205 protein-coding genes and 1 pseudogene (1 of these 206 cut by a window edge) are annotated in these 227,371 nt (G+C 67.0%); 107 read left to right on the plus strand and 99 right to left on the minus strand.

Features of this window, described 5'->3' with window-relative positions:
- Both AC07O3_RS11290 and AC07O3_RS11295 read right to left on the minus strand, forming a co-directional pair.
- Positions 1–3,902 (minus strand): beta strand repeat-containing protein (locus AC07O3_RS11290; protein WP_495339625.1); only part of this gene is annotated, 3,902 nt, incomplete at its 3' end.
- A 15-nt stretch (positions 3,903–3,917) separates the two neighbouring features.
- Positions 3,918–4,028, minus strand: a pseudogene (locus tag AC07O3_RS11295) (ESPR domain-containing protein); the annotation flags it as partial.
- Positions 4,029–4,530: 502 nt separating this feature from the next.
- On the opposite strand from AC07O3_RS11295, the gene AC07O3_RS11300 reads away from it, so the two are divergent.
- Positions 4,531–5,667 carry a DUF2827 domain-containing protein gene (locus AC07O3_RS11300; protein ID WP_495339341.1) on the plus strand — a complete coding sequence of 379 codons (1,137 nt, stop codon included), beginning with the start codon at positions 4,531–4,533 and terminating at the stop codon, positions 5,665–5,667.
- Positions 5,668–5,687: 20 nt separating this feature from the next.
- Positions 5,688–6,548, plus strand: a complete 861-nt coding sequence (locus AC07O3_RS11305; protein WP_426391828.1) for a hypothetical protein — start codon at positions 5,688–5,690, stop codon at positions 6,546–6,548.
- A 76-nt stretch (positions 6,549–6,624) separates the two neighbouring features.
- Here the strand turns inward: AC07O3_RS11305 and AC07O3_RS11310 are convergent, their stop codons facing one another.
- The 5 genes from AC07O3_RS11310 to AC07O3_RS11330 form a co-directional block, all read right to left on the minus strand.
- On the minus strand, positions 6,625–9,210 hold the full coding sequence (locus AC07O3_RS11310) for a bifunctional aconitate hydratase 2/2-methylisocitrate dehydratase (protein ID WP_495339342.1): 2,586 nt from the start codon (positions 9,208–9,210) through the stop codon (positions 6,625–6,627).
- A 76-nt stretch (positions 9,211–9,286) separates the two neighbouring features.
- On the minus strand, positions 9,287–9,844 hold the full coding sequence (locus AC07O3_RS11315) for a hypothetical protein (protein WP_093049550.1): 558 nt from the start codon (positions 9,842–9,844) through the stop codon (positions 9,287–9,289).
- Positions 9,845–9,878: 34 nt separating this feature from the next.
- On the minus strand, positions 9,879–10,877 hold the full coding sequence (locus AC07O3_RS11320; RefSeq protein WP_495339343.1) for an HpcH/HpaI aldolase/citrate lyase family protein: 999 nt from the start codon (positions 10,875–10,877) through the stop codon (positions 9,879–9,881).
- Positions 10,874–11,659 carry a trans-aconitate 2-methyltransferase gene (tam, locus tag AC07O3_RS11325; protein WP_495339344.1) on the minus strand — a complete coding sequence of 262 codons (786 nt, stop codon included), beginning with the start codon at positions 11,657–11,659 and terminating at the stop codon, positions 10,874–10,876. Before tam ends, AC07O3_RS11320 begins: the two co-directional genes overlap by 4 nt.
- Before the next feature lie 16 nt (positions 11,660–11,675).
- Complete coding sequence (locus tag AC07O3_RS11330; RefSeq protein WP_042578072.1) at positions 11,676–12,662, minus strand: malate dehydrogenase; 987 nt, start codon at positions 12,660–12,662, stop codon at positions 11,676–11,678.
- A 184-nt stretch (positions 12,663–12,846) separates the two neighbouring features.
- Between AC07O3_RS11330 and AC07O3_RS11335 the strand changes: the two genes are divergently transcribed.
- The 8 genes from AC07O3_RS11335 (at position 12,847) to AC07O3_RS11370 (ending at position 20,067) form a co-directional block, all read left to right on the plus strand.
- Positions 12,847–13,605: a GntR family transcriptional regulator gene (locus AC07O3_RS11335; protein ID WP_093049541.1), complete on the plus strand. Its 759-nt coding sequence runs from the start codon at positions 12,847–12,849 to the stop codon at positions 13,603–13,605.
- A 235-nt stretch (positions 13,606–13,840) separates the two neighbouring features.
- The gene (gene sdhC / locus AC07O3_RS11340) at positions 13,841–14,287 is read left to right on the plus strand and encodes a succinate dehydrogenase, cytochrome b556 subunit (protein ID WP_093049538.1); all 447 of its coding nucleotides are present in this window, start codon (positions 13,841–13,843) and stop codon (positions 14,285–14,287) included.
- A 13-nt stretch (positions 14,288–14,300) separates the two neighbouring features.
- Positions 14,301–14,666 carry a succinate dehydrogenase, hydrophobic membrane anchor protein gene (gene sdhD / locus AC07O3_RS11345; RefSeq protein WP_093049535.1) on the plus strand — a complete coding sequence of 122 codons (366 nt, stop codon included), beginning with the start codon at positions 14,301–14,303 and terminating at the stop codon, positions 14,664–14,666.
- A 7-nt stretch (positions 14,667–14,673) separates the two neighbouring features.
- A complete protein-coding gene (gene sdhA / locus AC07O3_RS11350) occupies positions 14,674–16,482 on the plus strand; it encodes a succinate dehydrogenase flavoprotein subunit (RefSeq protein WP_093049532.1) in 1,809 nt (602 codons plus the stop codon).
- 49 nt (positions 16,483–16,531) lie between these two features.
- Complete coding sequence (locus tag AC07O3_RS11355; RefSeq protein WP_081270662.1) at positions 16,532–17,233, plus strand: succinate dehydrogenase iron-sulfur subunit; 702 nt, start codon at positions 16,532–16,534, stop codon at positions 17,231–17,233.
- 27 nt (positions 17,234–17,260) lie between these two features.
- The gene (locus AC07O3_RS11360; protein WP_093049525.1) at positions 17,261–17,575 is read left to right on the plus strand and encodes an FAD assembly factor SdhE; all 315 of its coding nucleotides are present in this window, start codon (positions 17,261–17,263) and stop codon (positions 17,573–17,575) included.
- A 24-nt stretch (positions 17,576–17,599) separates the two neighbouring features.
- Positions 17,600–18,910, plus strand: a complete 1,311-nt coding sequence (gene gltA, locus AC07O3_RS11365; protein ID WP_093049522.1) for a citrate synthase — start codon at positions 17,600–17,602, stop codon at positions 18,908–18,910.
- Positions 18,911–19,008: 98 nt separating this feature from the next.
- Complete coding sequence (locus AC07O3_RS11370) at positions 19,009–20,067, plus strand: purine-nucleoside phosphorylase (protein WP_495339345.1); 1,059 nt, start codon at positions 19,009–19,011, stop codon at positions 20,065–20,067.
- A 20-nt stretch (positions 20,068–20,087) separates the two neighbouring features.
- Here AC07O3_RS11370 and AC07O3_RS11375 read toward each other — a convergent pair whose 3' ends face one another.
- Positions 20,088–23,432, minus strand: a complete 3,345-nt coding sequence (locus tag AC07O3_RS11375) for an autotransporter outer membrane beta-barrel domain-containing protein (protein WP_495339346.1) — start codon at positions 23,430–23,432, stop codon at positions 20,088–20,090.
- Positions 23,433–23,604: 172 nt separating this feature from the next.
- Between AC07O3_RS11375 and AC07O3_RS11380 the strand changes: the two genes are divergently transcribed.
- The 12 genes from AC07O3_RS11380 (at position 23,605) to accD (ending at position 37,637) form a co-directional block, all read left to right on the plus strand.
- Positions 23,605–24,426: a helix-turn-helix transcriptional regulator gene (locus tag AC07O3_RS11380; protein WP_307613610.1), complete on the plus strand. Its 822-nt coding sequence runs from the start codon at positions 23,605–23,607 to the stop codon at positions 24,424–24,426.
- Between the two features lie 140 nt (positions 24,427–24,566).
- Positions 24,567–25,511: a LysR substrate-binding domain-containing protein gene (locus tag AC07O3_RS11385; RefSeq protein ID WP_495339347.1), complete on the plus strand. Its 945-nt coding sequence runs from the start codon at positions 24,567–24,569 to the stop codon at positions 25,509–25,511.
- Positions 25,512–25,573: 62 nt separating this feature from the next.
- The gene (gene leuC, locus AC07O3_RS11390; protein ID WP_093049506.1) at positions 25,574–26,995 is read left to right on the plus strand and encodes a 3-isopropylmalate dehydratase large subunit; all 1,422 of its coding nucleotides are present in this window, start codon (positions 25,574–25,576) and stop codon (positions 26,993–26,995) included.
- Positions 26,996–27,009: 14 nt separating this feature from the next.
- A complete protein-coding gene (gene leuD, locus AC07O3_RS11395; RefSeq protein ID WP_093075564.1) occupies positions 27,010–27,660 on the plus strand; it encodes a 3-isopropylmalate dehydratase small subunit in 651 nt (216 codons plus the stop codon).
- A gap of 40 nt (positions 27,661–27,700) precedes the next feature.
- Entirely contained in the window at positions 27,701–28,789 is a 1,089-nt protein-coding gene (gene leuB / locus AC07O3_RS11400; protein ID WP_093049500.1) for a 3-isopropylmalate dehydrogenase, read from the plus strand.
- Positions 28,790–28,879: 90 nt separating this feature from the next.
- The gene (asd, locus tag AC07O3_RS11405; protein ID WP_495339348.1) at positions 28,880–30,022 is read left to right on the plus strand and encodes an aspartate-semialdehyde dehydrogenase; all 1,143 of its coding nucleotides are present in this window, start codon (positions 28,880–28,882) and stop codon (positions 30,020–30,022) included.
- Between the two features lie 169 nt (positions 30,023–30,191).
- On the plus strand, positions 30,192–33,017 hold the full coding sequence (locus AC07O3_RS11410; RefSeq protein ID WP_495339349.1) for a FimV/HubP family polar landmark protein: 2,826 nt from the start codon (positions 30,192–30,194) through the stop codon (positions 33,015–33,017).
- Positions 33,018–33,050: 33 nt separating this feature from the next.
- A complete protein-coding gene (gene truA, locus AC07O3_RS11415; RefSeq protein ID WP_495339350.1) occupies positions 33,051–33,863 on the plus strand; it encodes a tRNA pseudouridine(38-40) synthase TruA in 813 nt (270 codons plus the stop codon).
- On the plus strand, positions 33,860–34,561 hold the full coding sequence (locus AC07O3_RS11420) for a phosphoribosylanthranilate isomerase (RefSeq protein ID WP_093172150.1): 702 nt from the start codon (positions 33,860–33,862) through the stop codon (positions 34,559–34,561). Before truA ends, AC07O3_RS11420 begins: the two co-directional genes overlap by 4 nt.
- A 47-nt stretch (positions 34,562–34,608) precedes the next feature.
- Entirely contained in the window at positions 34,609–35,895 is a 1,287-nt protein-coding gene (gene trpB, locus AC07O3_RS11425; protein ID WP_093049486.1) for a tryptophan synthase subunit beta, read from the plus strand.
- Positions 35,895–36,740 (plus strand): tryptophan synthase subunit alpha, encoded by an 846-nt coding sequence (gene trpA, locus AC07O3_RS11430; protein ID WP_495339351.1) that lies wholly within the window; start codon positions 35,895–35,897, stop codon positions 36,738–36,740. Before trpB ends, trpA begins: the two co-directional genes overlap by 1 nt.
- A gap of 24 nt (positions 36,741–36,764) precedes the next feature.
- A complete protein-coding gene (gene accD, locus AC07O3_RS11435) occupies positions 36,765–37,637 on the plus strand; it encodes an acetyl-CoA carboxylase, carboxyltransferase subunit beta (protein WP_012746558.1) in 873 nt (290 codons plus the stop codon).
- A gap of 64 nt (positions 37,638–37,701) precedes the next feature.
- Here accD and AC07O3_RS11440 read toward each other — a convergent pair whose 3' ends face one another.
- Positions 37,702–38,262 carry a YggT family protein gene (locus AC07O3_RS11440; protein ID WP_093049480.1) on the minus strand — a complete coding sequence of 187 codons (561 nt, stop codon included), beginning with the start codon at positions 38,260–38,262 and terminating at the stop codon, positions 37,702–37,704.
- 49 nt (positions 38,263–38,311) lie between these two features.
- Here AC07O3_RS11440 and AC07O3_RS11445 point away from each other — a divergent pair, with 49 nt between their 5' ends.
- The 4 genes from AC07O3_RS11445 to AC07O3_RS11460 all read left to right on the plus strand — a co-directional run bounded on the left by AC07O3_RS11445 (position 38,312) and on the right by AC07O3_RS11460 (position 42,411).
- Complete coding sequence (locus AC07O3_RS11445; RefSeq protein ID WP_495339352.1) at positions 38,312–38,956, plus strand: LON peptidase substrate-binding domain-containing protein; 645 nt, start codon at positions 38,312–38,314, stop codon at positions 38,954–38,956.
- 124 nt (positions 38,957–39,080) lie between these two features.
- Positions 39,081–40,619, plus strand: coding sequence for a lysine--tRNA ligase (gene lysS, locus AC07O3_RS11450; RefSeq protein ID WP_495339353.1), 1,539 nt, complete (start codon positions 39,081–39,083; stop codon positions 40,617–40,619).
- Entirely contained in the window at positions 40,616–41,896 is a 1,281-nt protein-coding gene (locus tag AC07O3_RS11455) for an Hsp70 family protein (RefSeq protein WP_495339354.1), read from the plus strand. The genes lysS and AC07O3_RS11455 overlap by 4 nt, the downstream gene beginning before the upstream one ends.
- Complete coding sequence (locus AC07O3_RS11460; protein ID WP_093075576.1) at positions 41,893–42,411, plus strand: M48 metallopeptidase family protein; 519 nt, start codon at positions 41,893–41,895, stop codon at positions 42,409–42,411. Before AC07O3_RS11455 ends, AC07O3_RS11460 begins: the two co-directional genes overlap by 4 nt.
- On the opposite strand, the gene AC07O3_RS11465 is transcribed toward AC07O3_RS11460, so the two are convergent.
- From AC07O3_RS11465 to AC07O3_RS11580, 24 genes are all read right to left on the minus strand, one after another.
- On the minus strand, positions 42,412–43,227 hold the full coding sequence (locus tag AC07O3_RS11465) for a galactosyltransferase-related protein (RefSeq protein ID WP_495339355.1): 816 nt from the start codon (positions 43,225–43,227) through the stop codon (positions 42,412–42,414).
- A 13-nt stretch (positions 43,228–43,240) separates the two neighbouring features.
- Entirely contained in the window at positions 43,241–43,915 is a 675-nt protein-coding gene (locus tag AC07O3_RS11470; protein ID WP_354337301.1) for a class I SAM-dependent methyltransferase, read from the minus strand.
- Positions 43,916–44,040: 125 nt separating this feature from the next.
- A complete protein-coding gene (gene nagZ / locus AC07O3_RS11475) occupies positions 44,041–45,120 on the minus strand; it encodes a beta-N-acetylhexosaminidase (protein WP_426391813.1) in 1,080 nt (359 codons plus the stop codon).
- Positions 45,117–45,509 (minus strand): holo-ACP synthase, encoded by a 393-nt coding sequence (gene acpS, locus AC07O3_RS11480; RefSeq protein WP_093049461.1) that lies wholly within the window; start codon positions 45,507–45,509, stop codon positions 45,117–45,119. The genes nagZ and acpS overlap by 4 nt, the downstream gene beginning before the upstream one ends.
- A 13-nt stretch (positions 45,510–45,522) precedes the next feature.
- Positions 45,523–46,290 (minus strand): pyridoxine 5'-phosphate synthase, encoded by a 768-nt coding sequence (locus AC07O3_RS11485; RefSeq protein ID WP_495339356.1) that lies wholly within the window; start codon positions 46,288–46,290, stop codon positions 45,523–45,525.
- A complete protein-coding gene (recO, locus tag AC07O3_RS11490; protein WP_495339626.1) occupies positions 46,287–47,057 on the minus strand; it encodes a DNA repair protein RecO in 771 nt (256 codons plus the stop codon). Before recO ends, AC07O3_RS11485 begins: the two co-directional genes overlap by 4 nt.
- A 1-nt stretch (position 47,058) precedes the next feature.
- Positions 47,059–48,024 (minus strand): GTPase Era, encoded by a 966-nt coding sequence (era, locus tag AC07O3_RS11495; protein WP_495339357.1) that lies wholly within the window; start codon positions 48,022–48,024, stop codon positions 47,059–47,061.
- A gap of 7 nt (positions 48,025–48,031) precedes the next feature.
- Positions 48,032–48,718, minus strand: coding sequence for a ribonuclease III (gene rnc, locus AC07O3_RS11500; protein ID WP_093049449.1), 687 nt, complete (start codon positions 48,716–48,718; stop codon positions 48,032–48,034).
- A 17-nt stretch (positions 48,719–48,735) separates the two neighbouring features.
- Entirely contained in the window at positions 48,736–49,104 is a 369-nt protein-coding gene (locus AC07O3_RS11505; protein WP_093049446.1) for a DUF4845 domain-containing protein, read from the minus strand.
- 39 nt (positions 49,105–49,143) lie between these two features.
- Positions 49,144–50,115: a signal peptidase I gene (gene lepB, locus AC07O3_RS11510; RefSeq protein ID WP_093049443.1), complete on the minus strand. Its 972-nt coding sequence runs from the start codon at positions 50,113–50,115 to the stop codon at positions 49,144–49,146.
- A gap of 8 nt (positions 50,116–50,123) precedes the next feature.
- Entirely contained in the window at positions 50,124–51,935 is a 1,812-nt protein-coding gene (gene lepA, locus AC07O3_RS11515; RefSeq protein ID WP_093049440.1) for a translation elongation factor 4, read from the minus strand.
- 522 nt (positions 51,936–52,457) lie between these two features.
- Entirely contained in the window at positions 52,458–53,939 is a 1,482-nt protein-coding gene (locus AC07O3_RS11520) for a DegQ family serine endoprotease (protein WP_093049437.1), read from the minus strand.
- A gap of 94 nt (positions 53,940–54,033) precedes the next feature.
- A complete protein-coding gene (locus AC07O3_RS11525; protein ID WP_495339358.1) occupies positions 54,034–55,113 on the minus strand; it encodes a MucB/RseB C-terminal domain-containing protein in 1,080 nt (359 codons plus the stop codon).
- Positions 55,114–55,138: 25 nt separating this feature from the next.
- Positions 55,139–55,813, minus strand: a complete 675-nt coding sequence (locus AC07O3_RS11530) for a sigma-E factor negative regulatory protein (RefSeq protein ID WP_495339359.1) — start codon at positions 55,811–55,813, stop codon at positions 55,139–55,141.
- Positions 55,814–55,830: 17 nt separating this feature from the next.
- A complete protein-coding gene (gene rpoE, locus AC07O3_RS11535) occupies positions 55,831–56,499 on the minus strand; it encodes an RNA polymerase sigma factor RpoE (RefSeq protein WP_093049428.1) in 669 nt (222 codons plus the stop codon).
- A 10-nt stretch (positions 56,500–56,509) separates the two neighbouring features.
- Complete coding sequence (locus tag AC07O3_RS11540; RefSeq protein WP_093049425.1) at positions 56,510–56,992, minus strand: hypothetical protein; 483 nt, start codon at positions 56,990–56,992, stop codon at positions 56,510–56,512.
- A gap of 13 nt (positions 56,993–57,005) precedes the next feature.
- Positions 57,006–58,250, minus strand: coding sequence for a beta-ketoacyl-ACP synthase II (fabF, locus tag AC07O3_RS11545; RefSeq protein WP_093049422.1), 1,245 nt, complete (start codon positions 58,248–58,250; stop codon positions 57,006–57,008).
- Positions 58,251–58,352: 102 nt separating this feature from the next.
- Positions 58,353–58,592: an acyl carrier protein gene (gene acpP, locus AC07O3_RS11550; RefSeq protein WP_007830471.1), complete on the minus strand. Its 240-nt coding sequence runs from the start codon at positions 58,590–58,592 to the stop codon at positions 58,353–58,355.
- Between the two features lie 99 nt (positions 58,593–58,691).
- Positions 58,692–59,435 carry a 3-oxoacyl-ACP reductase FabG gene (gene fabG / locus AC07O3_RS11555; protein WP_093049420.1) on the minus strand — a complete coding sequence of 248 codons (744 nt, stop codon included), beginning with the start codon at positions 59,433–59,435 and terminating at the stop codon, positions 58,692–58,694.
- Positions 59,436–59,463: 28 nt separating this feature from the next.
- Entirely contained in the window at positions 59,464–60,417 is a 954-nt protein-coding gene (gene fabD, locus AC07O3_RS11560; protein WP_495339360.1) for an ACP S-malonyltransferase, read from the minus strand.
- 55 nt (positions 60,418–60,472) lie between these two features.
- A complete protein-coding gene (locus AC07O3_RS11565) occupies positions 60,473–61,453 on the minus strand; it encodes a beta-ketoacyl-ACP synthase III (RefSeq protein WP_093049413.1) in 981 nt (326 codons plus the stop codon).
- The gene (gene plsX, locus AC07O3_RS11570; RefSeq protein ID WP_093172178.1) at positions 61,453–62,550 is read right to left on the minus strand and encodes a phosphate acyltransferase PlsX; all 1,098 of its coding nucleotides are present in this window, start codon (positions 62,548–62,550) and stop codon (positions 61,453–61,455) included. Before plsX ends, AC07O3_RS11565 begins: the two co-directional genes overlap by 1 nt.
- Before the next feature lie 61 nt (positions 62,551–62,611).
- Positions 62,612–62,794 carry a 50S ribosomal protein L32 gene (rpmF, locus tag AC07O3_RS11575; RefSeq protein ID WP_007830466.1) on the minus strand — a complete coding sequence of 61 codons (183 nt, stop codon included), beginning with the start codon at positions 62,792–62,794 and terminating at the stop codon, positions 62,612–62,614.
- Between the two features lie 155 nt (positions 62,795–62,949).
- Complete coding sequence (locus AC07O3_RS11580) at positions 62,950–63,507, minus strand: YceD family protein (protein WP_426391810.1); 558 nt, start codon at positions 63,505–63,507, stop codon at positions 62,950–62,952.
- An 82-nt stretch (positions 63,508–63,589) separates the two neighbouring features.
- Between AC07O3_RS11580 and AC07O3_RS11585 the strand changes: the two genes are divergently transcribed.
- The 3 genes from AC07O3_RS11585 to AC07O3_RS11595 are packed head-to-tail and all read left to right on the plus strand — an operon-like array spanning position 63,590 to position 66,089.
- On the plus strand, positions 63,590–64,171 hold the full coding sequence (locus AC07O3_RS11585) for a Maf family nucleotide pyrophosphatase (protein WP_093049404.1): 582 nt from the start codon (positions 63,590–63,592) through the stop codon (positions 64,169–64,171).
- On the plus strand, positions 64,168–64,935 hold the full coding sequence (locus tag AC07O3_RS11590; protein WP_495339361.1) for an SAM-dependent methyltransferase: 768 nt from the start codon (positions 64,168–64,170) through the stop codon (positions 64,933–64,935). Before AC07O3_RS11585 ends, AC07O3_RS11590 begins: the two co-directional genes overlap by 4 nt.
- Before the next feature lie 2 nt (positions 64,936–64,937).
- Positions 64,938–66,089: an MFS transporter gene (locus tag AC07O3_RS11595; protein ID WP_495339362.1), complete on the plus strand. Its 1,152-nt coding sequence runs from the start codon at positions 64,938–64,940 to the stop codon at positions 66,087–66,089.
- Positions 66,090–66,093: 4 nt separating this feature from the next.
- Here AC07O3_RS11595 and AC07O3_RS11600 read toward each other — a convergent pair whose 3' ends face one another.
- The 4 genes from AC07O3_RS11600 to AC07O3_RS11615 are packed head-to-tail and all read right to left on the minus strand — an operon-like array spanning position 66,094 to position 69,260.
- Positions 66,094–67,110: a S49 family peptidase gene (locus AC07O3_RS11600; RefSeq protein WP_093049395.1), complete on the minus strand. Its 1,017-nt coding sequence runs from the start codon at positions 67,108–67,110 to the stop codon at positions 66,094–66,096.
- Position 67,111: 1 nt separating this feature from the next.
- A complete protein-coding gene (locus AC07O3_RS11605; protein ID WP_093075602.1) occupies positions 67,112–67,483 on the minus strand; it encodes a Rieske (2Fe-2S) protein in 372 nt (123 codons plus the stop codon).
- A gap of 12 nt (positions 67,484–67,495) precedes the next feature.
- A complete protein-coding gene (locus tag AC07O3_RS11610; RefSeq protein ID WP_495339363.1) occupies positions 67,496–68,167 on the minus strand; it encodes an HAD family hydrolase in 672 nt (223 codons plus the stop codon).
- Positions 68,160–69,260, minus strand: a complete 1,101-nt coding sequence (locus AC07O3_RS11615) for an RluA family pseudouridine synthase (protein ID WP_097200871.1) — start codon at positions 69,258–69,260, stop codon at positions 68,160–68,162. Before AC07O3_RS11615 ends, AC07O3_RS11610 begins: the two co-directional genes overlap by 8 nt.
- Positions 69,261–69,822: 562 nt before the next feature.
- Between AC07O3_RS11615 and AC07O3_RS11620 the strand changes: the two genes are divergently transcribed.
- Complete coding sequence (locus tag AC07O3_RS11620) at positions 69,823–73,020, plus strand: Rne/Rng family ribonuclease (RefSeq protein ID WP_495339364.1); 3,198 nt, start codon at positions 69,823–69,825, stop codon at positions 73,018–73,020.
- A gap of 46 nt (positions 73,021–73,066) precedes the next feature.
- Here AC07O3_RS11620 and AC07O3_RS11625 read toward each other — a convergent pair whose 3' ends face one another.
- Complete coding sequence (locus tag AC07O3_RS11625) at positions 73,067–73,933, minus strand: LysR family transcriptional regulator (protein WP_093049383.1); 867 nt, start codon at positions 73,931–73,933, stop codon at positions 73,067–73,069.
- Between the two features lie 122 nt (positions 73,934–74,055).
- Here AC07O3_RS11625 and AC07O3_RS11630 point away from each other — a divergent pair, with 122 nt between their 5' ends.
- On the plus strand, positions 74,056–75,621 hold the full coding sequence (locus AC07O3_RS11630; protein ID WP_495339365.1) for an MFS transporter: 1,566 nt from the start codon (positions 74,056–74,058) through the stop codon (positions 75,619–75,621).
- 6 nt (positions 75,622–75,627) lie between these two features.
- On the opposite strand, the gene AC07O3_RS11635 is transcribed toward AC07O3_RS11630, so the two are convergent.
- The 4 genes from AC07O3_RS11635 to hemC are packed head-to-tail and all read right to left on the minus strand — an operon-like array spanning position 75,628 to position 79,710.
- A complete protein-coding gene (locus tag AC07O3_RS11635; protein WP_093049378.1) occupies positions 75,628–76,911 on the minus strand; it encodes a heme biosynthesis protein HemY in 1,284 nt (427 codons plus the stop codon).
- A 6-nt stretch (positions 76,912–76,917) separates the two neighbouring features.
- Positions 76,918–78,018, minus strand: coding sequence for a uroporphyrinogen-III C-methyltransferase (locus tag AC07O3_RS11640; RefSeq protein WP_495339366.1), 1,101 nt, complete (start codon positions 78,016–78,018; stop codon positions 76,918–76,920).
- On the minus strand, positions 78,015–78,788 hold the full coding sequence (locus AC07O3_RS11645) for a uroporphyrinogen-III synthase (protein ID WP_495339367.1): 774 nt from the start codon (positions 78,786–78,788) through the stop codon (positions 78,015–78,017). The genes AC07O3_RS11640 and AC07O3_RS11645 overlap by 4 nt, the downstream gene beginning before the upstream one ends.
- Positions 78,789–78,804: 16 nt before the next feature.
- The gene (hemC, locus tag AC07O3_RS11650) at positions 78,805–79,710 is read right to left on the minus strand and encodes a hydroxymethylbilane synthase (RefSeq protein ID WP_256328816.1); all 906 of its coding nucleotides are present in this window, start codon (positions 79,708–79,710) and stop codon (positions 78,805–78,807) included.
- A 112-nt stretch (positions 79,711–79,822) separates the two neighbouring features.
- On the opposite strand from hemC, the gene ppc reads away from it, so the two are divergent.
- From ppc to AC07O3_RS11675, 5 genes are all read left to right on the plus strand, one after another.
- On the plus strand, positions 79,823–82,666 hold the full coding sequence (gene ppc, locus AC07O3_RS11655) for a phosphoenolpyruvate carboxylase (protein ID WP_495339368.1): 2,844 nt from the start codon (positions 79,823–79,825) through the stop codon (positions 82,664–82,666).
- Positions 82,667–82,829: 163 nt separating this feature from the next.
- The gene (locus tag AC07O3_RS11660) at positions 82,830–83,048 is read left to right on the plus strand and encodes a hypothetical protein (RefSeq protein WP_093049364.1); all 219 of its coding nucleotides are present in this window, start codon (positions 82,830–82,832) and stop codon (positions 83,046–83,048) included.
- Positions 83,045–91,213, plus strand: a complete 8,169-nt coding sequence (locus tag AC07O3_RS11665) for a glycoside hydrolase family 94 protein (RefSeq protein ID WP_495339369.1) — start codon at positions 83,045–83,047, stop codon at positions 91,211–91,213. The genes AC07O3_RS11660 and AC07O3_RS11665 overlap by 4 nt, the downstream gene beginning before the upstream one ends.
- A 109-nt stretch (positions 91,214–91,322) precedes the next feature.
- Positions 91,323–91,856: a hypothetical protein gene (locus AC07O3_RS11670; protein WP_097199812.1), complete on the plus strand. Its 534-nt coding sequence runs from the start codon at positions 91,323–91,325 to the stop codon at positions 91,854–91,856.
- A 197-nt stretch (positions 91,857–92,053) separates the two neighbouring features.
- Positions 92,054–93,304, plus strand: a complete 1,251-nt coding sequence (locus AC07O3_RS11675; RefSeq protein ID WP_495339370.1) for an MFS transporter — start codon at positions 92,054–92,056, stop codon at positions 93,302–93,304.
- Positions 93,305–93,319: 15 nt separating this feature from the next.
- On the opposite strand, the gene AC07O3_RS11680 is transcribed toward AC07O3_RS11675, so the two are convergent.
- Positions 93,320–94,246: a LysR family transcriptional regulator gene (locus tag AC07O3_RS11680; protein ID WP_495339371.1), complete on the minus strand. Its 927-nt coding sequence runs from the start codon at positions 94,244–94,246 to the stop codon at positions 93,320–93,322.
- A 48-nt stretch (positions 94,247–94,294) separates the two neighbouring features.
- Here AC07O3_RS11680 and AC07O3_RS11685 point away from each other — a divergent pair, with 48 nt between their 5' ends.
- Both AC07O3_RS11685 and AC07O3_RS11690 read left to right on the plus strand, forming a co-directional pair.
- Positions 94,295–94,819, plus strand: a complete 525-nt coding sequence (locus AC07O3_RS11685; RefSeq protein ID WP_495339372.1) for a GNAT family N-acetyltransferase — start codon at positions 94,295–94,297, stop codon at positions 94,817–94,819.
- The gene (locus tag AC07O3_RS11690; protein WP_495339373.1) at positions 94,806–96,062 is read left to right on the plus strand and encodes an MFS transporter; all 1,257 of its coding nucleotides are present in this window, start codon (positions 94,806–94,808) and stop codon (positions 96,060–96,062) included. The genes AC07O3_RS11685 and AC07O3_RS11690 overlap by 14 nt, the downstream gene beginning before the upstream one ends.
- Here AC07O3_RS11690 and AC07O3_RS11695 read toward each other — a convergent pair.
- Positions 96,056–96,451 (minus strand): tautomerase family protein, encoded by a 396-nt coding sequence (locus AC07O3_RS11695; RefSeq protein ID WP_093049343.1) that lies wholly within the window; start codon positions 96,449–96,451, stop codon positions 96,056–96,058. The two genes, AC07O3_RS11690 and AC07O3_RS11695, sit on opposite strands and share 7 nt — an antisense overlap.
- 98 nt (positions 96,452–96,549) lie before the next feature.
- Between AC07O3_RS11695 and AC07O3_RS11700 the strand changes: the two genes are divergently transcribed.
- Positions 96,550–97,026 (plus strand): winged helix-turn-helix transcriptional regulator, encoded by a 477-nt coding sequence (locus AC07O3_RS11700; RefSeq protein ID WP_093172210.1) that lies wholly within the window; start codon positions 96,550–96,552, stop codon positions 97,024–97,026.
- Between the two features lie 237 nt (positions 97,027–97,263).
- Here the strand turns inward: AC07O3_RS11700 and AC07O3_RS11705 are convergent, their stop codons facing one another.
- The 3 genes from AC07O3_RS11705 to AC07O3_RS11715 are packed head-to-tail and all read right to left on the minus strand — an operon-like array spanning position 97,264 to position 100,354.
- On the minus strand, positions 97,264–98,541 hold the full coding sequence (locus AC07O3_RS11705) for an AI-2E family transporter (protein WP_495339374.1): 1,278 nt from the start codon (positions 98,539–98,541) through the stop codon (positions 97,264–97,266).
- Positions 98,538–99,284, minus strand: a complete 747-nt coding sequence (locus AC07O3_RS11710) for a LytR/AlgR family response regulator transcription factor (RefSeq protein ID WP_495339375.1) — start codon at positions 99,282–99,284, stop codon at positions 98,538–98,540. Before AC07O3_RS11710 ends, AC07O3_RS11705 begins: the two co-directional genes overlap by 4 nt.
- Positions 99,281–100,354, minus strand: coding sequence for a sensor histidine kinase (locus AC07O3_RS11715; protein ID WP_143047724.1), 1,074 nt, complete (start codon positions 100,352–100,354; stop codon positions 99,281–99,283). Before AC07O3_RS11715 ends, AC07O3_RS11710 begins: the two co-directional genes overlap by 4 nt.
- Before the next feature lie 56 nt (positions 100,355–100,410).
- On the opposite strand from AC07O3_RS11715, the gene argH reads away from it, so the two are divergent.
- The gene (argH, locus tag AC07O3_RS11720) at positions 100,411–101,808 is read left to right on the plus strand and encodes an argininosuccinate lyase (RefSeq protein ID WP_093049331.1); all 1,398 of its coding nucleotides are present in this window, start codon (positions 100,411–100,413) and stop codon (positions 101,806–101,808) included.
- Positions 101,809–101,827: 19 nt separating this feature from the next.
- Positions 101,828–103,306, plus strand: a complete 1,479-nt coding sequence (locus AC07O3_RS11725; RefSeq protein WP_093172214.1) for a rhomboid family intramembrane serine protease — start codon at positions 101,828–101,830, stop codon at positions 103,304–103,306.
- Positions 103,307–103,324: 18 nt separating this feature from the next.
- On the opposite strand, the gene AC07O3_RS11730 is transcribed toward AC07O3_RS11725, so the two are convergent.
- The 5 genes from AC07O3_RS11730 to AC07O3_RS11750 are packed head-to-tail and all read right to left on the minus strand — an operon-like array spanning position 103,325 to position 108,103.
- Complete coding sequence (locus AC07O3_RS11730) at positions 103,325–104,002, minus strand: GntR family transcriptional regulator (RefSeq protein WP_093075625.1); 678 nt, start codon at positions 104,000–104,002, stop codon at positions 103,325–103,327.
- Between the two features lie 57 nt (positions 104,003–104,059).
- Positions 104,060–105,031 (minus strand): Bug family tripartite tricarboxylate transporter substrate binding protein, encoded by a 972-nt coding sequence (locus AC07O3_RS11735; protein ID WP_426391793.1) that lies wholly within the window; start codon positions 105,029–105,031, stop codon positions 104,060–104,062.
- Positions 105,032–105,082: 51 nt separating this feature from the next.
- Positions 105,083–106,069, minus strand: a complete 987-nt coding sequence (locus tag AC07O3_RS11740; protein ID WP_097199820.1) for a zinc-binding dehydrogenase — start codon at positions 106,067–106,069, stop codon at positions 105,083–105,085.
- Between the two features lie 23 nt (positions 106,070–106,092).
- Positions 106,093–106,902, minus strand: coding sequence for an enoyl-CoA hydratase (locus AC07O3_RS11745; RefSeq protein WP_495339376.1), 810 nt, complete (start codon positions 106,900–106,902; stop codon positions 106,093–106,095).
- A 10-nt stretch (positions 106,903–106,912) separates the two neighbouring features.
- A complete protein-coding gene (locus AC07O3_RS11750; protein WP_495339377.1) occupies positions 106,913–108,103 on the minus strand; it encodes a CaiB/BaiF CoA transferase family protein in 1,191 nt (396 codons plus the stop codon).
- A gap of 137 nt (positions 108,104–108,240) precedes the next feature.
- Here AC07O3_RS11750 and AC07O3_RS11755 point away from each other — a divergent pair, with 137 nt between their 5' ends.
- From AC07O3_RS11755 to AC07O3_RS11770, 4 genes are read left to right on the plus strand one after another with little or no spacing between them, the layout of a single operon-like run.
- Positions 108,241–108,933, plus strand: a complete 693-nt coding sequence (locus AC07O3_RS11755; protein WP_495339378.1) for a GntR family transcriptional regulator — start codon at positions 108,241–108,243, stop codon at positions 108,931–108,933.
- 47 nt (positions 108,934–108,980) lie between these two features.
- Positions 108,981–109,955 (plus strand): Bug family tripartite tricarboxylate transporter substrate binding protein, encoded by a 975-nt coding sequence (locus AC07O3_RS11760; protein WP_093049305.1) that lies wholly within the window; start codon positions 108,981–108,983, stop codon positions 109,953–109,955.
- Positions 109,956–110,014: 59 nt separating this feature from the next.
- On the plus strand, positions 110,015–111,385 hold the full coding sequence (locus tag AC07O3_RS11765; RefSeq protein ID WP_495339379.1) for an MmgE/PrpD family protein: 1,371 nt from the start codon (positions 110,015–110,017) through the stop codon (positions 111,383–111,385).
- 20 nt (positions 111,386–111,405) lie between these two features.
- Positions 111,406–112,230, plus strand: a complete 825-nt coding sequence (locus tag AC07O3_RS11770; protein WP_495339380.1) for an ABC transporter substrate-binding protein — start codon at positions 111,406–111,408, stop codon at positions 112,228–112,230.
- 9 nt (positions 112,231–112,239) lie between these two features.
- Here AC07O3_RS11770 and AC07O3_RS11775 read toward each other — a convergent pair whose 3' ends face one another.
- Together AC07O3_RS11775 and AC07O3_RS11780 are read right to left on the minus strand one after the other, a co-directional pair.
- Positions 112,240–113,550, minus strand: coding sequence for a hypothetical protein (locus tag AC07O3_RS11775; RefSeq protein WP_093049296.1), 1,311 nt, complete (start codon positions 113,548–113,550; stop codon positions 112,240–112,242).
- Between the two features lie 31 nt (positions 113,551–113,581).
- On the minus strand, positions 113,582–114,121 hold the full coding sequence (locus AC07O3_RS11780; protein WP_093049294.1) for a hypothetical protein: 540 nt from the start codon (positions 114,119–114,121) through the stop codon (positions 113,582–113,584).
- Between the two features lie 166 nt (positions 114,122–114,287).
- Here AC07O3_RS11780 and AC07O3_RS11785 point away from each other — a divergent pair, with 166 nt between their 5' ends.
- The 3 genes from AC07O3_RS11785 to AC07O3_RS11795 all read left to right on the plus strand — a co-directional run bounded on the left by AC07O3_RS11785 (position 114,288) and on the right by AC07O3_RS11795 (position 116,513).
- Positions 114,288–114,863: an RNA polymerase sigma factor gene (locus AC07O3_RS11785; RefSeq protein WP_371127341.1), complete on the plus strand. Its 576-nt coding sequence runs from the start codon at positions 114,288–114,290 to the stop codon at positions 114,861–114,863.
- Between the two features lie 28 nt (positions 114,864–114,891).
- Positions 114,892–115,653, plus strand: a complete 762-nt coding sequence (locus tag AC07O3_RS11790) for an anti-sigma factor (RefSeq protein ID WP_495339381.1) — start codon at positions 114,892–114,894, stop codon at positions 115,651–115,653.
- Positions 115,654–115,754: 101 nt separating this feature from the next.
- A complete protein-coding gene (locus tag AC07O3_RS11795) occupies positions 115,755–116,513 on the plus strand; it encodes an SGNH/GDSL hydrolase family protein (RefSeq protein WP_495339382.1) in 759 nt (252 codons plus the stop codon).
- A gap of 10 nt (positions 116,514–116,523) precedes the next feature.
- Here AC07O3_RS11795 and opgC read toward each other — a convergent pair whose 3' ends face one another.
- Entirely contained in the window at positions 116,524–117,666 is a 1,143-nt protein-coding gene (gene opgC, locus AC07O3_RS11800; RefSeq protein ID WP_093049285.1) for an OpgC domain-containing protein, read from the minus strand.
- Between the two features lie 265 nt (positions 117,667–117,931).
- Between opgC and AC07O3_RS11805 the strand changes: the two genes are divergently transcribed.
- The 8 genes from AC07O3_RS11805 (at position 117,932) to AC07O3_RS11840 (ending at position 130,384) form a co-directional block, all read left to right on the plus strand.
- The gene (locus tag AC07O3_RS11805) at positions 117,932–123,913 is read left to right on the plus strand and encodes an alpha-2-macroglobulin family protein (protein ID WP_495339627.1); all 5,982 of its coding nucleotides are present in this window, start codon (positions 117,932–117,934) and stop codon (positions 123,911–123,913) included.
- 73 nt (positions 123,914–123,986) lie between these two features.
- Entirely contained in the window at positions 123,987–124,676 is a 690-nt protein-coding gene (locus AC07O3_RS11810) for a putative DNA-mimic protein (RefSeq protein ID WP_495339383.1), read from the plus strand.
- Between the two features lie 109 nt (positions 124,677–124,785).
- A complete protein-coding gene (locus AC07O3_RS11815) occupies positions 124,786–125,154 on the plus strand; it encodes a nuclear transport factor 2 family protein (protein ID WP_093049273.1) in 369 nt (122 codons plus the stop codon).
- A 47-nt stretch (positions 125,155–125,201) separates the two neighbouring features.
- Positions 125,202–126,119, plus strand: coding sequence for a LysR family transcriptional regulator (locus tag AC07O3_RS11820; protein WP_093049270.1), 918 nt, complete (start codon positions 125,202–125,204; stop codon positions 126,117–126,119).
- A gap of 144 nt (positions 126,120–126,263) precedes the next feature.
- Positions 126,264–126,944, plus strand: a complete 681-nt coding sequence (locus tag AC07O3_RS11825; protein ID WP_495339384.1) for a hypothetical protein — start codon at positions 126,264–126,266, stop codon at positions 126,942–126,944.
- Positions 126,945–126,981: 37 nt separating this feature from the next.
- A complete protein-coding gene (locus AC07O3_RS11830; RefSeq protein ID WP_179830471.1) occupies positions 126,982–128,319 on the plus strand; it encodes an MFS transporter in 1,338 nt (445 codons plus the stop codon).
- An 11-nt stretch (positions 128,320–128,330) separates the two neighbouring features.
- Positions 128,331–129,050, plus strand: coding sequence for a DUF2848 domain-containing protein (locus AC07O3_RS11835; RefSeq protein WP_495339385.1), 720 nt, complete (start codon positions 128,331–128,333; stop codon positions 129,048–129,050).
- Positions 129,050–130,384 carry an amidase gene (locus AC07O3_RS11840; RefSeq protein WP_495339386.1) on the plus strand — a complete coding sequence of 445 codons (1,335 nt, stop codon included), beginning with the start codon at positions 129,050–129,052 and terminating at the stop codon, positions 130,382–130,384. Before AC07O3_RS11835 ends, AC07O3_RS11840 begins: the two co-directional genes overlap by 1 nt.
- A gap of 16 nt (positions 130,385–130,400) precedes the next feature.
- On the opposite strand, the gene AC07O3_RS11845 is transcribed toward AC07O3_RS11840, so the two are convergent.
- Positions 130,401–131,309: a LysR substrate-binding domain-containing protein gene (locus AC07O3_RS11845; protein WP_093075645.1), complete on the minus strand. Its 909-nt coding sequence runs from the start codon at positions 131,307–131,309 to the stop codon at positions 130,401–130,403.
- Positions 131,310–131,497: 188 nt separating this feature from the next.
- On the opposite strand from AC07O3_RS11845, the gene AC07O3_RS11850 reads away from it, so the two are divergent.
- The 9 genes from AC07O3_RS11850 to AC07O3_RS11890 are packed head-to-tail and all read left to right on the plus strand — an operon-like array spanning position 131,498 to position 139,743.
- Positions 131,498–132,559 (plus strand): ABC transporter substrate-binding protein, encoded by a 1,062-nt coding sequence (locus tag AC07O3_RS11850; protein ID WP_495339387.1) that lies wholly within the window; start codon positions 131,498–131,500, stop codon positions 132,557–132,559.
- A gap of 6 nt (positions 132,560–132,565) precedes the next feature.
- Positions 132,566–133,636 carry an ABC transporter ATP-binding protein gene (locus tag AC07O3_RS11855; RefSeq protein ID WP_093075647.1) on the plus strand — a complete coding sequence of 357 codons (1,071 nt, stop codon included), beginning with the start codon at positions 132,566–132,568 and terminating at the stop codon, positions 133,634–133,636.
- Positions 133,629–134,507: an ABC transporter permease gene (locus tag AC07O3_RS11860; RefSeq protein ID WP_435458844.1), complete on the plus strand. Its 879-nt coding sequence runs from the start codon at positions 133,629–133,631 to the stop codon at positions 134,505–134,507. Before AC07O3_RS11855 ends, AC07O3_RS11860 begins: the two co-directional genes overlap by 8 nt.
- Positions 134,508–134,523: 16 nt before the next feature.
- Positions 134,524–135,318 carry an ABC transporter permease gene (locus tag AC07O3_RS11865; protein WP_093049254.1) on the plus strand — a complete coding sequence of 265 codons (795 nt, stop codon included), beginning with the start codon at positions 134,524–134,526 and terminating at the stop codon, positions 135,316–135,318.
- Positions 135,319–135,378: 60 nt separating this feature from the next.
- Complete coding sequence (locus AC07O3_RS11870; protein WP_495339388.1) at positions 135,379–136,515, plus strand: NAD(P)/FAD-dependent oxidoreductase; 1,137 nt, start codon at positions 135,379–135,381, stop codon at positions 136,513–136,515.
- On the plus strand, positions 136,505–136,870 hold the full coding sequence (locus tag AC07O3_RS11875; protein WP_093075650.1) for a (2Fe-2S)-binding protein: 366 nt from the start codon (positions 136,505–136,507) through the stop codon (positions 136,868–136,870). Before AC07O3_RS11870 ends, AC07O3_RS11875 begins: the two co-directional genes overlap by 11 nt.
- Entirely contained in the window at positions 136,860–138,239 is a 1,380-nt protein-coding gene (locus AC07O3_RS11880) for an FAD-dependent oxidoreductase (RefSeq protein WP_495339389.1), read from the plus strand. Before AC07O3_RS11875 ends, AC07O3_RS11880 begins: the two co-directional genes overlap by 11 nt.
- The gene (locus tag AC07O3_RS11885; RefSeq protein ID WP_495339390.1) at positions 138,236–139,393 is read left to right on the plus strand and encodes an NAD(P)/FAD-dependent oxidoreductase; all 1,158 of its coding nucleotides are present in this window, start codon (positions 138,236–138,238) and stop codon (positions 139,391–139,393) included. The genes AC07O3_RS11880 and AC07O3_RS11885 overlap by 4 nt, the downstream gene beginning before the upstream one ends.
- On the plus strand, positions 139,390–139,743 hold the full coding sequence (locus tag AC07O3_RS11890; RefSeq protein ID WP_093049240.1) for a RidA family protein: 354 nt from the start codon (positions 139,390–139,392) through the stop codon (positions 139,741–139,743). The genes AC07O3_RS11885 and AC07O3_RS11890 overlap by 4 nt, the downstream gene beginning before the upstream one ends.
- A gap of 9 nt (positions 139,744–139,752) precedes the next feature.
- Here the strand turns inward: AC07O3_RS11890 and AC07O3_RS11895 are convergent, their stop codons facing one another.
- The gene (locus AC07O3_RS11895; RefSeq protein WP_093049237.1) at positions 139,753–140,187 is read right to left on the minus strand and encodes a MarR family winged helix-turn-helix transcriptional regulator; all 435 of its coding nucleotides are present in this window, start codon (positions 140,185–140,187) and stop codon (positions 139,753–139,755) included.
- Between the two features lie 142 nt (positions 140,188–140,329).
- On the opposite strand from AC07O3_RS11895, the gene AC07O3_RS11900 reads away from it, so the two are divergent.
- From AC07O3_RS11900 to AC07O3_RS11940, 9 genes are all read left to right on the plus strand, one after another.
- Complete coding sequence (locus tag AC07O3_RS11900; protein ID WP_093049234.1) at positions 140,330–141,439, plus strand: substrate-binding domain-containing protein; 1,110 nt, start codon at positions 140,330–140,332, stop codon at positions 141,437–141,439.
- A 200-nt stretch (positions 141,440–141,639) separates the two neighbouring features.
- Positions 141,640–143,157, plus strand: a complete 1,518-nt coding sequence (locus AC07O3_RS11905) for an amidase (RefSeq protein ID WP_495339391.1) — start codon at positions 141,640–141,642, stop codon at positions 143,155–143,157.
- Between the two features lie 84 nt (positions 143,158–143,241).
- The gene (locus AC07O3_RS11910) at positions 143,242–144,468 is read left to right on the plus strand and encodes an urea ABC transporter substrate-binding protein (protein ID WP_093049228.1); all 1,227 of its coding nucleotides are present in this window, start codon (positions 143,242–143,244) and stop codon (positions 144,466–144,468) included.
- Between the two features lie 15 nt (positions 144,469–144,483).
- Positions 144,484–145,350, plus strand: a complete 867-nt coding sequence (locus AC07O3_RS11915; protein ID WP_495339392.1) for an ABC transporter permease subunit — start codon at positions 144,484–144,486, stop codon at positions 145,348–145,350.
- The gene (locus tag AC07O3_RS11920) at positions 145,347–146,447 is read left to right on the plus strand and encodes a branched-chain amino acid ABC transporter permease (RefSeq protein ID WP_495339393.1); all 1,101 of its coding nucleotides are present in this window, start codon (positions 145,347–145,349) and stop codon (positions 146,445–146,447) included. The genes AC07O3_RS11915 and AC07O3_RS11920 overlap by 4 nt, the downstream gene beginning before the upstream one ends.
- Positions 146,444–147,163, plus strand: a complete 720-nt coding sequence (locus AC07O3_RS11925) for an ATP-binding cassette domain-containing protein (protein ID WP_093049222.1) — start codon at positions 146,444–146,446, stop codon at positions 147,161–147,163. Before AC07O3_RS11920 ends, AC07O3_RS11925 begins: the two co-directional genes overlap by 4 nt.
- Positions 147,164–147,183: 20 nt before the next feature.
- A complete protein-coding gene (locus AC07O3_RS11930; RefSeq protein ID WP_093172238.1) occupies positions 147,184–147,888 on the plus strand; it encodes an ABC transporter ATP-binding protein in 705 nt (234 codons plus the stop codon).
- Positions 147,885–149,282: an amidase gene (locus AC07O3_RS11935; protein ID WP_495339394.1), complete on the plus strand. Its 1,398-nt coding sequence runs from the start codon at positions 147,885–147,887 to the stop codon at positions 149,280–149,282. The genes AC07O3_RS11930 and AC07O3_RS11935 overlap by 4 nt, the downstream gene beginning before the upstream one ends.
- Positions 149,279–150,862: a GMC family oxidoreductase gene (locus AC07O3_RS11940; protein ID WP_495339395.1), complete on the plus strand. Its 1,584-nt coding sequence runs from the start codon at positions 149,279–149,281 to the stop codon at positions 150,860–150,862. Before AC07O3_RS11935 ends, AC07O3_RS11940 begins: the two co-directional genes overlap by 4 nt.
- Positions 150,863–150,870: 8 nt before the next feature.
- On the opposite strand, the gene AC07O3_RS11945 is transcribed toward AC07O3_RS11940, so the two are convergent.
- The gene (locus AC07O3_RS11945) at positions 150,871–151,293 is read right to left on the minus strand and encodes a hypothetical protein (protein WP_495339396.1); all 423 of its coding nucleotides are present in this window, start codon (positions 151,291–151,293) and stop codon (positions 150,871–150,873) included.
- Between the two features lie 114 nt (positions 151,294–151,407).
- Between AC07O3_RS11945 and AC07O3_RS11950 the strand changes: the two genes are divergently transcribed.
- The 5 genes from AC07O3_RS11950 to AC07O3_RS11970 all read left to right on the plus strand — a co-directional run bounded on the left by AC07O3_RS11950 (position 151,408) and on the right by AC07O3_RS11970 (position 153,607).
- Positions 151,408–151,863, plus strand: coding sequence for a GNAT family N-acetyltransferase (locus AC07O3_RS11950; protein ID WP_495339397.1), 456 nt, complete (start codon positions 151,408–151,410; stop codon positions 151,861–151,863).
- Positions 151,754–152,149: a GNAT family N-acetyltransferase gene (locus AC07O3_RS11955; RefSeq protein WP_495339628.1), complete on the plus strand. Its 396-nt coding sequence runs from the start codon at positions 151,754–151,756 to the stop codon at positions 152,147–152,149. The genes AC07O3_RS11950 and AC07O3_RS11955 overlap by 110 nt, the downstream gene beginning before the upstream one ends.
- Positions 152,150–152,180: 31 nt before the next feature.
- Positions 152,181–152,462, plus strand: a complete 282-nt coding sequence (locus AC07O3_RS11960; RefSeq protein WP_097199841.1) for a DUF2277 domain-containing protein — start codon at positions 152,181–152,183, stop codon at positions 152,460–152,462.
- Positions 152,463–152,532: 70 nt separating this feature from the next.
- Positions 152,533–152,934 carry a GFA family protein gene (locus AC07O3_RS11965; RefSeq protein WP_093172250.1) on the plus strand — a complete coding sequence of 134 codons (402 nt, stop codon included), beginning with the start codon at positions 152,533–152,535 and terminating at the stop codon, positions 152,932–152,934.
- Between the two features lie 46 nt (positions 152,935–152,980).
- On the plus strand, positions 152,981–153,607 hold the full coding sequence (locus AC07O3_RS11970) for a LysE family translocator (RefSeq protein WP_093050364.1): 627 nt from the start codon (positions 152,981–152,983) through the stop codon (positions 153,605–153,607).
- 70 nt (positions 153,608–153,677) lie between these two features.
- Here the strand turns inward: AC07O3_RS11970 and AC07O3_RS11975 are convergent, their stop codons facing one another.
- Positions 153,678–153,887, minus strand: a complete 210-nt coding sequence (locus AC07O3_RS11975; RefSeq protein WP_093049198.1) for a thrombospondin type 3 repeat-containing protein — start codon at positions 153,885–153,887, stop codon at positions 153,678–153,680.
- Between the two features lie 266 nt (positions 153,888–154,153).
- Between AC07O3_RS11975 and pbpC the strand changes: the two genes are divergently transcribed.
- The 3 genes from pbpC (at position 154,154) to AC07O3_RS11990 (ending at position 158,482) form a co-directional block, all read left to right on the plus strand.
- Positions 154,154–156,409 (plus strand): penicillin-binding protein 1C, encoded by a 2,256-nt coding sequence (gene pbpC / locus AC07O3_RS11980; RefSeq protein WP_495339398.1) that lies wholly within the window; start codon positions 154,154–154,156, stop codon positions 156,407–156,409.
- Positions 156,410–156,503: 94 nt separating this feature from the next.
- Positions 156,504–157,184: a FadR/GntR family transcriptional regulator gene (locus AC07O3_RS11985; RefSeq protein WP_093049192.1), complete on the plus strand. Its 681-nt coding sequence runs from the start codon at positions 156,504–156,506 to the stop codon at positions 157,182–157,184.
- The gene (locus AC07O3_RS11990; protein ID WP_495339399.1) at positions 157,184–158,482 is read left to right on the plus strand and encodes a CynX/NimT family MFS transporter; all 1,299 of its coding nucleotides are present in this window, start codon (positions 157,184–157,186) and stop codon (positions 158,480–158,482) included. The genes AC07O3_RS11985 and AC07O3_RS11990 overlap by 1 nt, the downstream gene beginning before the upstream one ends.
- Positions 158,483–158,496: 14 nt before the next feature.
- On the opposite strand, the gene AC07O3_RS11995 is transcribed toward AC07O3_RS11990, so the two are convergent.
- On the minus strand, positions 158,497–159,264 hold the full coding sequence (locus AC07O3_RS11995; RefSeq protein WP_354337345.1) for a hypothetical protein: 768 nt from the start codon (positions 159,262–159,264) through the stop codon (positions 158,497–158,499).
- 65 nt (positions 159,265–159,329) lie between these two features.
- Here AC07O3_RS11995 and AC07O3_RS12000 point away from each other — a divergent pair, with 65 nt between their 5' ends.
- The gene (locus AC07O3_RS12000) at positions 159,330–159,965 is read left to right on the plus strand and encodes an ABC transporter ATP-binding protein (protein WP_495339400.1); all 636 of its coding nucleotides are present in this window, start codon (positions 159,330–159,332) and stop codon (positions 159,963–159,965) included.
- A 9-nt stretch (positions 159,966–159,974) separates the two neighbouring features.
- On the opposite strand, the gene AC07O3_RS12005 is transcribed toward AC07O3_RS12000, so the two are convergent.
- Positions 159,975–160,835, minus strand: coding sequence for an oxidoreductase (locus AC07O3_RS12005; RefSeq protein WP_495339401.1), 861 nt, complete (start codon positions 160,833–160,835; stop codon positions 159,975–159,977).
- A gap of 117 nt (positions 160,836–160,952) precedes the next feature.
- Between AC07O3_RS12005 and AC07O3_RS12010 the strand changes: the two genes are divergently transcribed.
- From AC07O3_RS12010 to AC07O3_RS12020, 3 genes are all read left to right on the plus strand, one after another.
- Positions 160,953–161,852 (plus strand): LysR family transcriptional regulator, encoded by a 900-nt coding sequence (locus tag AC07O3_RS12010; RefSeq protein ID WP_495339402.1) that lies wholly within the window; start codon positions 160,953–160,955, stop codon positions 161,850–161,852.
- A gap of 150 nt (positions 161,853–162,002) precedes the next feature.
- Positions 162,003–164,240, plus strand: a complete 2,238-nt coding sequence (locus tag AC07O3_RS12015; protein ID WP_093049177.1) for an NADP-dependent isocitrate dehydrogenase — start codon at positions 162,003–162,005, stop codon at positions 164,238–164,240.
- Positions 164,241–164,263: 23 nt separating this feature from the next.
- Positions 164,264–164,608, plus strand: a complete 345-nt coding sequence (locus AC07O3_RS12020) for a DUF1161 domain-containing protein (RefSeq protein WP_495339403.1) — start codon at positions 164,264–164,266, stop codon at positions 164,606–164,608.
- A 12-nt stretch (positions 164,609–164,620) separates the two neighbouring features.
- Here AC07O3_RS12020 and AC07O3_RS12025 read toward each other — a convergent pair whose 3' ends face one another.
- A complete protein-coding gene (locus AC07O3_RS12025; protein WP_093049174.1) occupies positions 164,621–165,493 on the minus strand; it encodes an alpha/beta hydrolase in 873 nt (290 codons plus the stop codon).
- A gap of 56 nt (positions 165,494–165,549) precedes the next feature.
- Entirely contained in the window at positions 165,550–166,110 is a 561-nt protein-coding gene (locus AC07O3_RS12030) for a nucleoside 2-deoxyribosyltransferase (protein WP_093172259.1), read from the minus strand.
- Between the two features lie 202 nt (positions 166,111–166,312).
- Here AC07O3_RS12030 and AC07O3_RS12035 point away from each other — a divergent pair, with 202 nt between their 5' ends.
- Both AC07O3_RS12035 and AC07O3_RS12040 read left to right on the plus strand, forming a co-directional pair.
- Positions 166,313–166,672, plus strand: a complete 360-nt coding sequence (locus tag AC07O3_RS12035; protein ID WP_256328808.1) for an Atu4866 domain-containing protein — start codon at positions 166,313–166,315, stop codon at positions 166,670–166,672.
- Positions 166,673–166,834: 162 nt separating this feature from the next.
- Positions 166,835–167,593: an SDR family oxidoreductase gene (locus AC07O3_RS12040; RefSeq protein ID WP_495339404.1), complete on the plus strand. Its 759-nt coding sequence runs from the start codon at positions 166,835–166,837 to the stop codon at positions 167,591–167,593.
- Position 167,594: 1 nt separating this feature from the next.
- On the opposite strand, the gene cynS is transcribed toward AC07O3_RS12040, so the two are convergent.
- The 7 genes from cynS to AC07O3_RS12075 all read right to left on the minus strand — a co-directional run bounded on the left by cynS (position 167,595) and on the right by AC07O3_RS12075 (position 173,944).
- Positions 167,595–168,038 carry a cyanase gene (cynS, locus tag AC07O3_RS12045; protein WP_093049166.1) on the minus strand — a complete coding sequence of 148 codons (444 nt, stop codon included), beginning with the start codon at positions 168,036–168,038 and terminating at the stop codon, positions 167,595–167,597.
- 40 nt (positions 168,039–168,078) lie between these two features.
- A complete protein-coding gene (locus tag AC07O3_RS12050; protein WP_495339405.1) occupies positions 168,079–168,921 on the minus strand; it encodes an ABC transporter ATP-binding protein in 843 nt (280 codons plus the stop codon).
- A 31-nt stretch (positions 168,922–168,952) separates the two neighbouring features.
- A complete protein-coding gene (gene ntrB / locus AC07O3_RS12055) occupies positions 168,953–169,822 on the minus strand; it encodes a nitrate ABC transporter permease (protein WP_495339406.1) in 870 nt (289 codons plus the stop codon).
- A gap of 3 nt (positions 169,823–169,825) precedes the next feature.
- A complete protein-coding gene (locus tag AC07O3_RS12060; RefSeq protein ID WP_371127537.1) occupies positions 169,826–171,109 on the minus strand; it encodes a CmpA/NrtA family ABC transporter substrate-binding protein in 1,284 nt (427 codons plus the stop codon).
- Positions 171,110–171,317: 208 nt separating this feature from the next.
- A complete protein-coding gene (locus tag AC07O3_RS12065) occupies positions 171,318–171,986 on the minus strand; it encodes a response regulator transcription factor (RefSeq protein WP_495339407.1) in 669 nt (222 codons plus the stop codon).
- A 309-nt stretch (positions 171,987–172,295) separates the two neighbouring features.
- Entirely contained in the window at positions 172,296–173,474 is a 1,179-nt protein-coding gene (locus tag AC07O3_RS12070; RefSeq protein WP_495339408.1) for a sensor histidine kinase, read from the minus strand.
- Positions 173,475–173,518: 44 nt separating this feature from the next.
- Positions 173,519–173,944: a nuclear transport factor 2 family protein gene (locus tag AC07O3_RS12075; RefSeq protein WP_097199855.1), complete on the minus strand. Its 426-nt coding sequence runs from the start codon at positions 173,942–173,944 to the stop codon at positions 173,519–173,521.
- An 86-nt stretch (positions 173,945–174,030) separates the two neighbouring features.
- On the opposite strand from AC07O3_RS12075, the gene AC07O3_RS12080 reads away from it, so the two are divergent.
- Positions 174,031–174,642 (plus strand): TetR/AcrR family transcriptional regulator, encoded by a 612-nt coding sequence (locus AC07O3_RS12080; RefSeq protein WP_495339409.1) that lies wholly within the window; start codon positions 174,031–174,033, stop codon positions 174,640–174,642.
- On the opposite strand, the gene AC07O3_RS12085 is transcribed toward AC07O3_RS12080, so the two are convergent.
- A complete protein-coding gene (locus AC07O3_RS12085; protein ID WP_495339410.1) occupies positions 174,620–176,281 on the minus strand; it encodes an L-lactate permease in 1,662 nt (553 codons plus the stop codon). The genes AC07O3_RS12080 and AC07O3_RS12085 overlap by 23 nt on opposite strands.
- A 120-nt stretch (positions 176,282–176,401) precedes the next feature.
- On the opposite strand from AC07O3_RS12085, the gene AC07O3_RS12090 reads away from it, so the two are divergent.
- The 3 genes from AC07O3_RS12090 to AC07O3_RS12100 all read left to right on the plus strand — a co-directional run bounded on the left by AC07O3_RS12090 (position 176,402) and on the right by AC07O3_RS12100 (position 180,034).
- Positions 176,402–177,286: a LysR substrate-binding domain-containing protein gene (locus AC07O3_RS12090; RefSeq protein ID WP_093075686.1), complete on the plus strand. Its 885-nt coding sequence runs from the start codon at positions 176,402–176,404 to the stop codon at positions 177,284–177,286.
- Positions 177,287–177,409: 123 nt separating this feature from the next.
- Positions 177,410–178,567 (plus strand): alpha-hydroxy acid oxidase, encoded by a 1,158-nt coding sequence (locus AC07O3_RS12095; protein WP_093049139.1) that lies wholly within the window; start codon positions 177,410–177,412, stop codon positions 178,565–178,567.
- Between the two features lie 132 nt (positions 178,568–178,699).
- A complete protein-coding gene (locus tag AC07O3_RS12100) occupies positions 178,700–180,034 on the plus strand; it encodes an MFS family transporter (RefSeq protein WP_495339411.1) in 1,335 nt (444 codons plus the stop codon).
- Positions 180,035–180,052: 18 nt separating this feature from the next.
- Here the strand turns inward: AC07O3_RS12100 and AC07O3_RS12105 are convergent, their stop codons facing one another.
- From AC07O3_RS12105 to AC07O3_RS12140, 8 genes are all read right to left on the minus strand, one after another.
- Positions 180,053–180,493: a helix-turn-helix domain-containing protein gene (locus AC07O3_RS12105; RefSeq protein ID WP_093075688.1), complete on the minus strand. Its 441-nt coding sequence runs from the start codon at positions 180,491–180,493 to the stop codon at positions 180,053–180,055.
- Positions 180,494–180,566: 73 nt separating this feature from the next.
- Positions 180,567–180,896: an L-rhamnose mutarotase gene (locus tag AC07O3_RS12110; protein ID WP_097199858.1), complete on the minus strand. Its 330-nt coding sequence runs from the start codon at positions 180,894–180,896 to the stop codon at positions 180,567–180,569.
- 29 nt (positions 180,897–180,925) lie between these two features.
- Positions 180,926–181,702, minus strand: a complete 777-nt coding sequence (locus tag AC07O3_RS12115) for an SDR family oxidoreductase (RefSeq protein WP_426391750.1) — start codon at positions 181,700–181,702, stop codon at positions 180,926–180,928.
- Between the two features lie 18 nt (positions 181,703–181,720).
- Positions 181,721–182,998 (minus strand): L-fuconate dehydratase, encoded by a 1,278-nt coding sequence (locus AC07O3_RS12120; protein WP_495339412.1) that lies wholly within the window; start codon positions 182,996–182,998, stop codon positions 181,721–181,723.
- Positions 182,999–183,018: 20 nt separating this feature from the next.
- The gene (locus AC07O3_RS12125) at positions 183,019–183,972 is read right to left on the minus strand and encodes an ABC transporter substrate-binding protein (RefSeq protein ID WP_495339413.1); all 954 of its coding nucleotides are present in this window, start codon (positions 183,970–183,972) and stop codon (positions 183,019–183,021) included.
- 44 nt (positions 183,973–184,016) lie between these two features.
- Complete coding sequence (locus AC07O3_RS12130; protein ID WP_093049123.1) at positions 184,017–185,042, minus strand: ABC transporter permease; 1,026 nt, start codon at positions 185,040–185,042, stop codon at positions 184,017–184,019.
- A gap of 16 nt (positions 185,043–185,058) precedes the next feature.
- A complete protein-coding gene (locus AC07O3_RS12135; RefSeq protein WP_495339414.1) occupies positions 185,059–186,585 on the minus strand; it encodes a sugar ABC transporter ATP-binding protein in 1,527 nt (508 codons plus the stop codon).
- Between the two features lie 12 nt (positions 186,586–186,597).
- Positions 186,598–187,473, minus strand: a complete 876-nt coding sequence (locus AC07O3_RS12140; protein WP_495339415.1) for an amidohydrolase family protein — start codon at positions 187,471–187,473, stop codon at positions 186,598–186,600.
- Between the two features lie 188 nt (positions 187,474–187,661).
- Between AC07O3_RS12140 and AC07O3_RS12145 the strand changes: the two genes are divergently transcribed.
- The gene (locus AC07O3_RS12145; protein WP_093050352.1) at positions 187,662–188,441 is read left to right on the plus strand and encodes an IclR family transcriptional regulator; all 780 of its coding nucleotides are present in this window, start codon (positions 187,662–187,664) and stop codon (positions 188,439–188,441) included.
- Here the strand turns inward: AC07O3_RS12145 and AC07O3_RS12150 are convergent.
- Positions 188,438–188,875: a helix-turn-helix domain-containing protein gene (locus AC07O3_RS12150; RefSeq protein ID WP_495339416.1), complete on the minus strand. Its 438-nt coding sequence runs from the start codon at positions 188,873–188,875 to the stop codon at positions 188,438–188,440. The two genes, AC07O3_RS12145 and AC07O3_RS12150, sit on opposite strands and share 4 nt — an antisense overlap.
- Before the next feature lie 78 nt (positions 188,876–188,953).
- On the opposite strand from AC07O3_RS12150, the gene AC07O3_RS12155 reads away from it, so the two are divergent.
- A complete protein-coding gene (locus AC07O3_RS12155; RefSeq protein WP_495339417.1) occupies positions 188,954–189,802 on the plus strand; it encodes a class I SAM-dependent methyltransferase in 849 nt (282 codons plus the stop codon).
- A gap of 70 nt (positions 189,803–189,872) precedes the next feature.
- Entirely contained in the window at positions 189,873–191,759 is a 1,887-nt protein-coding gene (locus AC07O3_RS12160; RefSeq protein WP_495339418.1) for a sensor histidine kinase, read from the plus strand.
- Here the strand turns inward: AC07O3_RS12160 and AC07O3_RS12165 are convergent.
- The 3 genes from AC07O3_RS12165 to AC07O3_RS12175 are packed head-to-tail and all read right to left on the minus strand — an operon-like array spanning position 191,731 to position 196,845.
- A complete protein-coding gene (locus tag AC07O3_RS12165; RefSeq protein ID WP_495339419.1) occupies positions 191,731–192,708 on the minus strand; it encodes a tripartite tricarboxylate transporter substrate-binding protein in 978 nt (325 codons plus the stop codon). The genes AC07O3_RS12160 and AC07O3_RS12165 overlap by 29 nt on opposite strands.
- A gap of 43 nt (positions 192,709–192,751) precedes the next feature.
- Entirely contained in the window at positions 192,752–194,047 is a 1,296-nt protein-coding gene (locus tag AC07O3_RS12170) for an alpha/beta hydrolase family protein (RefSeq protein ID WP_495339629.1), read from the minus strand.
- Positions 194,048–194,097: 50 nt separating this feature from the next.
- Positions 194,098–196,845, minus strand: coding sequence for a tannase/feruloyl esterase family alpha/beta hydrolase (locus tag AC07O3_RS12175; protein WP_495339420.1), 2,748 nt, complete (start codon positions 196,843–196,845; stop codon positions 194,098–194,100).
- Between the two features lie 118 nt (positions 196,846–196,963).
- Here AC07O3_RS12175 and AC07O3_RS12180 point away from each other — a divergent pair, with 118 nt between their 5' ends.
- Together AC07O3_RS12180 and AC07O3_RS12185 are read left to right on the plus strand one after the other, a co-directional pair.
- On the plus strand, positions 196,964–197,884 hold the full coding sequence (locus AC07O3_RS12180) for a LysR family transcriptional regulator (RefSeq protein ID WP_093075707.1): 921 nt from the start codon (positions 196,964–196,966) through the stop codon (positions 197,882–197,884).
- Positions 197,881–198,870, plus strand: coding sequence for a Bug family tripartite tricarboxylate transporter substrate binding protein (locus AC07O3_RS12185; RefSeq protein WP_495339421.1), 990 nt, complete (start codon positions 197,881–197,883; stop codon positions 198,868–198,870). Before AC07O3_RS12180 ends, AC07O3_RS12185 begins: the two co-directional genes overlap by 4 nt.
- On the opposite strand, the gene AC07O3_RS12190 is transcribed toward AC07O3_RS12185, so the two are convergent.
- Positions 198,871–199,434: a putative glycolipid-binding domain-containing protein gene (locus AC07O3_RS12190; RefSeq protein ID WP_495339422.1), complete on the minus strand. Its 564-nt coding sequence runs from the start codon at positions 199,432–199,434 to the stop codon at positions 198,871–198,873.
- Between the two features lie 95 nt (positions 199,435–199,529).
- On the opposite strand from AC07O3_RS12190, the gene AC07O3_RS12195 reads away from it, so the two are divergent.
- The 5 genes from AC07O3_RS12195 to AC07O3_RS12215 all read left to right on the plus strand — a co-directional run bounded on the left by AC07O3_RS12195 (position 199,530) and on the right by AC07O3_RS12215 (position 204,182).
- Positions 199,530–200,054, plus strand: coding sequence for a C4-dicarboxylate ABC transporter substrate-binding protein (locus AC07O3_RS12195; protein ID WP_495339423.1), 525 nt, complete (start codon positions 199,530–199,532; stop codon positions 200,052–200,054).
- On the plus strand, positions 200,055–201,542 hold the full coding sequence (locus AC07O3_RS12200; protein WP_495339424.1) for a TRAP transporter large permease subunit: 1,488 nt from the start codon (positions 200,055–200,057) through the stop codon (positions 201,540–201,542).
- 30 nt (positions 201,543–201,572) lie between these two features.
- Positions 201,573–202,178 (plus strand): YiiX family permuted papain-like enzyme, encoded by a 606-nt coding sequence (locus tag AC07O3_RS12205; RefSeq protein WP_495339425.1) that lies wholly within the window; start codon positions 201,573–201,575, stop codon positions 202,176–202,178.
- A 119-nt stretch (positions 202,179–202,297) separates the two neighbouring features.
- Positions 202,298–203,491, plus strand: a complete 1,194-nt coding sequence (locus AC07O3_RS12210; protein WP_093049081.1) for a Y-family DNA polymerase — start codon at positions 202,298–202,300, stop codon at positions 203,489–203,491.
- 7 nt (positions 203,492–203,498) lie between these two features.
- Positions 203,499–204,182, plus strand: a complete 684-nt coding sequence (locus AC07O3_RS12215; RefSeq protein WP_495339426.1) for a TIGR02117 family protein — start codon at positions 203,499–203,501, stop codon at positions 204,180–204,182.
- Between the two features lie 10 nt (positions 204,183–204,192).
- Here the strand turns inward: AC07O3_RS12215 and AC07O3_RS12220 are convergent, their stop codons facing one another.
- Positions 204,193–205,236 carry a purine-nucleoside phosphorylase gene (locus tag AC07O3_RS12220; RefSeq protein ID WP_495339427.1) on the minus strand — a complete coding sequence of 348 codons (1,044 nt, stop codon included), beginning with the start codon at positions 205,234–205,236 and terminating at the stop codon, positions 204,193–204,195.
- Between the two features lie 121 nt (positions 205,237–205,357).
- Here AC07O3_RS12220 and AC07O3_RS12225 point away from each other — a divergent pair, with 121 nt between their 5' ends.
- On the plus strand, positions 205,358–206,566 hold the full coding sequence (locus AC07O3_RS12225; RefSeq protein ID WP_495339428.1) for a DNA topoisomerase IB: 1,209 nt from the start codon (positions 205,358–205,360) through the stop codon (positions 206,564–206,566).
- Here AC07O3_RS12225 and AC07O3_RS12230 read toward each other — a convergent pair.
- From AC07O3_RS12230 to AC07O3_RS12245, 4 genes are all read right to left on the minus strand, one after another.
- The gene (locus AC07O3_RS12230) at positions 206,509–207,189 is read right to left on the minus strand and encodes a hypothetical protein (RefSeq protein WP_093049069.1); all 681 of its coding nucleotides are present in this window, start codon (positions 207,187–207,189) and stop codon (positions 206,509–206,511) included. The genes AC07O3_RS12225 and AC07O3_RS12230 overlap by 58 nt on opposite strands.
- 111 nt (positions 207,190–207,300) lie before the next feature.
- Positions 207,301–208,830 carry a class I adenylate-forming enzyme family protein gene (locus AC07O3_RS12235; RefSeq protein WP_495339429.1) on the minus strand — a complete coding sequence of 510 codons (1,530 nt, stop codon included), beginning with the start codon at positions 208,828–208,830 and terminating at the stop codon, positions 207,301–207,303.
- 3 nt (positions 208,831–208,833) lie between these two features.
- Positions 208,834–209,820, minus strand: coding sequence for a Bug family tripartite tricarboxylate transporter substrate binding protein (locus AC07O3_RS12240; RefSeq protein ID WP_495339430.1), 987 nt, complete (start codon positions 209,818–209,820; stop codon positions 208,834–208,836).
- 43 nt (positions 209,821–209,863) lie between these two features.
- Complete coding sequence (locus tag AC07O3_RS12245; protein ID WP_495339431.1) at positions 209,864–212,191, minus strand: acyl-CoA dehydrogenase family protein; 2,328 nt, start codon at positions 212,189–212,191, stop codon at positions 209,864–209,866.
- A 107-nt stretch (positions 212,192–212,298) separates the two neighbouring features.
- Between AC07O3_RS12245 and AC07O3_RS12250 the strand changes: the two genes are divergently transcribed.
- The 3 genes from AC07O3_RS12250 to AC07O3_RS12260 are packed head-to-tail and all read left to right on the plus strand — an operon-like array spanning position 212,299 to position 215,652.
- Positions 212,299–213,081 (plus strand): citryl-CoA lyase, encoded by a 783-nt coding sequence (locus AC07O3_RS12250; protein ID WP_093075722.1) that lies wholly within the window; start codon positions 212,299–212,301, stop codon positions 213,079–213,081.
- 28 nt (positions 213,082–213,109) lie between these two features.
- Complete coding sequence (locus tag AC07O3_RS12255) at positions 213,110–214,273, plus strand: acyl-CoA dehydrogenase family protein (RefSeq protein ID WP_495339432.1); 1,164 nt, start codon at positions 213,110–213,112, stop codon at positions 214,271–214,273.
- Between the two features lie 14 nt (positions 214,274–214,287).
- The gene (locus tag AC07O3_RS12260) at positions 214,288–215,652 is read left to right on the plus strand and encodes an MmgE/PrpD family protein (protein WP_495339433.1); all 1,365 of its coding nucleotides are present in this window, start codon (positions 214,288–214,290) and stop codon (positions 215,650–215,652) included.
- Between the two features lie 6 nt (positions 215,653–215,658).
- Here the strand turns inward: AC07O3_RS12260 and AC07O3_RS12265 are convergent, their stop codons facing one another.
- From AC07O3_RS12265 to yaaA, 10 genes are all read right to left on the minus strand, one after another.
- On the minus strand, positions 215,659–216,366 hold the full coding sequence (locus AC07O3_RS12265) for an arylmalonate decarboxylase (protein WP_093049049.1): 708 nt from the start codon (positions 216,364–216,366) through the stop codon (positions 215,659–215,661).
- Positions 216,367–216,580: 214 nt separating this feature from the next.
- A complete protein-coding gene (locus tag AC07O3_RS12270) occupies positions 216,581–217,567 on the minus strand; it encodes a Bug family tripartite tricarboxylate transporter substrate binding protein (RefSeq protein WP_495339434.1) in 987 nt (328 codons plus the stop codon).
- A 36-nt stretch (positions 217,568–217,603) separates the two neighbouring features.
- Positions 217,604–218,758: a mandelate racemase/muconate lactonizing enzyme family protein gene (locus tag AC07O3_RS12275; RefSeq protein WP_440533646.1), complete on the minus strand. Its 1,155-nt coding sequence runs from the start codon at positions 218,756–218,758 to the stop codon at positions 217,604–217,606.
- A 104-nt stretch (positions 218,759–218,862) separates the two neighbouring features.
- Positions 218,863–219,750 (minus strand): LysR family transcriptional regulator, encoded by an 888-nt coding sequence (locus tag AC07O3_RS12280; protein ID WP_495339435.1) that lies wholly within the window; start codon positions 219,748–219,750, stop codon positions 218,863–218,865.
- 13 nt (positions 219,751–219,763) lie between these two features.
- Positions 219,764–220,654 carry a LysR family transcriptional regulator gene (locus tag AC07O3_RS12285; protein WP_093049037.1) on the minus strand — a complete coding sequence of 297 codons (891 nt, stop codon included), beginning with the start codon at positions 220,652–220,654 and terminating at the stop codon, positions 219,764–219,766.
- A gap of 79 nt (positions 220,655–220,733) precedes the next feature.
- The gene (locus tag AC07O3_RS12290; RefSeq protein WP_495339436.1) at positions 220,734–221,663 is read right to left on the minus strand and encodes an SDR family NAD(P)-dependent oxidoreductase; all 930 of its coding nucleotides are present in this window, start codon (positions 221,661–221,663) and stop codon (positions 220,734–220,736) included.
- A gap of 115 nt (positions 221,664–221,778) precedes the next feature.
- Entirely contained in the window at positions 221,779–222,648 is an 870-nt protein-coding gene (gene queF / locus AC07O3_RS12295) for an NADPH-dependent 7-cyano-7-deazaguanine reductase QueF (protein WP_495339437.1), read from the minus strand.
- Entirely contained in the window at positions 222,645–223,547 is a 903-nt protein-coding gene (locus AC07O3_RS12300; RefSeq protein ID WP_093049028.1) for an alpha/beta fold hydrolase, read from the minus strand. The genes queF and AC07O3_RS12300 overlap by 4 nt, the downstream gene beginning before the upstream one ends.
- A gap of 29 nt (positions 223,548–223,576) precedes the next feature.
- Positions 223,577–224,419 carry a 2OG-Fe(II) oxygenase gene (locus AC07O3_RS12305; protein WP_093049025.1) on the minus strand — a complete coding sequence of 281 codons (843 nt, stop codon included), beginning with the start codon at positions 224,417–224,419 and terminating at the stop codon, positions 223,577–223,579.
- On the minus strand, positions 224,419–225,201 hold the full coding sequence (yaaA, locus tag AC07O3_RS12310; RefSeq protein ID WP_307613700.1) for a peroxide stress protein YaaA: 783 nt from the start codon (positions 225,199–225,201) through the stop codon (positions 224,419–224,421). Before yaaA ends, AC07O3_RS12305 begins: the two co-directional genes overlap by 1 nt.
- A 106-nt stretch (positions 225,202–225,307) precedes the next feature.
- On the opposite strand from yaaA, the gene AC07O3_RS12315 reads away from it, so the two are divergent.
- Positions 225,308–227,371: the 5' portion of a valine--tRNA ligase gene (locus tag AC07O3_RS12315; protein ID WP_495339438.1), read on the plus strand. Its footprint extends 816 nt past the window's final position; the window shows 2,064 of its 2,880 coding nt (coding positions 1–2,064); it begins with the start codon at positions 225,308–225,310; its stop codon lies beyond the right edge, outside the window.

The raw sequence follows: 227,371 nt of genomic DNA on the forward strand, positions 1-227,371 counted from the left end.
AGGCTGGTCACGTTGCTGTTCGTGGTGCTCAGGCCAGTCGACAGGCTACCGATGCTGCTCGTCGCAGTGCTCAGACCAGTCGACGTCGAGGTCGACAGACTGGTCACATTGCTGTTGGTCGTGCTCAGGCCGGTAGACAAGCTACCAATGCTGCTCGTGGCAGTGCTCAGACCGGTCGACGTTGAAGTCGACAAGCTGGTCACATTGCTGTTGGTCGTGCTCAAGCCGGTCGACAGGCTGCCGATGCTGCTCGTCGCTGTGCTCAGGCCCGTGGAGGTCGAAGTCGACAGGCTAGTCACATTGCTGTTCGTCGTGCTCAGGCCCGTGGACAAGCTGCCGATACTGCTCGTCGCCGTGCTCAGCCCCGTCGAAAGGCTGGCAATGCTGCTCGTCGCCGTGCCGATGCTGCTAGACAACGAAGCTGTGACGGTCTTGACTTGCAGGACGTTGACGGCGTCCTGGTCCGCGCTGCCCGGCGCCACGCCTGTGATCTGGCGGTTGCCCACGTTCACTTCACCCGATGAGCTTTGCTTGCTCGTCAGGCCGAACGCGTCGTAGTTGGCCAACGCACCCACGCTGGCCACCGAGTTCGCACCCAGCGCCACGCTGTCGGGCTTGGTGGTCTGGGCGTTCTTGCCGACCGCCACGCTGTTGTCGCCGTTGGAGATCGCGTTCTGGCCGATGGCCACGCTGTCGGCGCCGTTGGCCTGGCTGTCCGCGCCGGTGCTGTTGGCGTGGAAGTACTTCGTACCGGTGTTGTAGATCGAGCTGACCGACGAGCTCAGGGTGCCAAGGTTGCTGTTGGTCGTGCTCAGGCCAGTCGACAGGCTGCCGATGCCGCTCGTTGCGGTGCTCAAGCCGGTGGACAGGCTGGAGACGTTGCTGTTCGTCGTGCTCAGGCCCGTTGACAGGCTGCCGATGCTGCTCGTCGCAGTGCTGAGACCTGTCGACGTCGAAGTCGACAGGCTGGTCACGTTGCTGTTCGTCGTGCTCAAGCCGGTAGACAGGCTGCCAATGCTGCTCGTGGCGGTGCTCAGACCCGTCGAGGTCGAAGTCGACAGGCTCGCAACGTTGCTGTTGGTCGTGCTCAGGCCTGTAGACAGACTGCCGATGCTGCTGGTCGCGGTGCTCAAGCCGGTCGAGGTCGAGGTCGACAAACTCGCAACGGCGCTGTTCGTGGTGCTCAAACCAGTCGACAGGCTGGAGACATTGCTGTTGGTCGTGCTCAAGCCGGTCGAGAGGCTGCCGATGCTGCTTGTCGCGGTGCTCAGACCTGTGGAGGTCGAGGTCGACAAGCTGGTCACGTTGCTGTTCGTGGTGCTCAGGCCAGTCGACAGGCTGCCGATGCTGCTCGTCGCGGTGCTCAAACCGGTCGAGGTCGAGGTCGACAGGCTGGTCACGTTGCTGTTCGTGGTGCTCAGGCCAGTCGACAGGCTGCCGATGCTGCTCGTCGCGGTGCTCAAACCAGTCGAGGTCGACGTCGACAGGCTGGAGACATTGCTGTTTGTCGTGCTCAGGCCAGTGGACAGGCTGCCAATGCCGCTAGTCGCCGTACTCAGACCCGTGGAGGTCGACGTGGACAGGCTGGTCACGCTGCTGTTCGTGCTGCTCAAGCCGGTCGACAGGCTACCGATGCTGCTCGCCGACGCGCTCAGGCCAGTGGACAGGCTGCTGACGGTGCTGTTGGTCGTGCTCAGGCCAGTCGACAGGCTGCCGATACCACTCGTCGCAGTGCTCAGACCGGTCGAAGTCGAGGTCGACAGGCTGGAAACCCTGCTGTTGGTCGTGCTGAGCCCGGTCGAAAGGCTGCCGATGTTGCTCGTCGCAGTGCTCAGGCCCGTCGAGGTCGAGGTCGACAGACTGGTCACATTGCTGTTCGTTGTGCTCAGGCCCGTGGAGAGGCTGCCGATGCTGCTCGCGGTGGTGCTCATGCCCGTGCTCAACTGAGCCACGGTCACGGCGTCCTGGGGCGCCGCGCCATCGGCAACGTTCGTGATTCGCCGCAGGGCGGAAGACGAACCCACCGAGACCTCGGACGCAGGCGCGTTGGTGTTGGTGAGGAACCCCTTGCCGGTAGGCGCCGCGGCGCCGGTCACGCTGCCCGCGCCAATTGCGACGCTGTTTGCATACGCTGCATTGGCGCTGTCGCCGACAGCAATGCCGGACGCGCCATTGACGGCTGATCCACGTCCGACGGCAATGCCGGAGGTTGCCGTCGCAGCGACAGCGGACTGCCCACCAATGGCGATCGAATCGTTCGCAAGCGCCTTCGCCCCGCCAACGGAGTTGGAGCCAATCGCGGTGGATCCGTCAGCGAACGAATTCGCTGTCCGGCCAAGGGCCACGGAGTAGGCGCCTGTGGCGTTGGCTCCCGAGCCAATGGCAGCGCTGCGGTCACCCATGGAAGAAGCATTGGTGCCGACCGCCAGGCCGTTTGTTGCACCGGCGCCGGTCTGCGCGGCATAACCGATAGCTGCGGAGGTGGCGCCCTGGGCATTCGAAAGGGTCCCGAATGCCGTGGAACCGCTGCCCGTGGCATTTGCGCTGTTGCCGAAAGCGGTCGAAGGTGCCAGTCCCGATGCATCGCCAACGGCACGCGCGTTGGTGCCGAAAGCCATGTCGTTGCCGAAGGCTGCATTGGCGTTGTTGCCGAAGGCCGTCGCGCCGCCGCCATTGGCCTTGGCACCGGCGCCGACCGCGACTGCGTTGGCGCCAGAGCCAATGGCAGAAACGCCGAGGGCTACCGCGTTGAGGGCCGACGCATTGGCGCCGTCGCCAACGGCAACACCGGCTGTGCCGCTGACGATCGAGCCGCGACCGACCGCGATACCGGAGTTGGCGGCAGCCGCCACCGAAGACTGACCGCCGATGGCGATGCCGTCGACGGCCGCCGACTTTGCCACGTCGGTGGTGTTGCTGCCGATGGCGATGGCGCCGGTGTTCGAAGCCAGCGTGCCATTGCCCGCTGCCAGCGAGTTCTGGCCCGTGGCTTTGGCTCCCACCCCGAAGGCGGTCGCGCCGCTGGCAGAAGCCGTGGTGCCGTTGTTGCCGATCGCCAGCGTGTTCAAGGCACTGGCCGTGGTCTGGCCGCCGACGGCGGTCGAATCCTGGCCGGTGGCCTTGGCACCTGTGCCAACGGCGGTGGAATCGCCCAACGATGCAGCCGTACCCGTCGCCACGGCACCCCAGCCGATCGCAAGATTCGAGGAGCCGGTAGTCGCAGCGTTGGCATTCGTGCCGATGGCGATGGCATTGCTGCCGATCGCGTTCGCGCCGTCACCGAGCGCAATCGCACTGGTACCCGCGACGTTGGCGCCGCGGCCGATGGCTACGCCCGAAGTGGCCCCGGAACTGACAAAAGCCTGGCCGCCGATGGCGATGGAATCCGTCGCGGTCGCCTGCGCCCCCTTGGTCGCGTTGCTGCCGATGGCCACCGCCCCGCTGCCCGAGGCGGTGGTCGAGTTGGCAACGGTCAGCGGGGTGGTGCCGTCCCCGCCAGCGCCGCCGATGGCTACGGAATTGAGCGCGGCAGCGTTGCTGCCGAAGCCCATCGCGATGCTGGAGATGCCGCCCGCGCTCGACTCCAGCCCGTAGGCGCTGCTCCACTTGCCGCTCGCGTTGCTGAGGAAGCCGAATGCGGAAGCCCCGGTTGCCCGGCCCTGGGCGAACGCGCCGTACACGGTCACCGCGGTCGAGCCCGTACCGGTCGCGTTGCATCCCGCCACCAGCGAGTAGGTGCCGGTACCGTCTTGCGTCGGTGCACCGGTCGCTCCACTGGTGCTTCCGGGATTCACGCGGCCGACGATGCCACTCGATCCCGTCACACAGGTGCCGTCGGTATTGATGACGTTGGCGTACGCCACCCCGGCTCCGCCCTGCATCACCCCATAGATGGCCGCCACCGCCAGGAGACGGAATGTCGACCGCTTCGCGCTACCGCTTCGCTTGCCGCACGCCGAGGTGAGCTCGGAAGCCGCCACCCATGCTCCCAGGGCTTCGTTCCATATGCTTCTGTATGACTTGTTCATTTGCTGTTCGGCTCGCGGTGAATGGATTGACGGGTTCAGATCGACAAAAAATGCGATGCCCCTGCGTCAGGTTCCATCGCTGAAGGCACGCGCTTGGGAGTGCCTCGATTACAGGAATGCTGGAATGTACGGACTTGTTTACATTTGAGTTCGCATGCCGCAATAGGGAAATTTCAAACCAATGATTTAGTTCACAAAAATGAAATATGAGTGAACTCATTCAGGACCGAGGGTTGCCGACAAGCCACTGAAAGCGGGAGGCCACATAGAATCCAAAGCGCGGCTTCAGCGGACTTTTTTCACACAACTTCGCCGATAAGCCCTCTTTCTCCTTCTTCTCTCCGCCTACTTAAAGAGCAGTGCGCCTGCTCTTTGCAAGCCTCGAAGAACGACAAAGCCCGCTGAAATAGGAATTTCGTCACATAGCATTTAATTAATTGCCAATCCCAGAAAGCGATCTCCAATCGCCGCGGATGGCCATTAACATTCTTGAAACAATTAAATGAGGTCCGCCATTCAGCTGCGCATCGGCATCACCATCGGCCTCCACCACGAGGCCGAAACCCTCTGGAACAACGGCATCAAGCAGAACGCCGTGTTCCTGGCGGAAGCACTGAAGCACTGCCCGGATGTGGCCTCGGTGGTACTGGTCAACACCACGGCGATCCCGATCACCCCGGCCCTGCCCTGGGACCAGACACGCTGGCCTACCGTGACCTTCGAGGCGGCCAAGGACAGCGTGGACGTGCTGATCGAGCTCGGCGGCCAGATTGACCCGGCGCAGACCGACTACCTGAAGCAGCGTGGCGCGCGGCTGGTGTCCTACTGCTGCGGCTTCGAATACGTGCACGCCATGGAGTCGATGCTGTTCAACAAGCCGCTCTGGGGGCAGAACCTGTTCGTGAACCAGCGCTACGACGACATCTGGATGGTTCCGCAGGTGGCGAACATCAGCCAGCCGTACTTCGAGGTGCTGCGCCGGACCGAGGCGCGCCCCGTGCCTTTCGTGTGGAGCCCGGTATTCCTGGACGAACGCACGCGAGCCCTCCCCGACGCCGGCGTCTACCAGCCGCACGCCGGGCCGCGCCGCCTCAGCGTGATGGAGCCGAACATCAACGTGGTGAAGTTCTGCCTCTACCCGGTACTGATCGCCGAGTTGGCCTACCGCGCCCGGCCCGAAGCCATCGCGCTGCTGCAGGTCACCAATGCCGAACGGCTGGCCAGGGAGAACATGGAGTTCATCACGCTGATGAACCAACTCGACCTGGTCCGCGAGCACAAGGCGGTCTTCCTGGGCCGACATGAAACGCCCGTGTTCCTCGCGCAGAACACCGACATCGTGGTTTCGCACCAGTGGGAGAACCCGCTCAACTATTTCTACCTGGAAACCTGCTGGCAGGGCTATCCGCTGGTGCACAACGCGCACCTGTGCGCGGACCTCGGCTACTACTACCAGGGCAACGACGTGGCCGGCGGCAGCGCCCGGGTGCTCGAAGCCATCGACACGCATGATGCGCAGGCAACCGCCTATCGCGAGCGCCAGCGCAGCCTGATCGACCGCCACCTCCCCGGCAACGCCGCGGCCACCGAGGTCTACAACAACCTGCTGCTCGGCCTGATGCAGCGCCCCGCCCGATAGACAGGCACACGGAGCCCGAAATGCTTGACCCGTCCGAACTCCGGCAGTTCTTTCCCGTGGTCGTGACACCGAGCCACGACGGCAAGTTCTTCCAGAACTACGTCGCCTCGATGCTGAACTTCACTGTCCAGGCCGAGCGCGCCGGCATGCGCATGCAGGTGCTGATGCACCAGGGCGAGAGCCTGGTGACGCGTGCGCGGAACAACTGCGTGGCCCAGTTCCTCGCCAATCCGCAATGGACCCACCTGTTCTGGATCGACGCCGACATCGGCTTCTCGGCGCAGGCGGCCTTCCGGTTGCTGCTGTCGGGCTACGACATCGCGGCCGGCGTCTATCCGCTCAAGCGGGAGAACTGGCCCGACGACGGCGTGGCAGCGGGCACGACGCAGCAGCAGTTCGAGGCCACCTTCACCCGCTACACAGTCAACGCCAAGGCCTCGGAGACCACTTCGCAGGTCGAACTCAAGATCCAGCCCGACGGCTTCATGGAGATGACCGAGGCACCGACCGGATTCATGGTGATCAAGCGCGCCGTGTTCGAGCGGCTCATGGCGAGCTACCCCGACCTCGCCTACGTGCCCGACAGCATCGGCGAGGCCGACCTGGGCCTGCACTACCGCTTCTTCGACGTGATGGTCGACCCGCAGACGCGCCGCTATCTCTCGGAGGACTACGGCTTCTGCCGCCTGTGGTCGGGGCTGGGCGAGTCGATCTACATCGACGCCAATTCCAACCTGACACACCAGGGCGCCAAGCTGTACCGCGGCGACTTCGCCAACTCGCTGCTGACCTCCCTGCCCCATGCGGTGGGCGGCCCGGTCGGCGCGAAGATGGTGCTCACGGGCCAGGAGTACCTGCAGCCCAACGCGCCCTCGCTCTGAGCTGAACGAAGGCGCATCGCCCACAAAAAAAGCCCCGCCGAAGCGGGGCTTTCTGATTGGAGCGAGCCGAAGAAGATCAGGCCGCGACCGTGTCCGCCACGCCCTTGTAGTCTTCGATCTTGTCGAAGTTCAGGTACTGGTAGATCTGCGCGCTGGACGCATCGAGCACGCCCGTGGCGGCCATGTACTCCTCGCGGGTCGGGATGCGACCCAGGCGCGAGCAGATGGCGGCCAGTTCGGCCGAGCCGAGGTACACGTTGGTGTTCTTGCCCAGGCGGTTGGGGAAGTTGCGCGTGCTGGTCGACATCACCGTCGCGCCTTCGCGCACCTGTGCCTGGTTGCCCATGCACAGCGAGCAGCCCGGCATTTCAGTGCGGGCACCGGCATTGCCGAACACGCCGTAGTGGCCTTCCTCGGTGAGCTGCTGCGCGTCCATCTTGGTGGGCGGAGCGATCCACAGCTTGACCGGGATGTCGCGCTTGCCTTCGAGCAGCTTCGACGCGGCGCGGAAGTGGCCGATGTTGGTCATGCACGAGCCGATGAACACCTCGTCGATCACGGCGCCGGCCACGTCGCTGAGCGTCTTCACGTCATCGGGGTCGTTCGGGCAGGCCACGATGGGTTCGTGGATCTCGGCCAGGTCGATCTCGATCACGGCGGCGTAATCAGCGTCGGCATCGCCCTTGAGCAGTTGCGGGTCCGCAAGCCAGGCTTCCTGCGCGGCGATGCGGCGTTGCAGCGTGCGGGCATCGGCGTAGCCTTCGGCAATCATCCACTTCATCAGCGTGATGTTGCTGTTGATGTACTCGATGATCGGTTCCTTGTTCAGGTGCACCGTGCAGCCGGCGGCCGAGCGTTCGGCCGAGGCGTCGCTCAGCTCGAAGGCTTGCTCCACCTTCAGGTCGGGCAGGCCTTCGATTTCGAGGATGCGGCCCGAGAAGATGTTCTTCTTGCCCTTCTTCTCGACCGTCAGCAGGCCGGACTTGATGGCATACAGCGGAATTGCGTTGACCAGGTCACGCAGCGTCACGCCGGGTTGCATCTTGCCCTTGAAGCGCACGAGCACCGATTCGGGCATGTCCAGCGGCATCACGCCGGTGGCGGCCGCGAAGGCCACGAGGCCCGAGCCTGCCGGGAAGCTGATGCCGATGGGGAAGCGGGTGTGGCTGTCGCCGCCCGTGCCCACGGTGTCGGGCGTCAGCAGGCGGTTGAGCCACGAGTGGATCACGCCGTCGCCGGGGCGCAGCGACACGCCGCCGCGGTTGGCCATGAACTCGGGCAGTTCGTGGTGCATCTTGACGTCGACCTTCTTGGGGTACGCCGCCGTGTGGCAGAACGACTGCATCACGAGGTCGGCCGAGAAGCCCAGGCAAGCCAGGTCCTTCAGCTCGTCGCGCGTCATCGGGCCGGTGGTGTCTTGCGAGCCGACCGAGGTCATCTTGGGTTCGCAGTACGTGCCCGGGCGAACGCCCTGGCCTTCGGGCAGGCCGCAGGCGCGGCCGACCATCTTCTGTGCCAGCGAGAAGCCCTTCTTGGTGTCGACGGGGCTTTGCGGCAGGCGGAACAGCGTCGACACGGGCAGGCCCAGCGCCTCGCGCGCCTTGGCCGTCAGGCCGCGGCCGATGATCAGCGGAATGCGGCCGCCGGCGCGCACTTCGTCGAACAGCACGTCGCTCTTGACCTGGAACTCGGCGATGACCTTGCCGTCCTTCAGCGCCTTGCCTTCGTAGGGACGCAGCTCGACCACGTCGCCCATGTTCATTTGCGCCACGTCGAGCTCGATGGGCAGCGCGCCGGAGTCTTCCATGGTGTTGTAGAAGATGGGAGCGATCTTGCCGCCGAGGCAGACGCCGCCGAAGCGCTTGTTCGGCACGAAGGGAATGTCTTCGCCGGTGAACCAGAGCACCGAGTTGGTCGCGCTCTTGCGCGAAGAACCCGTGCCGACCACGTCGCCGGCATAGGCCACGAGGTGGCCGCGGGCGCGCAGGTCTTCGATGAACTTCACGGGGCCGCGCTTGCCGTCTTCTTCGGGAACGATGCCCGGGCGTGCGTTCTTGTGCATCGCGAGCGCGTGCATCGGAATGTCGGGACGGGTCGTCGCGTCGGGTGCGGGCGACAGGTCGTCGGTGTTGATTTCGCCGGCCACCTTGAAGATGCTGACGGTGATGCTCTCGGGCACTTCGGGGCGGCTGGTGAACCACTCGGCATCGGCCCAGCTTTGCAGCACGCCCTTGGCGTTGGTGTTGCCCTTGTCGGCCTTTTCCTTGACGTCGTGGAACTGGTCGAACATCAACAGGGTTTTCTTCAGGCCTTCTGCTGCCACAGCGCCGACTTCAGCGTCGTCGAGCAGGTCGATCATGGGGCTGATGTTGTAGCCGCCGAGCATGGTGCCGAGCAGTTCGGTCGCGCGGGCGCGCGAAATGAACTCGCTCTTCTCGGTGCCGTGGGCCACGGCCGCGAGGTAGCTCGCCTTGACCTTGGCGGCGTCGTCGACGCCGGCGGGCACGCGATAGGTGAGCAGGTCGAGCAGGAAGGCGCCGTCCTTGGCGTTCGCGCTCTTGAGGAGCTCGATCGCTTCAGAGGTCTGCTTCGCGCTCAAGGGCAGCGGCGGGATACCGAGCGCGGCGCGTTCGGCAACATGGTCAACGTAGGCTTGCAACATCTTCTTTTCTCCGGAAACTGAGCTGGCGGGCGTGCAGTACGGCAAGCAAGAGCCGCGCCGCACGCCGTTTCGTTACTTACTTCTTTTCGCCGTCGGCGCCTTCGAACAGGGCCTTCGGCGGGTTCTTCTTCATTTCTGCGGCAAATGCGACCTGGGCGTCGGTCTGGCATTCATCGGCAATGCGCAGGCCGGCCTTCTGGTTCATCAGCATCGACTTGTTGCCGAGCTGCAGCCACATGGCGCCGGCACGCGGGTCTTCGAGGCGGATGGCGCCGGTGCGGCTTTCGACCGGGTGCATGCGGTACTTCAGACCCTTGGTGGTCACGGTGAAGAAGCCGGGCTTCTTCTCGTCGGGCGTGACGGTCACGTCGGCGCCGAGTTCGCACTGGGCGCGGCCGATCGACACGCGCTGGGCGACAGCCAGGTCGGCATCGGTGAGCACGACGTTCGTGTCGTCGGCGATCGGCGTGACTTCCTCGACAGCCTTGGCCGCCTTGCGGGTGACCTGGCGCTTGGGAGGCGTCTTCTTGGCTTCGGCCTTTGCCGCAGGCTTGGCCGCGGGCTTCGCGTCCTGCGCGACTGCTGCAAGCGGCAGGGCCAGGGCGACGGCGGCGATCAGGGCAATTTTCTTCATGTGTGGGTTTCCTTGAGGCTGGATTCAGAGAGTTTCAGGAGGCCGCGAGCGCAAACCAGGCTTTCGCCTCGGGGGGCAACGCGCGCCCTGTTGCGTGGGCGCGCGTCAAGACCTGCCAAAAGTGGCGGTAGCTCGCGCGGTCGTGCAATGTGCCATCAATTTGTGTCGGAGCCCAATCAGCAAGCGCCGCTTTTGCAATGATTTGTGTGGCAACTTGAATCTGCGCCTCGTCGGGCGCAAAGGCCTCGAGGATGGGGCGGATCTGGTTCGGGTGGATGCTCCACATGCGCGTGTAGCCGAATTCGGTGGCCGCCTTGCGGGCGGCCGTGCGCATAGCATCGGTGTTGCTGAACTCGGTGACCACGCAGTGCGAAGGCACCTTGCCGTAGGCATGCGCGGCCGATGCGATGGCCAGCTTGGCGCGCACCACGAGCGGATGGCTGAACTGCCCTGCCGCACCCATGCCATCGGCAGGGATCGCACCGGCGTGGGCCGAGACGAAATCCATCAGACCGAAGCTCAGCGACTGCACGCGCGGATGGGCGGCAATCTCGAAGGCGTTGTGCACGGCGAGCGGCGACTCGATCAGCACGTGCAGCGGCAACGTATCGGCATCGGCCGCCTCGAGCGCCGCGACAGCCTGCAACACATCGGCCACCGATTCGACCTTCGGCACCATCAAATGACTCAGGCGCTGGGCGGCACGGCCGGCAATGGTGATCACGTCGCCGGCAAAGGCGGGATGGTCGACGGGGTGCACGCGCACGCCGACGCGCATGCCGGGCCTGGCGGCCAGCGCCAGTTCGGTGACGAGCGCGGCATGCTCGGCCTCGCCGCCTACCGGGGCGCCGTCTTCGCAATCGAGGGTGACGTCGAACACGCAGGCGCCGAACTCCTCGGCCATCTCCGCCTGGAGCGCGAGGCTCTTCTTCATGCGCGCTTCGACGCCGCTGTAGTGGTCGCACACAGGCAACGTCACGGCGCCGGCTTGTGCGCCGAGCAGTACTTCAGCGGGATGCGCGGTCTTCGTCATGCCTTTTTCTGCGCCACGATGAACATGCGCGGAAAGGCGAGCAGCCGCTTGCCGTCGGTGCGCGCCGGATAGGCTTCGTTCACTCGACGCTCGTACTCGGCAAGGTAGCTCGCCTGCAGGTCCGGCGGCAGGCGGTCGACGAAAGGCTTCAGCCCCGTGCCGCGCACCCATTCGACGATGGATGCGGCATCGGCCATGCGGTGCTGGTAGATCGTGTGCCAGACATCGACGTGCACCGCACGCGGCGCCAGCAGGTCGTAGTAGCCACCGAGGTCGAGCAGCAGGGTGCGCAGCTTGTCGGCGTCGCCGATGCGTTCGGCCCACGGTGCTTCAGCGGCCACCGCACGCATCAGGCGATGCGTGGGCTCCTGGCGGTTGTCGGGCATCTGGATGGCAAGCACGCCACCCGGGGCCAGCGCGTCGAACAGGCGCGGGATCAGCTTTTCGTGATCGGGCACCCACTGCAGGGACGCGTTGGCATAAATGAGGTCAGGAGCTTCTTCCTGGGATTGCGGCGCCCAGGTCGCAATGTCGCTCAACTCGAAGCGCGCCTGCGGCAGGCGCTCGCGCGCGCTGACAAGCATGGCTTCGGAGTTGTCGGTTCCGAGGACTTGCGCCTTCGGGAACCGGTTGACCAGCAGCTCGGTGGAGTTGCCCGGTCCGCACCCGAGGTCGACCACGCGAGCGGCCTCGGTCAGTGGCACCCGCGCCAGGAGCTCCTGTGCGGGTCGGGTGCGCTCGTCCTCGTAGCGACGGTAGAGCGCGGGGTTCCAGTCGAGCATGCTGGCTGGTCGTGCTTTAGAGCAGGTGAGCGACGCCGGCGCGTTCGCCTTCCAGTTCTTCCAGGGTCTTGTTGATGCGTTCCTGGCTGAATGCATCGATCTCGAGGCCTTCGACCAGCTTGTATTCACCGTTTTCGCAGGTGACCGGGAAGCCGAACATCACGTCCTTCGGAATGCCGTACTGGCCGTCCGACGGAATGCCCATGGTGACCCACTTGCCGTTGGTGCCCAGGGCCCAGTCGCGCATGTGGTCGATGGCGGCGTTGGCAGCCGAGGCAGCCGACGACAGGCCGCGCGCTTCGATGATGGCAGCGCCGCGCTTGCCGACGGTCGGCAGGAAGGTGTTGGCGTTCCATTCCTGGTCGTTGATCATCTTGGCGACGCTTTCGCCGTTGATGGTGGCGAAGCGATAGTCGGCGTACATCGTGGGCGAGTGATTGCCCCAGACGGTGAGCTTCTCGATGTCGGCCACGGCCTTGCCGGTCTTGGCGGCGATCTGGCTGGCGGCACGGTTGTGGTCCAGGCGCAGCATGGCGGTGAAGTTCTTGCGCGGCAGGTCGGGAGCGCTCTTCATGGCGATGTAGGCGTTGGTGTTGGCCGGGTTGCCGACCACCAGCACCTTGACGTTGCGGCTGGCGACGGCGTTGAGGGCCTTGCCTTGCGCGGTGAAGATGGCGCCGTTGACGGCTAGCAGTTCGGCACGTTCCATGCCGGGGCCGCGGGGACGCGAACCGACGAGCAGTGCGTAGTCGGCGTCCTTGAAGGCGGTCATCGGGTCGCCGTGGGCTTCCATGCCGGCCAGCAGCGGGAAGGCGCAGTCGTCGAGTTCCATCATCACGCCCTTGAGCGCCTTCTGGGCCTTCTCGTCGGGGATTTCGAGCAGCTGCAGGATGACCGGCTGGTCTTTGCCGAGCATTTCACCGGAGGCGATACGGAACAACAGGGCGTAACCGATTTGACCGGCGGCACCGGTGACGGCAACGCGGACGGGCTTTTTGCTCATGGGAAGACTCCAGAAGGTAATGAAACGGTGTCGGCGCTCTCGTGGGGCGCCAGGGGTTCTGCGGGCTGGGAATACTTCCCGCAGCGCGAGACCGGCCGCATTTTAAGCCGATTCAATGAGCCTCGTCTTATGTCTTATATAAGATATCCTCCGGGGGTCCGCCAAGGCGCACCCCACCGCTGCCATGAACACGCCCACCACATTCGACGAGCCCGCGACGCCGTCCTTCAGTCCGCTCTACCAGCAGATCAAGACATTGATCCTGCAGAGCCTGCAGGCCGGCGAGTGGAAGCCTGGCGAGCCCATCCCGAGCGAGATGGACCTGGCCGTGCGCTATCGGGTGAGCCAGGGCACGGTGCGCAAGGCCATCGACGAACTTTCTGCCGAAAACCTCGTGGTGCGCCGCCAGGGCAAGGGCACCTTCGTCGCCACGCATGCCGAGCAGCATGTGCAGTACCGCTTCCTCAAGCTCGTGCCCGATGCGGGCGACCCGAACACCGAGGGCCCGGCGGTGCGCACCATCGTCGACTGCAAGCGCCAGCGCGCATCGGCCGACGTGGCGCGCGCGCTCGGCCTGCGTACGGGCGACGCTGTGCTGCAGGTGCGGCGCGTGCTCGCCTACGGCGGCGTGCCCACCATCCTCGAAGACCTCTGGCTGCCCGGTGCGCCCTTCAAGGGACTCACCGCCGAGCGGCTGCGCGCGTGGCCCGGCCCGATGTACGCGTTGTTCGAAACCGAGTTCGGCGTGCGCATGGTGCGCGCAGAAGAAAAAATCCGCGCCGTGCTGCCCGATGCCGAACAGGCCGCGCTGCTCGACGTGACGCTGCAGATGCCCCTGTTGAGCGTGGAACGCGTGGCGCACACCTACCATGACATGCCGATGGAGCTGCGTCGCGGGCTCTATCGCACCGACACGCACCACTACAGGAACCAGCTGGGCTGATCCCGATGCAGACGAAGGCCGAATACCGCCGCGCCGATGTGCGCATACAAGCTGCGCATTGCGCTACGAAGTCAATAGCATCCGACTGCAACGGTGCGCCGACTCGTGCATGTCCGCTGCGCGATGGTGCATTGCAATAGAATTTTGCGTTGTTTGCATTTCCGCAGAAGAAACAAAAGCGTTCGCTCTCAGAACAAGCCAACAAGTCACAAAAGCCACGAAAGCACTTCCCCCAATGACAGAGCTTGCAACTCCCCCCCGGCCTCCGCGTCGCGAATTCCGCAACATCAATGCCTTCACCGACCTCACGACCTACCGGCTGCCGCCGGCCGGCATCGTGTCGATCCTGCATCGCGTCAGCGGCGTGCTGATGTTCCTGCTGCTGCCGTTCATCATCTGGATGTTCGACACCTCGCTGTCTTCCGACTATTCGTTCGCCAAGTTCAAGGCCGCCTTCAATAGCGGCCTTGGTTTCGTTCCGGGGTGGTTCTTCAAGCTGGTCGCGCTCGCGCTCATCTGGGCCTACCTGCACCACTTCATCGCCGGCCTGCGCCATCTCTGGATGGACGTGAGCCACGCTGCCGTGACCAAGGAATTCGGCCACACCTCGGCCGTCGTCACGCTGGCACTGAGCATCCTGCTCACCGTGGTGCTCGGCGCCAAGCTGTTCGGCCTGTACTGAGAAGGAGCCAACCATGTCTGTGAACTACGGCTCCAAGCGCATCGTCGTCGGCGCGCACTACGGTCTGCGCGACTGGCTCAGCCAGCGCATCACGGGCGGCCTGATGGCGCTCTTCACGATCGTGCTGCTCGCGCAACTGATCTTCACCCGCGGCCCCATCGGCTACGACCTCTGGGCCGGCATCTTCGCTGCGCAGTGGATGAAGGTGCTGACGTTCTCCGTGATCGTCGCCCTGCTCTACCACGTGTGGGTCGGCATGCGCGACGTCTGGATGGACTACGTCCAGCCCGTCGGCATCCGTCTCGTGCTGCAAATTTTCACCATCGTCTGGCTTGTCGGTTGTGCGGGTTGGGCCATTCAAGTGCTTTGGAAGATCTGACCCCACCATGACCTACACAAAAGAAAAAATCACCAAGCGCAAGTTCGACGTCGTGATCGTCGGTGCCGGCGGCTCCGGCATGCGCGCCTCGCTGCAACTCGCCCGTGCCGGCCTCAACGTGGCCGTGCTCTCCAAGGTGTTCCCGACCCGTTCGCACACCGTCGCCGCTCAAGGCGGCGTGGGCGCATCGCTCGGCAACATGAGCGAAGACAACTGGCACTACCACTTCTACGACACGATCAAGGGCTCCGACTGGCTCGGCGACCAGGATGCGATCGAGTTCATGTGCCGTGAAGCCCCGAAGGTCGTGTACGAGCTCGAACACTTCGGCATGCCCTTCGACCGCAACCCCGACGGCACCATCTACCAGCGTCCGTTCGGCGGCCACACGGCCAACTACGGCGAGAAGCCCGTGCAGCGCGCCTGCGCCGCGGCCGACCGTACCGGCCACGCGATGCTGCACACGCTCTATCAGAAGAACGTCGAAGCCCGCACCCAGTTCTTCGTCGAATGGATGGCGCTCGACCTCATCCGTGATGACGAAGGCGACGTGGTCGGCGTGACCGCGCTCGAAATGGAAACCGGCGACCTGCACATCCTGCAGGCCAAAACCGTGCTGCTGGCCACCGGCGGCGCAGGCCGCATCTTCCAGGCCTCGACCAACGCCTTCATCAATACCGGCGACGGTCTCGGCATGGCGGCCCGCTCGGGCATTCCGCTGCAGGACATGGAGTTCTGGCAGTTCCACCCGACCGGCGTGGCCGGCGCAGGCGTGCTGCTGACCGAAGGCTGCCGCGGCGAAGGCGCGATCCTGCTGAACAGCAACGGCGAACGCTTCATGGAGCGCTATGCGCCCACCCTGAAAGACCTGGCGCCGCGCGACTTCGTGTCGCGCTCGATGGACCAGGAAATCAAGGAAGGCCGAGGCTGCGGTCCCAACAAGGACTACGTGCTGCTCAAGCTCGACCACCTGGGCGCCGAAACCATCCACAAGCGCCTGCCCTCGGTGTACGAAATCGGCGTCAACTTCGCCAACGTCGACATCACGAAGGAACCGATTCCGGTCGTGCCCACCATCCACTACCAGATGGGCGGCATCCCGACCAACATCCATGGCCAGGTCGTCATCCAGAAGGGTGAAGAGAACAGCGCAGTGGTGAACGGCCTCTACGCCGTGGGCGAATGCTCCTGCGTGAGCGTGCACGGCGCCAACCGCCTGGGCACGAACTCGCTGCTCGACCTGCTGGTGTTCGGCCGCGCGGCCGGCAACCACATCGTCGAGTTCAACGACAAGCTCAAGGAACACAAGCCCCTGCCCAACGATGCGGCCGACCGCACGCTGGAGCGCCTGAACCGCCTCGAATCGACCACCACCGGCGAATACGCCCAGGACGTGGCCGGCGAGATCCGCGCCGTCATGCAGCAACATGCGGCAGTGTTCCGCAAGCAGGCTTCGATGGACGAAGGCGTGACCAAGATCGCCGCCGTGCGCGAGCGCGTCAAGGCCATCGGCCTGAAAGACAAGTCGAAGGTGTTCAACACCGCCCGCATCGAAGCGCTGGAAGTCGACAACCTGATCGAAGTGGCGCAGGCCACCATGGTCTCGGCCGCCGCCCGCAAGGAATGCCGCGGCGCCCACACGGTCGAAGACTACGAACGCCCGGCGGACGACCCTGTCGCACCGCTCGGCCGCGACGACGTCAACTGGATGAAGCACACGCTCTGGTACAGCCAGGACAACCGCCTCTCGTACAAGCCGGTCAAGCTGCAGCCGCTCACCGTGGCCTCGGTTCCACCCAAGGTCCGCACGTTCTAAGAGAACGGCTCACAGTCAGCTCATACAAAGCATTCACAAGGTCACTACGATGAAGCGCACATTCCAGATTTACCGCTACGACCCGGACAAGGACGCCAAGCCCTACATGCAGACGGTCGAGATCGAACTCGACGGCCACGAGCGCATGCTGCTCGACGCCCTCATGAAGCTCAAGGCGCAAGACCCTACGCTGTCGTTCCGCCGCTCGTGCCGCGAAGGCGTCTGCGGCTCCGACGCGATGAACATCAACGGCAAGAACGGTCTGGCCTGCCTGACCAACATGAACACGCTCAAGGGCACCGTGGTGCTCAAGCCGCTGCCGGGCCTGCCCGTCATCCGCGACCTGATCGTGGACATGACGCAGTTCTTCAAGCAGTACAACTCGATCAAGCCGTACCTGCAGAACGACAGCGTGCCGCCCGAGAAGGAACGCCTGCAGTCGCCCGAAGAGCGCGAAGAGCTCAACGGCCTGTACGAGTGCATCCTGTGCGCGAGCTGCTCCACGAGCTGCCCGAGCTTCTGGTGGAACCCCGACAAGTTCGTGGGCCCGGCCGGCCTGCTGCAGGCCTACCGCTTCATCGCCGACAGCCGCGACGAAGCCACCGCCGAGCGCCTGGACAACCTGGAAGACCCGTACCGCCTGTTCCGCTGCCACACGATCATGAACTGCGTGGACGTGTGCCCGAAGAGCCTGAACCCGACCAAGGCCATCGGCAAGATCAAGGAATTGATGGTGCGCCGCGCCATCTGACCTGATCCATTTGTTCGAGAAGCCACCATGCAACCCGCCGCCGACTCCGCCGACCTGCTCAGTGAACGTGCGCTGAGCAAGCTCAAGTGGCGCTGCCGGCGCGGACTGCTCGAGAACGACCTGTTCATCGCCCGCTTCTTCGAGCGGCACGAATTCCGCATGACCGTGGGTCAAGCGGGAGCGATGGAGACACTGATGGACCTGTCGGACAACGACCTCCTTGACCTCCTTCTGCGCAGGAAGGAGCCCGAGCCCGCATGGGCCGGGGCCGAGGTGGTCGCATTGCTGCAGCTGATGCGTACCGACGGCGCGCAGCGTCCCGCAATCTCTCCTTCGTCCTGAATCCACCTCTGAAAGTAAACCGAAATGAAAGCATCCGATACCAAGGCCACGCTGTCGTTCAGCAACGGCGGCGACAGCGTCGAACTGCCGATCTACAAGGGCACCGTGGGCCCCGACGTGATCGACATCCGCAAGCTGTACGCACAGACCGGCATGTTCACCTACGACCCGGGCTTCATGTCGACCGCCGCCTGCCAGTCGGCCATCACGTACATCGATGGCGACAAGGGCGAGCTGCTGTATCGCGGCTACCCCATCGAGCAGCTCGCGACCAACTGCGACTTCATGGAGACCTGCCACCTGCTGCTGTACGGTGAACTGCCGGACACGGCCAAGAAGGCCAACTTCACCAAGCTCGTGACCAACCACACGATGGTGAACGAGCAGATGCAGTTCTTCCTGCGCGGCTTCCGCCGCGACGCGCATCCGATGGCCATCATGACCGGCCTGGTGGGCGCCCTGTCGGCCTTCTATCACGACAGCACGGACATCAACAATCCCGAGCACCGCGAGATCGCCGCGATCCGCCTGATCGCGAAGATGCCCACGCTCGTGGCAATGGCCTACAAGTACACGATCGGCCAGCCGTACATGTACCCGAAGAACGACCTGAGCTACGCCGGCAACTTCCTGCACATGATGTTCGCCACGCCGTGCGAAGAGTACAAGGTGAACCCGGTGCTCGAGCGCGCGCTCGACCGCATCTTCATCCTGCACGCAGACCACGAGCAGAACGCCTCGACCTCGACGGTGCGCCTGTGCGGCTCGTCGGGCACGAACCCCTTCGCGGCCATCGCGGCCGGCGTGGCCTGCCTCTGGGGCCCCGCCCACGGCGGCGCCAACGAAGCGGCGCTGAACATGCTCTACGACATCCAGAAGGAAGGTGGCGTGGAGAAGATCGGCGAGTTCATCAAGAAGGTCAAGGACAAGAACTCGAACGTCAAGCTGATGGGCTTCGGCCACCGCGTGTACAAGAACTACGACCCGCGCGCCAAGCTGATGCAGGAAACCTGCAACGAAGTGCTGACCGAGCTGGGCCTGGAACAAGACCCGCTGTTCAAGCTCGCCAAGGAACTGGAAAAGATCGCCCTGGAAGACGAGTACTTCGTGTCGCGCAAGCTGTACCCGAACGTCGACTTCTACTCGGGCATCGTGCAGCGCGCCATCGGCATCCCGGTGCCGCTGTTCACCGCGATCTTCGCGCTGGCCCGCACGGTCGGCTGGATCGCCCAGCTGAACGAAATGATCGGCGACCCCGAGTACAAGATCGGCCGCCCGCGCCAGCTGTTCGAAGGTTCGCCGAAGCGCGACGTGAAGCCGATCACGGCTCGCTGAGCTTCCGTCGAATCTCGATGATCAGAAAAGCTGCCTTCGGGCAGCTTTTTTTTGGCCTGTAAATTGCGATCTCTTTGGGCTCAAGAAGGAGAAGGCGAATGTCAGTTTTTCAACGCGTGACCTGGTTTGGCGCGAGGGCGGCGTTCACCGCCTTCGCGACAACGCTGCTGTTCGGCTGCGCTACCGACGCTCCCGGCGCGAAGCCGCCACAGCAGATTGCAGTGAAGGTTCTCATCATCAGCATGTTCAAGCCCGAGGCACAGGTGTGGTTCGAGCCGCTGAAGCTGACCCGGGAGATCAAGGTGCCCGGCCTGTCCGCCGAGGATCCGCAGGTCAGGTGCAACGCCGATTCGGTGTGCCAGGTCACCACCGGCATGGGCCACACCAATGCGGCGGCTTCCATCACGGCACTGGTGTTCAGCGGGAAGTTCGACCTCTCGAAGACTTACTTCCTGGTGGCCGGCATCGCGGGCGTCGACCCGAATGTCTCGACCATCGGTTCTGCCACCTGGGCCCGGTTCCTGGTCGACTTCGGCATCGCGCATGAGATCGATGCGCGTGAAATGCCGTCGACCTGGCGCTCTGGCTACTTCGGCATCGGCGCCAAGGATCCGGACTCGAAGCCCAAGTTCGAGTACCGGACCGAGGTCTTCCGCCTCAACGAGAAGCTGCTGCAGAAGGCCCTGAAGCTCTCGGCCAATGCACCGCTGGCCGACAACGACAAGGCACGCGCCTACCGCGCCAGGTATTCGCAGGCAACCGCCAAGGCCCGCCCGTCGGTCCTGCAATGCGACACCGCGGCCGGCGACACCTACTGGCACGGCAGGTTCCTGGGCGAAACCGCCACGCGCTGGATTTCACTCGTGACCGACGGGCAGGGCAGGTACTGCACCACCCAGCAGGAAGACAACGCCACCTACGAGGCATTGAAGCGAGGCGCCAGCGCGGGGCTGCTCGACCTGCAGCGCGTGGCGGTTCTTCGCACGGCCTCCAATTTCGATCGGCCCTACCAGGGGCAGACAGCCTACGCCTCGTTGAATGCCGAGTCGGGCGGCTTCCCGATCGCCACCGGCAATCTCCTGATCGCGGGACGCCCTCTGGTGGACGCGATCGTGGGCAACTGGCCTGCCTGGAGCGCGGGGGTTCCCGCGGACTGATCCGCTCCGGGCTCAGCCTTTCACCACTTCACCCGCACGCCGATCGACCCGTTGATCGAGCTCTTAACCTTGGCGTCGCCACCGCTGGCCCAGAGCTTGCCGATTTCGCCGTAGAGGCTTGTCGTCTGGCCCAGCGCCAGCGTGAAGCCACCTGCCAGCTCGGTGCTTGTGCCGCCCGTGGGCGCCGAGATATCGGTCGTCGTCGCCCCGTTCACGAAGCGCGCGATGTCCGCGCCGCTCGATGTCCTGTAGACGTTGAAGCGGCCGTACGGCTGCAGCACGCCCATGCCGGTGTCGATCTGGCCCTTCACCCGCACGCCCGCACGGGCGATCCAGCCGCTGTCGGCCTGCGGCTGCGCGATGGCGCCAGCGATGGCGGAGTTGTTCAGATCCATGTGCTGGTGGATCAGCTGCAGCTGCGGCTCGACGCTCCAGCCACTGCCGCCCAACGCAAAGGCCTGGCCCACCTCGATCGAGCCCAGCAGGCTGTTGCCCTTGCCGCCGACACCCGGGCTCAGGAATGGCTCGACCGTGTAGCGGTGACGGCCCGACTGCACCACCGCATCGGCGTAGAAGCCGCTGTCGCTGGTGTAGGTGCCGTACACGCCCAGGTACTGGCTGCGCAGGTCGTTGCGGCCCACGGCCAGGTTCTGGATGCCGCTCGCGAAGCCGTTCACGCGGGCGTCGCCGTCGAGCTGGCCGACGTAGAGGCCTGCTCGCCAGTTCGGCATGACCAGCAGGTCGGTGCCGGCCTGGAAGCCGGTGAGGCGCCCTTTGCTGGATGGCGAGACGGCACCGCCCTGCCGGATGTCGATGTCGGTGGAGAGCACGCGGGCCCAGGCGCGGCGATCAGAACCGGTCGGGGTGGTCGCGGTGCCCTTGACGTCGTCATCTCCCACGCGCTTGCGCAGGTCGCCCAGCATCGCGAGGTTGCCCTGTCGCAGCTGGCCCGCCAGCGCGGCGTAGAGCGAGGCTTCCGCGCGGTAGGTGACCACGGGCGCAGAGGACGTGGGCGCACCTGGCGATGCGGTGGTGCTCGAACGCAGGAACCAGTTCTCGCCTGCGCCGTTGGCATCGGCGGCGTACAAGCGGTACTCGTAGGCGCCGGCATCCACGTGGCCATTGGCCAGCGAGAACGCATCCTTGGTCGTCTGCGCAGTGGTCGTCGCGCCGTTCTGCGCGGTGATCACCTCGATGCCGTTGCCGCTGGTGAGCGCACCCAGGCCGCCAAGGTTGGTGATCTGCACCGTGGTCTTGCCGCTGGCCACCGCAGTTGCGCCGTTGAGCACCAGACGATCCGACGGCCCCGTGCCGTTGAGCGCGGTGCCGAGCCTGAGCACGCCGTTGTTGCCGACGTACGCGCCCGTCACCGTCAGCGTGGTGCCTGCGGTCGCACCCACCAGCGAGACGGTGCCGCTGTTGGCTAGCGAAGCAACCGTCTGGTTGAACCCGGCGAGGTCCAGCGTCGCGCCCGAAGCCACGCTGTGCGCCGAAGCCGCGCTGAAGGTGTTGGCGGCGCCCGCCTTGAGCGTGCCCTGCGCGACGTTGGTCGCGCCGGTGTAGTTGTTGGCGCCCGACAGCGTCAGCGTACCCGTGCCTTCCTTCGTGATGAAGCCGCCGCCGCTGATCGCGCCGCTCAAGGTCGCGTTGAATGCGCCGGTGTCGATGACCGGATCGTTGTTGCCCGTGAGCTGGATCGCGTTGGCGATCGTCAGCCCGTCGGCGCTGAAGCCCAGCGTGGTGTCGTCGTCCATCGACAGCGTGCCAGTGCCCAGCGCCAGGTTGTTGCCGAGGTTCAGGCGCCCCTGGCGCAGCGCGGTGCCGCCGGTGTAGGTGCTGGCGCCCGAGAGCGTCAGCGTGCCGGTGCCTTGCTTGACGAGGCCGCCGCCGGTGCCGGTCAGGCTGCCACCGAAGGTTTGCGATGTGTTGTCGGTCAGGGTCAAGGTGTTGGCACCCAGTGCCACCAGGCTGCCCGCCACGCCTGACAGGTGCGCCACCGACTGGCTGTTGCCGGTCGACAGGTCGAACACCGCGCTGGCCCCCGTCAGCGATACCCCGGTTGCCCCGGCCAGGGTGCCCGCGCCGGCCAGCTTCAGCGTGCCGTTGCTGATGGTCGTCTCGCCCGTGTAGCTGTTCGCGTTCGTCAGCGTCAGGGTGCCGGCGCCCGTCTTCGTCAGGCCGCCGATACCGCTGATGCCGCTTGCCAGCGTCACGTCGTTGCCGTTGGTGTCGAAGGTGCCACCGCTTGCACCCAGCGCGTTCAATCGGCCGGAAATGTCCGTCGTGTTTGCCGCGGCCCATTGCAGGCCGCCGCCGTTCAGGGTGATGCGGCCGGTGCCGAGGTTGCCGCCGTTGCTGAAGTTGATCAGGCCGGCGTTGACGATCGTGGCACCCGAATAGGTGTTCGCCCCGGTCAGGAAGGTGATGCCGCTGGCGTTCTGCACGACCGCGCCGGTGCCGGCGATGGCCGTGGCAAATGTGTAGGCGGCATCGGACTGGTTGAAGTTGATCGTGCCCGCATTGGTGATGCTGCCGACCAGCCCGGTGACGGTGCCGGCGGTCGTGCCGTTGGCCGTGGCATTGCCGATGTTGAGCGTGCCGTTTCCATTGATGGTGAAAGCGGCGCCGGCCAGGTTCAGCGTGCTGCCATCACCCAGGTTGAAGACACCCGCGCCGCCCGCCCCGCCGTTGCCGGAGCAGCCGCAGTTGCCGCCCGTGCCACCCAGGCCGCCGATGTACAGCTGGGTGCCGACCGTGATGGTCGCCCCGCCGGTGGCAGTGAGCGTCCCACTGCCGCCCGTGCCGCCATTGCCGCCCCGTGTGAAAGGGGCTCCGCCCGAACCGCCACCGCCACCGGCACCGCCGATCAACAGCGTGTTGGTGACGTTCAGGGCCGTGCCGTTGAGATTGAGCACCCCCGCACCTCCGTCGCCTCCATTCATGCCGCCCAGGTTGGCACCGTCCCCGCCGCCGGCGCCGCCCCCGATGCCGACGTAGTCGTAGATCGGCAGGAGGCTGCTGCCGCTGGCCGGGCTGGGGAGAGTCTGCGTCGGAGCGGGAACACCACCCGCACCACCAGCGCCTGGAAGGTAGAAGTCTGCCCCGCCACCGCCGCCGCTGATGCTGCCGTTACCACCGTCACCGCCGCCCGTGCCGCCGGTGCCTATGAGGAGCACGTCGGCCGCGTGCGCTAGCGGCGCGGCCAGGCCCAGCGACACCGCGAACATCGCGCTCGCCGCAGCGCGACGCCGTGCGCGGCGCTTCCCACCCGCGCCCGCTCCTTTGACGGCCGACACGGCCAGTTCAGACACAGCCTGCCAGACGCCCAGACTCCCGTTCCAGACGACCCTGAAAGTGCGATTCATCCTGTTGATCCCGTTCTGTTTTGTCGGATCCGGCTACGTGGTCGCAGCCGCGTTTCACGGAACGCCACTCGAGGCACTTGCTCGCGACGGAGCGATGCCGGGCATCCGGGAGACTTAAAGGAGCCAATGTAAGATTTGCAACAGGACGATTCAATTACCCGAAAGAGTAGTCATGAACACCGACCCGCTCCTGTTGCAGGAAATCGTGCGCCTCTACGAGGCCGAACCTGACCTGCTGACGCTGCCGCAGCTGCTCTTCGAGGGTGTGGTCCGCCTGACGGACTCCGACGTGGTCGGCTGGACGGAGGTCCACCATCGCAGCGGCGAGCTGCGCGCGCTGCTGTCGGTCGAAGACGACCCGGATCGGCGCCAGGCAGCGTTCCAGGCCTACGCACGTCACGCGGGCAGCCACCCTTTCTGGCAGAAGGATCCCGCCTTCTACGGCGAGCGCGCGGTGCGCGAATCGGATGTCTTCACCGACGAGGAATTCATGGCGCTCCCCATGGCTCGCGATGTATTCCTGCCATCGGGCGCTCACCGCATCATGGGCGTCCTGATTCAGCATGGCGAATACGCGTTGGATCTGAGCGCGCATCGGGTCATCGGGCGACCGGCATACAGCGATGCGCAGCGCGACCGGCTCCAGATCTACCGAGGGCACGTGCTGCGTGTATACCGCCAGGCGCAGCAGCGCACCGTCGACAACCTCCCCCCAGCCGACCGTCTTCGCTACGCCTTTCCGGAGTTGACGCAGCGTCAGGTCGAGGTTGCCGTGTGGATTGCCCAAGGCAACTCGAACGAGGCCATCGCCAGTGCCATGAACGTCACTCTGGATACCGTCAAGGCGCATTTGAAGGCGATCTTCAGCAAGATCGGCACCGACAGCCGGCTCGCCCTGGCCAAGCTTGTCCACACGGTGCCGCCGTTCTCGCAGATGCCGCCGCTGTGGAAGCTGCCGATGGGAACGTGGAAAACGCAAACCAGGCCTGGGTGACGCGCACGGCGAAGCCGTGCAGCCGCAGGGCATCCCGTCGCCACCCGGCAACGATGCCATCGTGCATCGCGATGGATGCAGGGCGAAAACAAGGGGAAAATGGCAATCTCATCGCAAAGCGCGATGACTCCCCACAGCCCATGAGCACATCCGAACGCAACTTCGCCCGCCGCATCGACCTCACGTCGCTGCAGCTGTTCGTTGCCGTGTGCGAACTGGGCAGCATCGGCCGCGCTGCCGAGCGCGAGTTCATCGCGGCCTCGGCCATCAGCAAGCGGCTGTCCGACCTCGAGGCCACGCTCGGCACCACCCTGCTCTACCGCCACGCGCGTGGCGTCGACCTCACGCCCGCTGGCGAAAGCCTGCTGCATCACGCCCGCTCGGTGCTCTACAGCCTGGAGAAGATGCAGGGCGAGCTCAGCGAATACGCCGACGGCGTGCGCGGCCACGTGCGGGTGCACGCCAACATCTCGGCGATCGTGCAGTTCCTGCCCGAAGACCTGGGCGTGTTCACGCGCGCCCACGAGGCCATAAAGATCGACCTTGAAGAACACCTGAGCAGCGAAGTGATCCGCGCGGTGCAGGAAGGCGCGGCCGACCTCGGCGTGTGCCACGTGGCCGGCGGCGCGGGCGAGTTGCAAAGCCTCTCGTACCGGCACGACCGCCTCGCGCTGATCGTGCCCACGGGGCATGCGCAGGCGGCGCAGGGCGCCATCGATTTCGTGGATTCGCTCGACTTCGACCACGTCGGCCTGCACACCAACAGCTCGATCTACGTCGCGATGCACGAGGCCGCGCTCGACGCCGGCCGCAGCATCAAGCTGCGTATCCACGTGACGGGCCTCGACGCCATGTGCCGGATGATCGAGAACGGCCTGGGCATCGGCGTGATGCCGCAGCGTGCCTTCGAGCTCATGCAGAACGGTATCGGCCGCGGCCTCGTGAGCGTGGCGCTCAACGACGCCTGGGCGGCACGCGAGATCCGGCTGGTGGCGCGCGACTTCTCCACCCTGCCGGTGGCGGCGCGCTCGCTGGTGAATCACCTGCACGCGGCTGCGGACGCTGCAGAACAGATCGCGGCCTGAACCTCGAATTCACGGCCGCAACGACAGACAATCCATTTCCCCACGAAAGACAAGAGACCGACATGGCACGCACGCTCTACGACAAGATCTGGGACGAACACGTCGTCCACACCGAGGAAGACGGCACCGCGATCCTCTACATCGACCGCCACCTGGTGCATGAAGTGACCAGCCCTCAGGCCTTCGAAGGCCTGCGCGAAGCCGGTCGCAAGCTGTGGCGCATCAGCTCGGTCGTGGCCACCGCCGACCACAACACGCCCACCACGGGCTGGGAGCGCGGCTACGAAGGCATTGCCGATCCGACCAGCAAGGAACAGGTCACCACGCTCGACCACAACATCGCCGAATTCGGCGCGGCCGCGTTCTTCCCGTTCCTGAGCAAGCGCCAGGGCATCGTGCACGTGATCGGCCCCGAGTCGGGCGCAACGCTGCCGGGCATGACTGTCGTCTGCGGCGACTCGCACACCTCCACGCACGGCGCGTTCGGCGCGCTGGCGCACGGCATCGGCACCAGCGAGGTCGAGCACGTGATGGCCACGCAGACGCTGCTTGGCAAGAAGGCGAAGAACATGCTCGTGAAGGTCGAGGGCAAGCTGCCGCTCGGCTGCACCGCCAAGGACATCGTGCTGGCCATCATCGGCAAGATCGGCACGGCCGGCGGCACGGGCTACACCATCGAGTTCGCGGGCTCGGCCATTCGCGACCTGAGCATGGAAGGCCGCATGACGGTCTGCAACATGGCCATCGAGGCCGGCGCGCGCGCCGGGCTGGTGGCGGTCGACGAGAAGACCATCAGCTACGTGAAGGGCCGTCCGCTCGCGCCCACCGGCGTGGAGTGGGACCAGGCCGTGACCTACTGGCGCACGCTGCAGTCCGACCCTGGCGCGACCTTCGACGCCGTGGTCGAGCTCGACGCCGCGCAAATCCAGCCGCAGGTGACCTGGGGCACCTCGCCCGAGATGGTGGTCGATATCAACGGCCGCGTGCCTGATCCCGACAAGGAAAAAGATGCGAACAAGCGCGGCGCCATCGAGCGCGCGCTGGTCTACATGGGCCTGGAGCCGAACAAGGCCATGAACGACATCTTCATCGACAAGGTGTTCATCGGCTCTTGCACCAACAGCCGCATCGAAGACATGCGCGAAGCCGCCGCCGTGGTGAAGAAGCTCGGCCAGAAGGTCGCGAAGAACGTGAAGCTCGCGATGGTCGTGCCCGGCTCGGGCGTGGTGAAGGAACAGGCCGAGCGCGAAGGGCTCGACCTGATCTTCAAGGCCGCTGGCTTCGAATGGCGCGAGCCCGGCTGCTCGATGTGCCTCGCAATGAACGCCGATCGGCTCGAGCCCGGCGAGCGCTGCGCATCCACCAGCAACCGCAACTTCGAAGGCCGCCAGGGCGCCGGCGGCCGCACCCACCTCGTGAGCCCGGCCATGGCTGCCGCTGCTGCCGTGCACGGCCACTTCGTCGACGTGCGCACCTTCGCCTGATCTGGAGACAACACATGCAGAAATTCACCGTGCACAAGGGCCTCGTGGCCCCGATGGACCGCGAGAACGTCGACACCGACGCGATCATTCCGAAGCAGTTCCTGAAGTCGATCAAGAAGACCGGCTTTGGCGTGAACCTGTTCGACGAATGGCGCTACCTCGACGCCGGCTTTCCGGGCCAGGACCCGGCCAGCCGCAAGCCGAACCCCGACTTCGTGCTGAACCAGCCGCGCTACGCCGGCGCCTCGGTACTGCTGGCGCGCAGGAACTTCGGCTGCGGCTCGTCGCGCGAGCATGCGCCGTGGGCGCTCGACCAGTACGGCTTTCGCGCGATCATCGCGCCGAGCTACGCCGACATCTTCTTCAACAACAGCTTCAAGAACGGCCTGCTGCCGATCGTGCTGCCCGAAGCGCAGGTGGCCCAGTTGTTCGACGAGACCTTCGCGTTCCCGGGCTACCAGCTGACCATCGACCTGGAGCGCCAGGTGGTCGTGAAGCCCGATGGGCAGGAGTTCGCGTTCGATGTGCAGGCCTTCCGCAAGTACTGCCTGATCAACGGGCTGGACGACATCGGCCTCACGCTGCGCCACAAGGACAAGATCAAGGCCTTCGAGGCCGAGCGCCTGGCGCAGAAGCCGTGGCTCGCGCACACGATGATCTCCTGATCGCGCGCATTTCCGTTCTCAAAAAACCTCAGACCAATTTATGAAAATCGCAGTTCTCCCGGGTGACGGCATCGGCACCGAAATCGTGGCGGAAGCCGTCAAGGTGCTCGACGTGCTCGACCTGAAGTTCGAGATGGAGTCGGCGCTGGTCGGCGGCGCGGCCTACGAGGCGCACGGCCATCCGCTGCCTGAATCGACGCTCAAGCTGGCGAAAGAAGCCGACGCAGTGCTGTTCGGCGCCGTCGGCGACTGGAAGTACGACAAGCTCGACCGGCCGCTGCGGCCGGAGCAGGCGATCCTGGGGCTGCGCAAGAACCTCGGCCTGTTCGCGAACTTCCGTCCCGCCATCTGCTACGAGCAGTTGGTGGATGCATCGAGCTTGAAGCCCGAGCTGATCGCGGGCCTGGACATCCTGATCATTCGCGAACTGACCGGAGACATCTACTTCGGCCAGCCGCGCGGCCGCCGCATCGCGACGGACGGGCACTTCCCGGGCGCCGAAGAGGCGTTCGACACGATGCGCTATTCGCGCCCCGAGATCGAACGCATCGCCCGCGTGGCCTTCGAGGCCGCCCGCAAGCGCAGCAAACGCGTGACGAGCGTCGACAAGAACAACGTGCTGGAAACCTCGCAGCTGTGGAAAGACGTGATGCTCGACATCGCGAAGGAATATCCGGACGTCGAACTCGACCACATGCTGGTCGACAACGCGGCCATGCAGCTCGTGAAGGCCCCCAAGAAATTCGACGTGGTGGTCACCGGCAACATGTTCGGCGACATCCTCTCGGACGAGGCCGCGATGCTCACCGGCTCCATCGGCATGCTGCCCTCGGCATCGCTCAATTCGAGCAACCAGGGCCTGTACGAGCCCAGCCACGGGAGCGCCCCCGACATTGCCGGCAAAGGGGTTGCCAATCCTTTGGCTACAATCCTGTCCGCTGCCATGATGCTCCGCTTCTCACTCAACCAAGCCGAAGCTGCCGACCGTATCGAGTCGGCGGTCAAGGACGTGCTTGCCTCCGGGCTGCGCACGGGCGACATCTGGTCAGAAGGTACGAAGCGCGTCGGCACCCGCGAAATGGGCGACGCGGTCGTTGCAGCAATCACCAAAAAGACGATTACCGGCTAACCGCAGCCCGCTTCGTCACGCCCCTCCCCGGCTCGACGAGTCGGGGGCAAGAAAAGACAAATTTTTCTTTTTTCATAAGGGCAAACTGAAATGGCGAACGCATCTCAACCTCTGGTCGGCCTCGTGGGCTGGCGCGGCATGGTCGGCTCGGTCCTGATGGACCGCATGCACGCCGAAGGCGACTTCGGTCTCATCGAACCGGTCTTCTTCTCGACCTCCAACGCCGGCGGCAAGGCCCCGGCGATGGCCAAGAACGAAACCGCGCTGAAGGATGCGAACGACATCGAGGCACTGAAGAAGTGCGACATCGTCATCACCTGCCAGGGCGGCGACTACACCAGCGAGGTGTTCCCCAAGCTGCGCGCCGCCGGCTGGAACGGCCACTGGATCGACGCCGCCTCCACCCTGCGCATGCAGGACGACGCGATCATCGTGCTCGACCCGGTCAACCTGCCGGTCATCGAGAACGCGCTCGCCAAGGGCGGCAAGAACTGGATCGGCGGCAACTGCACCGTGAGCTGCATGCTCATGGGCGTGGGCGCCCTCTACAAGGCAGGCTTGGTCGAGTGGATGACCAGCATGACCTACCAGGCAGCCTCGGGCGGCGGCGCGCAGCACATGCGCGAGCTGCTGACCCAGTTCGGCACCCTCAACGCCGAAGTGCGCGCCCTGCTGGACGACCCGAAGTCGGCCATCCTCGAAATCGACCGCAAGGTGCTGCACAAGCAGCAGACCCTCAGCGCCGCTGAAACGGCCAACTTCGGCGCGCCGCTGGGCGGCTCGCTGATCCCCTGGATCGACAAGGACCTGGGCGACGGCATGTCCAAGGAAGAGTGGAAGGGCGGCGCCGAGACCAACAAGATCCTCGGCCAGGGCCCGGGCTTCAGCACCGCTGCCACGCCGGTCGACGGTTTCTGCGTTCGCATCGGCGCGATGCGCTGCCACAGCCAGGCCCTGACCTTCAAGCTCAAGAAGGACGTGCCGGTCGCCGACATCGAAGCGATGATCGCCGCCGACAACCCCTGGGCGAAGGTCGTGCCGAACACGCGCGAAGCCACCCTGAAGGACCTGACGCCGGTGGCCGTGACGGGCACCATGGACATTCCTGTTGGCCGCATCCGCAAGCTGGCGATGGGCCCGGAATACGTTGGTGCCTTCACCATCGGTGACCAGCTGCTGTGGGGCGCCGCGGAACCGCTGCGCCGCATGCTGCGTATCCTGCTCGAAGCCTGATGCGGGCTGCTCAGGGCCTTTTGAAACATGAATTGTTGCCTTACGGCAACATCGAATGTGTGCGTAAGTATGCGCGCACTGGGTAGAACAAGCGCATTGCCTTGTCAGTGCCCGGTGATGGTGCTAACGTCCTCTTACAAATTCTGGGCCTGAGCCGCCCCCTATCAGCATGACAAGACATCTGTTGCCTGCGGCCAGCCCATCGGCCGCTCGCCCGCCTCTGCCATCGAATGGCTGGCGCCTTTCCATCCTTGGCGCGGCGGCAGCCGTGGCCCTGGGCATCGTCAGCACCGACGCCAGCGCATTCGCGCTGGGTCAGCTGAAGGTGCAATCGGCGCTGGGCGAACCCTTGCGCGCCGAGATCGACGTGACCGAAATCGCCGCCAACGAGGCGGACGGTCTGAAGATCAACATCGCCACGGCCGAAGCTTTCAAGAGCGCGGGCGTTCCGTACAACTCGGCACTGAGCGACGTCAAGGCGACGCTTCAGCGCCGCGCCGGCGGCCAATACGTGGTGCGCTTGAGCGGTAACCGCCCGTTGAACGACCCGTTCATCGACCTGTTGCTCGAGGCCAACGGTTCGTCGGGCCGCATCGTGCGCGACTACACCGTGCTGCTCGATCCGCCGGCCACGCGCCAGGCGGCGGCACCGGCCACGCCCATTTCGCCCCAGATCGCCACGCCGACCGAACGCGTTGCCCCGGCAGCCCGTGCTCGCCGCGAGCGCCCTCCGGTGGTGCCGGCTGCGCCTTCGGCAGCCCCCTCTGCGCCTGCGGCAGCTTCACCGGCGCCTGCGCCCGCTGCGGCAGCACCCGCCCCTGTCACCGCAGCCGCTCCGGCAGTTCGCAGCGGCGGCGGCGAACAGGTCACCGTTCAGCGCGGCGACACCGCCAGCAAGATCGCCGGCGCCCACAAGCCAGCCGACGTGTCGCTGGACCAGATGCTGGTGGCGCTGCTGCTCTCCAATCCCGATGCATTCGTCGGCGGCAACGTCAACCGCATGCGCGCCGGCGCGGTGCTCGATCTGCCGAGCGGTGCCGAGGCGGCCGCCATTCTGCCGGACGAAGCCCGCCGCACGGTCACGGCACAGAGCCGCGACTTCGGCGCCTACCGCCAGCGCCTGGCCGACAACGCGCCGACTTCGAACGTGGCCGCCGCCAGCCGCAAGGCATCGGGCAAGCTGCAAGCCAACGTCGAAGACCGCAATGCAGCGGCCAGTGCCCCCGACAAGCTCACGATCTCGCAAGGCAACGCGGCCACCCGCGCCGCCGACGAAAAGGTCGCGCAGACCCGTCAGGCACAAGACAACAACAACCGCGTCGCGGAACTGTCGAAGAACATCAACGAGCTGAACAAGCTCAAGGCTGCAACGGGCACCGGTTCGTCGGCACCTGCCGCAGCCGCTGCGCCGGCAGCACCGTCGACGCCGGGCATCCCGGTTCCGGCACCGACCACCAGTGCCACGACCGCTCCCCCGGTCGCAAGCCCTGCACCGTCACCTGTTGCTGCACCAGTTCCGGCTCCCGCCCCCGTTGCGGCAGCCGCACCGGCCGCTCCCGCCGCAGCAGCACCGAGCCCCGCGCCCACGCCCGAGGCAACGGCTGCGGCCCCTGCTGCTGCACCGGCCCCGACGGCCGAGGCAGCCGCTGCCGCGCCAGCTGCAACCGACGCCGGTGCAGCTCCCGCGACGGCGGCAGCGAGCGCTGCGGTGGCCGCCGCTGCACCGAAGCCAGTCGTGAAGAAGCCCGCTCCGCCGCCCCCGCCGGAGCCCACCTTCCTCGAAGAGCTGCTGGACAACCCGCTGATGCTGGCCGGCGCGGCGCTGATCGCGCTGCTGATCGGCTTCCTGCTGTACCGCGTGCTGGGCCGCCGGCGCGAGGAAATGAGCGAAAGCGTGTTCCTCGAAAGCCGCATCCCGAAGGACTCGTTCTTCGGCGCCAGCGGCGGTGAATCGGTCGACACCAAGCATCGCGGCGACTCCACCGTCTCGTCGCTGTCGTACTCGCCGAGCCAGCTCGACGCGGGCGACGTAGACCCCGTGGCCGAAGCCGACGTGTACCTGGCCTACGGCCGCGACCTGCAGGCCGAGGAAATCCTGCGTGAAGCGCTGCGCCTGAACCCGGACCGCACCGCCATCCACCTGAAGCTGCTCGAAATCCACGCCAAGCGCCGCGATGTGCGCGCCTACGAAGGCCTGGCTACCGAAGTGCACAAGCTGACCGGCGGCCTCGGCTCCGACTGGACCCGCGTGGTCGACATGGGCAAGGATCTCGATCCGGGCAACCCGCTGTACGAATCGGGCGCTCCCCGCAGCGGTGGCGGTGCCAGCGCTGCCGAGACGGCCGCCTTCGCAGGCGCCCTCGCTTCGGCCGCCAAGCCGGCAGCAGTTCCGCCTCCCGCAGCACCGCCAGTGGCCGTTGCACCGCCCGCCTTCGTGCCCTCGGTGGCACCGCTGGACTTCGACCTCGACCTGACCACGCCGCCGGCACCCGCCCCTGCGCCGGTCCAGCACGCACCGGTCGGCGCCAGCCTGCCGAAGTCGGTCTACGCGCCCGCTCCGACGACAGCACGCCCCGCGCCGTCCCTGTCGAACGGCCACGCCGCAACGCCTGTCGATCTCGAGAACGACTTCGACACCGCCCCCGGCGCGCTGTCGGCAGACACGCTCCCCAGCTCGCTGAGCGATGCGGAACACAACACCCGCCCCGCCGCGCTGCGCAATGCGCTGCCGGCCGACTCGGGTTTCATCGAGTTCGACATGAGCGCACTGGCAGGCCTGCCGGCTGCCCGCTCGGCCGAAACAGCAAGGCCTGCGGCTACTGCGCCCGACGACGAAGGCGATGAGAGCCCGCACGCGGTCAAGTTGTCGCTCGCTCGCGAACTGCAAGCCATTGGCGACGTCGAAGGCGCCCGTTCGCTGGTCGAGGAAGTCGAAGCCGAAAGCGCCGGCGACCTCAAGTCGCAAGCCCGTCAACTGCTCGCAGAACTGCGCTGAGCGATTGCCGCTCCTGTCGTTCTTCCTGAATTCGTGAGGCTGGCGCTCGGCATCCGGTACAACGGCCAAGCGTACGAGGGCTGGCAAAGCCAGCGCTCGGGCCGCACGGTGCAGGACAAGCTCGAAGCGGCTCTCACGAAGTTCGCCGCGCAGCCCATCGGCACGCTGTGCGCCGGCCGCACCGATGCCGGCGTGCACGCGCTGATGCAGGTGGTGCACTTCGACACCACCGTCGAGCGCGAACCCTTCTCCTGGATGCGCGGCACCAACCGCTTTCTGCCCGACGACATCGCGGTGCAGTGGGCGCAGCCGGTGCCCGACGAATTCCACTGCCGTGCCAGCGCCCTGGCGCGCCGCTACCTCTACGTGCTTTCTCAATCGCCGGTGCGGCCCAGCCTCGATACGGGCCGGGTCGGCTGGTCGATGCATGCGCTCGACGGCGATGCGATGCGCGCCGCGGCCGCGCTGCTCGTTGGGCGGCACGACTTCAGTTCGTTCCGCGCCTCGGCCTGCCAGGCGCGCTCGCCAGTCAAGGACCTGCGGCGCATCGAGATCACGCGCGTGGGCGACGGCGAACGCTGCCGCTGGCATTTCGAATTCGAAGCCGACGCCTTCCTGCACCACATGATCCGCAACCTGATGGGTTGCCTGGTGCGCATCGGCCGTGGCGACGAACCGTCCGAGTGGATTTCTGAAGTGCTCGAGGCGCGCAGCCGCAAGGTGGCGGCGCCCACCTTCTCCGCGGACGGCCTGTATTTCCTGGGCCCGTTGTACGACGCCAAGTGGGGTCTGCCGGCGGAAGCCACGCTGCAGGCCGGCGGGGCTCCGTATGATGGCCCGCCATGACCGCGCCTCCCGTTCCCCGCACCCGCATCAAGATCTGTGGCCTGACGCGTGAGGCCGACGTGGATGCGGCAGTCGAAGCCGGCGCCGACGCCATCGGCTTCGTGCTCTATGCGAAGAGCCCCCGCGCCGTGACACCCGAGCGCGCCGCCGAACTGGCCTCGCGCCTGCCCCCGTTCATCACGCCCGTGCTGCTGTTCGTGAACGAGGATGCTCCCAAAGTCATAGCAGCACTCAGCCGCGTGAAGGGCGCCATCGCGCAATTCCACGGCGAGGAGACGCCCCAACAGTGCGAAGAAGCCAGCGGCCCGGGGCGCTTTCGCTACATGCGCGCCGCCCGCATTCCGCTGGGGGCTGCCGGGGCCGGCTTCGACCTCGTAAAATACGCGTCCGATTACTCCCACGCCCAGGCCATCCTGCTCGACGCGCATGTCGAAGGTTATGGCGGTGGCGGCAAGGCATTCGATTGGTCACTTCTTCCACCCGCCGTCGACGCTCACCTCGTCTTGAGTGGTGGGCTCACACCTGCAAACGTGAGCGATGGCATTCGCATCCTGCGGACGCGCTGCAAGACGCTGTCCGTTGATGTGAGCTCGGGCGTCGAAATCGACGGTCCCGGGAACAAGGGCCTCAAGGACGCCGGAAAGATCCGGCAATTCGTCGCAGCCGTCAGGGCTGCCGACGCGTCCTTCTCCAGTTAGCCGCCGCAGCCGATCGTTGTCGGGCTGCGGCTCACCGATCGAGAACCATGCAAAGCCAATTCCAGGACTACCAGCAACCCGATGCCACCGGCCATTTCGGCAACTACGGCGGCACCTTCGCGAGCGAAACGCTCACCCACGCGATCAACGAACTGCGCGACGCGTACGCCAGGTTCAAGGACGATCCGGCGTTTCTCGCCGAATTCCACTATGAGCTGAAGCACTTCGTCGGCCGCCCCTCGCCGATCTACCACGCCGCACGCACCAGCCGTGAAATGGGCGGCGCGCAGATCTACCTGAAGCGCGAAGACCTGAACCACACCGGCGCGCACAAGATCAACAATGTGATCGGCCAGGCGATGCTCGCGCGCCGCATGGGCAAGCCCCGCGTCATTGCCGAAACCGGCGCCGGCCAGCACGGCGTGGCCACCGCCACCATCTGCGCGCGCTACGGCCTCGAATGCGTGGTCTACATGGGCAGCCAGGACGTGAAGCGCCAGAGCCCCAACGTCTACCGCATGAACCTGCTCGGCGCGACCGTGGTACCCGTCGAATCCGGCAGCAAGACGCTGAAGGACGCGCTCAACGAAGCGATGCGCGACTGGGTCACCAATGTGGAAAACACCTTCTACATCATCGGCACCGTCGCCGGCCCGCACCCCTATCCGACGATGGTGCGCGACTTCCAGAGCGTGATCGGCACCGAGTGCATCGAGCAGATGCCGGCCATGCTCGCGGCCGACGGCATCACCGGCGAGGCCGAGGGCAGGCAGCCCGACGTGGTCGTCGCCTGCGTGGGCGGCGGTAGCAACGCCATGGGCATCTTCCACCCCTACATCCCGTTCGCGGGCACGCGCCTGATTGGCGTCGAAGCGGCTGGCGAAGGGCTCGACAGCGGCAAGCATTCAGCGTCGATCCTGCGCGGCAGCCCCGGCGTGCTGCACGGCAACCGCACCTACCTGCTGCAGAACGAGGACGGGCAGATCACCGAGACCCACAGCATCAGCGCGGGCCTCGACTACCCAGGCGTGGGCCCCGAGCACGCGTACCTGGCCGACATCGGCCGCGCCGAATACGTCGGCATCACCGACACCGAAGCGCTCGAAGCCTTCCACTACCTGTGCCGAACGGAGGGCATCATCCCCGCGCTCGAATCCAGCCATGCCCTGGCCCATGCAATGAAGCTCGCCAAGACCATGCGCCCCGACCAGTCGATCCTGGTGAACCTCTCGGGCCGCGGCGACAAGGACATCGGCACCGTCGCCGATCTGTCGGGCGTCGATTTCTACGACCGGCCCTCGATGCGCGGCCTGAGCGTGAAGGGAGGCAAGTGATGAGCCGCATTGCCGCCACCTTCGACGCGCTGAAAAAAGACGGCCGTCGCGCCCTGATTCCCTACGTGACCGCCGGCTTCCCCTTCGCCGACATCACACCCGAGCTGATGCACGGCATGGTTGAGGCCGGCGCCGACGTGATCGAGCTGGGCGTGCCCTTCTCCGACCCCATGGCCGACGGGCCCGTGATCCAGAAAGCCGGCGAAGCCGCGCTGGCATTGGGCATCGGCATGAAGCAGGTGCTCGCCATCGTGGCCGCCTTCCGCCAGAAGGACTCGACGACGCCCGTGGTGCTGATGGGCTATGCCAACCCGGTCGAGCGCTACGACCTCGTGCACGGCAAGAAGGCCTTCATCCGCGATGCGGTCGCCGCCGGCGTCGACGGCCTGCTGGTGGTCGACTACCCGCCGGAGGAATGCGAAGACTTCGCCGCCGAGCTGAAGGCCGCCGGCATCGACCTGATCTTCCTGCTGGCCCCGACCAGCACCGACGAGCGCATGGCGCAGGTCGCGCGCATCGCCAGCGGCTACGTCTACTACGTGTCGCTCAAGGGCGTGACCGGCGCTGGCCACCTCGACACCGAGGCGGTCGGCCAGATGGTCCCGCGCATCCGCCAGCACTTGAGCATCCCGGTCGGCGTGGGCTTCGGCATCCGCGATGCGCGCACGGCGCAGGCGGTCGGATCGGCCGCGGATGCGGTCATCATCGGCACCAAGATCATTCAACTCATCGAAGACCAGCCCCGCGATCGGGTGGTGCCGGCGGTGCGCGAATTCCTTGCGGGAATCCGCGAGGCGCTCGACGCGCTGCCCGCCGCCACGGCCAAGAACGCGGCTGGTCGATAATCACCGCCAACACAAGGAGCCCCTATGAGCTGGCTTGAAAAACTGCTACCCGCCAAGATCGCACAAACCGACCCGTCCGAGCGCCGCCAGGTGCCCGAGGGCCTGTGGATCAAATGCCCCGCCTGCGAGACCGTTCTGTACAAGACCGACCTCGAGCACAACCAGAACGTCTGCCCCAGCTGCAGCCACCACCACCGCATCGGCGCCCGCGCGCGGCTCGACGCGTTCCTCGATGCCGAGGGCCGCTATGAAGTTGGTCAGGAAGTACTGCCCGTCGACGCCCTGAAGTTCAAGGACAGCCGCAAGTACCCCGAGCGCCTGAAGGAAGCCCTGGAAAACACCGGCGAAACCGATGCGCTGGTCGTCATGGGCGGCTCGGTGCACAGCATCAGTGTGGTCGTGGCCTGCTTCGAATTCGAGTTCATGGGCGGCTCCATGGGCAGCGTGGTCGGCGAGCGCTTCGTGCGTGGTGTCGAAACCGCCATCGAGCAGAAGGTGCCGTTCATCTGCTTCACCGCCACCGGCGGTGCGCGCATGCAGGAAGGCCTGCTCTCGCTGATGCAGATGGCCAAGACGAATGCCGCGCTCACGCGCCTGGCGAAGAAGGGCCTGCCCTACATCAGCGTGCTGACCGACCCGACCATGGGCGGCGTGTCGGCAGGCTTCGCCTTCGTGGGCGACGTGGTGATCGCCGAGCCCAAGGCGCTGATCGGCTTTGCCGGCCCGCGCGTGATCGAATCGACCGTGCGCGTGACGCTGCCCGAAGGCTTCCAGCGCGCCGAGTTCCTGCAGACCAAGGGCGCCATCGACTTCATCAGCGACCGCCGCGAACTGCGCAAGACCATCGCCAGCACGCTGGCCATGCTGCTGCGCCAGCCGGCCGACGCGGTCAGCTGAGCGAAACAGGGCAAAAGCAAAAGGGCCCGGGTGCGATGCATCCGGGCCCTTTTTTATTGCCGCTTCAGAAAGTCAGTTGATAGGCAAACACCAGCAGGTTGCCCAGCACGATCGCGATCACCTGCAACACGACGATGGCTGCCAGCGGCGACAGGTCGACCCCGCCGATCAGCGGAATGAAGCGGCGAAACGGCCGCACCAGCGGCTCGGCCAGGCGCGAGATCAGGTCGAGCAGCATCGGCGAGGCGTTTGGAATCCACGACAGCACCGCGTAGACCACCAGCAGCGCGGTCAGGCCGGAAACCGCCAGTTGCATCAGCCCGACCAGCGACACCAGCGGCAAGGTCGCGATGCGCCCCAGGTTGCCCACCAGCAGCCACAGCAGCAGAAACTTCAGCATCACCAGCAACCAGGCCGCGATCAGGCTTGCCATGTCCCAGCGCTTCACCGCGGGCACGATGCGCCGCAGCGGCAGCACGATCCAGTCGGTGATGGCGAACACGAAGCGCCCGAGCGGATTGCCGAACGGCACCCGGTGGTACTGCATGTAGAGCCGCAGCAGACATGCGCCGCCGAGGAGGCCGACGATCACGTCGAGAAGGAACGAGGGAATCTGATAGAGCATGGGGCGTGGCCGTGAGCGGAATGCGATGATAGCCACGCAAGGCTCTTCGATGACGACACAACCCTTTTTGCATTCACTGCCATTGTTCCCGCTCGGTACGGTCCTGTTTCCGGGCGGCCTTCTTCCACTGCGCATCTTCGAGGTTCGCTATCTCGACATGATCGGCAAGTGCCGCAAGGCCGACGCGCCCTTCGGTGTGGTGAGCCTCACCAGCGGCAGCGAAGTGCGCAAAGCCGGCGCCGATGCGGAAAGCTTCGCCGCCATCGGCACGCTGGCCATGATCCGCGAGTTCGAATCGCCGCAGAGCGGCCTGCTGCAGATCGAATGCGTGGGCACGCAACGCTTTCGGGTTCGCAGCAATGAGCTGCAGAAGCACGGCCTGTGGGTAGCCGAAGTCGAGGCCGTGAGCGACGACATCGCGCTCGAAATCCCCGACGACCTGCGGCACACCGCCACCGCGCTGCAGCGCCTGATCGACACGCTGGAAGAACGCCGGCGCGCGCAAGGCGAAGCGGTGCGGCTGCCGATCGGCGCGCCCTACCAGCTCAACGATTGCGGCTGGGTGGCCAACCGCTGGTGCGAACTGGTGCCGATGCAACTCGAACTGCGCCAGCGCCTGATGGAGCTCGACAGTCCGTTGATGCGGCTCGAACTGGTCAGCGATCTGCTCGCACGCACGGGCATCACTGAATAGGCCGCTACTTTTTTTGTAGCACATTGCGCAGGATTGACGGGCGCTGGGCGCAGGTTTTATTCAAACCCGATGGGCTAAAATGCCAGCCCCGCGCACGCTCCCGGATGCGCGCCACCCGCCTCCCATGTCCGATCAAAAGACCCCCTCGCCTCCTCCGCCCCCCGTCGACGAAAACCAGCTCATCGCAGAACGCCGCGAAAAGCTCAAGCTGCTGCGCACGGCGCAGGCCGAGGGCAAAGGCGTTGCGTTCCCGAACGACTTCAAGCCTGGCCACCGTGCAGCGGCACTCGCCGAAGCGCATGGCGCCGCCGAGGCCGAAGCCCTCGAGGCGCAAGCCGTTGCAGTGAGCGTAGCCGGCCGGATGATGCTCAAGCGCGTGATGGGCAAGGCCAGCTTCGCCACCCTGCAAGATGCCACCAGCCGCATCCAGCTCTACGTGACGCGCGACGCGGTCGGCGAAGACATCTACGCCGACTTCAAGCGCTGGGACCTGGGTGACATCGTTGGCGCCGAAGGCACGCTGATGAAGACCAAGACCGGCGAGCTGTCGGTCAAGGTGACCAAGCTGCGCCTGCTCACCAAGAGCCTGCGCCCGCTGCCCGACAAGTTCCACGGCATGGCCGACCAGGAGCAGAAGTACCGCCAGCGCTATGTCGACCTGATCACCGACGAATCGGCACGCGTGCGCTTCACTGCGCGCAGCAAGGCCGTGAGCGCCCTGCGCGAGTTCATGGTGGCTAACGACTTCCTCGAAGTCGAGACGCCCATGCTGCACCCGATTCCGGGCGGCGCGAACGCCAAGCCCTTCAAGACGCACCACAACGCGCTCGACCAGGAGATGTTCCTTCGCATCGCGCCCGAGCTGTACCTCAAGCGCCTGATCGTGGGCGGCTTCGAGCGCGTGTTCGAAATCAACCGGAGCTACCGCAACGAGGGCATCTCGGTGCGGCACAACCCCGAGTTCACGATGATGGAGTTCTACGCGGCCTACTGGAACTACCGCGACCTGATGGACTTCACCGAGACGCTGATCCGCACCATCGCCGACAAGGCCGTGGGTACGCAGCAGCTCACCTACCAAGGCAAGCCGGTCGACCTGACCCAGCCCTTCGAGCGCCTGACGATCCGCGAGGCGATCCTGAAGTACACCGACGCCGGTGATGGCGTCGACGACGCCGCCTGGCTCATCAACGCCCTGCGCAAGATCGGCCTGAGCGAAGAGAAGGACAAGCTCTCGCAGCGCAGTTTGGCCAGCCTGCAGGTGATGTACTTCGAGGAGACTGTGGAAGAGAAGCTCTGGCAGCCGACCTTCATCATGGAGCACCCGACCGAGATCTCGCCGCTGGCGCGGGCCAACGACGAGCGCCCCGAGGTCACCGAACGCTTCGAGCTGTACATCACCGGCCGCGAGTTCGGCAACGGCTTCAGCGAGCTGAACGACGCCGAGGACCAGGCCGCGCGCTTCAACGCGCAGGTCGCCGCCAAGGACAGCGGCGACGACGAAGCCATGTACTACGACCACGACTTCGTGCGTGCGCTCGAATACGGCATGCCGCCCACCGGCGGCTGCGGCATCGGCATCGACCGGCTGATGATGCTGCTGACGGATTCGCCGAGCATTCGCGACGTGATCCTGTTCCCGGCGCTGCGCAGGGAATCTTGAGCGTGTTGTCACCGTCGTCGCTGCCGACGATCGGCATCGACTTCGGCACCTCCAACTCCGCCGTGGCCTGCCGGGTCGATGGCGAGGCCCGCCTGTTGCCCATCGAAGGCGCGGCCACCACCCTGCCCACCGCGATCTTCTTCAACGCCGAAGACCGCACGACCCACTTCGGCCGCGACGCCATCGGCCAGTACCTCTCGGGCACCGAAGGCCGCCTGATGCGCTCGCTGAAGAGCCTGCTCGGCAGCGCGCTGATGCAGGAGAAGACCGCGATCTACGACGGCCTCGTGAGCTTCGAGGACATCATCGCGCGCTTCCTGCGCGAACTGGCCGTGCGCGCCAGCCGCGAGCTCGGCCGGATACCCGAGCGCGTGGTGATCGGACGGCCCGTGCATTTCGTGGACGACGATGCCAAGCGCGACGAGCGTGCCGAAGAGAGCCTGCGCCACGCAGCGCGCGCGGCGGGGTTCCGCGAGATCGCCTTCCAGCTCGAGCCGATCGCAGCCGCCTTCGACTACGAGCAGCGCATCGTCAAAGAGTCGATCGTGCTCATCGTCGACATCGGCGGCGGCACCTCTGACTTCACCGTCGTGCGCGTCGGCCCCGAGCGTGCCGCGCGCGAGGACCGCAGCGACGACGTACTGGCCACCAGCGGCGTGCACATCGGCGGCACCGACTTCGACCAGCGCCTGAACCTCGAGCGCGTGATGCCGCAATTCGGCTTTCGCCACCACGGCCCGCAGGGACGCGAAGTGCCAAGCAAGGTGTTCTTCGAGCTTTCGTCCTGGCACCTGATCAACTGGCTCTACGCTGCCAAGGCGGTGCGGCAGGCAAAGGATTTGCGCACGAGCTACAGCGACACGCGGCTGCACGACCGGCTGATGACCGTGCTCGAAGAGCGGCACGGGCACCGCATCGCGAGTGCGGTGGAAGCGGCCAAGATCGATGCCTCGGTGACCGATGCGGCGACGGCCATCGACCTCTCCTGCGCCGAACACGGGCTGGTGGCCTCGCTCACGCCGGACGATATGGCACAGCAGCTGGCCGGACCGCTCGAGAACGTGATCGCGTGCGCACACGCCTGCGTCAAGCGCGCGGGCCTGCGCAGCGGCGACCTCGACGCGATCTACCTCACCGGCGGCTCTTCGGCGCTGCGACCGTTCCAGCACGCACTGCGCAAGAGCTTCGCGGGCGTGAACCTGGTCGAGGGCGACCTGTTCGGCGGCGTGGCCACGGGGCTGGCCTGCGCGGCGCGCACGGAGCGCCGTCGCGCATGAAATACCTGGCGGGCTATCCGGCGCCCCTGCTGGACCAGGTCCGCCAGCTGATCGCCGAGGACAAGCTCGCCGTGCTGCTCGGCAAGCGCTATCCGGACGGAGTGCACAACGTGCAGACCGACCGCGCGCTCTACGAGTACGTGAACGAGCTCAAGAGCGAGTTCATGCGCAAGGCCGAACCGCTGTCGAAGGTGATGTTCGACAACAAGCTGCACGTGATCCGCAACGCGCTGGGCACGCACACCACGGTGTCGCGCGTGCAGGGCGGCAAGCTCAAGGCCAAGCGGGAGATCCGGGTGGCGAGCCTGTTCAAGGGCGTGCCGCTGGCCTGGTTACGGATGATCGTCGTGCATGAACTGGCGCACATGAAGGAGCGGGAGCACGACAAGGCCTTCTATGCGTTGTGCACGCACATGGAGCCGGACTACCAGCAGCTTGAATTCGACTTGCGGCTGTATCTGACGCACCTGGACATGAACGGCCGTCGGCTCTGGGACGCCAGCTCCCGGCCCTGATCAGTCGGACGCGAAGAACGCGGACAGCTCGCGCGCCAGCACCTCGACCTCTTCCTGGGACATGGTCTCGATGGCATGCGACGCACGCAGGTTCTCGGTGCCATGAAGGCTCTCGATCAATTCATTGCGCGAACCCGAATCGTGGTGCAAGTGGAAAAGCGGCACGTGCATCGAGTGCCAACGCAGACCCAGCCGCCCTGCCCTGCGCAGCAGTTCGTCGTCCTCGCCGCCCCATCCTTCCAGGCGTGCGTTGTACCCGCCGACTCGGATGTACTCGCTGCGCTTGAACAGCACGATGCCCCCATTGGCATTCGAGTACAGCACGCCGGCATCCGGAGGCAGTTGCTCCACGTTGATCGATGCGAATCGGGCGTAGTCGGGCAACTGCATGAAATCGCGCTTGAGTTCACCCGTCACGTTGATGACGCTCCAGTAGGGGCACAGCACCTCGCTGCTGTCCCGGTCCAGCAGCACATCGACACAGCCACGCAGCGTTGAAGGCTGGGCAATGGAATCGGCGTCGTGGAAGCAGATCACGGGGCTGCGGGCCAGCCGGACGCCCGTGTTGTAGAGCATCGACTTGGGAAACGGCCCATCGTGATGGAAGAAGACATGCCGGATCTTCGGATCGCGCAGCCGCTGCCAGTCGAAGCGCGGCGCCGTCGCCGCCTCCATCAACCACAGCCGGTAGTCGGTATAGGTGTAGGCCAGATGCGCCAGCACGGCATAGAGGTTCTCGCGGCGCTCTTCGGTCGCCTCCCTGTACGAAACGATGATGTCTATATCGCGAAGGGAGATCTTGTCGGTTGCCGTCATGAAACAACGTCCGTCAGAAGGGGCGGTACAGCACGACGTTGTGTTCGTCGGCCGGCTCCTTGTAGCGCGTGTCATGAATCGTCAGGTTGACGGCCTGCTTCTTGTCGCTGGAATGGTCGTTGAAAATTCCCGCTCCATTGACCGCACTCACTACCTCTGCCAGACCCGGCCCAGCCCAGTTGTCGTGCCCCCTGAGCAGATAGAAGTGCATCACGCCGCACTGCTGGTGCGCCCAGTAGTCGTGCCAGCCGAACGAATCGGGACGCCACAGCGAGTTGTGGCCTTCGAAGAAGATGGGACGGCTCATCGGCATGCATTCCGGCGTGGAAATGATGAGATAGCGGGAGCGGTAGTTGAGAAATTCCAGCAGGTCGCGGCCTTGCGAATGGAGCATGTGCTCGATGACATCGCCCAGGATCACCACGTCGTAGAGATCGCCGCTGCGTTCATAGAGCTTGTCGGCCGTGATCGGAAGAATCTGGTGGTAGCCGACCTCGCGCAGTTGAGGAAATGCCACTTCGTCACACTCCAGCGCGGTCAGCTCGCATTCGGGCACGACGTTCTTGAGCAAGGCTCCATATTTGCCGCCCCCGGCACCGATGTCCAGGATGCGCTTGGGATTGATCGTCTTGACGACGTGCTGCGTCAAGCTGTCGAAAGTCAGCCAGGATTCGCCGATGTGCGCCATGAGAAATATCCCCCGAAACTGCCTGGTTCAGAACATTTGACTCTATAGGACGGCGCGGCTGACTTATCTGGCGTATTTGCCAGCTTGTTCACAAATGCGCCAATTCCGGATCGGCTGGACAGCCTTCAAACGTCCGTCATCCGCCTCGCATCGCGGTACCCGCGCGAAGCGACGAGCGTCGACCAATCGGGTGCGGCGCCCTGCGGCAGCAGCGCCTGGCGGCGCGCTTCGCTGCTCGCGTCCGGCAGCCATCGGCCCGCGCGCGCGGCAGCCTCGAAGCCCTCGAGGAAGTCGTCGAGCAGGCGCCCCTCGCCGATGCTCTGGTTGCACAGCAGCGCCATGTCGCATCCGGCTTCCAGCGCGGTCAGCGCCGCATCGGTATAGCTGAGCAGCCGGCCATCGATGTAGCGGCCCGCCTCCATGCTCAGGTCGTCGCTGAACACGGCGCCGTCGAAGGCAAAGCGCTGCCGCAGGATCGCCTTGAGCCATTTCGACGAAAACCCCGCCGGCCGCTTGTCGACCTTCGGATAGATCACGTGCGCCGGCATCACCGCGCCGAGCGTGCCCGACAGCCAGTCGTACGGCCGTGCGTCGTCGTCAAGGATGGCCTTGAGGCCGCGCTTGTCCACCGGGATCTCGACATGCGAATCGGCCTGCACGAAGCCATGCCCCGGAAAATGCTTGCCGCAGTTGCGCATGCCCATCTGCAGCATGCCGTGCATCACGCTCTTGGCCAGCAGCGCCACCACGCGCGGATCGCGATGAAAGCTGCGGCTGCCGATGACGCTGCTGCCGCCGTAGTCCAGGTCGAGCACCGGCGCAAAGCTGAAGTCGACGCCGCAGGCGCGCAACTCGCCCGCCAGCACCTGTCCGACCGCGGTCGCGGTCTGGGTGGCGCGCATGGCGTCGCGCATCCACAGCTCGCCGAGTGCGCGCATCGACGGCAGGTGCGTGAAGCCGTCGGTGCGAAAGCGCTGCACGCGGCCGCCCTCGTGGTCGACGCAGATCAGCAGGTCGGGGCGGATCGCCTTGATCTCGGCATTGAGCGCAGTCATCTGCGCGCGGTCCTGCCAGTTGCGGGCGAAATGGATCACTCCGCCGACCAGCGGATTGGCGAGGCGACGGCGGTCGGCGTCGTTGAGCTCGGTAGCCGCCACATCGATGATCAGCGGCGCATGGGGGCGAGCGGCGGGCCCGGCAGTCATAGCTTCTCCACCACCACGAAGCTCGCGGCGTATTCGGTTTCGTCAGTCACGGTCACGTGGGCGGTGAGGCCCTGCGCCTCGAACCAGTCCTTCAGGCCGCCATGCAGCACGATGACGGGCTTGCCACTGCGCAGGTTGGCGATCTCGCACAGGCGCCAGCTCATGGGCATGCGCATGCCCAGGCCGATGGCCTTGCTGAAGGCCTCCTTGGCGGAGAAGCGGGTCGCCAGATAGCTCAGGCCGCGCTTGGGCCAGCGTTCGCTGCGGGCCTTCCAGACTGCGAATTCAGCGTCGCTCAGCACCTTGCGGGCAAAGCGTTCGCCCTGGCGCTCGAAGGTCGCGGCAATGCGACGCAGGTCGCAGATGTCGGTGCCAATGCCGTAGATCATGCGGCGCCGGCGCTCATTGCGCCTCGTTGATGCAGCGCAGGTAGTCGCGCGTGGCGGCCGTATAGCCAAGCTCGAGCGCGTCGGCCACGAAGGCATGGCCGATCGAGACCTCCTGCACGCCAGGCACGGCACGCAGGAAAGCCGTCAGGTTGTCGCGGCTCAGGTCGTGGCCGGCGTTGATGCCCAGGCCTGCGGCATGGGCCGCGCGCGCCGTGTCGGCATAACGCTGGAGCACGGCCTTCTCGTCGGGCGTTCCGCGCGATGCGGCATAGCCTTCGGTGTAGAGCTCGACGCGGTCGGCGCCCACGGCCTTGACCGCCGCCATCATTTCGGGAATCGGGTCCATGAACAGGCTGACGCGCACGCCCAGCGCCTTGGCTTCGGCGATCAGGGGGCGCAGGCGCTCGGCGTCGTCGGGGAAGGTCCAGCCGTGGTCGCTGGTCGACTGGGTTTCGCTGTCGGGCACGAAGGTGGCCTGGTGCGGCCTCAGCGTGCGCACGAAATCCATCAGGTTCTGGAAGGGGTTGCCTTCGATATTGAATTCGATCGCGGGCCAGTCTTTGGCGAGCAGCGCCGACAGGTCGCTCACGTCGTGTGCGCGAATGTGGCGGGCATCGGGCCGCGGGTGCACGGTGATGCCGTGCGCACCGGCAGCCAGGCAGGCCTGGGCGGCTTTCACCACACTCGGGATGCCCAGGTGGCGCGTGTTGCGGACCAGGGCCACCTTGTTGAGGTTGACGGACAGCGAGGTGGTGGTGCCGGTGGTGCCTGAAGTGCTCATAGTGCTTGCAGATCTCTCATCATTTGCCGCGTACGCAGCGTGGACACGCCGCAATGGTAGTTGAGCAAGGTGCGCAACTGGTTTCGCAGGGCACTGTTGCTGCCGGCGTTCATGGTGGCAATTTCACGCAACGTGGCGGTAAAAGGGGCGCGGTCGTCGAGAACTGCCTGCAGAGCCTGCCAGTCGGCGCCATTCAGCGCGGCCTCGTCGTCGGCTTGGCGCAGGCCGGCTTCCGGCACGAGGCTGTAGCGCTGCTCGGCGGCAAGCGGCTCCAGCGTGAGGGTCTGCACATCGAGCGACGGCAGCAGGCCGACCTCGCGCAGCAGCAGCAACTCGAAAGCACGCAGCGCGGCAGCCTGGGTCGCGGCCTGCGCGCCGACGTGATCGCCTGCCAGCACCTGAACGACCCCGGCGTAGGCATCGAACAGCGCTTCATGGGCATCGTCACGCGCCAGCAGGCGCAGCAGCAGCTCGTTGACGTAATAGCCCGACAGCAGCGCCTCGCCGGTCGGCATCACATGGCCGCCCATCCATTCGGCGCCCTTGAGCGTGCGGATTTCGGCGTCGCCGCCGTAGTTGAGCTGCAGGGGCTGCAACGGCAGCAACACCGGCCGGAAGTTGGAACTCGGCCGCTTCGCCCCCTTTGCCACAAGCGCGATACGCCCGTGGTGGCGGGTGAAGACTTCGAGAATCAGGCTCGACTCGCTCCAATCGTAGCGATGGAGAACGTACGCCGGTTCGTGCGAAACGCGGTGGGCAGCGGCCACTTCATTCGTAGCCGAACGAACGGACACGGGCTTCGTCGTCGGCCCAGCCCGAACGCACCTTCACCCACAGTTCGAGAAACACCTTGGCGTCGGCCAGCTTCTCGAGCTCGACGCGGGTTTCCATGCCGATGCGCTTGATGCGCTCGCCCTTGTCGCCGATCACCATGGCCTTGTGGCCGTCGCGTTCGACCACGATGGTGGCGGCAATGCGCAGCAGACGCTTCTGGCCCTTCTTCTGGGGCGGCTCTTCCTCGAACTTGTCGATGATGACGGTCGAGGTGTAGGGCAGCTCGTCGCCGGTGAGGCGGAACAGCTTCTCGCGCACGAGCTCGCCGGCAAGGAATTTCTCGCTGCGATCGGTCAGCTCGTCCTCGTCGTAGAACCAGGGCTGTTCGGGCAGGTACTTCTCGCAGATGCCGAACAGGCGCTCGACGTCCTTGGCGTTCTTCGCCGACATGGGCACGAACTCGGCGAAGCTGTGCTTTTCCTGCATGGTCTTCAGCCAGGGCGCGATGTCGCCGCGGCGGTGCACGTTGTCGAGCTTGTTGGCCAGCAACACGGTCGGAATGCCCTTGCCGAGCAGCTTGAGCACGCGCTCGTCGGCCGGCGTGAAGCTGCCGGCCTCGACCACGAAAAGAATCAGGTCCACATCGCCGACCGCGCCCTGCACCGTCTTGTTGAGCGACTTGTTCAGCGCGTTGGCGTGCAGGGTCTGGAAGCCCGGCGTGTCGACGAACACGAACTGCGTGGCGCCCAGCGTGCGCATGCCGGTGATGCGGTGACGCGTGGTCTGCGCCTTGCGCGAGGTGATGCTGATCTTCTGGCCGACCAGCGCATTGAGCAGCGTCGACTTGCCTACATTGGGCTTGCCGACGATGGCGATGAGGCCGCAGTGTTGGGGTCCGGTGGCAGGCACATCGCCTGCAGTGTCTTCGGGTCCCGCTACGGGATTGATAGCATCGTTCATTCTGGTTTCACGCGGTGCCGCGTGCCTTGAGCCGGATCAACATGGCGGCCGCAGCCGCCTGCTCGCCGGCGCGGCGCGAGCCGCCGATGCCGCGTTCGCGAAGCCCCAACTCGGGCACCTCGCACTCGACATCAAAAGTCTGCTTGTGCGCTGCGCCCAGTGTGGCGGCCACGCGATACACCGGCAGCTTCATTTTGTGACCCTGCAGCCATTCCTGCAATTCGGTCTTGGGATCCTTGGCTGCGGCTTCCATGCGCGGATTGATTTCGACCGCCTCGTAGAGCCGGTGCACCAGCGACTGTGCGGCCGCAAAGCCGGCGTCGAGATAGACGGCGCCGATCAGCGCCTCGAGCGCGTCGGCCAGGATCGACGGCCGGTTGGGCCCGCCCGAGCGCGCCTCGCCTTCACCGAGCCGCAGCAGCGGCGACAGCGCCAGCCCTACCGCCAGGCGGTGCAGGGTGTCCTGCTTGACCAGGTTGGCCCGCACGCGCGACAGGTCGCCTTCGGGCAGAGCCGACAGGCGCATGTAGAGCAGGTGCGAGACCGCCAGGTTCAGCACCGAGTCGCCGAGAAATTCAAGGCGCTCGTTGTGGTCGGCCGAGAAGCTGCGATGCGTGAGCGCGAGCTGGAGCAGCCGCGGATCGGAGAAGGTGTGCTGGAGGCGCGCCTGCAGCGCGGCGAGGCTGCCCTCCACCTTTTTGGGCGCCGTGTTCAGCGGGATTCGCCCTTGTACTTGAGCGTCAGGTAGGCCGGGCCGAACAGGGGGATCTCACGCTCGTACGAGTACGACACGACCACCTTGTCGCCGACCTTCTTGATGTCGAGATCCTTGCCGCTGACCGACTTGAAGTCGTCGATGGCCTGGGCACGATCGAAGATGGCGCGCACTTCAGGCACGGTCGTGCCTTCCTTGGCCTTGTTGACCGCCTTGTCGATGGCTTGCCATTCGATCAGCGTCGGGATGACCTGCGCGACGACCACGCCCAGACACCCGAGCACGACCGCGACGAACACCAAGCCGATGAACGAAATGCCGCGTTGTTGCGCAGCCCTGCTGCGAACGAACCGATGTGTTCTCATGCCCTCATACCCCTCGAACTGAACTATTCAGATGAATGCTTATTGAAACGGACCGATGCGACCCAGATCGCCGAAGTTCATCCAGACGAAGAACGCCCTGCCCACGATGTTCTTGTCCGGCACGAAGCCCCAGAAACGCGAGTCCGCCGAATTATCGCGGTTGTCGCCCATCATGAAATAGTTGCCGGCCGGCACCTTGCAGACCACGCCCTCGACCGAGTAGCGGCAGTTTTCGATGCCCGGGAAATTGAAGCCACTGGCACCGGGAACGTAGGATGGCGTGGTTTCGTCGTTGAGGATCTTGTGCTGCTTGCCGCCGAGGTTCTCGGTGTACTGCTTGAGCAGGCGCATCGATTCGCCGTCGAGGTAGTCGGCATCCGACTCCTTGGACACCGGCTGGCCGTTGATCGTGAGCTTCTTGTTCAGGTAGGCCACCTCGTCGCCCGGGACGCCGACCACGCGCTTGATGTAGTCCATGCTCGGCTTGGGCGGGTAGCGGAACACCACCACGTCGCCGCGCGCCAGCGGCGTACCGTCGGTGATCTTGGTGTTGATCACGGGCAGGCGAAGGCCGTAGGTGAACTTGTTGACCAGGATCAGGTCGCCGGTCAGCAGCGTGGGCATCATCGAGCCCGACGGGATCTTGAAAGGCTCGTAGAGGAACGAGCGCAGCAGGAACACCACCAGGATCACCGGGAACAGGCCGGCGGTCCAGTCGAGCCACCAGGGCTGCATCAGCAGCCGTTCGCTCGCCTTCGCGTCGGCCGTGTCGACCTGCTTGATACCCTGCTCGGACAAGCGCGCATTGCGCTCGGTCAGCGAAGCTTCCAGCTTGGCGGCGGCCTGTTCGCGCCGGGGCAGGAAATAGAAGCGCTCGGCCAGCCAGTAGAGGCCGGTGACCACCGTCGCCAGGAACAGCAGCAAGGCAAAGTTGCCTTCGATCGCGTTGAAATACCAGGCGCCGACATAGGCGGCGAAGGCCGCGAGGACCAGGGTGGTGATGAATGCCATTTTTTTGATCAGTCTTCGACTTGCAGAATCGCGAGGAAGGCCTCTTGCGGGACCTCGACGGAGCCGATCTGCTTCATTCTTTTCTTGCCCGCCTTCTGCTTCTCGAGCAGCTTCTTCTTGCGGGTGATGTCGCCGCCATAGCACTTGGCCAGCACGTTCTTGCGAAGCGCCTTGATTGTCTCACGCGCAATGATGGTGACGCCGATGGCCGCCTGGATCGCAACGTCGTACATCTGGCGCGAAATGATCTCGCGCATCTTCGACACCACGGCCCGGCCGCGGTACTGCGACTGGCTGCGGTGCACGATGATCGACAGCGCATCGACCTTGTCGCCGTTGAGCAGGATGTCGACCTTCACCACGTCGGACGCGCGGTACTCCTTGAACTCGTAGTCCATCGAGGCGTAGCCCCGGCTCACCGATTTCAGCTTGTCGAAGAAGTCGAGCACGATCTCGCCGAGCGGCATCTCGTAGGTCAGCATGACCTGACGGCCGTGGTAGGCCATGTTCATCTGCACGCCACGCTTCTGGTTCGCCAGCGTCATGACGGAGCCGACGTATTCCTGCGGCATGTAGAGATGAACGGTGACGATCGGCTCGCGGATCTCCGCCATCCTGCCGACGTCGGGCATCTTGGACGGGTTCTCGACCATGATCACTTCGCCGTCGTTCTTGACCACCTGGTAGACCACGCTCGGCGCGGTCGTGATCAGGTCCTGGTCGAACTCGCGCTCCAGGCGCTCCTGCACGATTTCCATGTGCAGCAAGCCGAGGAAGCCGCAGCGGAAGCCGAAGCCGAGCGCCTGGCTCACCTCGGGCTCGTAGCGCAGCGACGAATCGTTGAGCTTGAGCTTTTCGAGTGCGTCGCGCAGCGAGTCGTACTCGCTCGCTTCGGTCGGGTACAAGCCCGCGAACACCTGCGGCTGGATTTCCTTGAAGCCGGGCAGCGCCTCGGTCGCCGTTGCCGCAGCGCCACCGGTGCCGGCCTTGATCAGCGTGACCGTATCGCCGACCTTGGCCGCCTGCAGCTCCTTGATGCCCGCGATGATGTAGCCCACCTCGCCCGCTTCGAGCGAATTGCGGGGTTCGTTGGCGGGCGTGAAGACGCCGACGCTGTCGGCGTTGTACATCGCACCCGACGCCATCATCTTGATGCGATCACCCTTCGCGAGCCGGCCGTCGACCACGCGCACCAGCATGACGACGCCGACGTACGGGTCGAACCAGCTGTCGACGATCATCGCGCGCAGCGGGCCGTCGGGGTTGCCGCGCGGCGCGGGCATCCTGGCAACGATGGCTTCGAGAATGTCGTCGATGCCCACGCCGGTCTTTGCCGAGCACGGGATCGCATTGGTCGCGTCGATGCCGATCACGTCTTCGATTTCGGTGCGCGCGTTGTCGAGGTCCGCGTTGGGCAGATCGATCTTGTTGAGCACAGGCACCACTTCGACTCCGAGGTCGAGCGCGGTGTAGCAGTTGGCCACTGTCTGCGCTTCGACACCTTGCGATGCATCGACGACGAGCAGTGCACCTTCGCACGCCGACAGCGAGCGGCTCACTTCATACGAGAAGTCGACGTGGCCCGGCGTGTCGATCAGATTGAGGTTGTAGACCTGCCCATCGAGTGCCTTGTAGTGCAGCGCAGCGGTCTGCGCCTTGATGGTTATCCCACGCTCTTTTTCGATGTCCATCGAGTCGAGCACCTGCGCTTCCATCTCGCGGTCTGCGAGGCCGCCGCAACGCTGGATCAAACGGTCTGCGAGCGTCGACTTGCCATGGTCGATGTGCGCAATGATCGAAAAATTTCTGATGTGATTCATCAACGGGAACGCTTAAGTACTTGAATTGGCTCGTGCGCAGAGTGCGACAGGCAAGAAAAAAGGGCGCGTCTTCTGGAGACGCGCCCTGAACCAACAAGCAATGGCAACTGCAGTAGTTGGAACTTCATTGTAGGCAAAAAGGGAAGCGCGTACATCCGGGAACGGGGTCCAAAGGGGTCGTTGCAGGTCCACAACATGAAAGATATGAACAGGTTATCAACAGGATCGGTGGAGCAGTCACTGAACAACTTGTGGGCGATCTGTGGAGCACCGGTGGACTGCTGTCTGACATCTCGCATGGTGAAGGTCAGGGCACTCCTTATGCGCCGACCGACCGCCGAGAGCGCCCTATTCTACCGAAATCCGTCCTTAGCCTCTTTAAAAGTTAGTGAGCACAAACAAAAAACGGCATTTCCGAGCCCTCAGATTTTTTTAGGGGCCGGCGACTGAACGTCGTAAACACCTCAAAAAAACGGCCCCAAACCCGACTGCCGGGTGGGGCCACTTGACGCCAGCGCCAGATCAGCGTGCAGGGCGAATCAGCGCGTACTGCGCCCAATCGCCACGGCGGAACAGCACGCTGAGCGCCTTGCTCTTGTCGGCCTTGCCGATGGCGGACTCGAATTCGCGCGCATTCGACACCTCGACATTGCCCACCGACAGGATGATGTCGCCTTCGCGCAAGCCTGCACGGGCTGCGGCGTCACTGGCGGCATCGACCTTCACGCCGCCCTTCAGCTTGAGCTCTTTCTTCTGCGCGTCGGTGAGATCGCTCACAGCCAGACCGAGCGACTTGGCGGCTGCAGATGCGGGCGGCTTCGGCGCCGGCTCGTCGCGGTCGCCCGCACGCTTGCCCGGCTTGTCGGGCTCGATCTCGGCAATGGTCACGCTGAGGTCGCGCGAAGCGCCGCGGCGGAACACGGTGAGCGTGCTCTTGGTGCCCGGCTTGGTGTTGCCCACCAGGCGCGGCAGGTCACTCGGCTTCTCGATGGGCTTGCCGTCGAACTTGGTGATGACGTCGCCCGGCTCGACACCGGCCTTTTCGCCCGGCGAGCCGGCTTCGACGCCGCGCACCAGCGCACCCTGTGCCTTGCCCAGGCCGATGGCCTCGGCCACGTCCTTGGTGACCTGGTCGATCTGCACGCCGATGCGGCCGCGCGAGACGCGGCCCGAGGTGCGCAGCTGATCGCTCACGCGAATCGCCTCGTCGATCGGGATCGAGAACGAGATGCCCATGAAGCCGCCCGAGCGCGAGTAGATCTGGCTGTTGATGCCGACCACTTCGCCGCGCATGTTGATCAGCGGGCCGCCCGAGTTGCCGGGATTGATGGCCACGTCGGTCTGGATGAACGGCAGGTACTCGCCGGTGTCGCGCTGCTTGGCGCTCACGATGCCGGCCGTGACGGTGTTCTCGAGGCCGAAGGGCGAACCGATGGCCATCACCCATTCGCCGACACGCAGCTTGGAGATGTCGCCAACCTTCACCGCTGGCAGGCCGGTGGCCTCGATCTTGACGACCGCGACGTCGGTGCGCTTGTCGGCGCCAACGATCTTGGCCTTGAACTCGCGCTTGTCGGGCAACGTGACCAGCACTTCGGAAGCGTCTTCGACCACGTGCGCATTGGTCATCACGTAGCCGTCGGCTGTCAGGATGAAGCCGGATCCGACGCCACGCGGACGCTCTTCTTCCTGCGGCTGCTGCGGGCGCTTCGGGGTCGGGCCCTGACGCGGTTGGCCAGGCAGAGGCTGGCCGAAGAAACGGCGGAAGAACTCCTGCATCTCCTCGTCCATCTCGCCATTGCCGCCGCGCTGGGCGACCTTCTCGACGGTGCGGATGTTGACGACGGAAGGGCCGACCTGGTCGACCAGATCGGTGAAATCGGGCAGCGTGCGTGTTTGCGCATGGACCGGCTCGACCGGAAGGAATGTGGCGCTTGCAGTCAGTGCGAGCGCGCAAGCCAGCAGACCGGAACGAAACTTGTGTCCCTCGACTTTGAAGATCATCGGTTTTCTTTCAAAAGAACAGAGCGGCTGAAAACAAGTGCTATGAGTTTGCGCTGTGTGCTTGGTTCAGCGCAATTGGCGCTTATTTGGCCTGTCAGCGCGTGCGCGCGAGGCTTTGGGCGAATGCATTGAGCGTCTGCTGCGGCACCTCGCCGACTGCGGTCAGCCACCAGTCGCTGGCCGGCTCGGGCAGACGCCGGCGAATGGCGTTGGTCGCTCCGATGGTCAGCACGCCGTCGCGGGGCGCGCGCGCTGCGTCGTAGCGCTCGATGAAAAGCGACACCGAGGCGAGGCCATCGGAGAAGGTCCACTGGACCGTGGCTGCATCCTGCTGCTTCGACTTGCTGCTGTCATCGCCCGCTATCGGGCGGCGAAAGAAGCTTCGAGGCTTAAATCCGGCCACGGGCGTGCGCAGCGTCCAGCCTTCGTCCTGCGCGTTGCTGCGCTCGAGCTCCAGCTTCTCGATGCGGTAGCCGGAGGTGTTGGACATCATCTGCGAGAGCGCCTGCGCCTTCACCGGCGCGTCGAGTTGCAGCTCGGAAAACGCCGACTGCTCCACCACGCGGGAATCGCCGTCAATGGTCTGCAGCTTCACCACCAGGCCCGAGCGGCGCTCGCTCCAGATGCGATAGCCGAAGCGCAGCGCGTCGTGCGGCACCAGTTGCACCACGTCGGCATCGAAGCCGGCCACGCGGTCCTTGCCGATCGCGCGCACGTCGTAGAAATCGCCAATCGACGAATCGGGCTTGTCCGGCAGGTTCGGGAAGAGATCGAGGTTCTCGCGCTTCTCGACCTTCACCACCTTCGCCTCCGGCAGGAAGGTCATGACATTGCGGTTGCGCCGGAAGGTCGAGCGCGGCGGCCCCGAGAGAGCTTCGATGCGTTCGATCTGATGCTCGCCGTCGCGCACATGCCAGATGCGTGCGCTCGACAGGTCGCCGCCCGGCGCCGACACCACGAAGGTGCCCACGTAATTGCGCTGCCGGGCGCCCGCGTGCATGCGCTGCAGCCACTCGGTCACGCTCATGGCCGGTGGCTCGTCCGTCTGCGCAGTTGCCGCGCTCTTCGTATTCGCAGCGCCCGAGCGGGTCTGCGCGGTGGCAGTCTGCGCAAGGCAAAAAGCAGCAAACACAAGCACGAAAGCGCGCGCGGAGATCGGCATCGGAACGGTCATTACGGGCAGCTAGGGGTGCGCGCACTCAGCGCGTCGGGCCCTCGAAAGTGGCATTGCGCAGGAAACCGGAAGGCATTTGCGAAGCACCGCCAGCTTGCTGATGCGCTTCGAGCAGTTGATCGAGCCGCGGGTCACGCAGCATGACCTGCGGATTGCCGTTGCCCACGATCACGCGAGTCGGGGTCAGCGTGTTGCTCGCGGGTTGCGGGCTGTTGACCGCAGCCGCCGCCAACACCGAATTGACCGCCGGCTGCTGTTGCTGCTGGACCGAAGCCAGCTGCGAGCCGCCCTGCGGCACCGCCGTGCCGTTGCCGACCAGGGTCCAGCTGATGGCAGCCACGGCCATCAGCGACGCGGCACCAGCCACAAGCTTCCAGCGGAACACAGGCTCGTTGGCCGCTTCCGCCCTGCGCTGCGCGGGCAGTGCCACCGGTGCGGCGACCGGCACCGGCATGGGGGCGACCATCACAGGCTCCGCCGCCAATCGCTGCTGGAAGCGCGCCAGGAATGCCGAGGTATCGCTGCACGGCGAATGAGAGCCCGAACGCAGCACATCGCCCACCACGTGGTAGGCCTGCCATGCCGCGCGCGATTCGCCTTCGGCGCAGACAGCTTCGATCGCCTGCGCGAACGCCTCGCCCTGCAAATGACCATCCGCAAGTGCGGACACCTGTTCCCGAACCGTCATCGTCTGATTCATTTCATTCACCTGCTTACTTACCAACGCTTGCCGGACTGGTTGTCCAGCAGCGGCTTGACCCTGGCCGAAATGGCCTCGCGCGCCCGGAAAATACGCGAACGCACCGTGCCGATAGGGCAATCCATGACCTCGGCAATCTCTTCGTAACTCATGCCCTCGATTTCGCGCAGCGTGACCGCCTGGCGCAGCTCGGCAGGGAGTGCTTCCATGGCCGCCTCGACGGCACTGGCGATTTCATTCGCCGCCATGACCGATTCGGGGGTTTCGTCGGTGGTTGGTTCGTTTCCGGGACGGTAAGTTTCATCGTCGTCCTCAGAAGAAGGCCTGAGAGCGGCCTCGGAGACAGTCGGATCGCGCTTCATGTCCACCAGCGCCTTCTTGGCGGTGTTGACGGCGATCCGGTAGAGCCAGGTGTAGAACTGCGCCTCACCGCGGAACTGGTGCAGCGCGCGATACGCGCGAATGAAGGTTTCCTGCGCAATGTCCTCGACCAGGTCGACATCGCGCACCATCCGCCCGATCAGGCGCTCGATGCGGCGCTGGTACTTGATGACCAGCAACTCGAATGCCTTCTGGTCGCCCGCGACGGTGCGCTGGACCAGCTGGAAATCGACCTCGCCCGGACGCACCACGGCGGGCGCATCGTTCAGGCCGGAATCCGGCGGCACAGGCGGAGAAGTGGTCATCGACGGAGGATCAGGGCGCGTCGGCGGGAGCCGTCGCGCGCCAGGGGTCGCCCGCAGGTGCTGCGGACGGGGGGCGCGAATATACCGCACGGCGCACGTCGCGCCAGCGCTCAGGCATGGCCCGCTGCTCGATCCAGACCCAGCGGCGGGCGCGGCCCGGCTCGCTGAGCCGCACCAGCATCAGCGACTGGAAATCGAGCGCCACGAACGCCCTGGCAGCATGCACGGCCCGGGAGGCATGGCCTCCCGTCAACGACCAGTAGAGGCCGTCGAAATGCAGAACGCCCGCGCCATCGCGTCGCAAGCCGAAGCCCGCGGCGACACCTGCAAACACGACACTGAGAACCAGCAGCAGCTGGCGCCATCCGGCGCTATCGAAGAGATAGCAAGATGCACCCGCACAGCAAGCGCCCAGGGCCCAGAGGACAACGAGAATTCGGGTTGCGCCACGCGAGCGCCCCACCGGATAGGTCACCGACGGTGCGCTGTGCATGAAAGAGCAGTGCTCAAGCGCGCTTGAACACCAGCGTGCCGTTGGTGCCGCCGAAGCCGAAGTTGTTCTTGACCGCGACGTCGATCTTCAGATCGCGCGCCTCGTTGGCGCAGTAGTCGAGATCGCATTCCGGATCCTGATTGAAGATGTTGATGGTCGGCGGGCTCTTCTGCTCGTGCAGCGCCAGCACCGTGAACACCGATTCGATGCCGCCCGCGCCGCCCAGCAAATGGCCGGTCATGGACTTGGTCGAATTGACGACGAGCTTCTTCGCGTGATCGCCGAATGCCAGCTTGACCGCATTGGTCTCGTTGACGTCGCCGATCTGCGTCGAAGTGCCGTGCGCATTGAGGTACTGCACCTGATCAGCATTGACACCGGCATTGGCCAGCGCCATGGCCATCGAGCGGCGCGGGCCGTCGACGTCGGGCGCGGTCATGTGATACGCGTCGCCCGTCAGCCCAAAGCCCGCGACTTCCGCGTAGATCTTGGCGCCACGTGCCTTGGCGTGTTCGTACTCTTCGAGCACCAGCACGCCGGCCCCCTCGCCCAGCACGAAACCGTCGCGGTCCTTGTCCCACGGACGCGAGGCCGTGGCGGGATCGTCGTTGCGGGTGCTCAGCGCGCGAGGCGCGGTGAAGCCGCCGATGCCGAGCGGAGAAATGGTCGACTCCGCGCCACCCGCGATCATCACGTCGGCATCGCCGTACTCGATCATGCGTGCCGACGTGCCGATGGCATGCAGGCCGGTGGTGCAGGCGGTCACGACCGCGATGTTCGGGCCCTTGAAGCCGTACTTGATCGAGACGTGGCCCGAGATCATGTTGATGATCGATGCCGGCACGAAGAACGGCGACACGCGGCGCGGGCCGCGGCTCATCAGTTCGCCGTGCGTCTCTTCGATCATCGGCAGGCCGCCGATGCCGGAGCCGATGTTGCATCCGATGCGCACGGCTTTTTCATAGGACAGCGCTTCGCCGGTCGGCAGTCCGCTGTCCTGCACCGCCTGGATGGCGGCGGCGAGACCCAGATGAATGAAGCGGTCCATGTGGCGCGCTTCTTTCTCCGAGATGTATTGGGTGATGTCGAAACCCTTGACCTCACCGGCGAACTTGCAGGCGAAGGCGCTTGCATCGAACGCGGTGATGTTCGCAATACCCGACTTCCCGGCCAACAGGTTGGCCCAGGATTCGGTTGCGGTGTTTCCGACAGGAGCGATGCAACCGAGTCCGGTCACGACGACGCGGCGTTTGGTCATGCCGGCAAACCTTTCTGGAAGCGCTGAACAGTTGCCTGTCGGCGCGTGCGGTTTTTAAAGGAAAAGCCGCCGGCCGCAGTTGCAGTGTTGTCAGCTGGCCTATCAGGCCTTTTGATTCTTGGTGGCGTAGTCGACGGCGTTTTGCACCGTGGTGATCTTCTCGGCATCTTCGTCGGGAATTTCGATGCCGAATTCGTCTTCGAGTGCCATCACGAGTTCGACCGTGTCGAGCGAGTCAGCGCCGAGGTCGGCTACGAAAGCCTTTTCGTTCGTCACTTGGGACTCTTCCACGCCGAGCTGCTCGGCGATGATTTTCTTGACACGTGCTTCGATATCGCTCATTTGGTTCCCTCTGAGGGTTGTAGGTAATCGGTGGATTTTAGCCGGGCGCATTGTGGCATTTGCCGCGCGTCCGGTACGGGAAAAACTTGCGCCTTGCGGCTACATGTGCATGCCGCCGTTGACGTGCAGCTCTTGCCCCGTGACGTAGGACGCCTGGGGCGATGCGAGGTAAGCCACCGCGTGCGCGATGTCGGCCGGCTTGCCCAAGTGGCCCAGCGGGATCTGCTGGAGCAGCGCCTGTTGCTGGGCTTCGGGGAGGCTGGCCGTCATGTCGGTTTCGATGAAACCGGGTGCGACGCAGTTGACGGTGATGTTGCGGCTGCCCAGTTCGCGGGCCAGCGCACGGGTCATGCCCGCGACGCCTGCCTTGGCAGCGGCGTAGTTGGCCTGGCCGGCATTACCGGAAGCGCCGACCACGCTGGTGATGCTGATGATGCGGCCGTAGCGCTGCTTCATCATCGGGCGGATCACGGCGCGCGAGAGGGAGAAGACGGCCTTGAGATTGGTGTCGAGCACCGCGTCCCAATCACTGTCTTTCATGCGCATGGCGAGCGTGTCGCGCGTGATGCCGGCATTGTTCACCAGCACGTGGATGGCGCCGTAGGCCTGCACGATCTCGTCGATCAGGGCCTCGACGGCGGCGCCGTCGTTCACGTCGAGCGCACGGCCGCGGCCGCCGTAGGCGCTCAGGGCCGAAGTGATCTTGGCCGCGCCGTCGTCGGTGGTGCCGGTGCCCACGACCTTGAGGCCACGCTGCGCCAGCTCCAACGCGATCGCCGCGCCGATGCCGCGCGTTGCGCCGGTGACCAGGGCGACTTGCCCTTCAAATTTGGGAATGCTCATAAGAAAAAGTGTCGGAGCCTTGCGCCGGTCAGCCGGCGAGCGATTGTCGGGTGTCCGCGAGCGTGGCCGGGTCGTACACCGACGCGGCTTCCAGATCGGGGGAGATGCGCTTCACCATGCCGGCCAGCACCTTGCCGGGACCGCACTCGATGATGGCGGCTACACCGCGCAGTTTCAAGGCCTGTACGCTCTCGACCCAGCGCACCGGGCCGGCGGCCTGGCGCACCAGGGCGTCGCGGATGCGGTCGGCATCGGTCTCGATGGCGACGTCGATATTGTTCAGCACCGGAATTTGCGGCGTGGCCAGCGTGATGGAGGCCAGCTTCTCGCGCAGCGCTTCCGCGGCAGGTTTCATGAGGCTCGAATGGAAGGGCGCCGAAACCGGCAGCAGCAGCGCCCGCTTGGCACCGTTGGCCTTGAGCAGTTCGCAGGCCTTGTCGACCGCGGCCTTGCTGCCGGCGATCACGGTCTGCATGGGGTCGTTGAAATTCACCGCTTCGACGATTTCCGCGCTGCCAGAGCCAAAGCTGGCAGTGGCTTCCGCGCAGCCTGCCACCACCTTGCCCGACTCCATGCCGAGCACCGCAGCCATCGCGCCGACACCGACGGGCACCGCCTGTTGCATCGCTTGCGCGCGGAAACGCACGAGCGGCGCAGCCTGCGCGAGCGTCAGAACACCCGAAGCCACCAGCGCCGAATACTCGCCGAGCGAATGACCAGCCACCACAGAAGGCGCGGCACCACCCTCGGCCAACCAGGCGCGCCATGCAGCAACACCAGCCACCAGCATCACGGGCTGAGTGTTGGTGGTGAGCGCCAGCTCTTCCTTGGGGCCGTTCTTGATCAGCGCGCCGACGTCTTCGCCGAGCGCTTCGGAAGCTTCGCGCAGCGTTTCGGCCACGGCCGGGTGATCGCCCCACGCGTCGAGCATGCCGACCGCCTGCGAGCCCTGACCCGGAAAGACAAAAGCAAAGGATTTCATTGTTGTATGCGCCATCTCGCATCGCGGCCGCCCTCTTCCAGGGCGCCGCAACGCACTACAGATTCAATAGCACCGCGCCCCAGGTGAAGCCGCCGCCCACGCCTTCGAGCATGAGCGTTTCGCCTTTCTTCACCTTGCCGGAGCGCACGGCCTCGTCGAGCGCCAGCGGAATCGAGGCGGCGGAAGTATTGCCGTGCTCGTTCACCGTGACGATCAGCTTCTCGCGCGGAAGCTTCAGCTTCTTCGCCGTGCCTTCCATGATGCGGATGTTGGCCTGATGTGGAATGAGCCAGTCAATGTCGGTGTCGACTTTGCCGGCCTTGGCCAGCGTGGCGCGCGCCGCTTCTTCGAGCACGCGGACCGCGAGCTTGAAGACGGCCTGGCCGTCCATGTGCAGCAGCGGCGTGCCCAGCACATTGCCGCCCGACACATGGCCCGGCACACAAAGAATGCCGACGTGCTTGCCGTCCGCATGCAGGTCGCTGGCCAGAATGCCGGGCTCTTCGCTGGCTTCAAGCACCACCGCGCCCGCGCCATCGCCGAACAGCACGCAGGTGGTGCGGTCGTTGAAATCGAGGATGCGGGAGAACACTTCGGCCCCCACCACCAGCGCGCAACGCGCTGTGCCCGTGCGGATCATCGCGTCGGCGACGGTCAGTGCGTAGACGAAACCACTGCAAACCGCCTGGACGTCGAACGCCGGGCAGCCAGCAATGCCGAGCTTGTTCTGGAGAATGGCGGCCGAAGACGGAAACACCATGTCGGGCGTCGAGGTCGCGACGATGATCAGGTCGATGTCGCTGGCTTTACGGCCGGCAGCCTCCAGGGCGTGTCGGGCCGCTTCAAGACCAAGGTCGCTGCTCGTGACATCCGGCGCGGCGAAATGCCGCGCGTGAATGCCGGTGCGCTCGACGATCCACTGGTCGGAGGTTTCGATGCCTCGCGTCGCCAGATCCTTGGCGAGATCGTCATTGGTCACGCGGCGTGGGGGCAGATAGCTGCCGGTGCCGGTAATGCGTGAATAAGAAGGGGTCATCAAACGTGAAGGGCCGTCGCGTCGACCGGCGCCGCCGGTTCCTGTCGCGCTAGCAAAGGCGCGGCGTGGGCGATGCGGGCCCGCACGCGATCGAGCAGGTTGTTGCGAGCGGCATCATAAGCGCGATCCAGCGCATGGCCGAAAGCCACTTCGTCAGCCGAGCCATGGCTCTTGAAAACCAGGCCACGCAGCCCCAGCAAGGCTGCACCGTTGTAGCGACGATGATCCAGGCGACTTTTGAACGCTTTTAGAACCGGATAGGCAACAATTGCCGCCATCTTGGTAAAAATGCTCCGGGAGAATTCGACGCGAATGAATTCACCGATCATTGAAGCCACGCCCTCGCTGGCCTTCAGAGCCACATTTCCAACGAAGCCGTCACAGACGACGATGTCGGTCGTGCCCTTGAAGATGTCGTTGCCTTCCACGTTCCCGTAGAAGTTCAGATCCTTGGAGTTGGCAGCTGTACGCAGCAGTTGGCTCGCTTTTTTGATCGTTTCGCTGCCCTTGATGGCTTCCTCGCCAATATTGAGCAGGCCGACCGAGGGCGCCTCGTTGCCAGTCAGCGCCGACACCAGGGCCGAGCCGAGCACGGCGAACTGGAGCAGGTCTTCGGCGTCGCAATCGACGTTCGCACCCAAATCGAGCACGGTCGTTGCCCCGCCCTTGGCATTGGGAAGCTGCGGTGCGATCGCGGGGCGATCAATGCCTTCGAGCGTCTTGAGCAGGTAGCGCGCAATCGCCATGAGGGCGCCGGTGTTGCCGGCGGAAATGGCGGCTTGGGCGGCGCCGTCCTTGACCTGCTGGATCGCGACGCGCATCGAAGAGTCTTTCTTCTTGCGCAGGGCGATTTCAACCGGGTCATCCATGCCCACCACTTCGCTTGCAGCGACGATGCGGGCACGCGGGTGCGCGGCAAACCCCGCCAGTGCGGCCGGCGCGCCGACCAGCAACAACGAGGCTTCGCTGTGCCGCTCGAGAAACGCGCGGCAGGCCGCGAGCGTGACGCGCGGCCCATGATCGCCTCCCATGCAATCCACGGCGAGCGTGATTGCAGAAGGCGCAGCAGTGATTTCGGGGGAAGAAGGCGTAGCCATCAAAACAAAGGCCCGACGCTACAGCAGAAGTAGCTTCGGGCCTTGGCCTTGGAATGCGAGATCAGGCTTCGGACTTGTTCTTGAGCACCTGACGGCCACGGTAGAAACCGTTGGGGCTGATGTGGTGGCGCAGGTGCGTTTCGCCGGTGGTCGGTTCCACGGCGATGCCGGGCACGACCAGCGCATTGTGGGAACGGTGCATGCCGCGCTTGGAAGGCGACTTCTTGTTTTGCTGGACGGCCATGATGGCTCCTGGACTGTTAGGTGAGTGATTGGATGCGGGCTCAAGCGGTGGCAATACAAAAAATTTAACGGCATGTATGGAATGCCTTTATCTGTACTGCTGCTCACGGCGGCGCGCGCGAAGCCCATGATTATAGCCCAGCCTGCGGGAAAGGGCTACTTTCCCTCTTCGGGCTTGCGCGAACGCAACGCGCCGAGCACTGCGAAGGGGTTCGGCTTGGCCTCTTCGGCCGCCTTGAAGTCCTCGTCGCTGGACGAAAGTTGCACCGGCGTGGGGCAGACATCGTGAACGGGCATGACGGGGATTTCCATCAGCAGCTCGTCCTCGATCAGGGCACGCAGATCGAAATCCCGGCTCACGACGAGCAGGTCTTCCTCGGATTCCTCGTCTTGCGCCTCAGCAGTGGCCTCGTCGGCCACGAAACGGAACCAGCGATCCACGGAAAGCAGCGTGTCGACCGGCGACAGGCAACGCTGGCAAACCAGCGGCACGGTGGCTTCAGCCTCCAGGTGCAGCCAGGGCGCGGCCTTGCCATCCGCACCGGGGCGCTCTTCCCCGTGGGCCTCCCATCGGACCACCGCGTCGGGCGCCGGGACGGCCAGTTCGGCGACCAGGCGTACATAGTTCGGAACCGGATCGGCGGCTTCCAGGGTGGCGGCAGCGGCGGTAAAGCCGGGCACATTGAGCCGTTCGGGGGCAAATTCTCTCTTCATCCGCGCCAGTCTAGCGTGCCGGCCATTTCACCGGCTTGGGGCATACCTGAGAGTTCTGGGCGGCTCACGCACAATCGTCACCATGCAACGCACCGTGATCCTCGCCTCGACCTCGCGCTACCGCCGCGAACTGCTCACCCGCCTGCGCCTGCCCTTCGATGTGCACTCGCCGGAAGTCGACGAAACGCCCCAGACCGGCGAAACGCCGCATGACCTGGCCGTGCGCCTCGCGCTGGAAAAGGCCAACGCCGTGGCCACCCGCTTCCCAGAAGCCGTGGTCATCGGTTCGGACCAGGTAGCCGACCTGGCCGGCGAGGCGCTGGGCAAGCCCGGCGACCATGCCCGCGCCACCGCCCAATTGCGCCGCATGCGCGGCCAGACGCTGATCTTCCAGACGGCCGTGGCCGTCGTCTGCAAGGCCACCGGCTTCGTCCAGCGCGACATCGCGCCCGTGCGCGTGGTGTTCCGCGACCTCAGCGACGCCGCCATCGAACACTATCTGCAGGCCGAGCAGCCCTATGACTGCGCCGGCAGCGCCAAGAGCGAAGGCCTCGGCATCGCGCTGCTGAGTGCCATCGACAGCGACGACCCGACCGCACTGGTCGGCCTGCCGCTGATCCGCACCTGCCAGATGCTGCGCGCCGCGGGGGTCGATCTGCTGTGACACAACAAAAAGGCAAGCTCTACCTCGTTCCCGCGCCGCTCGACTTCGGCTGCGACGTGCAAGCCCCGCTGCAAGACGCCCTCCCGCTGGGCACGCTGCAAACAGCCGCCGGCATCACCCACTGGATCTGCGAGAACGCGAAATCCGCGCGTGCCTACCTGAAGCGCATCGACGAAGTGACGCCACTGGCCGCTGCGCTGCAGGCGCAGAACATCCAGGAACTACCACGCGAAGTGCACAAGAAAGGCGATCACGCAGGCCAGTTCGACGCCCGCCCCCTGCTGGCCGCTGCGCTCGAAGGCCATGACATCGGCCTGTTGAGCGAGGCAGGCATGCCAGCGGTGGCCGACCCGGGCTCCTCGGTGGCGCGCGCCGCGCACGACCTGGGCCTTACCGTGGTGCCGCTGACCGGCCCGGTCTCGTTGCTGCTCGCACTGGCCGCGAGCGGACTCAACGGCCAGAACTTTGCCTTCGTCGGCTACCTGCCTCAGGACGCCAGCGAGCGCCAGACCCGCATCCGCGAGCTCGAAGCGCTCGCGCTCAAGTCGGGCCAGACGCAGCTGTTCATCGAGACGCCCTATCGCAACGCCGCGCTGCTGCAGGCCCTCGTGCAGACCTTGCAGCACAACACCCGGCTCGCCGTGGCGCGCGGCCTGACGCTCGCCTCCGCCCACGTACGCAGCGAAACGGTCAAATCCTGGCGCGCCAAGCCACAAGCCACCACAGACGAACGCCTGCCCGCCGTGTTCGCGATCGGCCGCTGACGATGGTGGGTGTTACCGCAGCCACGCGCTGGGCATCGCGCGCGCAGTTCTTTGCCGCCGGCTTCATCTTCGCGACCTGGGGCGTGCATGTGCCCACGGTCAAGGCGCACTATGGCATCGACGAAGCCCAGCTCGGGCTGGCGATGCTCGCGGCCGGTGCCGGTGCGATGTTCGGCCTGACCAGTGCAGGCCGCTGGATCGGCCGCCACGGCCCGCGCCGTGTGGCCAGCATCTGCGGCTGCATTTATGCACTGCTGCTGGCCGGCCTGATCGCGATGCCCGGCTATGCCGCGCTGCTGGTTCTGCTGGCGGCTTTCGGCCTCGTGACCAGCGTGTTCGACGTCTCGATCAACACCGAAGCCGCCCAACTCGAACTGCACGGCGACACGCCCCTGATGAGCGGCATGCACGGCATGTTCAGCCTGGGCGGCATGGCCGGCGCCGCGAGCGGCAGCGCCGCGCTGGCGGCCGGGCTCGGCGCGCAGGCGCACCTGCTGCTGGTCTCGGCCGCGATGGTGCTGCTCGTTGCCGTAGCCTCGACACGCATGCTGCCCCGCCCCGCCACCAGCGGCGCCACCGAGGCCGATCACGGCTTCCTGCTGCCCCGCGGCACGCTCGCGGTGCTGGGCGTGCTCGCCGCACTGGGTCTGATCGCCGAAGGCGCGATCTACGACTGGAGCGTTCTCTATATGCAGCAGGAGATCGGCAGCCCGCAGCAACAGGCCGCTCTGGCATATGCGAGCTTCTCGGCCGCGATGGCCGCGGCGCGCTTCGGCGGCGACGCGCTGCGCGCCCGCTTCTCGCCGGGCACGCTGCTGCTCGGCAGCGGCCTGCTGGCCGCGGCGTCGATGGCGCTGGTGCTCATCACCGACCTGCCCTGGCTGGCGCTGGTCGGCTTCGCGGGCGTAGGGGTCGGCTTTGCGAACGTGGTGCCGATCCTGTTCTCGGCCTCGGCGAAAGTTCCGGGCATCGAGCCCGCACGCGGCATCGCGTCGGTCTCGGCCCTGGCCTATCTGGGGTTCATGGCAGGCCCGGCAGTGATCGGGCTGCTGGCGCGGGCGACCTCGCTGACCGCCGCGCTCTATGTCGTCGTGGTCTTCGCCGCGGCGCTGGCGGCATCTGCGCGATACACCGCCAGCGGCGAAAACAAATAAGAGATCAGCGCAGGGCCGGCGCGGTGTGCATCAGCCGCACCGTGGTTTCAGCCATCGCCGCGCCGAACTTCTTGGCCAGCTTCTCGGCCACGTTGTCGCGCCGCGTGTAGTCGATCACCTCTTCGGCCTTGATCACTTCGCGCGCCACGTAGTCGACATTGCCCAGCTGGTCGGCCAGGCCGTATTCGACGGCTTGCTCGCCGCTCCAGAACAGGCCGCTGAACAAGCCGGGGGTGTCGAGCTTCAGGCGGTCGCCACGGCCAGCCTTCACCACATTGATGAACTGCGTGTGGATCTGGTTGAGCATCGTCTGCGCGTGCGCGCGCTGCGCATCGCTCATCGGGCTGAACGGATCGAGGAAGCCCTTGTTCTCGCCGGCGGTCAGCAAGCGGCGCTCGACGCCGACCTTCTCCATCACGCCGGTGAAGCCGAAGCCGTCCATCAGCACGCCGATGCTGCCGACGATGCTGGCCTTGTCGACATATATCTTGTCTGCGGCGGCGGCAATGTAATAGGCGGCCGAGGCGCAGGTCTCCTCGACCACGGCATAGACCGGCTTCTTGTACTTGGCCTTCAGGCGCTTGATCTCGTCGTTGATGATGCCGGCCTGCACCGGGCTGCCGCCGGGCGAGTTGATCAGCAGGACCACGCCCTTGGCGCCTTCGTCCTCGAAGGCCGTCTTCATCGCGGCGACCACGAACTCCGCGCTCGCATCCCCGCCATTGGCGATTTCGCCCTTGATCTCGACGACGGCGGTGTGCGCCGTGGTCTTGGCCGTGCTCGGCGCGCTGCGCGAGAGCGCGAACCACGCCAGGAAGACGAAGAAGGCAAGCCAGGACAGACGCACGAAGGTCTTCCAGCGGCGCGTGGCCTTCTGTTCGTTCAACGAAGCGAAGGCGAGCTTTTCGAGGGTGGCGCGCTCCCAACCGGGGCGCTGCGTGGGATCTTTGGCCATATTCGTGGGAGGGGCCGGCTCAAATGGTTCGAACCCGGCGGGTTCCGTTCGGTTCGGGTCGGTCATGTCAGAAGGTCAGGGGGTGAAGGTTCCAGCCAGTATGCCAGTGCACTACGCCGTCATGCTCGCTCAAGGCGATCTTCACGAGGCCGCCGCGGCACGGCCCGCCCGCGCATTCGCCGGTGTCGGGCTTGTAGACCGCGCCGTGCGTCGCGCACAGCAGCCACTGGCCGGTGTCGTCGAAGAAGCGGTCGGGCTGGAAGTCGAGTTCCATCGCGACGTGGCTGCACCGGTTGAGAAACGCATGCGGCTGCCCCTCGAAACGTATCGCGAAGGCGCGGCAGGTTTCTCCGCCATAGACCACGTCGAAGGGCACGGCCAGGCTGCCTTCGACCAGGTCCGCGGCATTGCACAACGGGATGTGTTCTTCGTCGCTCATGGCAGGACTTTTTTAGGCGTTTCCGAGGAGCCACGCTTCGAGATCGGCCACCGAATGCGCAATGTGCAGCGGCTTGAATTCGTCGAAGCTGGCGGGTTCATGCGCGCCGTAGCTCACACCCACGTTGGCGCAGCCGGCGTTCTGCGCAAGCTGCAGGTCATGCGTGGTGTCGCCGATCATCAGGGTGCGTTCCGGCGGCACGTCGAGTTCTTCCATCAGCTCCAGCAGCATGCGCGGATGCGGCTTGCCGAAGGTTTCGTCGGCAGTGCGAGAGGCATCGAAGCGGTCGCGCAGCGCGACCGACTTGAGCGCCTCATTGAGGCCGCGGCGCGACTTGCCGGTGGCCACGGCCAGTTTGTGGCCGCGCGCGCGCAGGGCATCGAGCATCTGCAGCACGCCATCGAACAGCACGAGGTCGTCCTGGTGCTGAAGATAGTGGTGGCGGTAACGGGCGCCGAGCTCCGGGTACTTTTCTTTCGGCACGTCGGGCGCCGCACGCGCGAGCGCCTCGGCCAGGCCGAGGCCGATCACCCAGGCGGCGTCGTTCTCGCTTGGCTTGGCACCGCCGACGTCGATCACCGCGGCCTGGATGCAGCGCACGATCAGACGCGTGGAGTCATAGAGCGTGCCGTCCCAGTCGAAGGCAATCAGGTCGAAGCGAAGAGGTCTGGAAGAATCAGTCATGGGCCGTGGGAGTGGGGTGTTGGGCCAGTGCCTCGAGGGCAGCGGGCGGCATCAGCGCGTGCAGTTCGGGCGGCAGGTCGGCCTGCAGCGCCACGCGGTCGCCGCTGGCCGGATGGTTGAATTGCAGCCGCCAGGCGTGCAGGAACATGCGCTTGAGGCCGAGTTTCTGAAATGCGCGCTGGCGTTCGGACTCGCCGTACTTGTCGTCGCCGGCAATCGGATGCCCGGCCGAGGCGAGGTGCACGCGAATCTGATGCGTGCGCCCGGTCTTGATCGTCACTGCCAGCAACGACAGCGGCGCGGCATCGCCCGGCAGCGAGAGCCGCGCCAGCACCCGCACCAGCGTGACGGCGCGCATGGCGTCCGGATGGTCCTTGGCGACCACGCGCACGCGGCGCTCGCCGGCGCCAGCGCCGGAACCGTCGGGCAGCAAATACTTGGCCAGCGGCGCGTCGAGCACCTTCTTGTTGGCCGGCCAGGTGCCCTCGACCAGCGCCAGATAGGTCTTGCCGGTTTCGCGTTCGCGGAACTGGTCCTGCAGCGCGACCAGCGCGCTGCGCTTCTTGGCGACGAGCAGGATGCCGGAGGTCTCGCGGTCCAGCCGGTGCACCAGTTCCAGGAATTTGGCGGCGGGCCGGGCCGTGCGCAGTTGCTCGATCACGCCAAAGCTCACGCCGCTGCCGCCATGGACGGCCACGCCGGCCGGCTTGTCGATGGCCAGCACGGCTTCGTCTTCGAGCAGCACCGGAAATTCGCGCGCCGGTGCCGGCGGGGTGCCGCCCTCTTCAGCGCGCGGCGAGATGCGGATCGGTGGCAGCCGCAGCACGTCGCCCGCCTCGATACGGGTTTCGGCCTGCACCCGGCCCTTGTTGATGCGCACCTCGCCCGACCGGATGATCCGGTAGACGTGCGTCTTCGGAACGCCTTTCAGATGGCGGAAAAGGAAGTTGTCGAGCCGCTGCCCGGCAGATTCAGCGTCGACCGTGAGGAATGTGATGGCCGAATGCGGCGCCCCGGCTTCGCCTGGGGCTTTTTGGCCTGCGGGATTTGGAGCAGCCGCGGGGCCTTGCTTCGCACCTATAATGTTTTTCACCAGCGCGGTCATGTAAGTGCTTGATTAGACAGAAGTTTAGTCCACTGCCATCAAATACCCAGGACGGCGCTGTGAGGTCGATGCCGCTTTGGCGCCGAGCTGCAAACCCCGCGCAATTGCGCAAAGTGGCAGACCAGGCACCCAAGTCAAGCCGACACCCACGAAACACCGATACGGAATACCCAGCCTGCAGCTTCCAAGCTGCCGGCGGATCGAAGCGAGTCCCTTGTTGTGTTGATGCTGCTGATTCAAATGTGCCTGCGCTGGCCAACCTGGTTTCGACCAGTGGCCTCAGGCATTGAATCGTTGGCAGCGTGCGCCACTCTTGCGCAACCAGCTATCAAAAAGATAGCTGGCCAACACCGAATCTGGCTCGCGCCCATCCACGCGCCCCCACCCCGGCTGTCTTCTTGAGCTAACGCTCGAGAGGCCTGCTCGCGCCTGGCGCGGCAGTGAACAGCATCCGGGGCCCAAGCGGCAATTCCCTGGTTTCGCGGGCGTCGTCCGTGCATCGTTGGCCCATCAAGGGCCGGTAGAACGATACATATAAGGACAACGCATCATGAAGCGGATGCTGATCAATGCCACGCAGGCCGAAGAACGCCGCCTGGCCATCGTCGACGGGCAGAAACTGCTCGACTACGAAATCGAAATCGAAGGGCGCGAACAGCGCAAGGGCAACATCTACAAAGCCGTCGTGACGCGCGTCGAGCCCTCGCTCGAAGCCTGTTTCGTCGACTACGGCGAAGACCGCCACGGCTTCCTGCCGTTCAAGGAAATCTCCAAGCAATATTTCGCCGAGGGCGTGTCTGCAAGCCAGGCCCGCATCCAGGACGCGATCCGCGAAGGCCAGGAACTCACCGTCCAGGTCGAAAAAGAAGAACGCGGCAACAAGGGCGCGGCCCTCACCACCTTCATCTCGCTGGCCGGCCGCTACGTCGTGCTGATGCCGAACAACCCCCGTGGCGGTGGCGTTTCGCGCCGCATCGAGGGTGACGACCGCGCCGAACTCAAGGAGGCGATGGACCAGCTCGAGTACCCGAAGGGCATGAGCATCATCGCGCGCACCGCCGGCATCGGCCGCATCGCGTCCGAACTCCAGTGGGACCTGAACTACCTGCTCAAGCTCTGGACCGCCATCGACGGCGCGGCCAAGGGCGGCAAGGGTGCCTTCCTGATCTACCAGGAATCGTCGCTCGTCATCCGCGCCATCCGTGATTACTTCAATCACGACATCGGCGACATCCTGATCGACACCGACGACATCTACGACCAGGCGCAGCAGTTCATGGCGCACGTCATGCCCGAGCATGCCGCCCGCGTGAAGCGCTACCGCGACGACGCCGCCCTGTTCAGCCGCTTCCAGATCGAACACCAGATCGAATCGGCCTACGCCCGCACCGTGCAGCTGCCTTCGGGCGGCGCCATCGTGATCGACCACACCGAAGCACTGGTCTCGGTCGACGTGAACTCGGCCCGCGCCATCAAGGGCGGCGACATCGAAGAGACCGCCACCCGCACCAACCTCGAAGCCGCCGACGAAGTGGCCCGCCAGATGCGCCTGCGCGACCTGGGCGGCCTGATCGTCATCGACTTCATCGACATGGACGAGTCGAAGAACCGCCGCGAAGTCGAAAGCCGCCTGCGCGACGCGCTACGCCAGGACCGCGCCCGCGTGCAGTTCGGCTCGATCAGCAAGTTCGGCCTGATGGAAATGAGCCGCCAGCGCCTGAAGCCCGCGCTCTCCGAAGGCTCGTCGATCCCCTGCCCCCGCTGCGGCGGCTCGGGCCACATCCGCGACACCGAATCGAGCGCGCTGCAGATCCTGCGCATCATTCAGGAAGAGTCCATGAAGGACAACACGGCCGCCGTGCATGTGCAGGTGCCCGTGGAAGTCGCCTCGTTCCTGCTGAACGAAAAGCGCCCCGAAATCGCGAAGATCGAGCTCAAGCAGCGCGTCACCGTGCTGATGGTGCCCAACAAGACGCTCGAAACGCCGAACTACAAGCTCGAGCGCCTGAAGCACGACGATCCGCGCCTCGACCACATCGAAGCCAGCTACAAGATGGCCGACGAGATCGAAGACCCGACCTCGGTCACGCGCCGTTCGCAAGAGCCCACCAACAAGCAGACGCCGGTCATCAAGGGCGTGCTGCCCGATGCGCCCGCGCCCGTGGTGCCGCCCAAGCCCGAAGCAGTGCGTGCGCCTGTCGCAGCAGCACCCGCACCGGTCGCACCGCCCGTGGTGAGCGCACCGGTTCCGGCGCAGACCGGCTTCTTCGCCTGGATCAAGAACCTGTTCGGCGGCACGCCGGCCCCCGCTGCGGCGCCTGCGCCGTCCGCGATCCCGGTCGAGGCACCGAAGCCCCGTCGCGACGGCCGTCCTGGCCGCGACGGCGAAGCACGCGGCGGCGCACGTGACGGCGAACAGCGCCGTGGCGGCCGCGGCGGCGAAGGCCGCGGCGAGAACGGCGGACGCTCCGGCGGTCGCGACGGCGAACGCCGTGGCGGCCGTGGTGGTGAGCGCCGTGAAGGTCGCGAAGGCCGTGAAGGCCGCAGCAGCGAACTGCGCAACGACGCCGCCAACCAGCCGCGTGAACAACGCGAACCGCGCGAGCAGCGTGAACCCCGCGAGCCGCGTGAAGCGCGCGCACCGCGCGACGGCGAACAACGCCGCAACGGTCGTGGCGAGCGCCGCGAAGGCGAAGGCCGCGAAGGTCGCAACAACGCACCGGCCGAAGCACTCGACGGCAACGTCAACCTCGAAGCCCAGCAACTGGCGCCCGGTGCCGTTGCAGGCGACGAAGGCAACGCAGCGGAACGCGCACCCCGCGCCCGCGGCGAACGCCGTGAACGTGGAGAGCGCGGTGAACGTGGTGGCGAACGCAATGGCGCCGACAACAACGGCGCCCGCGAACGCAACAATGCCGAAGCCGGCGAAGGCGCCGCGCAAGGCGAGCAACGCCAGCCCCGCAACGGCCGCGACGAGCAGCGCGCACCGCGTGGCGAACGCAGCGACCGCAACGACGGCCGCCGCGAACGACGCAACGACGCGCCTCAAGCCGAAGCGGATGCACGCGGCGCCGAAGCCGCAGCAGCCGATGTCGATCAAGGCAGCGAAGCCAGCATCAACGGCAGTAACGAGCAGGCACCGCGCCGCGAAGGCGACGAGCGCCGCGGCCGTTCGCGTGACCGCTACGGCCGTGACCGCCGCGAACGCGGCCCGCGCGACGAAGCCGAAGCCACCGCCGAAGGCGCCGCAACGGAAGCCACGGGCGATGCACAGCAGCAAGCCCCGCAGCAGCAACTGCCGCTGGCGTCGGAACGCTTCGAAGCAGTCGAAGCCGCTGCGGCACCGGAAATCCGAGAACCCGTGGCAGCACCGCAGCAGGTCCGCGCTGAGCGCCCCGCGCCGGCACCGGCTGTCGTAGCAGCAGCTGCGCCGATCGTCGTCGAAAGCGCCAAGGCGCCTGTCGCCGCCAACGGCCGCGCACTGCCCAAGGTCCAGCCTTTCGAACTGCCGCTGAACGAGCTCGCGCAGATCGCCGAGAGCTCGGGCCTGCAGTGGGTCAATTCGGATGCCGAACGCATCGCGCAAGCACGCGCCGCCATCGAAGCCGAGCCGAAGCCGGTGCACGTGCCGCGCGAACGCCCGCCGGTGGTTGTGCTCGACGAGGGCCCGCTGGTGCTGGTCGAAACCCGCCGCGACCTCGGTTCGATGTCGCTGCCGTTCGAGCAAGAGCAGCAACGCAGCCTCTGAGCGACACACGCTCCCAAGTAAAAACGGCGCCAGTGGCGCCGTTTTTTTATGCCTTGTCGTGCGCCGGCAGTTCCGGCATCTCCAGGATCAGCTGGCCGAACCGGCAGGCGCATTCCGTCTTGCCGCCCTCGCTCCAGATCAGCGAAAAATCCACGTTCGGCAAAGGCGGCAGGCCATAGCGGCCGTCGACGATCTTCATGCCCGGCTCCACGTCCTCGCGCGTGAGCACCGTCACGGCCAGCCCCGCCAGCACGGCCGCGCGAATGCCATGCTGGCTCGCGGAGGTGAACACGACGTGCCAGTCGACCGGCGTCGCATCCAGCGCTGCGCCGGCCAGTTCACGGTTGACGCAGGGCTTCGGAAAGTACGCCAGCGGCAGCGACGCGCCGGCGGGCGGCTCGAAAGTCTCAGCCGCCACCCACACCAGTTGCGTGCGCCGCAAGCGCGTGCCCTCCTCGCAATCGGCCGGCGACATCACCACCGCGAGGTCGAGCTCGCCCGCCTTGATCATTGCGCGAAAGTCGAGGTGCATGCTCACGCTGACTTCCATGCGCGTGGCGGGGAACGAGCGCGCAAACTGCGAGAGCAGCGGCGGCAGCCGGTCGCCCATGAAGGTGTCCGGCGCGCCGAAGCGCACCACGCCCGAGATCAGCGAGGGCTGAAAGCGCCGCGTCATCGTGTCGAGCGTGTCGAGGATCTGCTGCGCATAGCGAAGGAAGTCTTCGCCGTCTTCCGTCACCGTGAGGCGGCGTGTCGTGCGATGCAACAGCGGCCGGCCCACCTGCTCTTCGAGCCGCCGGATCTGGTGGCTGATGGCCGACTGCGTCAGGTGCAGCCGCTGGGCGGCGCGCGTGAAGCCGCCGGTTTCCTTGACGGCCACGAAGGCTCGCAGCAGCGCAGGGTCGAAATCCATGGCAATCAACCAATCAATGATGAATCGTCATGGATTCTAGGAAATTAAATCATTTCCATCATGAAGAGGCCTTCCCCAGAATCGCCCGGACCTCTATGCCAAAGACTCCCGAAAGACTTCCGATGCCTCTCTCCCATACCGGCAAGAACCGGGTCGCGCTGGCCGCGATCTGCCTCATTGCCCTGATGTTCGGCCTGGAAATCTCCAGCGTGCCGGTCATTCTTCCCACGCTCGAACAGGCATTGCACGCCGACTTCAGCGACATGCAGTGGATCATGAACGCCTACACCATCGCCTGCACCACGGTATTGATGGCCGCGGGCACGCTGGCCGACCGCTACGGCCGCAAGCGCCTCCTCGTCGCCGGCGTGGTGCTCTTCGGCCTCACCTCGCTGGCCTGCGGGCTGGCGCAAAGCGCGCCGGTGCTGATCGTCGCGCGCTTCCTCCAGGGCCTGAGCGGCGGCGCGATGCTGATCTGCCAGCTCGCCGTGCTCTCGCACCAGTTCCAGGAAGGCAAGGAACGCAGCAAGGCCTTCGCCATCTGGGGCGTGGTCTTCGGCATGGGCCTGGGGTTCGGGCCGATCATCGGCGGTGCCATCGTGGCGCTGTCGAACTGGCAGTGGGTGTTCCTGGTCCATGTGCCGCTGGCGGCGGTGGCCGTTGCCCTGGTGTTCGGCAGCGTGGAAGAGTCGAGCGACCCCGATGCGCAAAAGCTCGACCTGCCTGGCATCGTCACGCTGTCGCTTGCGGTGCTGGGCCTGACGTACTTCATCACGCAGGGGCCGGGCCTCGGCTTTGCGAGCCCGCTGGCCATCGGCGTGATCGCGGCGTCGGCCGCGAGCTTCGCGCTCTTCCTGTGGGTGGAAAAGATCAACCCGCATCCGATGTTCGACTTCTCGGTCTTCAAGATTCGCAATTTCTCGGGTTCGATCATCGGCTCCATCGGCATGAACTTCAGCTTCTGGCCGTTCATGATCTACCTGCCCATCTACTTCCAGGGCGCGCTGGGCTACGACGCGGTCATGGCCGGCTCGGCACTGCTGGCCTACACGCTGCCCACGCTCGTGCTACCGCCGCTGGCCGAGCGGCTGTCGCTGCGCTACCGGCCCGGCGTGGTCATTCCCGCAGGGCTGTTCGTCATCGGGCTCGGCTTCATTGCAATGCGCTATGGCAGCGGCATGGTTCACGCGGGCTGGATGACGATGCTGCCCGGCTGCCTGCTGGCCGGCATCGGGCTGGGCCTGACCAACACGCCCGTCACCAACACCACCACCGGTTCGGTGCCGAGTTCGCGCGCGGGTATGGCCTCAGGCATGGACATGAGCGCGCGGCTGATCACGCTGGCCATCAACATCGCTCTAATGGGGTTCATCCTGCTCGAAGGCATTCATGCGCATCTGCGCGGCGCGTTGTCGGCATCGCTGGACGCAATGCAATTGCGCGCGCTGGCGGAAAAGATCGCGGCCGGCAACTTCGCATCGCTTGCCGAAGGCTTTCCGGCGCTGTCGCAGGCGGACCCGTCCGGCGCCGTCGTGCATGCGGCGCTGGTGAGCAGCTTCGGGCTGGTGATGCTCTACGGGGGAGTCGGCGTCTGGGTGCTGGCCGGCGTCAGTCTGCTGATCTTCGGCGGCGGCAAGCCGATGGCGAAGCGGTCATCGGGCCTGAACGCTGAGAGGTCCTGCCCCTGAAAACGCTCAGCTGTTCTCGATCTGCGCCGCGCGCTTCCACGCCTCGGCGGCTTGCTCGGCATCGTCGCGGTCTTCGGCCAATTGGGCCAGCGCGAGCCAGGCGCGACGGTACAGATCGGTGTCCTGCAGCCCAAGGCCGGCCTGCGTCAACAGCTGCTGGGCCTTGCCCCACAGCTGGCGCTTCATGCAGGCCATGCCCGCGAGGTACTGAAGGTTCGGGTCGCGCGGGTTGTTGCGCTGCGCGCTTTCGATGCGCGCCAGCCAGTCGGCATCGACCGAGTCGAGCCCCGCTTCGAGCGCACGCGCCAGCTTGACGCGCAGCGCATCGCCGAGCGCGCGTGGGTTGGCCACCATGCGCTCCCAGGCCGGCAGCAGCCAGCCGCGGGCCAGAGCAAGGTCGCCACGCAGCGCGACCATGCGTTGGGCCGCGTGAATCGCCACTTCGGGCATGTCGCGCTCGTTGGCATCGAGCTCAGTCCACGCGCGAAGCAGCTGTGCCGGATCGTGTGCGCCCGTCAGCAGCTCGGTCGCCAGCCCACGCACGATGCTCTGTGCCGCGGCGTCAGAGAAGGCGCGGTGCTTGGCCAGCAGGCGCGCGGTTTCGAGCGCTTCGAGCGTGCGGCGATCCTGCCGTGCCGCCTTGAGCCGCAGGCGCAGTGCGAGCGTGCGGCGCTGTGCGCCTTGCGGCAGTTCTTCGAGCCGCGCGAGCGCTGCGGCCGCGTCGCGGTCTTCGAGCGCCCAACGCGCCGCGCGCAGTTGCACGCCTTCGCGCGTCTCCGGGCTGGCGAGCACGGCGCGGTCGGCGCTTTCGTTGAGGGCCTGCTGCAGATGGGCGTCGCGTGCTGGCTTGTCTTGCAGGGCCTGTGCGCTCTCGGCCGCCAGCAGGTGCGACAGCACGCGCACCTGCTGCGCCTGCGGCAGGCTGGCGCCGAGCGCCGACAGCGTTTTCTCCTGCGTGAGCGCGGCCTGCGCGGCCTTGCGTGCACGCGAGAAGCGACCCGAGATCAGCTGCACCATCGCATCGAGCAGGGCTGCATGCAGCGTGCGCTCCTTCTGCTGCAGCCGCCACTGGCGCGCCTGCGTCGGCAGCGAGAACAGTGCTGCCAGTGCCCGCAAAGCCACGTGCATCAGCACGAAGGCCACCAGCAGGATCACGAGCACGAGGTTCAGCGACAGGTCGACACGCCAGGGCGGCCAGAACACGGTGATCGTGCCCTGGTTGTTGCCTGCGAAAAGAGCGACTGCTGCTGCAACAGCGAACAGCGCGAGGAGCCAGATTGCGGCGCGCATGTCCGATCAGCGTCCTGCTGCGGCGGTGGCCAGTGCCGCGAGCGTGTCGTCGATGCGGACCGGCTCGGACGTCTTCACCAGCGCCTGCAGCTGCTGCAGCTGCGTGGCGGCGGCCTGGGTGCGGCGCGATGCGGGATCGAAATAGCGGTTGAGCGAGGTAGTTACCTGCGACAGCTCGCCGCGCGTGGCCTCCATCTGCCGCGACAGCAGCGACAGGCGCGCATTGAGCAGCTTGAGCTTCAGGTTCTCGCGCAGGAAGTAAGACTGCTCGGGCGCCAACAGGATCGCCTCCGGGCTCTGGATGCGGCCGACGCGCACCAGCGAGCGTGCCTCGCCGCGCACGGTGAGCAGCACGCGGCGCCACCACGGCGCGTCGGCGGGAATCGGCTCGGGCTGCCAGGCGTTGGTGCCGGTGCCGCGCACGGCAACGGCGTTGAGCGTGGGCAGGTCGTCCACGCCGCGCATCAGTTCGTCGAGCTTCTGCAGCGCTTCGGCGCTGTCGGTGCTTGCGGTGCTGCGCAGGCGGTCGGCATCGCGCTGCATGGCACGCTGCAGTGGCGTCAGCCGCGGCTGCGCGGCTCGCGCGATGCGCACGTCGCCGGCCTTCAGCGCAGCCAGCAGCGGCTCGACGCTGCCGGTGACCTGTGCCTGCTGCAGGGCAAGGCGCACGGCCGACTCGATGTCGACCACGAGGTTCTCGTCGCGCGAACGCGAGAGGCTTTGAATGAGTTCTTCGAGCTGCGAGCGCTGCAGCGCGACTTCAGCCACGCGGGTTTCGACCAGAGCCACGCGGGCCGAGGCCTCGCGCACGGTGTCGCTTGCCTGGCGGGCCAGCGTGCGCGCCTCCATCGATTGCGCGATGGCATCGGCACTCTGGCGTGCCAGCTGCTCCTTCATGCCGCCGACCTTTTGCCACAGCGCGATCGTCATCAGCAAGGCGGCCAGCGCCACGAGGGCCACGAGGCCGAATGCGATGCGAGAGAGGATCAGCGCCCCTGCTGCCTGTGCGGCCGGCGTCTGGTGCGGTGCCAGCGTGGCGGGCACCGGCGCCGTGGCAGCGGTTGGGGAAGGAGAGGAAAAATCGTCTGACGGGGACGCGGCGCTCATGCCAAGGATTCTATAGACGCGATCAGCGCATCCCGCAGTGGTGTGCATACACGCAACGCCCCGAAACCCGCGGCCCGCGCGGCTTCGCCGATTCGTGCATGCGTGGCGACCGCACTCGCGGCGTGCCATTGCACACCGGGCATCGCGCGCTGCAGATTGCCGATGGCCTCTGAGCTGCTGAAGAGCCAGATCGCGCGGCCTTCGGCGCCGTCGATGGCCAGCCGACGTTGTACGACGTCCAGCGACGGCGGCAACCGGCGGTAGGCCACCACGGTGTCGCGATGGCCGCCCGCGACATCGATTTCATTGGCGAGCCAGTCGCGCCCTGTGGGGTGCCCGGCTTCGTCGCCGCCGCGCACGATCAGCACGCGCACGCCGGCAGACACCTGGGCCTGCACCCGCTCCCACAGCGCTTCGGAGTCGAAACGCGTGGCCTCGGGAGGCGGTGCGTCGATGAGTTCCAGCGGCACGCCGGCGCGAAGCAAGGCGCGCGTGGTGCCTGGGCCCGTGGCCCAGAAGCGGCGCCCTGCCAGCGTATCGGCGGCGTTCTTGTGCTGGAAGAAATGCTCGACGGCCGTGGCGCTCACGAACATCAGCGCCGCGTAATTCACCAACTGCCGCCACGCCGTGCGCAGCGGTTCGGCATCGGCCACTGGCGCGATCACGATGAGCGGCAGCGCCACCGCATCGAGCCCCGCGGCGCGCAGGTCACTCACCCATTGCGCCGCCTCGCGCGCCGGCCGCGTGACGATGACGGGGCGGGCGGTCATACGATGACCACCGATCTCAGTGGGCCCCGGCGTCGCGCAGCAGCGCCGCGGCGCGCTCGCCGAGCGCATCGGCCTGCGCGAAATCGCCGGCCTGCGCCAGCGCATGCACCTTCACCAGCGGCGCGTTGCCCTCCGGATCGCCCCAAGCGGCGTCGATGCGCAGCGCGCCGTCGGCCTGCCAGCGTGCATGAGCCGCCAGCGGCATGGAGCAGCTGCCGCCCATCGCGCGACTCACAGCGCGCTCGGCGGCGGTGGAAAGCCAGTCGCCCTGGTGGGCCAGCGAGCGCAGCAGTTCGATGAGTTCGGCACGGTCCGCGCGCACCTCGATGCCCAATGCGCCCTGCCCGGCGGCCGGCAGCATGGTGTCGGGATCGAAGGCCACGCGGATGCGGCTTTCCAGCCCCAGCCGCTTGAGCCCGGCCGCCGCCAGCACGATGGCGTCGTACTGCCCTTCGTCGAGCTTGCGCAGGCGGGTATCGAGGTTGCCGCGCAGCGGTTCGATGCGCAGGTCGGGCCGCAGCGCGCGCAGCAGCACCACGCGGCGCAGGCTCGAAGTGCCGACCACCGCACCCTGCGGCAGCGCGTCGAGCGATTCATAGCGGGGGGAGACGAGCGCGTCGCGCGGGTCTTCGCGCTCCAGCACGCAGGCCAGCGCGAAGCCTTCGGGCAGGTCCATCGGCACGTCTTTCAGCGAATGGACGGCGATGTCGGCGCGCCCTTCTTCGAGCGCGAGTTCGAGCTCTTTCACGAAGAGCCCCTTGCCGCCCACCTTGCTGAGCGTGCGGTCGAGGATCTGGTCGCCGGTGGTCGTCAGGCCGAGCAGGCTGACCGTATGGCCCTTTTCTTGCAAAAGCGCCCGGACGTGTTCGGCTTGCCACAGTGCCAGGCGGCTTTCGCGCGTGGCGATCACGATATTGCTCAAGACCGGTTCCAAAAGTACATGTTCTAAACCGCCGGAATGCTAGCATGTTGCGCCGCAACAACGCAGGCGGCGCATCCATTCAAGAAGTCAAAAAGTCCAGGACAAACATCGAATGAAAGCCAGCAAGACCCCTGCTCCCCCCAAGCGCCGCCAGACCGAAGACCAGCCACTGATCGACGACATCCGGCTGCTGGGCCGGATCCTCGGCGACGTGATCCGGGAGCAGGAAGGAGACGAAACCTACGCGCTGGTCGAAAAGATCCGCACCTTGTCCGTGGCTTTCCGCCGCGATGCCGACCACGCCGCCGACCGCGCGCTGAAGAACCTGCTCAAGGGCCTGAGCGCGGCCGAAACGGTGCGCGTGATTCGCGCCTTCACCTACTTCAGCCACCTGGCCAACCTCGCGGAAGACCGCCACCAGATCCGCCGCCGCACGGAAACGGAACGCGCCGGCGAAAGCGTCGAAGGCGACCTGCAGACCGCACTCGCGCGCATCCGCAAGGCCGGCGTGAAGCCCGACGACATCGTCGCCTCGCTGGCCCACAGCTACGTTTCGCCGGTGCTCACCGCGCACCCGACCGAAGTGCAGCGCAAGAGCATCCTCGATGCCGAGCGCGCCATCGCGCAACTGCTCACCGTGCGCGACGAGATCAGGCTGCGCCAGAGCGCCTATGCGGGCGGCAAGGACGCGCTCTCGCCGCTCGAATTTGCCGAGAACGAAACGCAGATGCGCACCCGCGTCACGCAGATCTGGCAGACGCGCATCCTGCGCTTTTCCAAGCTCACCGTGGCCGACGAAATCGAGAACTCGCTGAGCTACTACGAAGCCACCTTCCTGCGCGAGATTCCGCGCGTCTACGCCGACCTCGAAAAAGCCCTCGCCCAGGGTGGCCACACGCCATCGGTCGCGCCCTTCCTGCGCATGGGCCAGTGGATCGGCGGCGACCGCGACGGCAACCCCAACGTCACCGCCCAGACGCTCGAATACGCCCTGGGCCGCCAGTGCGAGCTGGCGCTGCGCCACTACCTCACCGAAGTGCACTACCTGGGCGGCGAGCTGTCGCTGTCGGCCACGCTGGTCGATGTGACGGTCGAGATGCAGGCGCTGGCCGAACGCTCGCCCGACACCAACGAGCACCGCAAGGACGAGCCCTACCGCCGCGCCCTCACCGGTGTGTATGCGCGCCTTGCGGCCACGCTGCGCGAGCTCACCGGCGGCGAGGCCGCGCGCCACGCCGTCGCGCCGCAGAACCCGTACGCCACGGCCGAAGAGTTCCTGGCCGACCTGCGCACCGTGGCCGAATCGCTCGAAGAAAAGCACGGCACCGTGCTTGCCGCGCCGCGCCTGCTGCCGCTGATTCGCGCGGTAGAAGTGTTCGGCTTTCACCTGGCCACGGTCGACCTGCGCCAGAGCTCCGACAAGCACGAGGCGGTGATCGCCGAGCTGCTGGCCACCGCGCGCATCGAGCCCTCGTATGCATCGCTCGCCGAAGAGGCCAAGCAGACGCTGCTGCTCAGGTTGCTCGACGACGCCCGCCCGCTGCGCGTGCCCGACGCCGACTACTCGCCGCTTGCGAAGAGCGAGCTGGCCATCTTCGCCGCCGCCCGCGTTTCGCGTGCGCGCTATGGCGCCGCGGCCATCCGCCACTACATCATCAGCCACACCGAAACGGTGAGCGACCTGCTCGAAGCACTGCTGCTGCAAAAAGAAGTGGGCCTGCTGCGCGGCGCGATGGACAGCAACGCGACCTGCGACCTGATCGTGGTGCCGCTGTTCGAAACCATCGAAGACCTGCGCAACGCCGCGCCCATCGTGCGCGCCTTCTATGCGCTGCCGAACATCCAGGCGCTCGTCGAACGCTCGGGCGCCGAGCAGGACGTGATGCTCGGCTACAGCGACAGCAACAAGGACGGCGGCATCTTCACCAGCAACTGGGAGCTGTACCGCGCGGGCATCGCGCTGGTGTCGCTGTTCGACGAGCTCAACAAGAAGAAGGCCAACCCCATTCGCCTGCGCATGTTCCATGGCCGCGGCGGCACCGTGGGACGCGGCGGCGGCCCGAGCTACCAGGCCATCCTCGCGCAGCCGCCCGGCACGGTGCGCGGCCAGATCCGCCTGACCGAGCAGGGCGAAGTCATCGGCTCGAAGTACGCCAACCGCGAGATCGGCCGGCGCAACCTCGAAACGCTGGTGGCTGCCACGCTCGAAGCCACGCTGCTGCCGCAGGGCAAGTCGGCGCCCGCCACCTTTCTCTCGGCTGCGGGCGAACTGTCGACCGCCAGCATGGCCGCGTACCGCAAGCTGGTCTACGAAACCCCGGGCTTCGGCGACTATTTCTTCGGCTCCACGCCGATCCGCGAAATTGCCGAGCTCAACATCGGCTCGCGCCCCGCCTCGCGCAACCCCAGCCACAAGATCGACGACCTGCGCGCGGTGCCGTGGAGCTTCAGCTGGGGCCAGTGCCGCCTCACCATTCCTGGCTGGTTCGGCTTCGGCTCGGGCGTCGAACAGTTCCTCGCCGCAGCGGGCACGGCTGCGGGGAAGAAGGAGCGCCAGGCATTGCTGCAGCGCATGTACGAGCAGTGGCCCTTCTTCCGCACGCTGCTGTCGAACATGGACATGGTGCTGGCCAAGAGCGACCTCGCGCTGGCTTCGCGCTACGCCGAGCTGGTCACCGATCGCAAGCTGCGCCAGAAGGTGTTCTCGATGATCGATGCCGAATGGCACCGCACCTCCGACGCACTCACACTCATCACCGGCGCGAAGCAGCGGCTCGAAGGCAATGCCGAGATGCAGCGCTCGGTGCGCCACCGCTTTCCGTACATCGACGCGCTGCACCACCTGCAGGTCGAGCTGATGCGGCGCTACCGCGCGGGCGACGGCGGCGAGCGGCTGCAGCGCGGCATCCACATCTCGATCAACGGGGTGGCGGCGGGGCTGCGCAATACGGGCTGAGCACACCCATTCCGACCACGGCAAAGGGCGCTTCGGCGCCCTTTCCTACGTCTGGCATCGGCAATCAGGCACCTGTAAGGTCATTTAAAAGGGTACGGTCGGACACGTTCACAGTTCTCGCAATCGCGCGGCAGCTCGAAGTCGTTACAAGGAGCCCGTTGCCATGCCAGTCCCGCAGTCCCTCACCCATTCCCCCATCGACTTCGTCGGCAACGACGCCGAGGCGCTGGCCTCCCACATGCGCCACTGCGCGCGCGCTCACGGGCGCTGGTTCTCGCTGCGAAGCCACATGCAACGGGTGCGCGCGCTCGCTGCGGGCCGCATCGTCACGATCGCCTGCGTGGCCGTGGTGCTGGGTATCGGTCTCTTCGCCATCGCTTGAGCGCCGCAGCCGTCGTCGACCGTCTCCAGGGACTCAGTCCGTACGCCCGGGCGCTGCTGCTCGGCCCGCATGATCCGGTAGCCGCACCGATCCGCGCCGAACTCTTCGGCATCCAGCGTTTCGAGCAGCACGGCCACAGCCTCGCCCGCGCCCAGGTGGTGGAAGAAGACCGCCGCCTCGCGCGCGAGGGCGCGCCCTTCTTTCCGCGCGTGGACGAAAACCTCGCGTCGCTGCGCAACGCCTTCGACTACATCGCGCTGATCTCGCTCAGCGGGCGCTACGTGTCGCCCGCGGCCGAGTGGCTGCTCGACAACTTCCACCTGGTCGAGGCGCAGCTCCAGCAGATTCACGACGGCGTGCCGCGCAGCTACTACGCGCGCCTGCCCAAGCTCGCCGCGCCGCCGCTGGCGGGGCTGCCGCGCGTGTACGGCATTGCCTGGGCCTACGTGGCCCACACCGACAGCGTGCTCAACAAGACGCTGTTCACCGCTTTCCTCAATGCCTACCAGGACATCGACGAGCTCACGCTCGGCGAGCTATGGGCGCTGCCCACCACCCTGCGCGTGGTGCTGCTCGAAAACCTGCGCCGCGTGGCCGAGAGCATTGCCGAGAACAAGGTGGCGCGCGAGATCGCGCATGCCGCATGGGACGCCGCGCCGCACCTTTCGGTGCAAGACCTCGACGTGCTCTACCGCGCGCTGCAAAGCCACGGCCTGCAGGACAACTACCTCACGCAGCTGTGGCAGCGCCTGCCCGTCGAGCACGGCGAAGACATGCCCGCGCTGGTGCGCTGGACCGAGCAGCACTGCCCCAACGGGCCGGCACTGATCGGCGAAGCGCAGAACGCACAGGCCGCCGCCAATCTCACGGTCGGCAACATCATCACCACGCTGCGCATGATCGGCCAGGTCGAGTGGAGCGACCTGATCGAGCCCGTGAGCCGTTCGCTGCGTGTGCTGCGCGAACTGCCGAGCTTCGCCAACGAGAGCGAACTCACGCGCCAGCAGATCACGCATGCGATGGAGCAAGTGGCGCGCAGCAGCGAACAGCCCGAGCGCGCCATCGCGCAAGCCGTGGTGCAACTGGCCGCCAGCGCGCCGGCCGACGACGCGGGCGCGGAGACCGACCGCGCCGACGGCACCGCCGGCTACTACCTCTTCGGCCAGGGCCGGCCCGCGCTCATCGCGGCGCTGCAATCGAACGGCCATGCGGGCCGTGCCGGGCGGGCGCCTGACACGCGGCAGGCACGCAGCCATCGCGGCTGGCGATTGCCCGTCTACGTCGGCTCCGTTGCGCTGGGCACCGCGCTGCTGCTGTTCGCCGTGGTGCACAGCCTGCCGCACCGCGAAGACTGGACCACCGTGCTGGCGCTCGTCCTTCTGGCGTGGCCGCTCTCTGAAGCGCTGCTCGCGCTTGCGCAACGCATCATGGCCGAGTCGGTGCGAGTGCAGGGCCTGCCGCGCCTGGACTTTGCGAACGGCATTCCTGAGCGGCACCGCGCGCTCGTCGTCATGCCCACGCTGCTGGGTTCGACCGCGAACAACGCGCAGCTCGCGCACCGGCTCGAACTGCACTGGCTCGCCAACCGCGAAACAAATGCGCAGTTCGCGCTGCTCACCGACTGGGCCGATGCACCGCTGGCCTCGCTGCCCGAAGACGGCCCCCTGCTCGACGACGCCCTGCAGCGCATCGCTGCGCTCAACACCAAATACCCCGTGGCGCCAGGCGAAGCGCCACGCTTCCTGCTGCTGCACCGCCCGCGCAGCTGGAGCGACACCGAGCAGCGCTGGATGGGCTGGGAGCGCAAGCGCGGCAAGCTCGAAATGCTGGTGCGCCTGCTCGCAGCCGGTGACGCCAGCGGCTTCCTGCCGCTCGCACCGGGCCTGCGGCTCGCCGCCGGCCGCACGCCGTATGTGCTGACGCTCGACAGCGACACCGGCCTGCCGCCGGGCGCCCTGCGCGACCTGGTGTCGATTGCCGCGCATCCGCTCAACGCGCCCGAAATCGACGTGCAACGCCAGCGCGTGGTCGCCGGCTTCGGCATCCTGCAGCCGCGCATCGTCACGCCGTTTCCGCAGCGCCACGAGCGCTCCTTCTTCCATTGGGTGTTCGCCGGCCAGTGCGGGCTAGACCCCTACGGCAGCGGCGCCTCCGACATCTACCAGGACGTGTTCGGCAGCGGCTCCTTCACCGGCAAGGGCCTGCTGAACGTGCGTGCGCTGCACGCCACGCTCGATCGCCGCCTGCCCGACGGCGCGGTGCTCAGCCACGACCTGCTCGAAGGCACGGTCGCGCGCTGCGCGATGGTGAGCGACGTCGTACTTGTCGAGGACCATCCGCACCATGCCGGCGTTGCGGCGTCGCGCGTGCACCGCTGGGTGCGCGGCGACTGGCAGCTGCTGCCGCTGATGTGGCGCGCGCGCCGCTTCGGCATCGATGCGCTGGGCCTCTGGAAGATGAGCGACAACCTGCGCCGCTCACTGGTGGTGCCAGCTTCTTTCGCGCTGCTGGTGCTGGTGATCTTCACGCAGGCCATGCCGCTGGGCTGGGCGCTGGCGGCCGTGGCGTCGGCGCTCACGCTCGGGCCCTTGCTCGGCGCGCTGGCCGGGCTGGTGCCCACGCGCCGCGCCATCGAGCTGCGCCACTTCTTCGACGTGGGCGCGGTCGAGCTGCTGCGTGCCATGGCCGGCGCGGCCTGGCAGTTCGTTCAACTCGCGGCGCAGACGCGGCTGCTGCTCGACGCATGGTTCCGCGCGACATGGCGCCTCGTGGTCAGCCGCCGGCATCTGCTCGAATGGACCACGGCCGCGCAGGCGCAGGCGCAATCGAGCGGTCGCCTCGCATCCTTTGTGCGCAATGCCGCCGCGAGCAGCGTGGCGTGCCTCGCGCTCGCCGTGGCGGCGCACTGGAGCGCATACCCCGTGATCGGCACGCTGCTGTTCGTGCTGTGGGCGCTGGCGCCGGTCGCGGCCTGGTGGGGCAGCCGCTCTGAAGCAAAGGCACCTGACCCGCTCAGCACCGGCCAGCGCACCTACCTCGAGAAGCTTGCGCACGACACATGGCGCTTCTTCGAGCATGTGGTGGGCCCGGACGACAACCACCTGCCGCCCGACAACCTGCAGCTCGAACCGCAGCCCACCGTCGCGCATCGCACCTCGCCGACCAACATCGGCATGTACCTGCTGGCTACCTGCTGCGCGCGCGAGTTCGGGTGGATCGACACCGCCGCCCTGCTCGCCCGCATCGCCGCCACGCTCGACAGCGTGGACCGCATGCAGAAGCACAACGGCCACCTGTTCAACTGGTACGACACGCAAACGCTGAAGCCGCTGCCGCCAGATTACGTGTCGAGCGTGGACAGCGGCAACTTCGCGGGCCACCTCGTGGCCGTGGCGCAGGCCTGCCGCGCCTTCGCCGCCGAAGGCTGCCAGCCCCATGAAGCGCCCGCGCTCGAAGCACTTGCCGAGCGCTGCGACGCGCTGCACGCCGGCATGGACTTCAGTGGCCTCTACGACCCCAAGCGTCACCTGTTCCATATCGGCCTGCGGGTCGAGGAGAACGTGCTCGACGCAAGCTACTACGACCTGCTGGCTTCCGAATCGCGGCTGCTGAGCTTCCTGGCGATTGCCAAGGGCGACGTGCCGCGCCGCCACTGGATGGCGCTGGGCCGACCGTTCCTTCTGGTGGGCTTCCGGCCCAGCCTGAAGTCGTGGTCGGGCTCGATGTTCGAGTACGTGATGCCCGCGCTGGTGATGACCGAGCCTGCCGACGGCCTGCTGCAAGTGGCCAACGCCGCCGCCATCGCCGAGCAGCAGACCTTCGGGCGGGCGCAGAACCTGCCGTGGGGCGTTTCCGAATCGGCCTACTTCGCACAAGACCACTCGCTGGCCTACCAGTACTCGCCCTTCGGCGTGCCGCGCCTCGCGCTGCGGCGCACGCCGCCCACCGACCGCGTGGTGGCGCCCTATGCGAGCGCCATGGCCGCGCCATTCGCGCCCGGGGCGGCGGTGATCAACCTGGAACAGCTCGAATCGCTCGGCGCGCGCGGCGAGTTCGGGTTTCACGACGCGGTCGACTTCACCGTCTCGCGCCAGCCCGAGGGGCAGGACTTCACCGTGGTGCGCAACTTCATGGCGCACCACCAGGGCATGTCGCTGGTGGCGCTGTGCAATGTGCTGTGCGCCGATGCGCCGCGCCGCTGGTTCGGCAGCGCCGCGCTGGTGCAGGCGCACGAGTCGCTGCTGCACGAGCGCACGCCGCGGCAGATCATCGGCAGCGCCGATCCGCGCACGCCGCCCGAGCCCAGCCAGGCCGAGCTGGCGCCGCTGTTCCAGCCCCGCCTTGTCGACCCGATGGCGCCCGGCTTCCAGCCCACGCACCTGCTGTCGAACGGCCGCTACACCGTTGCCCTGCGCGCCAACGGCGCCGGTGTGAGCCGCTGGCATTCGTTCAACGTGACGCGCTGGCGCGACGACCCGCTGCGCGACAGCTATGGCACCTTCTTCTTCGTGCGCGACGAGGGCACCCAGGAACTCACCTCGCTCACCGCACTGCCCGCGCCGGGCGACGGCTGGCGCTACCGCACCCGCTTCCTTGCCGACCACGTGCAGTTCGACGCGACCGGCCCCGGCCTGCAGGTGCGTACCACTGTGCTCATCAGCCCCGAGGACGACACCGAGCTGCGCAACATCACGCTGCACAACTCGGGCGAGGAAACGCGCACGCTCGAACTGGTCTCGTACTTCGAGCCTGTGCTGTCGAACCCCAAGGCCGACGAGGCGCATCCGGCCTTCGCCAACCTGTTCGTCGAGTCGCGCTGGGAGCCCGCATGGCGCGCGCTGCTGATGTCGCGCAAGCCGCGCCTGCATGGCGACGCGGTGATGGCCGCCGCGCACTTCCTGGCCTCGGCGGACGCGCACGTGCTCTCGGTCGACTGCATGACCGACCGGCGCGCCTTCATCGGGCGCAACCGCACGCTGGCCAACCCCGCGCTCGACGCGCAGCCGCTCACGCCCAACGGCAAGCAGGTCAACGGGCTCGACCCCATCGCCTGCCTGCGCGTGCGGCTGTCGATTGCGCCCGGTGCCACCGCGCGCCTGAGCTTTGCCACCGCGGCCGACAAGAACATCGATGCGCTGATGCCCGGCATCGACCGCTACATGCAGCCCATGCACGTGGAGCGCGCCACGCGCATGGCCGCCACGTTGGCGCAGGTGCGGCTGCGCGACCTGAGCATCGCGCCCGCGCAGAACCTGGCGCTGCAGGACCTGACGACCATCCTCACCTACACCACGCCGCGCGTCATGCGCGACCGCGGGCTGATCGACCTGCGGCAGATCTGGCGCTTCGGCATCTCGGGCGACAAGCCCATCGTGCTGGTGCACATCCACTCGATGATCGGCATGGGGTTGATCAACACGCTGCTGCGCGCCCAGCCCTGGTGGGGCTTCGGCGGCGTGGCCTGCGACCTGGTGGTGCTCAACAGCGAGCCCAACTCGTACCTGATGCCGCTGCAGCGCGAAATAGAAAGCCTGCGCGCGCGCGTCGCGCAGCAGACGCAGAACAGCTTTCCGCGCAACGACACGGCCGGCTTCTACCTGCTGCGCGACCAGGACGTGGTGCCCTCGGAAAAGGCCGCGTTCTCCAGCCTGGCGCGCGCGGTCTTCACGGCCGACGGGCGCCCGCTCGAAGTGCAGGTGGCTGCGCTGCACGAGGCCCGCAGCGACACGGCATCGATGGTCAATGACGTCGCCGCACCGCCGGGCGTGCCCCTGCTGCCGCGCCCTGCCCCGACGCCATCGGCTACCGCCCCGACCGGCGACTTCGACGCCGGCACCGGCGAGTTCCGCTTCGAGGTCGGCGCGGGCCGGCGCACGCCACGGCCGTGGATCAACGTCATCGCCAACGCGGGCTTCGGCTTCCAGGTGTCCGAGTGGGGCACGGGCTTCACCTGGGCCGGCAACAGCCGCATGCACCAGGTGACGCCGTGGTCGAACGATCCGGTGCAGGACCCGGCCTTCGAGCACTACCTGCTGCAGGACCTTGCTTCGCGCGAGATGCTGCCGCTGACACCTGCCGGCGGCAGCGCGGGCAGCGCACGCCACCGTGTGCGACACGGACAGGGCTACACGGTGTTCGAGCACAAGGCGAATGATCTCGCGCTGGAAACCACCTTCTTCGCGGACCGCGACGAGGCCGTCAAGCTCGTGCATGTGCGCGTGCGAAACGGCGGCACCGGCACGCGCCGCCTGCGCGCACTGGCCATGGCCGAGTGGCAGCTCGGCGACGCGCGGGGCACGCGGCGCACCGTGCATTGCTGGAAGCCGGAAGACCAGCCGGCAGTGTTCGGCCAGCAGCGCGAATCAGGCGCGGGCTTCGGCGGCAGCACGGCCTTCCTGCTGCTGGCGGGGCTGCAAGGTGCCACGCAATGGACCTGCGACCGCAATGAATTCTTCGGTGATCGCGGCATGGTCGAAGTACCCGACACGCTCGCACGGCGCGCCGGCAGCGGGCTCGACGCCTGCGCGGCCATCGGCGGCGAGTTCGTGGTGGCGGCCGGCGACACCGCCAGCTTCACCTTCGTGCTGGGCCACGCGGGCAGCGCAGACGCCGCACTCGAACTCGCGCGCCGCTGGCGCCAGCGCGACGTGCCCGAAGCATTGGCGCAGGTGCGCGGCTTCTGGGACGAGTTGCTCGGCCGCCTGCAGGTGCGCACGCCCGATCCGCTGTTCGACGCACTGGTCAACCGCTGGCTGATTTATCAGACGCTGGCCTGCCGCCTCTGGTCGAAAGCGGGCTTCTACCAGGCAGGCGGTGCCTTCGGCTTTCGCGACCAGCTGCAGGACGCGATGGCCTTCGCGCTCACCGACCCGGCGCGGCTGCGCGAGCAGATCCTGGTCAACGCGGCGCGGCAGTTCCCCGAAGGCGACGTGCAGCACTGGTGGCACATGCCCGGCGGTGCCGGCGTGCGCACGCATTTCTCTGACGACCTGCTGTGGCTGCCGTACGCGTCGGCGCACTATGTCGAGGTGACGGGCGATACATCTCTGCTCGACGAGATGGCCGGCTTCATCGAAGGCCCCGCCATTCCCGACGGTGCCGAAGACGCCTACTACGCGCCGCAGCGCAGCGGCCAGATGGCCAGCCTGTTCGAGCACGGCGCGCGCGCCATCGACCGCAGCCTGAAGACCGGCGTGCACGGCCTGCCGCTGATGGGCACCGGCGACTGGAACGACGGCATGAACCGCGTGGGCAACGAAGGCCGCGGCGAATCGGTGTGGCTCGCGTGGTTCCTGTGCAGCGTGGTCGCGCAGTTTGCGCCGCTGGCCCGGGCACGCGGCGAGCACGAACGCGCCGCGCGCTGGACCGCGGCACGCACCGGCTGGATCGCCGCGCTGCACGACGCCGGCTGGGACGGCGCGTGGTTCCGCCGCGCCTTCTTCGACAACGGCGCGCCGCTGGGCTCGTCGTCCAACGACGAATGCCGCATCGACCTGATTGCGCAGGCGTGGTCGGTGCTGTCGGGCGCCTCGGACGCGGCGCACACGGGGCCGGCGATGGAGTCCGTCAAGAAACTGCTGCACGACGAACCGGCCGGCCTGCTGCGCCTGCTGACGCCGCCGTTCGCGCGTTCGGGCAACAACCCGGGCTACATCCAGGCCTACCCGCCCGGTGTGCGCGAGAACGGCGGGCAGTACTCGCACGGCGCGGTGTGGGCGCTGATGGCGCAGGCGCTGCAGGGCGACCACGAGGCCGCATGGCGGAGCTTCGAGGGGCTGAGCCCTGCCCATCGCGCACAACACCCCGAGCGCGGCCCGGCCTACGAGCTGGAGCCCTACGTGATGGCGGGCGACATCTACGGTGCCGCGCCCTACGTGGGCCGTGGCGGCTGGAGCTGGTACACCGGCTCGGCCGCGTGGCTGCACCGTGCGGCGGTCGAAACGCTGCTGGGCCTGAGCGTGAAGGGTCGCCAGCTCTCGCTGACGCCGCGCGTGCCTGCGCACTGGCCGGGCTTCGAGATCGCACTGCGACTCGGCGCGCGCAAGCTCACGCTGCAATGGGGCGATGTGCAAGGCGCTGCCGCCGCCTCCACGCATCAGCTGGCGGTGGGCGAATGGATCGACTGGCAGGCGCTGCCGGCCGATGCGGTGCTGCGGGTGGGATGAGCCGGCACTCGCGGTGGCCCTAGACTCGCAACCAGACCTCGCATCAGAAGTCGTGACTCGATCACGCATCCGACATTCCATCGCTTCCCGAAGCGGCGCCACCCAGAACATGAGCACCACCAAGATCCAGTTCCGCCGCAAGGTCATCGTCATCGTCCTGCTGTGCGTGGCCGTCGGTGGCGCCGTCGTCCGTCACTACGCGACACCCGGCACCACCACGCGCGACATCGCCACGCTGCTGATGGTGCTGTGGGTACCGATCATCGGCAACGTGATTGCATGGCTCATCAGCAAGCGCCCGCGCCGTGCGCCGAGTGCGCCGGCCGTCATGCCGCCGAGCTTCGACACGGCAGGCGCCTTCACGCCGCATGCGCGCGTCGAGCTCACCTTCCGCAAGCCCGCGCTACCCTCGCAGGACGTGCCGATTGCGCCGGGTGAATACCGCTGCGCACTGGTGATCGACAAGGAAGGCTTCTCGGCGCGCTGGGTCGTGCCACCGGGCGATGCGCTGGAGCGCGGCAAGCCTGCGGTGCTGGAGGTCGAATTTCTCTCGCCGGCCGTGGCGCAACCGAAGTTTGCGCAGGGTGCGGTCTTTCGTGTACTGATCGGCGACTCGTTCATCGCCGACGGTCGGGTGCTGTAGCTGCGGACCGCGCCAGCAAAGCCAGCAAATACGGATACGCGGATGGCTACAGCCATCAAAAGGGTCGATTGTTCGCCCCAGGGAAACTGACTACTGCTCCCCGGCGTCTTTGTCGCGGAGGCGACGGCTCGCACACTCCAATGCCTCTTCACCAGCATTGGCCCACGCATCGCCGATGCTTCCAAGGACCGCTTCCCATGATGAATTCCCCAAGCAGCAACCCGTGCATCGACGACCTCGCTGCACCGGCGCCGGTCTCCGCACCAGTGCCTGCGTCCCGCTCCGCATGGCTCGCCGTCAGCTCCATCGCCGTCGGCACCTTCGCGATGGTCTCGACCGAGTTCATGCCCATCGGCCTGCTGACCGACATTGCGCGCGGGCTCAACGTGTCCGACGGCACGGCCGGCCTGATGGTCACCATGCCCGGCGTGCTGGCTGCATTCGCCGGCCCGGCTTTGATCGTGGCGTCGGGCAAGCTCGACCGCCGCACCGTGCTGATCGCGCTCACCACGCTGCTGATCGCCTCGAACCTGCTCGCCGCCTTCGCGCCCAACTTCGGCACGATGCTGGTGGCGCGCCTGCTGCTCGGCCTGTGCGTGGGCGGCTTCTGGACTTTTGCGCCCGCCGCCGCCACGCAACTGGTGCCGCATGCCTCGCAGGCACGCGCCATGTCGCTGGTGCTGGCCGGTGTGTCGGCCGCCACGGTGCTCGGGGTGCCGGCAGGTTCGTTCCTCGGCACGCTGTTCGGCTGGCGCGCCTCGTTCGCGGTGACCGGTGCACTGGCGGCCATCGTGCTGCTGGTGCAGCTGTGGCTGCTGCCCGCGATTCCGCCGGTGCGCGCCATCGGCGCACGCGACCTGCTGACGCCGCTCACGCGCCGCATGGCGCAGGTCGGCCTGCTCGCGGTGCTGTTCTTCATTGCCGGCCACTTCGCGGCCTACACCTACCTGAAGCCGCTGCTGCAACAGGTGTTCGGCCTGGCGCCCAACTCGGTCTCGACGCTGCTGCTGGTCTACGGCGCGGTGGGCTTCGTCGGCACCTTCGTCGGCGGCAGCCTGGTGGCGCGCAGCGTGCGCGGCACCACCCTGCTGGCGGCGTTGATGCTCGCCACTGCCCTGCTGCTGACGACGGTGATCGGCTCCGGCTTCGTGCCAGGCGCGGTGGTGGTCGTGATCTGGGGCGTGGCCTTCGGCCTGATCCCCGTGGCGCTCACGGGCTGGATGATGGAAGCGGTGCCCGACGCACCCGAAGCCGGCCAGGCCCTGCTGGTGAGCGGCTTCCAGGTGGCGATTGCCTCCGGCGCGCTGATCGGCGGCGTGACGGTCGACAGCTTCGGCATCTCCAGCGCGATGGTGCTCAGCGGCGTGCTGGTGCTGATCGCTGCGCTCATCGTCGGCACGCTGGGCCGGGCACGCGGCGGTGCTTCGCTGGCTACGGTTCCGGAATAACGCAGCACTGACCCTTCAGCGGCGGCCGGGCTTCTTTCCGGCCGCCACGATCGCGTCGAGCACCACGCGCAAGGCCTTGTTGACGGGCTTGTCCCGCCGGATCACCACGGCCAGCGTTCGGTGCACGCGTGGATTCAGGCGGCTGGTCTTCAGCTCGGGGTGAGCGCCGCGGCCCACCATCGACATGCCGGGCACGATGGCATAGCCCAAGCCCGCGGCCACCATCTCCTTCATCGCCTCGACGCTGCCCAGCTCCATCACGGGCTGCGGCTGCAGGCCACCGGCGGCGAACCAGCGGTCGACCAGCTTGCGCGTGTTGGCAGCGGGCTCGAACAGCACCAGCGGCAGCGCGCCCAGATCGCTCGGCGCCACCCTCGCCTTCAGCGGCGCGAGGTCTGCCCGGCCGATGGCGACGAACTCGTCGTCGAGCACCGGCATCACCGTCAACGAACGCCCGGCCGCCGGCAACGTGACCAGCGCTAGGTCGAGGCTGTTCTCTTCCACCTTGCGCGCCTGGTCTTCGGTGTTGCCGGTGCTGACCACCACGCCCAGCTCCGGAAACTGCTCGCGCAGGCCACGCAGCACGGCCGGCAGGAAATGCAGGCAGGCCGTCGCGCCAGTGCCCAGCCGCACGCGGCCCGCGATGCCGCTGGCATGGTCGGCCAATGCATCGACGGCGTTCTCGACCGCGGTCTCGATGTGTTGCGCGTGGCGCAGCAGCTCCATGCCCGCTGGCGTGGCCTTCGCGCGCTTGCCGACCCGCTCGACGAGGCGCACCGCCAAGTGGCGCTCCAGCTGGCGAATCTGCAGGCTCACGGCCGGCTGCGAGATGCCTAGCCGGTCGGCCGCTGCCGAGAAGCTGCCGGTTTCGATCACCAGCCCGAAGGACCTGAGCTGGTCTAGGTTCAGTGATTTATCCAAAGTATTTCTTATGCCTTGCATAGCTCAGCGAAGCTTCACTTATCAAGTGTGGATCGTCAAGATCGGGCCATGTCATCTCCATGCCTCACTTCCGCCACCGTTGAAATCCTCGACGCCGAGCCGCATCACATGGCCGCCGTGCAGGCCATCTACAGCCACTACGTGCTGCACGACCTGTGCTCTTTCGAGGAAGAAGTACCCACCGTCGACCAGATGCAGGCGCGCCGCGCCGATGTGCTCCAGCGCGGCCTTCCCTACCTCGTCGCGCTGAAGGACGGCGAGGTCGCCGGCTATGCCTACGCCACCGCCTACCGCGCCCGCTCCGCATACCGGCACACGGTGGAAGACTCGATCTACGTCGCGCAAGGCATGCACGGCCATGGCATCGGCAAGGCGCTGCTGCGCGAAGTGATCCGGCGCTGCACCGACGGCGGCTTCACGCAGATGGTGGCGTGCGTGGGCAACAGCGCCAACGCAGGCTCGCTGCGGCTGCACGAGAGCCTGGGCTTCGAGCAGGTCGGCGTGCTGCGCGACATCGGCTTCAAGTTCGGGCAGTGGGTCGACACCGTGCTCCTGCAACGTGCATTGCGCTGAGCCTGCCCCGCAGCGCGGCTGGCTGGCGCTGCTGTGCACGAGCCGGCTGCTGCAGGCGATGATCGTCACCGCCTATTCCGGCGTGCTGCCGTTCATGATGGCCGACTGGCACATGACGGCCGCGCAGGCCGGCTCGATCCAGAGCGCCTGGCACGTGGGCTACATGAGCTCGCTGTTCGCCGTGGGCCTGCTGGCCGACCGCTACGGGCCGCACCGCATCTTCTTCGCCGGCAGCGCCATCAGCGCGATGGCGGCACTGGCCTTCGCCATCTTCGCGCGCGGCCATCTCTCGGCGATGCTGCTCTACGGCCTGGCCGGGCTGTGCGCGGGGGCCTCGTACACGCCGGGCCTGCAGCTGCTGGCGCGCAACACCGAGCCCGCCGTACGTGGACGCGCGATGGGCCTTTTCATCGGTTCGTCGTCGATGGGCTATGCGCTCTCGCTCGCGGTAGTGGCGGCATTCAGCCATCTGCAGCACTGGCGGCTGGGCCTGCTGGTCGCGGCGGGCTGCACCGTGGCGGGCGCATTGCTGACGCTGCAGGCGCTGCGCCGCATGCGGCCGCCTTCGGCGCCCGTGCCTGGCGCGTTCCGCGAAGGCACCTGGCACGCGCTGGCCGCCACGGTGCGCGACAAGCCCGCGATGGCGGGCAACTGGGCCTACGCCTTCCATTGCTGGGAGCTCATGGCGCTGTGGGCGTGGCTGCCGGCCTATCTGGTGGCGTCGTCGGGCACGGCGACATCGTGGCAAGGCGCGGGCATCGCGCTTGCCGCGCTGGCGCACCTCGTCAGCGTGTTCGGCAGCATCGCGGGCGGTGCGGCTTCCGACCGGCTCGGCCGCGCGCGGGTGATGATGATCGCCACCGTCGCAAGCCTGTGCATGTCCTTCGCCTTCGGCTGGATGTGGAGCTGGCCGCTGTGGCTGCTGGCTGCGGCCGCCGCCATTTACAACCTGCTCGCCATTGCGGATTCGTCGGTCTACTCGACCGCGCTGGCCGACGTGGTGGCGCCGCACCGGCTGGGCGTGGCGTACTCGGTGCGTTCGGTGATGGGCTTCGGCGCGGGTGCGCTCAGTCCGTGGGTGTTCGGCCTCGCGCTGGACTGGGGGCAGACGCGCTTCGGCCTGGGCAGCACGCACGGCTGGGTGGCGGCGTGGAGTTCGGTCGGGCTGGGCGCGCTGCTGGGGCCGCTGATGATCGCGCGCTTCTCACGGCTGCATCGTGCGCACGCGGCTGCTGCTCACTGAGCTTCTTCGCCCTCGGACCACTCGGGGCTGTAGCCGCCGAGCGTCGGGTGGTACATCTCGTCGCCCGAATGCTGGGTGAACTCGACATTGAGCCGATCTTCGCGCAGGCCCAGGATCTCGATGCAGTCGCGGCACAGCGCCTTGGCCACTTCGAGCCGCAGTTCGGCCGAACGGCCGCGCCGGATGTCGCACATGAGCACCGACACCTCGGCGGGCTCGCCGTCCACCATGCGCCACACGCCGCCCTCGCCCACTTCGCGGATTGCGATGCTGATGCGGCGGATGTCGACGCTCATCATCTGCGCGTAGGTTTCGCTGAGTTTCTTGGCGAGGCGTTTCTTGTCGGCCACGGGGTGGCGGCCGTTCACATCGAGTTGGAGATAGGGCATGTGGGATTCCTCCAGGCTGATCCTAGCCATTGCGGTTTTACTCTGCAACCGAACGGCCATTGCGGTCTAAACTCGCGCCCAACGCAGGAAGAAAAGCCATGGCCCGAAGAAGAAGCCTCAAAACCGACGCATGCCCGATGGCACGCGCGCTCGAGATCGTCGGCGACCAATGGTCGCTGCTCGTCATCCGCGACGCATTCGACGGCATGAAGCGCTTCGGCGAGTTCCAGCAGAGCCTGGGCGTCGCGAAGAACATCCTGTCGGACCGGCTGAAAAATCTGGTGCAGGAAGGCGTGCTCGACCTCGTGCCCGCCTCCGACGGCTCGCTCTACCAGGAGTACGTGCTGACGGCCAAGGGCAAGGGCCTGTTTCCCGTGGTGGTGGGCCTGCGGCACTGGGGCGAAGCGCACCTGTACGCCAAGGGCGAGCGGCATTCGGTGCTGCTCGAGCGCGACAGCGGCAAGCCGGTGCCGAAGATCGACCTGCGCACGCGCGACGGAAAGCCGCTGGACCCGGACCTCACCTTCGTGAAGAAGCTGCCGGCAACAACAGCGACTAAAGCAGGCTCTCGCTGATGAACGGGAAAAGCAGCCACAGCTGCAGCCGCGTGCCGAAGTCGACGCCGGGGTCGCTCTCGTAGACGGTCTCGGCGCCGTTCACGCTCCCCACCCACTGCAGCCGATCGCCCGATTCTCGGCGCTGTCTTCGCTGGTGGGTGCAGTGTCGCTGTCGCGTGCGGTCAACGACGAGGCTCTTTCGCGGGAGATCCTCACGGCTGCGGCTGGCGAGTTGAAGGCCCTGCTGGGCTAGGCCTACTCCCCCAGCAGCTCCCCGATCGGCTGCAGGTCTTCCACCCGGTCGCAGATCGACTTGATCACCATCGTGATCGGAATGCCCAGCAGCAGGCCCCAGATGCCCCAGAGCCAGCCCCAGAAAATCACGCCCACGAACACTGCCACCGGGTTCATGCGGCTGGTGCGGCTGGTGAGCCAGGGCATCAGCAGGTTGCCGATGATCGTGTGGATCGCCAGCGACACGCCGCCCACCACGATGCCCATCTGCAGGCTGTTGAACTGGAGGAAGGCCACCAGCCCCGCGGCCGCCAGCACGATCACCGAGCCGATGTAGGGAATGAGGTTGGTCACGGCCGCGATGATTCCCCACACCGCCGCGTTCTCCACGCCGAGGGCCCAGAACGCCAGCCCGGTCGCCACGCCCACCACCCCGCTCACCAGTATCTGCACCAGCAGGTAGCGCTCGATGTTGCGGGTGATGTCGTCCAGCACGTGCACCGTGACCTTCTTCTTCTGCAGGCTCGACCCGGTGATCTTGATGAGCTTGCGCCGGAAGGTGTCGCCCGAGCAAAGCGCGAAGTAAGTGAGGAAAGCCACCAGCGTGAGCTGCCCCATCGCGCTCAGCAGCCCGACGGTGCCGCTCAGCAAGTAGTCGCGCACGTTGAAGCCCGGCCGTTCGATGACCACGCGCGCCACGCCCTTGCGCGCTGCAACGCGGGCGGAGTTTTCTTCGGCGGCTTTCTCGAGCTGCGCGGCGGCCTGCTGCACGCTTTCGAGCGGCGTGGCGCTGGCGCCCTTGTCGCGGCGCATGGCCTGGCCGAGCTTCTGCGCGGCCACCGGCAGCGAATCGAGCAGCTGCGAGGCGCTGCCCGAGAGCGAATAGCCGGTCCAGCCCAGCCCGCCGAACAGCCCCACGAGGATCAGCGCTGCGCCAATCCAGCGCGGCAGCTTCCAGCGATGGAGCAGGTCCACCAGCGGCGAAAGCGCGTAGGTCAGCAGCAGGCTCAGCATCAGCGGAATGAACACGGCCTGGCCCCACTGCAGCGCGAACACGCTGGCCAGCACCGCGAGCACCACCAGCGAGGCGCTGCGCACGTCGACGGGCATGTGCAGCAGCAGGCGGTCGCGCGCGGGTGCGGGCGGCTCCGGTTCGGGCTCGGTGACCGGTTCGGGCTCTTGCGCCTTGGGCGCAGGTGCGGGCTCGACCGCTGCGGCCTGCGGTGGCTCGGCAGCCGGTTCCGGCTTTGGCTCAGGCGGCGGTGGCGCCTCGGCAGCCGCGGGCTTGTCGTCGCTCATCGCGCTTCCTTGAGCACTTCGCGCACCGCGGCAAGCTGGCGACGCGACACGGCCACGGGTTCGGGAATGGCGTCGAGCCGCAGGGCCCAGCCCTCGGCGTCTTCGCCGTCGTCGTATTTCTCCAGCGCGCGAATCGCCGAGCGCGCCACCAGCGCATTGCGGTGCACGCGCAGGAAGCGGTTCGGATAGCGCTCCTCGAACTCGTTGAGCGAGCCGTCGAGGATGTGGCTGCGCGTGGCGGTGCGCACGGTGAGGTACTTGTATTCGGACTTGAGGTAGAGCACTTCCGACAGCGGCACGCGCTCGGCTCGGCCACGGTCCTGGATCAGCACCGTCTCGGGTACGGCCTCGGCCTGCAGCGCGCGGCGCTCCTTCAGGAAGCGTTCTGCCTTCTGCAGCGCCTGCTGCAGACGCTCGGCGCGCACGGGCTTGGTGAGGTAGTCGACCGCATCGAGGTCGAAGGCCGTCACCGCGTGGGTCGCGTGCGCGGTCACGAACACCACGGCCGGCGCATCGGAGCGGCTGCGCAGCGCGCGCGCCACCTCGATGCCGTCGACGCCGGGCATGTGCACGTCGAGCAGCACCAGGTCGAGCGCCATCGCGGTCAGGTGCTGCAGCGCCTCGGCGCCCTGCGAGGCCTCGGCCACCACCTCGGCGGCGGGCGATGTGCAGTCGCGCAGCAGCGTGCGAAGGCGCGAGCGCGCCAGGGCTTCGTCGTCAACGATGAGTGTCTTGAGGGTCATGATTCGGCGGGGATCGCTATGCGCACCCGGTAGCTTTTCTGGTCCATGCCGGCGCTGAACTGCATCTGCATGTCGTGCAGCAGCCGCAGGCGGTCGCGCACGTTGGCCAGCGCGATGCCGTGGCCGCGCGGCAGCGGCTCGTCGGCCCAGCGCAGCGGCGGCAGGCTGTTGACCACCTCGATCACCACCATGGAACCGCGCCGCTCGGTGCGGATGCGCAGCCTGGCGCCCTCGGGGCTGGGCTCCACGCCGTGCTTGATGGCGTTCTCGACCAGCGGCTGCAGCAGCAGGGGCGGCAGGCGCGCGTTGCTGGCGGCGGCGTCCAGGTCCCACCGGATGCGCAGGCGGTCGCCGAAGCGCACCTGCTCGATGGCCAGGTAGCGCTCGGCCAGCGCGATCTCGTCGGCCAGCGTGCACGATTCGCCCGGGTCGGCCAGCGCCTGGCGGAACAGCTCGGCCAGGTCTTCGAGCATGGTCTCGGCCTTGGCCGGCTCCTCGCGCACCAGCGCGATGGCGCTGTTGAGCGTGTTGAACAGAAAGTGGGGGCGGATACGCGACTGCAGTTCTTCCAGCCGCGCGGTGGTCGCCGCCGGCGTCTGGCCCCGGGCGCGCAGCACCATCGCGGCCATCACCAGCCCCGCGAACAGGGCTCCGGTCAACGCACTGGCCAGCCACGGCGCACTGGCAAGAACACCCGTCAGCCGCAGCAGGCCACATCCATACAGCGCCGACACCGCACCGAGCACCGCACCGGCCGCGTACTGCCCCTGCTTCGGCAGGCGCCGCAGCGGCTTCTTCAGCCCGCAGGCGCTCACCAGCCACATCAGGGTGGCTGGCAGGGCCCCGCCAGTGACGGTGGCCGTCTGCACCAGCCATTCGCCGGGCGTGGAGGCCACGAACAGGGTGGCGATGGCCACCACCGCCTCGACGAACACCACGGTGCGCAGCACCACCCCGATCTGGCAGGCGTCGAAGATCGATGGGTCGCCGCGCAGGGGCGTGCGCACCCTTTCCGACGATGACGGGGGCGTGGGGGTAGAGCTGGCCGATAAAATCGCCGGGTTGCGCATCGCAGACATCAGATCCATCGGGTGACCAACCCATTATTGCCTCCTGGACGGCTCCCATGACCCAAAACCAATTCGACAAGAAATCCGAAGCCTGGTCGGCCCTTTTCTCCGAACCGATGAGCGACCTGGTGAAGCGCTACACCTCCAGCGTCTTCTTCGACAAGCGCCTGTGGCAGGCCGACATCCAGGGCTCGCTGGCCCATGCCGGCATGCTGGCCGCACAGGGGATCATCGGCGTGCAGGACCACGCCGCCATTGAACGCGGGATGGCGCAGATTCGCGCCGAAATCGAATCCGGCGCCTTCGAGTGGAAGCTCGACCTCGAAGACGTGCACCTGAACATCGAGGCCCGCCTGACCCAACTGGTCGGCGACGCCGGCAAGCGCCTGCACACCGGCCGCAGCCGCAACGACCAGGTCGCCACCGACGTACGCCTGTGGCTGCGCGGCGAAATCGACCTCATCGGCGACCTGCTGGTCGAGCTGCAGAAGGCACTGGTGGACATCGCCGAGAAGAACGTCGACGTGATCCTGCCGGGCTTCACCCACCTGCAGGTGGCGCAGCCGGTGAGCTTCGGCCACCACATGCTGGCGTATGTCGAGATGTTCAGCCGCGATGCGGAACGCATGGGCGAGGTGCGCAGGCGCGTCAACCGCCTGCCGCTGGGCGCCGCCGCGCTGGCCGGCACCAGCTACCCGCTGGACCGCGAGCTGGTCGCCAAGACGCTGGGCATGGACGGCGTGTGCCAGAACAGCCTGGACGCCGTGAGCGACCGCGACTTCGCCATCGAATTCACCGCTGCGGCCAGCCTGTGCATGGTGCACATCAGCCGCATGAGCGAAGAACTCATCCTGTGGATGAGCCAGAACTTCAGCTTCATCCAGATCGCCGACCGCTTCACCACGGGCTCGTCGATCATGCCGCAGAAGAAGAACCCCGACGTGCCCGAGCTGGCGCGCGGCAAGACCGGCCGCGTGGTCGGCCACCTGATGGCGCTCATCACGCTCATGAAGGGCCAGCCGCTGGCCTACAACAAGGACAACCAGGAAGACAAGGAGCCGCTGTTCGACACCGTCGACACGCTCAAGGACACCCTGCGCATCTTTGCCGAGATGATCGGCGGCATCACCGTGAAGCCCGAGGCCATGGAAATGGCTGCGCTGCGCGGCTACGCCACCGCCACCGACCTGGCCGACTACCTGGTGAAGAAGGGCCTGCCCTTCCGCGACGCGCACGAAACGGTGGCGCATGCCGTCAAGGCCGCCACTTCGCACAAGGTCGACCTGGCCGAGCTGCCGCTGGCCGTGCTGCAGCAGTTCAACCCGGGCATCGAGAAGGACGTGTACGACGTGCTGAGCCTGCGCGGCTCGCTGAACGCACGCAACATCCTGGGCGGCACCGCCCCGGCGCAGGTGAAGGCGCAAGTGGCGCGCCACCGCGCCCGCCTCGGCTGATCGCACCGGCGGCCGCACCGTGTTCTACGCCATCCCGCTCGAGAACAAACCGAGCTGGCGCAACCCACCGTGGATGACGGTGCTGCTGATCCTCCTGAACATGCTCGTGTTCTGGGGGCCGCAGCGCAGTGAAGAGAACACGCGCGAGCGTGCCGCCAACTACTACACGAAGAGCGTGCTGCCCGAACTGGAGCTGCCGCCCTTCGTCGAATGGCTGGAAAAAACCGACCCCAAGCGCGGCAAGCTGGCCCGGCGCATGCTGCCGCACGAAGAGGCTTATCCACAGCTGCTGGAAGGCCTGCAGAACGACAAGAAGTTCCTGGCGAAGCTGCGGGCCGACGAGGTCATCAAGCCCACGAACCCGCAGTACGGCGAATGGAAGCGCGACCGCCAGCAGTACGAGGCGATGCTGCCGGCGCCCTTCACCGAGCGCTGGTCGCAGGACTACAACAAGGACGCCGAGTTCAAGCCCTGGACCTGGATCACCGCCGCCTTCCTGCACGGCAGCACCGGCCACCTGCTGGGCAACATGCTGTTCCTCTTCCTGTTCGGCTTCTCGGTCGAGCTGGCGCTGGGGCGCGGCACCTACCTGACGTTCTATCTGCTGGGCGCCGTCGGCTCCTCCCTGCTGGCCGGCTGGGCCTATGCGGGCAAGGAGGGCTACGGGCTCGGCGCCTCGGGCGCCATCTCGGCGCTGATGGGCATGTACGCGGTGATGTACCGGCTGCGGCGTATCCGCTTCTTCTACCAGCTGTTCTTCTATTTCAACTACGTCACCGCACCGGCCTTGCTGCTGCTGCCGGCCTGGATCGTCAACGAGCTGATGCAGCACTGGCTGGGTGGCCAGGGCATCGCCTACATGGCCCACCTGGGTGGCCTGCTGACCGGCGCCGCGCTGATGACCGGCGCCATGCTGCTGGGCCGCGTGAAAACGCCCGAAACCGTCAAGTCGGAAATGACGAACGACGACGACCACTTCGATGCGCACGTGGCAGCCGCACGCCGGCTGGCCGCCGCAATGAAGTTCGAGCCCGCCTGCGCCGAGTGGCGCGCCGCCGCCGCCCTGCGCCCCAACGACGCCGACACCCTGCGCGCCTGGTTCAACACCGCGCGGCTGCAGCCCGCGAGCGACGACTTCCACCAGGCCGCGCGCCGCATCTTCCGCCTGCCCGGCACCGACCCCGAAACGATTGCGCTGCAACACGCCAGCTACAAGACCTACCTCGACCAGGCCAAGCCTGGCCTGCGCCTGAAGCCCGACGACATGGCCCGGCTCGCGCGCCGCTTCGCCCGCATCCGCGAGTTCGGCGATGCCGACATGCTGTGCCGCATCCTGCTGAAGACCGCGCCCGACCATCCGCAGCTGGCCGACACGCTCTCCGTGTGTGCGAACGGGTTGCTGCATGCCGGTGAACGTGAAAAGGCCTTGGGCCTGTTGCCGCACCTGCTGCGGCTGGCGCCGAACGACATGGTGACGCGCGCCCTGCAGCGCGCCTGACAAGCGCCTGAGCGGGCGTCAGCCGCCCGGCATCGGCTCTTCGAAATTCGACAGCAGCCGCGCCCGGCCAGCCAGCACATGGCGTTCGGCGGCAGAGCGCGCACGCGCGCGGTTCGACGCCACGATCGCCTCGAAGATCGCGCGGTGCTCGATGTTCGAGCGGCGCATGTTGCCCGGCGCGTTGAAGTACTTCCGCCGCACCAGGTGCAGTTCCTTCACGTAGTCGTCGTAGGCCTGGTGGGCGCGACGGTTGTTCGACAGCGTGAGGATCAGCGCGTGGAACTGCAGGTTCAGCTCGTAGTAGAGCGTGCCGTCTTCCGCGTCGCAGGCGGCGTCCATCGCAGACAGCAACGACTCGAACTGCTTCTTGTGCTCTTCGGTGAGGTGCTCGCAGGCGCGGTCGGCGGCATAGCCGAACACCAGTGCGCGCATCTCGTAGATCTCCAGCATCTCGCGCAGCGAAAGCTGCCGCACGTACACGCCGCGGTTGGTTACCGCATTGACGATGCCCAGCCCCGCCAGCACCTTGATGGCCTCGCGGATCGGTCCGCGGCTGGTGCCCATGCGCAGTGCCAGGGCCGCCTCGTTGAGCCGCTCCCCCGGCTTGAACTCCCCGGTGTAGATCAGCTGCTTGAGTTCATTGACGATGGCATCCGACAGTGCGGAACCACGGGTGCTGGAAGATGGCGGAGGCATGCGGCAATCCTAACTTCAGACCAACTGCGCTCCGCCCAGCCTGGTCCTGGCCGGCGGCTAGTCGACCTTGACGTTCGCGCTCTTCACCAGCTTCACCCAGAACTTGCCGTCCTCCGCCAGGAAGCTGCCGAACGCCTCGGGCGACGCGGAGACCGACACCTCGGTGCCGTCGCGCGCCAGCGAGGCCTTGACCGAAGGCTGCTGCATCGCGGTGACGGTCGCGTCGTAGATCTTCTTCACCACGGCCGGCGGCGTGCCGGCGGGCACGAACATGCCGTACCAGAACTCGAGGTGGTAGTCGGGCAGGCCCGCCTCCTTCATGCCCGGCAGCCCGGGCACCAGCGGCGAGCGCTCGCGCGTGCTGACGGCCAGCGCGAGCAGCTTGCCGCCGCTGGCCATGGGCAGCACCGAGGGCGAGGTGCCGAAGGTCAGCTGCGTGTCGCCCGCCATCACCGACTGGATCGCCAGGCTGCCGCCCCGATAGGGAATGTGCGTCATCTCGGCACCGGTGATCTGGCCGAACAGCGCCGCGCCCAGGTGCGGCGCCGAGCCGTTGCCAGAAGTCGAGTAGTTGAGCTTGCCCGGGTCCTTCTTCGCCGCCGCGACAAGGTCGGCCACCGAGCGGATGCCAGTCGCGGGGTTGACGGCCAGCACCAGCGGCGAGGTGGTGATCTTGGTAACGGGCGCGAGGTCGCGCGCCGAATAGGCCAGCCTGGGGTTGAGCGCCGGGTTCACCGAGATGCTGCTCGGGCTTGCGATCAGCAGCGTGTAGCCGTCGGGCGGCGCCTTGGCCACGATTTCCGCGGCAATGCTCGAGCCGTTGCCGGGCTTGTTGTCGATCACCACCGGCTGACCGAGCGCCCTGGCGAAGGCATCGCCCATCGCGCGGGCCACGTAGTCGGCCGCGCCGCCCGGGGCGAAGCCGATCACGAGGCGCACCGGCTTGCTCGGGTAGTCCGCCGGTTGCGCCCAGCCGGTACTCGCGAAGGCGCACAGCCCGAGGGTCATGACGAGGTTTCTGGTGTTCATGCGCTTGTCTCCTTCATTGTGTTTTTCGTCGCGCGCTTCGGGACGGATCGATCAGCCCGCGGGCGGCATTCGCAGCACGATCTTTCCGACATGGCCTCCGGCTTCCATCCGGTCCTTCGCTTCCTGCAGCCTGGCGAAGTCGAAGACGCGGTCGACGTGCGGCTTGATCCGCCCCGCGGCAATGTGCGGCAGCACGTCGGCCACGAAGGCGGGCAGCGCCGCTGCGCGCTGCGCCTTGCTGCGCAGCTTGTTGGACACGCCGAACACGGCCAGCCGCTTCGCATGCAGGGCCGCCAGGTCGAGCTCGGCCTTCACCACGCCGTCGACATAGCCCACGGTGGCGAGCCGGCCTTCGAAGGCCATCGCGCGGATGTTTTCGGCGAACACCGTGCCGCCGACGGTGTTGATGACGATGTCGGCGCCGTGGTCCTGCGTCACCTCCAGCACGGCGGCCGCGAAGTCAGGTGTGCGCGTGCAGATCGCGACATCGAGCCCCAGGCTTTGCAGCAGCGCCAGCTTGTCGGCCGAGCCCGAGGTGCCGATCACCTTGGCGCCGAGCGCCTTGGCAAGTTGAAGCGAAGCCACGCCCACGCCGGAAGACACGCCGTTGATCAGCACCCAGTCGCCCGCGCGCAGTCGGCCTTGCAGCACGAGCATGTCGTACGACACCAGGAAGGTCAGCGCGACGCTGGCGGCCTCTTCCCACGACAGGCTGGCCGGCATGGCCATCGCCTCGATGTCTTCCATCAGCGCGTATTCGGCAAAAGCCCCTGCGCAGCGGCCCATCACCCGGTCGCCCGCGCGAAAGCGCGTGACCTCCGCGCCGACGGCAACGACCTCGCCGGCCCCCTCCCCGCCGATCGCCTTCCAGCTCCCGGCCTGGCCGTGCAGGCCATGGCCCGACACGAACTCGCCGCGGTTGAGCGACGCGGCCCGCATGCGCACCAGCAGCTGGTTCGCTCCCGGCTGCGGCACGGCCGTGTCGCGTATTTCGAGGACCGTGGCCTCGTCGCTCATCTGCATCCAGTACGACTGCATGGTGTTTGTCTCCTTGCTTCTTCTCAGCGTCCGGTGAAGACCGGCTTGCGCTTCTGCATGAAGGCAGTGCGGCCTTCGGTGTAGTCGGCGCTTTCGAAGCAGTCGCGGATCAGCGAGTTGCACAGCGCCAGGTCAAGTTCCGGCGAGGGCTTGAGGATCTCGCGCGTGATCGCCTTGCCCGCCGCAATGGTGAGCGGCGCGTTCTCCGCCATCGCGCCGGTGTATTCGGCGAGCAGTTGTTCCAGCCCGTCCGGCTCGCTCACGCGCGTTACCAGGCCCAGTGCCTTGGCTTCGGCTGCATCGATGCGGCGGGCCGTGAAGAACAGGTCTTTCGCCGCGCCGGGGCCGATCAGGTCGACCAGGTTCTTCATCGCCGAGTAGCGGTAGCCCAGGCCGAGCCGCGCCGCCGGAATGGAGAACACAGCGTCCTGCGCCGCGATGCGGATGTCGCAGCTGATCGCCACGTTCACGCCGCCGCCGATGCAGTAGCCGCGGATACAGGCGAGCGTGGGCTTGGGAAAGTCGTGGATGCTCATCAGCGCGTCTTCGGCCATGGCCTCGTAGCGGGCCACGGCCGCGCGCGCCGCGCGCATGTCCTCGAACTGCGAGATGTCGGCGCCCGAGACGAAGGCCTTCTCGCCCGCGCCCGAGAAGACGACCAGGCGCACACGGTCGTCGTCCTGCGCCTCGCGCAGCAGCTGCGGCACGGCCTCCCACATGTCGACCGACAGCGCGTTGTGCCGCGCGGGGTTGTTGAAGCGGATGTGCAGCGTGCTGGCGTCGAGCCAGGTCTGCACGCGTTCGGTGCTGGATGCGTAGGTGGGGTTGGTCATGCTCTTCTCTTCAATAGACTCCGGTCGCTTTCATTCGGGCAAGCTCGTCCGGGCCGAGGCCCAGTTCGCCGAGGACTTCTTCCGTGTGTTCACCGCGCCGCGGCGCTGCGCGGGCGATGGTGCTGGGCGTGCGTTCGAGCTGCATCGGCTGGCCGACCAGCCGCTGCGGGCCGAGGCGCGCCGAGACCACGTCCTTGACCATGCCGAGGTGCCGGATCTGCGGCTCCTCGAACACTTCGCGCATGTCGCTGATGAGGCCGCAGGCCACGCCGCCGGCGTTGAACTGCTCGATCCAGTGGCTGCGGTCCTGCGCGGCCAGCCGGCGGTCGATCTCGGCGTTGAGCGTGTCGCGGTTGACGGAGCGCGAAGCCTTGTCGTGATAGCGCGGGTCTTCGATCCATTCCGGCGCGCCGAGGATCTGGCAGAAGCGCTCCCAGATCTTCGAGCCGAAGACGGCGATGTTGAGGTAGCCGTCGCGTGCCTTGTAGACGCCGGTCGGGATGCTGGTCGGGTGGAAGTTGCCCGCCTGCGTGCCGACTTCGCCGTCGATCAGGTAGCGCGAGGTCTGGAAATCCATCATGTAGACCATCGCCTCCAGCAGCGAGGTGTGCAGCCACTGGCCGCGGCCCGATGCTTCGCGCTCCAGCAGGGCCACGAGGATGCCCTGCGCCGCGAAGATGCCGGCGCAAAGGTCGGCAATCGGGATGCCGACGCGCACCGGGCCGTCGCCCGGCAGGCCGGTCACCGACATCAGGCCGCCCATGCCCTGCGCGATCTGGTCGAAGCCCGGTCGCTTGGCAAGCGGACCGCTCTGGCCGAAGCCCGAGATGCTGGCGTAGACCAGGCCCGGGTTGTCGGCCGAGAGCGTTTCGTAGTCGATGCCCAGGCGGAACTTCACGTCGGGCCTGAAGTTTTCGACCACCACGTCGGCACTGGCGATCAGGCGCTTCAGCGTAGCGACGCCCTCTTCTTCCTTCAGGTTGAGCGTGATCGAGCGCTTGTTGCGGTGGGTGTACTGGTAGTCGGAGCCGTCCTGCCCGCCAAGCGTGTCGTCGCCGCGCATGTGCTCGGGCATCTGCACCTGGATCACGTCGGCGCCCCAGTCGGCGAGCTGCCTGCAGGCCGTGGGCCCGGCGCGCACCTGGGTCAGGTCGATGACGCGAAAGCGTTGCAGGGCGGAAGAGGCAGGCAGATGGGGCATGCGGGCTCGATGAAGAAGGACCTTGAACGGGCCAGATTGTTTTCATCGACAACCAAAAGTGTCAACACTTTTATAGAAACAGTGGACATTAAAGGCGCCAACCGTATACGATATTCCGGCAAACAAAGGATCTCCTCATGCTGCCCTGGCTCGCCGAACAGGCCTCCGATCACCTCTCGACCGTGCGCGACACCCCGCTCGCAAAGCTGGTGCGAGACGACATGCTGGTGATGATCCTGCGGGGCGAATTGAAGACCGGCCAGCGCATCAACGAGCCCGACGTTGCCGCCCGGCTCGGCGTTTCGCGGGTGCCGGTGCGCGAGGCCCTGCGCGAACTAGAAAGCACCGGACTCGTGGTCGCGCGCAAGCACGCCGGCGTCTTCGTGCGCGAGCCGACCAGCGACGAAGTGCACGACCTCTACGAGATGCGCGGCCTGCTCGACGGCTTTGCCGGGCGCCGCGCGGCGCGGCTGGCCGAGCCGGAACGCATCGCGCTGGCCGATGTGCTCGACGCCTCCATCGCCGCCATGAACGCGGCCTTTGCCGCCCACGACGTGCAGCGCTACTACCGCGAGAACCTCGCCTTCCACTGGGCCATCGTCGAGGCGGCGGGCAACCACGCGCTGGCCCAGACCTACCGGACGATCGTGCAGAAGCTGCACCTGTCGCGCCTGAAGAACCTCTCGCAGGACATGGGCATGCGCGCGTCGATCGCCGAGCACACGCGCATTGCCCGCGCGCTGCGCAAGGGCGACATCGCCCGCTGCGAAGACCTCATGGCGCGCCACGTGAGCGACGCCTACGACCGCCTGCAGAGCCGTCGCCACTGAACGCGCGGCGCAGCCGCTCTTGCCCGAACAACTACCAGGAGACATTCATGCAACGCCGCGCCTTCACACTGGCCATTCCTACTTCCGCATTCCTCGGGATGCACGGTCTTGCGCGCGCGCAGGACTTTCCGAACAAGCCCATCCGCTACATCGTGCCGGTCGCGGCCGGCGGCGGCAGCGACATGGTGGGCCGCACCGTCACCGAACGCTGGGGCAAGCTGCTCAACCAGACCTTCATCGTCGACAACCAGGGTGGCGGAGGCGGCGTGATCGCCTCGCAGAACACGGCCCGCGCCCCGGCCGACGGCTACACGCTGATGCAGGGCTACGTCGCCACGCACGGCACCAGCCCCGCGACGCGCCAGGTGCCCTACGACCCGGTCAAGGACTTCACGCCGATCGGCATGATCGGCGGCACGCCCAACGTGCTGGTGGTCAACGCCGACCTGCCGGCCAAGGACTTCAGGCAGTTCGTCGAATACGCGAAGGCCAACGCGGGCAAGCTCAGCTATGGCTCGGCCGGTGCGGGCTCGCTGACGCACCTGACGATGGAACTCTTCAAGCAGCAGACCGACCTGCAGATGACGCACGTGCCGTATCGCGGCGTGGCGCCAGCCTTCAACGACCTGATGGGTGGCCAGACGCAGGCCATGTTCCCCGGCCTGGCCGCGGCAATGCCGCACATCAAGTCGGGCCGAGTGCGTCCGCTGGCAGTGACCGGCAAGGCGCGGCATCCGCAGATCAAGGACGTGCCCACGCTCGAGGAACTGGGCTTGAAAGGCTTCGACGCGATGCAGTGGTACGGCGTGGTCGGCCCGGCCAACATACCGCCCGCGGTCGTGAAGCTGCTCAACGACACGCTCAACACCGTGCTCAAGGCGCCCGATCTCAGCGAGAAGCTGGCGATCGAGGCCGTCGAGCCCATGCCCATGAGCGCGCAGCAGTTCGGCGACTACATCCGCGCCGACGTCGCGCGATGGACCCAGCTCGCGCGCGACCGCAAGATCGAGCTCACGACCTGAAGCCCGCCACAGTTTTCCTTTTTTCCCTTCCCAGCTATCCACCAAAGGCTTTCACACACATGGCCCGCAATACCCAGGTCGCCGCAGACCACAACGCACCTCCCATCACCCGCATCCTTGCCGAGTACGTCGCGGGCCATGCCTCGCGCGGCTGGAGCGACGCGGTGGACCACGAGGCGCACCGCACCTTCCTCAACTGGCTGGGCTGCGCCGTGGGCGCCGCGCGGCACGAAGCCGTCGAGGCCGCATTGGCCGCCGTGCAGGTGCTGCAGCCCGCGCCACAGGCCACCGTGCTCGGCCGCACGGAGAAAGTCGACATCGCGAACGCGGCGCTGCTCAACGGCATCAGCTCGCACACCTTCGATTTCGACGACACGCACCTGAAGACCATCATCCACCCCGCCGGCCCGGTGGCCTCCGCCGTGCTGGCGCTGGCCGAGCACACGGGCGCGAGCGGCCGCGCGGTGCTCGATGCGCTGGTGCTGGGCATCGACGTTGCCTGCCGCCTGGGCAACACCGTCTACCCCGAGCACTACGACCGCGGCTGGCACATCACCGGCACCACGGGCATGTTCGGCGCGGCGGCGGGTTGCGCGCGCCTGCTCGGGCTGGATGCGGACCGCACGGCGATGGCGCTCGGCATTGCCGCATCGCAGCCGGTCGGCCTGCGCGAGCAGTTCGGCACAATGACCAAGCCATTCCATCCGGGCGGCGCGGCGCGCGCCGGCCTGATGGCCGCGCTGATGGCCCGGCACGGCTACACCGCGAGCCCGAAGGCGATCGAGGCGCCGCGCGGCTGGGCGCAGGTGGTGTCGACCAGGTACGCATGGAACGAAGTCACCGACGAGCTCGGCGAGCGTTTCGAGATTTCATTCAACAGCTACAAGCCCTTTGCCTGCGGCATCGTGATCCACCCGAGCATCGACGCCTGCGTGCAACTGCGCGAGCGCGGCATTGCACCGGAGCAGATCGAACGCATCGAGCTCAAGGTGCACTCGCTGGTGCTCGAACTCACGGGCAAGAAGGAGCCGGCCGACGGGCTGCAAGGCAAGTTCAGCGTGTACCACGGGTGCGCGGCCGGCCTGCTGTTCGGCCGTGCGGCCGAAGAAGAATTCGCCGACGACATCGTGACGCGGCCCGACGTGGTCGCCCTGCGCCGCAAGGTCGTGGCCACGGTGGACGACAGCATCGACGAGGCCAGCGCCGACGTGACCGCGGTGCTGACCGATGGCCGCCGCGAGCACGTGTTCATCGAGCACGCCATCGGTTCGCTGCAACGCCCCATGAGCGACGCGGACCTGGAGCGCAAGTTTCACGGGCTGTCGAACGGCATCCTGGGCGCGGAGCGCACGAGCGAGCTTCTTGCAGCCTGCTGGACGCTGGGCACTGCCGCCGATGTGCGCAGCCTTGTGGCGCTGGCCCGGCCCTGATACGGAGAACGGAGACCCGCATGAAACCGTCCGACCTTTCCCGCGCCATCGCCCGCCGCGCCTTCTGCGCCGCGGGCGGACTCCTGCTGGCGGGCTGCGCCGGCACCAGGGCCAGTTCGCAAGCAGCCGCCGCGGCGGAGCTCGGCGGTACCGGCAAGCTGCGCGCCGCCATCAACTTCGGCAACCCGATCCTCGCCAGCCGCGGCGCGGGTGGCGTGCCGAGCGGCGTCTCTGTGGACCTTGCGCGCGAGGCGGCGCGCCGCCTCGGCCTGGCCGTCGAGCTGGTGCAGTTCAACTCGGCTGGCAACGTGGTCGAAGCGGTCAAGGCGCGGCAGGTCGACATGGCCTTTGTCGCCATCGACCCGGTGCGCGCGGCGGACATGGAATACACCGCGCCCTACGTGATCATCGAAGGCGCCTATCTGGTTCGCAACGGCTCGCCGCTGCAGCGCAACACCGATGTCGACCGCGCGGGAACGCGCGTCGCGGTGGGCCGCGGCAGCGCCTACGACCTGTTCCTCACGCGCGAGCTGAAGGCCGCCACGCTGGTGCGCGCATCGACCTCGCCCGAGGTCACGAACCAGTTCCTGGCCCAGAACCTCGACGTGGCCGCCGGCGTGAAGCAGCAGTTGGAAGCGGATGCCGCGCGAGTGGGCGGCGTGCGCCTGCTGCCGGGCCGCTTCATGGTGATCGAGCAGGCCATGGGCGTGCCGAAGGGCCGGCTCGCTGCGCAGGCGTGGCTCAGCGATTTCATCGAGGAGATGAAGGCATCAGGCTTCGTTGCCGAGGCGCTGAAACGGCACGGCATCGAGGGCGCCGCCGTGGCGCCGCGCCGCGCCTCGTAGTACCGCGCGCTAGGCCGCCGGGGTCGGCCGCAGCAACCAGCGCACTTCCTGCGTCTGCTCGCTGTCGGGGTAGCGCGACTCCATCGTCGTCAGGATGGGCTGCGCCATGTCGGCCCGGCCCAGCCCCTGCACCAGCGCGCGGGCGGCCAGCTCGTAGGCCTGCGGAATCGCCTCGTTGCCGCGAAAGCGCTTGTCGAAGCCCGACAGCAGTGCCAGCGTGGCGTGCGCATCGCCGTTGCGCCATTCGGCGCGCGCCATCGCGATCACCATGGCGGCATCGTCGAGCGCGAAAGCCTTGTCCTTTTCCTTGCAGGCCTTGAAGACCTTGAGCGCCTCCGAGGCCAGGTCGCGCCGCATCAGCAGCGGGATGAAGCGCCGCGCCTGATCGAGCATCGTGTCCTTCTTGTCGGGCATCAGCGCCAGCACGCGGTGGTAGCGGCGCTGCGCCGCGAGGTCGTCGGACGCGGCCGTGCGCTGGGCCTCGTAGGCCGAGCCCAATGCGGCCGCGAGGTCGCCCTCGGTGATCAGCTGCGCCACTTCTGCGTCCATGCGCTGCGCGGCGATCTGCTCGGGCGTGCGGCGGTCGACCGTGGCGCCGTCGCCCAGCTCGCTGCCCGGCACGGCGTCGAAGCCGAAGGCGTCGTGGTGCTGGAACATCACGTAGCCCAGCAGGCTCGCCATGACCCAGCCGAAGTAGATGAAGGCGAAGTTGATCACCGGCAGCGCGATGCGCCCGTCGAACATCGGCAGCAGCATCGACAGCGCCACCTGCGCGCCCGTGCTCAGCAGGAACAGGAAGAAGCACAGCAGCGCATACGGCCAGCCGATGATGCGCATCGCGTCCATCACGTTGCCGGGGTTCATTGCCTGGAAGAAGCTGGCCGACTGCACCAGCACGATCACCGCCGCCGGGAACGTGAACGACATGACGAACAGCCCCACCGTGCCGAGGATCGGCGCGTACCAGGCAAGCCAGCCGATGAGGAAGGCCTGCACCATCGTGATCGCGAACAGCTTCCACGGCAGGTAGGTCCAGTCGTCGCTGGACTCGCGGCCGAAGTCCGCCGAATCGCGGATGCCGCGCGCGCCCAGCGCAATGATCTTGAAGCCGTAGCGGCTGGCCGCCAGCATGATGCCGACCTCGATGACGAAGAGCGCCAGCGCGTCGGGCAGGAAGAAGATCGCGTCGAAGAACAGGCTGCAGAACGACAGCAGCAGCCCGTAGGCCAGCGGCCGCATCTGGAACGGAAAGGCGAAGAAGCTGTTCAGGCGGTGCCAGAACGGCGGTGGCGGCGGTGCCGCATCCTTGACGACGATCATGGCAACGACCCCCTGTTTTTTATGGATTCGCTTACTTGCGGAAGAAATCGCTCTGGCTCATGGCGCCCCGGCCGCCCAGGCGCACCACGGTGGCCTCCTCGGCATGCACCAGGCGCATCTGGCCCAGCTCGCTCTCCAGACGCTGCGTGAAGCTGGTCTTGAGCTGAATGACCGACTCGCCCATCTGCAGCACGCTGGTGCCCTTGACGATGGCGCTCTTGCGGTTGGGCGCCACTTCGACGGAATCGATGTGGTAGTCGTAGTCGAGGGTGAGGATGCCGCCCATCTGGTCGCCGACGCGGCGCAGGATCTCGAAGGTCTTGTGCTGCGCCTCGCAGGCCTCGTCGCGGTTGTGCGAGGTCTCTTCCGTGCGGCCCATCATGGTCGTCTTGCTGTCGATGACGGCCTTGCGGCTGAGCTGCTTGCACAGCTTGTCGGCGTCGCGGGCGGCAATGGCGCGCGCTTCCTTCTGGTAGTAGTCGCGCACCATCGGCTCGTCGAGCTTGCGACCGCCGATAAAGAAATACCACGCGCCCACGCAGAGCACGATCGCAATCGCAATTTGCTTCATTTCCCCGCTCGCGCGTGTGCGCGTCCCTCTAAATTTTGCGGGCAGTATACGTTGCCGAATGTTTCCTAAAGACTGCATTCGACCTGAAATCGGGCCTGCGGCATGAATCCGGCCACCCGGGCGCCCCGTATATCTGGCATGTGCATCGATGCCCCACAATCCGCGGATGCCAGCTCCCAGCCCCGACGCCGAACTGATGGCGCTGATCGACCGCATCGGCCATCGCGACGAAGCCGCCCTGCGCCAGCTCTACGACCGCACCTCGCCCAGGCTGATGGGTCTGGCGATGCGCGTCGTGCGGCAGCGCGAATGGGCCGAGGACGTGCTCCAGGAGGCCTTCCTGACTGTCTGGCGAGTCGCGGGCGACTATCGCGCCTCGCTCAGCCCGCCGCTGGCGTGGCTCGGGCTGATCGTGCGCAGCCGGGCGCTCGACCTGCTGCGCCGCCGCACCGCCGACCGCGCCCAGCTGACCCAGGAATTCGACGAGCTCATGGCCGACCAGCTCGAATCGGACGCGCCCAACCCGGCCGACACCGCCGATGCGAGCGAGCAGGCCTGGGCGCTGCACCAGTGCCTGAGCCAGCTAGAGGGCCGCCAGCGCGAGGTGGTCAGCCTGGCCTACCTGCGCGACATGAGCCACGGCGAGCTGGCCGAGCAACTGAAGCTGCCGCTCGGCACGGTCAAGACGTGGATCCGGCGCGGGCTGGAAAAGCTGCGCGTCTGCATGGGGCGCTTTGCGTGAGAGCGACGATGAACAAGGCAGCCTCCCAATGAACCTCATCGCCCACCCCGAACTGCTCGAACTGCTGGCCGCGAGCCATGCGCTCGGCACGCTGCGCGGCGGCGCCCGACGCCGCTTCGAAGCCCTGGCCCGCGAACAGGCACCGGTGCGCGCCGCCGCGCTGGTCTGGCAAGGCCGGCTCGCGGGCATGACCGAACTGCAAACCTCGGTCGCGCCCGACCCAGCCGTGTGGACCCGCATCCGCAACATGATCGACGCCGAGCAGTCGGCACTCGCCATCGAACGGCAACGCGATGCCGCCAATGCCGGGGCCGACAGTGAGCCGCGCCAAGGCGGCTGGCTGCGCAGCCTCACGCTGTGGCGCGGCGCCACCGCCGCCGGCGCGCTGGCCACGGTGCTGGCCGTGGCGGTCGGCCTGAACCTGCGCGACCAGCTGCACAACGCCCCGGCGGTGCAGTACGTGGCCGTGCTGAGCGACGACAAGGACGCAGCCTCGATGCTCGTGACCTTCGACCCCAAGAAAAAGCAGCTGGTGCTTCAGCGCGTGGGCGGCTTCAATGAAGGCAACGACAAGTCGCTGCAGCTCTGGGCCCTGCCGCCGGGCGGCGCGCCGCGATCGCTGGGTGTGCTCGACAACGCCCCGGGCCTGCGCCTCGCGGCATCGGAGTCCGACGTGCATGCCGTGCCTGCGCTGGCCATCACGCTCGAAGCCAAGGGCGGCGTCCCGCCGGGCAGCGGGCCGAAAGGACCGGTCCTGTTCAAGGGCGCGCTCATCGAGAAAACCATCTAGGCGAGACCCGGCTGTCAACGATCACAGCCCCTGGGGCGTCGTGATGGAAAATCCGCCTACCGCTCGCTCCCCGCCCTTCTTCCGTTCTTCCGATGCATTCGATGAAAACCGCGCTGGCCGCGATCGCCCTGCTCACCGCAGCGCTCACAGCGCACGCCCAGTCCAGCTTCTTCCCCCAGGAATCCGAGACGGCCGCTGCCGAGGCCGCGGCCGCGCGCGACTACCTGGCCGCCAAGGACCGCTGGCACAACGAGCTCGCGGCTTTTGCGCGCGCCGACCAGGAACGCTTTCCCGCGCCCGGCGGCGTGGTGTTCGTCGGCAGTTCCACGGTGCGCATGTGGACCCGCCTGCAGCAAGATTTCGCGCGCGTGCCCGGCGGCGTGATCAACCGCGGCTTCGGCGGCTCGACGCTGCAAGACTGCAGCCTCTTCGCGCGAGACCTCGTGGTGCGCTACAAGCCCCGGCAGGTGATGGTCTATGCGGGCGACAACGACCTGGCCGAGGGCCGCACGCCGCTGCAGGTGCTCGACAGCTTCGCGCGCTTTGCCAACGCGGTGCGCGCCGAGCTGCCGGATGCGCGCATCAGCTTCATCTCGGTCAAGCCCAGCCCCTCGCGCGAGCAGCTGATGCCGCAGATCCGCGAGACCAATCACGTGATCTCGGCCTACCTGAACCTGCTGCCCAACAGTGAGTTCATCGATATCTACACGCCGATGCTCGGCGCGGATGGCCGCCCGCGCATGGAGCTTTTCCGCGGCGACAGGCTGCACATGACGGACGAGGGCTACCGGCTCTGGCACTCGGTGATCGCGCCGCACCTGCCTGTTCCGCCCGCGCCGCCGACGGCCAGCCTGCCCTGAACCTGGGCGCTCAGGCCGGCGCGGGCTCCGACGGCACGTCGTCCGCCGGCGGCGGCACGTCCGCCCCACGCGTGAAACGCGCCACGAAGTACATCCCCGAGAACACCGCCAGCAGCAGCAGGCCGTCGCCCCACCATGGCCGCGCCGTCTGGCTGTCGCCGTAGAAGGCCAGCACCAGCAGCACCGCCACCAGGTGCGCGCAGAACACCGGCAGCGAGGCCGAGCCCATTGCCTCCAGCCAGCGTAGCCGCGGAATGCGCCGCATCAGCCAGGGCCCGAAGCGCACCGCCAGGATGCCCAGCGCCACCAAGTTCACCAGCCGCAGCGGCCCGAGCTGCCATTTGTCGAACAGCAGGTTCAGCTCCACGTCGCCGCCGAACGGCGCCTGCCCGTTGATGCCGGTGTGGCGCCAGTAGACGCCGTACAGCGCGATGCCCGCCGCCAGCACCAGCAGCCACGCCGGAAAGCGCAGCGGCCGGGCTTCCGGCCCGTTGCGGGTGGCGCCGATGCACAGCCCCGCGAACCACAAAAACTGCCAGGCATAGGTGTTGAACGCGCCCATCTCGTGGAACGGCACCGGCACACCCAGGTAGCGCTCTGCCAGCCCGTAGACCCATTCGCTGAGCCCGAACTGCGCCGCCGCCCACACGGTCGCGCTCGCCACCATCACCCAGGTCCAGCCATGGCGCATCGCGAAGGCCAGCACCCAGGGGCTCAAAAGCATGAAAAAGATGTACATCGGCAGGATGTCGAGCAGCGCCGGCTCGTAGATGAGCAGCAGCCCGAACAGGAAGCCCTCGCGCGGCTCCGCCAGGTAGTACGACACCAGGTTCTTCACGGCCGGCTGGTCGATGTGCAGCCCCACCGCCGCGATCACCGTGAACAGGAACAGCAGGATCGCCGCCTGGCACAGGTAGACCTTCAGCACGCGCCGCCAGAAGGCCTGGCGCATCGAATCGACCCCGCGCAGATAGCCGATGCGGCTGTACACCAGCCCGGCCACGAAGGCCGACAACAGCACGAAGCCCTCTGCCGCCGAAACGAACCCGAAAGGCTGGCCCAGCGGATCGGTCAGCCGGGTGGGAAGGTGGGTGACGGTCATCAGCACGAGCATCAGCCCGCGCAAGGCGTCTATTTCCCAGTAGCGTTTCATCGGTCGGCGGCGAGGTCTTGGTGGCGGTCCGCGCGGCGCACGCACGACAGTGGCTGATTGTAAGAAGGCCGGTGTAAAGACGTTTCGGGGTGCGTGCGAACGACACCGTCGTAGTGAGCGCACCTCCGGACAGCGCCGACGGCCTATGACTGTTGGCACTGCCGAAGCGTCGCGCAAATCGGCTACGCTGCGCGCTGCCTCAAGGTGGAGATACAAAAAAGTGAACCGTTTCCTTCCAACATTGCTCCTGGCCGGCGGCGTCCTCATGGCCGGCCCGGGCTTTGCCCTCCAGATCACCAGCCTCACGCCTCAGGGCGAGGTCGCGCGCGTACGCCAGGTCGTCGCCAAGTTCGACCAGGCCGCCGTCAACTTCGGCGACCCCAAGGCCCCCGCCCCGCTCACGGTGAGCTGCACCGACGCGCAGGCCGCCAAGGGCACCGGCCGCTGGACCGACGCCAAGGCCTGGGTCTACGACTTCGAGAACGACCTGCCGCCCGGCGTGCGCTGCACGGTCACCCGCATTCCCACCTTCAAGCCCGCCAGCGGCGAGCTGACCGGCCCCGAGCGCTACCAGTTCAACACCGGCGGCCCCTTCGTGCGCAACTACATGCCGGGCAGCTACGCCCGCATCGACGAACAGCAGATGTTCATGCTCGAGCTCAACGGCGCGGCCACGCTCGACAGCGTGCGCCAGAACATCTGGTGCGCCGCCGACGGCGTGGGCGAGCGCATTCCCGTCAAGCTGCTCGACGGCGAGCAGCGCGCAGGCCTGCTCAAGGCCTTCGGCCGCGACAAGGCCGCCGAGAAAGACCCGCTGCGCTTCGTCACCATGCAGTGCAACCGCACGCTGACGCCCGGCGCCAAGGTGCAGATCGTCTACGGCAAGGGCGTGGCCACGCCTTCCGGTGTGCCCAACAACGTGGAACGCCGCCTCGACTTCCAGGTGCGCGAGCCCTTCGCCGTCTCGTTCACCTGCGAGCGCGAGAACGCGCAGGCCGCCTGCCTGCCGCTGCGCCCGATGCAGCTGACGTTCAATGCACCGGTCACGCGCAAGCTGGCCGCGCAGATCCAGCTCAAGGGCGACAAGACCATCAAGGCCAAGCTCGAGAACGAGGGCGGCACGCAGAGCGACGATGACGTGGTCAACGGCGTGAGCTTCGAGCCGCCGCTGGCCGAGAGCACTCAATACAGCATCGAGCTGCCCTCCAAGTTCGAGGACGCCTCGGGCCGCCCGCTGGCTTCGCCCGGCACCTTCCCGCTGAAGGTGGCGACCGGCATGATGCCGCCGCTGGCCAAGTTCGCCGCCTCGCCCTTCGGCGTGGTCGAGCGACTGGCCGAGCCCGACACCCCGGCCATGATGCCGGTCACCGTGCGCCGCGTGGAGCCGAAGCTGATGGTGAACGCCCTCACGCCCGGCAAGGTGAGCGACATGAACCCGAAGACCGACGCGGAAATCATCGCGTGGTTCCGCAAGGTGCGCCGCTACGACAGCTTCACCATCTCGCGCGAACAAGCCCGCAAGGACGTGAAGGGCCCGCTGCCGCCGGTCATCGACAAGGACGACCGCACCACGCTGCAAACGCGCATGCTGTCGCTGCTGGCGGGCCAGTCGGGCGTGAAGGCGCTCGACATGCCCAAGTCCGACGCCGGCGATCCGCGCCCCTTCGAAGTCATCGGCATTCCGCTGACTCCCGGCTTCCACGTGCTGGAAATCGCCTCGCAGAAACTCGGCGAGGCGCTGCTCGACGAGCGCTACAACGCCGGCCGCACGATGTACGTGCGCACCACCGCGCTGGCCACCAACCTGGCCGTGCACTTCAAGCTGGGCCGCGAGAACTCGATGGCCTGGGTGACCACGCTCGACAAGGGCAAGGTCGTGGCCGGCGCCGAAGTGCGCGTGTCCGGCTGCGACGGCAAGGCCGTGGCCAGCGGCACCACCGATGCGAACGGCATCGTCATGCTGAACGGCGTGTCGCCGCAGCCGCCGTCGTGCAACGGCCCGAACGAATACGAAACGGGCGCCTGGTTCGTCAGCGCCCGCGCCAAGGACGACAAGGGCGTCGAAGACCTCGCCTTCACCTGGAGCGACTGGCAGCGCGGCATCGAGCCCTGGCGCTTCAATGTGCCGACCAACCTGCAGGCCGAGCCCGACCGCGTCGCCCACACCATCTTCGACCGCACGCTGCTGCGCGCCGGCGAAACGGTGTCGATGAAGAGCCTGATCCGCACGCAGACCAGCAAGGGCTTCGGCCTGCCGGAGAACCGGCCCGACACCCTCGTCATTACCCACACGGGCAGCGGCCAGCGCTTCACGCAGCCGCTGAACTGGCGCAAGACCGCCACCGGCGGCCTGAGCGCGGAGAACACATTCCCCATTCCGCCGGCAGCCAAGCTCGGCGTGTACGAGGTGATGCTGCGCACCGGTAAAGGCAAGGATGCCAATGGAGAAGGCGAGTCCGACGGCGACGAGGACTACGCCCGCAGCTTCAGCACCGGCATGTTCCGCGTCGAGGAATTCCGCCTGCCCGTGCTCGAAGGCCGCATCTCGCCCACCGAGAAGAAGCCGCTGGTGGTAGCCACCAGCGTGCCCACCGACGTGCAGATCAACTACGTGGCCGGCGGCGGCGCCGCCAACCTGCCGGTGCGCGTGTCGGCCATGGTGCGCGGCAAGGCCCTGAGCTTCTCCGACTACGACGCCTTCAGCTTCAACCCGCCGCGCGCCACGCAGGGCGACGGCACCGAGGCCGCCACACCGGCCGCGGACACGAGCGCCGGCGAGGAAGACCTCAACAGCGTGAACGACACCCGCGTGATCGCCGACAAGCTGCCGCTCACGCTGAACAAGGACGGCGGCGGCAAGGTCACGATCGACAAGGTGCCGAAGGTCAAGGCCGCGCGCGAGCTTCTGCTCGAAGCCACGTACGCCGACCCGAACGGCGAGGTGCAGACCATCCGCAGCACGCAGACGCTGTGGCCCGCGTCCGTCATCGCCGGCATCAAGACCGAGGGCTGGGTTTCCACCGCCCAGAAGCTGAAGTTCCAGGCGCTCGCGCTCGACCTCACGGGCAAGCCCCAGGCCAACGTGACGCTCAACGTGCGCGCCGTTGCGCGCATCACCACCACCAGCCGCAAGCGCATGGTGGGCGGCTTCTACACCTACGACAACAAGACCGAGACCAAGGACATCGGCACCGTCTGCAGTGGCAAGAGCGACGCACGCGGCCTGCTGCTGTGCGAGTCGGAGCTGAAGGAAGCCGGCGAAGTCGAGCTCATCGCCAGCGCCACCGACAGCGACGGCCGCGACGCCAAGGCCGTGAGCTCCGTCTACGTGACGAAGCAGGGCGAGCTCTGGTTCGGCGGCGAGGACAACGACCGCATCGACGTGCTGCCCGAGAAGAAGAGCTACCAGCCCGGCGAGGTCGCCAAGTTCCAGGTGCGCAGCCCCTTCCGCTTCGCGACCGCGCTGGTCGCGGTGGAACGCGAAGGCATCATCGAGACGCACGTGGTGCAGCTCGACGGCAAGGACCCGACCGTCACCCTGCAGGTCAAGCCCGAGTGGGGCCCCAACGCCTACGTGAGCGTGCTCGCCCTGCGCGGCCGCCTGCGCGAAGTGCCGTGGTACAGCTTCTTCACCTGGGGCTTCAAGTCGCCGCGCGAGTGGTGGACGGCCTTCTGGTACGAAGGCAAGGAATACGTGGCACCGACCGCCATGGTCGACCTGAGCAAGCCGGCCTACCGCCTCGGCATGGCCGAGATTCGCGTCGGCACGCGCGCCCACCAGCTCGACGTGACCGTCACCAGCGACAAGCCCAGCTACCCGATACGCAGCAAGGCGCAGGTCACCATCAGCGCCAAGCTGCCCGACGGCAAGCCGGCGGCAGGTGCCGAAGTGGCGCTGGCCGCGGTCGACCAGGCCCTGCTGGAGCTGATGCCCAACGACAGCTGGAACCTGCTCAACGCCATGCTGCAGCGACGCAGCTGGGGCGTGAGCACCTCCACCGCGCAGATGGAAATCGTCGGCCGGCGCCACTACGGGCGCAAGGCCGTGCCCGCGGGCGGCGGCGGCGGCAAGGGCCAGACGCGCGAACTGCTCGACACCCTGCTGGTGTGGAACCCGAAGGTGGTGCTCGATGCCAACGGCCAGGCCGTGGTGACGGTGCCGCTGAACGACGCGCTCACCACCTTCAAGATCGTGGCGGTGGCCGATTCGGGCACCAGCCTGTTCGGCACCGGCCAGGCCAGCATCCAGGCCACGCAGGATCTGCAGATCATCAGCGGCCTGCCGCCGCTGGTGCGCGAGGACGACCAGTTCCGCGCGCAGATCACGCTGCGCAACACCACGCAGAAGCCGATGAAGGTCGAGGCCACGCCGCGCGCCACCCTGCTCACGCTGGAGCCGCAGACGGTCGACATCCCGGCCGGCGAGGCGCGTGAAGTGGCATGGACCGTGACCGCGCCCGCGCAGCTCGCGCAGACGCGCGCCGAAGCCATCCTGTGGGAGATCGAGGCGAAAGACATCATCGGCGGCGCGCAAGGTGCGAGAGATGCGCTCAAGGTGCGCCAGCGCATCGTGCCTTCGGTGCCGCTCACGGTGCAGCAGGCCACGCTGGTGCAGGTCGATGGGCCGTTCACGCTCGACGTGGCACCGCCCGCCGACGCCCTCCCCGGCCGCGGCGGCCTCAAGCTGTCTCTGCAGCCCAAGCTGGCCGAAGGCCTGCCGGGCGTGCGCGACTGGTTCGCGAACTACCCCTTCATCTGCCTCGAACAGAAGACCAGCAAATCGGTCGGCCTGCGCGACGCGAAGATGTGGCAGGGCGTGCTGGCCCAGCTGCCGACGTACCTCGACAGCGACGGCCTGGCCAATTACTTCCCGCCGCGCGACGGCGAGGCCAACCGCGGCAGCGACATCCTCACTTCGTACCTGCTCGCGGCGACGAACGAGGCCGCGCAGCTCAACCCGGCCTTCGCGCTGGCTGACGACGTGCGCGCACCGATGGAGTCGGGCCTGATCGCCTTCGTCGAAGGCCGCATCACGCGCGAGTTCTGGAGCCCGCGCAAGGACCTCGACGTGCGCAAGCTCGCCGCGCTCGAAGCGCTCTCGCGCTACGGCAAGGCAAAGGGCAGCATGCTCGGCAGCATCACCATCGCGCCGAACCAGTGGCCCACCAGCGCGGTGATCGACTGGCTCAACATCCTCAAGCGCGTGAACGACGTGCCGCAGCGCCAGCAGCGCCTGGACGAAGCCAACAACGTGCTGAAGGCGCGCCTCTCATACCAGGGCACCAAGCTGATCTTCAGCACCGAGCAGGACGACTACTGGTGGTGGCTGATGACGAATGGCGACGTCAACACCGCCCGCCTGCTGCTCAGCGTGATGGACGACCCGAGCTGGAAGGACGACATCGGCAAGCTCGCCAACGGCTTCATCGGCCGTCAGCAGAACGGCGCATGGCACACCACCACCGCCAACCTGTGGGGCGGGCTGGCGCTGGAGAAGTTCAGCAAGGTGTTCGAAAGCACGCCGGTGGCCGGCGTCACTGCCGCCACGCTCGGTGCAGTGAAGGCCCAGGTCAACTGGAGCCAGGTCGAACGCGTGAAGACCAGCGACCCGGCCGGTGCACCGAACCAGACCACCTTCTTCGGCGCGCCCGCATCGCCGGGCAACCTGAAGAACAACACGATGTTCCTGCCGTGGGCTGCATCGCCGTCGGGCGCACCCGTGCGCGACACCCTGCTGGTAACGCAGCAGGGAACCGGCAAGCCGTGGCTCACGCTGCAGTCGATTGCCGCCGTGCAGCTGAAGGCGCCGTTCGCGGCCGGCTACGCCATCAAGAAGACCATCACGCCGGTCGAGCAGGCCACCGCCGGCAAGTACACGCGCGGCGACGTGCTGCGCGTGACGCTGGAGGTGAACGCCAGCGCCGACATGACCTGGGTCGTCATCAGCGACCCGATTCCTGGCGGTGCCACCATCCTCGGCGGCGGCCTCGGCCGCGACTCGCAGATCGCCACCCAGGGCGAGAAGAAGTCGGGCGCCGGCTGGGCCGCCTTCGAGGAACGCAGCTTCGAGGCCTTCCGCAGCTACTACGAGTACCTGCCCAAGGGCGTGGTGAAGATGGAATACACCGTGCGCCTGAACAACGTCGGCGACTTCGCGTTGCCGCCAAGCCGCGTCGAGGCGATGTATGCGCCGGAGATGTTCGGCGAGGCGCCGAATGCGCGGGTGAAGGTGGAGGCGACGAAGTAACAATTTAGCGGTCATCGCTTCTTCACCGGCGGTCGTCACCATCGCGGCGAACCAACAACCTGGAGGAAAGATCATGGGTCTGGCTGTCTGTGTCGGCATGCTCGCCGAATTGCTTGAAGACGATCCCGAAAGCGCCGAGGGCTTCGAGGAAGAACTGGCCGAAGCCAACCGCGTGCTGGCTGCCGCGGGGCTTCCCCAGCACACGGAGCCACGCGAGCCGATGGAGCTCGACTCGCGCGCTTCGATCGACGGCTTCCCGTATTCCTTCATCCACTACCTGCGCCGCGCCTACGCCCACCGACTGCTCTCGCCCGACTGGGTAGCGACGCCGCTGCCGGACGACGTCGACCCCACGGCCGACCCGAAGATTCAGGCGCTGCTCGACGGCTCGCCAAGCCACCTGCTGTGCCACTCGGATGCGGAAGGCTTCTACGTTCCCATCGATTTCAAGGATGTGCTGTTCGACGGGGATGACAGCTGCGAAGAGGATGACGAGGACGACGAAGACGAGGAGGAAGAGGAAGCCGGCCTCCCTGGCGGCATGCTCGGCTCGTCCTACCGCCTGCTCGAAGAACTCGTGTTCGTGGCCCCGGCCCTGGGCATCCACCTCGACAACGGCAAGCTCTCGGACGAGGAAGCGGAACGCATCGACGCGCTGATCGAGGAAGACGGCGGCCTGTACCGGGAATACGTGTCTTGGCTGCTGCTGTACGAATCTGCTCGGCTGAGCATTGCGCACAAGACGGCGATTGTTTTCTGCTGACGCCGTCACTGAACCCCGGCTGACCGCGACACAGGCAGTGTTGAACGCCCTCTGACGCGCCCATCGGCCTAAACTGCTTTCCCACCCGCCCCTTCCCCAGGAGACAACCATGACCACGCTCGAAATCGCGAACAAGCTCGTCGCGCTGTGCAGAGAAGGAAAGTTCGAGGACGCGAAATCGCTCTACGCCGATGACGCGGTGAGCGTCGAGGCGGGCGCCCCGCCCGGCCAGCAGCGCGAAGCCGTCGGTCTGGCAGCCATCGAGGCCAAGGGCAAGTGGTGGAGCGACAACCACGAAGTGCATTCGTTCAAGATCACCGGCCCCTGGCCGCATGACGACCGCTTCATCGTCGGCTTCGATTTCGACGTGACCATGAAGCCCACGGGCCAGCGCTTCCAGATGGAAGAAGCAGGCCTCTACACCGTCAAGGACGGGGCCATCGTGCGCGAAGAGTTCTTCTATTCGATGGGCGGCTGAGGCGCCCCGGGGGCACGAACACCGGCAAAATGCCTGCAGGTGCCCCCATGAACACACGATTTGTAGAAGCCTTTCTCTGGGCCGCACGGCTCGGCAGCTTCCGCGCGGCGAGCGACCGGCTCCACATCACGCAGGCGGCGGTGTCCAACCGCGTCGCCTCCCTCGAAGAAGACATCGGCGCGCGCCTGTTCGAACGCGATGCGCGCGAGCTGCGGCTCACACCGGTGGGCGTGCGGCTGATGGACTACGGCGAGCGCCTGCTCGAGTTGCGCCGCGAGATCGTCTCGCTCGGCCGTCCGCGCGAAGACATCCTCGGCCTGGTTCGCATCGGCGCCATCGAGACCGTCGTCCATACCTGGCTGCTGGGCTTTCTCACCAACCTGCGCTCCACCTACCCGGGCATCGAGGTGCAGCTGACCTCCGAGACCACGCTGGCCCTGCACCGAGGCCTGCGCGAAGGCGCGCTCGACATCGCGCTGCAGACCGACCACATCGCCGGCGCGGGCATCGTGAGCACGCCCTGCCTGCCGATGCCCATGGGCTGGGTCGGGCCGCCCGGCGCCGAGCCCATGCAGACGGTCGAGCAGTTGCTGCGCCAGCCCGTGCTCACGATGAGCCCCGGCTCGCAGCCACACGAGGCGCTGAAGAACCTGTTCCGCGCGGCGGGTATTCCGCTGGGCAAGGTGCACTGCGTGAGCTCGATCTCGGCGCTGGCTCGGCTGGTGAAGGCGGGCTTCGGCAACGCGCTGGTGCCGCTGCCGCCCTGCTATGAATACGTGGCCATCGGCGACGTGCGAATCATCGAGTGCGACGCGCTCATCTCGCCGCAGCGCATCGTGGTGAGCCACCTCGAAGCCGCAGACTCCGACGCCATCCGGCTGGTGGCCGAGCTGGCGTGCCGCGCTTCCGACCAGTTCACCACGTCGGCAATCGCACCAACCTGGAGCGCATCGGCAGAGGGTTAACCCTCAAAACAGCGCATTTCGGCCCCGAAAAGGGGCCAGTAATTCTTGTGGCTGTAGCCCAGAAAAACTCGTTTGTGACAGTTCGCCCCTGCGACGGAAGATCGCGCCTTCATTTTTCGAAGGCCCGCCTGCTCTTCCGCCGCCATGAACACACCTGACCTTTCTTTCCCCGCAGCGAACGCGAACGGCCTGCTGTTCGTCGCTTCCGATGTCGAGCCGGCCGACGATGCCGACTTCAACCGCTGGTACGACCAGGAGCACGTGGAAGAGCGCGTGCGCATCCCCGGCTTTCTCTCGGGCGCGCGCTACTTCTCGCTCGAAGGCGGCCGCAAGTACCTCGGGCTGTACCGCACTGAATCGCTGGCGGTGTTCGGCTCGCCGGGCTACCGCGCCGCTTTCGAGAAGCAGACGCCGTGGTCCATCGCCAACCTCGACCGCATGCGCCAGCCAGTACGCCGCGTCTGCGCCGTGCGCGCCGTCACGGGTTTCGGCAGCGGCAGCCACGTGGTCGTGCTGCCCCTGCCGGTGGCCGCCGACGCTGAAGCGCTGGTGCAAAGCGCAGAGCGCACCGGCCTTCAGCTGAAGAAAGAGCAGGCAGGCTTCGTGCAGTCGTACCTGCTCGTGCCCGACACCGCGCTCAGCACGCCGCTGCCGCGCGAATCCATCGAAGGCCGCGTGCTGCAGCCGATGCTGGTGATTGAGACCAGCAGCGCCGACGCCGCGCGCACCGCACGTGCCACGGCCGCCGGCGCCTTCGATACCGACCCCGCCACAGGCTGGCTGCTCGCTCTCGGCTGGAAGCTGAGCACGGCCGAGCTGGGCTGACCCGACCTCCATCTCTTCCCTGAACAAAGGTATTCCAATGACCGAACATGTTCTTCCCGCTGCGGCCACCGCAGCCACGCCGCCCACACCCGGTTCCAGTTCCGGGTCCGCCAAGATGGGCCGCCTGGCTATGGCCAGCTCCATCGGCACCACGCTCGAGTGGTACGACTTCACCGTCTACAACATCATGGCCGCGCTGGTCTTCAACGCGGTGTTCTTCCCGTCGTTCGACCCGCTCACCGGCACCATCCTCGCGTTCTCGACCTATGCGGTCGGCTACATCTCGCGTCCGCTGGGCGGCATGGTGTTCGGCCACCTCGGCGACCGGCTGGGCCGGCGCTTCGTGCTGGTGGCCACGCTGGTCATCATGGGTGTGTCCACTGGCCTGATGGGCCTGCTGCCCACCTATGCGACCTGGGGCATCTGGGCGCCGGTGGCACTGGTTGCGCTGCGCTTCGTGCAGGGCGTGGCGCTCGGCGGCGAATGGGCCGGCGCGGTGCTGCTGTCGATGGAACACGGCAAGCCCGACGAGCGCGGCCGCAACGCCTCGTTCACGCAGGTCGGCCCGTCGTGCGGCACGCTGATCGGCACCGGCTTCATCGCCATCGTGTCGGCCTGGCTGAGCCCGGAAGAGTTCCAGGCCTGGGGCTGGCGCCTGCCGCTGATCTCCAGCGTCGCGCTGGTGCTGTTCGGCCTGTGGCTGCGCCGCGGTGTTGACGAGACTCCCGTGTTCCGCGAGATGGAAGAGAAGAAGGCCACCGCCAAGACCCCCATCAAGGAAGTGTTCACCCAGCACTGGCGCAGCCTGCTGGTGGCCGGCGGCTCGCGCATCGGCTCCGACGTGCTGTACGCGCTGGTGGTGGTGTTCACGCTGACCTACGTGACGACGGTGCTGCACCTGTCGCGGCCGCTGGCGCTCACCGCCACGATGATCGGCGCGGCCTGCAACGCGATTGCAGTGCCGTGGTTCGGCAGCCTGTCTGACCGCATCGGCCGCCGGCCGGTCTACATTGCCGGCGCGCTGCTGGGCATGGTGTGGGCCTTCGTGTTCTTCGTGCTGATGGACAGCGCGCAACCGGTCGCCATCTGCGCGGCGGTGGTGGTGGGCCTGTTGATCCACGCAATGATGTACGGCCCGCAGGCCGCCTTCGTGACCGAGCAGTTCCCCGGCCGCGTTCGCTATGCGGGCGCCTCGCTGGCCTACACGCTGGCCGGCATCGTGGGCGGCGGCTTCGCGCCGCTGATCATCGCGAGCCTGTTCAAGTCGTGGGGCACCACCGTGGCCGTGTCGCTGTACGTGGTGGCCGCACTGGGCCTGACGCTGATCGCCCTCGTGGTGGCCCGCGAAACCGCCAAGCGCCCACTGGAGAACTGATGACGACGAACATGCATCATTCCCTGCGCTTCGCCTGCGAGAGCATTGCCGAAGACGGCACGCGCTCCACCGCCCTGCACAGCATCGCGCCCCGCGCGCTGGTGGTGGCAGGCTGGACCGGCCGCGACATCGCTGCCATCGAGCACCACATCGAGGAGCTGGCGGAGCTCGGCGTGCCGCGCCCTTCGAGCGTGCCGCTGTACTACCGCGTCGCGGCCCAGTTGCTGACGCAATCGCCGGCCATCGAGGCGCTGGGCGACCAGAGCTCCGGCGAAGCCGAGCCCGTGTTCTTCTTCTCGCAGGGCGAGTGGTGGCTGAGCGTGGCCTCTGATCACACCGACCGGCATGTCGAGAGCTATTCGGTGGCCGTGTCGAAGCAGATGTGCGCCAAGCCCGTGGCCGAGACCGCATGGCGCTGGCGCGACGTGCAGGCGCACCAGGACTCACTCGAACTGCGCTCGCGCATCTTCGAGGATGGCCGCTGGACCGACTACCAGCGCGGCACGCTCGCGTCGATCCGGCCGCTGGGCGCGCTGCGCGACGGCATGCCCGGCGCCGGCAGCGCACCCGAGGGGCTGTTCATGACCTGCGGCACGCTGGGCGCACTGCCCAACGCGAAGGGCGAAGGCATCCGGCCTGCCGGGCAGATGGAAATCGAACTGCACGACCCGAAGCTGCAGCGCCGCATCGTGCATCGCTATGCGGTGGAAGCACTACCGGTGGTGGCGTGATGAAAGACGTCTTCACCATTGCAGCCCTGCGCGAACGCATCGCGCGCGGCGAGCTGTCGCACGAGGCGCTGATCGAACAGGTGCTCGAAGCGGCCACGCAACCCGCTGCCGAGCACGTCTTCACGCGGCTCTACGCCGATGCCGCGCTCGCTACAGCCCGACACGCCGATGCGGCGCGCAAGGCCGGCATCGAACTCGGCCCGCTCGCCGGCCTGCCCGTGTCGGTCAAGGACCTCTACGACGTGGCCGGCGAGACCACCATGGCCGGCTCCGCCGTCTGCGCAGGCGAGCCGCCGGCCACGCGCGACGCAGTCGCCGTGACGCGGCTGCGCACGCAAGGCGCTGCCATCGTCGGCAAGACCAACATGACCGAGTTCGCGTTCTCGGGCGTGGGCATCAACCCGCACTACGGCACGCCGCGCAATCCGGCCGACGCGGCCACGGCGCGCATTCCGGGCGGTTCGTCGTCGGGCGCTGCGGTGTCGGTGGCGCTCGGCCTCGCTGTCGCGGGGCTGGGCTCGGACACGGGCGGCTCCATCCGCATTCCTGCCGCGCTGTGCGGGCTCGTGGGCTTCAAGAGCACGCAGTCGCGCGTGCCGCGCACGGGTGCCTTCGAACTGGCGCGCTCGCTCGACACGGTCTGCGCCATGGCCCGCAGCGTGGAAGACTGCCTGATCGCCGATGCGGCCATTGCCGATGCACCGCTCGCGGTGCGCCGCCGCCCGCTGCAGGGCATGCGCCTTGCCGTGCCGCGCACGATGATGTTCGACGATATCGAGCCCGCAGTGGCGCACGCCTTCGACCGCGCGCTGCAGGCCCTCTCGGCCGCTGGCGCGCAGATCGTGGACATCACGCTAGCCGAACTCGCCGAGATCGCGACCGTCAACGCGCCCGGCGGCTTCTCGCCGGTCGAGGCCTCTGCGGTGCACCGCGAGCGCTTCGCCGCAAAGCGCAGCGGCTTCGATTCGCGCGTAGCCGCACGTATCGCGCTCGGCACCGAAGTGCGCGCCGCCGACTACATCGCCATGCAAGACCGCCGGCGCGACTGGATCGGCCGCGTCGAACGGGCCATCGAAGGCTTCGACGCCCTCGTGTGCCCGACCGTGCCGATCGTCGCGCCGCCCATTGCGGCGCTGGCGGAAGACGCCGCCTTCTTCAAGGCCAACGGCCTGCTGCTGCGCAACACCTTCGCGATCAACCTGCTCGACGGCTGCGCCTTCAGCCTGCCCTGCCATGCGCCGGGCGAACTGCCGGTGGGGCTGATGCTGGCCTCGATGCGCGGCGACGATGCGCGGCTTGCGGCCGTGGCGCTGGCTGTGGAGGCTGCGCTGTAGAAGCCCGGAACGTAAATCAGGGGCTGACGAATCTCGGGTCGAGTTGCGCCACGGCGAACTTGCGCACGTGATCGACGAAGGCGCTCACCAGCAATGACGAGCTCCGCCGCACCGGCGTGAGCACGGAAAAATCCGTCACCATTTCCGGCTCGAAGGGCAGGAAGCTCAGGCCCTGGCCGGCGTGCTCCAGCGCGGTGATCGGGTCCACCAGCGACACGCCGAGGCCGGCAGCCACCATGGCGCAAACGCCGGCCGACACCTGTGTCTCGACCTGCAGCTTGCGCTCGATGCCGTAGGACGCAAAGAGCGCGTCGACGTGCAGCCGCGACTCGATCACATGCGGATGCGAGACAAAGTGCTCGCCAGCCAGGTCTGGAGGACGGATCACCTTTTTCTTCGCGAGCCGGTGATCGCTGCGCATTACGCAAACCATCCGGGTCGCGATCAGCCGCTCACCGTGCGTGCTCGAATGGCTTACCGGCAGGATGACGAATCCGACGTCGCAGCGCTCGCCCACCACCAGGTCCACCACCGTGCGCGAGGAATGGTTGGCGAGCGACACCCGGATGTCGTTGTGCTCGGCCAGGAAGCCCGCAATTGCGCGCGGCAGGAAAGACAGCGCCAATGCCGGCGCGGCGGCAATGCGCAGCGCGCCGCGCTGCAGCGACCGGATCTCCTCGGCGGTTCGCGCAATGCGCTCCATGCCGAGCAGCGAGCGCTCGACCTCCTCGTTCAGCGCCTCGGCCTCCGCGGTGGGTTGCAGGCGCCCCCGCACACGCAAAAAGAGCGGGAAGCCCACGCTTTCCTCCAGGTCGGCAATCAACCGCGTGACGGCGGGCTGCGACACGTGCAGCGACTCGGCCGCGCGTGTCACCGTTTGCCACAGCATCACGGCGCGAAAGGCCTCCAATTGACGAATCTTCATGTCTGGCACTCCATACATGAATGTTATGGCCTTCCGAAAAAAAACGATTGTTCAGCGAACGAACGCATCGTTAATCTGCGTTCTTCGAGTGAAACGAACTGCAGAACCCATTCTGGTGCGCCATAAGAGAAACGCATCACGATAGGGAAAACCCGGACTTTTTGGTGCGCAACAAAGGAAATCCCATGATGCTTCGTCCCGTTTCCGCGGCCGTGAATGCGGCGCTGTCCACCGTGCTGGCCTTCTGCGCCCTTGCCGCAGCAACCATCGCGTCAGCCCAGCAGCCGACCACGCTCTACGTCGGCTCCTACGGCGGCTCGACCGAGAAGGCCTTCAAGGAGAAGCTGATCCCCGCGTTCGAGGCCAAGCACAACGCCAGGATCGTCTACGTGTCGGGCAACTCAACCGACACGCTGGCCAAGCTGCAGGCGCAAAAGGGCAAGCAGGAACTCAACGTCGTGCTGCTCGACGACGGCCCGATGTACCAGGCCGTGCAGTTCGGCTTCTGCGACAAGCTGGGCAACCAGCCGGTGCTGAAAGACCTGTACCCCGTCGCACGCATGACCGACAGCGCAGTCGGCGTGGGCATCGTCGCCGCCGGCATCGCCTACAACACCGAAGCCTTCAAGAAGGCGAACCTGCCTCCGCCGGATTCGTGGGAGGTGCTCACCGACAAGCGCTTCAAGCAGAAGGTCGCGATCCCGCCGATCAGCAACACCTACGGCCTGCAGACGCTGCTGACCTTCGCCAAGCTGCGCAAGGGCGGCGACAAGAACATCGACCCGGGCTTCACGGCAATGGCGCGCGAAGTCGGGCCCAACGTGCTGGCGTGGGAACCGTCGCCGGGCAAGATGACCGAGCTGTTCCAGAACAACGACATCATGCTGGCCGTGTGGGGCAGCGGCCGCGTGCAGGCGCTGAAGGACACGGGCTTCCCGGTGCAATTCGTGATTCCGAAGGAAGGCGCGCCGGCCCTGCTGATAGCTGCCTGCCCGGTGGCGCAGAACACCGCCCCGGCGCTCTCGCAGGCCTTCATCAACTACCTGCTGACGCCTGAAGTGCAGGCCATCCTCGCCGACACGCAGGGCTGGGGCCCGGCCAACTCGACCACCAGGCTGGCACCGGCAGTGGCGGCCAAGGTGCCGTACGGCAAGGAACAGATGGACAAGCTGCTGCCCACCGACTGGACGCTGGTCAACGAGAAGCGCGCCGAATGGACCAACCGCTGGAACCGCACCGTCGAACGCTGAGCAAGCATGACCTTCCTTCAACTCGATCAACTCGGCAAGACCTTCGGCGACTTCCGCGCCGTGGAGAGCCTGAGCCTGGACGTCGAGCGCGGCGAGTTCATCTCGCTGCTCGGCCCCTCGGGCTGCGGCAAGACCACCACCCTGCAGATGGTGGCGGGCTTCGTCGAGCCGACGCGCGGACGCATCCGCCTGAACGGCGCCGACATCACGGCCATGCGGCCGGAGAAGCGCGGCATGGGTGTAGTGTTTCAGAGCTATGCGCTGTTTCCGCACATGACCGTGGCCGACAACATCGGCTTCGGCCTCGAGATGCGCGGCATGCGGGGCGCCGAGAAGTTGAAACGCATCGACGAGACGCTCGAGCTCGTGCGGCTGCCGGGCCTGGGCAAGCGCTATCCAAAGGAACTCTCGGGCGGCCAGCGGCAACGCGTTGCCATCGCCCGTGCGCTGGCGGTGCGCCCCGAGGTGCTGCTGCTCGACGAGCCGATGTCGAACCTCGACGCGAAGCTGCGCGAGGACATGCACGTCGAGCTGCGCGGCATCCAGCGGCACCTTGGCATCACCACGATCCTGGTCACGCACGACCAGGTCGAGGCCATGACCATGAGCGACCGCATCGCGGTCATGCACGGCGGGCGCATCGTGCAGCTCGCCACGCCCTACGAGGCGTACGAGCGACCCGAATCCGCATTCGCCTCGTCCTTCCTCGGCAAGACGAACGTGCTGAAAGGTGTCGTCGAAGCCCGCAACATGCGCTGCTGCGAAGTGCGTGTCGGCGATTCGCTGCTGCACGTGCCGCACCAGGAAAAGCCGCTTGCGCGCGAGGTCAACGTCTATGTTCGGCCCGAGAAGGTGAAGCTTGCGCCGGCCTCGGCCGCGAACGGCATTCCGGCCACCATCCGCACGAGGCTCTTCCTGGGCAACCACTGGCTGGTCGAGGTCGACAGCGCGCTCGGGCCGATGCGCGTAAGCCATCCCAACATCGGCGCGGTGCCACCGGCCGAAGGCGAAGCCGTCGCGCTGCACTGGCTGGACGACGACCTGCGCCTGCTCGACACGGAGGCCGCGAATGGCTGAGGCAGCCTCCGGGCCGCGCGCGGGTTCTGCGCCCTGGTTCCTCAGCGCGCCCGCGCTGCTGCTGTTTCTCGGGCTGCTGGTGATTCCGCTCGCGCTCACCGCGGTGTTGTCATTCCATTCGTTCGACGGCACGCGCGGTGTGCTGCCGGACTTCACTGCTCGCAACTACCTCGAGGTTTTCTCGGACCCGTACTACTACGAGATCTTCCTGCGCACGGCCGGCCTGGCGCTCGCGGTCACGCTGCTGTCGGTGCTGTTCGGCGTGCCGGAAACCATCATCCTGTCGCGCATGAAGGCGCCGTGGCGGGGCATCTTCCTGATCGTCATTCTTGGCCCGCTGCTGGTCTCGGTCGTGGTCCGCACGCTGGGCTGGGCCATCCTCATGGGCAACAACGGGCTCATCAATGCGGGCCTGCGGGCGCTCGGCCTCACGGACGAACCGGTACGCCTGCTGTTCACGATGACCGGGGTGGTCATCGCGCTCACGCACGTGCTGATGCCGTTCATGGTGATCTCGGTGTGGGCCTCGCTGCAGAAGCTCGATCCGCAGGTCGAGAACGCGGGGCTCTCCTTCGGCGCGGCGCCTTTCACGGTGTTTCGCCGGGTCATCCTGCCGCAGATCCTGCCAGGCATCCTGTCGGGCGGGATCATCGTGTTCGCGCTGGCGGCCTCGGCCTTCGCCACGCCGGCCATTCTTGGCGGGCGCCGGCTCAAGGTGGTGGCCACGGCCGCGTACGACGAGTTCCTGAGCACGCTGAACTGGCCGCTGGGCGCGTCGATCGCGATCCTGCTCCTGGTGGCCAACGTCATCGTCATCGCCGGCTTCAACCGCTGGCTCGAGCGGCGCTACGCACAGGTCTTCGAAGGCTGAGAAAAAGAGGCACGACATGCGCAAGAACGGACTGCTCTCCCTCGTCTACCACGCGATCTTCATCGCCTTCATCCTGGCGCCGCTGGTCGTAGTGGTGCTGGTGTCGTTCACAGGCAAGGGCTACATCTCGCTGCCGACCGACGGCTTCTCGCTGCGCTGGTTCCGCGCCATCGGCGGCGCCACCGAGCTGGTCAACGCGTTCTGGATCTCGCTCTGGCTCGGCCTTGCGAGCGCGACCGTCGCCGTGGTGCTGGCAGTGCCGGCCGCGCTGGCGCTGGTGCGCTACCGCTTTCCGGGGCGCGGCGTGCTCGCGGCCTTCTTCATGTCGCCGCTGATGATTCCGCATGTGGTGCTGGGCGTGGCGTTCCTGCGCTTCTTCACCACGGTGGGCGTGTCGGGGTCGTTCGCGTGGCTCGCGCTGACGCACGTGGTGGTGGTCATGCCCTACGCACTGCGGCTGGTGCTGGCCTCGGCCACGGGCCTCGATCGCGATGCAGAGAAGGCCGCGCTCTCGCTCGGCGCGAACCGCATGACCGCGTTCCGCCGCATCGTGCTGCCGCTGATCCTGCCGGGCGTGGTCGGCGGCTGGATGCTCGCCTTCATCCAGAGCTTCGACGAGCTCACCATGACCGTGTTCGTCGCCACGCCGGGCACCACGACTCTGCCGGTCGCCATGTACAACCAGATCGCGCAGACCATCGACCCGCTGGTGGCGTCGGTATCGACCGTGCTCATCGCCGGCACGGTGGTGCTGATGGTGCTGCTCGACCGCCTCGTCGGCCTCGACCGCGTGCTGATCGGCAAGGGCTGAGCGCGCCCTGCCCGCCTCTGCCCATCTGCTCGCATCCGGGCATTTCTTTTTCTGCATTCCATGAACACAAGTGATTTGATCGTCGTCGGCGGCGGCCTGGTCGGCACCGCGCTGGCCTACGGCGCGGCGCGCAACGGCACTCGCGTGACCGTCCTTGACGAGGGCGACGATGCCTTTCGTGCGTCGCGCGGCAACTTCGGACTCGTATGGGTCCAGGGCAAGGGCTTCGGCATGACGCCGTATGCGCGCTGGACGATGAGGTCGGCCGCGCAATGGCCGCAGCTCGCCGAGGCACTGAATGCCGACACCGGCATCGACGTGCAGCTGCGCCAGCCCGGCGGCTTTCATTTCTGCTTTTCCGACGAGGAGATGCAGGCACGCGAAGCGCGCATGCGCAGCATCAGCGACGCGCTCGACGGCAACTACTCCTTCGAAATGCTGGACCACGCATCGCTCAAGGCACGGCTGCCCGGCATCGGGCCCGCGGTCGCCGGCGCGAGCTATACGCGGATGGATGGCCACGCCAATCCGCTGAAGCTGCTGCGGGCGCTGCACGCGGCCTGCCGCCATCACGGCGTGCGCTTCGCGCAGGGCAGCCGGGCGACGCGGATCACGCCGCAGGCCGGCGGCTTCGAGATCGAGGCCGGCACGGCCACATGGCACGCGCCGCGCGTGGTGCTCGCGGCCGGCCTCGGCAACCGCGAGCTGGCGCCGCAGGTCGGCCTCTTTGCGCCAGTGCAACCCAACCGGGGCCAGGTGCTGGTCGGCGAACGCGTCGCCCGCTTTCTCGACCATCCGACCACCTACGTGCGCCAGACGGACGAAGGCACGATCCAGCTCGGCGATTCGCTCGAGGACGTCGGCCTCGACGACGGCACGACCGCCGACGTACTGAGCACCATCGCGCGTCGCGGCGTGCGCAGCTTTCCGGTGCTGGAGAGCCTGCGGCTGGTGCGCGCATGGGGCGCGCTGCGGGTGATGACGCCCGACGGCTTTCCGATCTACCAAGCATCGACGCAGTGCCCTGGCGCATTCGTCGTGACCTGTCACAGCGGCGTGACGCTGGCCGCCAACCATGCGTTCTCCATCGCGCCGTGGATCGCCGGCAGTGCCGGGGACGGCGCACCGGCCGGCATCGAATCTTTCAGCGGTGACCGCTTCCTCAACGGCAACGAGACCTTCCAACATGCCCACTAACGTCCGCTTTCGCTCCCTGGTTCCGGCCGATGCTTCGCCGCGCGGCGAGCCGATGGTCAACCTGTTTTTCGATGGCCGTGGCCTGCAGGCTCCGGCCGGTTGCAGCGTGGCCGCGGCCCTGCTCGCCAACGGTGTCTCTACCTTCCGCACCACGCCCGTGAGCGGGGCGCCGCGCGCGCCCTACTGCATGATGGGCGCGTGCTTCGATTGCCTGGTCGATATCGACGGCCAGCCCAACCGGCAGAGCTGCCTCGTCGCGGTGGCCGAAGGCATGCAGGTAAAGACGCAGGCCGGCCTGCGTTCCTTCGATGGCGCTGATGCCGTGATAGCCGAAGAGGCCGCGCATGTCGAATGAACGTTGCGACATCGCCATCGTTGGCGCCGGACCGGCCGGCATGTCGGCCGCCATCGTTGCCGCGCGGCTCGGCGCCAGCGTCGTCGTGCTCGACGAGCAACGCGGTGCGGGCGGGCAGATCTATCGCGCCATCACCGACGCGCCGGCGCGCCGGGTCGACCTGCTCGGGCCGGACTACGCCGCCGGCCGCTCGCTCGCCGATGCCTTCGCTGCAAGCGGCGCCCGGCACCTGACCAACGCCGCCGTCTGGCAGGTGACGCCCGAAGGCGCTGTGCATTACCTGCGCGACGGCGCGACCTCAACGCTGCAGGCCGGACGCGTCGTGCTCTGCTCGGGCGCCATGGAGCGTCCGTTCCCGATCCCGGGCTGGACGCTGCCGGGCGTGCTCACCGCTGGCGCTGCGCAAATCCTGCTGAAGAGCGCCGACGTGGTGCCGGCCGAGCCCGTCGTGCTCGCGGGCTGCGGACCACTGCTCTACCTGCTCGGCTGGCAGTACGTGCGCGCGGGCGTGCCAATTCGCGCGCTGGTCGACACGACGTCGATGGAAGACTACCGCCGCGCGCTCTCGCACCTCGGCGGCGCGCTGGCCGGCTGGCGCTACCTGAAGAAAGGGCTGTCGCTCATGCGTGTGCTGAAGCGCGCCGGTGTGCCCTTCCACACCGGTGCCGAGAACCTCGCAGCGGAAGGCGATGACGGCGTGGAGGCGCTGCGCTTCACGGCCGGCGGCAAGGCGCATCGCATCGAAACCTCGACCCTTCTGTTGCACCACGGCGTGGTGCCGAACACGCAATTCACCTGGTCGCTGCGGGCCGGGCACACCTGGGACGACGCGCAACTGTGCTGGCGGCCCGAGGCGGATGCCTGGGGTGCGCTCGACGTGCCCGGCATCCACGTCGCCGGCGACGGCCTCGGCATCGGTGGTGCGCTGGCGGCGGCGCAGCAGGGCGAGCTTGCGGCGCTCGGCGCGATGCACGGGCTCGGCCGGATCATGACCGCGGAGCGCGACAAGCTCGCCGCGCCGCTTCGCGCGGCGCTGCGCGAGCACCTGCGCATCCGCCCCTTCCTCGATGCGCTGTACCGGCCCAAGAAGGCCAACCGCATTCCGGCAGACGACGTGATCGTGTGCCGCTGCGAGGAAGTCGCTGCCGGCGCCATCCGGCATTTCGTGGCGCTCGGCTGCGACGGACCGAACCAGGCGAAGGCCTTCGGGCGTTGCGGCATGGGCCCGTGCCAGGGGCGTCAGTGCGGCCTGACCGTGACTGAGCTGATCGCGGACGCGCGCGGCGTGACGCCGGCCGAAGTGGGCTACTACCGCATCCGGCCGCCGATCAAGCCGATCTCGCTGGGCGAGCTCGCGGGCGCGGAATGAAGCGATCGGCGGATGTGATCGTCGTTGGCGGCGGCCTGCACGGCCTGTCGAGCGCGCTGCATCTTGCGCAGCGCGGGCTGGCGGTCATCGTGCTCGAGGCCGAGTTCTGTGGCCGCCATGCTTCCGGCGTGAACGCGGGCGGCGTGCGAACCCTCGGGCGCCACGTCGCCGAGATTCCGCTCGCGCTGGCGTCGCGAACAATGTGGCACCGGCTGGCCGAACTCGTCGGCGATGACGCGGGTTTTGCGCCCAGCGGCCAATTGAAGGTTGCCGAGACCGATGAGGAACTGCAGACGCTGCGCGACACCGTTGCGCGTCTGCATTCGCTTGGCTTCGGCCATGAAGAACTCGTCGACGCCAAACAGGTGCGCGAACTCGTGCCCGCCATTGCGCCGCACGTCGTCGGCGGCATCTGGGTGCGCGATGACGGCCATGCCTTGCCGTACCGCGCCGTCACCGCATTCCGGCTGGCATCCCAGCGCGCCGGCGCAGAAGTGCACGAGGAGACGCGCGTCGAACGCATCGACCATCGCGCCGGCCGCTGGCACGTGGCAACCACGCGTGGCAGCTTCGATGCCACCCATCTGGTCAACGCCGCCGGTGCCTGGGCCGGCACGCTGGCCGCGCAGGCCGGTGACCCTGTGCCGGTCGAAGGGGGCGGGCTGATGCTCATGATCACGCACCGTGCACCGCCCTTCGTCACGCCGGTGCTCGGCGCGACCGGCCGGCCGCTGTCCTTCAAGCAGTTCGCGAACGGCACGGTGCTGATCGGCGGTGGGCTGCGCTGCACCGCGGACCTCGACGCGCGGCATGGCATCGTCGACATGCAGAAGCTCGCCCGCAGCGCGCGCACGGTGACCGACTTGTTCCCGCACCTGAAGCCGCTGGGCGTCAACCGCGCCTGGGCCGGCGTCGAGGCCTTCATGCCCGACGGTATTCCCGTGATCGGCCCGAGCCTCGCGGCGCCGAACCTCGTGCATGCCTTCGGCTTTTCTGCGCACGGCTTCGAGCTCGGGCCGATCGGCGGGCAGATCGTTGCCGAGCTCGTGACCGAAGGCCGCAGCACGCTGCCCATCGAAGCCTTTGCCGTCGACCGCTTCGCGCGTCGAGCGGCCGCAACTTTTCAACCACTCCAGCAAGGACAACCATCATGAGCGACATCCAGCGCTACGACTCCAACGCACGCCTTTCCCGCATCGTCGTGCACAACTCGGTGGTCTACGTCGCAGGCGTCACCGCGAACGACCGCAGCGGCGACGCCCAGGCGCAGGCCGCGGACATCCTCGCCAAGATCGACGGCTACCTTGCGAGCGTCGGCACGAACAAGTCGCGCCTGTTGTCGGTGCAGATCTGGCTGCAGGACATCGACCGAGATTTCGCCGGCCTGAACGCCGCCTGGGCAGAGTGGATTCCCGCCGATGCCATGCCCACACGGGCCACCTGCGAGGCCAGGCTGGCAGCGCCCGACCTGCGCGTCGAGATCATCGTGACGGCGGCGCTGTAGGGCGCCGCGTCAGGGCGCTTCGCACTCGTCGATGAAGTTCTCGAGCAGCTTCTTGAGCTGGCTGGTCTTGCGCGGCCCCAGCGCTTCTTCGATGACATCGTGGTGCGCGTCCACGCTTTTCTTCAGGCGCGAGACCGTTTCCAGGCCCAGGTCGCTGATGTAGACCAGCACCCTGCGGCTGTCGGTGGCGTCGGCTGCGCGCTGCACCAGCCCGCGGCTCACCAGCTTGTCGATGTTCTTGGTCAGCGCCGGGTGGTTCAGCAGCACGGTTTCCGCCAGGTCGCCCATGGAACGCCCCTGCTCGTCGGCCAGCACCTGCAGGATGCGCCAGTGCTCTTCCGTCACCTCTTCCGCGGCGATGGATTGGGCCAGGCCGATGCGCATGCGCCGGTTGGCGGAGGCCAGCAGGTAGGCCAGGTACTGGGAAATGTCTTGCTCGGGCATGGGCGGCGGGGCGGTCTGCGTCGGAATCGGATGCGGGTGAGTCTACGCAGAATCGTTTGCCTTGGAAAGTATTGGCGCGATTTTTGCAGCATGCTCAGCCCCAGTCGCCGTCCTTCCATCCTCCGCACCGGTCACCCGTCCCATGCCCGCCCTCTCATCGAACAGGATTGCGGCCCGCGCGCAACGGCCGCGGCCCCTGCTTGCGCGCCAGGAACTCAACATCGCGCTGTGCGTGCCGCTGGGCGGCACGGCCGGCATATGGGCTCCCTCTTCCCTCGCCTGCGCCAAGCTGGCGCAGGCCGAGCTCAACCGCGACGCGGGCATCGGGGGCCGCTCATGCCGGCTGCTGACCGTCAATGCCGCGGGTGATTCGGCCGACATCGAAGCCACGCTGACCGAACTGGTGCAAGCCGGCGACATCGACGCCATCATCGGCATGCACACCAGCGCCGTGCGCCATCGCATCCTGCGCGCCGTTGGGGGGCAGATCCCGATCGTCTATACGCCGCTGTACGAAGGCGGGGAATCCACGCCAGGCGTCTTCGCGATCGGCGAGACCGCCGCACGCCAGCTGCAGCCGGCGATCGGCTGGTTGGGCCGCCACAAGCACCCGCGGCGCTGGTTCGCGGTCGGCAACGACTACATCTGGCCGCACGTCTCGCACCGGATGGCGCGCGGCTACATCGCGCAAGCCGGCGGCGAGCTGGTCGGCGAGACGTACGTTCCCTTCGGAACCACGGATTTCTCGCAGGTGCTCGACGCGCTACACAAGGGCAGCGTCGACGCCGTCCTGCTCTCGCTCATCGGACAGGATGCCATCGAGTTCAACCGGGCCTTCGGCCGCACGAGCCTGTCGCGCGCCATGCTGCGGCTGTCCTGCGCCATCGGGGAGAACGAACTCCTGGGCATCGGCGCCGACAACGCGGAAGACCTCTACATGGCCTGCGGCTACTTCGCCACGCTCGACACGGAGGCCAACCTGGCCTTCAAGGAGCGCTACCACGCGCATTTCGGCGAGCGCGCGCCGACTCTCAACACCTTCGGCCAGTCGACCTACGAGGGCATGCATTTCCTGGGCGCGCTGTTCGCCGGAAGCAGGCAGCCCATGGCCTGCCTGGAACACCTGGGCGGCACGCCGATCCACTACCGCAGCGCGCGGGAAGCCGACTACCAGGGCGGTGGAGTGAACCGCACGCCGATCTATCTGGCCCGGGCCGAAGGCAATGCGTTTCGCGTCATCACGCGACTTTGAGTGAGCTGAGAACGGTTGTGTTTTATTTTCCAAGGAAAATAAAATCCTTGACTTGGAAAATATCGACACACAGAATAAAGCCGTGACGAGCCTGTAGGCGCCCGCTGCTTCGCACGGTGCGGCAAGGCCGACGCAACGCCGATCCGGCCGCCTCTTCGGGGCTGCCGGCGCCCACTCAACGAAGAACGCGGAGTCCGCTCATGGCCATCAAGCGCCCCACCCTCGACCAGCTGCAGGACGTTGCCCTGGGCCTGGGCATCCATCTGTCCGAAGCGCAGGCCAGCAGCTACAACGCGCTGCTGCAGGCCAACTTCGACGCCTACGACGCAGTCGACGCGATGCCCGACTACCTGCCTGTCGTGAGCTATGCGCGCACGCCCGGCTACCGTCCCCTGGGCGAAGAAAACAAGTACGGCGCCTGGTACGTCAAGACCACGATCAAGGGCAAGGCCGAGGGCAAGCTCGCCGGCAAGACCGTGGTGCTCAAGGACAACGTCTGCCTCGCCGGCGTGCCGATGATGAACGGCGCCTCCACGCTCGAAGGCTATGTGCCGAACGTCGACGCCACCGTCGTCACCCGGCTGCTCGATGCCGGCGCCACGGTGGTGGGCAAGTCGGTCTGCGAATACTTCTGCTTCTCGGGCGGCTCGCACACCAGTGCCTCCGGGCCGGTCCACAACCCGCACCGCATGGGCTACTCGGCCGGAGGCTCCTCGTCGGGCAGCGCAGCGCTGGTGGCCGCAGGCGAGGTCGACCTCGCGATCGGCGGCGACCAGGGTGGCTCCATCCGCATGCCGGCGTCCTATTGCGGCATCTACGGCATGAAGGCCACCCACGGCCTGGTGCCCTACACCGGCGTGATGCCGATCGAACTCACCATCGACCACACCGGCCCGATGACGGCCAACGTAACCGACAACGCGCTGATGCTCGAAGTGCTGGCCGGCCCCGACGGACTCGACCCCCGCCAGCATGCGGGCCAGGCCGCCAAGCCCTACAGCGAGCTCATGAAGGACGGCGTGCGCGGCCTGCGCATCGGCATCGTCAAGGAAGGCTTCGGCTGGCCCCAGTCGGACCCCGCCGTCGGTGCCAAGGTGCGCAAGGCGGCCGAGGAGTTCACCCGGCTGGGCGCGATCGTCAGCGAGGTGTCGGTCCCCATGCACTCGGTCGGCCCGGCGATCTGGCTGCCGATTGCCGCCGAGGGTGCCACCCAGCAGATGATGAAAGACAACGGCCACGGCTTCAACTGGAAGGGGCTCTACGTCACCAGCATGGTCGACTTCCACGCCGGCTGGAAGCACCGCGCCGACGAGCTCTCCGAAACGCTCAAGCTCACCATGGTGCTGGGCGAGTATTTCATCAAGCACTACCGCGGCCACTACTACGCCAAGGCGCAGAACCTCGCCCGCCAGCTGACCGCGGCCTACGACAGCGCCCTGTCCGATGTCGATCTGCTGCTGATGCCCACGCTGCCGATCACGGCCACGCCGCTGCCGGCGCCCGGCGCCAGCATCGAGGAGGTGGTCACGCGCGCCTTCGAAGTGCTGCCCAACACCTGCCCCTTCGACGTCACCGGCCATCCCTCGATGAGCGTGCCCTGCGGGCTGATCGACGGCCTGCCGGTCGGGATGATGCTCACCGGCCGCTGCTACGACGAGGCCACCATCTACCGCGCCGCCTATGCCTTCGAGCAGGCCGGCGACTGGAAAGCCATCTGACGCTTTCGCCCGCTTTCTTCTGTTCCCACCCTTCCCGACAACACAGTGGCGGCTGCGCCCGCCGAGCAACGAGGAGTTAGTTCCATGGATCGTCGTTCCTTCATCCAGTCTTCGGCCGCTGCCCTGGCGGGCACCGCGGTGCCGCTGTTTCCGATGGCAGCCATGGCCGCCGACGAGATCGTCGTCGGCAGCATCGTCGACATGTCGGGCGGGCTGGACATCTACGGCAAGCCGATGGCCGACTGCATGACGCTCGCGGTCGAGGAGCAGAACGCCGCCGGCGGCCTGCTGGGCAAGAAGATCAGGCTGGCCACCTACGACCCGCAGTCGAACATGCAGCTCTATGCGCAGTTCGCGCAGCAATCGGCGCTGAAGGACAAGTCGACGGTCGTGATGGGCGGCATCACCTCGGCCTCGCGCGAGGTGATCCGGCCGGTGCTCACGCGCAACAAGACGCTGTACTTCTACAACACGCAGTACGAAGGAGGCGTGTGCGACCGCAACACCTTCTGCACCGGCGTCACGCCCGGCCAGACCGTCGCCAAGCTCATTCCCTACGCGATGAAGAAGTGGGGCAAGAAGGTCTACGTGGTGGCGGCCGACTACAACTACGGCCAGATCACGTCGCAATGGGTCAAGAAGTTCGTGCAGGAGAACGGCGGCTCGGTCGCCTCCATCGACTTCTTCCCGCTCGACGTGACCAACTTCGGCCCGACCATCTCGAAGATCGAGGCGGCCAAGCCCGACATGATCGTCTCGGCGCTGGTCGGCGGCGCGCACATCTCCTTCTACCGCCAGTGGGCAGCCGCGGGCCTGACGAAGAAGATCCCGCTCGCGTCCACCACTTTCGCGGGCGGCAATGAGCACATCGTGCTGTCGCAGGCCGAGGCCGACGGCTTTCTCATCTCCTACAACTACTTCCAGAACCTCGACACGCCGCAGAACAAGGCCTTCAAGGAGCGCTTCTACAAGCGCTTCGGCGCCGACTATCCCAACATCACCGAACTCGCGATGGGTACCTACCAGGGCTTCAAGCTCTGGGCCGAGGGCGTGAAGAAGGCCGGTTCGCTGGACCGCGAGAAGATGATCGCCGCCCTGGAGACCGGCATCAGCATCGACGGCCCGAGCGGCAAGGTCTCGCTCGACCCGGCAACCCACCACTGCGTGCTGAACGTGAGCATCGCGGAGGTGCGCAACAAGCAGCTCAACATCGTCGAGACCTTCCAGCAGCAGCCCCCGGTGGACACCAGCGCGGTCTGCAACCTCGTGAAGAACCCGAAGGACAACCAGCAGTACGTGATCAAGGTCTGAAGGCAAGGCACCGGCATGGATCTCGCACTCGTCGTTCTCATCCAGGTGCTCTACGCGGTGGCGAGCCTGGTCATCGTCTCGGCCGGGCTGGCCGTCATCTTCGGGATGATGAAGGTCATCAACCTCGCGCACGGCGAGTTCATGATGCTCGGTGCCTATGCCGTCATCGCGGCGCTCAAGATCGGTATCAACCTGTGGGTCGCGATGTTCATCGTCGCGCCGATCGCGGTGGGCCTGGTCGGCGTGGTGCTGGAGCGGCTGGTCATCCGCCGCCTCTACGGCCGCATGGTCGACACCATGCTGGCCACCTGGGGGCTGTCGCTGCTGCTGGTGGGCATCGTCACCTCGGTGGCTGGCAACACCACGGCCGGCGTCTCGGCGCCGCTGGGCAGTTTCTCCGTCGGCGCCTATTCGGTCAGCGGCTACACGCTGGTGATCATCGCGGTTGCCGTGGCGCTGTCACTTGCGATCCGCTTCGTGCTCACGCGCACGCAGCTGGGCCTGATCGCACGCGGCACCATGCAGAAGCCCGACATGGCGAACGCGCTCGGCATCAGCCCGAGCCGCGTGTACTCGGTCACCTTCGCGGTGGGCGCCGCGCTCTCCGGCCTGGCCGGCGGGCTGCTCGCGCCGCTGACGGGCGTGGTGCCGACCATGGGCGCCGCCTTCGTGGCCAAGGCCTTCATCACCGTGATCGGCGGCGGGCCGGCCATCCTGGCAGGCCTGATCGGCGCATCGACGCTGTTCGGCGCCATCAACCAGCTCGCGACCTTCGTGACCACGCCGGTGCTGGGCGAGGTAGCGCTGCTCGTGGCCGCGATCGTGATGCTGCGGCTGCTGCCGCAAGGCATCACCGGGCGTTTCTTCAAGGGGTCCCTGTGAATCGTTTTGCCAAGTCCTGGGCCAGCGCGGCGATCAGCCTGGCCGTTGGCGTCGCGCTGCTCTTCGGCCTGCCCGGCGTGATGGACGACTACACGCTGATCGAAGTCACGATCTACGCCGTCATGTCGATCCTCGGCGTGAGCCTGGCCTTCATCTGGGGCTTCGGCGGCATCCTGTGCTTCGGGCAGGCAGCCTTCTTCGGGCTCGGCTCGTACACCTACGCGATCGCGATGATGAACATGGGCGACAGCACCGTGCCCTTCCTGCTCGCGATCGTGGTCCCCGCGCTGTTCGCCGCGCTGCTGGGCTACGTGATCTTCTACGGCCGGTTGTCGGACGTGTACATGGGCGTCATCACCCTCACCGTCACGCTGATCCTGTTCAACCTGATCAACTCGACCGCCGGGCCGGAGTGGCGCATCGGCAGCGCGCCGCTGGGCGGCTTCAACGGCATCCCGGCGATACCGACGCTCAATTGGCCCGGGCAGCAGGACGAGGTGCTCACGCCGAAGGACCTGTTCTACGTCACCTTCAGCTGCCTGCTGCTGGTCTATCTGGGGCTGCGCGTGCTGATCAGCTCGAAGATCGGCCGCGTGATCGTCGCGGCCAAGGAGAACGAGCAGCGCGTGCTGCTGCTGGGCTACGACGCGCGCGCCTACAAGCTCTTCAGCTTCACGCTGGGCGGCGCCATCGCGGGCCTGGCGGGCTGCCTGTTCGCGAACTGGGGCGCGTTCACGAGCCCCACCATCTTCGGCCTCGGGCAGTCGGCGCAGATCATCATCTGGGTCATCGTCGGCGGCCTGGGCACACTGGTCGGGCCGATCGTCGGCTGCATCGCCATCCAGTGGCTCACCTCGCAGATCGGTACGCAGCAGACCTTCAATTCCAACCTGGTGCTCGGCGGCATCCTGGTGGTCTTCGTGCTGCTGGTGCCGCGCGGCATCGTGCCGACCCTCGGCGACCTGATCGACATGGCCTGGCGGCGCCTGCGCAAGACGCCGGCCCATGCGCCGAAGGTGGCCTCGCCCGCGGCAGTCCCCAAGGCCCCGGTCGAAGCGCCGCCGCACACGCTGGCCGCAACGGAGACGGCCCCATGACGACACCCCTGATCGAGACCCGCAACCTCAACGTGCGCTTCGGCGGCGTGCACGCCACGCGCGACGTGAACTTCACGCTGGCCGAAGCCGAGCTGCGCTGCGTGATCGGCCCGAACGGCGCCGGCAAGAGCACCTTCTTCAAGCTGCTGACCGGCCAGGTCAAGCCGACCTCGGGCCAGATCCTGTTCCGCGGCCAGGACATCTCGAAGATGCAGCCGCACGACCCGGGCCGCCTGGGCATCGGCATCAAGACCCAGGTGCCCAGCCTGTTCAACGGGCTGAGCGTGTGGGAGAACGTGTGGCTCTCGGCGCGGCGCCTGAACAGCACCGCGCAGGCCGACCGCATCACGCGCGAGACGCTCGAACGCGTGGGCATGCATGCCTACCGCGACGTCACGGCCGGGCTGCTGGCGCACGGCATGCGGCAGTGGGTCGAGATCGGCGTGGTGATCGCGGCCGATCCGCCGCTGATCCTGCTCGACGAACCGGCCGCCGGCATGAGCGACGCCGAGGTGGCGCGCACGGCCGAACTCATTCTGGAAATCAACCGCCAGCATGCGCTGGTGGTGGTGGAACACGACATGAACTTCATCCGCATGATCGCCAGGAAGGTCACCGTGCTGCACCAGGGCGCCGTGATCAAGGAGGACACGCCGGACCGCATCATGAGCGACCCGCTGATCCAGCAGATCTACCTCGGCAAGAAGCCGCACTGAACCCGAAGGCGCACCACAAAATGCTGGACGTATCGGGTCTTCACGCAGGCTACGGGGCCATCCCCGTGCTGCACGACATCTCGCTGAAGATCGCACAAGGCGAATCGGTCGGCATCCTCGGCCACAACGGCATGGGCAAGACCACCATGCTGCGCACGCTGATCGGCGCGCTGCGTGCCACATCGGGCACCGTGCGCTTCGGCGATGCCGACGTCACGCGCCTTGCGCCGCATGCGCGAGCCCGCCTCGGCATGGCCTACGTGCCGCAGGGGCGCGAGATCTTTCCGACGCTGAGCGCGATGGACAACCTGCGCATGGGCCTGGTGAAGACCGGCGAGCGCACGCTGCACACCATCGAGGGGCTGCTGGAGGACTTTCCGCGCCTCAAGCCGCTGCTCGAACGGCCCGGCGGTTCGCTCTCGGGCGGCGAGCAGCAACTGCTGGCACTGGCCCGCGCACTGGCCGGAAAGCCCACGCTGCTGCTGCTCGACGAGCCCACCGAAGGCATCCAGCCTTCGATCATCGAGGAGATCGCCGAAACGCTGGCGGCGCTGCGCGACCGCATGAAGCTCACGATCGTGCTGGTGGAGCAGAACCTCGAGTTCATCGCCGCGGTGTCGCAGCGAGTGCTCGTCATCAAGCGCGGCCAGATCGGCGGGGAGATCCCGCGCGAGCACCTCGGCGATTTCGAAATCATGAGTCAATACACAGGAGTCCATGGATGAGCAACGAACTGCATTACCTCGAGCTGGTGGACATCGGCCAGCGCATCCACCGCAAGGAGCTCTCGCCGGTCGAGGTCACGCAAGCGCAGCTCGACCGCATCGGCAAGGTCGACGGCGCGCTGAAAAGCTATGCGATCGTGACGGCCGATCAGGCGCTGGCCGAAGCGCGCCGCGCCGAGGCGGAGATCGCAAAGGGCCAGATTCGCGGGCCGCTGCATGGCGTGCCGGTCGCGGTAAAGGATCTGTGCTGGACCGAGGGCGTGGCCACCGCCGCCGGCATGACGCTCTACCGGGACTTCGTGCCCACCGAGGACGGCACGGCCGTGCGCAAGCTGCGCGAGGCCGGCGCCGTGATCCTCGGCAAGCTGCAGCTCACCGAGAGCGCGTATGCCGACCACCACCCCACAGTCACGCCGCCGGTCAATCCGTGGAATGCGGCGCACTGGTCGGGCGCGTCGTCGAGCGGCTCGGGCGTCGCGACCGCGGCGGGGCTTTGCTATGGCTCGCTGGGCACCGACACGGGAGGCTCGATCCGCTTCCCCAGCGCCGCCAACGGGCTCACCGGCCTCAAGCCGACCTGGGGCCGCGTGAGCCGCTACGGTGCCTTCGAGCTGGCCGCGACACTCGACCACATCGGCCCGATGACGCGCAGCGCCGCCGATGCGGGCGCGATGCTCGGCGCCATCGCGGGCGCCGACCCCAAGGACCCGACCGCGAGCCTGGCGGCCGTGCCCAACTACCTGGCGGGCATGCAGCGGGGCCTGCGCGGCTTGCGCGTGGGCATCGATGCGCGCTGGAATGGCGAGGGCGTCGATGCGCAGACCTTGAAGGTGATGGAAGGCGCGCTCGCGGCTGTGCGCGAGCTGGGCGCCGAAGTGCGCGAAGTTGCCTTCCCCGACCCAGCGCAGGTCATCGCCGACTGGTTTCCGCTCTGCGGCATCGAGGCGGCCGTGGTGCACGAGTCGACCTACCCCGCACGCAAGGACATGTACGGCCCGGCCCTGTCCGGCCTGCTCGACCTCGGCCGCGCACAGAGCGGCATGGACTACCAGAAGATCGTGCTGAACCGCCATGCCTTCAGCGGCCGGGTGCGGGCGATGTTCGAGGGCATCGACCTGCTGCTGGTGCCGGCCCACGGCGTGGCGTCGCCCACGCTCGCGCGCATGGCCACCTTCGGCGAGGATGCCGCGTTGATGTCCGCCATGCTGCGCTACACATGCCCCTTCGACATGAGCGGCAGCCCCACGATCACGCTGCCGGGCGGCTTCACCGAGGCCGGCACGCCGGTCGCCTTCCAGTTCGTCGCCCGCCATTTCGAGGAAGAACTGCTTGTACGCGCGGGCTGGGCCTTTCAGCAGGCGACCGACTGGCACCAGCGGCATCCGGCGCTTTGAGGACGTACGACACGATCATCGTGGGCGCCGGCACCGCAGGCTGCGTGCTGGCGAACCGGCTGTCGGCTGATCCGGCCCGCAAGGTGCTGGTGCTCGAGGCGGGCAGGGCCCCGCCCCGCGCTTCCAGCATTCCGGCGCTGTGGTCGTCGATGCTGAACACCGAGGTGGACTGGAGCTTTCATACCGAGCCGCAGCCAGGTTGCAAGGGAAGGCGCCTGTACTGGCCCAGAGGCAGGATGGTCGGTGGATCGGGCGCCCTGAACGCGATGATCTACATGCGCGGCGTGCCCTCCGACTACGACCGCTGGGCAGCGGCCGGATGCACCGAGTGGAGCTGGAAAGAGGTACTGCCGTTCTTCAAGCGGTCCGAGCAGAACCTTCGGCTTGGCGCTTCGCCCCTGCACGGCGGCGAAGGGGAGCTGGTCGTCTCCGACATCGCGCACGTCGACGCGGTCGAGCGCCTCTGGCTGCAGGCCGCGCAGGCAGCCGGCTTGCCGGCGAACGAAGATTTCAATGGCCCGCGCCAGGAAGGCGTCGGGCTGTTCCAGGCCACGGTGAAGGACGGCGCGCGCTTCGGCACCGGCAGTGCGTTCCTGGCGCCCGCGCTGGCGCGTCCCAACCTGTCCCTGCACACCGGCGTGACGCTCCTGCGCCTGATCTTCGACGGTACGCGGGCGACCGGCGTGGAGTTTCTTCACAACGGGATTCCCGGACGCGTCACCGCCTCTTCCGAGGTGGTGCTCTGTGCAGGCGCCGTGGGCTCGCCTCACCTGCTGCTGAACTCGGGCATCGGTGCGGCCGACGAGCTTTCCCGCGTCGGCATACGCCCGCTGATCGACCTGCCCGGCGTCGGCAAGAACCTGCAGGACCACGTCAACGCCTCCATCACCTGTGCCACGCACGAGCGGTTCGGCATTGCACAGGCTGCGGATGAAGAGGCGGAGCTCCACATGAAGCTATGGGAGCAAGACCGCAGCGGACCGCTCGCCTCGAACTGGTCTTCATGCGGGGGCTTCGCGCGCGTCGAACCCGGCACTGGCGACCCCGACCTGCAGCTCTATTGCATCCCGAGCGCCAACCGCGACCACAACCGCCATCTCTCGGCAGGCCCGGGCATCACGCTTTTCTCGGTCCTGCAGCGACCGCGGAGCCATGGCGAGCTGCGCCTGCGTTCCGCCGATCCGCTCGAGGCGCCGGCCATCGACCCTCGGTACTTCAGCGACGCGCAGGGTAGCGACCTGCAGCTTCTGGTGGAAGGCATCCGCCTGAACCGGGAGATCTTGCGCCAGGCGCCCATCGCCGAACACCTCGGCGATGAGATTTCAGCCAGTGCGGGCGCAGTCACCGATGCGCAGCTGCGCGATTTCGTTCGCGGCCACGCATCCACCCTGTATCACCCGACCAGCACCTGCAAGATGGGCATCAACGACCTGGCAGTCGTGGACCCGACGTTGAAGGTTCATGGCATCGAAGGCCTCTATGTGGCCGATGCCTCGGTGTTCCCTTGCATGGTTTCGGGCAACACGAATGCACCGACGGTGATGGTGGCGGAGCGTGCGGCGCACTTCATCGCCCCCTGAGCCGCCCGTTACCGGCTCAAGGCGATAAGGCTCCACACGATCGCCACGAGCTGGGCGAGGTTGATCAGGATTGCGGTGATGTGAGTCCTGCGGAATCCCGGGATCGCATCCATGTAGTTGGACTGGATCTGCGCCCCGAGCGCGTCCATCTTGGGAATGACCTTCTTGCGCAGCGCGATGGCAATCAACGCCAGCGCCGCAGCACCCACCGCGAGCCCCGGGCGACCCGCAAATGCAAAGCTGACGGCCGTTGCAGCCGCGGTAACGAATGCGGCGCGGTAGTAGATGTTGAAGAAGCCCCGCACAAAGCGGGCGTCGAGCGGCGTGTCGTGCTTCAGCACCAGGAGCGGGATGGAACCCATGATGAAGTAAGCCGTCGTGACGAGAAGTGCCACCGTGAAGAACAGGGCGGCAAACATGGCAGCAGACATCTTGGTTTTCCTCCACGCCATGGGGCTTGGGACGACCGGCACATTATGGGCATTGGCCCGCTGCCGTCCACTGGTGGCTGCCCTGCCCCGGGGTCATCGGCTATCGTCCTGTTCATGTCGCTCGCGCAACCCTCACTCACCGGCCCCCGCCTTCTGCTGCGCCCGCTGCTCGATTCCGACGCGGCGGCGCTCGTCGAGGCAGCCTCTGACGGCGAACTCTGGAGCCTGCCGTTCACCGTCGTGCCCTCGGCGGAAACCGTCGATGCCTACATCGGCAACGCCCTCGCCGGCCGGGACGCCGGCACCGTGATGCCCTTCGCCACCGTGCTGCGCGAGACCGGCAAGGTCATCGGCTCCACGCGCTTCTGGAAGATCGACCGCATCAACCGCAAAAGAGCACTTCGAAGGCTTGCATCGTGCAGTCGACATCGTCGCGCGCGAACACAAGTACCTGGCGCTGATCGAGGCGCCGCCGCTCGAACAATCGATCGCCTTCTATCGCGACGTGCTGGCCAACGATTTCCCGCATTTCGTGGCCTTGCATGGCCGGGCCGTGGTCGGCTGGTGTGACGTCGCGCCGGTCTTCGGGCATTCGAGGGCGCACATCGGCGTGCTCGGCATCGCGCTGCTGCCCGAGGCGCGGCACAAGGGGCTCGGCGCCGCGCTGCTGCAGGCCGCCATCGACAAGTCATGGGCGCGCGGACTGACACGCATCGCGCTGTCGGTGCGCACCGACAACCTCAACGCCAAGGCGCTGTACGAAAGATTCGGGTTCGAGCTCGAAGGCACGTACCGCCGCGCCAACCTGATCGACGGCGTGTACTACGACGCCCACGCCATGGCCCTGCTTCGCTAGACTGGACAGCGTCGTCGAACGGAGAGTGCCCATGTGCCGCAGCATCAAGACCCTCTACAACTTCGAGCCGCCGGCCACCGAGCAGGAGATCCGCGCCGCCGCGCTGCAGTTCGTGCGCAAGCTCAGCGGCTTCAGCGTGCCGTCCAGGGCGAATGAAGAAGCCTTCGAGCGAGCGGTCGATGAAGTGGCCGCCACCGCGGCGCGGCTGATCGACTCGCTGGTCACCACGGCCGAGCCGCGCGATCGGGCCATCGAGGCCGAGCGCGCCAAGGCCCGCGCCGCCGTGCGCTTCGGCAGCACCCCCGCCGGATAACCTGCCGCCAGCGTCGCGGCATCGCCTTTGATATGGTGCTCTCCAGCACCACCATGCGAATTCCGAGCGTATGAAAAAGACCTACACGGGCGGCTGCCATTGCGGCGCCGTTCGATTCGAAGCCGATATCGACCTGAGCCTGGGCACCCTGCGCTGCAACTGCTCGATCTGCACCAAGACCCGCTTCTGGCCCGCCATCGTCGCGACCGATGCCTTCCGGCTGATCGAAGGCGAATCCGAACTCAGCGAGCAGATGCTCGACACCCGCAACAGCCACTACATCGTCTGCAGGCATTGCAGCGTGCGCTCCTTCGGCGTGGGCCATTCGCCCGAGACCGGCGCGAGCGCCTATGGCGTGAACGTGACCTGCCTGGACGACATGGACCTCGACGACCTCGCCAACTCGCCGATAAGCTACGTGGACGGGCACCGCGGCACCTGGCACATCGCGCGCACAGCCATCGGAATCTGACGAAGAGAACCGCTTCCCGCACAAACCACCATCTGGAGATATACACATGCCCATCGAACTCTGGCTCGCCTTCGTCGCGGCCTCCGCCGTCATGCTGATCATTCCGGGGCCGACCATCCTGACGGTGATCAGCTATTCCATGTCGCACGGCCGCCGCGCCAACGTGCCGCTGGTGGCGGCCGTGGCGCTCGGCGACTCGACGGCGCTGGTGGTGTCGCTGCTGGGGCTGGGCGCGTTGCTGGCCACATCGGCCTTCTGGTTCACGGTGGTCAAGTGCGTGGGCGGGCTGTACCTGCTGTACCTCGGCATCAAGCTGCTGCGCGCGGGCATCTCGTCCACCGAGGTCGCCGCGCCGGCCGCGCCCGCCTCGCGGCTGCGGCTGTTCGCCAACACCTACCTGGTGACGGCGCTGAACCCGAAGGGCATCGTGTTCTTCGTGGCCTTCCTGCCGCAGTTCATCAGCCCGGCGGCCGACGTGACGCGCCAGCTCTGGGTGCTGGCCGTCACCTTCGTGGTGCTGGCGGCGACCAACGCGACGCTCTATGCAGTGTTCGCTGGCTCGGCGCGCAAGCTGCTGTCGTCGCCGCGCGCGCAGCGGCGCTTCAACTTCGCGGGTGGCTCGCTGCTGAGCGCGGCGGGCATCTGGGCTCTGATGGCACGCCGCCCGGTGTAGCCGCCCCGCTCAGCCCCATGAAAAAAGGCCGCGAAGCGCCATGCTTCGCGGCCTTTTCTTTAGTGGCCGCTCAGTTGCGGTACGGGTTGTTCGGATTGCGGTCGTAGCGGTTGGGGACGCCGTCGTTGTCACGGTCCCTGTCATAGCGGTTCGGCACGCCGTCGCGGTCACGGTCGCCGTAGTGCTGGCCGCGCGGCGGCGGCGGACGGTCGTAGGGTGCGACCACACAGCCGGCCAGGATGGCCGATGCGGCCAGCAGGATCGCCAATGTCTTCGTCATGTGAGTTCTCCTTGGAGTGTTTGTGAAACCGGGGTTCGCCTCCTGCGAGCCGGTACTGCATTGAAGGCCACGCCGGTACGCGTTGGGTTTCTCGATTGAGGCCCTTGCGTGAAGTTCGTTACCGGATGTGGAACCTGAAGAGAACTCTGAGCCGGAGTTCCAGCTCCGGCAAGGCGGCGGGCCGCCCGTCCCCGAGTAGGCGAGGTTCCCGTGGTGCATCGCCGAGAATGTCGTGGCCTCATGCCTTTCGGACACGAATCTTTTCGATGCAGCTCGCGCCCCTCATTCCCGCCCGCAAGACCCTCGCCGCTGCCCTGCTGGCCGTGGCTTGCGCGCACTCTGCCTGGGCTCTCGTCAGCTTCGAGGAAGTGAAGCGCGATTTCCGCTCGTCCGACACCGCGGTGCTCGACCGCAACGGCGAGCTGCTGCAGCGCGTGCGCACCGACCCCACCGTGCGTCGCGGCCAGTGGACCGCGCTGGCCGATGTGTCGCCCGCGCTGCGCACGGCCATGGTGCTGAGCGAGGACAAGCGCTTCTACGAGCACAGTGGCATCGACTGGCGCGCGGTCTCTGCCGCCGCCTGGGGCAACTTGTGGAACACGCGCACACGCGGCGCCTCGACCATCACGATGCAGCTGTCGGGCCTGCTCGACGAAGACCTGCGCCGCAACTCGGGCGGGCGCAGCTTCACGCAGAAGATCGGGCAGACGGTGGCGGCCGCGCAGCTGGAGCGCAACTGGCGCAAGGACCAGATCCTGGAGGCGTACCTCAACACCGTGCCGTTCCGCGGCGAGATCGTGGGCATCGACGCGCTCTCGCGCACGCTGTTCGGCAAGGCGCCGAGCGGGCTCGATGCGCGCGAGGCGGCCGTTGCGTCGGCGCTGGTGCGCGCGCCGAATGCCAAGCCCGCCGTGGTGGCGCAGCGCGCCTGCGAGGTGCTGCGCGCGATGGAGCCGCAGCAGAAGACCGACTGCGAGGCGCTCGACATGTTCACCAGCGCGGCGGTGCAGCGAAAGGCCTTCGAGGCGAACGAAGGGATTGCGCCGCATGCGACGCGGCGTGTGCTGCGGGAACTGAGGGACGCGAATGCGGGGGCAGTCCCCACCCCGACCCTCTCCCAGCGGCCGAAGGATAAAGACAGGGAAGTCGGCGTGCGCACCACGCTGCGCGCACCGCTACAGCGCTTTGCGCTCGACTCCCTGCAGCGCCACCTGCGCGAATTGCGCGAGCGCCACGTGGAAGACGGCGCGCTCGTCGTGCTCGACAACGCGACGGGCGAAGTGCTCGCCTGGGTCGGCTCCTCCGGTCCGCTGAGCCAGGCGGCCGAGGTCGATGGCGTCACCGCCTTGCGGCAGCCCGGTTCCACACTCAAGCCGCTGCTCTACGGCCAGGCGATTGCCGAGCGGCGCATCACCGCGGCCTCGCTGATCGAGGATTCTTCGGCGCAGATCAGCACCGCCAGCGGCCTCTACATTCCGCAGAACTACGACCGCCGCTTCAAGGGCCCTGTGTCGGCGCGCACCGCGCTGGCTGCGTCGCTCAACGTGCCGGCGGTGCGCACGCTGGTGATGGTGTCGCCCGAGGCCTTCGCGCGCGAGCTGCGTGCAGCCGGCCTGCCGCTGCGCGAGAGCGGCGACTACTACGGCTACAGCCTCGCGCTCGGCAGCGCCGAGGTGTCGCTGCTGTCGCTCACCAACGCCTACCGCATGCTGGCCAACGGCGGGCGCTACGGCACGACGACGCTGACCGCGCGGCCACCTGTGCCTGCGGACAGGACGAAGGCAGGCGCCCCGCCGCTGCTCGACCCGCGCGCCGCCTTCATCGTCGGCGACATCCTCTCCGACCCGAACGCGCGCACGCGCACCTTCGGCCTCGACAGCATCCTCTCCACCCGTTTCTGGACGGCCGTGAAGACCGGCACCAGCAAGGACATGCGCGACAACTGGGCCGTGGGCTGGTCGCAGCGCTACACGGTGGGTGTATGGGTCGGCAACGCCAGCGGCGAATCGATGTGGGACGTGAGCGGCACCAGCGGCGCAGCGCCGGTATGGGCCGAAGTGATGCGCTTCCTGCACGCACGCGAGCCGAGCCGCGCGCCCGCGCCGCCGCCGGGCCTCGTCGAAACGCGCGTGAGCTTCGGCCCCGGCGCCGACGGCAACCCGCTCGAAGCGGCGCGCAGCGAATGGTTCCTGCAGGGCACCGAGCAGCCGCTGTTCGCGCTCGACACCGGCATGGCGGCCGACACCGTCTCGGCGCGCATCACCGCGCTGACCGACGGCACCATCATCGCGCTCGACCCCGACATTCCGCCCCAGCGCCAGCGCGTGCGCTTCGACTCGGAAGGCCGCGGCGTGCAGTGGCGCGTCGACGGCAAGCCCTTTGCGCGCGGCAACAGCGTGCAGTGGTTTCCCTGGCCGGGGCGCCACGTGATCGAACTGGTGGACGCCAGCGGCAAGGTGGTCGACCAGCGCCGGCTCGAAGTGCGCGGCGCGGGCGTGGTGACGAAAAGCGCGCGCCGGTAATTGGCCCGGTTGCCGTCCGGGCCAATCAGCGGATGTACAGTCCGGGCTTCGGACGGCAAAATTCGTCCAATCATTGAATGACTAGGCCCACCTGATGCTCGCCCAAGCCCCTCGCACATCTCTGGCGGACACCGCCGCCGACAGCATCCGCGCCGAAATCTCCGCCGGCCGCTGGGCCGTCGGCTCCCGCATACCCATCGAGCCGCAGCTCGCGCAACTGCTGGGCGTGAGCCGCGGCACGGTGCGCGAGGCGGTCAAGACGCTGGTGTCGCGCGGGCTGCTCGAAGTGCGCCAGGGCTCGGGCACTTACGTTCGCTCGGGTTTCGACCCGTCGTCCAGCCTGCAGAAGATGCGCCTGGCCAGCCTGCGCGACCAGTTCGAGGTGCGCCGCGCGCTCGAAGTGGAGGCCGCGCGGCTCGCGGCGGTGCGCCACACGGCGCGCGACCTGCGCCGCCTGCACACCCTGCTGGACAAGCGCGGCACCTTCGACGCCAGCGACAACGGCGCGGGCTTCATCGAACGCGACCTCGCCTTTCACCTCGCCATCGTCGACGTGTCGGGCAATCTCGCGCTGGCCGAAACCTGCCGCTTCATCACGGGCTACATCAAGGAAACCATCGCGAGTTCGCTGGGCAGCAGCAACCTGCCCGAGCCCGACGAGGCCGCGCACCGCGCCATCGTGGAAGGCATTGCCAGCCGCGACCCCGACGTGGCCGCCGCGGCGGTGCGCACCTTCATGGCGCCGATGATCAACGCGCTGGCGCTGGGCTCGTGATGAGTTCGGCCACTTTCGCGCCGGGCAACGGCGCCACTACGCGCCACGCAAGCAACGACCTGCTGATCGACGCCGAAGCCGACAGCCTGCCCATGCCGCGGCCCACACCCGCGCCCACCCTCGCCCGCCGAATCCTGCTCGGCGCGAGCGTGGTGCTGATCGCCTTCAACCTGCGCCCGGTGTTCGCCAGCCTCTCGGTGGTGCTGCCGGAAATCATCAAGGCCACCGGGCTCTCGTCCACCGCCGCGAGCCTGCTGACCACGTTGCCGATCGTCTGCCTCGGCGTGTTCGCGCCGCTCGCGCCGGGCCTGGGCCGGCGCTTCGGCACAGAGCGAACGCTGCTCGCGTGCATGGTGCTGATCCTGGTCGGCACGGTGCTGCGCGGCACCGGCAACATTCCGCTGCTGTTCCTGGCCTCCGCCATCGCGGGCAGCGGCATCGCGGTGTCGAACGTGCTGCTGTCAGGCCTCGTGAAGCGCGACTTCGCGGCGCAGGCGGCGCTGGTGATGGGCCTGTACACCATGGCCGTGTGCGGCGGCGCGGCCAGCGCCGCCGGCCTCACGGTGCCCATCGAGCACGCGCTGGGCGGCGGCTGGACCATGGCGCTCGCTATGTGGGCGCTGCCGGCCGCGCTGGTCACCCTCATCTGGGCGCCGCAGGCCCTGCCGCTGAAGCCGGTGGCGAGCGAATCGGGCTTCACGGTGCGCGGCCTGTGGCGCGACAGGCTGGCGTGGCAGGTCACCTTTTTCATGGGGCTGCAATCAGCCCTTGCCTACATCGTGATGGGCTGGCTCGCGCCGATATTGCGCGAGCGCGGCCTCGGCAGCGAAACAGCCGGCTACGTGGTGTCGCTGTCGGTCATGACGCAGGTGGTCACCTGCCTCGTGGTGCCGGCGCTGGCGGTGAAGCTGCGCAACCAGCGCGGGCTGGCCGTGGTGCTGGCGATGCTCACGGTGGGCGCCATGCTGGCGATGCTGTTCGCGCCGCTCGGTGGGGTATGGGCCTGGGCCGTGCTGCTGGGCATTGCACAGGGCGGCACCTTCGCGCTGGCGCTCACGATGATCGTGCTGCGCTCGCCCGACTCGCACGTGGCCGCGCACCTCTCGGGCATGGCGCAGGGCGTGGGCTACATGGTGGCTGCCTTCGGTCCGCTGGTGGCCGGGCTGCTGCACGGCTGGACGGGGAGCTTTCGCGCCTCGTCGTGGCTCTTCATCGGGCTGGGCATCGCGCTCGTCGTCGCGGGGCTGGGCGCCGGCCGCACGATGCACGTGGGCACGACGACCGTGCCCCGGCACTGAGCAGGTCTGCTGCCTTACTGCGGCCCGCCGCAGAAATCCGCGCGCTCGGTAGTCTTCGCGGTGAAGCGGATGCGCGTGCTGCTCGCTGAGCTTTTCGGCTCGTTCTGCGGCCACTCGCTCTGCAGCCAGGTGTATTGCCACTCATACGGCGCACCCGGCTTCGCGGCTTCGCCGTAGGCGATGCGCAGGCTGCCGTTGCTTTCGTCGTGGCAGTGCTTCGAGGTCTTGTATTCCTTCTCGCTGAAGCAGGCGCGGATCATCTTGAAGCACGAGAACGGAATGCCTTCTTGCACGGCCTTGCCGCCTTCGAGCGGGATGAAGTCGGCCGTGTCGAACGAGGCGCCGCCGCCGGAGTACCCCTCGAACACGGTCTGCAGCACGGCCACGGCCCACTTGCCTTCAGCCAGCGGGTAGAGCGCGGGCGCAAGCGACAGGTGCGTGTCGGGCCGGTCGGCGTCCTTCTTCAGGCCCTGCGCGTAGTCCGAGAAGTCATGGAGGCGATCGAGCTGCCAGCTCTTCGCATCGATGCCTCGCTTGATGCGCGCCATGACCAACGGCTCGCCAGAGAGCACCACGTAGTCATTGGGCGAAGCGCCGCGCGGGCGGTACAGGCCGAGCTCCTGCACGTCGCAGGGCTGCGGCAGCAACGCGCACAGGTGCGCTCGCCATTGCGCATCGAGCGACTCGGGCTTCTTCACGGCATCGAACACCTGCGCGGACGGCGCGGCGAGCACGGGAGCGGCGAACGGCAGGGAGAGCAGCAGCGGCAACAGCTTTTTCATGGAGCCGAATGGTAGCCACGGCCTGGGCGTTGCGCGAGGGTCGCTTGCTAAAGTCGGCTCCGACCATGAATCTTTCTTCTTCTCCCCTCCTCCGGATCGATGCGCTGCGCTTCGCGTACCCCGACCAGCCTGCGCTGGTGTCGAACTGGAGCGCATCCATCGGCCCGGGCGTCACGCTGCTCTATGGCGACACCGGCACCGGCAAATCGGCACTGCTCCAGGTGATTGCAGGCACGCTGCCCGCCACCGGGCGGCTGACGGTGGCGGGGGTGAGCCTCGATGCCGCGCCCGAGGCCTATCGCCGCCAGGTGTTCTTCGTCGATCCGGTGACCGACCGCTTCGACCAGCTCACCGCACGCGAATGCACGGCCTCGCTCGTCGAGGGCGACGCGGGCTTCAGCGACGCGAAGTGGCAGGCCATTGCCGACGGCTTTGCGCTCGCCCCGCATCTGGACAAGAAGATGTTCATGCTCTCGACCGGCTCGAAGCGCAAGGTGTGGATGGCGGCCGGGCTTGCATCGGGCCGCCCGCTCATCCTGCTCGACGAACCGACGGCCGGGCTCGATGCACCGTCGACCCGCTGCCTGTGGGCCACTCTTACCGGCTTTTCGGCGCAGTCAGAGCAGGCGGTCATCGTGGCCAGCGCGGCGCGCATCGACACGGTGCCGCTCGCGGCCACCATCGAGCTGCCGCTCGGCTGAAGCGTCTCTTCAGGCCGCGTCGAAGTTCGTGCTGCGGCTCACGGCCTCCCAGGCCTCCATGTCCTTGAGCAGCGCCTGCGCATGCGCACGCACCGCATCGACCGAATCGTCGCCCAGTTGCAAGCGCAGCGGCGTGTGTTCGGCGTCCAGCGCCTTCTCGATGGCCACCGCCGCCTTGCGCGGATCGCCGGCCTGCGTGTTGTGCATGGTGTGCGCGAACTCGCGCGTAGCGCCCACCACCGGCTGGTAGGCCTCGATCACCGGCATGTGGCGCATGCCGCTGCCCGCGAGCTGCGTGCGGAACTGGCCCGGCTCGACGATCAGCACCTTGATGCCGAAGGGTGCCACTTCCTGCGCCAGCGCTTCCGAGGCGCCTTCCAGCGCGAACTTGGAGGCCGAGTACGCGCTGAAGCCCGAGAACGACAACTGCCCGCCCAGGCTGGAGATGTTGACGATAGCGCCCGCCTGCTGCGCGCGCAGCACCGGCAGCGCGGCGCGGGTGACGGCCATGGCGCCGAAGAAGTTGGTGTTCATCAGGGCGCGCAGCTCGGCGTCGGGGGTTTCTTCTAGCGCGCCGACCACGCCGTAGCCGGCGTTGTTGATGAGCACGTCGATACGGCCGAAGCGCGCGACCGCGGCTTGAACGGCGGCTTCGGCTGCGCCGGCCACATCCACGTCGAGCGGCGTGGCCAGCACGCGGTCGGGCGCCAGCGCCACGAGATCGGCGAGGCGGCCGGCGTCGCGGGCGGTGGCGACCACGTTGTGGCCCTGCGCCAGCGCGTGTTCGGCAAAGGCGTGGCCGAAGCCGGAAGCAGCGCCGGTGATGAACCAGGTCTTGCGGGTTTCGGGAGTGTTGGCGGTGGTGGACATGAGGGTGGCTCCTTCGGTGTTTGCGGGTTGTTGGAGAGGCATGGCGTGACTGTTCCAGCAATCGCATTCATCGACTAGACGGTTCAAATCGAATTCACCTTGCGATACGATGCATGAATGGACCGCACCCTGCTCCCACACCTCGCGATCGTGCTGGCGGTGCACCGGCGCGGCGGCTTCGCGGCTGCCGCGGCCGAACTGGGCATGAGCGCCTCGGCCGTGAGCCACGCGGTGCGCGCCGTCGAAGACCACCTGGGCCAGCCGCTGTTCGCACGCACCACCCGCAGCGTGCGGCTCACCGAGGCCGGCGCCAGCTTCATCGGCATGCTCGGCCCCGCCATGGGCGAGATTGCCGATGCGGTCGACCGCTTCGGTGAAGCATTGGGGCGCGTGAGCGGCGTGCTGCGCATCAACGCGCCGCACGTGGCGCTGCCACTGGCCATGACGCCGCTGGTGGCCGAAATGTCGCGCCGCCACCCCGAACTCACGGTCGAAATTACCTGCGACGACGGCCTGGCCGACATCGTCGCCGGCGGCCATGACGCGGGCGTGCGGCTGGGGCACACCGTGGCGCAAGACATGGTCGCCGTGCGGCTCACGCCGCCCTTCCAGGCCATCATGGTGGCCACGCCGCGCTACCTGGCCACGGCCGGCGAGCCGCGCAACATCGACGCACTGCAGCAGCACAACTGCATCGGCTTTCGGTTCGTCACATCAGGCGGCGTGTACGCCTGGGAGCTGCGCGACAAGGGCGCCCACGTGTCGGTCGAAGTGCCGGGCACGGTGCGCGTCACCGACGCGCTGTATGCCCGCGATCTGGCACTGGCCGACGTGGGCATTGCCTACATCTTCGAGCCGCTGGTGCGCGCCGAACTGCGCGACGGCCGCCTGCGGCAGCTGCTGCCGCGCACGGCTTTCGACGAGCCGGGGCTGTTTTTGTACTTTCCGCGCCGCGCGGCGCAGGCACCCAAGCTGCGCGCTTTTGTCGACCTGGCGCGGGAAATGCTGAAGCCTTAAAGCGCCCGCCGAAGGGGGTCATCGGGCCCCATCCGGCCGAACCTGGCCCCAGCCGGGCGACAATCGGGGATTCCGGCGAAAACACCCCTATCCCCGTTCCGCCGGAAGTTCCAGCCAACCCGACAACCCAGGATCTACGGAAGCAAGCGCATGAGCTCGAAGCAACCCACCATCGTCTACACCCTCACCGACGAGGCGCCCCTGCTGGCGACCTACGCGTTTCTGCCCATCATCCGCGCCTTCACCAACCCGGCCGGCATCAACGTGGCCACCAGCGACATCTCCGTGGCGGCCCGCATCCTGGGCGAATTTCCCGAGCTGCTGAGCGACGACCAGAAGGTGCCCGACAACCTGGCCGAACTGGGCAAGCTCACGCTCAAGCCCGAGGCCAACATCATCAAGCTGCCCAACATCAGCGCCTCGGTGTCCCAGCTCAAGTCGGCCATCAAGGAACTGCAGGGCAAGGGCTACAAGATCCCCGACTACCCGGAGAACCCGACCTCGGACGAGGACAAGGACATCCGCGCGCGCTACAACAAGTGCACCGGCAGCGCGGTGAACCCGGTGCTGCGCGAAGGCAACTCCGACCGCCGCGCGCCCAAGGCGGTCAAGGAATACGCACGCAAGAACCCGCACAGCATGGCCGACTGGAGCCAGGCCTCGCGCTCGCACGTCTCGCACATGCACGGCGGCGACTTCTACCATGGCGAAAAGTCCATGACGCTGGACCGCGCGCGCAACGTCAAGATGGAACTGATCACCAAGAGCGGCAAGACCATCGTGCTCAAGCCCAAGGTCGCGCTGCTGGACCGCGAGGTCATCGACTCCATGTTCATGAGCAAGAAGGCACTGCTGGCCTTCTATGAAAAGGAGATCGAGGACGCGCACAAGACCGGCGTCATGTTCTCGCTGCACGTCAAGGCCACCATGATGAAGGTCTCGCACCCCATCGTGTTCGGCCACTGCGTGAAGATCTTCTACAAGGAAGCCTTCGAGAAGCACGGCAAGCTGTTCGACGAGCTGGGCATCAACGTCAACAACGGCATGATCGATCTCTACAACAAGATCGCCACGCTGCCGCAGAGCACGCAGGACGAGATCAAGCGCGACCTGCACGCCTGCCACGAGGGCCGCCCCGAGCTGGCGATGGTCGACTCGGCCAAGGGCATCACCAACTTCCATTCGCCCAACGACGTGATCGTGGACGCCTCGATGCCCGCGATGATCCGCAACGGCGGCAAGATGTGGGGCGCCGACGGCCGCCTGAAGGACGTGAAGGCCGTGATGCCCGAATCGACCTTCGCCCGCATCTACCAGGAGATCATCAACTTCTGCAAGTGGCACGGCGCCTTCGACCCCAAGACCATGGGCACGGTGCCCAACGTGGGCCTCATGGCCCAGAAGGCCGAGGAGTACGGCTCGCACGACAAGACCTTCGAGATCCCGGAGGACGGCGTCGCCAACATCACCGACCTGGACAGCGGCGAAGTGCTGATGAGCGAGAACGTGGAGCAAGGCGACATCTGGCGCATGTGCCAGGTCAAGGACGCCGCGATCCGCGACTGGGTCAAGCTGGCCGTTACCCGTGCGCGCAACTCGGGCATGCCGGTGGTGTTCTGGCTGGACGCCTACCGCCCGCACGAGGCGCAGCTGATCACCAAGGTCAAGATGTACCTGCACGAGCACAACACCTCGGGCCTGGACATCCAGATCATGAGCCAGGTGCGCGCCATGCGCTACACGCTGGAGCGCGTCGTGCGCGGCCTGGACACCATCAGCGCCACCGGCAACATCCTGCGCGACTACCTGACCGACCTGTTCCCCATCATGGAACTGGGTACCTCGGCCAAGATGCTGTCGATCGTGCCGCTGATGGCCGGCGGCGGCCTGTACGAGACCGGCGCGGGCGGCTCGGCCCCCAAGCACGTGCAGCAGCTGGTGGAAGAAAACCACCTGCGCTGGGACTCGCTGGGCGAATTCCTCGCGCTGGCCGTCAGCCTGGAAGACCTGGGCCTGAAGACCGGCAACAAGAAAGCCGCCATCCTGGCCAAGACGCTCGACACCGCCACCGGCAAGCTGCTCGACAACAACAAGAACCCGTCGCCCAAGACCGGTCAGCTCGACAACCGCGGCAGCCAGTTCTACCTGGCCATGTACTGGGCGCAGGAACTCGCCGCGCAAACGGACGACAAGGAACTGCAGGCCCAGTTCGTGAAGCTGGCCGGCACGCTCGCCAGCAACGAGCAGAAGATCGTCGACGAACTCTCGGCCGTGCAGGGCAAGCCGGTGGACATCGGCGGCTACTACCTGGCGGACCCCGCCAAGTTCGAAGCCGTGATGCGCCCGAGCGCCACGCTCAACGCGGCGCTGGCGTCGGCCCAGGGCTGATGCATATCGAGCGGGTGGCAGCCATGAAGCCTTGGCTCGCAATGCTTCCCGCCGCGCTGGCCCTGGCTGGCGCGGCAGGCACTGCGCACGGGGCCGAAGACTGCGAAGCCCTGCGCACCCGCGTCGAATCGAAGATTGCCGCGGCCGGCGTGGCGCGCTTCACCGTCACCGTCGTCGATGCCAACGCATCGGCGAACGGCCAGGTGGTGGGCAGCTGCGAGCTCGGCAGCAAGAAGGTCGTGTACCTGAAGGACGCCGGGTCCGGGCCGGGCTCGGCCTCGGCGGTCCCGCCCACATCGTCGGGCGAACCGATCCTCACCGAATGCAAGGACGGCACCGTGTCCGTCGGCGGCGACTGCAGGAAGTAGACGGGGCAGCGCTCAGCGCTTCCCCACCACCCGCGCAATCCACGCCAGCAACACTGCCTCGACTTCCTCACGGTTGACCTCGTTCAGCGTCTCGTGTCGCGCGCCACCGAACACGTGGCACGACACATCGCGCAGCCCCGCCTCGCGGTAGCGCTGCACCAGTGGATAGAACCACTCGGCCTTGTTGCTGACCGGGTCCTCATCACCGATGAACAGATAGAGCGGCAGCTCGGGCCGGATGTGCTTGCGCATCGCGGCAGGCGTCAGGTCGGCGAGATTCGCGAACATCGAACCCAGCCCCTCGGCCGATACCGTGAAGCCGCACAGCGGATCGGCAATGTAGGCATCGACCTGCGCCGGATCGCGGCTGAGCCAGTCGAAGGGCGTGCGAACGTCTGGTAATGCGGCGTTCATGTCTTCCAGCTTGAAGCCAGACTGCAATGCGGCACCCAGCAAGTCGAGCGCCGAAGTGCCCGAGAGCACCGCGCCCGCCAGCAGCGCGCTGTGTTTGACGAGGTAGTACTGCGTGGCGAACGAGCCCATGCTGTGGCCCACAAGAATCAGCGGCAGGCCGGGATGCACGCCACGCACGTGGTGGCTCAGCAGCGCCATGTCGTCCACCAGCCCGGCGAACGCGCGCGGTCCGAACTCGCCCAGTTCACCGCGCTCCGAAGCGCCCTTGCCATGGCCGCGGTGCTCGTTCGCATAGACCACGTAGCCGGCCTGCACCAGCGCATCCGCTAGATGCCGGTAGCGCAGCGAATGCTCGCCCATGCCGTGCGCCAGCTGGATGACGGCCCGCTGAGTCGCGCCCTGCCAGCGATGGACCTCCACCGTGACGCCGTCGTTGGCGGTCAGTTCGAAGTGGGTCTCGGTGGTGGGCATGCGGTGCTCCGATTTGAAGGGAGCACCATCCTATGTGCTGATGAACGGAGCTTCGATCAGGGGTTTCCAGCCTCTGTCGCGTGGCGGACAGCCAATAGCGCTGCCATCTTCTTCAACGCAGCTTCCGGCGTGGGCTCGATGTGGATCGAGCAGGCCAGCATCAGGTTCAGCGGCTGACCGAAGTCTTCGACCGCGATGCCGGTGCCGCTTTCGCGCAGCACGTCATTCGCGTCGACCTCGCACTGCAATGCCGCCCGCGCGCGGTCTGCATAGCTGCCTTCGGGCACGCCGTAGGCCACCACCGGAATCCCCAGCGCAATCGCCGCGCCAACTTCGAACACCGTGCCGGAATCGGGCTCCATGCCCCTGAAGCACTGGAGGTTGGCAACGACGCCGTCTGCGCTGCGAAGGCGCTGCATGTTGGCTTTGTAGATCTGCATTTCCGGGGCGTCGGGGGTTTGCTCCTCGTTGCCGTCGGCGGGTAGCAGTGCCGCGAGGCCGGCCGCATCGCACGCGGCAGTCAGCCGGATGAAGTGATCTCTCGCGTCGGGACGGAAGACGTCCGGGCCCGCCAGGTAGATGCGCGGGCGGGCCGGGATCTCGGGAGATTTGTCCATCGACAGAGCATCATCGATTTCCGAGCTCGGCTCAATCTCGGCAACATGGTGTGAAGCGACTTACCGATGGATGCATCAGGCGTACGGCACCAATCCCCGGCCTTCGGGGAATCAGGCAAGAAACTCGCATAAAGCGACTACCGCCCCGCTCGCGCCTTTTTCAAGAATGGACGCTCCCTCCATTCACGACCCAAGGCGCACCATGAACACCGCACATCGCACCGGCGCAATCACCGCGCTCTCGCTGTCCCTCGCCATGGCCTCCGGGCCTTCGCAGGCCCAGGCGCAACGCCCCAGGCTGCTCGAAGACCCGAACCGCTACGTGGGCATGTGGGTGACACAAGACGGTCATATCCGCCACGAACTGCTTCCAAACGGCCGCTACGACGAAGCCCGCGGCACGCGCCAGAGCGCCTACCAGGGCCGCTACACGCTCACCGGCAATCACATCGACTACGTCGACGACACCGGCTTCACGGCCGACGGCGAGTTCCGCGAAGGCGTGCTGTACCACGCCGGCATGGTGCTCTACCGCGAAAGCAAAAGCACTACGCGGCGCTGAGCGGCAACCGGATCGGCCTCGCGTTTTGCAGGATCAGGCAAAAACCACGTTCGATTCGGATACCACCTCAAGCACCTCGGAAGCGAAACTTCTTTCCATGCCCGGCTCACGCTCTTTTCTGTGTGAGCCCCACGGCAACCAGACCAGCACGAGGAGTTCTCCATGACCGCAATCCAGGAAAAAGTCGTTCTCATCACCGGCGCGAGCAGCGGCATCGGCGAAGCGACCGCGCGGCTGCTTGCGCGGCGCGGCGCCAAGGTGGTGCTCGGTGCGCGCCGCACCGACAGGCTCGCGGCACTCGTGGCCGAAATCGAGGCCACGGGCGGCACGGCGAGCTTCCAGCGGCTCGACGTGACGCACCGGCCCGACGTGGAAGCCTTTGCCGAATTCGCCCTCGAGACGCATGAGCAGATCGACGTGCTCGTCAACGCCGCGGGCGTGATGCCGATGTCGCCGCTGTGGAACCGCAAGATCGAGGAATGGGAACTCATGATCGACGTGAACCTGCGCGGCGTGCTGCTCGGCATCGCGGCCGTGCTGCCGACGATGCAGGAGCAGGGCTGGGGCCACATCGTGAACGTGGCGCCGGTGGCGATGCAGGGCGTGTCGCCCAACTCGGCCGTGTACCACGGCACGCAGTACGCGGTGAACGCGATCTCCGAGGGACTGCGGCAGGAGCATGCCGGCCGCCTGCACGTGACGGTGGTGAGCCCCGACGTGAACGGCCCGAGCGACCCGCTGGCCGAGCGCATCGCGGCCAGCTACGCCCGCGAACGCATGCGCACGAACCGGCGACTTGCAGTGCCGGTGGATGCAGTGGCCCGGTCGATTGCCGGGGCCATCGAAGGCTATGGCATCACGGCCGGAACGATGCGGCCGCCCAGCAGGCAGAAGCCGCATCCCTCCGTGTACGTCCAGTAATTCAATAGGTCTTGTACGGCAGGAACTTGCCCGACAGCACCACGTTGACGCGGTCGCCCTTCGGGTCGGCCTGGCGCTGGATGTCCATGCTGAAGTCGATGGCGCTCATGATGCCGTCGCCGAACTCTTCATGGATCAGCTCCTTGATGGTGGTGCCGTACACGCTCACCACTTCGTACCAGCGGTAGATGAGCGGATCGGTCGGCACAGGCGTGGGCAGCGAGCCCTTGTAGGGCACCACCTGCAGCCACTTCTGTTCCTCGACCGTGAGGCCGAAGATCTTGCCGATGACCTTGGCCTGCTTGTCGTCGAGCGTCATCTGGCCGAGGCAGGCGGCGGTGGTCCACTCCTTCGAGAGACCGACCTTCCTGGCCACGTCGGCCCACTGGATGCCCTTGCTCACCTTGACGGTGATGATTTTCTCGGTGACGTCGTTGCGGTTCATGCGGGTTTGCTCCTGATTGGATTGAAGAAAAGCGGAAGGCTCACGACGCCTTCGCGCGCGTGACGAGGAAGTCGACGATGTGGTTGCGCAGCGCGTAGTAGCCGTCCAAGTGGTGCAGCGAGGCCCTGGTGCGTTCGCGCGGCAGCGGGTTGACCACCGTCTCGACGATGTTCCCCGCACGGTAGCCGCCCTGCGGCAGGTCGGCGCCATTGGTCATCAGCAGGATGCGGTCGGCCAGCAGGATGGCCTCGTCCACGTCGTGCGTGATCATGAAGACGGTCTGCTGCGTCTGCCGCACGATGGCCATCAATTCATCTTGAATGGTGCCGCGCGTGAGCGCATCGAGTGCGCCGAAGGGCTCATCGAGCAGCAGCATCTTGGGCTGGATGGCAAAGGCACGCGCAATGCCCACGCGCTGCTTCATGCCGCCCGAAAGCTGCGACGGCTTCTTGTCGATGGCCGCCTGCAGGCCGACCATGGCAACGAAGCGCTCCACCTGTGCATCGACCTGCGCGGCCGACCACTCTGGCCAGCGCGAAACCACGGCGAACGCGATGTTCTTGCGCACGGTGAGCCACGGCATGAGCGCATGGCTCTGGAACACCACGCCGCGCTCCAGGCTGGGGCCCGCCACCTCGCGCCCGTCCATGAAGACGTGACCTGCGCTGGCCTGGTCGAGGCCTGCCAGCACGTTGAGGATGGTGGTCTTGCCGCAGCCCGAGTGGCCGATGATGCAGACGAATTCGCCACGGTCGAGCGTGAACGACACGTCCGCGAACACAGGCCGTGTTGGCACAAAGGCCTTGGCGAGCCCTTCGATGCGCAGGAAGCCGCGGGCGCCTGGCGCCTCCACGGCGGCGGTGGGTGCAACGGGTTGAGTCATGACTTCGCCTTGGGTCGCAAGATCGGTACGCTCACTCCACATACGTCACCTTCCGCTGCAGGCCCGCGAAGGCCTGGTCGAGCAGCATGCCCACGACACCGATCAGCAAGATCGCGAAGATCACGTTGGTGAGCGACAGGTTGTTCCACTCGTTCCACACGAAGTAGCCGATGCCCGTGCCGCCCACCAGCATCTCGGCCGCCACGATGACAAGCCACGCAATGCTCATGCTGATGCGCATGCCCGTGAGGATGGTCGGCGCCGCCGCCGGCAGGATCACGCGGAACGCGCGGCGCAGCGGCTTCACCTCGAGCGTGCTGGCCACGTTGAGCCATTCGCGCTTGACCGAGGCCACGCCGAAGGCCGTGTTCAGCAGCATCGGCCACACCGAGCAGATGAAGATCACGAAGATGCCACTGACCGACGAGTCCTTGATGGTGTAGAGCGCCAGCGGCATCCACGCCAGCGGCGAGATCGGCTTGAGCACCTGTATGAACGGATCGAATGCCTTGTGCAGCAGCGGCGACATGCCGATGACGAAGCCCAGCGGCACTGCAACCAGGCACGCCAACGCAAAGCCCAACCCCACGCGTGCCAGCGAATAGGCCAACTGGATGGCAATGCCCTTGTCGTTGGGCCCGTTGTCGTAGAACGGATTCGACAGGTGCTTCCACGCGGTGGCGCCCATCTCGGCCGGCGTGGGAAAGCCCGAACTCTTCACCTGGCCCTGCGTCGGGTCCTTGCCAAGCATCTTCTGGTATTCGATCTGCTCGGCTGTCATGCCTGCTACAGCGGAGGCACCGGTGGTCGGTGCGGTCGCCAGCTGCCACACGCCGACCAGCAGCAGGAACATCAGCAGCGACACCAGCGCCGCCCTGAACGAGAGGGCCTTCTTCGGCATGGCTCAGGCCATCTTCGCAATGGCGAAGCTCTTGACGTAGTCGTCGGGCTTCGCCGGATCGAACACCTTGCCCATGATCGTGAACTTGGGGTAGGCGCCATCGGGCACGGCCTGGCCCAGGTCCTTCATGCGCTTCTTCGCGTCGGTGAGCAGGAAGACTTTTTCGGCGATCTGCTTGTAGTTGATGTCGCCTTTCACGTAGCCCCAGCGCTTCATCTGCGTGAGCATCCACACGGCCATCGATTGCCAGGGAATAGGGTCGAAGTCGGCCCGGTCGGGCACGGTGCGGATGTTGCCCAGCCCGTCGGCAAACTTGCCGGTGAGCACCTGCATGAGCACGGTCTCGGGCTGGTTCAGGTACTGCGCGGGCGCGATCACCTTCGCGATGAGCTCGCGGTTCTTCGGATCGCGCGCCATGGCCGATGCGGTGAGCACCGAGCGCACCAGCGCGGCGAAGGTGTTGGGGTTCTTCTCGATGAACTCGGTCGAGGAGCCGAAGGCGCAGCACGGGTGGCCGTTCCACAGCTCTTTGGTGAGCAGGTGGATGAAGCCGATTTCCTCGAACACGGCGCGCTGGTTGAATGGGTCGGGGCCGAGGTAGCCGTCGATGTTGCCGGCGCGCAGGTTGGCCACCATCTCGGGCGGCGGCACCACGCGGATCTGGATGTCGGTGTCGGGGTTCAGGCCCGCTTCCGCCACGTAGTAGCGCAGCAGGAAGTTGTGCATGCTGTACTCGAAGGGCACGGCGAACTTCAGGCCCTTCCAGGTCCTGGGGTCGCGCTTGTCCTTGTGCTTGTTGGCCAGGGTGATGGCCTGGCCGTTGGTGTTCTGGATGGTCGCGACGTTCATGGGCACCGCGTTGGAGCCCGCGCCCATCGAAATGGCCAGCGGCATGGGCGACAGGAAGTGCGTGGCGTCGTACTCCTTGTTGAGCATCTTGTCGCGGATGAGCGCCCAGCCCGCCGTCTTCACCACTTCCACGTCGAGGCCCTGCTTCTGATAGAAGCCCAGCGGGTGCGCCATGATGAGCGGCGTGGCGCAGGTGATTGGAATGAAACCGATCTTGAGCCTGGTCTTCTCGAGCGGCGCCTTCTCCTGCGCCATGGCCTGCAGCGCGCCGAGCGGAAACACCGAGGCGATGGCGGCGCGCGCGGTGTTGGCGCCAACGGCGCGCAGGAAGCCGCGCCGCACGCTGTCGACGGGGAACAGCGCCTTCATGAGGCTGGCTTCGAGCTTGTCTTCTGGCAGCACACCCGCGCCGTGCACGCGCCCGCAGGCGCAGCGCATCTTCAGTGGCCGGTCGGCATCGTAGGGATCGCAGGCGGTCTGTTCGCGCGGGCTGGACATGGTGGTGCACCTCGTTGGAAAGATGCAGCAGCCGTTGCAAGCGCCGGGCCGGAAATGCCTCGTTGCGGCCGTCCAGCACGTTGCGGCTTCAGATCGTGCCGCCGATGTCGAGGCCTTGTAGGGCTGGCACTACAAGCCGGCTGTGTTTTCAGCCGGCCGAGTCCTGCTTGCCGTGGCGTTCGGCATACAGGGCCAGTTCCACGTCGTTCTTGGTGCCGGTCTTTTCGAGGATGCGCGCGCGGTAGGTGCTCACGGTGTTGGGCGCCAGGCCCAGCTGCGCACCGATTTCGCTCACGCTGTGCCCGGCGCTGAGCAGGCGGTACACCTGATGCTCGCGGTGCGAGAGCATCTCGGCGCCCTGCCCGGCGCCACGGCCGACGGCGGTGGCCAGCGCCTCGGCCGTGGCCGCCGACACGTACAACCCACCGGCCGCCACCTTGCGCACCGCACCGACCATGTCGTCGGCGTCGGCGCTCTTGTTGAGATAGCCCGAGGCGCCGAGCTTGATGCAGCGTACGGCGTACTGCTTCTCGGGGTACGTGCTGAGCATCAGCACCGGGAGCGTGGGCCACTGCTTGCGCAAGGCTTGCAGCACGTCGAGGCCGTCGCGGCCCGGCAATGCGATGTCGAGCAGGACCACGTCGAGGCCTTCCTGGCCTCCGAGCGCCTGTACCGCTTCCAGCACTTCGGGGCCTGTCTGCGCCTCGGCACGGACGGTCATGGCGGGCAGGCCGTTGGAGAGGTCGCCGAGCATCTGCTTGAGGCCCTCTCGCACGATGCGGTGGTCGTCGGCTATCAGTACGCGGATGTCGGTCATCTCATTGGTCCGTGCTTGTTCTTCTTGTTCGGGGTGCGTGCGAATGACAACGGGTACTCCCCTCCGCGAATGTCCCCCGGCCTGCGGCCTCCTCCTTTATTTCGCTGCGGGGAGCACCCGATGCCATTCGCACATGGACGCTGCTGTTGTGCCGGCCGATCAACCGTTGCGCTGAACGATCACGTCGATGGGGTGCCTTGCGCAGCGAAATAAAGGAGGAGGCCGAAGGCCGGGGGACATTCGCGGAGCAAGGTACCCCGTCGGCGTGATCGCGCCCCAAATCGACGCAGCAAATCGAAAGACAGGGCTTCATGGCAGCGGCAGGTGCAAACAGAAGGTGCTTCCCTCCCCCACGTGGCTTTCGATATCTATGCGCCCGCCGAAGTGGCGCGCACGCTCTCGCATGCCGAGCACGCCATAGGAAGTCGTGGCCTCAAAAGCCTGCGCCGGTGCACCGACACCGTCGTCGCGCACGCTGATGCTCAGTTGCTCTTGTTCGACACCGATGCGAATGTCGAGGCTGTGCGCCCGCGCATGCCGGCCGACGTTGCTCAGCATCTCCTGGAAGATACGGAACACTGCAATAGCCGCAGGCTCGGGCAGCTCCACGCCGGGCGGCACGTCGAAGCGCCAGTCCAGTTCGAGCTCCGCCGCCTGCACGAACTCGTGCGCCTGCCATTCGAGCGCGGCCCACAGGCCCTGATGGTCGAGGATGCTGGGACGCAGGTCGGTGATGATGCGCCCCACGTTGTCTACCGCGCGTTCGATGAGCTGGCTCATGTTCGTGCACTTGCAGCGCATCTGGTCGCGCATGGCTTGTGCCGCGTCGGGCGTGCGCTCCTGCTGTTCGCCCAGGCGCTTGCCGATCCAGTTGACGTCCATCTTCAGCGCCACCAGCAGGCTTCCGAGCTCGTCGTGCACCTCGCGCGCGATGCGGGTTCGCTCGTCCTCGCGCACCTTGTCGAGCCAGGCAGAGAGTTCACGCAGCTGCACCAGCGCATCGCTGAGTTCGCGGGTACGCTCCTGCACGCGCAGGCCGAGTTCGTCCTTGGCCTGCTGCAATGCTTCGGCCTGGCGGCGACGCTCGGTGATGTCGACGAAGGTGATGACGGCGCCGCGCACCTGCGCGCCATCCATGATGGGGTGGCTCGAATATTCGACCGCGAAGGCGGTGCCGTCGCGGCGCCAGAACACCTCGGTGTCGATGCGGCACGGCAGGCCGCGTCTGAAGGCGTTGAAGATGGGGCAGTCGGTGTCGGCGTAGTGCGAACCGTCGGGGTGCGAGTGGTGCGTGAGCTCGTGCATGTTCGAACCGAGCACGTCGCGCACCTCGTGGCCGAGCATCTGCGCGCCGGCCCGGTTGATGAACATGCAGTGACCGTCCAGGTCGATGCCGAAGATGCCCTCGCCCGTCGACTCAAGCAGCAGGCCTAGCTGGTGCTGCCAGAGCGGGTGGCTGGCAGTCGGGTTCAGTACGGGCGTCTCCATGCACCAAAAGCAAGCAACAGCCGTGCCCGAAGCATCCGACAAGGTCAGGTGCGCGCCCAGTGGAACTTTCGATCCGCCTCCTTGATGGGCTGGTCGTTGATGCTCGCAAAGCGCCTTTGCATCAGGCCGTTCTCCGCGAACTCCCAGTTCTCGTTGCCGTGACTGCGATACCACTGGCCCGCGTCGTCGTGCCATTCGTACTCGAAGCGCACCGCGATGCGGTTGTCCATGAAGGCCCACAGCTGCTTCTTCAGCCGGTAGTCGAGCTCGCGCACCCACTTGCGCGACAAGAACTCGACCACCTGCTCGCGGCCATTGACGAACTCGGCGCGGTTGCGCCATTCGGTGTCGGGCGTGTAGGCCAGGCTCACGCGCACGGGGTCGCGCGAGTTCCAGGCGTCTTCGGCAGCCTGGACTTTCCTGGTGGCCGACTCAAGGGTGAAGGGCGGCAGCGGCGGGCGGGATTCCATGAGGGTCTTTCGTTGAAGTGGTGAAGGGGAATGCGCCGCAATGTGCCACATGTAGACAGACCTGTCTACATGCCTACAATCGCGGCATGGACATCTCCGTCATCTCTGCGCTGCCTGCGCGCGAGCGCATCCTTCTCACCGCGCACGACCTCTTCTATGCCGATGGCATCCGTGCCACCGGCATCGACCGCGTCATTGCCGCGTCGGGCGTCACCAAGGTCACCTTCTACCGGCACTTTCCTTCGAAAGACGATCTGGTGCGTGCCTTTCTCGACCACCGGCACGGACGATGGATGGCATGGTTCATCGATGCGCTGGGCCGGCGCGGCGCGCAGCAGCGCATCGGCGATGCACAGGCGCTGGAGATGCTGGCCGACGTGATGGCCGAATGGTTTGCCGACCCGGTGTTCCGCGGCTGCGCGTTCATCAACTCGGTGGTGGAAGTGGGCACGAGCGTGGCCGGTGCCAGCGAAATCGCGCGCGAGCACAAGCGCGAGATGGTCGAGGTGATTGCCGGGCTGTTGCCCGATGGACCGCAACGCACGGCCATCGCACAAGCAGCCGCGCTGGGCATCGACGGCGCCATCGTCAAGGCGCAGATGGGCGACGCCGCACTCGCGCGCGAAGCGGTCGATGACCTGCGCCGCTTGCTTCAGGCGCTGACAGCCGCGCTCGTCACTTCACGACCATCAGCGTGAACGGCCACACATAGGCCTGCAAGGTCACGTAGAAGCCCACGAGGCAGGCCAGCGCGATGGAGTGGAAGAAGACGTAGCGAAGGATCTCGCCTTCGTGGTTGAACCAGCGCGTGGCGGTGGAGGCCACCACGATCGACTGTGCATCGATCATCTTGCCCATCACGCCGCCCGAGCTGTTGGCCGCGCCCATCAGGTTCGGGCTCAGGCCCAGCTGGTCGGCAGCCACCTTCTGCATGCCGCCGAAGAGCACGTTCGACGCCGTGTCGGAGCCCGTGAGCGCCACGCCCAGCCAGCCCATCAGCGTGCCGAAGAACGGGTAGAACATGCCGGTGTTGGCAAAGGCCAGCCCCAGCGTGGTGTCCAGCCCCGAGTAGCGCGTGAGCGTGCCCAGCGCGAGCATCAGCATGATGGTGAGCAGCGAGAACTTCACCAGCCACAGCGTGCGGCCATAGGCGGCCACGAGTTGGACGGGGTTGTACTTCATCACCAGCCCGCCCACGATGGCCGACACCAGGATGCCGGTGCCCGTGGCCGAGAGCAGCAGCAGCTGGTACACAGCGCCCTCCTTCGTCGGCTTGGGCACCACGGGCGCCACCTTCTCGATCATGTTGTGCAGCCCGTCGATGGGGAAGTTGGGCGCGAAAATGCCGTTGAGCCAGGTCTTCACCACCGGCAGGCCCCAGATGAACACGAACACCGTGAGGATGAGCCACGGCGTCCAGGCGCGGATCACGGCGGCGCTCGAATGCTTCGCGGGCGCAACAGCCGGGCCGGCCTCGCCGCCGTCGGTTTCGTGCCCCTTGAGCGACACCGAGGTCCAGATCTTCTTAGGCTTCCACACGCGCAGGAACAGCACCAGGCAAACCATCGACACGATGGCCGCGATGATGTCCACCAGCTCGGGACCGATGTAGTTCGACACCAGGAACTGCGGAATCGCAAAGGACACGCCCGTCACCAGGATGGCCGGCCACACCTCAGCCATTCCCTTGCGCCCCGCGAAGGCCCAGATGAGCCAGAACGGCACCAGCAGCGAGAAGAACGGCAGCTGCCGCCCGATCATCGCGGTGACTGCCATCAGGTCGTAGCCGTGCACCTTGGCCAGCGTGATGACTGGCGTGCCCAGCGCGCCGAAGGCCACCGGCGCCGTGTTGGCAATGAGCGAGAGCCCCGAGGCCGCGAGCGGCGAGAAGCCCAGCCCGATGAGAATGGCCGCCGTGACCGCCACCGGCGTGCCGAAGCCGGCCGCACCTTCGAAGAAGGCGCCGAAGGCAAAGGCGATGAGCAGCAGCTGCAGGCGCCTGTCTTCCGTGATGCCGGCAATGGAATCCTGCAGTATCTGGAAGCTGCCGTTCTGCTGCGTGAGCTGCTGCAGGAAGATGATGTTCAGCACGATCCAGCCAATGGGCAGCAGGCCGGTGATGCCGCCCAGAAAGGCCGCCTTGCCCGCCATGTCGGCCGGCATGCCGAAAGCGAACACCGCGATGACCACCGCACTCAGCAGGCCGAGCCCCGCCGCGTAGTGCGCCTTGACGTGAAGCAACCCGAGGCACACCAGCATCACCACCACCGGTATCGCGGCCAGTGCCGTCGATACGATCATGTTGCCGAACGGGTTGTAAACCTGTTGCCAGACCATGCGCTTGTCTCCTCTTTGTTGGAATCTTTTTGAGTCGGCAACACGAGGCGGGAATGGTCCTGCCACGAGCGGCCGAAAGCGTTCGCTACCATCCTAACCCGCTCCCCTCGCCAGCAAAAGATGGTTTCTCCGCGTCTCCCCTCGACCCAGGGCCTGCAGGCCTTCGAGGCCGTTGCACGCCTGCGCAGCGTGAACCTCGCCGCCGAAGAGCTCAGCGTGACGCCCAGCGCGGTGAGCCACCGCATCCGCCAGCTCGAACTGCTGCTGGGGCTGAAGTTCTTCGTGGGTAGCGATTTCAGCCTCAGCGCCGACGGCATGGCCTACCTGGCGCGCGTGCGCGAGGCCATTGCGGCGCTGCAGCAGGTACCGGGCCGCGAGCCCGAGTCGCAGGTGCGGCGGCTGCGCGTGGCGGTCACGCCGACCTTCTCGCGGCAGATGCTGCTGCCGCGGCTCGCGCGGTTTCGCGACGCATACCCGAACATCGAGCTGATGCTGCAGGTGACCATGCCGGTGCGCAACGTCACGGTCGAAGAGGCCGACATCGAGTTGCGCTTCGGCACCGGGCCCTTTCACGATCGCGAGTTTGTCCAACTGCTGGCCGACGAGGTCTCGCCGGTGTGCAGCCCCGCCTACCTGAAGCGCCACGGCCCCTTCGACGGCTTTGCCACCGATGCCGAGGTGTCTCGCGCGCAGTTGCTGCGCACGCCGCTGGAGTCGTGGCGCACCTGGTTCAAGGCCTGCGGCGTGGGCCTGCCCGAGCCGGCCACGGGCCACCAGTTCAACGACCTCGGGCTGGCGCTCGACGCGGCGGCCGAAGACTTCGGCGTGGTGCTGATGCACCTGCGGCTGGGCAGCGCCTGGCTCGACAACGGGCGGCTGGTGCGGCTGTCGCAGCGCAGCGTGCCTTCGCCCAACGCCTACTTCCTGTGCTGGCGGCCCGGCGCCATGGAGCGCTGGGAGTGCGCGACCTTCGTCGAGTGGCTGCGCGAGGCCCTGCGCAAGTGAAGCGACCGATCTGAATTTTTTTCAGTTGCGAGCCCGGCTTTTTTCAGATGGCGCACCGGAACGCCTGCCGATAATGGCCGGTTCGCCTTCGTCAATCCACAAGAACCAGCCAGGAGACAGCCCGTGTCCGACCTTTCCAAGATCACCAGCATCGAAGACCTGCGGGTGATCGCCAAGCGGCGTGTGCCGAAGATGTTCTACGACTACGCCGACTCCGGCGCCTGGACCGAGGGCACCTACCGCGCCAACGAGAGCGACTTCCAGAAGATCAAGCTGCGCCAGCGCGTGGCCGTGAACATGGAAGGCCGCTCCACCCGTACCACCATGGTCGGCCAGGAGGCCGCAATGCCCGTGGCCATTGCGCCCACCGGCCTCACCGGCATGCAGCATGCCGACGGCGAGATCCTCGGCGCGCGCGCAGCCAAGGCCTTCGGCATTCCGTTCACGCTGTCGACCATGAGCATCTGCTCGCTCGAAGACATTGCCGAAGGCACCGACCGCCATCCCTTCTGGTTCCAGCTCTACGTGATGAAGGACCGCGACTTCATCGAACGCCTGATCGAGCGCGCAAAGGCCGCCAACGTCACGGCCCTGCAGCTCACGCTCGACCTGCAGATCCTCGGGCAGCGCCACAAGGACATCAAGAACGGCCTCACAGCGCCGCCCAAGCCCACCATCAAGAACCTGATCAACCTGGCCACCAAGCCGCGCTGGTGCATGGGCATGCTGGGCACCAAGCGCCGCACCTTCGGCAACATCGCGGGCCACGCCAAGGGCGTGAAAGACCTGTCGTCGCTGTCGTCGTGGACCGCCGAGCAGTTCGACCCCGCGCTGAGCTGGGCCGATGTCGAATGGATCAAGAAGCTCTGGGGCGGCAAGCTCATCCTCAAGGGCATCATGGACGTGGAAGACGCGCGCCTTGCAGCCTCGAGCGGCGCCGATGCGCTCATCGTGTCGAACCACGGCGGCCGGCAGCTCGACGGCGCGCCATCGTCCATTGCTGCGCTGCCCGCCATCGTCGACGCGGTGGGTACCGAGATCGAGGTGTGGATGGACGGCGGCATCCGCAGCGGGCAAGACGTGCTCAAGGCCCGCGCGCTGGGCGCTCGCGGCACCATGATCGGCCGCAGCTTCCTGTATGGCCTGGGCGCCTACGGGCAAGAGGGCGTAACGCGCGCGCTGCAGCTCATCCACAAGGAGCTCGACATCACGATGGCTTTCTGCGGCCGCACGAACATCGACGAAGTCGATTCGAGCATCCTGCTGCCGGGTACGTTCTAGGCTTGCCTGAAGGCCTCCCGAAGGCCACTTCGGGGGTAGGCCGATGCGGCGTTGACCGACACGCCGCAGCCTCTTGCCGGCGCAGAATGTTTTGGCAACAACAACATTGCCCGCACGGCACAAGAAGGCACCATGAGCGCAGTCACGCCTGTTCCGGGAGGCCCAGCGGCCTCTGCTTCGCCACTCCCGCACTACACGGCCGAAGAAAAGCGCCACCGCGTCTTCGCGATCATGGCGGCCTCTTCCGGCAACCTGGTCGAGTGGTTCGACTTCTATGTGTATGCGTTCTCGGCGCTGTACTTCGCACCGGCCTTCTTTCCCAAATCGGACCCCACCGCCCAGTTGCTGAACACCGCTGGCGTATTCGCGGCCGGCTTCCTGATGCGGCCTATCGGCGGCTGGCTCTTCGGCCGCGTGGCCGACCGGCTGGGGCGCAAGACGTCGATGCTGATCTCGGTGACGATGATGTGCGCCGGCTCGCTCGTCATCGCGTGCCTGCCGACTTACGCGCAGATCGGCGCGTGGGCGCCCTTCCTGCTGCTGATCTGCCGCCTGTTCCAGGGGCTGTCGGTCGGCGGCGAATACGGCACCACCGCCACCTACATGAGCGAGGTGGCACTGCGCGGCCAGCGCGGCTTCTTCTCGTCATTCCAGTACGTCACGCTGATCGGCGGGCAACTGCTCGCGGTGCTGGTGATCGTGGTGCTCGAACAACTGCTGACCGAGGCCGAACTCAAGGCCTGGGGCTGGCGTGTTCCGTTCGTCATCGGCGCCATCGCAGCGGTTGTCGCGCTGCTGCTGCGCCGCACGCTGCATGAAACGCAGACCGACGAAGCCAAGAAGAACAAGGAGGCCGGCAGCATGGCCGGCCTGTTCAAGCATCACACGCCCGCCTTCCTCACGGTGCTGGGCTACACGGCCGGCGGCTCTCTGATCTTCTACACCTTCACCACGTACATGCAGAAGTACCTGGTGAACACCGTGCACCTGCCCATCAAGACCGCAAGTTATGTGATGACCGGGGCGCTGTTCGCCTACATGTGCATGCAGCCGGTGTTCGGCGCGCTGTCGGACCGCATCGGGCGGCGCAACAACATGCTGCTGTTCGGCGGGCTCGGCGCGCTGACGACCGTGCCCATCCTTACTGCGCTGCAGCACACGACGAGCCCGGTGATGGCTTTCGTGCTGATCATCGTGGCGCTGGCCATCGTGAGCTTCTACACCTCGATCAGCGGGATCGTGAAGGCGGAGATGTTCCCGCCTGAAGTACGGGCGCTGGGCGTAGGGCTGGCCTATGCCGTGGCCAACGCGATCTTCGGCGGCTCGGCGGAATACGTGGCGCTGGGACTCAAGTCACTGGGACACGAGTCGGCATTCTTCTGGTATGTGAGCGCGATGATGGTGATCGCGTTCCTGGTGAGCCTGCGCCTGCCGAGGCAAGCGAGCTACCTTCATCACGATCACTGAACCAACACTGGCGGCTGGCTACTCGGCTTCCAGACGCTGCGCCACTTCGTGCTTGCTCAGCCCGCGCACCGAAGCAAGGTTCTCGAGTTGCGCTGCCCTGGGCCGGGCCTTGCCCTGTTCCCAGTGGTAGATCGTCTGGCCCGACACGCCCACCAGCTTTCCATAAGACGCGGCGGAAATACCCAGCTTCGTGCGATGCGCAGCCAGGCGCCCGGCACTGAAGCGGCGCTTGGTTCCGCCTTCATCCGACTCGTCGGGTTCGCTCGCGCGTGCGCTGCGGGCCGTGCCTTTGGCAACGTTGCGCAGTTCCTTCTCCAGTGAACTCACCTGGCGGCGCAATGCCGCTATGGCCGCGCGGTGATGAACCGATGCCTTCTTGAGGGTTTCCATTTCTGCGCGGACTTCCTTGCGGGCGACACGCGAGATTTCAGATTTAAGGATGGATGCAATGTTTGGCATGCCGGCATTGTGCCCAGCAAATGTAAACACGGGACAAGAATGTCAAATCTTGGATCAAATTTGAATCTTTTGATTACAAAGCGAAGATCCGCGTCATTGCGACCCACTTCTCCCCTTCGGGTGTCCATGGCGTGGGCGCCTGGAACTTCCACATCAGTTCTTCCCACTCCCTGATCTTTGGATTGCTCCGCGTGGCAAGCGCCATGGCATCGGCGTCGTAGCGCGCATCGTCCGTCTCCATCAGCATCACCATCCGCGTACCGAGCCGGTAGATTTCCATGGCCGTTATGCCGTGCGCATTCAGGTGCTCGCGCACCTCGGGCCAGATGCTGCGGTGATAAGCCTCGTACTCGGCGATCAATGCGGGGTCGTCTTTCAAATCGAGAGCCAGGAAATGGCGCATGGCTTGTTCCGATCAAAGCAGGGAATCAATCAGGTCAGTGCCCGATCCAGATGCGTATAGCCGCCGTCCACGAAAACCCATTGCCCGGTGGTGTGAGCGGCACGCTCCGACAACAGGAACACGACGTTGTCCGCAACCTCCTGCGGTGTCGTCATGCGGCGGCCAAGCGGGATCTTGTCGGTGATCTCCGCGAGCTTGCGATCAGGCTCGTCGAACGCGGAAATCCAGCGCTGGTACAGCGGCGTCATCACCTCGGCCGGGATCACCGCGTTCACGCGAACGCCGTCCTCCAGCAATGAAGCAGCCCACTCACGCGTCAGCGACAGTTGCCCGCCCTTGGCTGCGGTGTAGCCGCTGGTGTTGCCCTGCCCCGTTATTGCCGTCTTCGACGAGATGTTCACGATCGCGCCGCGGCTCGCCTTCAGATGCGGCAGGCAGTAATGCGCCATCACGTAGCAGTGAACGAGATTGCGTTCGAGTGAACGTACGAAGGCCTCGCGTCCCGCCTCCAGCCCCACGCTGTCGTTCACACCCGCGTTGTTGACCAGGCCATCGATGCGACCGAACTCGGCGGCGGTATCGGCAATGGCCTTCGCGCAGGCAGCCTCTTCCATCAGCTCGAACTGGAAGAACCTCGCGCGCGGCTGCAATGCAAGCAATGCTTCTTCAAAAGGCGCTTCGAGCGGATTCTTCCCGCAGATCACCGGCACCGCGCCCTCCTGAGCCAGCGTCATCGAAATGGCCGCGCCGATTCCGCTGCCGCCACCAGTAACGATCACCACCTTGTCCTTCAGATTCAGGTCCATGCTGTGCAGTGCCTTTCCTTATCCACGAAAGCGGTATTTCTCCAGCGACTCCGGCTTCATCGTGATCGAGAAGCCCGCGCCCTTCGGCGGCATGTAGGCCGCATTGCGAATCTCGCAGGGCTCGACGAAGTGCTCGTGCAGATGGTCCACATACTCGACCACACGGCCTTCGCGCGTGCCCGAGATGCAGAGGTAGTCGATCATCGACAGGTGCTGCACGTACTCGCACAGCCCCACTCCCCCTGCATGCGGGCACACGGGCAGTTTGTACTTCGCGGCCATCAGCATCACCGCAAGAATCTCGTTCACGCCGCCTAGCCTGCACGCGTCGATCTGCACCACGTCGATGCCGCCGCGCATGATGAACTGCTTGAACATGATGCGGTTCTGGCACATCTCGCCCGTGGCCACTTTCACCGGTGCGATGCCCTCGCGAATCTTGCGGTGGCCCTCCACGTCGTCGGGGCTGGTGGGTTCCTCGATGAACCAGGGCTTGGCAAACGCCAGCTGGCGCACCCAGTCGATGGCCTGGCCGACTTCCCACACCTGGTTGGCGTCGATCATCAGGTGCCGGTCGGGCCCGAGCACCTCGCGCGCCACGCGCAGGCGGCGGATGTCGTCCTGCAGGTCGCGCCCCACCTTCAGCTTGATGTGGTTGAAGCCCGCATCCACAGCCTCTTGCGCGAGGCGCCGCAGCTTCTCGTCGGAGTAGCCCAGCCAGCCGGCCGATGTCGTGTAGCAGGGGTAGCCCTCGGCCTGCAGTGTGGCGATGCGTTCGGCCTTGCCAACGGCCGCCGCGCGCAGCAGGGCCAGCGCCTCGTCCGGCGCGATGCAGTCGGTGATGTAGCGGAAGTCGATGCATCGCACCAGCTCCTCGGGGCTCATGTCGGCCACCAGCTGCCACACAGGCTTGCCTTCGGACTTGGCCCACAGGTCCCACATCGCGTTGACCACCGCGCCGGTCGCAAGATGAATCGCGCCTTTGTCGGGGCCGATCCAGCGCAGCTGGCTGTCCGATGTCACGTGCCGCCAGAAGCGGCCCATGTCCTCGGCCACCCATGCCAGGTCGAGCCCCACGACCAGATGCCGCATCGCCTCGATGGCCGCGCAGCAGATCTCGTTGCCGCGGCCGATGGTGAAGGTGAGGCCGTGGCCTTCGAGCCCCGGCTGATCGGTTTCGATCACGACGTACGCCGCCGAATAGTCGGGGTCGGGGTTCATCGCATCGGAGCCGTCCAGATGCTGCGAGGTGGGAAAGCGTACGTCGAGCACGCGCATGGATCGGACGATGGTCATGGGACTTTACAGGCGAGCGATCAGTCGTACAGCACCGAAGCGATCTTCGGATCGGCGATGTTGGTCTTGTCGTACCAGAAGAACCCGGTGTCGACCACCTTCGGCAGCTTCTCACCCTTGATGGCCTTCACGGCCATCTCGACGGTCCTGTAGCCCATGCCCACGGGGTTCTGCGTGATGGCGCCGGCCATGCTGCCGTCCATGATGGCGTTCTTCTGCTGCTTGCCCGAGTCGTAGCCGATGATCACGACCTTGCCGTTGCGCTTCATCTCCTTCACGCCGTTGACCACGCCGATGGCAGAGCCTTCATTGGCGCCGAAGATGCCCTTGAGGTTTGGCGAGGCTTGCAATATCGACTTGGTGATCTCGGTCGACTTCAGCTGGTCGCCGCCGCCGTACTGCACGCTCACGATCTTGATGTTCGGGTAGGTCGACTTGATGCGGTTCACGAAGCCGTCGCGCCGGTCGACGCCCGTGCGGCTGGTCTGGTCGTGCACCACCAGCGCGACTTCGCCGCTCTTGCCGATCAGCTCGGCCATCTTGTCGGCTGCGAGCGCGGCGGCAGCCTTGTTGTCGGTGGTCGTGGTGGTCACGGGAATGTCGCTGTCCACGCCCGAGTCGAATGCCACCACCGGAATCTTCGCGGCCTGCGCCTTCTTCAGCAGCGGAATGGCCGCCTGGCTGTCGAGCGCGGCAAAGCCGATGGCCTGCGGCTTCTTGGCGAGCGCGGCAGAAAGCATGTCGATCTGCTTGTCGACCATGGCCTCGGTCTCGGGGCCTTCGAAGGTGACCTTGACCTTGTAGTCTTTCGCGGCCTGCTCGGCGCCCGACTTCACGGCCTGCCAGAACTGGTGCTGGAAGCCCTTGGACACGAGCGGGATGTAGACCTCTTGCGTCTGCGCCTGCGCGATGCCGGCAAGGCCGATGAGCGCCGCGCCCAGCGTGCACGCAACGGCTGTTCTTCTCTGGATCATGCGAAGTCTCCTGTGGTTGTAGAACGAAACGAAAGCGAGGGGAATCAATGCGTCTTGCTGCCGCGGCGGCGCAGGATGTCGGCATACACGGCCAGGATGATGATCACGCCCGTGACCACCGTCTGCCACTCTTGCGCAACCGAAAGAATGCGCAACCCGTTGGTGAGCACGCTCATGATGAAGGCGCCGATGATCGTGCCGACGATGGTGCCGGTGCCGCCGCTGAGCGACGTGCCGCCGATGACCACGGCCGCAATCGCGTCGAGTTCGTAGCCCTGCCCCAGCGCGGGCTGCGCCGAGTTCAGGCGCGAGGCAATCAACAGCCCCGCAATGCCGCAGATGCCACCGCTCACCGTGTACACCACGATCTTCCAGAAGTCGGTGTTCACGCCCGACAGGCGCACCGCTTCTTCATTGCTGCCGAGCGCGAAGGTGTAGCGGCCCAGGATGGTCTTGTTGAGCACAATGCTCGCGGCCACCGCCACCAGGAACAGGATCAGCACCGCATTTGGAATCGGCAGCGCCGGAATGAAGTAGCCGATGAGCGAGTCTTGCGAGATCGCCGGAAAGTCCGGCGTGTCGTTGAAGTAGATCGGCTTGGTACCCGAGATCACCAATGACAAGCCCTTGAGCAGCATCATCATGCCCAGCGTCGCGATGAAGGGCGGTATCTTGAGCTTGGCGATCAGCACGCCAGAGACAAAGCCTGCCAGCGCCCCGAAGAGAATCGCGGCCGCAATGCCCAATGCGAGCGGCATGCCCATGTAGGTGAGCACCACGCCGGCCATGACGGCGCAGAAGGTCATCAGCGTGCCAACCGACAGATCGATGCCCGCGGTGATGATGACGAAGGTGCAGGCAATGGCCAGCACACCGTTCACCGCTGTCGACTGCAGGATGCTCACGAGGTTGTCGGCCTGCAGAAACTGCGGCGACGCGACGCTGAAGAACACCATCAGCGCGACGAGGCTGGCAAAGGCCAGCAGCTTCTGCCTGGTGGCGGGGCGGAAGAGCCGTGCCCTCAGCGAGAAGCCGGGCGTGACAGCAGTGGTGGCGGTGGGGGTCGTCAAAGGGTGTCTCCAATCGTCATGCGGTGGCGGCAGCAGCAGCGGTGGTTTCACGCCGGGTGGCGAGCTGCATGATCTTTTCCTGCGAGGCTTCGCGCGCCGGCAGCTCGCCGGTGATGCGGCCTTCGCACATCACGAGCACGCGGTGGCTCATGCGCAATATCTCGGGCAGCTCCGAAGAGATGATCACGATGGCCTTGCCCTGCGCGGCAAGCTCGTTGAGCAGGCGGTAGATCTCGGCCTTGGCGCCCACGTCGATGCCGCGCGTGGGCTCGTCGAAGAAGAGCACGCCGCAGTCGCGCAGCAGCCACTTGGCGATCACGATCTTCTGCTGGTTGCCGCCCGACAGCAGCCGCACCTGCTGGCGCACCGAAGGCGTCTTGATGCTGAGCTGCTTCACGTAGCGCTCGCCGGCCGCCTCGATGGCGCCCTGGTCGATGAACAGGCCCATCGACAGGAACTTCTTCATGCTCGGCAGCGCGATGTTGGTTTCCACGTCCATGCCGGTGGCCAGGCCGAAGTGCTTGCGGTCTTCCGACAGATAGCCGATGCCGTGGGCCACCGCGTCCTCGGGCGACTTGATCGACACCTTCTTGCCGTGCACGAAGACCTCGCCCGCGTCGATACGGTCGGCGCCGAACACCGCGCGCGCCAGCTCGGTGCGGCCCGCACCCATCAGGCCCGCAAAGCCGAGGATCTCGCCGCGGCGCAGCACGAAGCTCGCGTTGCGCACCATCGTTCCGCGGCAGATGCCCCTGGCCTCGAGCACGATCTCGTTGCCCGAGGTGTCGGGCATGTCGGTTTCCACCTCCGCGAGCTGGCGGCCCACCATCATGGCGATGAGCGAATCCATCGGCGTTTCGGCCATCGGCACGGTGGCGATGTACTGGCCGTCGCGCATCACGGTCACGCGGTCGGCGATGCGCTTGAGCTCGTCCATCTTGTGCGAGATGTAGACGATGGCCACGCCCCGCGACTTCAGCCGCCCGATGATGCGGAACAGATCGGCCACCTCTTCGTTGTTCAGCGCGGCGGTGGGCTCGTCCATGATGAGCACGCGCGAGTCGAACGACAGCGCCTTGGCGATCTCCACCATCTGCTGCTTGGCCACCGTGAGCTCACCGACCGGCGTGCGCGGGTCGAGCCGCAGGTTCATGCGCTCGAAGATGCGTTGCGTCTCGGCGCACATGGCCTCTTCGTCGATGAAGAGGCCGAAGCGCCCGCGCGGCTCGCGGCCGATGAAGATGTTCTGCGCGGCGCTCAGGTGGTTCATCAGGTTGAGCTCCTGATGGATGATGCCGATGCCCAGGGCCTGCGCAGCGCGCGGGCTCGCGATGTCCACGGGCTGGCCGTCGAGCAGCACTTCGCCGGAGTCCTTGCGGTACACGCCCGCCAGCACCTTCATCAGCGTGGACTTGCCCGCGCCGTTCTCGCCCATGAGCGCATGCACCTCGCCGGGCAGCAGATCGAACTGCGCCTTGTCGAGCGCGCGCACGCCGGCGAAAGACTTGCTCAGGTCGCGAAGGGTGACGATGGGTTGCGTCATGAACTTTCCCTGTCAGTGCAACGGCAGGTCGTAGAAGCGCTGCGCGGTGCCGTGCCACACGCTGGCCTGCTCGCTTGGCGAAAGGCTGCCGATGCAGGCCTCGCTCACTGCGACCCAGCCCGCGTAGTTGCCGGCCAATGTGAGCACGGGCCAGTCGCTGCCCCACATCAGGCGATCGGGCCCGAACACGTCGAGCAGGTGCTCCCACACCGGGCGCACGGCGTGCACCGCCGCATCGACGTCGCCGTGCGTGAATGGCGGAGCCTCACCCCACAGCCCCGAGAACTTGCAGCACACCTGCGGCAGTGCCGCGACCGCTGCAATGCTCTTGCGCCATCGCTCGAAGTCTTCGCTGCCGTGCGCGCCGACGGGGGGCTTGGCCCCATGGTCGACCACCACGGGCAGCTCCGGCCATTGCTTCAGGAAGCGCAGCAGCGGCGGCAGGTGCCGTTGCTTCACCAGCGCATCGAAGCGCAGGCCGAGCCGCAGCAAGGTGCGCAGCGCATCGGGACGCGGCCGGTGCGCGATCCAGTCGTCGTCGGGCAGGTCCTGCAGCATCGGCCGCACGCCCTTGAACCTGGGGTGCCGCGCCATCCGCTCCAGCGAAGCGACGGCGCCAGGCCGGCTCAGGTCGACCCAGCCGACCACGCCGCCGATGACGTCGTGCGCCGTGGCCAGGTCGAGCATGAAGTCGGTTTCGGCCTTCGATTCGGCAGCCTGCACCAGTACGGTTCGGCCAACGCCGTGCGCCTGCAGCAGCGGTGCGAGGTCTTCGGGCAGGAAGTCGCGCACCAGCGGGGCCAGCGCCGGCACGCTCGCGCTCAACCACGTGTAGTCGCCGCGTGCGGGCCGCCAGAAATGCTGGTGCGAGTCGATGCGCTGGATCATGTCGGGTCGCGGGCAGCGGTATGCTGCCGAACGCCTTGCCTCTCTAGTCCATGTGTGAACAGAGTATTTACATACGAACTTTTAGCGTCAAGCGCACTTCATGGGTGCTTACCCGTAGAACGAAACTTGCAAAAAGCGATGTCTGCTGTTGAAATTCATCAGTGAACAAATCGATTCAAACCGACATCCTGAGCAAGCCCGCCGAAGACCCTGAGCGCTACCGCGCGCCCGCGCTCGACAAGGGCCTGGACATCCTCGAACTGCTGGCCGACCAGCCCGAGGGCCTGACGCGCGGCGAGATCGTGAAGGCGCTCGACCGTGGCCCGAGCGAGATCTACCGCATGCTCGAACGGCTGGTGGCGCGGCAGTACGTGCTGCGTTCGCTCGCGGGCGACCGCTACAGCCTGAGCCTGAAGATGTTCGACCTGGCGCACCGCTACCCACCGAACCACCGGCTGGTCACGCAGGCGCTTCCGGTGATGGACCGCTACGTGAAGGAGGCCGAGCAGTCGTGCCACCTGGGCGTGTACGACCGGGGCAACGTTCAGATCGTGGCGCAAGTCAACAGCCCGGCGGCGAGCAACATGACAGTGCGGCCCGGCACACGCGTAAACCTGCTCGACACCGGCTCGGGCCAGGTGCTGCTGGCCTGCGAATCGGACGAGCGGCGCAAGCAGATGGTGGCCGAGCACGTGGCGCTCGACGGCGAGGTGCAGATACCGCCCGACGAGCTGGAGCACATGCTCGAAGCCGTCCGCGCCACCGGCTACCGGCAGCGCGAGAGCATGCAGTACTTCGGCGTGATAGACATCTCGTGCCCCATCCTCGGCCCGCACGGGCATGCGCTGGCGGTGCTCACCACGCCGTACATCCGGCGCATCGACCGCCATGCGATTCCGTCGCTGGACCGCGCGCGCGAACTGATGCTGCAGGCTGCGCGCGACCTCTCGCTGCTCGCGAACGCCTAGTTCCCGGGAGGCTTGGGCGCCTTCTTCTTTCGCCCGCCGATGGCCCCGGACGCCGCAGCCCCGAGGATGCGGCGAAAGGTGGGGCATTCCATGTGACTGGGCGCGCGGCACACAGCAGCGTGCCGCAGGCCGTCGCGCATGGCGCTCAGGCTGCTGATCGTCCTGTCGAGTTCTTCCGCCTTGGCCGTGAGCATCAACCGGTCGATGCGCGGCTGCCCGTTGGGCCCGAACATGCGCGCGATCTCGTCCAGAGAGAAGCCGGCGGCGCGCCCCAGCGCAATGAGTGCGAGCCGCTCCAGCACGCTGGCATCGAACAGACGGCGCAGGCCTTGCCGCCCGGTCGAGGCGATCAGCCCCTTCTCGTCGTAATAGCGCAGCGTCGAGGCGGGCACGCCGGAGCGCTGCGCAACCTCGCCGATATCCAGATGTTTCATTACCCTCTTGACCTCAAGCCGACTTGAACTTGCATAGTGCGTTTTCCGCCTCATGAAGGCAAGCCAAAGGAAACAACCATGGACGACAGCACCCCGCAGGCCGGCGACGAACAGGCAAGGCTCTGGAACGGCTCGGCCGGACGCGCCTGGGTCGACACGCAGGCAACGCTCGACCGCCTGTTCCAGCCCTTCGAAGACCTGCTCGTCGAGGCTGCGTCCGCCCGACCGGGAAGCCGCGTGCTCGACGTAGGCTGCGGCACCGGCAGCACCACGCTCGCATTCGCACGGCTGCACGGCGCCGAAGACGGTTGCGTCGGCATCGACATCTCGGAGCCGATGATTGCCGTCGCCCGCAGCCGCGCCGAGCGCGAAGGCCTGCCGGCAAGCTTCATCTGCGCCAACGCGCAGACCCACGCCTTCGAGCCCGCGAGCTTCGACAGCATCATGTCGCGCTTCGGCGTGATGTTCTTCGACGACCCCGCGCGGGCCTTTGCCAACCTGCGGACTGCCGCAAGGGACAACGCCGAGCTGCGCTTCATCGCCTGGCGCAGTGCGGCAGAAAACCCGTTCATGACCACCGCCGAGCGCGCCGCCGCGCCGCTGCTGCCGAACCTCCCCGCCCGCCGGCCGGATGCGCCGGGCCAGTGCGCCTTCGGCGACAAGCGCCGGGTCCACGCCATCCTCGAAGAGAGCGGCTGGGCCGACATCGACATCCAGCCCATCGACGTGCCCTGCACCATGCGCGAGACAGAACTGCTCGGCTACCTGAGCCGGCTCGGCCCCGTCGGCAATGTGCTTCAGCAGGCGGACGAGCACGTGCGTGCACAGGTAATCGACACGGTGCGTGCCGCCTTCGAGCCTTTTGTGCATGGTGACGAAGTGCGCCTGACCACGGCTTGCTGGATGGTCGTTGCACGCGCACCTTGAAAGCACCGGAGCGCGCCGCACGAACTCCTGCAAGCCTTGCACACGTATCGCCTCCCTTACACTGCCCTTCATGAGTACGCAGGGCTCACCCTCATCCGCGCCAGGCAACACGATCACGGGCGCAGATGCACCGGCTGGCCCCGGCGACTCCCATTCCCAGCTGGTTCGCGAACGCCTGTTGCGCCGCATGTTCGTGATGGGCCCGCCCACGGTGCTCACAGCGCTGGCCGCGGCCATCGCGATGGCCGGCGTGTTCTTCTGGATGACCCGCGGCCTCGGCGCATTGATATGGGGCTTCGTGATCTGCGCGCTGCTCGGCCTGAGGCTGGTGTTCATGCGCTGGAACGCGCGTCTGTACCCGGAGCCCGAGTTCACCTTGCGCCAGCCCGACGGCGCGTGGCGCTTCATGTGCCCGCTGGGCGCCTACATGTCCATGTGGACGCTGGCGCCCTGGGCGCTGATGCCGCCGGGTACGGAATCGCCCATGCGAATCCTGATACTGCTGCTGGGCATGTTCGCCGTGCTGATGGGCTCGGTGCCGGTGATCGCCACATGGCGCGCCATGGTGCCCGTGGTCACCATTCCTCTCACGCTGGGCGTGGTGACGCGCTTCGCGTGGATGGGCGGCACGGACGGCTGGTTCACCTGCGTGGTCGGCCTGCTGTTCGGCGGCTCGATGGCGCGCTACGCACTGTCGCAGCACCAGCTCATCCGGCGCAGCCTGTCTGACCAGATCGACAAGGAACTGCTGAGCGAGCAGCTGTTGCGCCAGTCGTTCGAGCTGCAGCGGCTCAACCGCGAGCGCAGCCGGTTTTTCGCGTCGGCCAGCCATGACCTGCGCCAACCCGTGCATGCACTGGCGCTGTTCTCGCGCTCGCTGGAGCGCGACCTCGCGGACCACCCGCTTGCCCCCGTGGCCGGCCGCGTCGTGCAGGCGACCGACGCAGTGAGCGGCCTGCTCAACGCGATGCTGGACATCTCCAAGATCGATGCGGGCACTGTGGTGCCCCAGCCCATGGAGATCGCCGTGGACCCGCTGTTCCTGCGGCTGTCGCAACTCTTCGAGCCGCGCGCCCAGCAGGCGGGGCTTTCGCTGCGGTTCCATACCGGGCCCGAATGGCTGAAAACCGATGCCGACCTGCTGCTGCGCGTGCTGACCAACTTCGTCGACAACGCCCTCAAGTACACACGGCACGGCGGCATTCTTGTGAGCGCGCGACCACGCGGCGACCGTTTGCGCCTGGCCGTGTGGGACACGGGCCTGGGCATCGCACCCGAGCATCTGCCTCATGTGTTCGACGAGTTCTACCAGGTCGACAACCCGCAACGTGATGTCGCGCGTGGCCTGGGCATCGGGCTGGCCATCGTCAAGCGCCTGGTCGACCTGCTCGGCGGTGAAGTCGGCGTGCGTTCCCGGCAGGACCATGGCAGCGTGTTCTGGGTCGACCTGCCGCGCCGACCACCGGCACCGGCAGCCCCGGCCCTCGCGCCCACGGCTACGCCCGCTCCCGCCGCGATCGACACCACGGAACTACCGCTGGTGCCGCCACGCGTACTGCTGCTCGACGACGAGCAACCTGTGGGTGAGGCGGTGCGCATGTGGCTGGCACCCTACTGCGAGCGCATCGAAATCACCACCCGGCTGTCCGATGCCTGCGCACAGGTGCGGGCAACGCCGGAAGACTTCGACGCTTTCATCGTCGACTTTCGGCTTGCTGACCCGCAGGACGGCATCCAGGCGACCGCGGAACTGCGCCAGCTTGCCGGCCGTCGCGTGCCCACGATCCTGGTCACGGGCGATACCGACCCCGAGCGTGTGCGTGCCGCTTACGCCAGCGATCTGGTCGTGATGTTCAAGCCGGTTCAGCCGGAGGTGCTGCTGCGCACCCTGCACCAGATCATCCGCAGCGAGGAAAGAGAGCCAGCCCTCAGTCCGCGTAGACGCCAGCCGCCTTGATCACAGGCGTCCACTTGGCGATCTCTTCGATCACGAACTTCTTGTGACCTGCGGGCTCGATGCGCCCGTCGGTAGCCACCACGGCGCCCAGCAGCTCTTCACGATGGATGAAGTCCGGGTCTTTCAACGCGACCTTCAGCGCGTCATTCAGCTTCTTCAGCACCGGCGCAGGCGTGCCCTTCGGCGCATAGAGACCGTGCCAGATGGTGACCTGGAAGTTCTTCAGCCCGGCTTCGTCGAGCGTCGGCAAATCTTTCAGCATCGGCAGCGCAAGCCGCTTCGACGTGGTGACCGCAAAGGCTTTCACCTTGCCGGCCTGGATCTGCGGCGTGGTGTTGGTGGTCTGGTCGCACAGCAGGTCGATCTGGCCGCCGATCAGGTCGGTGATGGCCGGGGCGGTGCCCTTGTAGGGCACGGGCGTCATCTCGGTCTTGGTGGCGCTCTGGTACAGCAGGCCGCACAGGTGCGAGGCGGAGCCCACGCCGGCATTGCCGATGTTGATCTTGCCCTTGTTGGCGGCGATCCAGGTGCTCAGCTCCTTGTAGTTGCTGGCGGGAATGCTGGGCTTGGAGATGAGCGTCATCGGCACGTCGTTGACGATGCCCAGGTATTCGAAGTCGGTCTCGACCTTGAACGGCACATTGCGCACCAGGCTCGGCACGGTGGCCATCGCGATATGGTTCAGCAGCAGCGTGTAGCCGTCGGGTGTTGCGCGCGCCACCTTGGCCGCGCCGATGGAGCTGCCGGCACCGGGCACGTTGTCGATGATGACGGTGTTGCCGCCGAGCGGCTTGCGCAGCGCCTCGGCAAGGTCGCGCGCCACGCGGTCGGTCGGGCCGCCGGCCGCGAAGGGCACGACGATGGTGACGGGCTTGCTGCCCGGAAAGTCCTGCGCGTGGGCAGCGACGGCGGCAGCGGCGATCGCCGCGAGGGCGAACAATTTCTTCATGGAGTCTCCGGGACGTTGGAAAAAAATGGATGGAAAAAGTAGATCAGGGCGCGCGTGATGGCACGCGGCTTTCGAGCGCGGGCGGCTGCCACGTGGGCTGGATGTGGCAGCCGTTCTTGCCGTCGGCATCGTAGCGAGGCATCAGCGACTTGCAGCGCTGCGCGAGGCTTTCGGGCGTGGGCTTCTCGCCCTTGTCGATCCAGTCGAGCAACGCGGCAAAGAGCGCGGGATATTCCGAATCGCTGAGGTAGCTGTGCTCGCGCTCGTTGCTGAAGCTCTGCACCAGCAGGTCGCCGGTGCCTGCCGCATCGCGGATGCGGCGATAGGAATTCTCCAGCTCGACGAAAGCGGTCGGGTCGTCGATGGCATGCAGGCCCACGGTGGGCAGCGCGGTGCGGCCGGTGGGCTGGCTGTCGGCCGCCAGTGCGCCCTTGGCCTGCGGGTCGGCCGCGTAGCGCGCCACGCCGGCATTGAGCGCCGCGTCGTCGGCCGAGCCGCTGTAGACCACGCCGATGTTGCCGAAGGGGTTGCGGCCGTTCAGGCGTTTCTGCACCAGGTCCTGGAACAGCCAGGTCGCCCATGTGAGGTGCCCTACCAACGAGCGCTCCTGGATCTTCACGACCGAAAGAATGGTCTTCAGTTTCGCCGCCTGCTCCGGCGTGCGCTGCGCGGCGGGCAGGCCGACGCCGGTACATGCCTTCACGCGTTCTGCAAGTTCGGCGCGCGTGAGCTTCGAGTCCATCGGCAGGCCCATCCACAGCGGGTACTGCGGCTCGTCGGGGCGCGGGTGGTTGCGGCAGACGTACTGGTACACCACGCGCAGGTCGAGCCGGAAGTCGTAGGCGCTGTTGCCGCCGCCGAGCACGCCGCTGGTCAGCAGCAGGCCGTCGTACGGGCTCTTCGCGCCGCCGGCCGGCGCATACAGCTCGGCCGCTTTCGCCGCCACGCCCGCGCCGTAGCTCTGCCCGTGCAGCAGCGTGCGGCGCGGCTGGCCGAAGTGGCGCACGAAGATCTGGCGCAGGCGCTCGGTGTCTTCGGCCGACATGGTCACGCCGTAGCCGCCGCGCCGGTAGGTGGAACCGGCCCAGGCGTAGCCGGCCTTCACGGTGACGGCCCAGCGCTTGAGGTCTTCCGCGCTGCGCTCGAGCTTGGGCGCTCCGGTCTCGGGGCCGCCGTGGGCGTGCATGACGAGCACGCCGCGGTTCCAGTCCTTCGGAATGGCGATCCAGTAGAGGGCGCCCGTGCCGTCCTCACCGGTGTAGCAGCGCGCGGCCTCGGGCACCGGCGCGGGGCAGGTGGCGGCCTTGGGTGCGGTCGCCGCCGCATGCGCGGACAACATCGGCGCAGCGCCGATCAGTGCGAATGCCGCGAGGCTGGACAGTCGTTTTTTCAATGGCGTACTCCGAATTCGAGCGCCGCGTTCGCTCCCGGGTCGGAGACGAAGGCGAGAACGCCGCTGTTGAAGATGAAATTGCCCGGTCGGCCCGCATCGGCCTGCACCACGCCCAGCACGGGCGCGTCGTAGCTCAGCACCGCGGCAGCACCCGCCAGATTGAAACCGTTGCCGGCCACCGTGGCATCGTGGTTCTCGCCCTTGACACTGACCAGCGCATAGCTCCCGTCGGCCGTGCCGGGCGTCAGGCTCTGCTGCAGGCCGAACACACGCAGCCCCGCATTCGCGGCCGACTCGCGCACCAGGTGCACCGGCACGGCGACGCCGTTGACGAGGCCGATCACCATCGAGCCGGTGAGCGTGCCGCCGGTGGTCACGGCGCTGCCCGTGGGCGAAGTGGTGAACAGGTCGAACGAGGCGCGCGTGGTGTTGTAGGTGACGTAGCCCTTCTCGGTCTGCGTGCAGTTGGCGTCGTAGATCATGAAGCCGCCCGACACCGGGTCGCGGCAGTACTGGAAGGTGCCCGCATTGCGCAGCCGCACGGCCAGCGACTGCGCGCTGGTGCCGCCCGTGCCCTGTAGCACACCCACCGCGTTGAAGATGTTCGCCACCGACTTGAAGTCGCCCGACACCGGCGCCGCCGCGAAGGTGTTCTGGAACGCCACCAGGGGCGCAAAGCCGCCGCCGCTGGGCGCATTCACGCCGCCCGACACCACGCCGCCGGGCCCGAAGCTGAACACCGCGCCGCTCTCGGCGCTCGAATAGCTGCAGTTGCCCTCGGCAATGAGCGAGCCGGTGCGCTGCGTGCCCACGGTGCGCTGCAGGCTGGCGTCGATGGTTATGGCGTAGGTCATGGCGGCGGGGTCGATCTGCACGCGCAGCTCTTCGCCGAAGCTGTTGCCGCCCTTGTAGCTGGTGACGGAGGCGGGCAGGTTCGGGCAGGCCAGCGGGTCGCCGACCTCGGTCACGCAGCTGTAGTTGACGGCCGCGTCCAGGCTGCCGCTGCCGCGGTACTTGGGCCATGCCGGAAAGCGACACAGCGGGCGCGTGCGGCCATAGGTGCCGGCCACCGCGTCGGCCGCGATGCCGGTGGCGGGCGCGAGGCCGCCTTCCACCCAGCCTTCGAGCGCGGCGAGCGAGTCCCAGTTGGGAATGAAGCTGCCGGTGCCATGGCCCATGCCGGGCACGGTGTAGAAGCGCATGCCCTGATCGACCGCCGCCTGGCCCAGCGTGGCGACGACCTGTTTGTAGTAGTCGATGGTCGAGTTGTTGCTGATCACCTCGTCGGCCAGCCCGTGCAGCATGATGAGCCGGCCGCCATGGCCGAAGAACGGTGCCAGGTTGGGGTTGGTCGCGTCCGTGAGGTTCGATACCGCTGTCACGCGCGCGGTGTAGGCGCCCGGGTCGAGTGGGTCGAAGGTGAGCGAATCGAAGGCGTCGATGCGCGTGACGAAGTACTTCACCCACTGGTCGCCGGTGACGTACATGTTGGCGTCCAGCGAGGTCGCCGGGTTGCCCGGCACAGCGCGCGTGCCGAGGTCGCGCGTGGTGTACGGGCCGGCCACCAGCGTGCCTTCGAGGATGTTGTAGCCGCCCGCGCGCTTCACGCCGTTGGCCAGCGAGTAGGTCGTGAAGTCCAGCGGGTTCTCGATGGCGCGCACGGTGTCGAGCTGCGCGTCCGACAGGCAGGTGTTGCCCGTGTCCGTGCCGCCGGGGCAGCGCAGCGAGGCCAGGATCTGCGTGTTCAGCAGGCGGCAGCTCTCCACATTGCTGATGAGGTTGTCGGCTGCGCCGTCGAGCTTGTCGCAGGCGTTCATCACGGTCTTCTGCACCAGCAGCGTCTTGGTCACGTTCATCCAGCCCGCGCCGCCGTTGCGGTACAGGGCGCGGCCCACTGCCACGTTCGACAGGCGCGTGCCGGTGTAGTTGAGCGCGGGTTCGTTGGCGATCACGCCGTCGTAGTCCAGCGGCCAGCGCTGGATGTAGCTCAGCGCGTCGCGCCCGCCGGTCGAGGTGCCGAGAAAGTAGGCGTGCTTGGGCGCCATGCCGTAGCGCGCGAGCACCAGCGCCTGCGCCACGTCGCGCGTCTTCTTGAGCGAGAGGCCGCCGTAGTTGGCCAGCTGCTCGTCGTTGGCCGCGAACTTGCCATCGGTGATGCTGCCCGACTGGTGGCCCGAGTCGTCGCCGTAGGTGGCATAGCCCAGCGCCAGCGGCGCGGGCTTGTCGGCGGGGCCGAAGCGGATGACCTCGGTGCCGTCGATGAGCACGCCGTCGAAGCCGCCGCCGCCGAAGTGGATGGTTTTCTGGTTCCACTTCTCGGGCAGGTTCACCGCGAAGTTGATGACCTGCGAAGCGGGGTCCACCGGCTGGATGGTGCCGCGCACGCGGCAGTAGTCGCCGAGCGTGTTGCCCACGTCGCCCGCGGCCACGGGCGTGGCACTGGTGACGGTGGCGCCTTGCGTGGGCAGGCTGATGAGCGAGGCAGGCAGGCTCTTGCCCGACAGGTCGGCACACGAGACGACCGGCTGCACGGGCGGGGGCGGCAGGTTGTCGGGCGGGCCGTCCGGCGGGTTGTCGGCGGGCGGGTTATTGCCGTCGCTGGCGGGCGGGGTTGTGGGCAGGATCGGGAGGAAGCCGGCACCGCCGCCTCCCCCACCGCCGCCACCACAGGCGACAAGGATCAGCGAAATACCGATCGCGGAAACGACGGCACGAAACATCGAGGCGGGGCGCGTTGTGCGCATGGATTTGTCTCCGGCATGCGGCCTCGGTGGGCCGCTTTTTGAATAGGCGGCCGGACGATAGATTCAGAGTGACTTAGGGTCAAATAAAATAACAAGGCACTCTTCATACGAAAAAAATATGGATATACGGGCACTGCGCTACTTCGCCGCCGTCGCGGAGACCGGCCACATGACACGCGCGGCCGAGCAACTGGGCATCCAGCAGCCGCCGCTCAGCCAGCAGATCAAGGCGCTGGAACGCGAGCTGGGTGTGCTGCTGTTCCGCCGCCATCCGCGCGGCGTGGCCCTCACCGACGCGGGCCGCCTCTTTCAGACCGAGGCGCTGCGCATGCTGCAGGACATGGACGCCATGAAGCAGCGCATGGTGCGTGTAGCCAAGGGCCAGGCCGGCACGCTCGCAGTCGGCTTCACCAGCTCGGCCGCGGCGCACCGCTTCATGCCCGAGGCGCTGCGCGAGTTCCGCCGCGCGTACCCGGCGGTGGAGCTTCAGCTGCGCGAAGACAACGCCGCCGAACTCACCGAAGCGCTGGCCGCGGGCCGACTGCACTGCGGCCTGCTGCGCGTGCCGGTCGCGCGGCCCGAGGGGCTGGTGTTCGAGACGCTGCTGCGCGAGCCAGTGCTCGTTGCCATGCCCAGCGACCATCGCTTTGCCCTCGGCCGCAACAAGGCCTCGCGCCCGCTGCCGCTCGCGAAGCTGTGCGAGGAAGGCATCATCCTCGTGCGCCGCCCCGGCGCGCCCGGCCTCTATGCCGACCTGCTCGCGCTGTGCCACGCCAAGGGCCTGCGCCCGCGCGTGGTGGCCGAAGTCGATCGCATGATGACCAACCTGAACCTAGTGGCTGCCGGAGTCGGCCTGTCGGTGGTGCCGGCCTCGATGACCGGCGTGCACGCGCACGCCATCGCCTATGCGCGGCTGGCCGATGGCGGCCAGCTCGATGCGCCGCTCACACTGGTGTCGCGCGTCGAGGAAGACAACCTGCCCGCGCAGCATTTCGCGGAGCTGCTGCGCAGGTTGGCTGTCGAAAATCCTGGGTCATGAGCTTGCTGCGGCGTCGTCATTTCATCCAGCGCGCGGGCGGCGCGCTCGCGGCGATGTGCGCGCTGCCGGAGGTGTCGCATGCCGCGCCATGGCCGAGCCGCCCGGTGCGCCTGATCGTGGTCTACCCGCCCGGCGGCGTGAGCGACGGCATGGCACGCGTGCTGGCGGAGCCTCTGGCGCAGTCGCTGGGCGTGCCGGTGCTGATCGAAAACCGTCCCGGCGCGGGCGGCAGTCTCGGCATGGATGCGCTCGCGCGCGCAACGCCCGACGGCTGCACACTGGCCTTCTCCGCCATCAGCCCGCTCACGCTGCACCCGCTGCTGGCGCGCGTGCCCTACGACCCGCAGCGTGCCTTCGTGCCCGTGGCCAGCGTGATGCGCACGCCGGTGCTGGTGGTGGGCACGCCGGCCTTCACAGGGCACGGCTTTGGCGAGCTGATCGCGCAGGCACGCCGGCAGCCGGGCGAGGTGCGCTGGGCCACCTCGGGCGTGGCGACCATCGGCCACCTGGTGCTGGCGCAGGTGCGCGTGCAGAGCCGCACCGACATCACGCACATCCCCTACCAGGGCGGCGGGCCGCAACTCAACGATGCGCTGAGCGGACAGTTCGAGGTGCTGTCGACCAACGTCGCGGCGCAGCAGCTTCAGTACATCGAAGGCGGGCGCTTCCAGGCGCTTGCAGTCGGCGCGCCTGCACGCATCGAGGCACTGCCCGCGGTGCCCACGCTCGCGGAGCTGGGCTTCGAGAAGGCGAACCGCGATTCGCTCTTCGGCATCTTCGCGCCTGCGCGCACGCCGGTGGCGGTGGTGCAGCGGCTCAATGCGGAGATCAATCGTGTGCTGGACAGCAGCGTGGTGCGTGCGCGGCTGCGTGGGGCCTACAACCTGCCGGCTGGTGGTGGCACCGACGATTTCGCGCACGAGATTGCGGTTGATCGACGGCGCAATCGCGAACTGGTCGCGGGCGACCGCTCACAGTTCGACTGATTACTTCTCGGCGACCCAGAGCCTCGGGTAGTCGCGCACGAAGCCGTCTTCCGTCACGCTCAACGTCGCCGCATAGTCGAAGCGCTTGGCCTCGTAGGCGTATTCGGTATCGCTGCGCCGTTCATATCGCTGCGCCAGTTCGCTCAGCACGCCACCACCATCCAGATCGACCCAGGCCGCCGGAGCATCGGCGCCCTCGCCCTTCGCCAGGTTGAGCCGTCGCAACTGCAGCAGGTTGGTTGCAGGCGTGAAGCCCAGGTCGAGATCGACGCAGTGCGACAGGTCGGGCACCGCCTCGTCGTTGAGTTTCCAGTGGCCGCGCGCGTCGCGGGCAATCGACAGATCGACGGCCACGTCGCCCAGCCAGCCGCGCACGGTGCCCCATTGGGTGTGCCAGTGCAGGTCGCAGCGCACGCGGTAATGCAGTTGGCCGATGCGGCCGTCTTCCTGTCGGAACACGGCCGCGCCATCGAGTTGCCAGGCCGTGGCATTGCGTTCTAGACGGCAGGCGTCGTGGCCCGGTACATCGAGCCTGCGCCAGAGGATGGAGGCGACTGTTTGCATGGCGCGGATGATGGCACCGGCATGCTGCACCGCGCAAGCAATGACCCGCGCGGCCGCAGGTGGTGGTCAGGTTCCGGGAAGACTATCGGCGTCGCATGACGCCGCCACCTGCCGATCTTCCAGCCCCTCCCCCGCCGCCGGCGCCGCGCTGGCTCGACTGGATCGACCGCGCGGCGATGCCCTTTGCCATCGCAATCGCCCTGCTGCTGTTCGCCCAATGGCCGCTGCGCGACCTGGCCGGCTCAGGCAACGGCCCCACGCAGGCCAACGACCTTGCGCAATGGCTGTTCGCGCTGTATGTGGCCGTGGCGCTGCGGCACGCCGGGCGCCGCGGCGCGCACCTCGTGGCGCGGCCCGACCTGGCTGCCGACACCAGCGGGTGCTTTGCACGGGCGCGCCGCATCGGGGCGGCGCTGTGCTTGCTGCCGTGGGCGCTGTTCCTGATCGTGACGGCCACGGTGCCGGTGTGGCGCTCGGTGGCCGCGTTCGAGCTGTTCCCCGACACCTTCAACCCCGGCTATTTCATGATCAAGGTGGCGCTGCTGCTGCTCGCGGTGTTGCTGGCGGTGCAGAGCGCGCTCGATCTCCTGCGCGAACTGCGCCATCCACGCGGGCACTGAATGGCCTGGCTCGGACTCGCCCTGCTCGCGCTGGCCCTGGCGCTGATGATGACCACCGGCTGGCCGACCTATGCCGTGCTGCTCGGCGTGTGCACGCTGGGCGCTGTGGCCGGGCTGGCGCTGGGCGCGTTCGATGCGGCGCTGCTGCAGAACCTTCCGTGGCGCATCGTCGGCCTGCTGGAGCACGACCTGCTTCAGGCGCTGGCGCTCTATGCGCTGGTAGGCGCGCTGCTCAACCGGCTGGCACTGGCCGAGCACCTGTACAACGGCTTGCGCAAGGCGCTGGCCTTCGTCGCGCCGCGCGCCGCATCGGAGCTGGCCGGCATGGTGCTGGGGCTGATGCTCGCGCCGATGAACGGCTCGGTCGGCGCCAGCCTGCTGACGCTGGCGCGCACGGCCGGCAAGGGCTGGGCAGCCGAAGGCCTGCCCGCGGCACAACGCACCGCGCTCGTGGCCGTGACCAGCACGCTGGGCGTGATCGTGCCGCCATCGCTTGTGCTTCTGCTGCTCGGCGACGCGATGCTGCGCGCCCACTCCGAGGGCGTGAACATGGCGCGCACGCTGGCGCTGCCCACCGCTACCGCCAACCGCATCGTCAACACACAGGACATCCTCCAGGCCGCACTGGTGCCAGCAGCGGCGCTGCTGCTTGGCTGGCTCGCAGTCGCGTGGTTCGGCGCCCGGCGCAACAAGCCCGCCGCCACTGCAGCACCGCGCGAGCCGATGCAGCCGCGTGAAGGCTGGACGCTGCTGCTCGTGCCCCTGCTGATCGGCGCTTTGCTCGTGCTGGTCACGCTGGGCAGGGTGCGCGCGGTCGAGGGCGCGGCCGCCGCCTGCGTGCTGCTGCTCGGCTGGGGCCTCGTGTCGCGCCAGCTCACGCGGGCGGTGCTGTGGCGGGTGCTCGACGATGCGATGGCGCTCACCGGCGCGCTGTATGCGCTGCTGGTGGCCGCCACCACTTTCTCGCTGCTGCTGCGCGGCTTCGGCACCGACGGGCTGATCGCGCGGCTCATGCTGTCGCTGCAGGGCCACCCCATGGTCGGACTCATGGCGGTGCTGGCCGTGCTGCTGGCCTGCGCCTTCGTGCTCGACGCCTTCGAGCTGATCTTCCTCATCGTGCCCATCGTCATGCCGCCGGTGCTCGCCCAACTCGACGACGCCGCATGGATCGCCACGCTGACCCTGCTGGTGCTGCAGGCCGGCTTCCTGCTGCCGCCTTTTGGCTATGCGCTGGTGCTGGCACGCGGGCAGGTCGCGCCGCGCCCGCCGGTGGCTGCCGTGGCGCGGGCACTGGCGCCTTACCTGGCGGTGCTCGCCACCGTGACCGCGCTGGTGATGGCGCTGCCCGAGACCACGCGCTGGCTGCGCACCTCGCCAACCGCGCTCGCGCCCGCCGAGCCGATGAACGATGAAGCGGTGGACCGCCTGATGCGCGAGATGGCGCCGCCCGACACCGGCGACAGCGCCGCTCCACCAGAGGAGAAATAGCGCCGCGGCGTGCCGCACAATGCGCGGCGTATGACATTCAAGCTCCCCGTCGCGCTCGCGCTCGTCCTGTCCTTCAGCGCCAGCCATGCGGCGGCGTTGAAAGACGGCGACATCATCTTCCACACCTCGCGTTCGGCGCAGAGCATCGCGGTGCAGCGCGCCACCGGCTCGCGCTACAGCCACATGGGCATCGTGCTGTTGCGGGGCGGCAAGCCTTATGTGTTCGAGGCGGTGTCGACGGTGCGCTACACGCCGCTTGCGCAATGGACCGCGCGCGGCAACGGCGGGCACTACGTGGTGAAGCGGCTGCGCAATGCCGACACGCTACTGACACCGGGCGCGGTGGCCAAACTGCGCGCGGGTACCTCTGACTTCGAAGGGCGGCCCTACGACCTGACCTTCGAATGGTCCGACAAGCGCATCTACTGCTCCGAACTCGTGTGGAAGCTCTACCAGCGCGCGCTGGGCGTGCGCATCGGCGAGCTGCAGAAGATCCGCGAATTCAGCCTGGGCGACCCTGCGGTGCGCGCCAAGATGCGCGAGCGCTATGGCGACAAGGTGCCGATAGACGAGCCGGTGATCTCGCCGGTGGCGATGTTCGAATCGCCGCTGCTCGTGGCCGTCGAAACCCGCTGACCGGATCTCCCCCGCGCGGGCACACGCCGCCCGACCGCGAGACAATCGTGGCCGTGAGTTCACAGACCCAGCCACCGTCACCTACGACACCGCCGATCCGCCGCATCGCGCACCTCGACATGGACGCCTTCTACGCGTCGGTCGAGCTGCTGCGCTATCCGCAGCTCAAGGGCCTGCCGGTGGTGATCGGCGGCGGGCGGCGGCGCGTGGACGAAGCCATCCGCAACCTGCCCGAGGGCGGCACACTGGCCGACATTCCGGTCGAGTCCTTTCCGCTGCTGAAGGACTACACCGGCCGCGGCGTGATCACCACCGCCACCTACCCGGCGCGGCAGTTCGGCGTGGGCTCGGCCATGGGGCTCATGAAGGCGGCCAAGCTGTGCCCGCAGGCCATCATCCTGCCGGTGGACTTCGACGAGTACCGGCGCTATTCGCGCGCCTTCAAGAACCTCATCCTGGAGGTCGCGCCGCTCATGGAAGACCGCGGCGTGGACGAGGTGTACATCGACTTCACCGACGTGCCCGGCGGCCAGCGCGACGGCGGGCGCTCGCTGGCACGGCTGCTGCAAAAAGCCATCTTCGATGCCACCGGCCTGACCTGCTCGATCGGCGTGGCGCCCAACAAGCTCATCGCCAAGATGGCGAGCGAGTTCAACAAGCCCAACGGCATCTCCATCGTCTACGAGGACGATCTCGAATCGCGCATCTGGCCCCTGCCCTGCCGCAAGGTGAACGGCATCGGCCCCAAGGCCGACGAGAAGCTCAAGCGCTTCGGCATCGAGACCGTAGGCCAGCTCGCGGCGCGCGACCGCGACTGGCTCATTGCCACCTTCGGCAAGGCCACCGGCGCATGGATGCACGAGGTGGCCTGGGGCCGCGACAACCGCCCGGTGGTGACCGAGAGCGAGCCCGTGTCGATGAGCCGCGAGACCACCTTCGACCGCGACCTGCACGCGGTGCGCGACCGCGCCGAGCTGGGCGCGATCTTCACGCAGCTGTGCGAGCAGCTCGCCGCCGACCTGCAGCGCAAGGGCTACGTGGGCAAGACCATCGGCATCAAGCTGCGTTACGACGATTTCAAGATCGCCACGCGCGACCAGACCATCGACCGCTTCACGGACGACGCGAAGACCATCCGCCACACGGGCGGTCTGTGCCTGAAACGCGTGCCGCTGGAGCGCCCGCTGCGCCTCCTGGGCGTGCGTGTGGGCGCGCTGGCAAAGGCGGGCAGCCCCGAGGCGCTGGCGCCCGCCGGGGCCGGTGCGCATCGCGCCGCGTCGGAACCGGCGGCGACCACCGCGTCGCTGTTCTGAACACGCCATGGTGAAACGCTGGCTGCGGCGCATCGCCTTCACGCTGCTGGGCTTCGTTGCACTGGTCGGCCTCTACGTGGCCACGGCCTGCGTGCTGGTGTTCTGGCCGGCCAATGCGAAGCCATCGAACGATGCGACCGCCGACGTACAGGCCTGGGTGCTGAGCAACGGCGTGCACACCGACTACGTGTTCCCCATCCGATCGGCCACCGTCGACTGGCTCCAGGTGTTCCCGCTGAAAGACTTCAAGGCGCCGCCGCCCGATGCCGAGTTCATCGCCATCGGCTGGGGCGACCGCGAGTTCTACCTGAACACGCCCACCTGGGGCGACCTGACGGCGGCGCGCGCTTTCGGGGCTCTGTCGGGCGGCAACCGCGCGCTGATGCATGTGAGCTACCTGCGGCGCAACCAGCTGGGGCGCGGCGCCTACAGCCTGCCGCTCTCGCAGGCGCAGTACGCGCAACTGGCCGGCTACGTGCGCGCCGCGCTGCCCTCGGGCCAGGCCACGCCCATTGCGGGCGCGCACTACGACAGCCAGGATGCCTTCTACGAAGCCGAAGGCGGCTACAACCTCTTCGAGACCTGCAACACCTGGACTGGGCGCGGGCTGCGGCGCTCGGGCGTCACCGTCAGCCGCTGGACGCCCTTCGACTTCACGGTGACGTGGCACCTGAAGCCGGTGCGGCCCTGAGCGACGAAGCTCAGGGCTTGGGCACGCCGGCCGACCACTGCGGCCAGTTCGCAACGATGTGATCGACCACGCGGCTGCCCACCAGCTCGATGTTTTCCACCGTCTCGGCAAAGCCGCCGGCCGTTTCGCCTGGCGCCGGGTCCAGGTGCTGCAGCGTGGTTTCCTTCGGGCTGCCCTGATCGAAGTTGACGGCGCCGCGCAGGCTCATCACGCGGTCGGTGCCGTGGGTGCGCTTGATCACGAGGGTGATGGCGGCGGCTTCCATTTCGGTGATGACGTAGTCGTCGGCACCGTAGAGCTTGGCGATGTACTGCGCCTGCTTCGACATGCCGGGGCCGTGGAAGAAGGTGTCGCCGGTCATGTGCGTGCCGGTACCTACGAAGGGCGCGCGGCGGGCCGCGGCGTCGGGGTAGCGCAGGCGGTACTTGCGGGCCGAGTCGGCGTCTTTCAGTGGTGTGTCGGCCGAGAGCTTCATGGCCCAGCCCACGAGGTCGGGGTTGAGCTTGAAGCGGCGGTATTCCTCGTAGCCCTTGCGCGGCATGAAGGTCGGCTCGCCGGGCTTGTTCTCTTCGGGTGCCCAGCGGTGGCCCAGGTCGTAGTCGACCAGCCAGGTGGCCCAACTCACTTCGCCGATGGTGCCGCGCGAGGGTGGCGTGCCGGCCACGCCCGAGATCACGTAGTAGCTCTGCGAGAAGTCGAACTGCGGGTTCAGCAAGATGGCCTGCATCGACGACGACGAGTTGACCTTGCCCATGCCGAGCACCGCGCCGCACACGCCGTCGGCGTTGCAGTACACGGGCTGCAGTGCGCCGGGCACCGCAATGGGCTTGGCGCCCTTCCAGTAGCGCTCGTACCAGTGCTGGAACTCGCCGGCGCGGTCACCGGTGTTCTGGCCGATCTCGAACATGGCGGCGACGAAGACCTTGACCTTCACGGGCGCAGCCGGGGCAGATGCGGTCGGGGTCGAAGTGGAAGCACAGGCCGTGAACAGCAGCGCCGCGGCGGGCACGGCCAGCCAGCGGGCGGTGAAAAGGGAGGACTTGAAAGAAGTCATTCTGGAACCCGTTAAGAAGGACAAGGACGGCAGGACAAGGACAACAAGCGCGCCCGGCGTCCTACAACCGCCGATTGTCGGTGCTGGCAAAAGCGCGATGTAACGCCATCACGCAAACACCATGCCGGACTCTTCCACTCCTGCAAAGCCTCCGTCAAAGCCGACGCCCATCGCCAACGGCCTCGTCTACGTGAACCCCGACATGCCCGGCATCCGCCGCCTGAAGCACGGCGAGCGCTTTCGCTATCGCGATGCCAAGGGGCAATGGCTGCGCGACGTGGACGAGATCTCGCGCATCCGCATGCTGGCCATTCCGCCGGCCTACACCCAGGTCTGGATCTGCCCGCTGCCCAACGGCCACCTGCAGGCCACCGGCATCGACGCACGCGGGCGCAAGCAATACCGCTACCACGCCGACTGGCGCTCGATGAAAGACGAGACCAAGTTCGACCGCCTCGAAGCCTTCGCGCTCGCGCTGCCGCGCATCCGCGCCCGTGTGGCGCGCGACCTGCAATTGCCAAGGGGCCAGAAGGCGCCGGGCCGCAGCCAGGTGCTCGCGGCGGTGGTGCGCCTGCTCGACACCACGCTGCTGCGCGTGGGCAACGAGGAATACGCGAGCAGCAACGGCTCCTACGGCCTCACCACGCTGCGCAACCGGCATGCGGCCGTGCAGGGCCAGGCCCTGCGGCTGCGCTTTCGGGGCAAGAGCGGCGTGATGCACGAGGCGAAGCTCGACGACCCGCGCGTGGCCAGGGTGGTACGGCAATGCCAGCAACTGCCGGGGCAGGCGCTGTTCCAGTACGTGGACGAGGATGCAGAGGGAGGCGGAAATGGCGAACTGCGCAGCGTCTCGTCCACCGACGTGAACGACTACCTGGCCGAAGCCGCGCAGGGCGAGCGCTTCACCGCGAAGGATTTCCGCACCTGGCACGGCACCGTGCAGGCGCTGGAACTCACCCGGCTGGCCTGCGAGCCGGGCCGCACCGCTGCCGACGGCACTCGCTACAGCGCAAAGGACATCCTCGCGGCCGTCGCCAGGCAACTCGGCAACACGCCCGCAGTCTGCAAGAAGGCGTACGTGCACCCGGCCGTGCTGGCACTGGGCAGTGCGCTCTCGGAGGGCGACGAAGCCACCGGCGCACTGTTCGAAAGGATCGCCGGGCACGGCACGGCCAGGCCATCGCGTGGGCTGCATGCGGCCGAACGGCGGCTGCTGGCCTTCCTGCGAGCGCCACGGGGGAGGCATGCGGCGCGAGGCCGCAGCAGCAAGACTCAGTTGCCGGTCGCGAGCACGAGGCGCACGCTGTCGCCATCCAGCGCCACGGCGTAGCCAAGGTCTTCAGCCAGGTTCTGCAGCGCGACGGCGTCGATGGCCAGGGCGCGCGGTGCGCGGTGCGCATCGAGCACGGCGGGCGTGCCGCCAGGTTCGCGCGGCAGGGCCGTGAGGCGCAGTGCATTCGCACCATCTGCCTCGACGCGGATCGCCCCCGCCTCGGCCGCACCGTCGTGCAGGTACCCCAATGCCCCGAGGAACAGATAGCGCAGGGCCGCCGCGGCAGGCCAGCGGTGCTCGTCTTCCTGCGGATCGAGCGAGGCATCGGCGTCGAGCGACACGCCGTGCAGATCGAAGGCCGAGCGCATCAGCGCCACGCATTGCGCCACCAGCGCGCTGCGGGTGATGCCGTCGTCGGTGGTGGCCAGTTCCCAGTCGCGCAGCGAGCGGACGGCTTCGATCAGCTCCGACACCTGGTTGTCGATCAGCGCCACCCGCTCTTCGCAGGCCACGGCGTCGATGGTGGCGGCGCCAACCTGCCGCTTGAGCATCAGCAGCGCCATGCGGATCACCGAGACGGGCGCCGCCATGTCGTGCCGCAGGGCGGGCAACGCACGTGTGAGCAGTTCGTGGCGCACGCCGGCGGCGATCCAGCTGCGCGCACTGGGCGAGGCCTTCATTGCGCAGCAGCCACGGGCGTCGGGTTCATCGGCACGGTCACGAGGTACTTCCTGAAACGGGGGAGTTAACAAGTATCGTGCCCGCCTCTGGGCGCGGGTGTAGGAGCGTGCCTACGATGGCCCCGCCCACCGGTTGGGAATGTCCGGAAACGGCGTGCAGCGCGCCTGCAACTCGCGCTTGAGCAGCTTGCCGTTGGCCGTGGTCGGCATCGCGTCGATCACCTCGATGCGGGCCGGGCGCTTGTAGGGCGACAGATGCTCGACAAGGTGCGCGCGCAGAGCCGCCTCGTCGAGCACCGCGCCGGGCTTCAGCTCGACGAAGGCGACGACCTGCTCGTTGCCGTCGGCCTCGGGCACGCCGACCACCGCGCACAGGTGCACGCCGTCGAAGCGGCCGATGACCGCCTCGATTTCCGCCGGGTACACGTTGAAGCCCGAGCGGATGATCATTTCCTTCAGCCGGCCGACCACGAACAGCGCACCGTCGCTGTCGAAGCGCCCGAGATCGCCGGTGGCGTACCAGCCGCGGGGGCGCATCACCTGCGCCGTGGCGGCGGCATCGCGGAAGTAGCCGAGCATGAGGCCGGGTCCGCGCAGCCAGATCTCGCCGGTATCGCCGGGCGCGGCGTCATTGCCGTCGAGGGTCACGATGCGGGCCTCGCCGCCTTCCACCGCGTAGCCCGCCGAAGTGTCCGCGCGCGGCGACTCGGTGCGCGTGAGAAACACCGAGCCCGCGTACTCCGACAGCCCGTAGCCATAGTGCAGCGGCTGGCCGAACAACTGCTCCACGCGCCGCTTGAGCGCCGGATCGAGCGGCGCCGAGCCGGTATAGACGTAGCGCAGCTGCGGAAAGCGCGGCGCCACGCCCTCCGCCTCGATGTGGGCCAGCAGGCGCGCATACATCGTCGGCGGCCCGAGCAGGTTCGACACCTGCTCGTGCGCCAGCGCCTGCAGCATGTCGGCCGGCGAGAAGCTGCCGCGCAGCACCAGCGCGGCACCGCCCGTGAGCGCGGCCATCAGCACCGTGCCGATGCCGAAGATGTGCGTCATCGGCAGGAAGGCATAGGCGCGGTCGCGCTCGCTCAGGGCTCGCACCTGGGCCGAAACGCGGCCAAAATGAAGCAGGCCGCGGTGCGACACCATCACGCCCTTGGGCGTGCCCGAGGTACCGGAAGTGAAGATGATGGCGGCCGTGTCGGCCAATGCCGGGTCGGGTTCGGTGCGTGCTTCGGCACGCACGGCCGAGCGCATCACGCCTTCGAGTGCGGAAGGCTCTGCACCGGCTCTCTGCGCATGCCTTTCAGCAGCTTCGGATACCCCGGTCGTGAAGTAGCAAAGCCGTGCATCCGCACGCTCCGCAATGGCCGTGATCTCGCCCGGCGACATGCGCGCATTCACGCCGCACGACCACGCCCCGACGCGGCTGCAGGCCATGAGCAGCGCGATATGCGCGGCGCAGTTCTCGGCCACCAGCACCACGCGGTCGGTCGGCCGCACGCCGGCGGCCAGCAGGTCGCGCGTGGCGGCATCGACCATCGATTGCAGCGCCGCATACGTCGTCGTCCCAGCGGGTTCGAAAAGAAAGACAGCCTCCGGCGTGTGAGCCGCGCGTGCCTCCAACAACTGATGAATCTTCTGCATCGCCTATTCCGCCTCGATGCCCTTGGACGCCGTCGCCCAGAGCTGGCGATCTGACCTGCCCTTCGTCGCCAGCAGGTCGGCCGCACCAGACCACACGTCGTAGCCCTGCTCGCGCAGCCGGTGCGCGATGTCTTCGCGCGCCAGCATCTTTTGCGCGGCGGCGTTCATGCGCGCGACCAGCGCAGGGTCCATGCGCGCCGGGCCGTAGAGGCCGAACCAGCCGCCCACGTCGTAGCCGGGCACGCCCGACTCGATCATGGTCGGCACATCGGGCAGCATGCGGTTGCGCTGGCGCGAGGTAACGGCCAGTGCGCGCACCTTGCCCGTCTGGATGAAGGGCTTCGAGGTGGCGATGATGTCGAACATCATGGTCACGGTGCCGCCCATCACGTCGGCGAGCGCCGGTGCACTGCCTTTGTAGGGCACGTGCGTCAGCTGCACGCCGGTCATCTTCTCCAGCAGCGCACCGCTCAGGTGGTTGGACGCGCCCACGCCCGCCGAGCCATAGAACACCTTGCCCGGCCGCGCCTTCGCGTAGGCCAGCAACTCGGCGAGGTTGCGCACCGGCACTTCGTTGTTGACGACGAGCACGTTGGTGTAGTCCACCAGCGGCGCGATGGGCGTCAGGTCCTTCATCGGGTCGAAGGCCATCCTGCGCTGCACGTTCGGGTTGATGGTGATGGTCGGGCTCGCGCCGAAGAACAGCATCGTGCCGTCGGGCGCGGCCTTGGCGACCGCGTCGCCGCCGAGCGAGCCGCTGGCGCCGGGACGGTTGTCGACGATGACCTGCGTGCCCAGCTCCTGGCTCAGCGCGGGTGCGAGCAGGCGCGCGGCGCCATCGACCGGGCCGCCTGCGGAATAGCCGACGACGAGCTTGATGAGCGGCGGCAAGGGCTGCTGCGCGAAAGCACGGTGCGGCAATGCGGCCAGCGCCGCGCTGCCTGCCATCGCGGCCATGAGGTGTCGGCGCGAGAAGTGAGTCGATGTCATGAGCGTTGTCTCCTGTTGTGTATTTCTTCGTCGGCTACATCGCTCAGGCCGGCAGGTCGAGCACCTGCCGCGCGAGGATGTTGCGCTGTATCTCGTTGGTGCCGCCGTAGATCATTGCGGCGGTGGAGCCGATGAGCGGAGAGAGCACGTTGAAGCTCTGCCCGTCGAGCAACTGGTCGCCGGCCACGGCACCCTGCTCTTCGCCCGCCTCGACCAGCAACGCGCCGATGCGGTGATAGGTCTCGCTCGCCCAGATCTTCAGCAGCGACACTGAAGCCGGCAGCGGCTTGCCCGCACGCACGATGTTCGCGAAGCCCGTGTAGGCGGCCGACAGGTCGAGGACGTCGAGCCGCAGCGCAGCGAAGCGCTGCGCGAACACCGGGTCGGCAAACAGGCGCCGCGCCTGCGCCAGCCGCGCCAGTTGGCCCAGCGCGTACTGCGACTGCTTGGGGCTGCCCAGGAAGATGCGCTCGAAGCCCAGCAGCGCCTTCGCAATGGTCCAGCCGCCATGCAGCTTGCCCACGAGGTTTTCTGCCGGCACGCGCACGTTGTCGAAGAACACTTCGCAGAACTCGGGCTCGCCGGCCAGCGTATGAATCGGCCGGATGGTGATGCCCGGCGTGCGCAGGTCGCACAGCAGGAAGCTGATGCCCTCCTGCTTGCGTGCGTCCTTGTCGGTGCGCACGAGCATGAAGATGTGGTTGGCGTCCTGCGCGAGCGTGGTCCAGATCTTCTGGCCGTTCACGACGAAGTGATCGCCCTGCGCATCGCGCGCGGGCAGCGCCTCGGTGCGCAGGCCCGCGAGGTCGGAGCCGGCGTTGGGCTCCGAATAGCCCTGGCACCAGACATGCTCGCCGCTCAGGATGCGGAGCAGAAAGCGCTGCTGCTGCTCGGGCGTGCCATGCTGGATGAGCAGCGGGCCGATCATCACGATGCCCTGGTCGGGCGCGCGCGCCACGCCGTGCTGCTCCAGCTCCTCGATCCACGCGATGAGCTTGTCCGCCGGCAGGCCCATGCCGCCATGCGCCTGCGGCCACGCGGGCGCGATCCAGCCTTGCGCCGACAGCGTGAGATACCACTCGCGCATCTCGCTCCAGCGCGCGCGGTGCGAGAGATAACGCAGTTGCGGCGGATAGCACTGCTGCAGGAAGGCGCGCACCATGCTGCGGAAGTCGGCCTCGGGCATGGCGGACCAGTCGGCGGTGCGCGGGAACTCACCCTGCCACTCGGCCGCACCCGCCGTGGCTTCCGCATAGCCCGACAGCGACGCATGCCGGCGCTGATGCGCGCTGACGTTACCCAGCCAGGCCGAGAGACACAGCACACGCTTGTAGAACAGGCTCAGGTCGCACTCCTGCGTGTAGCCGATGGCGCCATGCAACTGCACCGATGCTCGCGACGCCTGCAGCGCAGCGGCTGTGCAGCGCGCGTTGACGCGACTAGCCTCGGCTTCGATCCGGTCCGCCGGCAAGCCCTGTGCGGCCAAGGCCAGCACCTCGTTCAGCGTGGCCTGCGCCACTTCGAGGTGGATGAACATGTCGACGCAGCGGTGCTGCAGCGCCTGAAAGCTGCCGATGGGCTTGCCGAACTGCGAGCGCGTGCGCAGGTAGGCCAGCGTCTGCGCCAGCATGGCCTGCCCCGCGCCCAGCAGCTCGGCCGATTGCAGGATCTGGCCGGCCGCAAGGGCATGGCGCAACGCATCCTGCGCGGCCGGGCCTTCGGCCAGCACTGCGCCGGGCGGCAACGCCACTTGCTCGAAGCGCAGGTTCGAGGCCTGGCTGCCATCGACCAGCGGCACCAGCGTTTCGGTCACGCCTTCGGCGCCGCGTGGCACCCACAGCAGCACCGCGTCGTCTTCGCCGCGCGCCGACACCAGCCAGCCGCTGGCGGCCGCGCCGGGCAGCACCATGAGTTTTTCGCCTTGCAGCAGCACGCCGCCTGTGTGCCCGGGCCGTACTTCGCAGCCGCAGGCCAGCGGCACCGCACTCAGGTCGCCGGCGCTTTCCTGCCATGCCAGCGCGGGCAGGCTGCGGCCCGCGACCAGTTCGGCCAGCAAGGCATCCGCGCCCGGCGTGCCGAGCCGTGCCAGCAGCAGCGCGCTGAGGCCGGCCACGGCCAGCAGCGGCTCGGGCGCCACATGCTCGCCCGCAGCCCGCAGGATTTCCGCCGCGCCGTCGAGGCCCAGCGCGAGGCCGCCGGCCGATTCGGGCGCCAGCATGCCGGGCCAGCCCAGCGCGGCGATGCCGCCCCAGCCGTCGGCCTCGTCGGCACCGGGTTGTTCCATGCATGCGCGCCGCCGCTGGATAGCGCGGCTGCGAACGAAGTAGTCGAGCGCCGATTCGCGCACTGCCGAAAGTGATTCAAGATCCATCGCCGCAGCGTGCCTGAAGACCCCGCGAGCGAGCATTTGCATTTGCCGAAGGGAGGGTTTCGCAATCAGAGAACCACCCCGCGCGAGGGCGGGCTAGATTCGCTGCCATGACGAAAATCAAGAAATCCCTGCACACCGAGCTGGGCCACAGCACGCCCGACAAGATCACCGTGCGCGGGCGCGACCTGCCTTCGGAAATCCTTGGCCACCTGAATCTCGGCGACATGGCCTTCCTGGAGCTGACAGGGCGCATCCCGACGCCGCAGGAATCCGTCACCTTCAACGCCATCGTCGTCACGCTGGTGGAGCACGGCATCACGCCCAGCGCGCTGGCTGCTCGCCTCACTTATGCGGGCGCACCCGAAGCACTGCAAGCCGCCGTGGCTGCCGGCCTTTGCGGCCTGGGCACGGTGTTCGTCGGCAGCACCGAGGGCGCCGCGAAGATGCTCTACGAAGCGATTCCCTTCGGCGAGAAGCCCACGCGCCCGCTCGCCGACATGGCGAAAGACATCGTGGCCGACCATCGCGCGCGCAAGCAGATCGTGCCGGGCCTTGGCCATCCGCTGCACAAGCCCATCGACCCGCGCACGCCGCGCCTGTTCCAGATCGCGGCGGAGAACGGGCTCTCCACGCACTACGTCGCGCTGATGCAGGCGGTGCAGGAAGAAGCCGAGCGCGTGTCGGGCAAGTCGCTACCGATCAACGCGACCGGGGCCATCGGCGCCATTGCGGCCGAGTTCGGCTTTCCGTGGAAGATCATTCGCGGCTTCGGCGTGATGGCGCGCGCCATCGGCCTCGTGGGCCACATCCTGGAGGAGATCGACGACCCGATGGCCATCGAGATCTGGCAACGCGTGGAGAAAGAAGCCGGCGGCCCCCGCCTGGACTGACTGAGCAACGACCGATGAACAACGACCGATGAACAACGCCAACGACAAGAACTTTCCCGACATTCGCGACGCCGTGCGCGACCTGTGCGCGCAGTTTCCCGATGCCTACTTCCGCAAGATCGACGAGGCGCGCGGCTACCCCGCCGAATTCGTCGACGCGCTCACCAAGGCCGGCTGGATGGCCGCGCTGATCCCGCAGGAGTACGGCGGCTCGGGCCTGGGGCTGACCGAGGCCTCGGTGATCATGGAAGAAATCAACCGCTGCGGCGGCAACTCCGGCGCCTGCCACGGCCAGATGTACAACATGGGCACGCTGCTGCGCCACGGCAGCGAGGCGCAGAAGCGCAACTACCTGCCGAAGATCGCCAACGGCGAGCTGCGCCTGCAGTCGATGGGCGTGACCGAGCCCACCACCGGCACCGACACCACGAAGATCAAGACCACGGCGGTGAAGAAGGGCGACCGCTACGTCATCAACGGCCAGAAAGTGTGGATCTCGCGCATCCAGCATTCGGACCTGATGATCTTGTTGGCGCGCACCACGCCGCTGGCGGACGTGAAGAAGAAGTCCGAAGGCATGTCGATCTTCATCGTCGACCTGCGCGAGGCCATCGGCAAGGGGCTCACGGTACAGCCCATCCTGAACATGGTGAACCACGAGACCAACGAACTGTTCTTCGAGAACCTCGAGATCCCGGCCGAGAACCTGATCGGCGAGGAAGGCCAGGGCTTCAAGTACATCCTCGACGGGCTCAACGCCGAGCGCACGCTGATCGCGGCCGAATGCATAGGCGACGGCTACTGGTTCATCGACCGCGTGACGGCCTACACCAAGGAGCGCGTGGTGTTCGGCCGGCCCATCGGCCAGAACCAGGGCGTGCAGTTTCCGATTGCCGAGGCGTTCATCGAAGTGGAAGCAGCCAACCTGATGCGCTACGAGGCCTGCCGCCTATTCGACGCGCACCAGCCCTGCGGCGCGCAGGCCAACATGGCGAAGTACCTTGCGGCCAAGGCGAGCTGGGAGGCGGCGAACGCGTGCCTGCAGTTCCATGGCGGCTTCGGCTTTGCGTGCGAATACGACATCGAGCGCAAGTTCAGGGAGACGCGGCTGTACCAGGTGGCGCCGATCTCGACCAACCTGATCCTGAGCTACGTGGCTGAGCACATGCTCGGCCTGCCCCGTTCGTTCTGAAGGACTTCATCGCCATGAACCCAGTCGACCATCCGAGCAAGGTGCTCGCGACCTTCGCCGCTGAACTGCAGTTCGCTGACATCCCCGCCCCCGTGCTGCGCCGCACCGAAGACCTGATGCTCGACTGGCTGGGCTCCGTGCTCGCGGCCCGCACCGCACGGCCGGTGCGCAGCATCGAACGCTTCGCGCAGATGATGGGCCCCGCCGACGGACCCAGCGAGATACTGACCTCGCGCCGCACCAGCTCGCCAGTGTTCGCTGCGTTGGTCAATGCAGCGGCCTCGCATTTCGTGGAGCAGGACGATGTGCACAACGGCTCGGTGTTCCATCCGGCCGCCGTGGTGATTGCGCCTGCGCTGGCCGTGGCGCAGAGCCTCGGCGCGAGCGGCGCACAGCTGCTGACGGCCGTGGTCGCGGGCTACGAGGTGGGCATCCGCGTCGGCGAATTCCTCGGCCGCTCGCACTACAAGACCTTTCATACGACCGCGACTGCAGGCACGCTCGCAGCCGCCGCTGCGGTGGGCCGTTTGCTGGACCTCACGCCGCAGCAGATGCTGCACGCCTTCGGCTCGGCCGGCACGCAGTCGGCCGGCGTGTGGGAGTTCCTGCGCGACGCGGCCGATTCCAAGCAGCTGCACTGCGCGCATGCGGCAGCGAGCGGGCTGATGTCGGCCTACCTCGCGCAAGACGGCTTCACCGGCGCCGCGAAGATCCTCGAAGGCGCGCAGGGCCTGGGCGTCGGCATGTCGAGCGACGCCGACCCTGCGAAGCTCACCGACGGCCTCGGCACGCGCTGGACGCTGGCCGAGACCTCCTTCAAATACCACGCCTCCTGCCGTCACACCCACCCCGCCGCCGACGCGCTGCTGCAGGTGATGACGCAGAACAAGCTGAAGCCCACCGACGTGTCTCACGTGACCACGCACGTGCATCAGGGCGCCATCGACGTGCTGGGCCGCGTGACCGTGCCGGCCACCGTGCACCAGGGCAAGTTCTCGATGGGCACGGTGCTGGGCCTGATAGCAGTGCACGGCCGCGCGGGCCTAGGCGAGTTCGATCGCGACTTTCTCGCGCCCGAGGTCTCGGCCTTTCGCGACAAGGTGGCTATGCAGCTCGACGAAGAAGTCGATACCGCCTACCCCGCACGCTGGATCGGCAAGGTCAGCGTGCAGACCCAAGACGGTCGCACGCTGCAAGGTCGTGTGGACGAACCCAAGGGCGACCCCGGCAACAGCCTGGACCGCGCGGAAATCGAGGACAAGATGCAGCGCCTGGCGCACTACGGCGAAGGCGTGACGGCAGAAGAAGCGAAGGCGCTGTGCCAGCGGGTCTGGCAACTGGCCAATACGCCGCGCGTGGGGCGCTGGCTTATCGGCTGAAGCGGCTCAGGCGAACAGGCGTCCCTGGCCGGGCACGCGCGGATCGAGCCCGGCGGTGCCGACGAGGTCCCAGAAGCCTGCGGGCGAACTCGAGACCACGGGCACCCGCAGGCGCGCTTCGACTTCGCGCACCGCATCGAGCGTGACCAGCCCGCCGCAAGAGATGAGAATGCCGTCGGCGCCGGGCTGGGCATCGAAGACCTTCAGGCACAGATCGACCAGCACCTGCGTCGGAACTTCGCCCACGGCCTTCACGTCGGAGATGGAAAGGCCTTCGAGCGCGAGGGGTTCGAAGTCGCTCTGTTCCAGGTACTTGCGCAGGTGCAGGTTGACTTCGTCGATGTACGCGGTGGCCACCGCCACGCGCCGCACTCCGAGGTGACGCAGTGCGCCGACGATGGCGTTGCTCATGGTGGTGCAGGGCAATCCAGTGGCACGCGCCATCTCGACTTCGAGTTGCCGGTTGAAGGCCGCACCGCGAAAGAAGCTCAGCGAGGTGCCCATGAGCGAGACCGCGCTCACGCCCTCCTCCTTGAGCGCCACGGCTTTCTCGACCACGGAGTCGATGACGTCGAGATAACCGCGTGTCGAGATTTCTCCAAGGCCCAGGCCTTTGGCACTGAAGCGGATGCGTTCGCCGTAAAGCAGCGGGCCGTCTACCGGCACTTCGCCGGCTGCGGGGGGGACGATCAGGCCCAGGTGAGGTGTGGTCATTTCGATGGCTCCATGCTTTTTTTGGCTCTTGTTTCGGGGTAGGTGCACAGGGCGCCGGACGTGCTGTCGGTTTGCGGCTGATTAACCAGTGCTCTGAACGATCACGACGGCGGGGTGCCTTGCGCAGCGAAATAAAGGAGGAGGGGCGAAGCCCCGGGGGACATTCGCGGAGCAAGGTACCCCGTCGGCGTGAGCGCCCCACGAACAAAAAAACTCAATTCCCCTCAGCCACGATGCGCTGATCAGAAATGATCTTCTTCCACCGAGAAGTCTCCGCAGCCATGTCCTTCCCAAGCTGCGAAGGCGTTGCATAGGCACGCAGCGTGCCCTGCGCCGCGGCAGCCGTGCCGGCCTCCGGCGTATCGAGCACCGACTTCACCGCAGCCGACAGCTTCTCGACCACATCGTTCGGCGTGCCCGCGGGTGCCAGCACAAAGATGCGCGGCGCCACATCGAACCCCGGCAGCGCATCGGCCAACGGCGGCACGCTCTCCGCGCCTTCCAGCTTGGCCGTGTTCATCAGCGCCACCGCGCGCAGCTTGCCCGCCTTGGCCTGCGCCATGCCCGCCGTCGCGCTCACCACGCCAAGAGGAATCTGCCCGCCGATCACGTCCGGCACGATCTGCGCGGCGCCGCGGTACGGCACATGCACCACCGAACTGCCGGTGGCCTGCTTGAGCATCTCGAAGCCCAGATGCTGCACCGTGCCGACACCCGACGTGGTATACGAATAGCGCGAGGCATTGGCCTTGAGCTCCTTCACCAGCTCGGCCGGCGTCTTCGCGGGAAAGTCGCTGTTGGCGACGATCATCAGCGGCGAGATGAAGGCGCCCGCCACCGGCTTGAAGCTGGTGAGCGGATCGATGCCGATCTTCGGCTGCAGCAGCTTGGCAATGAGCAAGGCGCTGTCGCCCATCATCAGCGTGTAGCCGTCGGGCGGCGCCTTGGCGACGAACTCGGCCGCGATGAGCCCCGTGGCGCCGGTGCGGTTCTCCACCAGCACCTGCTGGCCCAGCACGGCCGACAGGCGCACGCCGAGCAGGCGGGCCACCGCATCGACACCGCCGCCGGCCGAATAGCCGACCACGAGGCGAATCGGCTTGTCGGGGTACTTCTGGGCCCAGGCCACGGGCGCCGCGAGGGTGAACGCACCCGCAAGGCCCAGGGCCACTGCCGCGCGAATCGCTTGTCTGGCTTTCATCGTGTCTCCGTCTTATTTTTTGATTCGCAGGGCGGCTCAGGCCTTGCCCTTGCCGTGCGAGGTCGGCAGTTTCGCCAGCTCTCGCACGCGATCGGCATTGGGCGCGAAGCCCAAGCCCGGCGTCTCGGGCAGAGTCAGCCAGCCCTGCTCGGGCACCGGCAGGCCGTCGAAGATCTGCTTGAGCATCTGCACCGCGACGTAGTGGTACTCGACCAGCCCGCCGTTCGACACGCCCGCATGCAGATGCATGTTGTGGAAGGGCCAGGCGCCACCGTTGTCGATGGGCACGTTGAAAGCCTGCGCCATGCCCGCGATCTTCAGGCACTGCGAGTAGCCGCCCGAGATGGTCACGTTGGGCTGCAGCACGTCGGCTGCCTGGTTCACCAGCAGATCGCGGAAGCGGAAGGCCAGCCCCTCGTTCTGGCCGCAGGCGAGCGGAATACGGGTGCGCGCGCGCAGCTGTGCCATCTGGCGCACGTCGTTCTGCGTGAGCGGCTCCTCGAAGAAGCTGATGCCGTAGGGCTCGATGCGGTGTGCGAGTTCGGTAGCATGGAACAGGTCGAGACCGCAGTTGGCGTCGACATACAGCTTCACGTCGGGGCCCACGGCCTCGCGCACAGCGGCGACGCGGCGCACGTCTTCGGCGATGACTTCGTCAAGCGGACGCGGCTCGTCGCGGCGCGCGAGTGCGTGGTTGCCGACGGTCATCTTCAGGCGCTGGAAGCCCTGCGAAACCCACAGCTTCGCGGCGGCCGCGAGCTGGTCGCGCTCGAAGAAGCCGAAGCCGAAGGTGGCGTACACCGGCACCTTGGCGCGCGCGCCGCCGAGCAGGCGCCACAGCGGCTGGCCCAGCGCGCGGGCCTTGATGTCCCACAGCGCGATGTCGAGCGCTGCGATGGCATGACTGGCGTAGCCGGTCTGGCCGCGCGGCGAGAGCAGCCAGTAGAGCTTGTCCCACAGGCGTTCGGTGGCCATCGGGTCTTCGCCGATCAGCGCGGGGCCCGCCACCTCGCGCACGGCTGCGGCGACGATTTCTTCCTCGGTGATGGCAGTCATGCCGTGGCCGACGAGGCCGGTGTCGGTCTCGATCTCTGTGAGGCACAGCGACAGCGATGTCTGCTTGTTCAGGCCGACCACGTCGATGGTGACGGGAATGTTCAGCGGCGTGGCGCTGACGCGAACGATCTTCAAGGGTGTCTCCTTTGCTCTTGCTGCGCGATTCTTTGCGCGCAAGCCGCGAGAGAACAATTCGTTTTTGGCGGGCGCGAGGCTTCGCGCAGCGCGAAGCCTCGTGCTCAGTCTGGCCGGCCGAGGTGCTCCAGCACCGAGCGCGCAGCCACGGTCAAATCTTGCTGCCTGCGCACGCACAGCAGGTGGCGACGCATGGCCCAGGGCGCATCGAGCTTCAGGCAGCGCAGCTTCAGTATCTGCAGCTGCGGCAGGATGGCCGCATAGGGCAGCACGCCGATGCCCACGCCCTGCTCCACCATGCGGCACACCATGTCGAAGCTGCCCACCTGCATGCGCACCTTAAGCGGCACCTGCGCCTCCAGCGCAGCGGCCAGCAGCACGCGGTGCAGGGCCGTGCCTTCGCGCACCACGATATGGTCGTGGCGCAGCACCTCATCTACATTGATGCGCTTGCGCCGGGCCAGTGGGTGGTCGCGCGCGATCACCACGGCCAGCTCGTCGTTGCGGTAGGGCAGGCATTCGAGGCCGTCGGCGGACGTGTTGCCCTCGATCACGCCGATGTCGGCCAGGCCTGCCTGCACGGCCTTCACCACCTCGGTGCTGGCGCGCTCCTGCAGGTCGATCTTCAGCACCGGGTGCAGCCGCAGGAAGGAGCCGATCTGCGCCGGCAGAAACTGCGCGATGGTCGATGCATTGGCCGTGATGCTGACCACGCCCGCCACGCCGTTCTGGAAATCGTCCAGCTCGGCGCCGAGCCGGTCCATGGCCGAGAGCACCGCGCGCGCATGCAGCAGCAGGCCATGCCCCGCCGACGTGAGCGTGACGCCGCGCGCATGGCGCACCAGCAGCGGCAGCCGCGCGCGGGCTTCAAGATCGGAGATTCGTTTGCTGGCCGCCGCGAGCGCGATATGGCAGCGCTTGGCGCCCTCGCTGATGCTGCCGTGATCGGCCACGGCCACGAACAGGCGCAGCGACTTCAGGTCGGCGGACATGACGGCCGCGCCCTCAATGCGCGACGAGGTGGTCGAACAGCTCGCGCGCCGAGGCTGGCAGCTGCTCGCGGTTGCGCGCGATCAGCTTCAGCTCGCGCTCGGCCCATGCATCGCTGAGCGCCACGGTCGAGATGCGCATCGCCATCGATAACCGCTGCGCAGAAGACGCCGGCAGCACGCCGACCCCCACGCCCGCCTCGATCATCAAACAGATGGCTTCGAAGCTGCTGACCTGGATGCGCGGGTTGAAGCCCCGCCCCGCCAGCTCGGCGCGGCGCTGCAGGAAGCGGTGGATGGCGCTGCCGTGATGCAGGCCCACGTGCTGCTCGTCTAGCGTGTCGGCAAAGGCCACTGAAGACGCGCCCGCGAGGTGGTGCGTGGTGGGCACGACCAGCACGAGCTGGTTGCTGCCGAACGGGCGTGCATCGAAGTCGCCCGTGTGCACGTCGCCGGCGAGGATGCCGATGTCGGCCTCGCCGTCTGCCACCGCACGCACGATCTCTTCGCTCAGGTATTCGCGCAGGTCGACCTGCACGGCCGGATGTTGCGTGAGAAAGCCGGCCAGCTTCTGCGGCAGGTACTCGGTGATCGAGGTGGTGTTGGCGAACACGCGCACATGGCCCTTGATGCCCTTGCCGAAGTCCTGCATGTCGCAGCGCAGGTGCTCCATCTGCTGCATCACGCGCTTGGCGTGGTACAGCACCGCCTGCCCCGCGGCAGTGAGGCTCACGCCCTGCGCACTGCGGTGCAGCAGCTTGCCGCCCACGGCCTCTTCCATCTGCTTGATGCGGGTGGAGGCGGCGGCCAGCGAGATGCAGGCCTTCTCGGCGCCGCGCGTGAGGCTGCGCGCGTCCGCCACGTAGACGAACAGTTTCAGGTCGAACAGGTCGAAATGCAGGTTCACCGGGCGCGGGCATCAAAGAGGAAGGGAACGCGCATTGTCCGGCGAATGGTGCCGTGCGTACCCTCTTGCGGGTTTCTCCTCAGACCGGGTCCCAGCTGAACACGTCGGCCGAGCGGTCCAGCGGGAAGAAGCTGGCGCGCATCGCGGGCATGGCGTGCTCGGCGATGCTCTGCGGCGTCCAGCCTTCGGAGCGGTGGATGGAGCGCACCGGGCGCGGCTGGCTGATGAGCGAGATCTCGTTGTTGCGCACCGAAAAGATCTGGCCGTTGACCGCGCCGGCCGCATCGCTCGCAAGGTAGACGGCGAGCGGCGCGACCTTGGCAGGCGTCATCTGCTTGATCTTGTCGACGCGGGCGCGCTGCTCGTCGGTGTCGGTGGGAATGGCGCCGATCATGCGGCTCCAGGCAAAGGGTGCAATGCAGTTGGAGCGCACGTTGAATTTCTGCATGTCGAGCGCAATCGACTTCGACAGCGCCACGATGCCGAGCTTGGCGGCCGAGTAGTTGGCCTGGCCGAAGTTGCCGATGAGGCCCGAGGTCGAGGTCATGTGCACCAGCGCGCCCGAGTTCTGCTCCTTGAAATGCGTGGCTGCCGCGCGGCTCACGTAGTAGGAGCCGTACAGGTGCACCTTGAGCACCGAGTCCCACTCGTCGACCGACATCTTGTGGAAGAAGCGGTCGCGCAGGATGCCAGCGTTGTTGACTACCACGTCGATGCGCCCGAAGCTGTCGACCGCGCACTGCACGATGCGCGCCGCGCTGGCGGCGTCGGCCACGTTGTCGGCGTTGGGAACAGCCTGCCCGCCGGCCGCGCGGATCTCGTCGACCACCTGCTGGGCCGGGCCTGCGCTGCGGGTTGGGCCGCCGCCTTCGGCGTCGAGTGCGCCATCGAGCGCGGCGCCGATGTCATTGACCACCACCTTCGCACCGTGGGCCGCCATGGCCAGCGCAATGTCGCGCCCGATGCCGCCGCCCGCGCCCGTGACGACGACCACTTTTCCTTCAACCATGTTTGTCTCTGCTCCGGATGTTCGCCCGCGGGTTCGCGGGCGAATTTCAGAATGCCACAGGCGGGGCAGGAGCGGGTTTCGGGTTTCCGAAGAGGGGCTTAAGGGCTGCTTCGGCTTACTGCCGCGCCGTGCGGATATTCAACGGCAGCGCCTGCGGCCAGCTCGTGCGGAACGGATTGATGTCCAGCCCGCCACGACGCGTGTAGCGCGCATACACCATGAGCTTGGTCGGCTTGCAGCGGCTCCAGATGTCCGTGAACATGCGCTCGGCGCAGGGCTCGTGGAATTCGTTGTGGTTGCGAAAGCTCACGATGTACGCCAGCAGCCCGGCCTGGTCGATGGGCGGGCCGCTGTAGCGGATCTGCACGCTGCCCCAGTCGGGCTGGCCGGTGACGAGGCAGTTGCTCTTCAGCAGGCGGCTGGTGAGGGTTTCGTTCACGTGCACCTGCGTGACGTCGCTGCTCAGCAGTTCGGGGGCGGGCTGGTAGTGGGTGCACTCGATGTCGAGGCGGTCGAGGTCGAGGCCGTCGAGTTCGTGCACCGGCTCGCGGTCGAACATGTCGGGCGCCAGCAGATTCACGCCGATGCCGGCCGACTGGTCGCTGCCGCGCCATGCGGCCTCCGACAGGTCGGCGCGCAGGCGCTCGCGCACCGCGTCGATGCTCGCGAACTGGCTGTTGTTGAAGCTGTTGAGGTAGAGCTTGAAGCTCTTGCTCTCGATGATGTTGGGCGTCTCGCACGGAATGGTGAAGTGCGCGATGGCCAGTTGCGGCTTGCCGCGCAGGTTGAGCCAGCTCACTTCGAAGGCGCTCCAGAGGTCGGCGCCGAAGAACGGCAAGGCGCCGGCCTTGATGCCCATGGCCTCGCGCTGCGTGGCGCGCGCGATGGGAAACAGCAGCGTGGGGTCGTAGCGGTCGGCGTAGGCCGAGGCGCGGCCGAGCTGCGATTGCTCGGGCGTGTTGGGGTTCGTCGGGTCGTGGCTCATGGCTTGGCTTCTCTGGATTCCGCCGCGTGCGCGAACGGAGCAATGTGGTTGGCGAGGATGGTGCACACCTCGGGCGGCAGGTCATGGCCCATGCCGGGAACGGGGACGAATTTCGAGCCCGGAATGCGTTTGGCAGTGTCCTCGCCGCAGGCGATGGGTACGAGCGCATCGGCCTCGCCGTGCAGCACCAGCGTGGGCGACTGGATGCGGGGCAGCACCTGGGGCCGGTCGGCATCGGCGCCGATGGCCAGCATCTGTCGCATCAGGCCGGCCGGGTGGTACGAGCGCCGCATGCTGAAGGTGAGGCGCTCGGCCAGGTCTTCATCGCTTTGCGGGTAGGCGGGGCTCTGGATGAGCCGCAGCAGCCTGATGCTGTGCGCGACCAGTTCGGCCTCGCTGCTGCCCGACGGACGGCGCATGAGCATGGAAGTGACTTCGCGGCGCGGCCCGGGCAGGCCGCGCGCACCACTCGAACTCATGATGCTCACGAGGCTGGTCGCGCGTTGCGGCGCGCTGGCGGCCAGGCGCTGTGCGATCATGCCGCCCATGGAGGCGCCGACGATGTGGGCCTTGGCTATGCCGAGTGCGTCGAGCACGCCGAGCGAATCGAGGGTCATGTCCTGCAGGGTGTAGGCCGAGCGCACCTTCAGGCCGAGGCGGTGGCGAATCGTTTCCCACACCAGGTTGCCGACGCCCGCGTGGTCGAAGCCCTGGCTCAGGCCGATGTCGCGGTTGTCGTGGCGCACCACGCGAAAGCCCGCCTCCACCAGTTGCTGCACGAAGCCGGTGGGCCAGGCCACCAGCTGCATGCCCAGGCCCATGATGAGCAGAATGACAGGGCGCCCTTCGCCTCCGGTGTCGTCAACTTCGATCTGCAGCCCGTTGGCGGTGACTTTCATTGGTTCCCTGGTCTTCTTTCTCTGGTCTTCTACTTGAACTCGCGCTCGCGCAGCCACTTGGTGGCGACCCACTTCTCGCCCGCCAGCACCGGCGCGCCGCCGTGCAGGGTGCGGGTGACGGGGTCGGGCCGGTCGTAGCTGAAGAACACGCCGCAGCCGCGCACGGGCGCCACTTCGAGGCCCACGTCGGGGAAGGTGGTGGCGCCGCCGCCCTCGGGCTCCTGCAGGTACATCACGAGCGTGGCGACGCGCTGGCCGCCGCGCTTGAGGATGGTGGGCGTGCCCGGCTCGTTCGGGTCGAAGTAGTCGTAGTGCGGGCGGTACTGCGCGCCGGGGGCATAGCGCAGGATCTGCAGGCCTTCGCCGAATTCGAGCGGCCAGCGCAGCAGCGCTGCGATGCGCTGCTCCAGGCGCGCGACGATCTCGTTCTCGCCACGTTCGAAGAACATGCCGTCGCTGGTGCGATCGACGTTGAGTACCTCGCCGCCGGTGCGCGTCTCCACGGTGAGCGAGCGCGCGAGCCGCACGCGCGCAGCGGCAATCAGGCCTTCGCACTCTTCGCCAGACAGCAGGTTGCCGAAGACGATGACACGCGGATGCCGCATGGTCTGCAGCACCTGCACGCGGCGGTCGCCTGCGTCGAGGTGCAGCGGCGCGCCATCGAGATCGGGGCCGGGCATTTCCGTGTGCACGGGCGGCAAGGCCACTTCCACGTTGGGGAAGCCGGCTTCGAGCTGGGCCAGCGCCGTGTCGGCGGCGGCATCGTGCCAGCCGGCCGCGCGCATGGACGCACGCAGCGCCGGCACCGAGTGCCCGGCCGCGAGCTGGGCCACCAGCCACTCGCGCAGTTCCGGACTGATTGGTTGGGACATCAGACTTTTCTCCTGAACACCAGCCTTTCGGCGGTTGACACCTGAGCGTCGAAACCATAACCCTCGAGGTCGAACTTTTCCAGTGCCTTGGGCGTGGCCGCCTTGTGCTGCACGGCCCAGCGCGCCAGCAGCCCGCGAGCACGCTTGGCGAAGAAGCTCACGATCTTGTACTTGTCGCCCTTCCACTCCTCGAACACGCATTCGACCACACGGGCCTTGAGCACCTTCTTGTCGACCGACTTGAAGTACTCCTGCGAGGCGACGTTGACGACCACCGGGGTGCGATCGGCCGCCAGGCGCTCGTTCAGGTGCTCGGCGATGCGCGAGCCCCAGAAGGCGTACAGGTCCTTGCCGTGGCGGTTGGCCAACTGGGTGCCCATTTCGAGGCGATAGGGCTGCAGCAGGTCGAGCGGGCGCAGCAGGCCGTAGAGGCCGCTGAGGATGCAGACATGGTCTTGCGCCCAGTCGAGCTGCGCCCTGGTGAGGGTGCGGGCGTCGAGGCCGCCGTAGACGTCGCCGTCGAAGGCGAAGGCGGCCTGGCGGGCGTTCTTCGCGCTGCTCTTGCTGGACCAGGCCTCGTAGCGGGCCACGTTCAGGGCCGAGAGCTTGTCCGACAGGTGCATGAGTTCAGAAATCTGCTGGGGCGACTTCTCGCGCAGCAGCTTGATCAGCTCGACCGAAGGGCCGCGCGGAGACTCGAAATGGGGTTGGGTGGCGGGGAGTTCGGAGGGGAGCGGGGTGTCGTAATCGAGCGACTTTGCAGGGGAAAGCAGGAAGAGCATCCCGGAATTATCAGTGGCTGCCGTGACGCCAGGCCGCCCCGGTAAAATCGCGGGCTATCCCACCCTGTCCCCCAACGGCTCCCTGAAGGGCCGTTCTGCATTTCCCATGAGCGAACCCATCACCCCTTCCGCCCAGCCCGGCCTCGACAGCCTGTCGAAATCGTTCGAACCCGCCGCCATCGAGGCGCACTGGGGCCCGGAATGGGAGAAGCGCGGCTATGCCAAGGCCGGCTTCCGCGGCACGCAGCAACCCAAGGAAGGCGCCGAGTCGTTCGCGATCCAGCTGCCGCCGCCCAACGTGACGGGCACGCTGCACATGGGCCATGCGTTCAACCAGACGATCATGGACAGCCTCACGCGGTATCACCGCATGAAGGGCGACAACACGCTGTGGGTGCCGGGCACCGACCACGCCGGCATCGCAACGCAGATCGTGGTGGAGCGCCAGCTGCAGGAGCAGAAGGTCAGCCGCCATGACCTGGGCCGCAAGAACTTCGTGGCGCGCGTGTGGGAGTGGAAAGAAAAGTCGGGCAACACCATCACCGAGCAGATGCGCCGCATGGGCGACACGGTGGACTGGAGCCGCGAATACTTCACGATGGACGACGACCTCTCGGCGGTCGTGACGCAGACCTTCGTGAAGCTGTACGAAGAGGGCCTCATCTACCGCGGCAAGCGCCTGGGCAACTGGGACCCGGTGCTCAAGACCTCGGTGAGCGATCTCGAAGTCGAGAGCGAAGAAGAAGACGGCTCGCTCTGGCACATCGCCTACCCGCTGGAAGACGGCAGCGGCACGCTGACCGTGGCCACCACCCGGCCCGAAACCATGCTGGGCGACACGGCCGTGATGGTCCACCCGGAAGACGAGCGCTACAAGCACCTGATCGGCAAGCACGTGAAGCTGCCGCTGGTGGACAAACTCATCCCAATCATTGCCGACGACTACGTCGACAAGGAATTCGGCACGGGCGTGGTGAAGGTCACGCCCGCCCACGACTACAACGACTACGCAGTCGGCCAGCGCCACAAGCTCGAGATGATCGGTGTGCTGACGCTGGACGCGACCATCAACGACAACGCACCCGAGAAGTACCGAGGCCTCGACCGCTTCGTGGCGCGCAAGGCCATCGTGGCCGACCTCGACGCACTGGGCCTGCTGGTCGAGGTGAAGAAGCACAAGCTGATGGTGCCGCGCTGCGCGCGCTCGGGCGCCATCGTCGAGCCGATGCTCACCGACCAGTGGTACGTGGCCATGACGCGCCCCGGCGCCGACGGCCAGTCGATCGCGCAGAAGGCCATCGACGTGGTGAAGTCGGGCGAAGTGCGCTTCGTGCCCGAGAACTGGGTCAACACCTACAACCACTGGATGGAGAACATCCAGGACTGGACCATCTCGCGCCAGCTGTGGTGGGGTCACCAGATCCCGGCCTGGTACGACGAGGACGGCAACGTTTACGTGGCCGAGAACGAGGCCGACGCACAGGCCAAGGCGCCGGGCAAGAAGCTCGTGCGCGACGAGGACGTGCTCGACACCTGGTACTCGTCGGCGCTAGTGCCCTTCTCTTCGCTCGGCTGGCCCGCGAAGACGCAGGACCTCGACCTGTACCTGCCCTCGACCGTGCTGGTGACGGGCTACGACATCATCTTCTTCTGGGTCGCCCGGATGATCATGATGACCAAGCACTTCATCGGCAAGGTGCCGTTCAAGCACGTGTACATCCACGGCCTGGTGCGCGACGCGCAGGGCAAGAAGATGAGCAAGTCCGAAGGCAACGTGCTGGACCCGGTGGACCTGATCGACGGCATCCAGCTGCCCGAGCTGCTCGACAAGCGCACGCAAGGCCTGCGCAAGCCCGAGACGGCGCCTGCGGTGCGCAAGAACACGCAGAAGGAGTTTCCGGACGGCATTCCGGCCTTTGGCGCCGATGCGCTGCGCTTCACCTTCGCTTCGCTGGCTTCGCTGGGCCGCAGCATCAACTTCGATTCGAAGCGTTGCGAGGGATATCGCAACTTCTGCAACAAGCTGTGGAACGCCACGCGCTTCGTGCTGATGAATTGCGAAGGCCAGGACTGCGGCCTGCTGGAGCACACGAAGGAAGAGTGCAAGGTCGGCGGCCCGGCGCATGGCTACCTGAAATTCAGCCGCGCCGACTACTGGATCGTGTCGCAG

The sequence above is a fragment of the Variovorax sp. GW821-FHT09D05 genome (assembly GCF_059416325.1).

Coding starts and splice junctions, on each gene's coding strand:
- AC07O3_RS11300 (WP_495339341.1), top strand. CDS start 4,531: ATGAGGTCCGCCATTCAGCTGCGCATCGGCATCACCATCGGCCTCCAC.
- AC07O3_RS11305 (WP_426391828.1), top strand. CDS start 5,688: ATGCTTGACCCGTCCGAACTCCGGCAGTTCTTTCCCGTGGTCGTGACA.
- AC07O3_RS11310 (WP_495339342.1), bottom strand. CDS start 9,210: ATGTTGCAAGCCTACGTTGACCATGTTGCCGAACGCGCCGCGCTCGGT.
- AC07O3_RS11315 (WP_093049550.1), bottom strand. CDS start 9,844: ATGAAGAAAATTGCCCTGATCGCCGCCGTCGCCCTGGCCCTGCCGCTT.
- AC07O3_RS11320 (WP_495339343.1), bottom strand. CDS start 10,877: ATGACGAAGACCGCGCATCCCGCTGAAGTACTGCTCGGCGCACAAGCC.
- tam (WP_495339344.1), bottom strand. CDS start 11,659: ATGCTCGACTGGAACCCCGCGCTCTACCGTCGCTACGAGGACGAGCGC.
- AC07O3_RS11330 (WP_042578072.1), bottom strand. CDS start 12,662: ATGAGCAAAAAGCCCGTCCGCGTTGCCGTCACCGGTGCCGCCGGTCAA.
- AC07O3_RS11335 (WP_093049541.1), top strand. CDS start 12,847: ATGAACACGCCCACCACATTCGACGAGCCCGCGACGCCGTCCTTCAGT.
- sdhC (WP_093049538.1), top strand. CDS start 13,841: ATGACAGAGCTTGCAACTCCCCCCCGGCCTCCGCGTCGCGAATTCCGC.
- sdhD (WP_093049535.1), top strand. CDS start 14,301: ATGTCTGTGAACTACGGCTCCAAGCGCATCGTCGTCGGCGCGCACTAC.
- sdhA (WP_093049532.1), top strand. CDS start 14,674: ATGACCTACACAAAAGAAAAAATCACCAAGCGCAAGTTCGACGTCGTG.
- AC07O3_RS11355 (WP_081270662.1), top strand. CDS start 16,532: ATGAAGCGCACATTCCAGATTTACCGCTACGACCCGGACAAGGACGCC.
- AC07O3_RS11360 (WP_093049525.1), top strand. CDS start 17,261: ATGCAACCCGCCGCCGACTCCGCCGACCTGCTCAGTGAACGTGCGCTG.
- gltA (WP_093049522.1), top strand. CDS start 17,600: ATGAAAGCATCCGATACCAAGGCCACGCTGTCGTTCAGCAACGGCGGC.
- AC07O3_RS11370 (WP_495339345.1), top strand. CDS start 19,009: ATGTCAGTTTTTCAACGCGTGACCTGGTTTGGCGCGAGGGCGGCGTTC.
- AC07O3_RS11375 (WP_495339346.1), bottom strand. CDS start 23,432: ATGAATCGCACTTTCAGGGTCGTCTGGAACGGGAGTCTGGGCGTCTGG.
- AC07O3_RS11380 (WP_307613610.1), top strand. CDS start 23,605: ATGAACACCGACCCGCTCCTGTTGCAGGAAATCGTGCGCCTCTACGAG.
- AC07O3_RS11385 (WP_495339347.1), top strand. CDS start 24,567: ATGAGCACATCCGAACGCAACTTCGCCCGCCGCATCGACCTCACGTCG.
- leuC (WP_093049506.1), top strand. CDS start 25,574: ATGGCACGCACGCTCTACGACAAGATCTGGGACGAACACGTCGTCCAC.
- leuD (WP_093075564.1), top strand. CDS start 27,010: ATGCAGAAATTCACCGTGCACAAGGGCCTCGTGGCCCCGATGGACCGC.
- leuB (WP_093049500.1), top strand. CDS start 27,701: ATGAAAATCGCAGTTCTCCCGGGTGACGGCATCGGCACCGAAATCGTG.
- asd (WP_495339348.1), top strand. CDS start 28,880: ATGGCGAACGCATCTCAACCTCTGGTCGGCCTCGTGGGCTGGCGCGGC.
- AC07O3_RS11410 (WP_495339349.1), top strand. CDS start 30,192: ATGACAAGACATCTGTTGCCTGCGGCCAGCCCATCGGCCGCTCGCCCG.
- AC07O3_RS11420 (WP_093172150.1), top strand. CDS start 33,860: ATGACCGCGCCTCCCGTTCCCCGCACCCGCATCAAGATCTGTGGCCTG.
- trpB (WP_093049486.1), top strand. CDS start 34,609: ATGCAAAGCCAATTCCAGGACTACCAGCAACCCGATGCCACCGGCCAT.
- trpA (WP_495339351.1), top strand. CDS start 35,895: ATGAGCCGCATTGCCGCCACCTTCGACGCGCTGAAAAAAGACGGCCGT.
- accD (WP_012746558.1), top strand. CDS start 36,765: ATGAGCTGGCTTGAAAAACTGCTACCCGCCAAGATCGCACAAACCGAC.
- AC07O3_RS11440 (WP_093049480.1), bottom strand. CDS start 38,262: ATGCTCTATCAGATTCCCTCGTTCCTTCTCGACGTGATCGTCGGCCTC.
- AC07O3_RS11445 (WP_495339352.1), top strand. CDS start 38,312: ATGACGACACAACCCTTTTTGCATTCACTGCCATTGTTCCCGCTCGGT.
- lysS (WP_495339353.1), top strand. CDS start 39,081: ATGTCCGATCAAAAGACCCCCTCGCCTCCTCCGCCCCCCGTCGACGAA.
- AC07O3_RS11460 (WP_093075576.1), top strand. CDS start 41,893: ATGAAATACCTGGCGGGCTATCCGGCGCCCCTGCTGGACCAGGTCCGC.
- AC07O3_RS11465 (WP_495339355.1), bottom strand. CDS start 43,227: ATGACGGCAACCGACAAGATCTCCCTTCGCGATATAGACATCATCGTT.
- AC07O3_RS11470 (WP_354337301.1), bottom strand. CDS start 43,915: ATGGCGCACATCGGCGAATCCTGGCTGACTTTCGACAGCTTGACGCAG.
- nagZ (WP_426391813.1), bottom strand. CDS start 45,120: ATGACTGCCGGGCCCGCCGCTCGCCCCCATGCGCCGCTGATCATCGAT.
- acpS (WP_093049461.1), bottom strand. CDS start 45,509: ATGATCTACGGCATTGGCACCGACATCTGCGACCTGCGTCGCATTGCC.
- AC07O3_RS11485 (WP_495339356.1), bottom strand. CDS start 46,290: ATGAGCACTTCAGGCACCACCGGCACCACCACCTCGCTGTCCGTCAAC.
- era (WP_495339357.1), bottom strand. CDS start 48,024: ATGAACGATGCTATCAATCCCGTAGCGGGACCCGAAGACACTGCAGGC.
- AC07O3_RS11505 (WP_093049446.1), bottom strand. CDS start 49,104: ATGAGAACACATCGGTTCGTTCGCAGCAGGGCTGCGCAACAACGCGGC.
- lepB (WP_093049443.1), bottom strand. CDS start 50,115: ATGGCATTCATCACCACCCTGGTCCTCGCGGCCTTCGCCGCCTATGTC.
- lepA (WP_093049440.1), bottom strand. CDS start 51,935: ATGAATCACATCAGAAATTTTTCGATCATTGCGCACATCGACCATGGC.
- AC07O3_RS11520 (WP_093049437.1), bottom strand. CDS start 53,939: ATGATCTTCAAAGTCGAGGGACACAAGTTTCGTTCCGGTCTGCTGGCT.
- AC07O3_RS11525 (WP_495339358.1), bottom strand. CDS start 55,113: ATGACCGTTCCGATGCCGATCTCCGCGCGCGCTTTCGTGCTTGTGTTT.
- AC07O3_RS11530 (WP_495339359.1), bottom strand. CDS start 55,813: ATGAATCAGACGATGACGGTTCGGGAACAGGTGTCCGCACTTGCGGAT.
- rpoE (WP_093049428.1), bottom strand. CDS start 56,499: ATGACCACTTCTCCGCCTGTGCCGCCGGATTCCGGCCTGAACGATGCG.
- AC07O3_RS11540 (WP_093049425.1), bottom strand. CDS start 56,992: ATGCACAGCGCACCGTCGGTGACCTATCCGGTGGGGCGCTCGCGTGGC.
- fabF (WP_093049422.1), bottom strand. CDS start 58,250: ATGACCAAACGCCGCGTCGTCGTGACCGGACTCGGTTGCATCGCTCCT.
- acpP (WP_007830471.1), bottom strand. CDS start 58,592: ATGAGCGATATCGAAGCACGTGTCAAGAAAATCATCGCCGAGCAGCTC.
- fabG (WP_093049420.1), bottom strand. CDS start 59,435: ATGAGCATTCCCAAATTTGAAGGGCAAGTCGCCCTGGTCACCGGCGCA.
- fabD (WP_495339360.1), bottom strand. CDS start 60,417: ATGAAATCCTTTGCTTTTGTCTTTCCGGGTCAGGGCTCGCAGGCGGTC.
- AC07O3_RS11565 (WP_093049413.1), bottom strand. CDS start 61,453: ATGACCCCTTCTTATTCACGCATTACCGGCACCGGCAGCTATCTGCCC.
- plsX (WP_093172178.1), bottom strand. CDS start 62,550: ATGGCTACGCCTTCTTCCCCCGAAATCACTGCTGCGCCTTCTGCAATC.
- rpmF (WP_007830466.1), bottom strand. CDS start 62,794: ATGGCCGTCCAGCAAAACAAGAAGTCGCCTTCCAAGCGCGGCATGCAC.
- AC07O3_RS11580 (WP_426391810.1), bottom strand. CDS start 63,507: ATGAAGAGAGAATTTGCCCCCGAACGGCTCAATGTGCCCGGCTTTACC.
- AC07O3_RS11585 (WP_093049404.1), top strand. CDS start 63,590: ATGCAACGCACCGTGATCCTCGCCTCGACCTCGCGCTACCGCCGCGAA.
- AC07O3_RS11595 (WP_495339362.1), top strand. CDS start 64,938: ATGGTGGGTGTTACCGCAGCCACGCGCTGGGCATCGCGCGCGCAGTTC.
- AC07O3_RS11600 (WP_093049395.1), bottom strand. CDS start 67,110: ATGACCGACCCGAACCGAACGGAACCCGCCGGGTTCGAACCATTTGAG.
- AC07O3_RS11605 (WP_093075602.1), bottom strand. CDS start 67,483: ATGAGCGACGAAGAACACATCCCGTTGTGCAATGCCGCGGACCTGGTC.
- AC07O3_RS11610 (WP_495339363.1), bottom strand. CDS start 68,167: ATGACTGATTCTTCCAGACCTCTTCGCTTCGACCTGATTGCCTTCGAC.
- AC07O3_RS11620 (WP_495339364.1), top strand. CDS start 69,823: ATGAAGCGGATGCTGATCAATGCCACGCAGGCCGAAGAACGCCGCCTG.
- AC07O3_RS11625 (WP_093049383.1), bottom strand. CDS start 73,933: ATGGATTTCGACCCTGCGCTGCTGCGAGCCTTCGTGGCCGTCAAGGAA.
- AC07O3_RS11630 (WP_495339365.1), top strand. CDS start 74,056: ATGCCTCTCTCCCATACCGGCAAGAACCGGGTCGCGCTGGCCGCGATC.
- AC07O3_RS11635 (WP_093049378.1), bottom strand. CDS start 76,911: ATGCGCGCCGCAATCTGGCTCCTCGCGCTGTTCGCTGTTGCAGCAGCA.
- AC07O3_RS11640 (WP_495339366.1), bottom strand. CDS start 78,018: ATGAGCGCCGCGTCCCCGTCAGACGATTTTTCCTCTCCTTCCCCAACC.
- AC07O3_RS11645 (WP_495339367.1), bottom strand. CDS start 78,788: ATGACCGCCCGCCCCGTCATCGTCACGCGGCCGGCGCGCGAGGCGGCG.
- ppc (WP_495339368.1), top strand. CDS start 79,823: ATGAAAGCCAGCAAGACCCCTGCTCCCCCCAAGCGCCGCCAGACCGAA.
- AC07O3_RS11660 (WP_093049364.1), top strand. CDS start 82,830: ATGCCAGTCCCGCAGTCCCTCACCCATTCCCCCATCGACTTCGTCGGC.
- AC07O3_RS11670 (WP_097199812.1), top strand. CDS start 91,323: ATGAGCACCACCAAGATCCAGTTCCGCCGCAAGGTCATCGTCATCGTC.
- AC07O3_RS11675 (WP_495339370.1), top strand. CDS start 92,054: ATGATGAATTCCCCAAGCAGCAACCCGTGCATCGACGACCTCGCTGCA.
- AC07O3_RS11680 (WP_495339371.1), bottom strand. CDS start 94,246: ATGCAAGGCATAAGAAATACTTTGGATAAATCACTGAACCTAGACCAG.
- AC07O3_RS11685 (WP_495339372.1), top strand. CDS start 94,295: ATGTCATCTCCATGCCTCACTTCCGCCACCGTTGAAATCCTCGACGCC.
- AC07O3_RS11695 (WP_093049343.1), bottom strand. CDS start 96,451: ATGCCCTATCTCCAACTCGATGTGAACGGCCGCCACCCCGTGGCCGAC.
- AC07O3_RS11700 (WP_093172210.1), top strand. CDS start 96,550: ATGGCCCGAAGAAGAAGCCTCAAAACCGACGCATGCCCGATGGCACGC.
- AC07O3_RS11705 (WP_495339374.1), bottom strand. CDS start 98,541: ATGAGCGACGACAAGCCCGCGGCTGCCGAGGCGCCACCGCCGCCTGAG.
- AC07O3_RS11710 (WP_495339375.1), bottom strand. CDS start 99,284: ATGACCCTCAAGACACTCATCGTTGACGACGAAGCCCTGGCGCGCTCG.
- AC07O3_RS11715 (WP_143047724.1), bottom strand. CDS start 100,354: ATGCGCAACCCGGCGATTTTATCGGCCAGCTCTACCCCCACGCCCCCG.
- argH (WP_093049331.1), top strand. CDS start 100,411: ATGACCCAAAACCAATTCGACAAGAAATCCGAAGCCTGGTCGGCCCTT.
- AC07O3_RS11730 (WP_093075625.1), bottom strand. CDS start 104,002: ATGCCTCCGCCATCTTCCAGCACCCGTGGTTCCGCACTGTCGGATGCC.
- AC07O3_RS11735 (WP_426391793.1), bottom strand. CDS start 105,031: ATGAACACCAGAAACCTCGTCATGACCCTCGGGCTGTGCGCCTTCGCG.
- AC07O3_RS11740 (WP_097199820.1), bottom strand. CDS start 106,069: ATGCAGTCGTACTGGATGCAGATGAGCGACGAGGCCACGGTCCTCGAA.
- AC07O3_RS11745 (WP_495339376.1), bottom strand. CDS start 106,902: ATGACCAACCCCACCTACGCATCCAGCACCGAACGCGTGCAGACCTGG.
- AC07O3_RS11750 (WP_495339377.1), bottom strand. CDS start 108,103: ATGCCCCATCTGCCTGCCTCTTCCGCCCTGCAACGCTTTCGCGTCATC.
- AC07O3_RS11755 (WP_495339378.1), top strand. CDS start 108,241: ATGCTGCCCTGGCTCGCCGAACAGGCCTCCGATCACCTCTCGACCGTG.
- AC07O3_RS11760 (WP_093049305.1), top strand. CDS start 108,981: ATGCAACGCCGCGCCTTCACACTGGCCATTCCTACTTCCGCATTCCTC.
- AC07O3_RS11765 (WP_495339379.1), top strand. CDS start 110,015: ATGGCCCGCAATACCCAGGTCGCCGCAGACCACAACGCACCTCCCATC.
- AC07O3_RS11770 (WP_495339380.1), top strand. CDS start 111,406: ATGAAACCGTCCGACCTTTCCCGCGCCATCGCCCGCCGCGCCTTCTGC.
- AC07O3_RS11775 (WP_093049296.1), bottom strand. CDS start 113,550: ATGATCGTCGTCAAGGATGCGGCACCGCCGCCACCGCCGTTCTGGCAC.
- AC07O3_RS11780 (WP_093049294.1), bottom strand. CDS start 114,121: ATGAAGCAAATTGCGATTGCGATCGTGCTCTGCGTGGGCGCGTGGTAT.
- AC07O3_RS11785 (WP_371127341.1), top strand. CDS start 114,288: ATGCCAGCTCCCAGCCCCGACGCCGAACTGATGGCGCTGATCGACCGC.
- AC07O3_RS11790 (WP_495339381.1), top strand. CDS start 114,892: ATGAACCTCATCGCCCACCCCGAACTGCTCGAACTGCTGGCCGCGAGC.
- AC07O3_RS11795 (WP_495339382.1), top strand. CDS start 115,755: ATGAAAACCGCGCTGGCCGCGATCGCCCTGCTCACCGCAGCGCTCACA.
- opgC (WP_093049285.1), bottom strand. CDS start 117,666: ATGAAACGCTACTGGGAAATAGACGCCTTGCGCGGGCTGATGCTCGTG.
- AC07O3_RS11805 (WP_495339627.1), top strand. CDS start 117,932: ATGGCCGGCCCGGGCTTTGCCCTCCAGATCACCAGCCTCACGCCTCAG.
- AC07O3_RS11810 (WP_495339383.1), top strand. CDS start 123,987: ATGGGTCTGGCTGTCTGTGTCGGCATGCTCGCCGAATTGCTTGAAGAC.
- AC07O3_RS11815 (WP_093049273.1), top strand. CDS start 124,786: ATGACCACGCTCGAAATCGCGAACAAGCTCGTCGCGCTGTGCAGAGAA.
- AC07O3_RS11820 (WP_093049270.1), top strand. CDS start 125,202: ATGAACACACGATTTGTAGAAGCCTTTCTCTGGGCCGCACGGCTCGGC.
- AC07O3_RS11825 (WP_495339384.1), top strand. CDS start 126,264: ATGAACACACCTGACCTTTCTTTCCCCGCAGCGAACGCGAACGGCCTG.
- AC07O3_RS11830 (WP_179830471.1), top strand. CDS start 126,982: ATGACCGAACATGTTCTTCCCGCTGCGGCCACCGCAGCCACGCCGCCC.
- AC07O3_RS11835 (WP_495339385.1), top strand. CDS start 128,331: ATGCATCATTCCCTGCGCTTCGCCTGCGAGAGCATTGCCGAAGACGGC.
- AC07O3_RS11840 (WP_495339386.1), top strand. CDS start 129,050: ATGAAAGACGTCTTCACCATTGCAGCCCTGCGCGAACGCATCGCGCGC.
- AC07O3_RS11845 (WP_093075645.1), bottom strand. CDS start 131,309: ATGAAGATTCGTCAATTGGAGGCCTTTCGCGCCGTGATGCTGTGGCAA.
- AC07O3_RS11850 (WP_495339387.1), top strand. CDS start 131,498: ATGCTTCGTCCCGTTTCCGCGGCCGTGAATGCGGCGCTGTCCACCGTG.
- AC07O3_RS11855 (WP_093075647.1), top strand. CDS start 132,566: ATGACCTTCCTTCAACTCGATCAACTCGGCAAGACCTTCGGCGACTTC.
- AC07O3_RS11860 (WP_435458844.1), top strand. CDS start 133,629: ATGGCTGAGGCAGCCTCCGGGCCGCGCGCGGGTTCTGCGCCCTGGTTC.
- AC07O3_RS11865 (WP_093049254.1), top strand. CDS start 134,524: ATGCGCAAGAACGGACTGCTCTCCCTCGTCTACCACGCGATCTTCATC.
- AC07O3_RS11870 (WP_495339388.1), top strand. CDS start 135,379: ATGAACACAAGTGATTTGATCGTCGTCGGCGGCGGCCTGGTCGGCACC.
- AC07O3_RS11875 (WP_093075650.1), top strand. CDS start 136,505: ATGCCCACTAACGTCCGCTTTCGCTCCCTGGTTCCGGCCGATGCTTCG.
- AC07O3_RS11880 (WP_495339389.1), top strand. CDS start 136,860: ATGTCGAATGAACGTTGCGACATCGCCATCGTTGGCGCCGGACCGGCC.
- AC07O3_RS11885 (WP_495339390.1), top strand. CDS start 138,236: ATGAAGCGATCGGCGGATGTGATCGTCGTTGGCGGCGGCCTGCACGGC.
- AC07O3_RS11890 (WP_093049240.1), top strand. CDS start 139,390: ATGAGCGACATCCAGCGCTACGACTCCAACGCACGCCTTTCCCGCATC.
- AC07O3_RS11895 (WP_093049237.1), bottom strand. CDS start 140,187: ATGCCCGAGCAAGACATTTCCCAGTACCTGGCCTACCTGCTGGCCTCC.
- AC07O3_RS11900 (WP_093049234.1), top strand. CDS start 140,330: ATGCCCGCCCTCTCATCGAACAGGATTGCGGCCCGCGCGCAACGGCCG.
- AC07O3_RS11905 (WP_495339391.1), top strand. CDS start 141,640: ATGGCCATCAAGCGCCCCACCCTCGACCAGCTGCAGGACGTTGCCCTG.
- AC07O3_RS11910 (WP_093049228.1), top strand. CDS start 143,242: ATGGATCGTCGTTCCTTCATCCAGTCTTCGGCCGCTGCCCTGGCGGGC.
- AC07O3_RS11915 (WP_495339392.1), top strand. CDS start 144,484: ATGGATCTCGCACTCGTCGTTCTCATCCAGGTGCTCTACGCGGTGGCG.
- AC07O3_RS11925 (WP_093049222.1), top strand. CDS start 146,444: ATGACGACACCCCTGATCGAGACCCGCAACCTCAACGTGCGCTTCGGC.
- AC07O3_RS11930 (WP_093172238.1), top strand. CDS start 147,184: ATGCTGGACGTATCGGGTCTTCACGCAGGCTACGGGGCCATCCCCGTG.
- AC07O3_RS11935 (WP_495339394.1), top strand. CDS start 147,885: ATGAGCAACGAACTGCATTACCTCGAGCTGGTGGACATCGGCCAGCGC.
- AC07O3_RS11945 (WP_495339396.1), bottom strand. CDS start 151,293: ATGTCTGCTGCCATGTTTGCCGCCCTGTTCTTCACGGTGGCACTTCTC.
- AC07O3_RS11950 (WP_495339397.1), top strand. CDS start 151,408: ATGTCGCTCGCGCAACCCTCACTCACCGGCCCCCGCCTTCTGCTGCGC.
- AC07O3_RS11960 (WP_097199841.1), top strand. CDS start 152,181: ATGTGCCGCAGCATCAAGACCCTCTACAACTTCGAGCCGCCGGCCACC.
- AC07O3_RS11965 (WP_093172250.1), top strand. CDS start 152,533: ATGAAAAAGACCTACACGGGCGGCTGCCATTGCGGCGCCGTTCGATTC.
- AC07O3_RS11970 (WP_093050364.1), top strand. CDS start 152,981: ATGCCCATCGAACTCTGGCTCGCCTTCGTCGCGGCCTCCGCCGTCATG.
- AC07O3_RS11975 (WP_093049198.1), bottom strand. CDS start 153,887: ATGACGAAGACATTGGCGATCCTGCTGGCCGCATCGGCCATCCTGGCC.
- pbpC (WP_495339398.1), top strand. CDS start 154,154: ATGCAGCTCGCGCCCCTCATTCCCGCCCGCAAGACCCTCGCCGCTGCC.
- AC07O3_RS11985 (WP_093049192.1), top strand. CDS start 156,504: ATGCTCGCCCAAGCCCCTCGCACATCTCTGGCGGACACCGCCGCCGAC.
- AC07O3_RS11990 (WP_495339399.1), top strand. CDS start 157,184: ATGAGTTCGGCCACTTTCGCGCCGGGCAACGGCGCCACTACGCGCCAC.
- AC07O3_RS11995 (WP_354337345.1), bottom strand. CDS start 159,264: ATGAAAAAGCTGTTGCCGCTGCTGCTCTCCCTGCCGTTCGCCGCTCCC.
- AC07O3_RS12000 (WP_495339400.1), top strand. CDS start 159,330: ATGAATCTTTCTTCTTCTCCCCTCCTCCGGATCGATGCGCTGCGCTTC.
- AC07O3_RS12005 (WP_495339401.1), bottom strand. CDS start 160,835: ATGTCCACCACCGCCAACACTCCCGAAACCCGCAAGACCTGGTTCATC.
- AC07O3_RS12010 (WP_495339402.1), top strand. CDS start 160,953: ATGGACCGCACCCTGCTCCCACACCTCGCGATCGTGCTGGCGGTGCAC.
- AC07O3_RS12015 (WP_093049177.1), top strand. CDS start 162,003: ATGAGCTCGAAGCAACCCACCATCGTCTACACCCTCACCGACGAGGCG.
- AC07O3_RS12020 (WP_495339403.1), top strand. CDS start 164,264: ATGAAGCCTTGGCTCGCAATGCTTCCCGCCGCGCTGGCCCTGGCTGGC.
- AC07O3_RS12025 (WP_093049174.1), bottom strand. CDS start 165,493: ATGCCCACCACCGAGACCCACTTCGAACTGACCGCCAACGACGGCGTC.
- AC07O3_RS12030 (WP_093172259.1), bottom strand. CDS start 166,110: ATGGACAAATCTCCCGAGATCCCGGCCCGCCCGCGCATCTACCTGGCG.
- AC07O3_RS12035 (WP_256328808.1), top strand. CDS start 166,313: ATGAACACCGCACATCGCACCGGCGCAATCACCGCGCTCTCGCTGTCC.
- AC07O3_RS12040 (WP_495339404.1), top strand. CDS start 166,835: ATGACCGCAATCCAGGAAAAAGTCGTTCTCATCACCGGCGCGAGCAGC.
- cynS (WP_093049166.1), bottom strand. CDS start 168,038: ATGAACCGCAACGACGTCACCGAGAAAATCATCACCGTCAAGGTGAGC.
- AC07O3_RS12050 (WP_495339405.1), bottom strand. CDS start 168,921: ATGACTCAACCCGTTGCACCCACCGCCGCCGTGGAGGCGCCAGGCGCC.
- ntrB (WP_495339406.1), bottom strand. CDS start 169,822: ATGCCGAAGAAGGCCCTCTCGTTCAGGGCGGCGCTGGTGTCGCTGCTG.
- AC07O3_RS12060 (WP_371127537.1), bottom strand. CDS start 171,109: ATGCGCTGCGCCTGCGGGCGCGTGCACGGCGCGGGTGTGCTGCCAGAA.
- AC07O3_RS12065 (WP_495339407.1), bottom strand. CDS start 171,986: ATGACCGACATCCGCGTACTGATAGCCGACGACCACCGCATCGTGCGA.
- AC07O3_RS12070 (WP_495339408.1), bottom strand. CDS start 173,474: ATGGAGACGCCCGTACTGAACCCGACTGCCAGCCACCCGCTCTGGCAG.
- AC07O3_RS12075 (WP_097199855.1), bottom strand. CDS start 173,944: ATGGAATCCCGCCCGCCGCTGCCGCCCTTCACCCTTGAGTCGGCCACC.
- AC07O3_RS12080 (WP_495339409.1), top strand. CDS start 174,031: ATGGACATCTCCGTCATCTCTGCGCTGCCTGCGCGCGAGCGCATCCTT.
- AC07O3_RS12085 (WP_495339410.1), bottom strand. CDS start 176,281: ATGGTCTGGCAACAGGTTTACAACCCGTTCGGCAACATGATCGTATCG.
- AC07O3_RS12090 (WP_093075686.1), top strand. CDS start 176,402: ATGGTTTCTCCGCGTCTCCCCTCGACCCAGGGCCTGCAGGCCTTCGAG.
- AC07O3_RS12100 (WP_495339411.1), top strand. CDS start 178,700: ATGAGCGCAGTCACGCCTGTTCCGGGAGGCCCAGCGGCCTCTGCTTCG.
- AC07O3_RS12105 (WP_093075688.1), bottom strand. CDS start 180,493: ATGCCAAACATTGCATCCATCCTTAAATCTGAAATCTCGCGTGTCGCC.
- AC07O3_RS12110 (WP_097199858.1), bottom strand. CDS start 180,896: ATGCGCCATTTCCTGGCTCTCGATTTGAAAGACGACCCCGCATTGATC.
- AC07O3_RS12115 (WP_426391750.1), bottom strand. CDS start 181,702: ATGGACCTGAATCTGAAGGACAAGGTGGTGATCGTTACTGGTGGCGGC.
- AC07O3_RS12120 (WP_495339412.1), bottom strand. CDS start 182,998: ATGACCATCGTCCGATCCATGCGCGTGCTCGACGTACGCTTTCCCACC.
- AC07O3_RS12125 (WP_495339413.1), bottom strand. CDS start 183,972: ATGATCCAGAGAAGAACAGCCGTTGCGTGCACGCTGGGCGCGGCGCTC.
- AC07O3_RS12135 (WP_495339414.1), bottom strand. CDS start 186,585: ATGACGCAACCCATCGTCACCCTTCGCGACCTGAGCAAGTCTTTCGCC.
- AC07O3_RS12140 (WP_495339415.1), bottom strand. CDS start 187,473: ATGATCCAGCGCATCGACTCGCACCAGCATTTCTGGCGGCCCGCACGC.
- AC07O3_RS12150 (WP_495339416.1), bottom strand. CDS start 188,875: ATGAAACATCTGGATATCGGCGAGGTTGCGCAGCGCTCCGGCGTGCCC.
- AC07O3_RS12155 (WP_495339417.1), top strand. CDS start 188,954: ATGGACGACAGCACCCCGCAGGCCGGCGACGAACAGGCAAGGCTCTGG.
- AC07O3_RS12160 (WP_495339418.1), top strand. CDS start 189,873: ATGAGTACGCAGGGCTCACCCTCATCCGCGCCAGGCAACACGATCACG.
- AC07O3_RS12165 (WP_495339419.1), bottom strand. CDS start 192,708: ATGAAGAAATTGTTCGCCCTCGCGGCGATCGCCGCTGCCGCCGTCGCT.
- AC07O3_RS12170 (WP_495339629.1), bottom strand. CDS start 194,047: ATGTTGTCCGCGCATGCGGCGGCGACCGCACCCAAGGCCGCCACCTGC.
- AC07O3_RS12175 (WP_495339420.1), bottom strand. CDS start 196,845: ATGCGCACAACGCGCCCCGCCTCGATGTTTCGTGCCGTCGTTTCCGCG.
- AC07O3_RS12180 (WP_093075707.1), top strand. CDS start 196,964: ATGGATATACGGGCACTGCGCTACTTCGCCGCCGTCGCGGAGACCGGC.
- AC07O3_RS12185 (WP_495339421.1), top strand. CDS start 197,881: ATGAGCTTGCTGCGGCGTCGTCATTTCATCCAGCGCGCGGGCGGCGCG.
- AC07O3_RS12190 (WP_495339422.1), bottom strand. CDS start 199,434: ATGCAAACAGTCGCCTCCATCCTCTGGCGCAGGCTCGATGTACCGGGC.
- AC07O3_RS12195 (WP_495339423.1), top strand. CDS start 199,530: ATGACGCCGCCACCTGCCGATCTTCCAGCCCCTCCCCCGCCGCCGGCG.
- AC07O3_RS12200 (WP_495339424.1), top strand. CDS start 200,055: ATGGCCTGGCTCGGACTCGCCCTGCTCGCGCTGGCCCTGGCGCTGATG.
- AC07O3_RS12205 (WP_495339425.1), top strand. CDS start 201,573: ATGACATTCAAGCTCCCCGTCGCGCTCGCGCTCGTCCTGTCCTTCAGC.
- AC07O3_RS12210 (WP_093049081.1), top strand. CDS start 202,298: ATGGACGCCTTCTACGCGTCGGTCGAGCTGCTGCGCTATCCGCAGCTC.
- AC07O3_RS12215 (WP_495339426.1), top strand. CDS start 203,499: ATGGTGAAACGCTGGCTGCGGCGCATCGCCTTCACGCTGCTGGGCTTC.
- AC07O3_RS12220 (WP_495339427.1), bottom strand. CDS start 205,236: ATGACTTCTTTCAAGTCCTCCCTTTTCACCGCCCGCTGGCTGGCCGTG.
- AC07O3_RS12225 (WP_495339428.1), top strand. CDS start 205,358: ATGCCGGACTCTTCCACTCCTGCAAAGCCTCCGTCAAAGCCGACGCCC.
- AC07O3_RS12230 (WP_093049069.1), bottom strand. CDS start 207,189: ATGAAGGCCTCGCCCAGTGCGCGCAGCTGGATCGCCGCCGGCGTGCGC.
- AC07O3_RS12235 (WP_495339429.1), bottom strand. CDS start 208,830: ATGCAGAAGATTCATCAGTTGTTGGAGGCACGCGCGGCTCACACGCCG.
- AC07O3_RS12240 (WP_495339430.1), bottom strand. CDS start 209,820: ATGACATCGACTCACTTCTCGCGCCGACACCTCATGGCCGCGATGGCA.
- AC07O3_RS12245 (WP_495339431.1), bottom strand. CDS start 212,191: ATGGATCTTGAATCACTTTCGGCAGTGCGCGAATCGGCGCTCGACTAC.
- AC07O3_RS12250 (WP_093075722.1), top strand. CDS start 212,299: ATGACGAAAATCAAGAAATCCCTGCACACCGAGCTGGGCCACAGCACG.
- AC07O3_RS12255 (WP_495339432.1), top strand. CDS start 213,110: ATGAACAACGCCAACGACAAGAACTTTCCCGACATTCGCGACGCCGTG.
- AC07O3_RS12260 (WP_495339433.1), top strand. CDS start 214,288: ATGAACCCAGTCGACCATCCGAGCAAGGTGCTCGCGACCTTCGCCGCT.
- AC07O3_RS12265 (WP_093049049.1), bottom strand. CDS start 216,366: ATGACCACACCTCACCTGGGCCTGATCGTCCCCCCCGCAGCCGGCGAA.
- AC07O3_RS12270 (WP_495339434.1), bottom strand. CDS start 217,567: ATGAAAGCCAGACAAGCGATTCGCGCGGCAGTGGCCCTGGGCCTTGCG.
- AC07O3_RS12280 (WP_495339435.1), bottom strand. CDS start 219,750: ATGTCCGCCGACCTGAAGTCGCTGCGCCTGTTCGTGGCCGTGGCCGAT.
- AC07O3_RS12290 (WP_495339436.1), bottom strand. CDS start 221,663: ATGGTTGAAGGAAAAGTGGTCGTCGTCACGGGCGCGGGCGGCGGCATC.
- queF (WP_495339437.1), bottom strand. CDS start 222,648: ATGAGCCACGACCCGACGAACCCCAACACGCCCGAGCAATCGCAGCTC.
- AC07O3_RS12300 (WP_093049028.1), bottom strand. CDS start 223,547: ATGAAAGTCACCGCCAACGGGCTGCAGATCGAAGTTGACGACACCGGA.
- AC07O3_RS12305 (WP_093049025.1), bottom strand. CDS start 224,419: ATGTCCCAACCAATCAGTCCGGAACTGCGCGAGTGGCTGGTGGCCCAG.
- yaaA (WP_307613700.1), bottom strand. CDS start 225,201: ATGCTCTTCCTGCTTTCCCCTGCAAAGTCGCTCGATTACGACACCCCG.